127 protein-coding genes and 1 pseudogene (1 of these 128 cut by a window edge) are annotated in these 197,950 nt (G+C 72.1%); 53 read left to right on the forward strand and 75 right to left on the reverse strand.

The features are described 5' to 3' along the window. From ACFT32_RS07440 to ACFT32_RS07455, 4 genes are all read right to left on the reverse strand, one after another. A protein-coding gene (locus ACFT32_RS07440) for a gas vesicle protein (RefSeq protein ID WP_382486760.1) crosses the window boundary here: on the reverse strand, positions 1-199 show its 5' portion. It extends 197 nt beyond the left edge of the window; 199 of the gene's 396 nt are visible here — the first part of the coding sequence; the start codon lies at positions 197-199; its stop codon lies beyond the left edge, outside the window. A 91-nt stretch (positions 200-290) separates the two neighbouring features. Further along, positions 291-1,220 carry a non-homologous end-joining DNA ligase gene (ligD, locus tag ACFT32_RS07445; RefSeq protein WP_382486761.1) on the reverse strand — a complete coding sequence of 310 codons (930 nt, stop codon included), beginning with the start codon at positions 1,218-1,220 and terminating at the stop codon, positions 291-293. Further along, positions 1,217-3,064, reverse strand: a complete 1,848-nt coding sequence (locus ACFT32_RS07450; RefSeq protein WP_382486762.1) for a transketolase — start codon at positions 3,062-3,064, stop codon at positions 1,217-1,219. The genes ligD and ACFT32_RS07450 overlap by 4 nt, the downstream gene beginning before the upstream one ends. Further along, entirely contained in the window at positions 3,061-5,097 is a 2,037-nt protein-coding gene (locus tag ACFT32_RS07455) for an FAD-dependent oxidoreductase (RefSeq protein ID WP_382486764.1), read from the reverse strand. The genes ACFT32_RS07450 and ACFT32_RS07455 overlap by 4 nt, the downstream gene beginning before the upstream one ends. A 168-nt stretch (positions 5,098-5,265) precedes the next feature. On the opposite strand from ACFT32_RS07455, the gene ACFT32_RS07460 reads away from it, so the two are divergent. Beyond that, positions 5,266-6,222, forward strand: a complete 957-nt coding sequence (locus ACFT32_RS07460) for an LLM class F420-dependent oxidoreductase (RefSeq protein WP_382486766.1) — start codon at positions 5,266-5,268, stop codon at positions 6,220-6,222. On the opposite strand, the pseudogene ACFT32_RS07465 reads toward ACFT32_RS07460, so the two are convergent. Then, positions 6,146-6,671: pseudogene (locus tag ACFT32_RS07465) on the reverse strand (hypothetical protein). The gene ACFT32_RS07460 and the pseudogene ACFT32_RS07465 overlap by 77 nt on opposite strands. Further along, entirely contained in the window at positions 6,668-7,132 is a 465-nt protein-coding gene (locus ACFT32_RS07470; RefSeq protein WP_382486768.1) for a phage holin family protein, read from the reverse strand. Before ACFT32_RS07470 ends, ACFT32_RS07465 begins: the two are co-directional and overlap by 4 nt. Before the next feature lie 48 nt (positions 7,133-7,180). Between ACFT32_RS07470 and ACFT32_RS07475 the strand changes: the two genes are divergently transcribed. Continuing rightward, positions 7,181-7,531 (forward strand): VOC family protein, encoded by a 351-nt coding sequence (locus ACFT32_RS07475; protein ID WP_382486769.1) that lies wholly within the window; start codon positions 7,181-7,183, stop codon positions 7,529-7,531. 15 nt (positions 7,532-7,546) lie between these two features. Here the strand turns inward: ACFT32_RS07475 and ACFT32_RS07480 are convergent, their stop codons facing one another. The 11 genes from ACFT32_RS07480 to ACFT32_RS07530 form a co-directional block, all read right to left on the reverse strand. Further along, on the reverse strand, positions 7,547-8,125 hold the full coding sequence (locus ACFT32_RS07480) for a GNAT family N-acetyltransferase (RefSeq protein ID WP_382486771.1): 579 nt from the start codon (positions 8,123-8,125) through the stop codon (positions 7,547-7,549). A gap of 25 nt (positions 8,126-8,150) precedes the next feature. Next, entirely contained in the window at positions 8,151-9,992 is a 1,842-nt protein-coding gene (locus tag ACFT32_RS07485) for a CocE/NonD family hydrolase (RefSeq protein WP_382486773.1), read from the reverse strand. A gap of 72 nt (positions 9,993-10,064) precedes the next feature. Beyond that, positions 10,065-10,997 (reverse strand): LD-carboxypeptidase, encoded by a 933-nt coding sequence (locus ACFT32_RS07490; RefSeq protein WP_382486774.1) that lies wholly within the window; start codon positions 10,995-10,997, stop codon positions 10,065-10,067. Continuing rightward, the gene (locus ACFT32_RS07495; RefSeq protein WP_382486776.1) at positions 10,994-12,958 is read right to left on the reverse strand and encodes a S9 family peptidase; all 1,965 of its coding nucleotides are present in this window, start codon (positions 12,956-12,958) and stop codon (positions 10,994-10,996) included. Before ACFT32_RS07495 ends, ACFT32_RS07490 begins: the two co-directional genes overlap by 4 nt. 4 nt (positions 12,959-12,962) lie before the next feature. Beyond that, the gene (locus ACFT32_RS07500) at positions 12,963-14,276 is read right to left on the reverse strand and encodes a M20/M25/M40 family metallo-hydrolase (RefSeq protein WP_382486778.1); all 1,314 of its coding nucleotides are present in this window, start codon (positions 14,274-14,276) and stop codon (positions 12,963-12,965) included. Beyond that, on the reverse strand, positions 14,269-15,102 hold the full coding sequence (locus ACFT32_RS07505) for a M55 family metallopeptidase (protein WP_382486780.1): 834 nt from the start codon (positions 15,100-15,102) through the stop codon (positions 14,269-14,271). The genes ACFT32_RS07500 and ACFT32_RS07505 overlap by 8 nt, the downstream gene beginning before the upstream one ends. Positions 15,103-15,173: 71 nt before the next feature. Then, the gene (locus tag ACFT32_RS07510) at positions 15,174-16,271 is read right to left on the reverse strand and encodes a GDSL-type esterase/lipase family protein (protein ID WP_382486782.1); all 1,098 of its coding nucleotides are present in this window, start codon (positions 16,269-16,271) and stop codon (positions 15,174-15,176) included. Positions 16,272-16,374: 103 nt separating this feature from the next. Beyond that, on the reverse strand, positions 16,375-17,100 hold the full coding sequence (locus ACFT32_RS07515; RefSeq protein WP_382486784.1) for a class I SAM-dependent methyltransferase: 726 nt from the start codon (positions 17,098-17,100) through the stop codon (positions 16,375-16,377). 129 nt (positions 17,101-17,229) lie between these two features. Beyond that, a complete protein-coding gene (locus ACFT32_RS07520; RefSeq protein WP_382486786.1) occupies positions 17,230-19,644 on the reverse strand; it encodes a SpoIIE family protein phosphatase in 2,415 nt (804 codons plus the stop codon). A 144-nt stretch (positions 19,645-19,788) separates the two neighbouring features. After that, positions 19,789-22,179: an MFS transporter gene (locus tag ACFT32_RS07525; protein WP_382486788.1), complete on the reverse strand. Its 2,391-nt coding sequence runs from the start codon at positions 22,177-22,179 to the stop codon at positions 19,789-19,791. A gap of 163 nt (positions 22,180-22,342) precedes the next feature. Further along, positions 22,343-22,786 (reverse strand): SRPBCC family protein, encoded by a 444-nt coding sequence (locus tag ACFT32_RS07530; protein ID WP_215117577.1) that lies wholly within the window; start codon positions 22,784-22,786, stop codon positions 22,343-22,345. Between the two features lie 170 nt (positions 22,787-22,956). On the opposite strand from ACFT32_RS07530, the gene ACFT32_RS07535 reads away from it, so the two are divergent. The 4 genes from ACFT32_RS07535 to ACFT32_RS07550 all read left to right on the forward strand — a co-directional run bounded on the left by ACFT32_RS07535 (position 22,957) and on the right by ACFT32_RS07550 (position 26,688). Beyond that, a complete protein-coding gene (locus ACFT32_RS07535) occupies positions 22,957-23,994 on the forward strand; it encodes an Rv2578c family radical SAM protein (protein ID WP_382486789.1) in 1,038 nt (345 codons plus the stop codon). A 136-nt stretch (positions 23,995-24,130) separates the two neighbouring features. Then, positions 24,131-25,708, forward strand: coding sequence for an alpha/beta hydrolase (locus tag ACFT32_RS07540; RefSeq protein WP_382486791.1), 1,578 nt, complete (start codon positions 24,131-24,133; stop codon positions 25,706-25,708). 57 nt (positions 25,709-25,765) lie between these two features. Further along, complete coding sequence (locus tag ACFT32_RS07545; protein WP_382486793.1) at positions 25,766-26,164, forward strand: RidA family protein; 399 nt, start codon at positions 25,766-25,768, stop codon at positions 26,162-26,164. 20 nt (positions 26,165-26,184) lie between these two features. Beyond that, positions 26,185-26,688: a GNAT family N-acetyltransferase gene (locus ACFT32_RS07550; protein WP_382486795.1), complete on the forward strand. Its 504-nt coding sequence runs from the start codon at positions 26,185-26,187 to the stop codon at positions 26,686-26,688. A 2-nt stretch (positions 26,689-26,690) separates the two neighbouring features. On the opposite strand, the gene ACFT32_RS07555 is transcribed toward ACFT32_RS07550, so the two are convergent. Continuing rightward, on the reverse strand, positions 26,691-27,266 hold the full coding sequence (locus ACFT32_RS07555; RefSeq protein ID WP_382486797.1) for an adenylosuccinate lyase: 576 nt from the start codon (positions 27,264-27,266) through the stop codon (positions 26,691-26,693). Positions 27,267-27,598: 332 nt separating this feature from the next. Here ACFT32_RS07555 and ACFT32_RS07560 point away from each other — a divergent pair, with 332 nt between their 5' ends. The 9 genes from ACFT32_RS07560 to pssA all read left to right on the forward strand — a co-directional run bounded on the left by ACFT32_RS07560 (position 27,599) and on the right by pssA (position 38,442). Continuing rightward, on the forward strand, positions 27,599-29,404 hold the full coding sequence (locus ACFT32_RS07560; protein WP_382486799.1) for a 3-hydroxyacyl-CoA dehydrogenase family protein: 1,806 nt from the start codon (positions 27,599-27,601) through the stop codon (positions 29,402-29,404). A 115-nt stretch (positions 29,405-29,519) separates the two neighbouring features. Next, on the forward strand, positions 29,520-30,329 hold the full coding sequence (locus ACFT32_RS07565) for a TetR family transcriptional regulator (protein ID WP_382486801.1): 810 nt from the start codon (positions 29,520-29,522) through the stop codon (positions 30,327-30,329). Between the two features lie 386 nt (positions 30,330-30,715). Beyond that, the gene (gene ccrA, locus ACFT32_RS07570; RefSeq protein ID WP_382487087.1) at positions 30,716-32,053 is read left to right on the forward strand and encodes a crotonyl-CoA carboxylase/reductase; all 1,338 of its coding nucleotides are present in this window, start codon (positions 30,716-30,718) and stop codon (positions 32,051-32,053) included. Positions 32,054-32,061: 8 nt separating this feature from the next. Next, positions 32,062-34,089 carry a protein meaA gene (locus tag ACFT32_RS07575; protein ID WP_382486803.1) on the forward strand — a complete coding sequence of 676 codons (2,028 nt, stop codon included), beginning with the start codon at positions 32,062-32,064 and terminating at the stop codon, positions 34,087-34,089. Then, positions 34,086-35,048 carry an HpcH/HpaI aldolase/citrate lyase family protein gene (locus ACFT32_RS07580; RefSeq protein ID WP_382486804.1) on the forward strand — a complete coding sequence of 321 codons (963 nt, stop codon included), beginning with the start codon at positions 34,086-34,088 and terminating at the stop codon, positions 35,046-35,048. Before ACFT32_RS07575 ends, ACFT32_RS07580 begins: the two co-directional genes overlap by 4 nt. 5 nt (positions 35,049-35,053) lie before the next feature. Beyond that, positions 35,054-35,566 carry a MaoC family dehydratase gene (locus tag ACFT32_RS07585; protein ID WP_382487089.1) on the forward strand — a complete coding sequence of 171 codons (513 nt, stop codon included), beginning with the start codon at positions 35,054-35,056 and terminating at the stop codon, positions 35,564-35,566. A gap of 2 nt (positions 35,567-35,568) precedes the next feature. Next, on the forward strand, positions 35,569-36,774 hold the full coding sequence (locus tag ACFT32_RS07590) for an acyl-CoA dehydrogenase family protein (RefSeq protein WP_382486806.1): 1,206 nt from the start codon (positions 35,569-35,571) through the stop codon (positions 36,772-36,774). Positions 36,775-36,944: 170 nt separating this feature from the next. Beyond that, positions 36,945-37,601 (forward strand): phosphatidylserine decarboxylase, encoded by a 657-nt coding sequence (locus ACFT32_RS07595; RefSeq protein ID WP_003994082.1) that lies wholly within the window; start codon positions 36,945-36,947, stop codon positions 37,599-37,601. 58 nt (positions 37,602-37,659) lie between these two features. After that, the gene (gene pssA, locus ACFT32_RS07600; RefSeq protein WP_382487091.1) at positions 37,660-38,442 is read left to right on the forward strand and encodes a CDP-diacylglycerol--serine O-phosphatidyltransferase; all 783 of its coding nucleotides are present in this window, start codon (positions 37,660-37,662) and stop codon (positions 38,440-38,442) included. Positions 38,443-38,690: 248 nt separating this feature from the next. Here the strand turns inward: pssA and ACFT32_RS07605 are convergent, their stop codons facing one another. Then, entirely contained in the window at positions 38,691-39,809 is a 1,119-nt protein-coding gene (locus ACFT32_RS07605) for a glycerate kinase (protein WP_382487093.1), read from the reverse strand. 200 nt (positions 39,810-40,009) lie between these two features. On the opposite strand from ACFT32_RS07605, the gene ACFT32_RS07610 reads away from it, so the two are divergent. The 4 genes from ACFT32_RS07610 (at position 40,010) to ACFT32_RS07625 (ending at position 43,662) form a co-directional block, all read left to right on the forward strand. After that, on the forward strand, positions 40,010-41,080 hold the full coding sequence (locus tag ACFT32_RS07610) for an ADP-ribosylglycohydrolase family protein (protein WP_382486808.1): 1,071 nt from the start codon (positions 40,010-40,012) through the stop codon (positions 41,078-41,080). Positions 41,081-41,357: 277 nt separating this feature from the next. After that, entirely contained in the window at positions 41,358-41,873 is a 516-nt protein-coding gene (locus tag ACFT32_RS07615; protein WP_382486810.1) for a hypothetical protein, read from the forward strand. Positions 41,874-41,901: 28 nt separating this feature from the next. Further along, on the forward strand, positions 41,902-42,396 hold the full coding sequence (locus ACFT32_RS07620; protein ID WP_382486812.1) for an NUDIX domain-containing protein: 495 nt from the start codon (positions 41,902-41,904) through the stop codon (positions 42,394-42,396). Positions 42,397-42,930: 534 nt separating this feature from the next. Next, complete coding sequence (locus ACFT32_RS07625) at positions 42,931-43,662, forward strand: NAD-dependent deacetylase (RefSeq protein WP_382486814.1); 732 nt, start codon at positions 42,931-42,933, stop codon at positions 43,660-43,662. Here the strand turns inward: ACFT32_RS07625 and ACFT32_RS07630 are convergent. Continuing rightward, positions 43,659-44,141 carry a methylated-DNA--[protein]-cysteine S-methyltransferase gene (locus ACFT32_RS07630; protein WP_382486816.1) on the reverse strand — a complete coding sequence of 161 codons (483 nt, stop codon included), beginning with the start codon at positions 44,139-44,141 and terminating at the stop codon, positions 43,659-43,661. The genes ACFT32_RS07625 and ACFT32_RS07630 overlap by 4 nt on opposite strands. A gap of 9 nt (positions 44,142-44,150) precedes the next feature. Next, a complete protein-coding gene (locus tag ACFT32_RS07635) occupies positions 44,151-45,620 on the reverse strand; it encodes an AlkA N-terminal domain-containing protein (protein WP_382486818.1) in 1,470 nt (489 codons plus the stop codon). A gap of 131 nt (positions 45,621-45,751) precedes the next feature. Between ACFT32_RS07635 and ACFT32_RS07640 the strand changes: the two genes are divergently transcribed. Beyond that, the gene (locus ACFT32_RS07640; protein WP_189726259.1) at positions 45,752-46,114 is read left to right on the forward strand and encodes a metalloregulator ArsR/SmtB family transcription factor; all 363 of its coding nucleotides are present in this window, start codon (positions 45,752-45,754) and stop codon (positions 46,112-46,114) included. Between the two features lie 30 nt (positions 46,115-46,144). Here ACFT32_RS07640 and ACFT32_RS07645 read toward each other — a convergent pair whose 3' ends face one another. Continuing rightward, positions 46,145-50,053 carry a glycoside hydrolase family 2 TIM barrel-domain containing protein gene (locus tag ACFT32_RS07645; protein WP_382486820.1) on the reverse strand — a complete coding sequence of 1,303 codons (3,909 nt, stop codon included), beginning with the start codon at positions 50,051-50,053 and terminating at the stop codon, positions 46,145-46,147. 218 nt (positions 50,054-50,271) lie between these two features. Then, on the reverse strand, positions 50,272-51,102 hold the full coding sequence (locus tag ACFT32_RS07650) for an alpha/beta fold hydrolase (protein WP_382486822.1): 831 nt from the start codon (positions 51,100-51,102) through the stop codon (positions 50,272-50,274). Positions 51,103-51,263: 161 nt separating this feature from the next. Between ACFT32_RS07650 and ACFT32_RS07655 the strand changes: the two genes are divergently transcribed. Next, a complete protein-coding gene (locus ACFT32_RS07655; protein ID WP_382486824.1) occupies positions 51,264-53,309 on the forward strand; it encodes a SpoIIE family protein phosphatase in 2,046 nt (681 codons plus the stop codon). A 234-nt stretch (positions 53,310-53,543) separates the two neighbouring features. After that, positions 53,544-55,214 (forward strand): ATP-binding cassette domain-containing protein, encoded by a 1,671-nt coding sequence (locus ACFT32_RS07660; RefSeq protein ID WP_382486825.1) that lies wholly within the window; start codon positions 53,544-53,546, stop codon positions 55,212-55,214. 67 nt (positions 55,215-55,281) lie between these two features. Here the strand turns inward: ACFT32_RS07660 and ACFT32_RS07665 are convergent, their stop codons facing one another. Both ACFT32_RS07665 and ACFT32_RS07670 read right to left on the reverse strand, forming a co-directional pair. Then, positions 55,282-55,731: a hypothetical protein gene (locus tag ACFT32_RS07665; protein ID WP_382486827.1), complete on the reverse strand. Its 450-nt coding sequence runs from the start codon at positions 55,729-55,731 to the stop codon at positions 55,282-55,284. Between the two features lie 25 nt (positions 55,732-55,756). Next, entirely contained in the window at positions 55,757-56,197 is a 441-nt protein-coding gene (locus tag ACFT32_RS07670; RefSeq protein ID WP_382486829.1) for an SHOCT domain-containing protein, read from the reverse strand. A 260-nt stretch (positions 56,198-56,457) separates the two neighbouring features. Between ACFT32_RS07670 and ACFT32_RS07675 the strand changes: the two genes are divergently transcribed. Further along, positions 56,458-57,087: a potassium channel family protein gene (locus ACFT32_RS07675; RefSeq protein ID WP_382486831.1), complete on the forward strand. Its 630-nt coding sequence runs from the start codon at positions 56,458-56,460 to the stop codon at positions 57,085-57,087. A gap of 3 nt (positions 57,088-57,090) precedes the next feature. Next, entirely contained in the window at positions 57,091-58,497 is a 1,407-nt protein-coding gene (locus tag ACFT32_RS07680) for a DUF2252 domain-containing protein (RefSeq protein ID WP_382486833.1), read from the forward strand. A gap of 39 nt (positions 58,498-58,536) precedes the next feature. Here the strand turns inward: ACFT32_RS07680 and ACFT32_RS07685 are convergent, their stop codons facing one another. From ACFT32_RS07685 to ACFT32_RS07695, 3 genes are all read right to left on the reverse strand, one after another. After that, the gene (locus ACFT32_RS07685) at positions 58,537-58,734 is read right to left on the reverse strand and encodes a hypothetical protein (protein ID WP_382486835.1); all 198 of its coding nucleotides are present in this window, start codon (positions 58,732-58,734) and stop codon (positions 58,537-58,539) included. A gap of 125 nt (positions 58,735-58,859) precedes the next feature. Next, a complete protein-coding gene (locus ACFT32_RS07690) occupies positions 58,860-59,390 on the reverse strand; it encodes a hypothetical protein (protein ID WP_382486836.1) in 531 nt (176 codons plus the stop codon). After that, entirely contained in the window at positions 59,387-62,059 is a 2,673-nt protein-coding gene (locus tag ACFT32_RS07695) for a LuxR C-terminal-related transcriptional regulator (RefSeq protein WP_382486838.1), read from the reverse strand. The genes ACFT32_RS07690 and ACFT32_RS07695 overlap by 4 nt, the downstream gene beginning before the upstream one ends. Before the next feature lie 239 nt (positions 62,060-62,298). Here ACFT32_RS07695 and ACFT32_RS07700 point away from each other — a divergent pair, with 239 nt between their 5' ends. Beyond that, complete coding sequence (locus ACFT32_RS07700; protein ID WP_382486840.1) at positions 62,299-63,132, forward strand: class II glutamine amidotransferase; 834 nt, start codon at positions 62,299-62,301, stop codon at positions 63,130-63,132. 13 nt (positions 63,133-63,145) lie between these two features. Here ACFT32_RS07700 and ACFT32_RS07705 read toward each other — a convergent pair whose 3' ends face one another. The 8 genes from ACFT32_RS07705 to ACFT32_RS07740 form a co-directional block, all read right to left on the reverse strand. Next, on the reverse strand, positions 63,146-63,655 hold the full coding sequence (locus ACFT32_RS07705) for an O-acetyl-ADP-ribose deacetylase (protein ID WP_382486842.1): 510 nt from the start codon (positions 63,653-63,655) through the stop codon (positions 63,146-63,148). After that, positions 63,652-65,061: a phytoene desaturase family protein gene (locus ACFT32_RS07710; protein WP_382486843.1), complete on the reverse strand. Its 1,410-nt coding sequence runs from the start codon at positions 65,059-65,061 to the stop codon at positions 63,652-63,654. Before ACFT32_RS07710 ends, ACFT32_RS07705 begins: the two co-directional genes overlap by 4 nt. A gap of 182 nt (positions 65,062-65,243) precedes the next feature. Next, entirely contained in the window at positions 65,244-66,089 is an 846-nt protein-coding gene (locus ACFT32_RS07715) for an inositol monophosphatase family protein (RefSeq protein WP_382486845.1), read from the reverse strand. A gap of 121 nt (positions 66,090-66,210) precedes the next feature. Beyond that, a complete protein-coding gene (locus ACFT32_RS07720; protein WP_382486847.1) occupies positions 66,211-68,040 on the reverse strand; it encodes a gamma-glutamyltransferase family protein in 1,830 nt (609 codons plus the stop codon). A gap of 364 nt (positions 68,041-68,404) precedes the next feature. Beyond that, on the reverse strand, positions 68,405-68,983 hold the full coding sequence (locus ACFT32_RS07725; RefSeq protein ID WP_382486848.1) for a substrate-binding domain-containing protein: 579 nt from the start codon (positions 68,981-68,983) through the stop codon (positions 68,405-68,407). Positions 68,984-69,420: 437 nt separating this feature from the next. Continuing rightward, positions 69,421-69,654, reverse strand: coding sequence for a hexameric tyrosine-coordinated heme protein (locus ACFT32_RS07730; RefSeq protein ID WP_382486850.1), 234 nt, complete (start codon positions 69,652-69,654; stop codon positions 69,421-69,423). 137 nt (positions 69,655-69,791) lie between these two features. Further along, the gene (locus ACFT32_RS07735; protein WP_382486852.1) at positions 69,792-70,820 is read right to left on the reverse strand and encodes a nitronate monooxygenase; all 1,029 of its coding nucleotides are present in this window, start codon (positions 70,818-70,820) and stop codon (positions 69,792-69,794) included. Between the two features lie 28 nt (positions 70,821-70,848). Beyond that, a complete protein-coding gene (locus tag ACFT32_RS07740; RefSeq protein ID WP_382486854.1) occupies positions 70,849-72,036 on the reverse strand; it encodes a YbfB/YjiJ family MFS transporter in 1,188 nt (395 codons plus the stop codon). A gap of 132 nt (positions 72,037-72,168) precedes the next feature. Between ACFT32_RS07740 and ACFT32_RS07745 the strand changes: the two genes are divergently transcribed. The 4 genes from ACFT32_RS07745 to ACFT32_RS07760 all read left to right on the forward strand — a co-directional run bounded on the left by ACFT32_RS07745 (position 72,169) and on the right by ACFT32_RS07760 (position 75,378). After that, entirely contained in the window at positions 72,169-73,023 is an 855-nt protein-coding gene (locus ACFT32_RS07745; RefSeq protein ID WP_382486856.1) for a LysR family transcriptional regulator, read from the forward strand. Between the two features lie 101 nt (positions 73,024-73,124). After that, a complete protein-coding gene (locus ACFT32_RS07750) occupies positions 73,125-73,946 on the forward strand; it encodes an MBL fold metallo-hydrolase (protein WP_382486858.1) in 822 nt (273 codons plus the stop codon). Between the two features lie 52 nt (positions 73,947-73,998). Next, positions 73,999-74,403, forward strand: a complete 405-nt coding sequence (locus ACFT32_RS07755; protein WP_382486860.1) for a tautomerase family protein — start codon at positions 73,999-74,001, stop codon at positions 74,401-74,403. Positions 74,404-74,466: 63 nt separating this feature from the next. Continuing rightward, on the forward strand, positions 74,467-75,378 hold the full coding sequence (locus ACFT32_RS07760; protein WP_382486861.1) for a LysR substrate-binding domain-containing protein: 912 nt from the start codon (positions 74,467-74,469) through the stop codon (positions 75,376-75,378). A gap of 376 nt (positions 75,379-75,754) precedes the next feature. On the opposite strand, the gene ACFT32_RS07765 is transcribed toward ACFT32_RS07760, so the two are convergent. Beyond that, positions 75,755-75,967 (reverse strand): hypothetical protein, encoded by a 213-nt coding sequence (locus ACFT32_RS07765; protein ID WP_382486863.1) that lies wholly within the window; start codon positions 75,965-75,967, stop codon positions 75,755-75,757. A gap of 1,067 nt (positions 75,968-77,034) precedes the next feature. Here ACFT32_RS07765 and ACFT32_RS07770 point away from each other — a divergent pair. The 4 genes from ACFT32_RS07770 (at position 77,035) to ACFT32_RS07785 (ending at position 80,846) form a co-directional block, all read left to right on the forward strand. After that, on the forward strand, positions 77,035-78,021 hold the full coding sequence (locus ACFT32_RS07770) for an NAD(P)H-dependent flavin oxidoreductase (protein ID WP_382486865.1): 987 nt from the start codon (positions 77,035-77,037) through the stop codon (positions 78,019-78,021). A 394-nt stretch (positions 78,022-78,415) separates the two neighbouring features. Then, complete coding sequence (locus ACFT32_RS07775) at positions 78,416-79,798, forward strand: MFS transporter (RefSeq protein ID WP_382486867.1); 1,383 nt, start codon at positions 78,416-78,418, stop codon at positions 79,796-79,798. A gap of 168 nt (positions 79,799-79,966) precedes the next feature. After that, positions 79,967-80,251 (forward strand): hypothetical protein, encoded by a 285-nt coding sequence (locus tag ACFT32_RS07780; RefSeq protein WP_382486869.1) that lies wholly within the window; start codon positions 79,967-79,969, stop codon positions 80,249-80,251. Between the two features lie 52 nt (positions 80,252-80,303). Continuing rightward, the gene (locus ACFT32_RS07785; RefSeq protein ID WP_382486871.1) at positions 80,304-80,846 is read left to right on the forward strand and encodes a hypothetical protein; all 543 of its coding nucleotides are present in this window, start codon (positions 80,304-80,306) and stop codon (positions 80,844-80,846) included. Here the strand turns inward: ACFT32_RS07785 and ACFT32_RS07790 are convergent. Then, entirely contained in the window at positions 80,813-81,397 is a 585-nt protein-coding gene (locus ACFT32_RS07790) for a helix-turn-helix domain-containing protein (RefSeq protein WP_382486873.1), read from the reverse strand. The two genes, ACFT32_RS07785 and ACFT32_RS07790, sit on opposite strands and share 34 nt — an antisense overlap. 116 nt (positions 81,398-81,513) lie before the next feature. On the opposite strand from ACFT32_RS07790, the gene ACFT32_RS07795 reads away from it, so the two are divergent. From ACFT32_RS07795 to ACFT32_RS07810, 4 genes are all read left to right on the forward strand, one after another. Then, the gene (locus tag ACFT32_RS07795) at positions 81,514-82,350 is read left to right on the forward strand and encodes an EamA family transporter (RefSeq protein ID WP_382486875.1); all 837 of its coding nucleotides are present in this window, start codon (positions 81,514-81,516) and stop codon (positions 82,348-82,350) included. A gap of 28 nt (positions 82,351-82,378) precedes the next feature. After that, a complete protein-coding gene (locus ACFT32_RS07800; RefSeq protein ID WP_382486877.1) occupies positions 82,379-83,026 on the forward strand; it encodes an FMN-binding negative transcriptional regulator in 648 nt (215 codons plus the stop codon). A gap of 35 nt (positions 83,027-83,061) precedes the next feature. Next, positions 83,062-83,769: a B3/4 domain-containing protein gene (locus ACFT32_RS07805; RefSeq protein ID WP_382486878.1), complete on the forward strand. Its 708-nt coding sequence runs from the start codon at positions 83,062-83,064 to the stop codon at positions 83,767-83,769. An 871-nt stretch (positions 83,770-84,640) separates the two neighbouring features. After that, on the forward strand, positions 84,641-85,315 hold the full coding sequence (locus tag ACFT32_RS07810; RefSeq protein ID WP_382486880.1) for a hypothetical protein: 675 nt from the start codon (positions 84,641-84,643) through the stop codon (positions 85,313-85,315). Positions 85,316-85,339: 24 nt separating this feature from the next. On the opposite strand, the gene ACFT32_RS07815 is transcribed toward ACFT32_RS07810, so the two are convergent. The 9 genes from ACFT32_RS07815 to ACFT32_RS07855 form a co-directional block, all read right to left on the reverse strand. Beyond that, on the reverse strand, positions 85,340-86,866 hold the full coding sequence (locus ACFT32_RS07815; protein WP_382486882.1) for an NCS1 family nucleobase:cation symporter-1: 1,527 nt from the start codon (positions 86,864-86,866) through the stop codon (positions 85,340-85,342). A gap of 142 nt (positions 86,867-87,008) precedes the next feature. Beyond that, positions 87,009-88,031: a TIGR03842 family LLM class F420-dependent oxidoreductase gene (locus ACFT32_RS07820; protein WP_382486884.1), complete on the reverse strand. Its 1,023-nt coding sequence runs from the start codon at positions 88,029-88,031 to the stop codon at positions 87,009-87,011. A gap of 11 nt (positions 88,032-88,042) precedes the next feature. Beyond that, on the reverse strand, positions 88,043-89,446 hold the full coding sequence (hydA, locus tag ACFT32_RS07825) for a dihydropyrimidinase (protein ID WP_382486886.1): 1,404 nt from the start codon (positions 89,444-89,446) through the stop codon (positions 88,043-88,045). 67 nt (positions 89,447-89,513) lie between these two features. Next, complete coding sequence (locus ACFT32_RS07830) at positions 89,514-90,356, reverse strand: nitrilase-related carbon-nitrogen hydrolase (protein WP_382486888.1); 843 nt, start codon at positions 90,354-90,356, stop codon at positions 89,514-89,516. Positions 90,357-90,511: 155 nt separating this feature from the next. Next, positions 90,512-92,077 (reverse strand): PucR family transcriptional regulator, encoded by a 1,566-nt coding sequence (locus ACFT32_RS07835; RefSeq protein WP_382486890.1) that lies wholly within the window; start codon positions 92,075-92,077, stop codon positions 90,512-90,514. A 27-nt stretch (positions 92,078-92,104) separates the two neighbouring features. Continuing rightward, positions 92,105-93,391 carry an aspartate aminotransferase family protein gene (locus tag ACFT32_RS07840; protein WP_382486892.1) on the reverse strand — a complete coding sequence of 429 codons (1,287 nt, stop codon included), beginning with the start codon at positions 93,389-93,391 and terminating at the stop codon, positions 92,105-92,107. Continuing rightward, positions 93,388-94,230 carry a nitrilase-related carbon-nitrogen hydrolase gene (locus ACFT32_RS07845; RefSeq protein ID WP_382486893.1) on the reverse strand — a complete coding sequence of 281 codons (843 nt, stop codon included), beginning with the start codon at positions 94,228-94,230 and terminating at the stop codon, positions 93,388-93,390. Before ACFT32_RS07845 ends, ACFT32_RS07840 begins: the two co-directional genes overlap by 4 nt. 169 nt (positions 94,231-94,399) lie before the next feature. Beyond that, positions 94,400-96,529, reverse strand: a complete 2,130-nt coding sequence (locus ACFT32_RS07850; RefSeq protein ID WP_382486895.1) for a hypothetical protein — start codon at positions 96,527-96,529, stop codon at positions 94,400-94,402. A 112-nt stretch (positions 96,530-96,641) separates the two neighbouring features. After that, positions 96,642-96,893 (reverse strand): helix-turn-helix domain-containing protein, encoded by a 252-nt coding sequence (locus tag ACFT32_RS07855; RefSeq protein WP_215117619.1) that lies wholly within the window; start codon positions 96,891-96,893, stop codon positions 96,642-96,644. A gap of 32 nt (positions 96,894-96,925) precedes the next feature. Here ACFT32_RS07855 and map point away from each other — a divergent pair, with 32 nt between their 5' ends. Then, positions 96,926-97,693, forward strand: a complete 768-nt coding sequence (map, locus tag ACFT32_RS07860) for a type I methionyl aminopeptidase (protein ID WP_382486897.1) — start codon at positions 96,926-96,928, stop codon at positions 97,691-97,693. Between the two features lie 211 nt (positions 97,694-97,904). Then, positions 97,905-100,442, forward strand: a complete 2,538-nt coding sequence (locus ACFT32_RS07865) for an ATP-dependent Clp protease ATP-binding subunit (protein ID WP_382486899.1) — start codon at positions 97,905-97,907, stop codon at positions 100,440-100,442. Positions 100,443-100,492: 50 nt separating this feature from the next. Here the strand turns inward: ACFT32_RS07865 and ggt are convergent, their stop codons facing one another. Continuing rightward, positions 100,493-102,298 carry a gamma-glutamyltransferase gene (gene ggt / locus ACFT32_RS07870; RefSeq protein WP_382486901.1) on the reverse strand — a complete coding sequence of 602 codons (1,806 nt, stop codon included), beginning with the start codon at positions 102,296-102,298 and terminating at the stop codon, positions 100,493-100,495. A gap of 104 nt (positions 102,299-102,402) precedes the next feature. Between ggt and ACFT32_RS07875 the strand changes: the two genes are divergently transcribed. After that, positions 102,403-103,161, forward strand: coding sequence for a hypothetical protein (locus ACFT32_RS07875; RefSeq protein WP_382486903.1), 759 nt, complete (start codon positions 102,403-102,405; stop codon positions 103,159-103,161). A gap of 116 nt (positions 103,162-103,277) precedes the next feature. Further along, a complete protein-coding gene (locus ACFT32_RS07880; RefSeq protein ID WP_382486905.1) occupies positions 103,278-104,846 on the forward strand; it encodes a CocE/NonD family hydrolase in 1,569 nt (522 codons plus the stop codon). Between the two features lie 223 nt (positions 104,847-105,069). Here the strand turns inward: ACFT32_RS07880 and ACFT32_RS07885 are convergent, their stop codons facing one another. Both ACFT32_RS07885 and ACFT32_RS07890 read right to left on the reverse strand, forming a co-directional pair. Beyond that, positions 105,070-105,813 (reverse strand): amino acid ABC transporter ATP-binding protein, encoded by a 744-nt coding sequence (locus tag ACFT32_RS07885; RefSeq protein WP_382486906.1) that lies wholly within the window; start codon positions 105,811-105,813, stop codon positions 105,070-105,072. A 140-nt stretch (positions 105,814-105,953) separates the two neighbouring features. After that, positions 105,954-106,361, reverse strand: coding sequence for a DUF6278 family protein (locus tag ACFT32_RS07890; protein WP_382486908.1), 408 nt, complete (start codon positions 106,359-106,361; stop codon positions 105,954-105,956). Between the two features lie 219 nt (positions 106,362-106,580). Between ACFT32_RS07890 and ACFT32_RS07895 the strand changes: the two genes are divergently transcribed. Further along, the gene (locus ACFT32_RS07895) at positions 106,581-108,350 is read left to right on the forward strand and encodes an SGNH/GDSL hydrolase family protein (RefSeq protein ID WP_382486910.1); all 1,770 of its coding nucleotides are present in this window, start codon (positions 106,581-106,583) and stop codon (positions 108,348-108,350) included. 25 nt (positions 108,351-108,375) lie between these two features. Here ACFT32_RS07895 and ACFT32_RS07900 read toward each other — a convergent pair whose 3' ends face one another. The 10 genes from ACFT32_RS07900 to trpC form a co-directional block, all read right to left on the reverse strand. Continuing rightward, complete coding sequence (locus ACFT32_RS07900; RefSeq protein WP_382486911.1) at positions 108,376-109,155, reverse strand: exodeoxyribonuclease III; 780 nt, start codon at positions 109,153-109,155, stop codon at positions 108,376-108,378. Positions 109,156-109,197: 42 nt separating this feature from the next. Beyond that, positions 109,198-109,833, reverse strand: coding sequence for an MBL fold metallo-hydrolase (locus ACFT32_RS07905; protein ID WP_382486913.1), 636 nt, complete (start codon positions 109,831-109,833; stop codon positions 109,198-109,200). Positions 109,834-109,867: 34 nt separating this feature from the next. Beyond that, positions 109,868-111,172, reverse strand: a complete 1,305-nt coding sequence (gene pcaC / locus ACFT32_RS07910; RefSeq protein ID WP_382486915.1) for a 4-carboxymuconolactone decarboxylase — start codon at positions 111,170-111,172, stop codon at positions 109,868-109,870. 130 nt (positions 111,173-111,302) lie between these two features. Further along, complete coding sequence (gene dpgC, locus ACFT32_RS07915) at positions 111,303-112,670, reverse strand: (3,5-dihydroxyphenyl)acetyl-CoA 1,2-dioxygenase DpgC (RefSeq protein WP_382486917.1); 1,368 nt, start codon at positions 112,668-112,670, stop codon at positions 111,303-111,305. Then, positions 112,667-113,332 (reverse strand): enoyl-CoA-hydratase DpgB, encoded by a 666-nt coding sequence (dpgB, locus tag ACFT32_RS07920; protein WP_382486919.1) that lies wholly within the window; start codon positions 113,330-113,332, stop codon positions 112,667-112,669. Before dpgB ends, dpgC begins: the two co-directional genes overlap by 4 nt. Before the next feature lie 22 nt (positions 113,333-113,354). After that, positions 113,355-114,461 carry a 3,5-dihydroxyphenylacetyl-CoA synthase DpgA gene (gene dpgA, locus ACFT32_RS07925; RefSeq protein ID WP_382486921.1) on the reverse strand — a complete coding sequence of 369 codons (1,107 nt, stop codon included), beginning with the start codon at positions 114,459-114,461 and terminating at the stop codon, positions 113,355-113,357. Between the two features lie 43 nt (positions 114,462-114,504). After that, entirely contained in the window at positions 114,505-125,025 is a 10,521-nt protein-coding gene (locus ACFT32_RS07930) for an amino acid adenylation domain-containing protein (protein WP_382486923.1), read from the reverse strand. A gap of 78 nt (positions 125,026-125,103) precedes the next feature. Beyond that, positions 125,104-128,295, reverse strand: a complete 3,192-nt coding sequence (locus tag ACFT32_RS07935; protein ID WP_382486925.1) for an amino acid adenylation domain-containing protein — start codon at positions 128,293-128,295, stop codon at positions 125,104-125,106. Next, the gene (locus tag ACFT32_RS07940; RefSeq protein WP_382486927.1) at positions 128,292-136,274 is read right to left on the reverse strand and encodes an amino acid adenylation domain-containing protein; all 7,983 of its coding nucleotides are present in this window, start codon (positions 136,272-136,274) and stop codon (positions 128,292-128,294) included. Before ACFT32_RS07940 ends, ACFT32_RS07935 begins: the two co-directional genes overlap by 4 nt. Positions 136,275-136,660: 386 nt before the next feature. Further along, the gene (gene trpC / locus ACFT32_RS07945; protein ID WP_382486929.1) at positions 136,661-137,437 is read right to left on the reverse strand and encodes an indole-3-glycerol phosphate synthase TrpC; all 777 of its coding nucleotides are present in this window, start codon (positions 137,435-137,437) and stop codon (positions 136,661-136,663) included. 308 nt (positions 137,438-137,745) lie between these two features. Between trpC and ACFT32_RS07950 the strand changes: the two genes are divergently transcribed. The 4 genes from ACFT32_RS07950 (at position 137,746) to ACFT32_RS07965 (ending at position 144,244) form a co-directional block, all read left to right on the forward strand. Continuing rightward, on the forward strand, positions 137,746-138,033 hold the full coding sequence (locus ACFT32_RS07950) for an acyl carrier protein (protein WP_382486931.1): 288 nt from the start codon (positions 137,746-137,748) through the stop codon (positions 138,031-138,033). A gap of 18 nt (positions 138,034-138,051) precedes the next feature. Next, the gene (locus ACFT32_RS07955) at positions 138,052-139,071 is read left to right on the forward strand and encodes a MupA/Atu3671 family FMN-dependent luciferase-like monooxygenase (protein ID WP_382486932.1); all 1,020 of its coding nucleotides are present in this window, start codon (positions 138,052-138,054) and stop codon (positions 139,069-139,071) included. A gap of 178 nt (positions 139,072-139,249) precedes the next feature. Continuing rightward, on the forward strand, positions 139,250-141,682 hold the full coding sequence (locus tag ACFT32_RS07960) for a cation-translocating P-type ATPase (RefSeq protein WP_382486935.1): 2,433 nt from the start codon (positions 139,250-139,252) through the stop codon (positions 141,680-141,682). A gap of 672 nt (positions 141,683-142,354) precedes the next feature. Next, positions 142,355-144,244 (forward strand): BTAD domain-containing putative transcriptional regulator, encoded by a 1,890-nt coding sequence (locus tag ACFT32_RS07965; protein ID WP_382486937.1) that lies wholly within the window; start codon positions 142,355-142,357, stop codon positions 144,242-144,244. Between the two features lie 69 nt (positions 144,245-144,313). Here ACFT32_RS07965 and ACFT32_RS07970 read toward each other — a convergent pair whose 3' ends face one another. The 5 genes from ACFT32_RS07970 to ACFT32_RS07990 form a co-directional block, all read right to left on the reverse strand. Beyond that, positions 144,314-145,648 carry a PLP-dependent aminotransferase family protein gene (locus tag ACFT32_RS07970; protein WP_382486939.1) on the reverse strand — a complete coding sequence of 445 codons (1,335 nt, stop codon included), beginning with the start codon at positions 145,646-145,648 and terminating at the stop codon, positions 144,314-144,316. Next, entirely contained in the window at positions 145,645-146,784 is a 1,140-nt protein-coding gene (locus tag ACFT32_RS07975) for an alpha-hydroxy acid oxidase (protein WP_382486941.1), read from the reverse strand. The genes ACFT32_RS07970 and ACFT32_RS07975 overlap by 4 nt, the downstream gene beginning before the upstream one ends. Beyond that, the gene (gene hppD / locus ACFT32_RS07980; RefSeq protein WP_382486943.1) at positions 146,781-147,854 is read right to left on the reverse strand and encodes a 4-hydroxyphenylpyruvate dioxygenase; all 1,074 of its coding nucleotides are present in this window, start codon (positions 147,852-147,854) and stop codon (positions 146,781-146,783) included. The genes ACFT32_RS07975 and hppD overlap by 4 nt, the downstream gene beginning before the upstream one ends. Before the next feature lie 205 nt (positions 147,855-148,059). After that, positions 148,060-148,707 carry a response regulator gene (locus ACFT32_RS07985; protein ID WP_382486945.1) on the reverse strand — a complete coding sequence of 216 codons (648 nt, stop codon included), beginning with the start codon at positions 148,705-148,707 and terminating at the stop codon, positions 148,060-148,062. After that, positions 148,704-149,939: a sensor histidine kinase gene (locus ACFT32_RS07990; RefSeq protein ID WP_382486946.1), complete on the reverse strand. Its 1,236-nt coding sequence runs from the start codon at positions 149,937-149,939 to the stop codon at positions 148,704-148,706. The genes ACFT32_RS07985 and ACFT32_RS07990 overlap by 4 nt, the downstream gene beginning before the upstream one ends. 154 nt (positions 149,940-150,093) lie before the next feature. Between ACFT32_RS07990 and ACFT32_RS07995 the strand changes: the two genes are divergently transcribed. Both ACFT32_RS07995 and ACFT32_RS08000 read left to right on the forward strand, forming a co-directional pair. Further along, a complete protein-coding gene (locus ACFT32_RS07995; RefSeq protein WP_382486948.1) occupies positions 150,094-150,837 on the forward strand; it encodes an ABC transporter ATP-binding protein in 744 nt (247 codons plus the stop codon). Then, positions 150,837-153,350 carry an ABC transporter permease gene (locus ACFT32_RS08000; protein WP_382486950.1) on the forward strand — a complete coding sequence of 838 codons (2,514 nt, stop codon included), beginning with the start codon at positions 150,837-150,839 and terminating at the stop codon, positions 153,348-153,350. The genes ACFT32_RS07995 and ACFT32_RS08000 overlap by 1 nt, the downstream gene beginning before the upstream one ends. Before the next feature lie 75 nt (positions 153,351-153,425). On the opposite strand, the gene ACFT32_RS08005 is transcribed toward ACFT32_RS08000, so the two are convergent. From ACFT32_RS08005 to ACFT32_RS08015, 3 genes are read right to left on the reverse strand one after another with little or no spacing between them, the layout of a single operon-like run. Beyond that, positions 153,426-155,429 (reverse strand): hypothetical protein, encoded by a 2,004-nt coding sequence (locus tag ACFT32_RS08005; RefSeq protein WP_382486952.1) that lies wholly within the window; start codon positions 155,427-155,429, stop codon positions 153,426-153,428. A gap of 25 nt (positions 155,430-155,454) precedes the next feature. Then, a complete protein-coding gene (locus ACFT32_RS08010) occupies positions 155,455-156,345 on the reverse strand; it encodes a hypothetical protein (RefSeq protein ID WP_382486954.1) in 891 nt (296 codons plus the stop codon). After that, entirely contained in the window at positions 156,342-157,202 is an 861-nt protein-coding gene (locus ACFT32_RS08015; protein ID WP_382486956.1) for an aspartyl/asparaginyl beta-hydroxylase domain-containing protein, read from the reverse strand. The genes ACFT32_RS08010 and ACFT32_RS08015 overlap by 4 nt, the downstream gene beginning before the upstream one ends. Before the next feature lie 273 nt (positions 157,203-157,475). Between ACFT32_RS08015 and ACFT32_RS08020 the strand changes: the two genes are divergently transcribed. From ACFT32_RS08020 to hisC, 5 genes are all read left to right on the forward strand, one after another. After that, a complete protein-coding gene (locus tag ACFT32_RS08020) occupies positions 157,476-158,420 on the forward strand; it encodes an ABC transporter ATP-binding protein (RefSeq protein WP_382486958.1) in 945 nt (314 codons plus the stop codon). Beyond that, the gene (locus ACFT32_RS08025) at positions 158,417-159,226 is read left to right on the forward strand and encodes an ABC transporter (protein ID WP_382486960.1); all 810 of its coding nucleotides are present in this window, start codon (positions 158,417-158,419) and stop codon (positions 159,224-159,226) included. Before ACFT32_RS08020 ends, ACFT32_RS08025 begins: the two co-directional genes overlap by 4 nt. 200 nt (positions 159,227-159,426) lie before the next feature. Next, a complete protein-coding gene (locus ACFT32_RS08030; RefSeq protein ID WP_382486962.1) occupies positions 159,427-160,644 on the forward strand; it encodes a cytochrome P450 in 1,218 nt (405 codons plus the stop codon). A 23-nt stretch (positions 160,645-160,667) separates the two neighbouring features. Continuing rightward, a complete protein-coding gene (locus tag ACFT32_RS08035; RefSeq protein WP_382486963.1) occupies positions 160,668-163,418 on the forward strand; it encodes a ferritin-like protein in 2,751 nt (916 codons plus the stop codon). 67 nt (positions 163,419-163,485) lie between these two features. Further along, the gene (gene hisC, locus ACFT32_RS08040; protein ID WP_382486965.1) at positions 163,486-165,603 is read left to right on the forward strand and encodes a histidinol-phosphate transaminase; all 2,118 of its coding nucleotides are present in this window, start codon (positions 163,486-163,488) and stop codon (positions 165,601-165,603) included. Positions 165,604-165,675: 72 nt separating this feature from the next. Here the strand turns inward: hisC and ACFT32_RS08045 are convergent, their stop codons facing one another. The 7 genes from ACFT32_RS08045 to ACFT32_RS08075 form a co-directional block, all read right to left on the reverse strand. Further along, on the reverse strand, positions 165,676-166,482 hold the full coding sequence (locus ACFT32_RS08045) for an alpha/beta fold hydrolase (protein WP_382486967.1): 807 nt from the start codon (positions 166,480-166,482) through the stop codon (positions 165,676-165,678). A gap of 7 nt (positions 166,483-166,489) precedes the next feature. Next, entirely contained in the window at positions 166,490-168,964 is a 2,475-nt protein-coding gene (locus tag ACFT32_RS08050) for a penicillin acylase family protein (RefSeq protein WP_382486969.1), read from the reverse strand. A gap of 76 nt (positions 168,965-169,040) precedes the next feature. Beyond that, the gene (locus ACFT32_RS08055; protein WP_059302640.1) at positions 169,041-169,265 is read right to left on the reverse strand and encodes an MbtH family protein; all 225 of its coding nucleotides are present in this window, start codon (positions 169,263-169,265) and stop codon (positions 169,041-169,043) included. Positions 169,266-169,294: 29 nt separating this feature from the next. Then, positions 169,295-170,542 carry a cytochrome P450 gene (locus tag ACFT32_RS08060; RefSeq protein ID WP_382486971.1) on the reverse strand — a complete coding sequence of 416 codons (1,248 nt, stop codon included), beginning with the start codon at positions 170,540-170,542 and terminating at the stop codon, positions 169,295-169,297. Positions 170,543-170,729: 187 nt separating this feature from the next. Continuing rightward, positions 170,730-177,941, reverse strand: coding sequence for an amino acid adenylation domain-containing protein (locus ACFT32_RS08065; RefSeq protein WP_382486973.1), 7,212 nt, complete (start codon positions 177,939-177,941; stop codon positions 170,730-170,732). Continuing rightward, complete coding sequence (locus ACFT32_RS08070; protein WP_382486975.1) at positions 177,941-195,409, reverse strand: non-ribosomal peptide synthase/polyketide synthase; 17,469 nt, start codon at positions 195,407-195,409, stop codon at positions 177,941-177,943. Before ACFT32_RS08070 ends, ACFT32_RS08065 begins: the two co-directional genes overlap by 1 nt. After that, a partial coding sequence (locus ACFT32_RS08075; RefSeq protein ID WP_382486977.1) for a condensation domain-containing protein occupies positions 195,406-197,950 on the reverse strand: 2,545 nt, incomplete at its 5' end. The genes ACFT32_RS08070 and ACFT32_RS08075, both read right to left, overlap by 4 nt.

Raw genomic sequence — 197,950 nt, forward strand, 5'->3', positions numbered from 1 at the left:
CGGACTCGGCCTCCATGCCGGTGAGTTCCGCGAGCTGGCCGCGCGCCTGGCGCAGCACATCCATCGGGCTCGGCCGCTTCGGGGCCGTCTGCTTCCGGGCCGTCTTCTTCTGAGCCGTCTCGTTCGGTTTGCTCGAATTCTGAGAGTCCTGGGATTTCTGTGAACTCTGTGACTCTTGCGTGTCTCTTGTGTTCGACATGGCCACCTCCCCCTCCGTGTGGCCGCAAGAGTGTTCGCCAAACCTCTGGGGTCTCATGCATCTGCCACCCGCCTGGTGAGGCGGGTGGGGCTCAGGCGCGCAGGGCGTTCAGCCGCCGCCGGGCCGGGCCCAGCGCCCGGCCGCGGCCGAGCAGGCCGGACCAGGGGTTGGTGCAGGCCTGCTCGACGGCGTCGGCGACGGTGTAACTGCGGGCGTTCAGCTCCGGGTCGTCGAGCTGGTCCCAGGTGATGGGGGTCGCCACGGGCGCGCCCGGCCGGGGCCGGACCGTGAAGGGCGCGACGGCGGTCTGTGCGTAGGCGTTGCGCTGCACGTCGAGGTAGAGCCGCTCGCCGCGCTCCTTCTTGCGGGCGGCGGTGGTGAGCCGGTGGGGATGGGCGTCGGCGAGGGTGTCGGCGACGTCCCGGGCGAAGGCGCGCACCTCGTCGAAGTCGTGCCGGCCGTTCAGCGGCACGATCGCGTGCAGTCCGCGCGAGCCGGTGGTCATCAGCGCCGAGGGCAGCTCCAGCTCTTCGAGGAGCTCCCCGAGCTGCCGGGCGGCCTCGCGCACGGCCTCGAAGTCGTCGCCCGCGGGGTCGAGGTCGAAGACCATCCGGTCGGGGTGGTCGACGCTGTCGGCGCGGGACAGCCAGCGGTGCAGGGCGATGCTCGCCTGGTCGGCCAGGTAGAGGAGGGTGGCGGTGTCGTCGCACACGGTGTGACAGACGGTGCCGCCCTCCTTGGCCACCTCGACGCGGGTGATCCACTCCGGGTAGGAGTCCGGGGTGTTCTTCTGCATGAACCTCGGGCCGTCGAGCCCGTCCGGGTGCCGCTCCAGCATCAGCGGACGGCCGCGCAGGTGCGGCAGCATGAAGGGCGCGACGGCCCGGTGGTAGTCCACCAGGTCGCCCTTGGTGTACTCCTTGGCGTCCGCGCCGCCGGGGAAGAGCACCTTGTCCGGCCGGTGGACCGTCACGGTGCGACGGCCGGCCCGCACCCTGCGTGTGCCGTCGCCGCCGCTCACGGCACGACCGCCTCCTCCACCAGCAGCCGCCCGGCCGCGGCGATCGACTCGGCGTCGATGCCGGCGGCGTGCAGCGCCTCGGCCGGGGACGCCGAGCCGGGCATCGACCGTACGCCGAGCCGCACCAGGCGCGGGACGGGCCGTCCGTCGGTGAAGGCGTCGAGGACCGCGTCCCCGATACCGCCCTCCGGGTGATGGTCCTCGACGGTCACCAGGCAGCCGGTCTCCTCGGCGGCCCGGCGCAGGGTGGCCCGGTCGACGGGCTTCACGGAGTACAGGTCGATCACCCGCGCCTGGATGCCCTCCCGCTCCAGGGCGTCGGCGGCGGCCAGTGCCTCGTGCACGGTGACGCCCGCCGCGACGAGGGTCAGCCGGTCGCGCTCGGAGGAGCGCAGCACCTTGCTCCCGCCGACCGGGAACTCCTCGTCGGGGCCGTAGAGCACCGCGCTCTCGCCGCGCGAGGTGCGCAGATAGCGGACGCCCTCCAGGCCGGCCATCGCGCCGACGAGCCGGGCGGTCTGGTTGGCGTCGCACGGGTACAGCACGGTCGAGCCGTGCACCGCCCGCATCATCGCCAGGTCCTCCAGGCCCATCTGGCTGGGCCCGTCCTGGCCGATGGCGACGCCGGCGTGCGAGCCGACCAGGTTGATGCCGGCGCCGCTGACGGACGCCATCCTGATGAAGTCGTGGGCCCGGGTCAGGAAGGCCGCGAACGTGGCGGCGTACGGCATCCAGCCGCGGGCGGCGAGCCCGACCGCCGAGGCGACCATCTGCTGCTCGGCGATGTAGCACTCGAAGTAGCGGTCGGGGTGCTCCTTGGCGAAGAACTCGGCGCGGGTGGAGTCGCCGACCTCGCCGTCCAGGGCGACGATGTCGCCGCGGCCGGTGCCGAGCGCGGCGAGTGCCTCGCCGAAGGCGTTGCGGGTGGCGACCTCCTCGCCCTTGTCCCACTTGGGGAGTTCGTAGTTCCCGGTGTGGACGGCGTGCAGCATGCGGGCGGCCGGCGGTTCCTGCACCGCTACGCGGATGTCGCGCGGTCCGCCGAGCTCGGCGATCGCCTCCTCGGCGTCCGGCAGCGGCTTGCCGTGCAGGCCCTCGCGGTCCTGGACGCCCTCGACGCCCTTGCCCTTGAGGGTGCGGGCGAGGATCGCGGTGGGCTGGCCCTTGGTGGAGGCGGCCTCGCCGTAGGCGCGGTCGACGGCGTCCACGTCGTGCCCGTCGACCTCGATGGTGTGCCAGTCGAAGGCCTGGAAGCGGCGGGCGTAGGCGTCCAGGTCGTGGCCGTGCCGGGTCGGGCCGCGCTGGCCGAGCCGGTTGACGTCGACGATCACGGTGAGGTTGTCCAGGTGCTCGTATCCGGCGTGCTCGGCGGCCTCCCACACGGATCCCTCGGCCAGCTCGCTGTCGCCGCACAGCACCCATGTGCGGTAGCCGGTGCGGTCCAGCCGCTTGCCGGCCAGCGCGATGCCGACTCCGACGGGCAGGCCCTGCCCGAGCGAGCCGGTGGCCGTCTCGACCCACGGCAGGCGCTGCGGTGTGGGATGCCCTTCGAGGCGGCTGCCCAGCTTGCGGAAGGTCAGCAGTTCCTCGTCGTCGATGGCGCCGGCCGCCTTGTACGCGGAGTACAGCAGTGGCGAGGCGTGTCCCTTGGACAGCACGAAGCGGTCGTTGCCGGGGTGCGCGGGGCGGTCGAAGTCGTAGTGGAAGTGGTGTGCGAGCAGTACGGCCATCAGGTCGGCGGCGGACATCGAGGACGTCGGGTGCCCGGAGCCCGCGGCGGCGGCGGCGCGGACACTGTCCACGCGCAGCTGCCGGCCGAGATCGGTGAGTTCACCGGTGTTCATGAGTCTCCTTTCGCGGAGTCGTCCGGCGGGTCGGAACGCTTGACGGGACCGGGGGCGATACCGGGGCCCGGGGGTGGTTGATCGTCAGGGGGCTGGGGAGCGGGCGGCGGCTGATTCTTGGCGGGCTCACCGCCGGGCTGGTTCCTCGCGGGCTCACCACCCGGCTGGTTCTTGGCCGGCTCACCGCCAGGCTGGTTCTTGGCCGGCTCACCACCCGGCTGGTTCTTGGCCGGCTCACCACCACGCCGATTCCTGGCGGACTCGCCACCAGGCTGATTCCGCGCGGATTCACCACCGGGCTGGTTCTTGGCCGGCTCACCACCAAGCTGATTCCGCGCAGGCTCACCACCAGGCTCGTTCTTGGCCGGCTCACCACCAGGCCGGCTCCGCGCAGGCTTGCCACCCCGCTGTCCCCCGGCAGGCTCACCGCCGGGCCCGCTCCTGGTCTGCGTATCACCGAGCGGTCCCTTCGCGGGCTTGTCGGCGGGCCAGGTCCTGGCCGGCTCTCCGCCCGGGCGGCCCTTGGCGAGCTCCTCTTCCGAGCGCCGCTCCGCGGCCCCGGATCCAGGCTGCACCTGCGTCACCCCGGATCCGGGCTGCCCCTTCGCGGGCTGGTCTCCGGCCCGGTCCGTCCCGGACCCGGTGCCGGTCCCCCCGTCGTATGTGTCGGCCTCGATCGCGGCGCCCGGCCCCGAGCGGGCGCTCGCCTCCTGCCGTGTCCCGGGCCCGCCCGGCACCCTGGCCACCTCCGGAGACGACGTGTCCAGGGGCACGGACCAGGACCGTACGAGCCCCAACTGCACGGCCTGGCGCGGCAGTACGGCGTCCAGCAGCCAGTCGGCCGCGACCCGGACCCGGTTCCCGGGCATGGCGGCGAGATGGTAGCCACGCGTCACCGCCCCCGCCGGTACCCCGGACAGCGCCACGCCGAGCGGATTGGCCGCGGCCTTCGCACCACCGAGGTCGACGACGAAGCCCCGGTCGCGATGGCGATAGGGCTTGCGCTCCCCGCCGAGCCCCAGCGACGCGGCGACGTTCTCGGCCGCGACCTTGCCGTGCCGCCAGGCGTGCTGCGCGGTCATCGGCGTATAGCTCCCCGGCTTCTCCAGATCGGGCACCGCGGCCGCGTCACCGCACGCGAACAGCTCCGGCCGCCCCGGCACCTGGAGGTTCGGATCGACGAGCAGCCGCCCCTTCTCCAACGGCAGCCCGAGGGACTCCACCAGCGGGTCGGGCCGTACTCCCACGCACCACACCAGCGTCCGGGTCTCGACGAACTCGCCGTCGCTCAGTACGACCCCGTCGGGCGTGGCCTCCTTCACGGAGGTCCCCGTCCGCACGTCCACGCCCCGCTGCCGCAGCACCCGGTCGGCCGTCGCGGACAGCTTGTCGTCCATCTCGGGCAGCACCCGTGGCGCCACGTCCAGCAGGATCCAGCGCGGTCGCATGCCCTGCCGCAGCGGATGCCTGCGGACCTGCGCGTCGGTGAACATCTGCCCGTGCGCGGCGACCTCGGTTCCGGTGTATCCGGCGCCGACCACGACGAAGGTGCAGCGCGCGGCGCACGACTTCGGGTCCTCGGCGACGGCCGCCAGCTCCACCTGCCGGGTCACATGGTCGCGCAGGTACAGCGCCTCGGGCAGCCCGCGGAAGCCGTGCGCGTGCTCGGCGACGCCCGGGATGGGCAACAGCTTGTTGACGCTGCCCGCGGCGAGCACCAGCCGGTCGTAGGCGAGCGTGCCGCCCTCGCCCTCGGGGCCGGTGTAGTGCAGAGTGCGTCCGTCGAGGTCGATCCCGTCGGCCTCGCCGAGCACCAGCCGTACCCGGGGCAGCGTGTCCGAGAGGGAGACCGTGACCCGGCGCGGCTCCAGGACGCCCGCGGCGACCTGGGGCAGCAGCGGCAGGTACAGGAAGTAGTCGGTCGGGTTCACCAGGGTGATGTGGGCCCTGCCCCGGGTCCGCCGGGCCAGGGTGCGCGCCGCGCGGTAGCCGGCGAAACCGGCACCGACGATCACGATGCGGGGTCGACTCACGGTTCGCCTCCGGCGCTGTCGCGTACCTCGGGAGCCTTCCGCGTCCCCCTGGCCAGGGCACCCAAACGTCCGCCGGGCCCCTCCCGGGCGGAACCCCGCCGGTTTCCGGACCGGCGCCCGGGTACCCGGTGCGGGACACGGACGCCCACGTCGCGGAGGCACTCCCCCATGCCCGAGTACGGCTATTTCCTCTCGTGCGAGCAGTACGGACCCGCCGAGCTGGTCGAGCAGGCGCGGATGGCCGAGCAGGCCGGATTCCAGGCGCTGTGGATCTCGGACCACTACCACCCGTGGAACGACGAGCAGGGCCAGAGCCCGTTCGTCTGGTCGGTGATCGGCGCGCTGTCCGAGGCGGTGTCCCTCCCGATCGAGACGGCGGTGACCTGCCCGACGGTGCGGATGCACCCGGCGGTGGTGGCGCAGGCCGCGGCGACCAGCGCGGTGATGACGGCGGGCCGCTTCCGGCTCGGCGTCGGCTCCGGCGAGGCGCTCAACGAGCACATCCTCGGCGATCACTGGCCGCCGGCCCATGTCCGTCTGGACATGCTGGAGGAGGCCATCCAGGTGATGCGCCGGCTGTTCACGGGCGAGGAGGTCAACCATCACGGGCCGCACTACACGGTGGAGAACGCCCGCCTGTACACGGTGCCGGACGAGCCGATCCCGATCGACATCTCCGGCTTCGGCCCGGCGGCGACCCAGCTGGCGTCCCGCGTCGGCGACGGCTACATCAGCATCGCGCCGGACGAGACGATGGTGGAGCAGTACCGCAAGGGCGGAGGCGGCGGAAAGCCGGTCAGCGGCGGCACCAAGGTCTGCTACGACACCGACGGGGACGAGGCCGTACGGACCGTCCACCGGCTCTGGGCGAACGAGCAGCTGCCGGGGGAGCTGGGCCAGGTGCTGCCCTCCCCGAAACACTTCGAGCAGGCACAGCGGCTGGTCACCGAGGACATGGTGCGCGAGAACCGGGTGTGCGGCGACGACGTGGACGACCACGTGGCCGAGCTGAAGCAGTTCACCGACGCGGGCTTCGACCGGGTCTACGTCAACCAGATCGGCCCCGACCTGCGCGGCTTCTTCGACTTCTACCGCACGAAGGTGCTGCCGCAGCTGGAGAACTGACGGCGGACCGGCCCGGTCGGTTTGCGGCCACGGCCTCGTCGTCGAAGCGCCCGTGCGCGTCGAAGTTCGTACGGGCCAGATAGCGGTCCAGCAGCCCGGGGACGACGGCGTTGGCGATGAGCGTGGCCGCGGTGGAGCCGCCCACCCCCGGCCGGCCATCCGGTTCAACACCCAGTCGAACTGCGGGGTGTTGAGCCCCGGCTATGGAGCGGCGCGTCCCGGGTGCCGAACACACAGCCGAGGTAGGTCACTTCGGTCACCCGGCGGAACTCGTCCGCGTCGGAGACGTCCACGCCGACGACGAGGGCCTCGCTCCCGGCGCGCCGCACCTCGTCCGCCGCGGCGGACGAGGTGCGGGCCGTGGCCCGTCCGACACCGCCGGTGGCTCCGGTCACCACCACCGCGCGGTCGTGCCGGCGCGATGCGCGATTCCCCCGCACCCGTGTCATGCCTCGCGGCGGGGTACGTCCGGGTCGTCCGTCGGCCGCGGGGGCACCGTGCCCGGGGCGGGCGGGGCCGGCGGCACGGGCGGGTACGGCAGACCACCGGCAGCCGCGGCGGCCTGGCCCGCGGCCTCATGCCCCGGGACCGCATCGGCCGTCTGCCCGGAGCCGGGGCGGGCCGGCCGGGCCATGCCGCGCAGCACATAGGCAGCGGCGCCCAGGATCACGGCGGTGATCAGCGCCGCCGCCCAGTCGGGCAGGCCGAGGGCGAGGGCCAGTCCCACGGCGAGTGCGAGGGCCGCGCCCGCGTACAGGGCGAGGGCGCCGGACGCGGCGTACAGCGAGGCCTTGCGGCGCTGCTTGCGTGTCTGCTCGCGCAGTTCGTCCCGTACGGTCTCACGCGCCACCTGTGCCAGCTCGTCAACCAGATGCTTGTCCAGATGCTCCAGGTGATCCATCGGCTTCATACCCGGCCGGGTACCCGCGCCCCCCAGCGCGTAACTAGGCTCGTCCCCATGGAGATTCTGGGTGCCACACTGCGCGTCTGCGTCGACGACCTCGAGACCGCGATCCCCTTCTACGAGCGGCTGGCGGGCGGCAGCGCCCAGCGCTTCGAACGGGGCGGAGTCGAGGTGGCGGCGATCGGCTGCTTCCTGCTGATGAGCGGTCCCCCGGCCGAACTGGAGGTGCTGCGCAAGGTCTCCGCGACGATCGCCGTCAAGGACGTCGACGACACCCACCGGGTGCTCACCGAACTGGGCGCCCACATCGTCGCGGGCCCGATCGCGTCACCCGCCGGCCGCAATCTGATCGCGCTGCACCCGGACGGGTCGATCTACGAGTACGTGGACCGCAACCCGTCATGACCGCCGGGGCCGGACTCAGCGCCGGTCCGGCCCCGTGACCATCTCGGCGGTGATCGCCCAGCGTTCGTGGTCGCGCCAGGCCCCGTCGACGAAGAGCATCTTCGGCGAGAAGCCCTCCAGCCGGAACCCGCAGCCGCGGGCCAGGGCGATCGACGCGGCGTTCGCGGGCTGGACGTTGATCTCCAGCCGGTGCAGCCGCATCGGGCCGAACGCGTGCCGCACGACGAGGTCCAGCCCTTCGCGCATCAGCCCCCGCCCGGCGGCGTGCGCGAAGGCGCCGTAGCCCAGCGCCCCGGACTGGAAGCCGCCCTCGACGATGTTGTTGATGTTGATGAACCCGGCGATGGCCCCGTCGCCCTGCTCGCCGGTTCCGCCCTTCTCGCAGACGAGGAAGCCGGCCTTGGACGGGTCCTCGATCAGCCGGCCGGCGTAGGCGGTGTAGGCCTGGGCGCTCTCGGGCGGGAAGAGCCAGGGGTGGTGCAGGTCCTTGCTCTCCCGCGCCCGGGCGGTGAACTCGGCGCCGTCCCCGTAGGTGAAGTGGCGTATGCCCACCCGGGGGCCTTCGGCGAGGTAGCGGGACGCGTTGTGGGGCACCCCGCCACAGTAGCCGCGCCTCCGGTCAGGAGCCCGCGACGGGCAGCCGCAGCACCCCGGTGTTCCGCGGCCCGCTGACCACGGTCACCGGTTTGATCCCCCGGTTGCCGAAGTACGCGTCGTCGCTCGCCGCGATCACGAAGCTCAGCCGGTGCCCCTTCTCGTACCGGTGCACGATCCCGGGCAGCGTGACGGTGAAGCTCTTGGTCACGTCCGGTACCCGGACCGGCGCGACCAGACGGCGCACCAGGGTGCGGGTGCCGTCGGGGGCGACGTCGTAGAGCTTGGCGAACAGGACGAGCTTGTCGGCCGCGTCGCCGGAGTTCTGGGTGCGCTCTGCTTTCGGGGAGTGCACCTTGAGCGTGGCCCTGGGCGCGCCCACCACGTCGAGGGGGCCTGACAGCGGCGCGCTGGTCCAGCCGAGGTAGGTGCCCTCCGTGTCGTGCGGTGGTGTGTCGGGCAGCCCGATGAGGCCGGAGAGCGAGCTCTCCGAATGGCTCGTGGGGGTCAGCCAGTTGGTGTAACCGCGGCTGCCCCGGGCCACTTTGTTCCGGTTGTTGACGAGCTTGCCGTCGCCGGAGAGATACAGCGTGCGGCTCAGCTCGGGGAGGTGTTCGGCGGTGGCGTAGGCGCGGTCCGGGTCGGTGATCCAGTCCCGGTGGTAGGCGAAGGCCGGTCCCGTGTCCACCTGCGTCCGGCCGCGCAGATGGCGGTCGAACCAGGCGAGGACGCGCCGGCCGACGTAGCTGGTCTCCAGGTTGCCCCTCGACAGATCGAGTTCACCGGCGCCGGGGCCGGTGAGCCCGGCGCTGTGGCCCCAGGACTGCCAGATCATCTTCACGGGGGTGCCCTGAGCGCGGAGCGTCCGGTATGTCGCCGTCGCCTCGTTGAGGTTGAAGAGGGTGTCGGCCTGCCCCTGGACCAGCAGGGTGGGTGCCTTGACTCGGTGGAGATAGGAGGCCGGGGAGACGCTGCGGGCGAAGGCGAGCAGCTCGGCGGTCCGGTCGGCGGGGTAGCGGCCGGAGTTGAGTGTGTGGATGGTCCGGCAGGCCTTGGTGACGAAGTGCAGGCAGGACATGGAATTGATGCGGGACAGGTCGAGGCTGGGCTGGAGCAGCGGCTGGCCTTCGCCGATGAGGTAGAAGCCGTTGGTCCACTGCCACTTGAAGGCGCCCGGGACGCCGGTGCCGCCGGTGGCGTTGTTGGGGTCCAGCGCGTACGCCAGGTCGTTCCAGGTGATCATGGGGACGAGCGCGTCGAGGCGGTGGTCGACGGCGGCCGTGGCGAGCTGGACGGCGCCGCCGTAGGAGCCGCCGATCATGCCGACCCGTGGATCGCCGGGCCGGTCGAGGGTGACGAAGTCGGCGGTGGTGCCGTCGTCGGCGGCGCGTTTGCCGCCGAGGAAGTCGACCAGTCGCGCGGCGGCGGCACCGTCGATGGCCGGGTCGTCGAGGGAGATCAGACAGCCGCTGCGGCCGAATCCGAGCCCGGAGTAGATGAGGGAGACATAGCCGCGCTGGGCGAAGGCCTTGCCGATGGTGTCCGTCGAGCCGTCCGACTTGCTGCCGCCAAAGCCGTTCGTGCCGAGCACGGCGGGCGCCCGGTGGTTCCGGTCCACGCCCGCCGGGCGGTACAGGTCGGCGTCGACCGTGCAGGGCCGGCCACCCGCCCGGACGGTGAACTTGAGCGGGGTGACGGTGTAGGAGTCCGCCGCGGTGGCGGGCGGAGCCAGGGTGAGGGGGACGGCCAGGGCGGCGCCCAGAGCGAGAGCGAGCGGCGCGCGGGATCTGGGCACGCGTCGGGACACACGGACCTCCACGGTGGGGACAACCCGGATACCGACCAGTAGGTACTTGGTCGTAGTCATCGTGTGACACGTGTCAGGGAGCGTCAATCACCGAAACGAGGGTTTCTTGACAGGATTTCAGTAACAGCATGCTCAGCTCAGGGCCGGTTCGCCGAACGTCAACGTGCCTTTCCCGGCGTCCAGTTCGGCCGCCATGCCCAGGGGTATCGTCAGCGCGCCCTCGCCGTGCCCGAACCCGAACTCCTCCACGACCGGGACACCGAGTCCGCCGAGCCGGTCGGCGAAGACCGCGCGCAGGTCCTCGTACGGGCCGCACGTCGCCCAGGAGCCGAGCGCGATCCCGGCGACCCCGTCCAGCCAGCCGCCGCGCAGGAGTTGGGTCAGATACCGGTCCAGGCGGTACGGGCTCTCGCCGATGTCCTCGATCAGCAGCAGTCCGTCCCGGGCCGTCGCGTGGGCGTGCGGGGTGCCGAGGTCGCTCGCGAGCAGGCTCAGACAGCCGCCCAGCGTGACGCCCCGGGCCCGTCCGGGCACCAGCGCGCCGCCGCCCTCGGGCACGGCCGTGACGGTCCGCACGGACTCCGGCTCGAAGAGGGTCGCCCGCAGATGCTCCTGGGCCCGGGCGTTCTTGAGGAAGTCGACGCCGGCGACCGCGGGTCCGTACAAGGTGACCAGTCCGAGGCGGGTGGCGAAGGCCTGGTGCAGGACGGTGATGTCGCTGAACCCGGCGAACACCTTCGGGCCCGCCGCCCGCATCGCCGCCCAGTCGAGCAGGTCGACCATGCGCTGCGCCCCGTACCCGCCCCGGGCGCACAGCACCGCGGCGACGGACGGGTCGCACCAGGCGTCCCGCAGGTCGGCGGCCCGCTCGGCGTCCGTGCCGGCCAGATAGTCCAACGCGCGGTGCCGGCCCAGCACATGGGGCGCCACCACGGGATCCAGGTCCCAGCCGCGCAGGATGTCGAGCCCGGCCTGGAGCCGCTCCTCGGGCACGGGCCCGCTCGGCGCGACGACGGCGACACGGGCGCCGGGGGCGAGCCGGGACGGTCGCAGAAGCTGGTTCACCTGCTGAGCTCCAGGGTCGGGATGCCGTGCGGATCGAGCCGGAACACCTGGGCGTACAGGGAGAGTTCGGCCTCCAGGGCGCGCACCATGGTCTCCGCCCGCCGGAATCCGTGTCCCTCGCCCTCGAAGGCGAGATAGGCGTGCGGTACCCGCCGGCCCTCCAGCCGGGCCAGGAACCGCTCGCACTGGACGGGCGGGCAGATCACGTCGTCCAGGCCCTGGAGCAGCAGGAACGGCACACCGAGGCGGTCGGCGTGGCCGGCGGGCGAGCGCTCCGCGTACCGCGCGGGCACCTCGGCGAGCGGCCCGATCAGGCTCTCCAGGTACTGCGACTCGAAGTCGTGGGTCTCCCCGGTGCCCCAGCCGGTGAGGTCCAGGATGGGGTACTTGATCGTGCCGCAGGCGTAGACGTCGGTCGTGGTGAGGGAGGCGGCCGCGGTCCAGCCGCCGGCGCTGCCGCCCCGCACGGCGAGCCGCACGCGGTCGGCGGTGCCCTCGTCGGCGAGGGCCAGGGCGACGGCGGCGCAGTCCTCGACGTCCACCACGCCCCACTGCTCGCGCAGCCGCTCGCGGTAGGAGCGGCCGTAGCCGGTGGAGCCGCCGTAGTTCACCTCGGCGACGCCGATGCCGCGCGAGGTGAAGTAGGCGATCTCCAGGTCGAGCACGAGCGGTGCGCGACCGGTGGGCCCGCCGTGCGCCCAGACGACGTACGGCGGCAGTTCGCCGCCGGGCGCGACGCAGCCGGGGTGGTGCGGCGGGTAGATATGGGCGTGGATGTCGCGTCCGTCCGGGCCGGTGAAGGCGCGGATCTGCGGCTCGGGGTAGTAGGCGGGGTCCACGGCGTCGTCGTGCTCGGCGCCGATGACGCGGGCGTGGCCGGTGACGGCGTCCAGTTCCACGACCTCGTAGGCGCTGCGCGGGCTGGCTCCGACGGCGGCGACCCGCTCGCCGTGCGCGGCGAGGGTGGGCGCGAACTCGGTCCAGGGCCCGGCCGCGTCGACGACCTCTCCGGTCTCGGGGTCCAGGATGCCGAGGGCGGTGGCGCCCCGGCCGTGCACGACGGCGATCAGGCCGCTGTCGAGCGGCGCGAACCATCTCATGCCGAGCTTCCACAGTGCCCCGCCGAACTCCTCTTCCCGCGGGCACAGCGGCTCCCCGTCGAGGTGGAGGTTCCACCAGCCGCTGCGGTCGCTCGCGTGCAGGAGGCGGCCGTCGTGGGTCCAGTCGGCCTGGGCGATGGACTCGCCGGGCCCGCCGGCCACGGTCCGCGCGTCGTGCAGGCTGCCGTCGGGGCCGATGTCGGCGAGGACCAGTTCGGTGCCGTCCCACGGCATGCGGGGATGGTCCCAGGCGAGCCAGGCCGCCCGCCGCCCGTCGGACGAGAGCTTGGCACCCGTCACGAAGCGGTGCCGGGCGTCGGTGAGTTCGCGCACGGCGCCCCGGTCCTGGGCGGCGGAGCCGTCGAGCGGGACCGCGGCCAGGACGCGGCGCACATCGGTGGGTCCGTCGCCGGTGAACTCCTCCAGCACGCACCACACTTCGCCCCGCTCGGGGCGCGTCAGCGGCTCCGCCCAGCGCAGGCCCCCGCCCACGGGGGACACCGGCGTGAGGGGGCGGGGCTCTCCGCCCGGCTCGTACCGGTACAGCCGCTGGTCGGCGAAGTTCACGAACACCACCAGCGGGCCGTCGTCGCCCGCGTGGGCCGCCCATGGATGGCCGCCGTACTCGATGACCCGGCTGCGCACGTTCCACGGCGCGGGCAGCACCGGCTCCTCCGTGCCGTCGGCGTGCCGCCGCACCAGGGTGCGCCGGCCGCCCTCGGCGGGGCGGGGCTCGGTCCACCACACCTCGTCTCCGACGAAGCCCACGTACTCCGGGTGCCCGTCGTGCGCGGCGGCCAGGGCCGCGTCGATGGGCGAGGGCCACGCCCCGTACGCCAGCGTCCGCACTCTCTCCCCCACTCCCCTAGGCCGTCCGCAGGAACCGGTCGAGTACCCGCACACCGAAGTGCAGCGCCTCGACCGGGACCCGTTCGTCGACGCCGTGGAACATGGCCCCGTAGTCGTAGCCCTCCGGCAGCTTCAGCGGTGTGAAGCCGTAGCCGGTGATACCGAGGCGCGAGAACTGCTTGGCGTCCGTGCCGCCGGACATGCAGTACGGCACGACGTGCCCCTCCGGGGCGAACTCCTCGACGGCGGCCCGCATCCGGGCGAACGTCGCCGAGTCCACGGGCGACTCCAGGGCGACCTCGCGGTGGTGGAACTCCCACTCCACGTCCGGCCCGGTGAGCCGGTCGAGGGTCTCGCGGAACTCGTCCTCTCCCCCGGGCAGATACCGGCCGTCCACCTGGGCCACGGCCTCCCCGGGGATCACATTGACCTTGTAACCCGCGTTCAGCATCGTCGGGTTGGCGCTGTTGCGTACGGTCGACTCGACGAGCTTCGCGGCCGGGCCCAGCTTCTCGAGCAGCGCGTCGATGTCCGTCAGATCGCTGTCGATGCCGTAGAGCGCGGCGAGTTCGCTGAGCGCAGCGCGTACGGTCGGGGTCGGCCGCAGCGGCCATGTGTGCTCGCCGATCCGGGTGATCGCGGCCGACAGGCGGGTCACCGCGTTGTCCCGGTTCACCTTGGAGCCGTGGCCCGCGAGTCCGCGCGCGGTGAGCTTCAGCCAGGCGGTGCCGCGTTCCCCGGCCGCGATCGGGTAGATCTGCCGTCCGTTGCCGTCGTGGAAGGTGAAGGCGCCCGACTCGCTGACGCCCTCGGTGCAGCCCTCGAACAGGGCGGCGTGTTCGCCTGCGAGGAACCCCGAGCCGTCCTCGGCGCTGGCCTCCTCGTCCGCGGTGAACGCGATGACGACGTCCCGCCGGGGCCGCACGCCCTGCCGGGCCCAGGCGCGCACCACGGCGAGGATCATCGCGTCCATGTTCTTCATGTCGACGGCGCCGCGCCCCCAGACGACCCCGTCGCGGACCTCCCCGGAGAACGGGTGCACGCTCCAGTCGGCGGCCTCGGCGGGTACGACGTCCAGATGGCCGTGGAGCAGCAGCGCGCCGGCTCCGGGATCGGTGCCCTCGACCCGGGCGACGACGTTGGTCCGGCCCTTGGTGCGCTCAAGGAGCGTCGGCTCGATCCCGGCCTCGGCGAGCCTTGCGGCGGCGTACTCGGCGGCGGGCCGCTCCTGGCAGTCGCCCCCGCCCCGGTTGGTGGTGTCGATCCGGATCAGGTCGGACGTGAACGTCACGACCTCGTCCAGCGCCTGCCCGTCCACCTGCTCAGCCATACTGCTCCTCCACCGCGGCCGAGACGATCGTGGTGACCGCCTTGAAGGCGCGGATGCCCTCGTACATGGTCCCGCTCGTGTACGCCACCTTCCGCTCCCCGATCCGTTCCACACCCGGCACGACGGTGGCGGCCATCGCCAGGTGCTCCGCGTCGAACTCGACGGCGACGGTGAACGGGCCGCCGTGCACGGGTTCGTGACGCACCGCGAGCGCGGCGGCCTCCTTGGCCGCCGCGCGGATGTCGGCGGCGGTCCGGGCGGGGGTGCGGCACACGGCCGCGTACCGCGACACATGGTCCTTCACCGCGACCTTCAGCGCCTCGGGCGCGTACCCGAGGGCGTCCTCGCAGGCGACGTCGTCCCCGGTGACCAGCACGACCGGCACGCCGAACTCGGCGACGACATGGGCGTTGAGCAGCCCCTCGCTCGCCCGTACGTCGTTCAGCCACACGCCCGTGATCTGGTTCGCGAGGTACGTGTGGGCGAGGACGCCCTCCATGCCGGCGCCCGCGTGGTAGCCGACGAACGCGATGCCGTCGACGTCGCCGTGCTGCACGCCCTCCACCATGGAGAGCGCCTTGTGCCGACCGGTGAGCAGCTGGGCCCGTTCGTCCAACTGCTCCAGCAGCAGATTGCGCATGGTCGCGTGCGCCTCGTTGATGATCACCTCGTCGGCTCCGCCGTCGTGGAAACCACGCACGGCGGCGTTGACGTCGCAGGTGAACAGCGAGCGGCAGCGCTCCCACTGCGCGGCGCCCGGCACGACGTCGTCCGGCCAGGTGACCCCGGTGGCGCCCTCCATGTCGGCGCTGATGAGGATTCTCATGACGAGCCGTCCCGGATGGAGATCTTCATGGTTCGTCACGTTACGCGCTGCGGGCGGAACCGGCTACGACGTCACCAGCGGATCGGCGGATCGGTGAGGAAAGAGGTGAGCCGGTCGGCGAGAAGCCGGTGGTCGCGGGCCGAGTAGTGCCAGTGGCAGCCCGTGTGGTCGAGGCCCGTGTCGTCCAGGCGCCAGTAGCGGACCCGGCGGTCGCCGGCGCCGGTGCGCTCCTTGACCACCTGTTCGACATGCCCGGCGAACGGTCCGGCGCCGACGGCCAGAAGGGTGGTCCCGGGGCCGTAGCGCTTCCGCAGCTTCTGGAGGAAACCGCTGTAGGCGCTCCGGTACGCGGCGGCGAGGCTCTCGTCCGTCCAGGGCTCGCCCGGGTTGATCGGGGTCGAGAAGTCGTTGGTGCCGAGATGGACCACCACAAGGCCGGGCCGCCAGGTGCCCGGGTTCTGCCAGACGTCGCCCGGCACGTTCAGCAGCGCGCGGTCGTAGAAGGTGCGGTAGTTCTCCTCCGGCGAGCCTCCGTTGTAATTGCGCACCATGCCCCGGCCCGAGTACGCGTTGATCTGGTAATCGGCGCGCAGCCGCCGGGCGGTGAGTGCGCCGTAGCTCACGTCCGCGTTCGTGGTGCGCCTGAGCTGCTCGTCGGTGCAGTCGCGGGAGGCCGAGAGGTTGCCGTAGCCCGCCGTGAGGGAGTCCCCGACGAACTCGATCTGGCGGCTCCGCGCGACCGGCCGGGCCAGCACCGCGCCGCCCGGCGCGGCGACGAAGCCGCCGAACGCGCTGGTGCTCCAGGGGGTGTCGTTGCGTTTGACGAGGCGTACGGTGTGCACCCCCTTGCCCAGCCCGTCGACCCAGTGGGTGGTCCTGCCCGGCGTGACGAGGGTCGCGACGGTTGCTCCGTCGACCTGGACGTCGTAGTCGGCGGCCGGATCGTCGAGCACGATGCCGACGCCGGTGCCCCGGATCCGGCCCTCGAAGTACACGCCGGGCCAGCTGTACTGGAGCACGTCCCCGGCGTCCTTGACCCGCCCGGCGGTGTGCGCGCTCGCCGCCGGGGAGTCCTTGTCCGGTGCGGCGGCGGTGGCGACGGCGGACGGGCCGGTCAGCACCATCGCCGCCGCCGGGGCGACCAGCATCCGTAACCAGGGCAGGGTCATGACTGTCCTCCGGAGGCAGAGACAGGTGCACGGACCGGGCGGAATGACCGTACACCGACAAAAACGCCCCCACCAGGCCGTGCCCCGTCCGCTGCCCCTCGGCTCAGGCGACCCGCCCCGCCACCACCCACCTGGAGGGCAGCTCGATGCGTGTGCCGTCGGGGCGGTACTCGGTGGTCTTCAGGGGCATCTCGCCGCTCGCCAGGACCGTGAGGCCCGCCGAGCGCAGATACTCGGGCACGGCCTCGTCGGCGACCTCGCCGGGTGCGAGGCCGTGCCGGAACACCGGCGCGAGCTTGGGCGGCGGACCGTCCGGACCGCTCGCCAGACCCAGCAGCACCGGCTTGGCGGCCCCGGAGAGCTCCACGAGGAGAGCCCGGCCGCGCTCGCCGACCAGCGTCGCGATCCCGTCCACGAGCGTCTGCCGGTCGTCCGGTTCGCACTGGTGCAGTACGCCCCGCATGTAGACGTTGGTGTCGCCGAGCTCCGCGTGCAGGGTCTGTGTCTCGCTCTTCTCGGCGGCGTCCAGCTGCCGGTACACGGCCTGCCCGGCCGGGTCGGCCCGCCGGGCGTGGTCGAGGGCCGCGGCCGACAGATCGGCGCCCACGACCCGCGGGAAGCGGTCGGCGAGGTAGCGGGTCTGGGTGCCGTTGCCGCAGCCGAGGTCCACCATCGGCAGAGCGGGATCGGCCACATGCGGTTCGAACAGGGCGAGGTGCGGGCCGGCGGTCAGGACCGGCTCGGCATCCCAGAACACCGCCCCTGGTTCGGCGGACGCAGCACGCCAGAACCCTTCCCACGCCTCCCGGTACCGACTCGTCACGCTCATGCCCAACTCCCCAGGGTGCGAACGAATCCCGCCATCCGGCGGGCGAGTACGGTGTACCGCGCGGCGCGGGCCGCGACAAGCGTCCGGGGTGTTCTTTCACGGCTCGTTCGAGAGGAGGGCCGAGGCGGATCAGCGCCTGGGCAGCGTCAGTTCGAACCACACGGTCTTGCCCGCCTTGGTGCGGCTGGTGCCCCACTCGCGGGACAGCGTGCTGACGACACGCAGACCGCGCCCGGCATCGTCGAGAGAGCCGCTGCTCAGCAGCGTCGGCAGCTCGTGGTCGTCGTCGTCCACCTCGCACAGCAGGGTGTCGCCGCGGACGAGACGCAGTTCCACGGGGCGTGTGTGGGAGTGCCGTACGGCGTTGGTGACGAGTTCGCTGACCATCAGCTCGGCGGACCCGGCCAGCTTCGCCAGGCCCCAGTCGTGCAGTTGCTCGCGGACCGCCGCGCGGGCCCGGCCGGCCTCGGCCGGGTCGAGGGCGAGCCGCCACTCGGCGACGTCGTCCGGCTCGATGCCGTTCAGCCGGGCCATCAGCAGCGCCACGTCGTCCTTGCGTCCGCCCTGGATGTTGAGGGCGCGGATGATGGTGTCGCAGGCGTCGTCCATGGACGCGGCGGGGTGGGCGGCCGACTCGCAGAGGGTCGCGAGGCCGACGCCGATGTCCTCGCCGCGCACCTCGACCAGGCCGTCGGTGCACATCACCAGCCGGTCGCCGGGCTCCACGCGCATGCGTATCGCCTCGAAGGGCACTCCCCCGACGCCGATCGGCGCTCCCGTGGGCAGGTCCAGCAGTTCGCTGCGCCCGTCGTCGGCCCGGACCAGGACGGGCGGGATGTGCCCGGCGTTGGCGAGGTGCAGCTCGCTCGCGATCGGGTCGTACACGGCGTACAGACAGGTCGCGAGGTAGGTGTCGCCGAGGCGCTGGGCGAGGTCGTCGAGGTTGCGCAGCAGCTGGGCGGGTGGCAGGTCCAGTCCGGCCATGGTCTGCACGGCCGTCCGCAACTGGCCCATCATCGCGGCCGAGTTCAGGCCGTGGCCCATCACGTCGCCGACGACGAACGCGGTACGCCCGCCGGGCAGCTTCACCGCGTCGAACCAGTCGCCGCCGACCCGCCCGAGCAGTGTGCCCGGCAGATAGCGGGTGGCGATGTCGCAGCCCGCCATGCGGGGCGGGATGTGCGGCAGCATGCTGTCCTGGAGCGTCTCGGCGACGTTCTCCTGGAACGTGTACATGCGCGCGTTGTCGAGCACGAGGCCCGCGCGGGCGGCGAGTTCGGCGCCGGTGACGCGGTCCATGTCGTTGAAGACGGGCCGCTCCGGGTGCCGCAGCAGGATCATGAAGCCGAGCACGACATGGCGGGCCTTCAGGGGCACTACCAGCATGGAGCGGCCCGTGATGAGCGGCCGGATGTCGCGCTTCTCGAACTGCGCGGCGATGGCGTGGCCCAGCTCTTCGCTGATGCGCGGCACGAGGACGGGTTCGCCGGTGGTCATGCACTGGAAGAACGGCGTGTGCGCGGGGAACGGCATGGCCTCCCCGACCGGTACGACGTCGTCCCAGCGGCCGGGCTCGTCGGTGTGTTCCACGGCGACCCGGTGCCACATGGTGGTCGTGTCGGGCACACCGTCCGGGAACCCCTCGCCTGCGACGACCTGTTCGCGCAGGTAGGTCCCGGCGACATCGGTGAACCGGGGCACGACAGCCTTGCTGACCTCGATGATCGTGCGGGACAGGTCGAGGGAGGTGCCGATGCGGCCGCTGACCTCGTTGAGGAACTCCAGATGCTCGCGGACGGCCGCGTACTCGAGGTCCTCGCCCTCGTCGCGCAGGTCCTCCGGGACGGGCTCGCCGGCCGCCAGGGCCCGCGCGGCACGTTCCCTGCGCGCCTTGCGCTCGGCGCGCCGGGCCACGCCCCAGTCGGGGGTGACGGGCACCCGGTCGTTCTGGCTGAACTCCAGGATCGGATAACCGAGTTCGAGGACCTGCGCGACGATGCGGGCGCTCTCGCCGACACTCATGCTGGGCAGGATCTCGGGCAGCCGGCGCGCGAGATCCTCCGCCCCGGGGAAGTCCGTGTGCAGCGCGAGGCCGGGCGCTATCCGCTCCCCGTCGTCCGCACGCAGCCCTTCGGCGTCGGCGGCCAGTACGAGCAGCCGCTCGGGTCCGGGCGTCACCAGCGGGTAGGCCCACCACAGGATGTCGACCCGGCCGCCCCCGGACGCGGTGAGCCGGGCTCGGCCCGCCGCCGGGTAGGACAGGCCGCCGTCGAGGGACGATTCGAGGTCGGGCCCGAGGCCGTCGCAGGCGGCGTACGGGGTGGTGTCCTCCTCCTCGGGCAGGGCGCCCGAGACGGGGAGCAGATCGAGGGCCGTGCGGCCGATCGCCTCGTCCTTGGGGACGCCGAACAGGCGCCGCGCGCCCCGGCTCCAGTGGGACACGAGGCCGTCGCGGTCGACCACGACGACGGCCAGGGGGACGCGGCCGGGCTCGTCGGGTTCCGTCGCCGTGCCCTGCTCAGCCTTGTCGGTGCCACGGTCCATGGCCCAGGCCCTCTCTCCCCACGGATCCGCGAGTTCTGTGCCGGCGTCACCACCGTACGGCGCCCGCCGGTCGCGATGTGAGGCAATGCGGGAATTGCTCGCGCGGGCCTCGCACCGGCGTACGACCCCGCGCGCCGGTGCGCCTCAGTCCTCGTGCCCCAGCTGGAGATCCCGCTCGGTGCGGCCGCCTCCGGCCACCTGGAGGACGGTGGCGACGGGCGGGTATCCGGCGGCGATGACGGTGTACTCGCCGGAGGACAGGTCGACGAACCGGAACGTCCCGTCGGGGCCGGTGGTGAGGGTGTCGACGACATTGCCCGCCACGTCCAGCAGGGTCACGCGGGCGTCCTCCACGGGCCGGCCGCCGCCCGCCCGGACGGTGCCGCGCAGGACGGCGCCGCCGGCCAGTTCGATGTCCCGGCGGGTCTCGCGATCGGCCTGGACGGTGACGAGCAGCGCGGCCGGGCGGAAGGCGGGCGCGCCGGCGGCGAGGGTGTACTCCCCGGCGACCAGTTCGGTGATGACGTAGCCGCCTTCCCGGCCGCTGCGGGTGGTGGCCACCACCGCGCCGTGCGCGTTGGTGAGCGTGACGGTGGCGTCCCGCACGGGGGTGCCGTCGGCGGTGACGACGCTGCCGACGAGGTTCCCGGCGCCGCCGAGGACGATGTCCAGTTCGACGGGGCGTTCGCCGACGGTCACGGAGACCGCCTGCGGCTGGTGGCCGCCCGCGGCGGCGATCAGCACATAGGCGCCGGGGCCCGGCGTGGCCAGCGTGTAGCGCCCGTCCTCGCCGCTCGCGCCGCGCCCGGTCTGCTGCCCGGTGACGTCGATGAGCGTGAGCGCCGCGCGGGGCACGACGGTCCCGTCGTGGTGCTGCACCGAACCGCAGACGGGCATTCCGGCCGCGTGCGGTGCGCGCGCCTGCGGGATCGCGGCGTTCCCCGGCGCCGTGTCCGGGTCGGTGGCGGAGGCGTAGTGGGACACCAGTGGTTTCTCCTTGAGGAAGAAGGCGATGACCAGTCCGAGGACGAGCACCGGCACCAGGTAGAGGAAGATCCGCGGCATGGCGTCGGCGTACGCCCGGATGTAGCCGTCGCGCAGTGCCGGAGGCAGCGTGTGCACGAGCTGCGGGGTGATGGACTCGGGCTCGGGCAGCCGGTCGCCCGCGTGTGCGGGCAGGCGCCGGGCCAGCGAGTCGGCGAGCCGGCCGGCGAAGAGGGTGCCGAAGACGGCCGCCCCGACGCTGCCGCCGATCTGCCGGAAGTAGTTGTTGGCGCTGGTGGCGGTCCCGAGGTCGGCCGGGCGCACCGAGTTCTGCACGGCGAGGATCAGGACCGGCATCACCATGCCGATGCCGGCGCCGAGGACGGCCATCCAGATGCTGTAGTGCAGCCGAGGTGTGCCGGCGTCGAGGCGGGAGAGCAGCCACATGCCGGCGACGGAGAGGGCGCCGCCGAGGATCGGGTAGGCCTTGTAGCGGCCGGTGTGGCTGATGAGCTGGCCGACGATGATCGAGGCGCCGACGATGCCGCCCGTCATCGGCAGCATGAGCAGGCCCGACTCGGTGGCGGAGGCCCCGTCGACCATCTGCAGCCAGGTCGGCAGGTAGCTGGCGGCGCCGAACAGTCCGGCTCCGATCACCAGGCCGACGAGACCGGTGACGTTGAAGACGGAGTCCTTGAACAGCCTGAGCGGGATGAGGGGTTCGACGGCGAAGCGCTCGACGACGAGGAAGAGCACGGTCGCCGCGGCCGCTCCGGCGCCGAGGCCGAGGATCATGCGCGAGTCCCAGGCGTACTCGGTGCCGCCCCAACTGGTGAGCAGCACCAGGCAGGTGGAGGCGGCGGTCAGCAGCAGCGCGCCGAGGACGTCCAGCCGGGCCCTGACGGCCGGCTTCGGGAGCTTCAGCGCGACGGCGACGACGGCCAGGGTGACCAGGCCGAAGGGCACGTTGACGTAGAAGCACCAGCGCCAGGAGAGGTGGTCCGTGAAGTAGCCGCCGAGCAGCGGTCCGGCCACGGAGGCGAGGCCGAACGCGGCGCCGATCAGGCCCATGTAGCGGGCGCGCCGCAGGGGCGGCACGATGTCCGCGATGATCGCCTGGACACCGATCATGAGGCCGCCCGCGCCGACGCCCTGGAGGGCGCGGAAGGCGATGAGCTGGTCCATGGTCTGCGCGCGGCCCGCGAGCGCGGAGCCGGCGACGAAGACGACGATGGCGAACTGGAAGACGCCCTTGCGGCCCAGCAGATCGCCGAGCTTGCCGTAGATCGGCAGTCCGACGGTGGCGGTGAGCAGGTAGGCGGTGATCGTCCAGGACATCCGGTCCAGGCCGTGCAGCTCGCCGACGATCTTCGGGAGCGCGGTGGCGACGATCATCTGCTCCAGGGCCGCCAGGAGCAGGGCCGACATGAGGGCGAGGAAGATCAACCGGACCCGGCGGGGGCTCGGTCCGGCGGCCGGGGCCGGTGGCGGGGCGGGGCTGTCGGGTGGCGCCACCGCCGGTTCGTCCTGCGCCAGAGTGATACCGCCCACCTACCGCTCCCCTCGTCGCGCTGCCGCACAATTCCCGCGTAAAAGCGACAACTATGAGCAAGCACGACGAGTTACGGCATGCGGCGGGTCCGCCCGGAGATCACCCGAACCGGTGAGGGGGCACAACGGCCCCCGCGGGTCTGGATCTTGGGGAGGCGGGCTGCTACTTCTCGACCTCGGCGGCGAGCTTGGCGAGCATCGCGTCGTAGATCCGGCCGAGGCCCTTGGGGGCGAAGGTCTTCTCGAAGAAGCCGCCGATGCCGCCGGCGCCGGTCCAGGTGGTGGTCACGACGACCCGGGACTTGCCCTCGCCGGCCGGGGTGACCCGCCAGGTGGTGACCATGGAGGAGTTGCGGTCCTTCTCGACCAGCTCGCCGTCGGTGGGCTCGCCGACCTCCAGGAGGCAGTCCCGCACGCGCTTGCTGGTGGCCTGGAGCTTCCAGTGGACGAGGGTGCCCTCGCCGTCGCCGCCCTCGCGCACCTCGTACTCGCTGAAGTGCTCGGGCAGCAGCTTCTCGCGCGTGCCGCTGTAGTCGGCGAGGGCGTCGAACACCGTCTCCGCGTCCGCCGCGACGATCCGCTCCGTAGTGGCCTCGACCTGCGCCATCAGGTTCCTCCAGGACATGGTTTCTCGGGGGTCGGGGCAAGCCAACCACCCCGCTGCCCGGCCCCCCAAATCGGGGTCCCCGAACCCGGTCGAACACGTTCGTAAAACACCCTCGCACGATCAAGGGAACATGTGTTCTATTCTGTGGGCAGTGCTACCGAGGAGGCGTCATGCGCTGGGAGAACCTCACAACGGACTCCGAACACAGCCGGGCCGACTCCGCGCTGTTCGGCGCGGACGCGGTGACGACCCGCACCATCGACACGCCGGAGTTCGCGGGCATCACCTTCCACGAGATCCGGGCCCGTTCGATCATCAACCGGGTGCCGGCGGTCTCGCGGATGTCGTTCCAGTGGACGGTCAACCCCTATCGCGGCTGCTCGCACGCGTGCGTGTACTGCTTCGCCCGCAAGACGCACAGCTACCTCGACCTCGACACGGGCCTCGGCTTCGACACCCAGATCGTGGTCAAGGTCAACGCGCCCGAGCTGCTGCGCCGGCAGCTCGGCTCGCGGCGCTGGCAGGGCGAGCACATCGCGATGGGCACGAACGTCGACTGCTACCAGCGGGCCGAGGGCCGCTACCGCCTGATGCCGGGCATCATCTCGGCCCTGCGCGATCACGCGAACCCCTTCTCGATCCTGACCAAGGGCACGCTGATCCTGCGCGACCTGGACCTGATCAAACAGTCCGCGGAGGTGACCGACGTCGGCATATCCGTCTCGGTCGGCTTCACCGACCCCGAGCTGTGGCGCACCGTCGAGCCGGGCACGCCCGCGCCGGAGCGGCGCCTGGACGTCGTACGGACCCTGGGCGAGCACGGCATCGGCTGCGGGGTGCTGATGGCGCCGGTGATCCCGTTCCTGGGCGACCGGCCGGCCCAACTGCGGGCCACCGTAAGGGCGATCGCGGCCTCCGGCGCCACGTCCGTCACCCCGCTGGTGCTGCATCTGCGGCCCGGTGCCCGGGAGTGGTTCATGGCCTGGCTGGGCCGGGAGCATCCGTATCTGGTGGCCCGGTACGAGCGGCTGTACGCGGAGGGCTCCTACGCCCCGAAGTGGTACCAGCGCCGGATCACCCGTCAGGTCCACGAGCTGGCGGAGGAGTACGGCATCGGGCCCACGCGCGTGGAGCCGCCGCGCCGGATCCGGACACCCGAACCGGCCGAGCCGCCGACGTCCGAACCCACCCAACTGTCGCTCATTTAGGAGCGTTCGAGCGCAAATCGCGGCCCAATCGGGTCAAGTCTTGCCAGAACACGTTCTTCCGGAGCCGCTTGCCGGGACGAATCGGCGAGGACCGTGAACTCCGCGGTCCGACGCCTCTCCGCCCTGGAAGGACTCCATGAGAACACGCGCAGCCGTGCTGTGCGGCGCTGCCGTCGTGCTGGCCGGGAGCATTGCGGCCGTGCCCGCCGAGGCGAGCGCACCGCACTCCGCGGGAACCTTTCGCACTGCGAAACCCGCCTGGAAGAAGTGCGGCACCACCGACTATCCGATGCTCCAGTGCGCGTCCCTCAAGGTGCCGCTCGACCACGCGAACCCGCGCGGTCCGCAGATCAGCCTCGCGCTGTCCCGCGTCCCGCACACCGCCGAGCGGTTCCAGGGCCCACTGCTGGTCAACCCCGGCGGTCCCGGCGGCGACGGCCTGACACTCGCCGGTTTCGTCGCGACCTCACTGCCCAAGGAGGTCGCGGCCCAGTACGACATCATCGGCTTCGACCCGCGCGGAGTGGGCCAGAGCAGGCCCGCGCTGGACTGCGAGCCCGGCTACTTCGGTCCGGTGCGCCCGGACTCCGTGCCGAGCACGCCCGAGGTGGAGCGGGCCAACCTCGCCCGTGCCAAGTCCTTCGCCGTCGCCTGCACCGAGAAGTACGGGCACCTGCTGCCGCACATCAATACGGTCAGCGCGGCGCACGACATCGAAGCGATCCGGCGGGCACTGGGCGCGCGGAAGATCAACTACTTCGGATACTCGTACGGCACCTATCTGGGCGCGGTCTACGGGAGGCTGTACCCGCAGCACGTCCGGCGCATGGTCCTGGACTCGATCGTCGACCCCACCGATGTCTGGTACACCGCCAACCTCAACCAGGACCACGCCTTCAACGACCGCCACCGCGCCTTCATGGCCTGGGTCGCCAAGCACGACGCGCGGTACCGGCTCGGCACCGACCCGGAGAAGATCGAAGCCACGTGGTACGCGATGCGGGCGGCGCTGGCCAAGAACCCGGCGGACGGCAGGGTGGGCGCCGCGGAGCTGGAGGACACCTTCGTCCCGGGCACCTACTACAACGGCTACTGGCCCTATCTGGCGGAGGCGTTCGCGGCCTATGTGAACCGCAAGACCACCGCCCCGCTGGTCGAGGTGTACAAGAACTTCGGCGCGATCGACGCCGCCGACGACAACAGCTACAGCATCTACACCTCGGTGCAGTGCCGGGACGCGTTCTGGCCGCGTGACTGGCACCAGTGGCGCAAGGACAACTGGGCGGCGTACGAGAAGGCGCCGTTCATGACCTGGAACAACGCCTGGTACAACGCACCGTGCGCGTTCTGGCCGACCGACGGGGCGCGTCCGGTGAGCATCGCCAACGGTCAGCTGCCTCCCGCCCTGCTGTTCCAGGCGACGAACGACGCGGCCACTCCCTACGAGGGCGGCGCCACCGTCCATGACCTGCTGGCGCGCTCCAGCCTGGTGGTCGAGCAGGGCGGCGGCAACCACGGCATCACACTGAGCGGGAACGCCTGCCTGGACAAGTACCTGGCCACGTATCTGTCCGACGGCACCGTCCCGCGCGGTGTCGGCACACGGGACGCGACCTGCGACGCCCTCCCGGACCCGGAGCCGCTGACGTCGAAGACGGCATCGATGTCCGTACGCGGCTCGACACTCCACCGCCTGCTCGGCTTCCGCAGCTGAGCCCCTGTCCCGTCCGCGGGGGCGGGCACTGTCAGACCCGTGGTCCACTATGGCTCCATGAGTCAGCTGACGAGGATTCCCGCCCCCGACGGGGTCGCTGCCGCCGCCCAGTACAGCCACGTCGTCATGGGCACCGGCCGTTTCGTGGCCGTCGCCGGTCAGCTCGCGCTCGACGAGCGGGGCGGGCTGGTCGGCGAGGGCGACCCGGCGGCGCAGGCCCGCCAGGTCTTCGAGAACCTCGGGCGCTGCCTGGCCGCGGCCGGGGCCACCTTCGACGACGTCGTCAAACTCACCTACTTCGTCACGGACATGGCCCATATGGCGGCCATCCGCGCGGCCCGCGCCGAGCACATACCCGACGACCGGCTGCCGGCCGCCTCTGCGGTGCGGGTCGCCGGGCTGGTCCGGCCGGAGTTCCTGATGGAGATCGAGGCGTTCGCCGTGGTGGCGGAGTGAAGGGGCTTCGGATTCGGGAGATGGCGTTCGCCGACTGCGACCGGGTCGCGGAGATCCGCGTACGCGGCTGGCAGAGCGCGTACCGCGGGCTGATCCCGCAGGCGTACCTGGACGGCATGAGCCCCGCCGAGGACGCGGAGCGCCGCCGTACGTATTTCGCGCAGGCCGACGACAGCGTGGTGAACCTGGTCGCCGAGGACGCCGGCGGCGAACTCGTCGGCTGGGCCTGCCACGGACCGTACCGGGACGGTGAAGTCCGTACGGAGGACGCCGAGTTGTACGCCGTCTACGTCCATCCGGAGCACCTGGGACGCGGAGTGGGGCGGGCACTGCTCGTGGAGTCGGCCGAGCGCTGTTCCCGCGCGGGACACGGCCGGCTGCTCCTGTGGGTCCTCAAGGAGAACGGCCGGGCCCGCCGTTTCTACGAACGGGCCGGCTTCGACGCGGACGGAGCCGAGGAGCCCTTCGAGGTGGCGGGCACCACCGTCCCCGAAGTGCGCTACGCGAGACCGCTCCCCCGCTGACCTCACCGCTGCCTGGGAATCCTCCCCAGCGCGCGCACCGCAGCCTCGGCGAGCACCGGATGGGCGAGGGCCTCGTCCAGGACGGGCCTGGCCCGGGCGTCGCCGAGCGTGCCGAGTCCGTCCACACAGGCGAGGGCCACCCGGCGGTAGGGGTCGTGCGGCCGCAGCCGCCGCCGCAGGGTGGTGATCAGCGCGGGCACGGCCTCCGGGGCGCGCAGCTCGACCAAGAGCCGTACGGGGTGGAGGGCGTAGGCGACGCGCAGTTCGTTCGTCGCGAGGGCGGCGGCCGCGCGGGCGGTGCGCGGGTCGCCGAGGCGGGCGAGGGCGTAGGCGGCGGAGGCGCAGCGCGGCGGGTCACGGTGGTTCAGCAGCAGCACCAGAGCCTCGAAGGCCCGCCGGTCCCCCACGAGCCCCAGCCTGAACGCGGCCAGCTCCCTCGCCCACAGCTGCTGCCCGGGCTCGGTCAGCACACCCGCCAGGGCGTCGACGTCATCGGTCGCCACAAGCCGCTCGAACGCGGACCCTGCCCCCGACTCCTGCCGTAAGCGCAGCGTGAGTGATCGCAACTCTTCGTCCATGGATGAGAGGGTAGGGGCGCCGCGAGCTGCGCGGGACGTACATCACAAAGACGAGGGCTGGCGCGCTCGTTACCCGCCAGTTAAGCTCAGACGAGCGAGTTACCCACTCGTATTTCCTCGCGGCGGTCTGGTGACGCGGCCGTCGTGAGAGCAGTCGGTTCGGTGCCTCAGGTACCGCGGTGCGACTCGGCCCCGGGACAGGGCCGGTCCTCCTTTCACCGGGCGTGTGCGCTTGCGGCCCGGCAACACCCGCACTTTCTCACGCACTCGGTGCGCCCCTCGGCGCACCCGGGCGTGTTCCCCGTCGTCACCCTCATTCCTGGAGTCCCGCGATGGCCACTCCCCTTTCCGACCCGTCCCAGTCCCCGCTGCAGACCATCGCCGTCGTCGGCCTCGGCACGATGGGCACCGGCATCGCCGAGGTCCTCGCCAAGGCCGGCCGCGAGGTCGTCGGCATCGACATCAGCGAGGCCCAGGCCGCGAAGTGCGTCGCCGCCCTGGAGGCCTCCACCGCCCGTGGCGTCGAGCGCGAGCGGCTCACCGAGCAGGACCGTACGGACATCCTCGCCCGGGTCCGCACCTCCACCGACCTCAGGGCGGCGGCCGACGCCGACCTGGTCATCGAGGTGGCGCCGGAGTCGTACGAGGTCAAGCAGCAGATCTTCCGGGAGCTGGACGGGATCGTGCGCCCCGGGACGATCCTGGCGACCGGCACCAACGCCCTGTCCGTCACCCGGCTGGCCGCCGACTCCTCCCGTCCGGAGCGGGTGCTGGGCCTGCACTTCTTCAACCCGGCCCCGGCGATGAAGCTGGTCGAGGTCGTCTCCTCGGTGCTGACCGCTCCGGCGGCCGTCACGGCGGTCACCGACCTCGCCCTGGACCTGGGCAAGGAGCCCGTCGCGGTCGGCGACCGCCCGGGGTTCGTCGCCGACGGCCTTCTCTTCGGCTACCTCAACCAGGCCGCCGCGATGTACGAGGCGAAGTACGCCTCCCGCGAGGACATCGACGCCGCGATGCGGCTGGGCTGCGGGCTGCCCATGGGCCCGCTGGCGCTGCTCGACCTGATCGGCGTCGACACCGCGCGCACGGTCCTGGAGGCGATGTACGCCGCGTCCCGCGACCGTCTGCACGCGCCGGCACCGATCCTCGCCCAGCTGAGCGAGGCGGGTCTGACCGGCCGTAAGGCGGGGCGTGGTTTCTACACGTACGAGGCGCCGGGCAGCGCGGTCGTCGTGCGGGACGCCCTGACCCCGCTGGAGGGCGAGGGCCTGGCCGCGGGCCGGGAGGTCCGCTCGGTCGGTGTCGCGGGCTCGGGCACGATGGCCTCCGGCATCGCCGAGGTCTTCGCCAAGGGCGGGTACGACGTGGTCCTCGCGGCGCGCAGCGAGGAGAAGGCCCAGGCCGCGAAGGCGCGGATCGGCAAGTCCCTGGCCCGCTCGGTCGACAAGGGCCGGCTGACCGCCGAGGCCGCCGCGCAGACCCTGGAGCGCATCACGCCGACGGGCACGTACGACGACTTCGCCGGCGTCGACCTGGCCGTGGAGGCGGTCGCCGAGGACCTGGAGGTCAAGCGGCAGCTGTTCGCCGCGCTGGACAAGGTCTGCAAGCCGGGCGCGGTCCTGGCCACCACCACCTCGTCGCTGCCGGTCGTCGCCTGCGCCCGTGCCACCTCGCGTCCGCAGGACGTGATCGGCATGCACTTCTTCAACCCGGCGCCGGCCATGAAGCTGGTCGAGGTCGTCCGCACGGTGCTGACGGCCGACGACGTCCACGCGACGGTCCGCGAGGTCTGCGGCCGGATCAGGAAGCACGCGGTCGACTGCGGGGACCGGGCGGGCTTCATCGTGAACGCGCTGCTCTTCCCGTACCTGAACAACGCGATCAAGATGGTCGAGGAGCACTACGCGTCCCTCGACGACATCGACGCGGCGATGCGGCTGGGCGGCGGGTACCCGATGGGCCCGTTCGAGCTGCTGGACGTCGTCGGACTGGATGTCTCGCTCGCCATCGAGAAGGTCCTGCACCGCGAGTTCCGCGACCCGGGGCTCGCCCCGGCGCCGCTGCTGGAGCACTTGGTGGCCGCGGGCTGCCTCGGCCGCAAGACCGGCCGTGGCTTCCGCGAATATGCCAAGCGCTGAGGGTCCCGGCGACTGGTTCCGGTCCGGCTCCGAGTGGGGTGGCCTGCTCGGCCCGGACCGGTTCCACGAACCAGGCCATGCGCAGCGAGCTGCGCACATGCAGTACGTTCAGGGCATGCCCCAGCCCGCCAAGTCCTCACGTACACCAGCTACGACCGACGCTCCGGAGAGTGCCGCAGGCTCTCGTGCCGCCGCCCAGCGGCTGAAGATGCGCCGGGAACTGGCGGCCGCCGCGATGGAGCTGTTCGCGACCAAGGGGTACGAGGCGACCACCGTCGACGAGATCGCGGCGGCGGCCGGGGTCGCCCGCCGCACGTTCTTCCGCCACTTCCGCTCCAAGGAAGAGGCGATCTTCCCCGACCACGACGACACCCTGATCCGCGCCGAGGCGGTGCTCAACGCCGCGCCCGCGCACGAGCATCCGCTCGACACGGTGTGCCGCGGCATCAAGGAAGTCATGAAGATGTACGCGGCCCGGCCGGAGATCTCGGTCGCCCGCTACAAGCTGACACGTGAGGTGCCCACGCTGCGCGAGGCGGAGATCGCGTCGGTGGCCCGCTACGAGCGCCTCTTCACCCGCTATCTCCTCGGCCACTTCGACGAGCGCGCGCACGCCGACGACGCCAACGACGACCCGCTGCTGGCGGAGGTCGCCGCGTCCGCCGTGGTGACCGCGCACAACCACGTTCTGCGGCGCTGGCTGCGGGCCGGCGGGCAGGGTGACGTGGAGACACAGCTGGACCACGCCTTCGCGATCGTGCGCAAGACCTTCGGCACGGGCATCGGGGCCGGGCGCTCCACGGACCCGCAGCCGGCCGCGGCCACGGCCTCGGCCCAGGGCGAGGTGCTGGTGACCGTCGCCCGTACCGACGCGCCGCTGGACGAGGTCATGAGGACGATCGAGCAGGCACTCAAGGAGCGCTGAGCAGCTCGTACCACTGTGATGACGGCCACCCTGCGGGGTGGCCGTTTTGGCATGTCAGGGGCCGTTTTGACATGCCCCGCCGAGGCCATTCGATCGATCATCGCTCATTTGTTGCGTAAAGATTTCATCTGAGAGCAAGTTCTGGCACTCAGTGCCTTGCGGGGTGACACGCGGTGTCATACGTTGAAGAGGTCCGGGCGACGTCCCAGCAAGCCCACCGCCTGCTCGCCCGGACGCCTGCGTCACAGGCAACCTCCCGCGCCACCAAGCGCTGCCGAACAGCACCACCGCCGAACCGACGGCACACCCTCAACCCTCAGCAGCACCGCCGTAACCCTCAGCGCCCCTCCCTCAGGGCGCACACCGCCGGAGGCAACACCGTGACCATGAAGGACATCCTGGCCGCGATCCAGTCGCCCGACTCCGCGTCGGAGGACTTCGCCGCCCTTCCGCTCCCCGAGTCGTACCGCGCGATCACCGTGCACAAGGACGAGACGGAGATGTTCGCGGGTCTCGCGACCCGCGACAAGGACCCCCGCAAGTCGATCCACCTGGACGAGGTTCCGGTTCCGGAGCTCGGCCCGGGCGAGGCCCTGGTGGCCGTCATGGCCTCCTCGGTCAACTACAACTCCGTGTGGACCTCGATCTTCGAGCCGCTCTCGACGTTCGGCTTCCTGGAGCGCTACGGCCGGCTCAGCGAGCTCACCAAGCGCCACGACCTGCCGTACCACGTCATCGGCTCCGACCTCGCGGGCGTCGTCCTGCGCACCGGCCCGGGCGTCAACGCCTGGCGGCCCGGCGACGAGGTCGTCGCGCACTGTCTCTCCGTCGAGCTGGAGTCCAGCGACGGCCACAACGACACGATGCTCGACCCCGAGCAGCGCATCTGGGGCTTCGAGACCAACTTCGGCGGCCTCGCCGAGGTCGCGCTGGTCAAGTCGAACCAGCTGATGCCCAAGCCCGACCACCTGAGCTGGGAGGAGGCCGCCGCTCCCGGCCTGGTCAACTCCACCGCCTACCGGCAGCTGGTCTCCCGCAACGGCGCCGGCATGAAGCAGGGCGACAACGTGCTCATCTGGGGCGCGAGCGGCGGACTCGGCTCCTACGCCACCCAGTTCGCGCTGGCCGGCGGCGCCAACCCGATCTGCGTCGTCTCCAGCGAGCAGAAGGCGGACATCTGCCGGGCGATGGGCGCCGACGCGATCATCGACCGCAACGCCGAGGGCTACAAGTTCTGGAAGGACGAGAACACCCAGGACCCCAAGGAGTGGAAGCGCTTCGGCAAGCGCATCCGCGAACTCACCGGCGGCGAGGACATCGACATCGTCTTCGAGCACCCCGGCCGCGAGACCTTCGGTGCCTCGGTCTTCGTCACCCGCAAGGGCGGCACCATCACCACCTGCGCCTCGACCTCGGGCTACATGCACGAGTACGACAACCGCTACCTGTGGATGTCGCTGAAGCGGATCATCGGCTCGCACTTCGCCAACTACCGCGAGGCCTGGGAGGCCAACCGGCTCATCGCGAAGGGCAAGATCCACCCGACGCTCTCCAAGGTCTACTCCCTGGAGGACACCGGCCAGGCCGCCTACGACGTGCACCGCAACCTCCACCAGGGCAAGGTCGGCGTGCTCGCGCTGGCCCCCGAAGAGGGCCTGGGCGTGCGCGACCACGAGAAGCGCGCCAAGCACATCGACGCCATCAACCGCTTCCGGAACATCTGAGGTCGTCCATGACTGAGCGTCAGAAGGACCGGCCGTGGCTCATGCGCACGTACGCCGGTCACTCCACGGCCGAGGCGTCCAACGAGCTGTACCGGCGCAATCTCGCCAAGGGCCAGACGGGTCTGTCGGTGGCGTTCGACCTGCCGACGCAGACCGGCTACGACTCCGACCACATCCTCGCCCGCGGCGAGGTCGGCCGGGTCGGTGTGCCGATCGCGCACCTCGGTGACATGCGCCGGCTGTTCCAGGACATCCCCCTGGAGCAGATGAACACCTCGATGACCATCAACGCCACGGCCATGTGGCTGCTGGCGCTCTACCAGGTCGTCGCCGAGGAGCAGGGTGCGGACATCACCAAGCTCCAGGGCACGACCCAGAACGACATCGTCAAGGAGTACCTGTCCCGCGGAACCCACGTGTTCCCGCCGGGGCCGTCGCTCCGGCTGACGACGGACATGATCGCGTACACGGTCTCCCACATCCCGAAGTGGAACCCGATCAACATCTGCAGCTACCACCTGCAGGAGGCGGGCGCCACGCCGGTGCAGGAGATCGCGTACGCGATGTCCACCGCGATCGCCGTGCTCGACGCCGTGCGCGACTCCGGCCAGGTGCCGCAGGAGCGCATGGGCGACGTGGTCGGCCGTATCTCCTTCTTCGTGAACGCGGGCGTCCGCTTCGTCGAGGAGATGTGCAAGATGCGCGCCTTCGGCCGCATCTGGGACAAGGTCACCCGCGAGCGGTACGGCATCGAGAACCCCAAGCACCGCCGCTTCCGCTACGGCGTCCAGGTCAACTCCCTGGGCCTGACGGAGGCGCAGCCGGAGAACAACGTCCAGCGGATCGTGCTCGAGATGCTGGCCGTGACCCTCTCCAAGGACGCACGCGCGCGTGCCGTGCAGCTCCCCGCCTGGAACGAGGCGCTGGGCCTGCCCCGCCCCTGGGACCAGCAGTGGTCGCTGCGCATCCAGCAGGTGCTGGCGTACGAGAGCGATCTGCTGGAGTACGAGGACATCTTCGACGGCTCGAAGGTGATCGAGGCGAAGGTGGAGGAACTGGTCGAGTCCTCCCTCGCGGAGATCGACCGCATCGAGGAGATGGGCGGCGCGATGGCGGCCGTCGAGTCCGGCTATCTCAAGTCCCAGCTGGTCTCCTCGCACGCCGAGCGCCGGGGCCGGATCGAGTCGGGCCAGGAGAAGATCATCGGTGTCAACGCCTTCGAGGGCACCGAACCGAATCCGCTGACCGCCGACCTGGACACCGCGATCCAGACGGTCGACCCGGCGGTCGAGGCCCGCGTCATCGCCTCGCTCCAGCAGTGGCGCGACAACCGCTACCAGCCGCCCTTCAACCACCCGCGCCCCTGCAAGGCGCTGGAGCGGCTGAAGGACGCCGCCCGCGGCACGGAGAACCTCATGGAGGCCACCCTGGAGTGCGCCCGCGCCGGGGCGACGACCGGCGAGTGGGCCGGGGCCCTGCGCGAGGTGTTCGGCGAGTTCCGCGCCCCGACGGGCGTCTCGTCGGCGCCCGTGGCCGTCCCGGTCGAGGAGGGCAGCACGCTCGCCCTGGTCCGCCGCAAGGTGGACGTCACGGCGAAGGACCTGGGCGTGGGCAAGCTGCGCTTCCTGGTCGGCAAGCCGGGCCTGGACGGGCACTCCAATGGCGCGGAGCAGATCGCCGTGCGGGCGCGTGACGCCGGCTTCGAGGTGGTCTACCAGGGCATCCGGCTGACGCCCGAGCAGATCGTGGACGCGGCCATCGACGAGGACGTGCACGCGGTCGGCCTGTCCATCCTGTCCGGCTCGCACGCCCAGCTGGTCCCGGACGTCCTCGAACGGCTCCGTGTGGCCGGTGCCACAGATATACCGGTGATCGCCGGTGGCATCATCCCGAATGGTGACGCCGAGCAGCTCAGGCAAGCCGGAGTGGCCGCCGTCTTCACCCCGAAGGACTTCGACATCACCGGAATCATCGGCCGCATCGTCGACGAGATCCGGAAAGCGAACAAGCTCGACCCCCTGGAGGTCCCCGCATGACCACGGTCAACCGCCTTCGCCCCCGGCGTTCCTGCCTGGCGGTACCGGGCTCGAACCCCCGCTTCCTGGAGAAGGCACAGGGCCTCCCGGCCGACCAGGTCTTCCTCGACCTGGAGGACGCGTGCGCCCCGCTCGCCAAGCCCGAGGCGCGGCACACCATCGTCAAGTTCCTCAACGAGGGCGACTGGACGGGCAAGACGCGCGTCGTGCGGGTCAACGACTGGACGACCGAGTGGACGTACCGGGACGTCGTCACGGTCGTCGAGGGCGCCGGCCAGAATCTCGACTGCATCATGCTGCCGAAGGTGCAGACGGCCCAGCAGGTCGTCGCCCTCGACCTGCTGCTGACGCAGATCGAGAAGACGATGGGCTTCGAGGTCGGCAAGATCGGCATCGAGGCGCAGATCGAGAACGCGCAGGGCCTGAACAACGTCAACGAGATCGCGACGGCCTCCCCGCGCGTCGAGACGATCATCTTCGGCCCGGCCGACTTCATGGCCTCCATCAACATGAAGTCGCTGGTCGTGGGCGAGCAGCCGCCCGGCTACCCGGCGGATGCCTACCACTACATCCTGATGAAGATCCTGATGGCCGCCCGCGCCAACAACCTCCAGGCGATCGACGGCCCCTACCTCCAGATCCGGAACATCGACGGCTACCGCGAGGTCGCCCAGCGCGCCGCCGCCCTCGGCTTCGACGGCAAGTGGGTGCTGCACCCGGGCCAGGTCGAGGCGTCCAACGAGATCTTCTCGCCGTCCCAGGAGGACTACGACCACGCCGAGCTGATCCTGGACGCGTACGACTACTACACGTCCGAGGCGGGCGGCAAGAAGGGCTCGGCGATGCTCGGCGACGAGATGATCGACGAGGCCAGCCGCAAGATGGCCCTGGTCGTCTCCGGCAAGGGACGCGCCGCCGGCATGCAGCGCACCAGCAAGTTCGAGATCCCGGAGGCGTGACGACGATGCAGTTCGGACGCACCTACGAGGAGTTCGAGGTCGGGGCGACGTACAAGCACTGGCCGGGAAAGACGGTCACGGAGTACGACGACCACCTGTTCTGTCTCCTCACCATGAACCACCACCCGCTCCACATGGACACGAACTACGCGGAGAAGACGACGGACTTCGGCAAGAACGTCGTCGTCGGGAACTACATCTACTCCCTGCTGCTCGGCATGTCCGTGCCGGACATCTCCGGCAAGGCCATCGCCAACCTGGAGATCGAGTCGCTCAAGCACGTGGCGCCGACCTTCCACGGTGACACGGTCTACGGCCAGACGACCGTGCTCGACAAGTGGCCGTCGAAGTCGAAGAACGACCGCGGCATCGTCTACGTCGAGAGCAAGGGCTACAAGCAGGACGGCACGCTGGTCTGCGTGTTCCGCCGCAAGGTCATGGTGCCGACCGAGACCTACATCAAGGAGCGCGGCGGCGAGCAGCCCGGCCGCCCCGAGCTCAAGGAGCAGGAGAAGTAGCCATGGCGCGACTCGCCCAGACCGCCGGTCTGACGGACATCCAGCAGGAGATCCTGTCCACCGTCCGGGACTTCGTGGACAAGGAGATCATCCCAGTCGCGACGGAGCTGGAGCACCGCGACGAGTACCCGCAGCAGATCGTCGACGGGCTGAAGGAGTTGGGCCTGTTCGGCCTGATGATCCCCGAGGAGTACGGGGGCCTGGGCGAGTCGCTCCTGACCTACGCGCTGTGCGTGGAGGAGATCGCCCGCGGGTGGATGTCGGTGTCCGGCATCATCAACACCCACTTCATCGTGGCGTACATGCTCAAGCAGCACGGGACGCAGGAACAGAAGGACCATTTCCTGCCGAAGATGGCGGCGGGCGACATCCGTGGCGCGTTCTCGATGTCGGAGCCGGCCCTCGGTTCGGACGTGTCGGCGATCACGTCGAAGGCGGTGAAGGACGGCGAGGAGTACGTCCTGAACGGCCAGAAGATGTGGCTGACGAACGGCGGAACGTCGTCTCTGGTGGCCGTTCTGGTCCGAAGTGACGAAGGTCACCCCGAAGGCACGGCGCCCCACAAGTCGATGACGACCTTCCTCGTCGAGAAGGAGCCCGGCTTCGGCGAGGTCCGCCCCGGCCTCACCATCCCCGGCAAGATCGACAAGATGGGTTACAAGGGTGTCGACACCACCGAACTCATCATGGATGGCCTGCGGATTCCTGCGGATCGCGTGCTCGGCGGGGTCACCGGCCGTGGTTTCTACCAGATGATGGACGGGGTCGAGGTCGGGCGCGTCAACGTGGCGGCGCGTGGCTGCGGCGTCGCTCAGCGTGCGTTCGAACTGGGTGTCCAGTACGCGCAGCAGCGTCACACCTTCGGGAAGCCGATCGCCCAGCACCAGGCGATCCAGTTCAAGCTGGCCGAGATGGCTACCAAGGTCGAGGCCGCGCATGCGATGATGGTGAATGCAGCTCGCAAAAAGGACTCCGGGGAGCGAAACGACCTCGAGGCCGGGATGGCGAAATACCTCGCCTCCGAGTACTGCAAGGAAGTCGTCGAGGACGCCTTCCGGATCCACGGCGGCTACGGCTTCTCCAAGGAGTACGAGATCGAGCGCCTCTACCGTGAGGCGCCGATGCTGCTCATCGGTGAAGGTACCGCCGAGATCCAGAAAATGATCATCGGTCGGCGACTGCTCGAAGAGTATCGATTCCAGGGCTAGATGTCCGGATACGGGGTGTTTTCTTGGAGAAGAAGATCACACCCCGTCAGCACTCTTCAGCCGCCGACTCGGCTGCCTGGCTTACCCAGTTACGGCCCCGAGCCGCTACGATCGCCGGAAAGCCGCCGTCCCCCGTCAGAGTGCGGCCTCATCCGCTACGAAGGTCATCCATGCCCCACAGCCAAACCTCTGCACCACGCGACAGCCGGGCCGGCGTACGCCTCGCGCGCGGAGCATCGCCGTGGCTCCTTCCGACCGTCGCCACCGCAGCCCTCAGCCTGGCCCGTGCCCGCCGCTCCGGCGCCGCCAAGGCCGTCGCCGTTCCCGCCACCGCGCTCGCGGCGGGAATGCTGTGGTTCTTCCGCGACCCCGAGCGCGAGATCACCCAGGGCCGGGTCATCTCGCCCGCCGACGGTGTGGTGCAGAGCATCATGCCGTGGAAGGACGGCCGCACCCGCGTCGCGATCTTCATGAGCCCGCTCAACGTGCACGTCAACCGCGCGCCGCTGGCCGGCACGGTGACGTCGGTCGAGCACATCCCCGGTGGCTTTGTTCCCGCTTTCAACAAGGAGAGCGAGAACAACGAGCGGGTCGTGTGGCACTTCGACACCGAGCTCGGCGACATCGAGATGATCCAGATCGCCGGCGCGGTCGCCCGTCGCATCGTTCCCTACGTGCCCCAGGGCACCAAGGTCGAGCAGGGCGAGCGGATCGGCCTGATCCGCTTCGGCTCGCGTGTCGACCTCTACCTGCCCGAGGGCGTGGAGGTCGCGGTCGAGGTCGGTCAGAAGACCGTGGCTGGGGTGACTCGCATTGACCGTGATTGATCCTGATACCAAGGCCGGCTGGGTCCCGGAGGCCGACGAGGTGGACGAAGAAGAGGAGATGCCCCTCTCCCTTCGCCTCTCGATAGCGGACACCCTGACGCTCGGCAACGCCACGTGCGGCTTCATGGCGGTGTACTTCACCACCACCGGCATCCTGATCCCGCACCTCACGGGCAGCCAGGAGACCGGCATGGCCCGCCACAGCGCGGCCACGGCGGTCATCCTCATGCTCTGCGCTGCGGTCTTCGACCTCTTCGACGGCCTGGTGGCGCGCAAGCTGCGCTCCTCCCCCATGGGCGCGGAGCTGGACAACCTGTCCGACCTGATCAGCTTCGGCCTGGCACCGGCGTACTTCGTCCTCGTGTACGGCATGGTCGCGGACGACGCGCACCAGCGGGTGGCGGCGGTCGGGGCGATCGTCGTGCTGCTGGCGGTGGTGCTGCGGCTTGCGCGGTTCTCGTGCGTCACGGTCAAGGACGGCACGTTCCAGGGCATGCCGTCGCCGTTCGGGGCGCTGACGGTCGTGTCGATCGTGCTGCTGGAGCTGCCCTTCGTGGCGACGCTGCTGGCGATCCTGGGGACGGCCTGGCTGATGGTGAGCCGGGTCGAGTACCCGAAGCCGCGGGGGCGGCTCGCCGTGGCGATGCTGTCGTGGATCGTGCTGAGCATGGGGCTGCTGGCGGCGTGGGCGTTCGACGCGCCGGGCGGACAGCTGCTGCTGCAGACGGGGTGCGCTCTTCAGCTGGTCATGGGTGCGGTGATTCCGCTGTTCGCGACGGCTCGGCGGGTGAACAACTTCCGCGGCAGCCGACGGGAGGCGCGGGCGGCACAGCTGCCCTAGCGCCGTAGCGGTTGGATTTGGCTTGGGCCCCGGACCGGGATTCGGTTCGGGGCCCTTTGCTGTGCGGGTTCGGGAGTGGTCGCTGTCCCTGGGGACTCCGCCCTCAGACCCCCGGCCCCTATGTTCACCCGCCGCCCGAATCGGTCGGACAGGAGGTGCGGTCGGGGGCGTGGCAGCCGACGTACGGAGCCCGGCTCAGACCGGGCAGAACCCGGCTCGGAGCCCGCTCAGGTCGGGCAGAGCCCGGATCAGGTCAGGAAATCCCTCGCGATGCGTTCTGCCACCCGTTCCAGGATCGGGCCCGCCTCGGCGATGCACTTCGCCACGTCCGGCTCCGCGTCCGTCAGGGGGTAGGCCCGGCGGAAGCCGGACCGGCCCAGGACCTCCGGGGGCAGGGCGAGGCGGCCGCAGACCGCCACCACGTCCTTGCCGGCGGCGCGGGCCGCCGCGGCGACGCCCGCCGGGGCCTTGCCGTGCAGGGTCTGTTCGTCGAGGGAGCCCTCGCCGGTGATCACCAGATCGGCACGGTCCAGCGCGGGCGCGAAGCCCAGGACGTCGAGCATCACCTCGATGCCGGGGCGGAACCGGGCGCCCAGCAGCAGGGCGCCGTAGCCGATGCCGCCCGCGGCGCCCGCGCCGGGCGAGGCGGCGTACTCGGCGGCCTTCGGACCGGCCGGCCCCTCCAGCACCTTCGCGAAGTGCGCGAGGGCGGTGTCCAGGGCCGCCACGTCGTCCGGCGAGGCGCCCTTCTGCGGGCCGTAGACCGCGGGCGCGCCCTTCGGGCCGGTCAGCGGGTTGTCGACGTCGCTGGCGAGGACCAGTTCGACCTCGGTCAGACGCGGGTCCAGGCCCGACAGATCGGCCGTGGCCAGATCGGCGAGGCCGCCGCCGCCCGGCGGTACCGGCTCGCCGTCGGCGTCAAGGAACCGGGCGCCCAGCGCGGACAGCATGCCCGCGCCGCCGTCCGTGGTGGCGCTGCCGCCGACCCCGAAGACGATCGTGCGGGCACCCGCGTCCAGGGCGGCCCGCAGCAGCTCGCCGGAGCCGTACGTGGACGCCGTGAGCGGGGCGAAGACGCCGGCGGGCAGCCGCTGGAGTCCGCTCGCCTCGGCCATCTCCACGACCGCGGTGCCGTCGCGCAGCGCGAACGCCGCCGTCACCTCACCGCCGAGCGGGCCTGCGACCCGTACCTCCCGGCGCTCGAACCCGGCCGCGACCGCCGCGGCCACGGTGCCGTCGCCGCCGTCGGCCACGGGCAGCGCCTCGACCTCGAGGTGCGGCACGGCCCGGCGGAGCCCGGCCGTCACCCGCTCGGCGACCTCCACGGCCGTCAGCGACCCCTTGAACTTGTCCGCGGCGACGAGCACCCGCTGGGTCGTTCGGGTACCGCTCACTGCAGCGTCCGCCACTTGCACTCCCCTTGCTCTCCGGGCCCTCACGCACGTCAGGGCCAGTCGCGCCGCTGCGACCTTAACCTCAGGACGCCCCGGCCGTCAGCATCTGCCCGACTGCTGGACCTGCGGCCCCGCCCCTCGGGCGATCCCGCGGAAACGGGTAGACCGTAACCATGACGCTCGTCGACACCGAAGCAGCGCTCGCCGACCGCATCCTCGGCGGCTGGCTGGGCCGTATCGCGGGAAACATGCTCGGCAAACCGGTCGAACAGGGCGAGGTCTGGACCCGTGACCGCATCGACCGCTACCTCAGAAAGGCCGCCGCCCTCCCGCTGACCGACTACCTGCCCGAGCCCACCGGCGACGACGAGACCGCGCTGCGGCCCGAGTGGCGCCAGTGTGTGCGCGGCCGGATCCACGGCAGCTGCCGCGACGACGACGTCGACTACGCGATCCTCGGCCTCCATCTGCTGGAGACCCACGGCTTCGGCTTCAGCACCGAGCAGGTCGGCGACCTGTGGCTGCTGCGGCTGCCGTACCTGCAGACGTTCACCGCGGAGCGGGCCGCGTACCGCAATCTGGCCGACGGGCTCAAGCCGCCGCTGACGGCGACGTACGACAATCCGTACCAGGAGTGGATCGGGGCGCTGATCAGGGCCGACATCTACGGCTGGACCTGCCCGGGGGTGCCGCGCCGGGCCGCCTCGCTGGCCCGGCGGGACGCGGTGCTGTCGCACACCGGCAATGGGGTCTACGGGGCGATGTGGGCGGCGGCGCTGATCTCGGCGGCCTTCACGGCACCCACCGTGCGGCATGCGGTCGACCAGGCCCTGACCGTGATCCCGGCGAGCAGCCGGCTGGCCCGGACGGTACGCCGGGTGGTCTCCCTGCACGACACCCGGATGTCCTGGGAGGACACGCTCACCACGATCGCCGAGGAGACCGCCGGGATGGGCTGGATCCACACCGTTCCGAATGCCGCCGTTCTGACCGCCGGCCTGCTCTACGGAGACGGCGACTTCACGCGCACCATCACCCTGACCGTGCGCGGCGGCCTGGACACCGATTCCAACGGGGCGACCGCGGGTTCGGTGGCGGGTGTGTTCGGCGGGGCGGCCGCCATCCCGGACCACTGGAAGGCCCCGCTGGAGGACACGGTCCGCAGTGCGGTGTTCGGCTTCGACGGGGTGCGGATCAGCGAGCTGGCGGAGCGGACGCTGCGGCTGGCGGAGCCGGCGGCCTGACCGTAGGGAACCGGCCATTCCCTGCCGGGTGGAGCGACGGACTCGCTCTTCCGCTTCGGGATCCGGGGCTCGTCGGCGCTCAGTATCGGCCACGACTTCCTGGTACTCCCGGCCGTTCCGCTTGAAAACGCTTCCATTCGGCTGATTCCGGCCACTTACCGATCACCCGCCGATGTCGATCAAACCCGACCGTAAAGTGATCTGGCCATCGATCCAGTCGATCATTTCCAGTCATCCGGTCCGCGTCCTCGCGCCCGACAGAAAGCGTCTGCTTGTCATGTCTCGTCTCAGAACCGCTCTGCGTGCCGCCGCCTCCGCGACCGTCCTGTCCGCCGCCGTGCTCACCGCGCCGCAGGCCGTCGCCGTCGAACAGCCCTCGGTGCCGCTCTCGGCGAAGGCCGACGCCGAGACCGTGGCCCTCGCGCAGGCCGAGCCGGCTGCCGCCGCGGCCGCGGCCAACGTCTGCGGCACCGGCTACACGCTGAGGAAGGGCGTTCCGCTGCCCGTCGGCACCGACCCCGCCGAGCGCCTGGGGACCCTCTTCTCCTACGAGAACGGCGGCAAGGGCTGCGTCATCCTCGACAACAACGTCGGCAAGGCGCAGTACATGTACGTGCAGATCTGCAAGGTGGGCGGCACGTCCTGCGACGTGGACTCGGGCAACTTCAGCGAGTACGCGGGCCCGGTGCGCGTCTCCAGCTTCGCCTGCGCCCCGGTGACCGCCAAGATGGGCTCTACCTCCAGCAGCCTCTACATCAACTACAAGTCCGACCGGATCTTCCCCTGCGGCTGAGCCGGCCTCCGGTGGTTACCCTGCCCCAATGACCACCTCTGCTGACTTCGCCGCCTATATCGCGTCCCTGCCCCGCGTCCTGGCCGGCGCTGCCGCGCTGTTCCGGGACGGCGAGGGCAGGGTGCTGCTCGTCGAGCCCAACTACCGGGACGGCTGGACGCTGCCCGGCGGCACGATCGAGTCCGACGACGGCGAGACCCCGCGGCAGGGCGCGCGGCGCGAGACTGCCGAGGAGATCGGCCTGGACCGTGAGCTCGGCCGGCTGCTGGCGGTGGACTGGGTGCACGGCCCGGAGCGTCCGCCGCTGGTGGCGTATCTGTACGACGGCGGGGTGCTCGGCGAGGACGCCCTCAAGGCGATCCGCCTCCAGGAGGAGGAACTGCTGTCCTGGCGGCTCGTTCCGCGCGAGGAGCTGACCGAGTACCTGCCGGGCGCTCTCGGCCGCCGCGTCCTCACCGCCCTGGACGTGCTGGCGGACGGCTCGGGCACGGCGGAACTGGAGAGCGGCCACCGGGTCGGCTGACGGGGCCGGCGACCTCGGTCGCGCCGCGCGGGAGGACGTCCGCGCCGACGACGCGCCCAGCCCCCTCTGAGCAGGATCAGTGCGAGGCACAGGCCTTCCACACCGCCCAGGGGGTGGTACAGCCACCGGTCGGCGCCGCTCAGTGCGCCCAGGAGAGCGCAGGTCAGAGCTCCGAGGGTGAGGACGAGCAGGCTGAACGACACGACGACGAGGGTGGAGACGGCGAAGGCTGAAGCCGAAGTGGCGGCGACCGGTAGTCGGTGGCGCCCTGCTTCACCTCGCTGACCAGGCCGGTCGCCGCGCCCGCGTGGTAAGCGCTCCTGGCTTCGAGGATGTCGTGCAAGTACTTCCGGAGCCACGCCATCCCGCACCATCACCCCGGTCCCGAGTTCGAACGCTGCGCCTCGGGCGACCGAAGTCGCGCCCGACCTGCACAGACGCCGCGGGAAATGCGCCGGCTCCCACCAGGCACGGCGGGGCACGCCGCTCGGATATCCGTTCGCTCCGGGTGGCCCGGCGTCCTACCCTCGGCTCATGGCCAAGCCCCTCGTCGCCCTGCTCACCGGTGCCGGTATCAGCACCGACTCCGGGATCCCGGACTACCGCGGTCCGAACGGGCTGTGGCGGCGGGATCCGGAGGCCGAGAAGCTCGTGACGTACGAGTACTACATGGGCGATCCGGAGATCCGGCGGCGGTCGTGGCAGATGCGGCGCAAGAACCGGACGCTGCTGGCCGAGCCCAATGCCGCCCACCGGGCCATCGCCGATCTGGAGGGGTCGGGGGTACCGGTGCGGGTGATCACGCAGAACGTGGACGGGCTGCACCAGCTCGCCGGGATGCCCGCCCGCAAGGTCCTCGAACTGCACGGCACGGCACGGAGTTTCGTGTGCACCGGCTGTCACGTCCGCGGCCCGATGCAGGACGCGCTCGCACGGGTCGAGGCCGGTGAGGACGATCCGCCGTGCCTGGAGTGCGGCGGTGTCCTGAAGTCGGCGACCGTGATGTTCGGCGAGCGGCTCGACCCCGTCGTCCTCGGCGAGGCGGCCGCCATCAGCAAGGCCTGCCAGGTGTTCATCGCCGTCGGCACGAGCCTCCAGGTCCAGCCGGCCGCCGGCCTCACGGGTGTCGCCGCCGACCACGGCGCCCGTCTGATCATCGTCAACGCCGAGCCGACACCGTACGACGAGCGTGCCGACGAGATCGTGCGGGAACCCATCGGAACGGCCCTGCCCGAGCTGTTGCGCCGCCTCGGCGACGCCGCCTAGAACAGCGCGGCCCCGCTCTCGAACGCCAGCAGCCGGCGCTTGCGGTCCAGGCCGCCGCCGTAGCCCGTGAGGCTGCCGTTCGCGCCGAGGACGCGGTGGCAGGGGACGATGATGCCGACGGGGTTGCGGCCGTTGGCGAGACCGACCGCTCGGGAGGCGGTGGGGGTGCCGAGGGTGGCGGCGAGTTCGCCGTAGGTGCGGGTCTCGCCGTACGGGATGCGGCTCAGTAGCTCCCAGACGGTGCGCTGGAACGGGGTGCCCGTCAGGCGGAGTTCGACGGTGAACTCCTTGAGCTCGCCCGCGAAGTACGCCTTGAGCTGTGCCTCCGTCTCCGCGAACAGGGTGTCGTCGCGGGTGCCGAAGGTCTCCTCCGGCGGGCGGTGGCGCTGGTCGGTCATGTAGAGGCCGCACAGGACTCCGTCGTCGGCGACGAGGGTGAGGGGGCCGTAGGGGCTGTCGGTCACGGTGTGGTGCTTCATCGAACGTCCTTATACCGGGAGGAAGTTGATCGGGTGGCTGTCCGTCGCCCAGAGGTACTGGACGGCGTAGGCCCGCCAGGGGCGCCAGGCCGCCGCGCGTGCGGTGAGCGCCGCGGGCGTGGACGGCAGGCCCAGTTCCTTCGCGGCGCGGCGGATGCCGAGGTCGGTGGGGAGGAAGGCGTCCGGGTCGCCGAGTGCGCGCATGGCGATGACATCGGCGGTCCAGGGGCCGAAGCCGGGCAGGGCGAGGAGCTGGGCGCGGCTGCGCGGCCAGTCGCTCTCCACTCCCAGGTGGAGTTCGCCGTCGGCGAGTTGCCGGACCAGGGTGGTGAAGGTGGTGCGGCGGCTGCGGGGCATCGCCAGCGACTCGGGGTCCAGTGCCGCGAGGGCCTCGGGCGCCGGGAAGAGGTGGGTGAGGCCGCCCTCGGGGTCGTCGACCGGTTCGCCGTGCGCGGTGACCAGGCGGGCCGCGTGGGTGCGGGCGGCGGCGGTGGAGACCTGCTGGCCGAGCACGGCCCGGACGGCGAACTCGCCCTCGTCCACCGTGCGGGGGACACGCCGGCCGGGTGCCTTGTCGACCAGCGGCGCGAGGACCGGGTCGGTGCGCAGTTGGTCGTCGATCGCGACGGGGTCGGCGTCCAGGTCGAGCAGGCGGCGGCAGCGGCTGATGGCGACGGTCAGATCGCGCAGGTCGCTGAGGGTGAGGCGGCAGGCGATGTGGTCGGGGGTGGGAGTCAGCGCCACGATGCCGTGGCCGTACGGGAGGCGCAGGGTGCGGCGGTAGGAGCCGTCGCGCCACTCCTCCACCCCGGGTACGGCCGTCGCGGCGAGGTGGCCGAAGAGGTTGTCGGGGTTGAGCGGGGTCCGGAACGGCAGCCGCAGGGCGAGCGCGCCGGGTGTGCTCGTGCCCTGTCGCTTCGGGGCGCGGGTGCGCAGCTCGCTCGGGGACAGGGCGAAGACCTCGCGGACGGTGTCGTTGAAGGTGCGGATCGAGGCGAAGCCGGCGGCGAAGGCGAGCTGCGCCATCGGCAGGTTCGTCGTCTCGATGAGCACCCGGGCGGTCTGGGCGCGCTGGGCCCGGGCGAGCGCGAGGGGGCCCGCGCCCAGTTCGGCGAGCAGCTGGCGCTCGACCTGCCGGGTGCTGTAGCCGAGCCGGACCGCGAGGCCCGGCACGCCCTCGCGGTCCACGACGCCGTCGGCGATCAGCCGCATGGCGCGGGCCACCAGGTCGGCGCGCTGGTTCCACTCCGGGGAGCCGGGGCTGGTGTCGGGGCGGCAGCGCTTGCAGGCCCGGAACCCGGCCTGCTGGCAGGCCGCGGCGCTCGGGTGGAAGACCATGTTCTCCGGCTTGGGCGGCACGACCGGACAGCTGGGACGGCAGTAGATGCGGGTCGTCAGGACGGCCGTGAAGAACCAGCCGTCGAAGCGCGCGTCCTTGGACTGGACGGCGCGTACGCAACGCTCGGTGTCGGTGTGCATCCCCATCTGCATACGTCCAGCATCGGTCACCGCAGGCAGACGGGTCTGGCGAGAATCCGACATCGACCTGCCCGGACCGGGACAGATGAAGATTCATTCATGTGTTCGTGTGCGCCCGGTACGATGACGTCATGGGTCATGGAGCCGTCACCACCGCGCAGGACGCCGGCGAGCGCGTACGCCTGGACGCGGACAACGTCGCGAAGGTGGCCACCACGCTCCAGGCCCTGTCCACGCCCTCCCGCCTGCTGATCCTCGCGCGGCTGCGGGAAGGCCCGCTGCCCGCCACCGAGTTGGCGGCCGAGGTGGGGATGGAGCAGTCGGCCTGCTCGCACCAGCTGCGGCTGCTGCGCAATCTGGGTCTGGTGGTGGGCGAGCGACAGGGCCGTTCGGTCGTGTACGCGCTGCACGACCACCATGTCGCCGAGCTGCTCGACCAGGCCGTGTACCACGTGGAGCATCTGCGCCTGGGGATCAGCGACACCGCCGACTGAGGCGGCGGCGCCGCTGTCCCACCGTTCGTGCTATTCGGTCGCCGTCGGCCGGCGTGAGACGTCCATCGCCTCACTCACCCGCGTCAGCGGACGCAGCCGGTAGGTGTAGGCGTAGTCGCGGTCGGCGAGCAGCTTGAACTCGTCGTGCGTGTGCGCGCCCCAGCTGTTGTCGCCGCCCACGCCCATCTGGCGGTGGTTGATCCGCAGCACCACCCCGTCCCGCGGGGTGAGCTGGTAGTCGTGGCGGGCGCCGACCGACAGGTCCTCAGGGGTGAAGCGCGAGGCGTTGATCTCCAGCAGCGGCTCGGCGGAGACGAGCAGTCCGCGTCCGCCGCCGTCCGTCAGCGCGGCCCAGCGGACGTCGGTCTTGTTGCCGTTCTCCTGGGGGCGCAGATAGGAGGTCCACTGCCCGGAGACGGTGCCGGAGTACAGGCCCACATCGGTGCTGTTGTTGCGGTCCCACATGTTCTCCTCGGGGCCGCGGCCGTAGTAGTGCAGCCGGTCCAGCCGGCGCGGCAGGAACAGCAGGGTGCCGACCTCGGGGATGTAGGGCAGGTTCGAGGCGCCCGGGTGCAGGGTGTTGTCGACCTTGATCTCGCCGTTGCCGAAGACCGTGTACGTGGTGGAGTACCTGGACTCCGTGCCGGTGGGCAGCGTGCCGGTGACCGTGACCTCGACGGCCCGGTCGCCCAGGGGCCGCACCCGTACGTCCGCCACCTTCCGCTTCGCCCCGGCGTCGCGCCACAGCTGGTTGCGGGTGTGGTGGCCGTTGCCCCGGTCGTTGTCGGTGGGCGCCCGCCAGAAGTTCGGGACGGGGCCGGAGGTGATCAGAGGCGTGCCGGCCGCCTCGTACGAGGTGATGGTGCCGGTGCTCTTGTCGAACGTGACCGAGAAGCCCCTGCCCTTCACCGACAGGGTCTCGTCCCCGTCCGTGTGGCGCAGGGTGGGCACGCCGGCGAGCGGGGCCGGCTTCACCGCCGGGCCGCCCGCGTCGAGGGCCAGTTGCTGCTTGGCCACCTCGAAGCCCGCCTTGGCCCACTTCGCGGGCTCCTTGGTGGTGAAGGAGAGCTGGAGAAAGTACTCCGTGCCCGGCTCGGGCTTCGCCGGCAGCCGTACCGGCACCTTGATGTCCTTGCTGGACAGCGGCCCCACATCGAGCTGGTCGCGGGTCAGCCGGCCGCGCTGGACGACCTTGCCGTCGGCGACGAGGGACCAACGGCCGTCGAACTCGCGGAGGTTGGTGAACAGGTACTCGTTGGTGAGCTTGACGGCTCCGGGGCCGCCCGAGGCCGGGGCGGCGTTGATCGCCTGGTAGATCTGCTTGACCTCGGCGGACTTGCCCGTGTGCCCCCGGTCGGCGGTGACGATGCCGTCGCCGGAGAAGGCCCCGTCGTTGGGGTTGTCGCCCCAGTCGCCGCCATAGGCGTAGAAGGTCTTCTCGCGCGGGCGCTTCTCGGTGAGCCCGACGGTGGCGGCGTCGAACCAGAACCGCACGCCCTCGTCGTCCGGACCCCGGTCGTCCGAGGCCAGCTCCGCCGCGCTCAACGGGCGGGCGTACACGCGGGCGCGCCGGATGGTGCCGCTGAACTCCCGGGTCGGGTTGTCGACGTCGGTGGCGAGCGCCAGGGACGCCGTGTTGTCGCCGGGGCGCCGGGTGGTCGTGCGGGTGCCTCGCACCGAGCCGTCGACGTACAGGGTGAGCGTCCCCGCGTCCGCGTCGAAGACACCGGCGATGTGGTGCTCCTTGCCCGTCCAGTCGTCGGGCAGCGCCCAGCTCGCGGTGACCCACTGGCCGCCGCCGTGGATGAAGAACTCCAGTGTCCTGTCGGACTGTTTGAGGGCGTACTGGGTGTCGCCCTTGGCGATGATGGGCTGGTGATAGCCCGTCACGTGCGGGGTGACCCAGGCCTCCAGCGTGAGGGAGCCGGTGAGGTCGAGGCGGGGGTCGCGGGGGAAGACGGTGCCGCCGGAGACGCCCTTGGCACGGTCGAAGGTGCCTGCGGACGCGATGACCTCGCCGCGCAGGGCGCCCGGTCCGGACTCGGTCAGCAGCTTGCGGGTCGGGGTGGGCCAGCTCAGGGCCTGGTCGACGAAGTCCCAGATCCAGCCGCCCTGGAGGACGTCGTAGCGGCGGACGATGTCCCAGTACTTCTTGAAGTTGCCGTTGGAGTTCCCCATGCCGTGGGAGTACTCGACCATCACGTACGGCCGTTTGTCGTTCGTGTCCTTGGCGCGGGCCTCGACGCGTTGCGGGCTGTCGTACATCTCGGAGCGGATGTCGCTGATGCCCGGGCGGTCGTCGCCCTCGTACTGGATGACGCGGGTGGGGTCGTAGCCGCGGATCCAGTCGTACATGGCGTTGAAGGTGGTGCCGCCGCCCGCCTCGTTGCCGAGGGACCAGATGACCACCGAGGCGTGGTTCTTGTCGCGGTGGACCATGTTCTGGGCGCGGACCACGCACGCCTCGGTCCACTCGGGGTGGCCGCTGCCCGGGAACTTGTCGCGGATGCCGTGGGTCTCGAGGTTGGTCTCGTCCACGAGGTACAGGCCGTACTCGTCGGCGAGCTCCAGCCACAGCGGGCTGTTGGGGTAGTGCGAGGTGCGGACGCTGTTGATGTTGAGGCGCTTGATGATCTCGATGTCCTCGATCATCTGGGCCCTGGTGAGCGCCGAGCCGGTGACGGGGTGCATCTCGTGCCGGTTGGTGCCGCGGAAGGACACCGGCTTGCCGTTGATGCGCATCAGGCCGTCCCTGAGTGCGAACTCGCGGAAGCCGACCCGGTGCGAGAGGGTCTCGACGACCTTGCCCGCCGGGTCGCGCAGCCGCAGCACCGCGGTGTACAGGTCCGGGTGCTCGGCCGACCAGAGTTTCGGCGAAGGGACGGCTCTGGACGCCTCGGCGGTGGCCTCGTCGCCGGCCGGGACGTCGACGGGCTGCTGGAGCGGCCGGGACCAGACGGCGTGGCCGCGCGCGTCGTAGAGCTGGGTCTCCACGGTGTAGCGGCCCGCGCCCTCGCCGCCGTAGTCGCGGACGTGCGCGGTGACCTTGAGGTCGGCGGAGGTGTAGTCGTCGCCGAGCGGGGTGTCCAGCTTGAAGTCGCGCAGGTGCACCGAGGGCGTGGAGTACAGGTGGACCGAGCGGAAGATGCCGCTCAGCCGGATCATGTCCTGGTCCTCCAGCCACTCGGCGTCGGAGTAGCGGTACACCTCGACGGCGATCTGGTTGGTGCCCGGCTTGAGGTGGCGGGTGATGTCGTACTCGGCGGAGGTGTAGGAGTCCTCGTGGTAGCCGGCCAGCTCGCCGTTGATCCACACGTAGTGGGCGGACTTGACGCCCTCGAAGTGCAGGAAGGTGCGCCGGCCCGACCAGTTCTTCGGGACGGTGAACGTACGGCGGTACTGGCCGACGGGGTTGTAGCGGGTCGGGGCAGCCGGTGGCTGGGCGTCCTCGCCGCCGCCGTTGGGGCCCCACCAGGGGTAGGTGATGTTGATGTAGATCGGGAAGTCGTAGCCCTGCAACTGCCAGGCGGAGGGCACGGGGATGGTGTCCCAGCCGGAGTCGTCGACGTCGGTGCGGTAGAAGTCGGTGTCCCGGTCGTCGGGCCGGTCGGCGTAGGCGAACTTCCACGTGCCGTCGAGGCTCTGCCGGTACGGCGAGCGCGTGCGGTCGGCGTCCAGTGCCTGCCCGAGGTCCGCGTACGGCATGAGCGTGGTGTGCGGTGGCTCGGTGCCCACCCGGTACACGGCCAGTCCGTCGTTCCACTCCGGAGGGCCGTCCGCCGCCGGGCGCCGGCCGGCCGCGTGCGATGCGGTGGGCGACGCCGAGAGGGCGAGCGCGCCGAGCACGGCGGCGCCCCCTTCGAGCAGCCGACGGCGGCTGACTACGGGCCGGTCGGCGGGAGACGGGAGCGGGTGCGGGTGCGGGTGCGGGTGCGGCATGACCGTGGCCTTCCTCGGTTCGACAGGTGCGGTGCTGCACGGACTGAGGGCACGTCAGCCACGATCCTCAACTGCACACCCTCGATGGGTGTTTCTGTTGGGATGCGTGTCAACTGACGGTGACGGAGCAACTGCTGAGCAGGCACACCCTAGAACTCGCACACAATCGAAGCAATGACCGCGTCGGACTTTGTGCGGTCCTGATGGTTCGGCTGCTCTCAGGCCGTGAGGAAGGCGAGCACCTCGCTGATCAGCCGGGCGGGGGCGTCCAGCGGCACGAGATGCCCCGCCCCCGGTACCGGCCGCAGCCCGGCGCCGGGGATCATGGCGGCCAGTTCCTGCCCCTTGGCGAACGGGATCCAGGTGTCCTCGGTGCCCCAGCAGACCGTCACCGGCAGATCGAGTGTGGGATACAGCGGCTGGATCTCGTCGGTGTAGCGCTGGTCGGCCTGCGCGATCTGGCGGTAGAACGCGCCCTGCCCCCGCTCCCCCGTCCACGGCCGGACCAGCGCGTCGAGCGCGGCGGGACGCAGGCCGAGATGGCTCGCGGACGTCACGTACTGCCGCACCAGGGCCTCGTGCAGAGGCGGCGGCAGCTGCTCGAAGACCTGGCTGTGCTCCCCGACCAGCCGGAAGAAGGGGGAACCCCAGGGCTCCAGGGCCACCGGGTCGACCAGCGCGAGCCTGCGGTAGCGGGCCCCGTGCAGCAGGTGCGCGCGCAGCGCCACACAGCCGCCGAAGTCGTGCGCGACGACGGACGGCTCCGCGAGCTCCCAGTGCGCCAGCAGTTCGGTGAACACCTCCCCCTGGACGCCGAGCGAGACGTTCTGGCCCGGGTACATGTCCGAGGCGCCGTAGCCCGGCATGTCCCAGACGTGGACGGAGTACCCGACGGCGGCGAGAGCGGGAGCGATCTCGTGCCACACGTACGACGAGAAGGGCGTCCCGTGCAGCAGCACGACCGGCTCGCCGCCGGGATCCCCGAGCCGGTCCCAGCGGACGGTGCCTGCCGCCGTGTCCAGACTCTCCCGCAAAGACCAGTCACTCATGACGGCGCTCCCCCTCCGTGGTCAGAACTGCGTTCCGACCCTCGATTTTTTGTCATTTCGGCGCGACAGCGTCGCTCCACCGACCGTACTGTGACCTCATCGGACAGCCTGTGCAACGGATCTTGGCCGGACCTTTTGCCGCGCCGGAAGGAGCGGCTCGCATGAACGGCTATGCGACCTCGGACCGCGACTCCGTCACGGCCGCGCCCGGCGGACTGCTGGATCTTCTGAAGGTCGCGGCCGTGGTCCTGGACGCGGGCGGGCACATCGCTCTGTGGAGCCCCGAGATCGAGCAGCTGCTCGGCTACACCCCGGCGGAGGCCCTGCGCCGGCGCGCCGACACGCTCCTGGTCGCGCCCGAGAACCGGACCCGGGGCAGGGAACTGTTCGCCCAGGTCAGCTCGGGGGCCCGCTGGGCCGGTGTCTTCCCGCTGCGGCACAAGGACGGCACGGACCGGGCCGTGGAGTTCCGCACGATGCGGCTCCTCGACCCCGAGGGACAGCCCCATCTGCTGGGCCTGGCCACGGACGCGACGACCGTACGGATCGTGGAGCGGGACCTCGCCCTCTCGCACAGCCTCGTCAACCAGACCCCGCTCGGCATCGCCGTCTTCGACAACGACCTGCGCTGGGTCGGGGTCAATCCCGCGCTGGAGCGGATCAACGGCGTGCCCGAGGAGGCCGTGCTGGGGCGCCGGGTCGGCGAGGTGCTGCCGGACCTGGAGGTGGAGGCCATCGAGGCCCGGATGCGGCACGTCCTGGAGACCGGCAGACCCCTGCTCGACCAGCAGACCATCGGCCGTACGGCGGCGGACGCCCAGGACCGCGCCTACTCGGAGTCGTACCACCGCATCGAGGACACCGACGGGCGGGTGCTGGGCCTCGCGATGGCCGTCCTGGACGTCACCGAGCGCCAGCAGGCCGCGGCCGAGGTCGCCCAGGCCCGTCAGCATCTGTCGGTGATCGCCGACGCCGGGGTGCGGATCGGCACCACCCTGGACCTCCAGCAGACCGCCCGGGAACTGGCCGACGTGGTGGTGTCGCAACTCGCGGACCTGGCCGCCGTGGACGTGCTGGAGTCCGTCGTGGCCCACGGCACCATCGCGCCGGTGTCCGGCGGCGCCCCCGCCGAGTTCAGAGCGCTGGCCGTCGCGGCCGGCTACCCCACCGACGCCATCCACGCCGCCGACCCGGTCGGCGAGCTCGCCACCTACGGTTCGTCACGGATCATCACGCAGTGCGTCCGCAGCGCCCGCCCCGTCCTGGTCGAGCGCGTGGACGCGAAGATGATGCGGCGCATCGCCCGGGACGGGCGGGCCGCGAAGACCCTGCGCGAGGCCGGCGCGCACTCCTACATGGCGGTGCCGCTGATGGCCCGCGGCAAAGTGCTCGGCACGCTCACCCTGTACCGCACGGTCGACGAACGCCCCTTCGACGACCGGGACCGGGTGCTCGCCTCGGAGCTCGCCGCGCGCGCCGCCATCTGCATCGACAACGCCCGCCTCTACGGACGCGAGCGGGGCACCGCCCTCACCCTCCAGCGCAGCCTGCTGCCCGCCGCGCCCGCCGAGCAGGAGGGGCTCGACATCGCCGCCCGCTACCGTCCGGCCCTCAGCGAGGTCGGCGGCGACTGGTACGACGTACTGCCGCTGGGCCCGGGGCGCACCGCGCTCGTCGTCGGGGACGTCATGGGCAAGGGCGTCCAGGCCGCGGCGATCATGGGGCAGCTGAGCACGGCGACGCGGGCACTGGCCCGGCTGGACCTGCCGCCCGCCGAGCTGCTGCGGCACCTCGACGACATCGCCGGTTCGCTCGGCGACGCGATCGCCACGTGCGTGTACGCCGTGTGCGACCTGGGGCGCGGCACCTGTGCCCTGTCCAGCGCGGGGCACCTGCCGCCCGTGCTCGCCGGGGCGGACGGCAGCGCGAAGCTCGTCGACGTGCCCGGCGGCGTACCGCTCGGGGTGGGGGGCGTGGAGTTCGGCACCGTGGAGGTGGAGCTTCCCCCGGGCTCGCTGCTCGCCCTGTACACGGACGGGCTGGTCGAGAACCGCGGGGAGCCGATCGACACCGGGCTCAGCACGCTGACCCACCTCCTGCGGAACGCGGGCCCGAACCTGCAGCGGACCAGCGACAGCCTCCTCAGCGCGCTGAGCCCGGAGCCCGACGACGACGTGGCGCTGCTGCTGGTCCGCACGCGCGCCTGAGCGCTCGCGGCGGCAACTGTTAGCATGTTTGTGTGAGTTACGTTCTCTACCTCTGATCCGGGCCACCGGCTCCGCCCTCGCACGCCCTGTCGAACACGGGCCGAGGTGCCGGGAGCCGCGACGTCGCCCACGGCCCGCCCTGTTCTGGGCCCGGCCGTCCGTCGGATCCGATGGCCCGCTCGCATCCCCGCACCCTTACCGGGGGTGAAGTGTGCCTCCTCACGGAGGAAGAGAATGACCACCCTTGTTCTGCCTGCCCGCGACCGGGCCCAGCTGACCTGCGCCTCGGTCCGCGTCGACCGCGGTGGCCGCACCGTGCTGCACGACGTCGACATGAAGGTCTCCCCGAGGTCGCGCTGGGGCGTCGTCGGCGAGAACGGCCGCGGCAAGTCGACCCTGCTGCACGTCCTGGCCGGGATCCTGGCCCCGGACGCGGGGACCGTGCACCGTGTGGGCACCCTCGCCGTGGCCGAGCAGGAGATGCCGGCCGAGGACGAGCGCACGGTCGGCGACTTCATCGACGCGTATCTGGCCGACGCCCGCGCGGCCCTCAGGGAGCTGGACGCCGCGGCGGACGCGCTCGCGGCGGAACGTCCCGGTGCCGATCAGGTCTACGCCGACGCCCTGGAGGTGGCGCAGGCGCTGGACGCCTGGGACGCCGACCGGCGGGTGGACGTCGCCCTGGACGGACTCGGTGCGGTCAGCGACCGGGCCCGTCCGCTGGCCACGCTGTCGGTCGGCCAGCGCTACCGGATCCGGCTGGCCTGTCTGCTGGGCGCCGAGTACGACTTCCTGCTCCTGGACGAGCCCACCAACCACCTGGACCTGGCAGGGCTCGAGTACCTCACCGCCAGGCTGCGCGCCCATGCCGGCGGCGTCGTGGTGGTCAGCCACGACCGGGCGCTCCTCGCCGACGTGGCCACCACGATCCTCGATCTCGACCCCACCCGCGACGGCCGGCCGGGCGTGTACGGCGGCGGCTACACCGGCTATCGCGAGGGGCGGGAGGCCGAACTGGTCCGCTGGGAGGAGGAGTACGAGCAGCAGCAGACCGAGCACGTCCGTCTGAAGCAGGCCCTGTCCGAGGCGCAGAACCGGCTGAGCACCGGCTGGCGCCCGGACAAGGGCACCGGCAAGCACCAGCGCGCCACCCGGGCCGGTGCGCTGGTGCGTTCCGTCCACCGGCGCCAGGACGATCTGGACCGGCACAAGGTCACCGCGCCGGTGCCGCCCCACCGCTTCTCGCTGCCCGAGCTGCCCGCCCGGCCCGGTGTCGTCCTGCTGCGGGTGGAGGAGGTGACGGTCGGCGGGCGGCTGCACGACTCGACGAGCCTGTCGGTGACGTCCGGCGACCGGCTGGCGGTCACCGGCCCGAACGGGGCGGGCAAGTCCACGCTCCTGTCCGTCCTGGCCGGGCGGCTGGCCCCCGGCTCGGGCCGGGTGCACCGGGCGCGCAGGGTGCGGCTGCGGCTGCTCGGGCAGGAGTCGCCGCGGGCGACGCAGCGGCGGGCCCGTGACCTCTACGAGGCGCACACCGCCGAACTCGTCACGGCGGGGGTGCTCAAGGAGGGCGAGGTGGTGGGGCTCGGCTCGCTGGGGCTGCTCACCTCACGCGACACCAACAAGCCGGTGGCCGAGCTGTCGATGGGTCAGCAGCGGCGTCTCGACCTGGCCCTGGCCCTCGCCGCCCGCCCGCACGTCCTGCTGCTGGACGAGCCCACCAACCATCTGTCCATCGCCCTGGTCGACGAACTCACCGAAGCGCTGCACACCACGGAGGCGGCGGTCGTCCTGGCCACGCACGACCGCCAACTGCGGCGCGACATCGCCACGTGGCCGCGCGTCGCGCTGTCGCAGCGGCGGTCGGCGGAGACGGGGGCGGGGGCGGGTACGACGACCCGCTGACCCCGGAACCGCCCGGGCGCGTCCGGTGCGCCCGGGCGGTTCCGCCTGCCCGGGCGTCATGGGGACCTCACGGATTGCTCGGGGTCTGTTCGAACGGCTCCCAGGCGTCGTCCTTCTTCACCGTGCACAGGGCCCAGATGATGAACCCGGAGATCGCGATCATCACGACCGACCAGACCGGGTAGGACGGCAGGGAGAGGAAGTTGGCGATGATGATGAGTCCGGCGATGCCCACGCCGGCGACGCGTGCCCACGTCGACGCCTGGAACAGCCCCATGCTGACGAGCACGGCGACCGCGCCCAGGACCAGGTGGATCCAGCCCCAGCTCGTGAGGTCGAACGCGAAGACGTAGTTGGGGGTCGAGAGGAACACCTCGTCCTCGGCGATCGCCGCGATGCCACGCATGATGCCCAGGATCCCACCGATCATGAGCATGACGGCGGCGAAGACCATCAGACCGACGGCCCATTCGCGTTTCGCCGTCGAGTGCGCGTGCGTAGGGTGTGTGGCGGTCATCCTGCTGCCTCGTTTCTTTCGGGGGCTAGGGTTCCGACGGGCCGGAGCCGCTCAGGACCAGCTCCTTCGCCCTGCGGAACTCGTCGTCCGTGATGTCGCCGCGGGCGCGGATCTCGGACAGCCTGGCGAGTTCGTCGACGCTGCTCCCCCGTCCTTCGCCGCTCTTGGCCGTCTCCCGTATGTAGCTGTCGAAGGCCTCCTGCTGCGCGCGGGCCTGGGATATCTCCCGGCGGCCCATGTTCTTGCCGCGCGCGACGACGTAGACGAACACGCCGAGGAACGGCAGGACGATGCAGAACACCAGCCAGCCGGTCTTGGCCCAACCGCCCAGATCGTCGTCACGGAAGATGTCGAGGACGACGCGGAAGAGCAGCACGAACCACATGATCCACAGGAAGAACCACAGCATCGTCCAGAAGGCGCTCAACAACGGAAAGTCGTACGCCAGGTAGGTCTGCGCACTCATGTCACTCCTCCGTCCCGGGCGCACGTCGCCCGGCAGGCCGTTCCGTGCCGTTCTCAGCGTGCCCATGTCCGGCACGGTCCGCCTCACCCGGGACGGGTGAGCGTGCCGGGCACCGGCCGGACCGGTCCGGCCACGCAGTGACGGCGCGGCCGGGGCCGTCACTGCGCCCCGCCTGCCGCCGGGTCACCCGCGACGGGTGATCCGTTCCCGGCGCCGTGGCGGTGAGGTGGAGAGCGCACCCGACAGGACCGAGAGACGAGATGAACGATCCAGCCACCGCCCGGACCGAACCCGCCCGGCCGCGGCAGGAGCGGGAGCGGCAGCGGCAGCAGCAGCAGCCGCGAGAGCGACCGAGGCGGCGCGCGAAGGCCACCGTCCTGGTTCGCGCGGCGCTCATCGCGATCGGGCTCGTCACCGTCTACTACGTGCTGCCCCTGGACGGCCGCAGCACCAGCACCGGCACCTCGGTGCTGCTCGCCTGCGGCCTGCTGCTGGTCGTCCTGGTCTTCTGGTGGGAGGTACAGGCCATCGCCCACTCGCCGTTCCCCCGGCTGAAGGCCGTCGAGGCCCTGGCCGCCACGCTCGTCCTGTACATCCTGCTCTTCGCGGGCACCTACTTCCTGCTGGAGCACTCCACTCCGGGTTCCTTCAGCGAGCCGCTGACAAAGACAGACTCGCTGTACTTCACACTCACCACGTTCACCACCGTCGGGTACGGCGACATCGCCGCCCGTTCCCAGACGGGGCGGATCCTGACGATGCTTCAGATGGTCGGCGGGCTGCTGCTGGTGGGCGTGGCGGCACGGATCCTCGCCGGCGCGGTGCAGGCCGGGCTGCGCAGGCGGGACCACGAGCCGTCGGAGGACCTCTCCTCCCGACGGGAGGGCTGAGCCATGACCGTACCGAGCCTCACCACGAAGTTCCTGTCCCCGGCCGAGCGCGCGGAGTCGGGCCGGGGCGTGCGGCGGCGGTTGCCGCGTTCGTCCCACAGCCGGTTCGAGGCGGGGCCGGAGCGGCCCGACCCGGTCGAGGTGGTGGAGCGCCAGTCGGCCACCCGGGTACAGGAGTTGGTGCCGGTCCGCTACGGCCGCATGCTCGAGTCCCCGTTCCGCTTCTACCGGGGTGCCGCGGCGATCATGGCCGCCGATCTGGGGGCGGCCGCGGACACCGGGCTGTGGGTGCAGCTGTGCGGGGACGCCCATCTGCTGAACTTCCGGCTGCTGGCCTCGCCGGAGCGCCATCTGGTCTTCGACATCAACGACTTCGACGAAACCCTGGCCGGGCCGTTCGAGTGGGACGTCAAGCGGCTGGCGGCCAGTTTCGCCATCGCGGGCCGGGCCAACGGCTTCGACACCGCGGAGCAGAACGGCGCGGTGGAAACCTGCGTACGCGCCTACCGGCAGCGGATGCGGGAGTTCGCCGGCATGCGCACCCTGGACATCTGGTACGCGCAGGACGACGCCGACCGCATGCGGGAGCTGATGGCCGCGTCGATGACCAAGGAGGCCAGGCGCCGTACCGCCGAGGCCACGGCGAAGGCCCGCACCCGCACCCACCTCCAGGCCTTCGCGAAGCTCACCGGGACCACGGCCGAGGGGCGGCGGATCACACCGGACCCACCGCTGATCACCCCGCTGCGGGATCTGGTGTCCGACTCCTCGCCCGAACAGGAGAAGGAGCTGCTCACCGTCCTGGAGGGCTATGCGGGCAGTCTGTCGTCCGAGCGCAGGCACCTGTTGCGCCGCTACCGCCTGGTGGACATCGCCCGCAAGGTGGTGGGGGTCGGCAGTGTCGGCACCCGCTGCTGGATCGTGCTGCTGCTCGGCCGGGACGACGACGATCCCCTGCTCCTCCAGGCCAAGGAGGCACAGCAGTCGGTGCTCGCCGCCCACACCGGCGGGGACAGCTACGACAACCAGGGCCGCCGCGTGGTGGCGGGACAGCGGCTGATCCAGACGACCAGTGACATCCTCCTGGGCTGGACGCACGCCCTCGGTCTCGACGGACACGAGCGGGACTTCTACGTACGCCAGCTGCGGGACTGGAAGGGCATCGCGCGGGCGGACACCATGGACCCGGCCATGCTCCGGCTGTTCGCGCGGCTGTGCGGGGCGAGCCTGGCGCGGGCCCACGCCCGCTCGGGCGACGCCGTCGCCATCGCGGCGTACCTGGGCGGCGGCGACCGGTTCGACCGCGCGCTCGCCGGCTTCGCCCAGTCGTACGCCGATCAGAACGAGCGCGATTTCGCGGCGCTGGGCGCGGCAGCCCGCTCCGGCAGGATTCGCACGGCGGTGCTGTGACCCCCCACTCCCCCCCGGCCCGCTCATCACGGCACCCGCTCACTCCGGCAGCTGGCGCATCTCCACGACCCTGAGACCCAGCGACTGGAAGCGGGTCAGCAGCCCGTACAGATGGGCCTCGTCGATGACGGGGCCGAACAGGACCGTCTGACCGGACATCACCACATGATCCAGCTCCGGGAAGACCTTGGCCAGCGTCTCCGACATGTGTCCGTCGACGCGGATCTCGTAGCGCATGAGCTGCTCTCCCGCGGGCGGCGTGGGGCGGGCCGTGCACGCCCTTCCCTTGCGATGGTCCGCCCTGGCGAGCCGTCCGCCCTCACCCGGCGCAGGTGAACCTGTGTCCGCTCCTCAGTCCTTCCTCATTCCTTCAGGACGATCTTGAGGATGATGATCAGCAGGCCGAGCAGCAGGTTCACCGCGGCGGAGACGACCATCTGCCTCCCCGAGGCACCGGCCCGGGCCGCGGCGGCCAACGACCAGCCGACCTGTCCGGCCACCGCCACGGAGAGCGCCAGCCACAGGGTGCCCGGCATGTCCAGGGGCAGCAGCGCGCTGATCGCCACGGCGACGGCGGACGGGACGGCTGCCTCCAGGATCGGCCACTCCTCACGGCACACCTGGAGCACGGCCCGGCGTCCCACGGCCCCCTGCGCCAGGCGCGCCCCGAACAGCTGCGCGTGCACGTGCGCGAGCCAGAACACCGCACCGGTCATCAGCAGCAGCGCCACGAGTTCCACCCGGGGCAGCGACCCCAGGGTTCCTACGCCGATCACCACGGAGGCGGCGAGCATGGAGCCGTAGACGCCGCCGGTGTAGTCGGCCCGGGACCGCCGCACGGCACCGCGTGCCCGCCCTGCCGCTCCACCGGCCGTGGTCGGGGTCCCTCTCACAGGAGCCGCCGTTCGCGCGCCCGGCGGACGGCGTCGCCGCGCCGGGTGACGGCGAGCTTGCGGTAGATGCTCTTGAGGTGGGTCTTCACGGTGTTCACGGACACGTGGAGGTCGGCGGCGATCTCCTCCGTCGACATCATCTCGGCCACGCGCCGCAGCACGTCACGCTCGCGGGCGCTCAGCTCCTCGACGGCGAGCTCCGGAGGCCCGTCGGGCGCGGCGGGCCCGGGGGCGCGGTACCGGCCGGGGCCCGGCAGGAGCCAGCCGGATGCCAGTTCCCGCGGCCGGCCGGTGTTCAGCAGCGGACGGATCCAGGTGCCGGCTTCCAGGAAGGGGCGGCGCAGCTGCTCGCGCCGGCCGTCCAGGAGGGCCCGGGCGACCAGACGGCGGGCGGTGGTGGGGTCCCCGGTGTCGAGGGCGGCCCGGGCGCGTACCAGCGTGGCGCGGACGGTCACCGCCGGGCCGGGCCGGTCGTTCTCCGGCAGGCTGTCGAGCAGGTCGAGCACGCCTTCGGGCCTGCCCGCCGCGAGCCGGGCGCGGGCCGCCTCGACCGCGCACGCACTGCGGTGGTGCGCCACCCGCTCAACGGCCTGCCGGGCCGGCTCGGCATGTCCCTGGGCCAGGTGGGCGGCGGAGGCGAGCAGGGCGGCGTGGTCCTCGGCCCAGGGTGAGCTCACGGCCGCCGGGACGATCGCGTCCGCCGCCGCCAGCGCGGCCCGGGCGTCCCCCCGGGCCAGGAACAGCCGCCCCCGGATGAGGGTCCGGCCGGCCCGTACCACCGGGTCCTCGACGAGCGGGTGGGAGACGGCCGCTTCGTCGAGGAGCGCCTGCGCCTCGTCGAGTTCGTCACGGTCGATGAGGACGGCGGCCAGGACCAGCGGGGCGATGCCGGACCGGGAGCGCCGCGGGAGGCTGTAACGCTCCGCCTGGCCGGCCGCCGCGAGGGCCTTGTGCTCGGCCGGGCCGAGCCAGCCGTTGAGGTAGTCGATCAGTGCGAGGTGGCCGAGGGCCTCCCACCGGGGCAGGGCCGTGGCCGCTCCCTCCGGGGATCCGGCCACCGCCGACAGGGCGGTCCTGGCGTCGTCGAAGCGCCCGGCCCACAGGCGGGCGGAGCCCAGGTGGGTGAGCAGGAGGGCGGTGAGTTCCGGGTGCTCGTCGAGGAGCTGCCCGGGGACCTCACGCTGGAGGAGCCTCGCCTGCTCGGCGGCGCGCTCCGCTCTGCCCGGGGAGCCGGTCAGCCGGGCCGCCAGGGCTTCCAGGAGCGCACAGCTGAGCCGCACCGGTGCGGCACCGGCTTCGTCCCGGCCCAGTTCCTCCTCGGCCCGGCGCAGATGGGCCAGGCCGTGTTCGAGATCGCGCCGGCCCAGCTCGCGGGCGGCGCGCACCAGGTCGGGCGCCGGGCCCGTGACCTCGGGGCTCATCCCCGCGAACAGGGCGGTCAGCTCCTCGGAGCGCAGCCCGGTGAAGAGCTGCCCGATCGCGAGATCGTCGACCACGACGCGGGCGGTGAACTCCCAGTCGTCCGCCGCGGCCGCCTGGACGAGCGCGTCGGGCAGGGCTCCGGATCGCCTCAGCCACTGCGCGGCCCGGCCGCGCAGCTCCGGCTCCAGGCCGGGGAAGCGTTCCCTCAGGTGGGCGCGGAGGATCTCCGCGAACAGGGGGTGCAGGCTGTACCAGGAGTGTCCGAGGTAGTGGACGAACGCGTTCTCGCGCTGCAGCGCGGCCAGGATCGGCTCCGCGTCGGTGCGCAGCGTCAGCGCGTTCACCAGGTCGGGGCAGCAGCGGTCCAGGACGCTGACGCGCAGCAGCAGGTCCTGGGTGCCGGGTGTCTGCCGGTCGAGCACCTCTGCCAGCAGGAAGTCGGCGACCGTGCTGTGGTCGGCTTCGAACTGCTTCAGATAGGCGTGGGGGTCCGTGCCCTGCCGGGCGGCCAGGGCGCACAGCCGGAGTCCCGCGGCCCAGCCCTGGGTCCGCTCCACCAGGGCTCGTACGGCGTCGGCCCGCAGGTGCAGTCCGTGCCGCGACAGCAGGTCATGGGCCTCTTCGGAGGTGAACGCCAGCTCGGCGTTCCGGATCTCCGTGATCTCGCCCGAGGCCCGGTAGCGGTGCAGCGGCAGCAGGGGTTCCGTGCGGGAGACGAGGACCAGGCGCATGCCTCGTCCGGCGTGGTGCAGGACGAACTGCAACTGCCGGGCGATCTCGGGGGAGGTCACCCGGTCGAACTCGTCGAGGACGACGACGGTGGTGTGGTCCCGGCGCTCCAGGTCGGCGGCCAGGCGGGTCAGGGTCCGCCGGTCCACATGGGCCGCCTCCGCCGGGCAGCCGACGTCGCCCGTCACCGGTACGCCAGCGGCGCGCAGTGCCTCCAGCAGATAGGCCCAGAAGATGCCGGGGGCCTGGTCGGCGGGGTCGGCGGTGAGCCAGGCGACCGGTTCCGTGAGGCCGGCGGCCCAGTCGGCGACCAGGAGGGTCTTGCCGGCGCCGGCGGCCCCGTTGACCATCGTCAGGGGTGTTCCGAGAGCCTGGTCGAGGTGCCGGACCAGGCGGGCGCGGCGCAGGAACGTGGCGGGCCGCTTCGGCAGGGCGAACCGGGTGCGCAGCAGTGGATCGCCCGTGGGGTCGACGCCCGCGGACGCCGGTTCCGCACCGGTCTCCTCGGTCACGGCCATGGAGCCCACCCTGTTCGCCGTCCGACGGATCACAAGCAGCGCTCGTTTCCCCCAGGATCTCAAGCCTCACCCCCCGGCGCACGCCCACGGCCGGGCCGTGAACGGCCTCGACGGCCGCCGCGCAACCACCCGCCACGGGCGATGCGCCGACGGGACGACCCGGGTTCGCTGAGGTCCACGCGCACCACCTACACAGCCGTGCGGCACGGCCCGGGCGGCTCGGAACGGGGGTACCCGCCATGTGCCGCTGGCTCGCCTACTCGGGCACCCCCGTGCTGCTCGACGACGTCCTCTACCGGCCGCAGCACTCGCTGATCGACCAGAGCCTGCACGCGCGGATGGGTGTCGAGACCACCAACGGCGACGGCTTCGGAATCGGCTGGTACGCGTGGCACCTGCGGACTCCCGCCGTCATCCGCGACACCGGTCCCGCCTGGAGCAACCGCAATCTGCGGGAGATCGCCGACCACGTCCGCTCGTCACTCTTCTTCGCCCATGTGCGCGCCTCCACCGGGACGACCGTGCAGCAGACCAACTGCCACCCCTTCCGCCACGGACGCTGGCTGTGGATGCACAACGGGGCGATCTCCGGGTTCCACGACCTGCGCCGGGATCTGATGCTGACCGTGGACCCGGCGCTGTTCCCGGCGCTGGAGGGCACGACGGACTCCGAGGTGATGTTCCACGTGGCCCTCACCTTCGGGCTCGACGGCGATCCGCCGGGGGCGGTGGCCCGGATGGCGGGGCTCGTCGAGCGGCTGGGGCACGAGCACGGGGTGCCGCAGCCGCTGCAGATGACGATCGCGGTGACCGACGGCGAACGGGTCTGGTTCTTCCGGTACTCCAGCGGCGGGGACTCGCGGTCGCTGTACTACAGCAGCCGGGTGGACGATGTGCGTGCCCTCCACCCCGACCTGGCCTTCCTGAGGCATGTCTCCGAGGAGACCCGGCTGGTCGTGTCGGAGCCGCTGGGCGATCTGCCCGGGGTCTGGAACGCCGTACCGGAGAGCAGCTACGGCGTCGTCCAGCCGGGCCGGGACATGCTGCGGCACTTCGAGCCCGAGCCGGTCTGAGTGCGCGGGTGCCTCAGCGGAGCCGTGCGGCGAACACCTCGTACGCCGGCGCGTCGAAGAGGACGAACCGGACCTCCTCGACGTCGGTCCGGGCGGTGCGCACCGTGTCCACCGCGATACCCGCGGCCTCCTCCATCGGATAGCCGTAGACGCCGGTGGAGATCGCCGGGAAGGCGACGGTGCGGGCGCCGAGTTCGTCGGCGACGCGGAGGGACTCGCGGTAGCAGGAGGCGAGCAGGGCGGAGCGGTCCTCGGTCGCGTCGAACACGGGGCCGACCGTGTGGATCACCCAGCGGGCGTCCAGGTCGCCCGCGGTGGTGGCGACGGCCTGTCCTGTGGGGAGGCCTTTGCCGTAGTGGGAAGCACGCAGCTTCCGGCAGTCCTCGAGGATCGCGGGGCCGCCGCGCCGGTGGATCGCACCGTCGACCCCTCCCCCGCCCAGCAGGGAGGAGTTGGCCGCGTTGACGATGGCGTCGACGCTCTCGCGGGTGATGTCGCCCTGGACCAGTGCGATGGTGGTCATGACTGCCTCAGTCGCCTCCATACGGCCTTCGCCGCGTTGTGTCCCGACATGCCGTGCACGCCGGGGCCGGGCGGGGTCGCCGACGAGCAGAGGAAGACGGCCGGGTGGGGGGTGTGGTACGGGAACGGGGTCACTTTGGGGCGCAGCAGGAGCTGGAGTCCGGAGACCGCGCCGGAGGCGATGTCGCCGCCGACGTAATTGGCGTTGCGGGCGGCGAGTTCGCGCGGGCCGGCGGTGGCGCGGGCCAGGACACGGTCGCGGAACCCCGGGGCGAAGCGCTCCAGTTGGCGCTCGATGGCGTCGGTGAGGTCGCCCGTCCAGCCGTGCGGGACATGGCCGTAGGCCCAGAAGACATGCTTGCCCGCCGGGGCCCGGGTGGGGTCGACGACGCTCGGCTGAACCGTGATCAGGAACGGTTTGTCGGGGGCCCGGCCTTCCCGGGACGCCGCGCGCAGTGCGGTGCCGATCTCCGCGCTGTTCGCGCCGATCTGGACCGTGCCGGCGACGCGGGCCTCCTTCGCGGTCCACGGCACGGGCCCGTCCAGCGCGTAGTCGATCTTGAAGACGCCCGGGCCGTAGCGGTAGTCGGCGTAGTGGTCGCCGAAGCCGGCGATGCGGGCCAGGGCGGTGGGCGAGGTGTCGAAGACGTACGCCCGGGCCGGGGGCAGGTCGTCGAGGCGCTTGACCTCGTAGTCGGTGTGGACGCTGCCGCCGAGGTCGCGCAGATAGGCGGCGAGGGCGTCGGAGATGGTCTGGGAGCCGCCGCGGGCGACGGGCCAGCCGCGGGCGTGCGCCGCGAGGGCGAAGACCAGGCCGATGGCGCCGGTGGCGAAGCCGCCGAGGGGTGCCATGACATGCGCGACGAGCCCGGCGAACAGCGTCCTGGCCGGTTCGTCGCGGAAGCGGCGCGTCAGCAGGGTCGACGGGGGCAGGCCGACGAGCCCGAAGCGGGCCAGGGTGACCGGGTCGCGGGGCAGCGCGGTGAGCGGCAGGGACATGAAGTCCCGGGCCAGGGTGTCCCACTTGGGCAGGAAGGGCTCGACGAGCCTGCGGTACGACCCGGCGTCACGCGGCCCGAAGGAGGCGGCGGTCTCGCCCACCGACCGGGACAGCACGGCCGCCGTGCCGTCCGGGAAGGGGTGCGCCATGGGCAGCTCGGCGTGCAACCACTCCAGGCCGTACCTCTCGAGCGGCAGGGCGCGGAACGCCGGTGAGTTGATGCCGAGCGGGTGCGCCGCGGAGCAGGGGTCGTGCCGGAAGCCGGGCAGGGTGAGCTCCTCGGTGCGGGCCCCGCCTCCCACGGTGCCCCGGGCCTCGAAGACGGCGACGGAGAAGCCGCGGCGGGCCAGCTCCACGGCCGCGGTCAGTCCGTTCGGTCCCGCACCCACTACGACGGCATCGAGCATCGACGGCACCTCTGACCCCTTCGTCAGCCGACGGCCACTGAGGATCAGGATATGCCCGGGGACTGACAGTCACCGGCCGCGGGTGATTTCCGGCCAGGACAACGCCTGGGAGACGCCTGGAGGACGCCCGGAGGGCGTCTGGAGCGCCTGTCGAGCGACCGGCCGTGTACGGTCGGTGACCGTCACGCTCCGCCCGACAGCAGTCCCGCCACGTGGCGGGCGGTGGCCGCGTCGCGGGCCGCGGTGAAGGGGAGGTCGTTGCCGCCCGTGATGCGGAACGGCTCGCCCGAACGGGTCAGATGGGTGCCGCCCGCCTCCTCGACCAGGAGCAGCCCTGCGGCGTGGTCCCAGGCGGCTTCCCAGGAGAAGGCCGTGGCGTCCAACTCGCCGCGGGCGATGGCGAGGTACTCCAGTCCGGCCGAGCCGCAGGGGCGCGGCGCCACACCGTCGGCGCGCAGGCCGGTCAGGGCGTGCTTCTGTTCGTCCGTCGTGTAGTCCGGGTGGGAGGTGGCCACGCGGAGGTCCCGGCCGGGCTCCGGCACACCGGCGAACAGCCGCTCGCCGTCGAGGTAGGCGCCCTTGCCGCGTCGGGCGGTGGCGAACTGGTCGCGGGCGGGCGCGTAGGTCCAGGAGGCGAGCAGGGTGCCGCCGTGCGCCAGCGCGACCAGGGTGCAGAACCCGGCGTCGCCGTGCACGAACTGCCGTGTCCCGTCGACCGGGTCGACGATCCAGACCGGGGCGTCGCCGCATATCGCCTCGTACGACGCCGGGTTGGCGTGGACCGCCTCCTCGCCGACCACGGCCGAGCCGGGCAGCAGGTCGATCAGGACGTCGGTCAGGTACAGCTCGGCCTTGCGGTCGGCGTCCGTCACCAGGTCGTGCGGGCCGTTCTTCTCGTCTACCTCGTGCGCGGCGAGCCGGCGCCAGCGCGGCATGATCTCGGTGGCGGCGGCCTTGCGGATGGCCTCTTCGACGTCGGAGGCGTGCTGTACGAGAAACTCTTCGATGGTTTCGTTGCTGTCGATCACCCCTCCATGACAACACGTGCCACTGACAACCCCCACCCTCCGGGTGCACCCCGGATGGCATCGCGATGAACGATGAACAGCGGCGGCTCCGTGCGGACCGGGCGGCGCCGGGCCCTCCGGGTCACCGGCCGACGGCGTATCCCTGCATGCCGCGCGGGTTCGCCGCCGCCGACAGGACGCCGGTCTCCTGGTCCCGCGCGACCGCGCACAGCCGGCCCTCCGACCAGGGGCCGCCGACGGTCACCTGGTGGCCGCGCCGCCGCAGCTCCGCGACGGTCTCCGGGTCGAAGCGGGACTCCACGGTGACGCTCCCCGGGCGCATGCCGCGCGGGTAGAAGGAGCCGGGGAAGCTGTCGTTGTGCCAGTTCGGGGCGTCGATCGCGCCTTGCAGGTCGGGGCCGCCGCGGACCTGGGCGCGCAGCGCGACCGCGAGGAAGAAGTGGAGCTGCCACTGGTCCTGCTGGTCCCCGCCCGGGGTGCCGAACGCCATGACGGGCACGCCCTCGCGCAGGGCGATCGAGGGCGTCAGCGTGGTGCGGGGGCGGCGGCCCGGGGTGAGGGAGTTGGGCAGGCCCTCCTCGAGCCAGGTCATCTGGAGCCGGGTGCCGAGCGGGAAGCCCAGTTCGGGCACGACGGGGTTGGACTGGAGCCAGCCGCCGCTGGGCGTGGCCGAGACCATGTTGCCCCAGCGGTCGACGACATCGAGGTGGCAGGTGTCGCCCCGGGTGGTCCCGTCGTCGAGGATCTCCGGTTCACCCGGCACGGGGGACGCCGGGCTCTTGGCGACGGTCGGTTCGCCGACGCCCAGGGCATCGAAGCCCTCCTGGGCGGCGGCCGCCACGTGCGCGTGCGCGCACAGCCTGGGGGTGCGTCCGCCCGGGCTTCCGGGCCGCAGATCGTGGTCGGACCGCTCGCCCACGAGGGCACGGCGGGCCGTGTTGTACTCGTCGGAGAGCAGGTCGTCGAGCGGTACGTCGACGGCGTCCCCGTACCAGGCCTCCCGGTCGGCCATGGCGAGTTTGCAGCCCTCGACCAGGAGGTGGACGTAGTCGGCCGAGCCGTACCGGGGCAGCTCGGGCGGGAGAAGGGCGAGCTGCTGGAGGAGGACCGGGCCCTGGCTCCAGGGGCCGGGCTTGCACACGGTCCAGCCGTTCCAGTCGTACGTCGCCGGCGACTCGTAGGTCGCGGACCAGGAGGCGAGGTCGGCGGCCGTGAGGGTGCCGGTGTGGCGGGTGCCGCTGGTGTCCAGGGTGGGCCGCGCGGCCTGGCGCACGAGGGCCTCGGCGATGAATCCGGAGCGCCACACCTGCCGCGCGGCCTCGATCCGGGCCTCCCTGTCGCCGGCCCCGGCGGTCTCGGCGAGCACGCGCTTCCAGGTGGCCGCGAGCACGGGATTGCCGAAGAGCTCCCCGGGGCGCGGCGCCTTCCCGCCGGGCAGGTACACGTCCGCCGACGAGGTCCACTCCGTCTCGAACAGCTCGCGCACGGTCTCGACGGTCTCCCCGACGCGCTCCACGGGCGCGTGCCCGTGCTCGGCGTACCCGATGGCGTACTTCAGGACGTCGGCGAGGGACTTGGTGCCGTGGTCGCGCAGCAGCAGCATCCAGGCGTCGAACGCGCCCGGTACGGCGGCGGCGAGCGGCCCGGTGCCGGGCACGAGGTCCAGGTCGAGGCCCCGGTAGTGCGCGACGGTCGCCCCGGCCGGTGCGACGCCCTGTCCGCACAGCACCCGCACCTCGCCGCCGGCCGGGGCCAGCAGGATCGGCACCTCGCCGGCCGGACCGTTGAGGTGCGGCTCCACGACATGCAGCACGAACGCCCCGGCCACGGTCGCGTCGTAGGCGTTGCCGCCGTCCTCCAGCACGGCCATCGCCGACTGCGAGGCCAGCCAGTGGGTGGAGGACACCATGCCGAAGGTGCCGCTCAGGGTGGGACGAGTCGTAAATTCCATAGCTGACCTCGGTGTTTACGTATGCCGGTCGGCCCAGAACGGGCCGTGGGGAGAATCTGGGGAGAATGAGCACGAGGCCATCTCCTCCAGGTAGATCCATTGCCCCCTCTTTCCTGACCGGACTGTTGAGGCCCGAAACTGCTGCGCTCGCGGAGTCAACGTGCACAGCAGATCAGCAGCAATCCGTCTCACCTGGCGAAATGGGTCCCCTTGGTGGGCGCCGAGATATCCCGTCCACCAGGCGGCTGATCCCGTCACCCTGTGGTGGCCGCCTTCACTGTGGCCATTTCCTCGCAGATCGCCCGAACTCGGCGGCGACACAACACGACCCTGCGCGTGGGCGTCACCGGTGAAGACCGGCCGGTCAGCCTCCGCTTCGCGCCCCATCCGCCGCTGCCTCGCATGACTCAAGGCCGATGAAGGCGAAGGCGTGGTGCCCAGCGAGCCGTTCGACGAGGACGCCCGTGCTGATGCCGAGGTTCAGCGCGAGGACAGCCGTGGGAGGCGCGGGCTGGTGGAGCGGTCGGATCACCACGTCACGCGCTTGCTCAGGGGTGGTCAGGTCACCGACCACCAGCCGAGGGTCCTCCTTGATCCCGGCCTGGGCGAGGGCGTTGCGATAGCCGCTGAGCCGCTGGGCGGCACGGAAGGAGTCGAGGCGGCCGGCGAGCGCGGCGATATGGCGGTGTCCGAGCTGGAGGAGGTGCTCTGCGGCCTGCTGGACGGCTCGGTCGTCGTCCGTGAGGAAATCACGGTGGTCGCCGTCGGGCATCATCAGCAGGGCGCTGACGCGACGGTCGATCATTGCGTGGGCCAGTTCGGGTTCTCGTTCGGGGGTGTCGTCGGTGGAGACGATGATCAACTGGAGTCCTGCGCGGCGGAGTTCCCGTTCGGCGCCGGAAGCCACTCCGGCCTGGAACAGGTTGGTGAAGTCGGCTGTCACCAGTCCTACCGCTCGCGGGCATCGCCGTCGCCAGCATCGGGCAAGGGATTTACGTGGGCGTCGACTTCGCACTCGTCGTCTCTGTCCTACCGGACAGCGAGACCGACGCTGCCAAGGGCATGGGGCTGTTCAACATCGCCAATGCCCTGCCGCAGAGCATCGCACCCGCCATCGCCCCCCTGTTCCTCACCATCGGCGGTGGCGATGACTACGCAGAGCGGCCCGCTGACGCTCCGGTCCTGTGGGCGCCGACACCCAGCAAGATACGGTTCGCAGACGCCCCTCAGCACGCCTGTGCGACACAACCTCACCTGTGTCGCACAGGCATGACGACGAGTGGCACGACGGATGGGGCGCGATCGTAGATCAACGGCGTGAGACAGCCCGTGCTCCGCGTGCTGACCCCATCCGTGCGAGGCGCGGACTGTATTGGTCGGTCAGCGCCAGTAGTCGTTCGCTGCGGCGATCGTCGCGAACTCCACCGCGACCACATGGGAGATGGAGATCAGCGAGTCCGCGTCCTGCGCGTACCCGGGGCGCAGCTTCTCGCGCACCGTGCCGTCGGGCTGAGTCGCCTTGATGACCAGCCGGGCCATCTTGAGGGCAAGCTCCCGGCCCTCCTGCGGGGAAGCGGTGATCAGGGTGTTGCCGGGGACCAGTTCAGTGGCCATTTCATACCTTCCGTGACGATGACGATTCTCTGGATCATCCTGCTCTCGACGGCCTCCGCCGCTGCTCGGCGGCGAGCGTCCGCGGCCGACCGCGCACCTGACGCCAGGCACGATGCACAGTGCGCATGTCGTAGGACTCATAGCTGGTCAGCGAGTCGCTCAAGGGTGTCGGCGGTGGATTCGGCCTTCGCCTCGCGGTGACCGGTTCCGGCCCACAAGTGGATCAGCCGTGTGTCGGCGGCTGCGGTGGCCGCCTTGCGGAGTGGGCTGGTGAGGTGGTGGAGGGCGGGGTAGCCGACCGGAGTGACCGAGTGGTATCGGTCGGTGAAGTGGTTGCGCAGGGCACGCGCCGGGCGCCCCGTGAACGCCCGGGTGACGACGGTGGAGTCGAAGGCCGGGTCGACCAGGGCCGCCTTGTGCGGAGCGGACGCTCCGCTCTCGTGCGTGCGCAGCAGAACGGTGCCGACCATGACGGCTTCCGCACCTGCGTGTACCGCTGCTGCCACGTCGGCTGCGGTGCTGATTCCACCGGTGGCGATGACGGGCAGGGCGACGGCGCGGCGCACCCCGGTGATCAGGTCCGGCAGCCGGATCGGCGCAGGCGGCCGTGCGGGGGTGAGCGTGGCCGAGTGTCCGCCGGCGGCCGGTGCCTGCACGATCAGCGCGTCGACGCCGGCGCCTGCCGCTCGACGTGCCTCGTCGGCCGAGGTGACGCACTGCAGAACAGCGCTCCCGGCCCTGCGCAGGGCACTGACGACCGCGGGGTCCGGGATGCCGAAGGTGAAGGACACCCAGGGGACGGGAGAGGAGGTGAGCAGGTCGATCTTGTCCTTCCAGTGGTCGTCGTCCTCGATCGGCTCCTCGGGCAGCGTGAGCCCGTAGCGGTCGGCCTCCGCCTGCACCTCCCGTGCGTAACGCCGGTACGCCTCCCGGGAGACGGGGACCGAGTTCGGGACGAACAGGTTGACGCCGAACGCGAAGCCTTCCGCGCGGGTGATGTGGATCTGCCCGGCCAGTGCCTGTGCGCTCTTGTACCCGCCGGCCAGAAAGCCCAGGCCGCCCGCACGGGCTGCGGCGGTGACCAGCTCGGGCGTGCTCGGCCCCCCGGCCATCGGCGCCGCGATGAGGGGAAGGTCTGCTCCCAGGTCGGACAACAGTGTGCTCACGGCAACTCCTTCTGAAAGGTATGGGGCGTCAGGCCGCCGAGCTCACGGGCCCGAGGTGGTGCGGGAAGCGGAAGCAGACGGCGGCGGCCGCGACCGCGGCGACGACGACCAACGCGCTGCCCAGCAGGAGCGCCTGGTGGTAGCCGTGACTCAGCAGCGGGGCGGCCAGGAGGGGGCCGAGGATCTGCCCGGCGCTGTATCCGGCGGTCAACAAGGCCACGGCGCGGGGTACTTGCAGGTGAGCGCCAATGGACAGGGCGATGGTGCTGACGCCCATGAAGGTGGCGCCGAACAGTACGGCGGATACGACAGCGGCCGCTGCACCGCCCAGCAGCGCCGGCAGGGCGATGCCGACGGCCTGGATGGTCAGCGAGGTGAGCAGCAGGGCCGGCCTGGACCAGCGGCGGGCCAGCCGGGTCCACAGCGCGCACGAGGGAAGGGCGGCGAGGCCGACCCCGATCCAGGCCCCGGAGCCGAGCCAGCCCTTGACGCCCTGCTGGATCGCGGCGACCAGGAAGGTGCCGGCGATGATGTAACCGATGCCTTCGAAGGTGTAGCTGGCGAGCAGCGCGAGGAACCAACGGTGGGTGCGGGGCCGTTCGGTCTTCTCGGCCGCCTCGGAACTCCTTGGTTCCGGCTGTGGGACCAGGGGCCAGGCGACCGCCGCGAGGAGAGCGGCCAGGACGGCACAGGTCCACCAGGCCGCCTGCCAGGTGGACGCGGCCTGCACGGCGACGACCAGCAGGCCGGACAGAGCGATTCCGGCGCCGACTCCGCCGAAGGCCCAGCCGACCAGGTGGTGGGCCTGCTCGCGAAGACCCGAGTGCATGGCACTGACGGCGATGACGAAGATCAACGCGCTGGCGGCGCCGGCCACGAGGCGCAGCAGGAACCAGGCGGTGCCGTCGTGGGTGACCGGCATGAGCACCAGCGTCGCCACCAGCACGACGAAGGAGCCATGCAGGGCTGCGGGCGAGCGTACGACGGCTGGTACGGCGATGCCGGCCAGGGCCCCTACGAGGTAGCCGATGAAGTTCGCGGTCGCCAGATCGGCCCCTTGTGCCGAGGAGAGTCCGGCCTGGGTGTGCATGAGGGGAAGGATGGGGGTGTAGACGAACCTGCCGATCCCCTGTCCCGCGGCGAGCGCTGCCGCCGCCTGAGCCACGATCGTCCAGGGAGAGCGCGTTCGCGGACGGGACAGGGCTGATGACTGCACGGTTCCGGGTACCTTCCTGGCGACGTCGTGTGGCCGCATCCGACGCTAGGCAGCACGTGTATCGCTGTGAAATGCCGGTTAAGGTGCCTCTATGCCTGGCAGGCATGGATACGCCGAAGGAGCACGAGAGGCATGGACGTCGAACTGCGTCACCTGCGGGCCTTCGCGTCCGTGGCCCGCCATCGCTCGTTCTCCCGGGCCGCCGAAGAACTGCTGATCACTCAGCCGGCGCTGAGTCGTACGATCGCGCAGCTGGAGGGCACTGTGAGCGTCCGCCTGCTCGACCGATCCTCACGGCACGTCGAACTGACCGATACCGGCGCGGAGTTCCTCCTCCACGTCGAACGGGTCCTCGCGACCCTCGACCAGGCCCTCGCCGTCGTGAGCCACCGGATCACCCTGCGACTCGGCTTCAGCTGGCTGCTGCCCGATCCCTGGACACAGCGGACCGTCAGCCGCTTCGAGGAGACCACGGGAGCGACGGTCGCCCTGATCCGGACCGATGATCCCCTCCAGGCGCTGCGTCAGCGCACCCTCGACATCGCGGTGGTCCGGGGCGAGTTCGACGCGCCACGAGGAGCGCGCATCTTGCACCTGTTCGACGAGCCGCGCATAGCCGTATGCTCCGAGCACTCGGACCTGACTCGTTTCGACCATCTGGACTGGACGGACGTCCAGCACTGGACCCTGGTCGTCAACACCGTCAGCGGCACGACCGGCCCCTGGTCATGGCCTGCGGACCAGCGCCCGGACCGGATCATCGAAACGGCCAACTACGACGAATGGCTGGAGACGGTGGCCGCCAACCGAGGCATCGGCATCGTTCCCGAAGTCGCGCGGCGCCGCAGCCAGCACCCCGCCGTCCGCTTCGTTCCCCTCACCCATGCGCCGCCCAGCCCGGTCAGCCTCGTCCACGTGCCCGACGCCCAGCGGACGCTGATCCGTCGGTTCCTGGACGCCGCCGTACCGGCCGCCATCTCGGAGTGACCGCATATCGCGGTCCGGGAAGCACGATCTATAACCGGTGAGCATGGATAGGTCACCAAAGGCATTTCTGCCGAGAGTGGCGAGTCATTACCGTCGACGGCATGAGCGTGAGCGAAACCCTCAGCACAGGTCTGTCCCGAGAGGACTGCGCGATCACCGTCCTGGGCGGCCCGACGGCCGTCATCGACATCGGCGGCCTGCGCATCGTCAGTGATCCGACCTTCGACGAGGCCGGCCCGCACGGTTACCTCACCAAGACGGCCGATCCCGCCGTCGACGAGGACGGCTTGGGGCAGGTCGACCTCGTTCTGGTCAGCCACGACACACACCCGGACAACCTCGACGAGCGCGGCCGCGCGTTCGCGAAGGCCGCCCCGTTGGTGTTCACCGGTCCCCTGGCCGCCGTCCGGCTGGGATCACCGGCCATCGGTCTCTCACCGTGGGCCAGCCACTCCGTGCCTCGCCGGGACGGCGGCGGCGACCTGACCGTGCTGGCGGTCCCCGCCGTCCACGGCCCCGAGGACGGCGAACGCGACGCCGACGGCAACGTCAACTGCGAGGTCACCGGCTTCGTCCTGTCCGGTCAAGGACTTCCCACCGTCTATGTCAGCGGCGACAACGCCTCGATCCACACAGTCGCGGAGATCGCCCGCCGAGTGCCGGACATCGACGCGGCCGTCCTGCACGCCGGAGCGGCACGCGTCCCGGCGAAGTTCGACGGCCGTCCCCTGTCCCTGGACAGCCGCGCCGCTGCTGCCGCAGCTGCCGTCCTCGGCGCCGGCACCGTCGTGCCGGCCCACTACGACGCCTGGGCCCACTTCTCCGAGGGGGTGTCGGAGATCGAGCTGGCCTTCCACGAGGCCGGCCTGTCCTCCGTGCTGCGGGTCACGCCCCACGGAACATGGGTGCAGCTCCCCCGCTGATCCGCCATCACCGACACACGCATCGGCAACAGACGAGAAAGGAACGACACGCATGCCTTTCGTACGGATCGATATCATCCGCGGCCGCCGTCCCGACGAGATCCGGGCGATCGCCGACGCGGCGCACCGAGCGCTCGTCGACGTGCTGGAGATCCCCGAGCGGGACCGGTTCCAGGTCATCACCGAGCACGACGCGGACCACATCATCGCCCTCGACGCCGGCCTGGGCTTCGAGCGGAGCGAGAACCTGGTGATGCTCCAGATCTTCACCCAGGGAGGGCGCACCACCGAGGTCAAGCAGCGGGTCTTCGACGCCATCGCCAAGCAGCTGGAACCCCTCGGCATCGCCGGTTCGGACGTCTTCATCAGCTTCATGGAGAACGGCCCGCAGGACTGGTCCTTCGGCTACGGACGCGCCCAGTATGTCGAGGGCGACCTGGCCGTCCCGGGCCGCTGACACCATTCGCCTTGTGACCGGCCGCAGGTGTGCTCCTGCCCATAGGCCCATGTGGAGGTCGACGTGGAACTCTCCGACCTGCGGATCTTCATGGCGGTCGCGCGCACGCACGGCATCACCAAGGCCGCTCAGGAACTGCACACCGTGCAATCGAACGTCAGTGCGCGTATCCACGCGCTGGAGAAGCAGCTGGGCGCCCCTCTGTTCCGCCGCCACGCACGGGGCGTGGCGCTGACGAACGCGGGCGAGCAGCTGCTGCCGTATGCCGAGCGCATCAGCAGGCTCGTCGACGAGGCGCAGCAGGTCATCGGCGACGAAACCGATCCTTGCGGTCCGCTGCGGATCGGATCGATGGAGACCACGGCGGGCCTGCGCCTTCCCGCGGTGCTGGCGGCCTTCGCCGATGACTGTCCCCGCGTCGACTTCTCGCTGATCACCGGGCCGACCGAGCAGCTGGTCCGAGACGTCCTGGAGTACCGGCTGGACGGCGCGCTGGTCAACGGCCCGGTTCGGCAGCCCGACCTGGTGGAGACGCCGGTGTTCGAGGAACGCCTCGTCCTCGTCACCGCGCGCCGCGTCACCGGCCTGGACGCCCTCATGCGCGACCCCAAGATCCTCGTCTTCCGTTCCGGCTGCTCCTACCGCAGGCGCTTGGAGAGCATCCTTCAGGCGCGGGGCGCCGTCGGCGTTCGCTGCATGGAATTCGGAACGCTCGACGGCATCCTCGGGTGTGTCGGTGCCGACATGGGCCTCACACTGCTGCCCGCCGCCGTGGTCGAACGGCATGCCTCCCGTGAACAGGTGCGGGTGCACGAGCTGCCGGAGGAGGAGGCACACGCTCAGACCGTCTTCGTCCAGCGTGTCGACGCACCGCCGTCGCCGTCCCTGACCCGGTTCCTCACGCATGCGCGGTCCGTGAAACAGACAACGCCTGTCCTGCGGATGGTCGGGGGCTCCTCCGCGGCCACAGGCTAGGGCCTGTCGTTTGGATCAGGCCGCAGGAAAGAGACGGTGCTGTTCGGCGCCGGTGAGCGGGGCTTGGCGCGTGCAGCTGCAAGGCGGAGGAGGGAGTCGACGCGATGGGGGTCCCTCCCGCGCGAGCGAAGCCGAGCGTGGGGGAGTCGGCGAGTGACGACAACGCGGCAGATGTGCGTGCCAAGCCCCGCGTCTGCGGCGTGATCCAAACGACAGGCCCTAGGTGCATTGATCACGAGCGTGGCTCGAAGACCTGAATCCCGCTCATGCCCGACCCATGGTCCCGGCACAGCGCAGCGGAGCGGGAACGCACGCGGCACCGCGGCCTTCGACGGCGCGGCAGGGGGGAATCGTCCGTGTCCGCGGTGCGGGGAGGTCAGTGGGAGTGGTTCTGAGGTCGTGCGGGGCCGTCGAGGTCGAGTTCCACGACATTGACGTAGCGTGCCGACGAGTGCGCAGGCAGGCCTGTGATGACGACCCGGCGTCCCTGGCGGTGCACGGGGAGCTGCTCGCCGGTGGACAGCAGGCGTGCTGCCAGCACCTCGTTCGCGTACTCGGCGACGAAGTCGCGCCGGGCGGCGGTGCGCACCGAGGTGAAGTCGGTGTTTTCGCTGCTCAGCGAGTTTCGCGTACTCGGCGTGCGGGATGTCCTCTTGGTATCGGACCCATTCGCCCCTGCCGGGAATGGCGTACAGACCCCAGCAGTGACGGCATGGTCCTCAAGGGGCGAGCGCGTGCCGGGCCTGCGCCCCGGTGACCACGGTGGCGGTTCCGACCGCGCCCTCGGGCCCCAGTTCGTCCCCGATCTCGGCCACCGCGTCCAGGCCACCCGAGGTCGTCAGTGTGATCTCAGGTAGGTGACGCCGCCGACCACGAGCACCCGATGCCAGTGCGGTGGAAACCGGGCAGGCCGCCCGATGAGGGACAGCGCGCTGTGGGTGTAGGCCCGAAGGCCACGAAGGTGTGGCGGAAACAGATATCGGCCTGCTTCCGGCCACGGCTACGGACTCTGCGGCGCCGACAATCAGCTGTCGATGGCGAGAAGACACGGGTGACTCCTTGTTCGCTGGGGGCGTCGTCACGAGGCGCGCGGGTGAGCGGGACATCTGCGTTGCCGGGCCCTCGCCGCCGGTGGCCGCGACGTCACCCAAGCGCCCTCGGGCGCCGGGTCGCCCAGTGGCGCGCGGAGCGTCGTTACTTGAGCCCGGAGGTTGAGACACGACGCGGACCGCGCCATCAAGAACTGGTGATCCGGGAGTCGACGGGCGGCTGACCTCGCCCGACCCAGCGACGCACGCCGGGAACCCGGCCATACGCCTGGTCAGGGGATCCTGCGCTGCGCGTATCACCGCCGGCTCTTCGGAGCCGGGTCGGCCAACTGTCGTGACGGCTGCAGAGCCGCCCGAGCCCTCTCCACAAACAGGGCGTGGCCGCGTCGGCGACGGCGGCGGCGCGTGGACGTACTGGGGGATCCTCACCGGTCCGGAGACGGAGTTCATCGTCGTGTCGCTCGTTGGCCACTGTAAAGTTCTCTGCTGGTGATGGCTGCCATCGCAAGCAATCGTTGGATCTGAAATCTCGGCGAACCTACTGTCCCCTTAACGCCGCACCGCCCACCACACTGCCGGCGGATGCCTGGACGAAGGGGACTTCGCCTTGCTGACAACGCGCCTTACCCACGCCTTCGGAATCGAGCACCCCGTCGTGCTCGCCCCCATGGACCTCGTCTCCGGGGCCCGGCTCGCCACCGCGGTGACCACCGCGGGCGGACTGGGCATGATCGGCGCAGGCTACGGCGACGCAGAGTGGCTGAAGCGGGAGTTCGCCGCCGCGGCCGGCACCAGGGTGGGGTGCGGCTTCATCACCTGGAGCCTGGCCCGCAGCCCCGAGCTGATCGACGTCGCCCTGGAGCACCAGCCCGCCGCGGTCATGCTGTCCTTCGGCGACCCGACGCCCTTCGCAGACCGGATCCGCGGCGCGGCCGTACCTCTGTTGTGCCAGGTCCACACGCTCGACCAGGCCCGTCAGGCCCTCGACGCCGGAGCCGACGTCATTGTCGCGCAGGGCGGGGAAGCCGGCGGACACGGAGTCGGCACGCGGTCGACATTCACCCTCGTACCCGATATCGCGGACCTGATCGCGGGCCGCTCCCCGGACACGCTCCTGCTGGGCGCGGGTGGGGTGGCGGACGGTCGTGGGCTCGCCGGCGCACTCGCCCTCGGCGCGGACGGTGCCCTCGTCGGCACCCGCTTCTGGGCAACCGAGGAAGCCGTGGTCTCGGCTCGCGCCCATGCCCGAGCGGTGGCCGCCGGCGGTGATGAAACCATCCGCACCAGCGTCTACGACATCGTGCGCCGGTACGACTGGCCCGCCGAGTACAACGGTCGTGTGTTGCGCAACCGGTTCATCGACCGGTGGCACGGGCGGGAGTCGGAACTCGCCGCGCATCTCGCCGAGGCCGCCGAGGAATTCAAGGACGCCGTCTCACAGCAGGACTTCGACATCGCGAACATGATCGTCGGCGAGGGCGTGGGCCTGGTCCAGGAGATCCTGCCCGCCGGGGAGGTGGTGCGCCGGATGGCGCAGGACGCCGCCGCCCGTCTCGGCCGGTGGGTTCCGCAGACCGCCGCGGTCAGCGCCTGAGCCGGCGCTGTCCGCCAGAGGTGCCGCCGATGACCGGAACCTCATATCCCCACGCCGTTGCCCCAGCGGCCCGAACTCCGGGCCTGCCACTTGAGCGTGAGCACGTGAACGGGGCACACCCCGTCGGGCGCTTCCAGGCGGCATGGACATGCCGCGCACCCCTACGTCTTAGCACTGCGCGCGACGCGGGCGGGCTCAATGTCCGGCTGCTCGCCCTGAGTTCTTCCGCTCGTCCAGCGAGTGGAAGCGGTCGCCGTTCGGCGACCAACCCCCGCACGGCTCAGAAGGTGTTCGGTTCCACACCCGGCTGAAGACCGGACCGATTCGGCTTCGGCACATCCGCTCATTCCCGCACTCATGCGACACCGCCGCACCAGCGTCGGGAGGGATCTCCATGTCCAGTCCCCTGTCCCCGCAGACCTCTCCGAGAGAACTGCGCCGCATCATCACCGCATCAAGCACCGGCACGCTCATCGAGTGGTACGACTTCTTCATCTACGGCAGCCTCGCCGTCGTCTTCTCCGGCTTCTTCTTCCCTACCGGCGAATCGAGCCTCGCGCTGCTGGTGAGCGTGGCGGCGTTCGGCACCGGGTTCGTCGTCCGCCCCCTCGGGGCCCTGTTCTTCGGCAGGCTCGGCGACCGGGTCGGCCGCAAGACAACCTTCCTCTCCACGCTCATCGTCATGGGCGCGGCCACCACCCTCATCGGCTGTCTCCCGAAGTACGAGACCATCGGCACTGCGGCCCCGGTGCTGCTGGTGCTGCTGCGCCTCCTCCAAGGCTTCGCGGTGGGCGGCGAGTACGGCGGCGCCGCCACCTACGTCGCCGAGCACTCCCCCGCAGATCGCAAGGGCTTCTTCACCAGCTTCCTGCAGACCACGGCGACGCTCGGGCTGCTGCTGTCCATCGGCGTCGTCGTCGCCTGCCGGCTCCTGCTGGGCGAGGACGCGTTCACCTCATGGGGATGGCGTCTTCCGTTCCTGCTCTCCGCCGTCCTCGTCGTCCTCTCCCTGAGGATGCGGTTGAAGCTCCACGAGTCGCCCGTGTTCGCCCGTATGCAGGCAGAGGGCACCCTCTCCAAGGCGCCCATCCGGGAGACCCTGGGCAACCCCCGGTCCCTCGGTCTCGTCCTGATCATCCTGTTCGGCCTGACCGCCGGGCTGGGAGCGGTCTGGTACACCAGCCAGTTCTACGCCCTGTACTTCCTGCAGAGCGTGCTGAAGGTGGACTTCCTCACCACCAACGTCTGCATGGCGGTCGCGCTGGTGCTCGGCACGCCCTCCTACCTCCTGTTCGGCCGGCTGTCCGACCAGTACGGCAGGCAGCGCGTCATCGTCGCGGGCCTGGCCCTGTCGGCCGTGAGCTTCCTGCCCCTGTACGCGTGGATACGCGAAGCCGCCGCAGACCGGTCGTGGGCGCAGGTCGTCGTGGCGGTGACGCTGCAGATCGTATTCAGCGCCATGGTGTACGCGCCGACGGCCGCCTATCTGACCGAGCTGTTCCCGCCCCGGATCCGCTACACCGGCCTGTCGGTGGCGTACCACCTGGGCGCCGGCGTCTTCGGCGGGTTCATGCCGCTCATCGCGCTCTCGCTCACGTCATCGACCGGCAACCAGCTCGCCGGTGTGGCCTACCCCATCGCCGTGGCGGCCGTGTCCACCGTGGTCAGCCTGACGCTGCTGCGCGGCGGCAAGGACAACAAGCTCGTCCGGGCCGTGTGGAACCGTCTCGACGCGCCCCAACCGGACAACTCGCCGGAGCCCGCCCCCACCAAGTGATCCAGACCAGCGCCCGACTCCCCTGACACGGCGGGCGCTGCCACGGGGTTCCGTCACGCAGCGAAGCGTGGCGGAACCCCGCCTCCCCTCCCCACCTCACCAGAACCCCCATCGCCCCATGGCCCCTCACCGCAACCACTGATCACTTGTCACGCCCAAGAGTCCTCCGTGCCCCGTCTCCGCAGCTCCCGCATCGCCCTGATCGCGACCGTTGTCGCCACCACCGCCGTCACCGCCGCGTGTACCAAGCGCACCGATTCCACCGGCTCGGCCAACTCCGGCGGCTCCTCAGGCCGCAAGCTGTCCGTCGTCGTCGTGTCCGGCCCCCTGAGCGATCCGTTCTTCGGTGCGATGAAGACCGGCGCCGACAACGCCGGCAAGGAGCTGAACGTCTCCACCGAGTACCTCAGCCCGACCTCCACCGACGCCTCCGGCCGGCCGAGCTCGGAGTGAAGAAGGGGCTGTGCGTCAACACGGTCCCGTGCAACCCCGCGCTGGAGCAGTTGTGCAAGGGGTACACCGACGCGCACAAGAAGGGCGGCGGCACGGCGAGTTCGCCACGGGCGCCGCCGTCGCCGAGAACGCGCTGACCGCGGCGAACAACGCCGGACGCAAGCTGACCATCGGCAGCGGCGACCTGTCCACCAAGGTGCTCAAGGACATCGAGGCAGGCAAGATCCAGTACGCCATGGACCAGCAGCCCTACCTCCAGACGTATTACGGCGTTCTGATCGCCAAGCAGTACGTGCGGTACGGGATCGCGTCCTCCGGCACGGTGCTCACCGGTCCGCTGGCCGTCGACAAGGACACCGCGGGCGAAGCGCTGAAGATCAACGAGACGTACAAGGGCATCCGCGGTGAGAGAGCACTCATGACCATCGACCAAGCGGCTCCGGCGCCCGCTGTGCCGGACGCGCAGAGCGAACCCCTCAGCCGTTCACTGATCGCGCGCACGGCACGGCGCCCGGAGTTCGGCATCGCGTTCGCAATCCTCATGCTGGTGCGCTGCGCCGGTCAGGTTGTGGGAGCGGGACCGGGTGGCAGATGAACGGTCATGATCAGGTGGCAGGTGTCCGTGCCCGCGCCGCGGTAGGTGTGAGAGGTGTCGCCGTCGAACGTGGCGGTCTGCCCGGCTTCGAGAGTGTGCTCGGTGCCGTCGACGACCAGGGTCATCCGCCCGGAGGTGACACTGACCGTTTCCACGACTCCGGCCTGATGGGGGTGGCTGGGGTATTCCTCACCCGGTTCCAGTCGCCAGCGCCAGACCTCGACCGGGGCCGACCCTGAGGTCGTCAGCATCAGCCGTGCCTCGCTGCCTCGCTCCCCGGTCCACAGGGGTGCCACGGTGTCGGCGGCCACGACACGGACACGCCCTTCGTACGTTCCCTGCATCAGGGCGGACACCGAAATACCGAGAGTGTCGGCCAGCCGCACCAAGGTGGCCAGGTTGGGGTTTCCCTGGGCCTTCTCCAGTCCCACGAGCGCACCCTTGCTGACCTGAGCACGCCGACTGAGTTCCTCCAGGGACAAACCCGCGCGGACGCGGGCCGCCCGGACATTGTGTGCGACCGTCCGCAGGGCTGTGGCTGTCTCGGCCACCTGATCACCATCCTCACGGCGGGCCATTCAAATGAACCGGCCGGTCATTTGGTTTGACTTCGGCCGGTCGTTCTGTCGTACGGTTGGGTCGTTCCATTGATTGTAAGGGATGTACTGTGATCGCTCTGCTGCTGGCCCTGGGCAGCTCACTCGCCTATGGATGCGCCGACTTCCTCGGCGGCCTTGGCGCCCGTAAGGCTCATGTGCTGCGTACCGTGATGATCGCGGCCCCGGCAAGTCTCGTGGTCGAGCTGCTGCTGTGGCCTGTGCTCGGCGCCTCGTTCAGCACGGCGACCCTGGGCTGGGGCGCTGCCTCGGGGGTTGCCTCGGCCGCCGCGTTCGTCCTGCTCTACCGCACCCTGGCGATCGGCCCGATGAACGTGCTGTCGCCCGTGACCGCGCTGGTGTCCGCCGCGCTGCCCGTCGGCGTGGGCCTGCTCCAGGGCGAGCACCTGGCCGTCGCCGGACTCGTGGGTCTGCCGCTCGCCCTGGTGGCGGTGGTGCTGGTCAGCGCCGGACACGGCGCGGGCTCGGCGCGCCCCTCACGTACAGCGCTGCTGCTGGCCTTCGGTGCGGGCGCCGCCATCGCCCTTCAGCTGATCTTCCTGCACCAGGCGCCGTCCGACAGCGGAGTGGCCCCACTGATCATCGGGCGGGCCGTCTCCTCGGCCGTCACCCTGACCGTGGCGGGGCTGATGCACCGCAGGCTGGGCCCCGAGCGGCCCGCGTACGCGATGTCGGCGGCCGCGGGCGTGCTGGACTCCGTGGCGAACCTGCTGTTCCTGCTCGCCGCCCGCAGCGGGGACCTCGCCGTCGTCGCCGTGATCACCGCGCTCTACCCGGCCGGCACGGTCCTGCTCGCCCGTGGGGTGCTCGCCGAACGCATCCACCGCGGCCAGCTCGTCGGCCTGGGCACCGCCGCCGTCGCCGTCAGCCTCCTCGCCCTGACCTGAGCGGGCCTGCACAACCAAGGAGAAGAGCATGCTGGTCCATCCCTGGGACGCTGGCCTGGACGAGGTCGAATGGCAGACGTGGATCGCCGACGGCCACGACTTCGGGCAGCTCAGCGTCAACGGCCTGGCAGGCCACCCGCCCATGGCCGTCCCCACCCACTTCACCTGCGACGGACCCCGCCTCCTGATTCACCTCGCCAAGCCCAACCCGGTCTGGAAGGCGATCGAGCAGGACGCGAAGGTCGTCTTCACCGTGATCGGTGACTACGCCTTCATCCCCGGCCCTTGGCGCGCCAAGCCCGGCACCCCGCCCACCGACGGCGTCCCCACCAGCTACTACGCGGCCGTCCAGTTCACCTGCCGCGCCGAGATCATCGACGACCCCGAGGCCAAGGCCGAGCTGCTGCGCCGCCAGCTCGCCCACTTCCAGCCCGACGGCGACCACGCCCTCGTCGCCGTCGACCAGCCGCCGTACGGCCGGATGCTGTCCGGTATCCGCGGACTTCGCCTCGAAGTCACCGACGTACGGGCCAAGTTCAAGTACGACGACCACAAGCCCGTCGAACACCGCAGTGCCGTCGCCGACCGCCTCACCGAGCGTGGACAAGGCCTGGACGTGCCCACCGCACGCCAGCAGCTGCGCCGGCTCGACCGCATCGGACCCTGGAAGCCCTGACCCGCCCCCGGCCCGCAGGAAACGGAAACCCGCCCATGCCCACCTTCCGCATCGCCCCCGCCGTCGCCGACGCCTTCCCCGACACCCTCATCGCCCTGGTCACCGCCACCGGCCTGCGCGGCCGTGAAGCCTGGCCCCACACCTCCGCCGCCCTGGAGGACCTGGAGCAGCAGGTCGCCGACGGCACCTGGCACCCCGCCGACGAGACCGACCCCCGCATCGAGGCCTGGCACACCGCCTACCGCTCCTTCGGCACCAACCCCCGCCGCATCCGCCCCAGCGTCGACGCGCTCGGCCGCCGCTTCGCCAAGAAGGGAACCCTGCCGCGCATCAACCCGGCCGTCGACTCCTACAACGCCGTCTCCGTCAGGCACGGCCTGCCCGCCGGCGCCTTCGACCTCGACCAGGTCGCCGGCGACGTCGACATCCGCCCCGCGGACGGCACCGAGTCCTTCACCCCGCTCGGCGAAGCCGACACAGTGGAGAACCCCAAGCCCGGCGAAATCATCTACGTCGACACCACTGGCGTTCTGACCCGCCATTGGAACCACCGCGACGCCCACCGCACCCGCGTGACCGAGGACTCCGCACGCGTCGCCTTCGTCCTGGAAACCCTCCAGGCCACGCGGGACGGCGATCTTCTCAATGCCGCGGCGCAGGAGCTCCAAGGCCTGCTCGCCCCGCACGCCGGACAGACCGCGGTGTCCTACCTCAGCCCGGCACAGCCCCAGGCCACCACCTGAGACCCCGACGGCGTGGCGTCCCCCTGAACGTCACATGCATGCGGGCCGGAATGAGCCCCACCGCTCCCGAGGGGCAAAACGGGCTATCAATTTACGAGTTGCCATGGAATGCGGGCGGAATTTGCAATTCCCTCGCCCAATCCAGGCGTCACAGCCCTGAACGGCGCCGACCGACCTCCAACTTTCCGGCCACACCCACGGCGGGGCCCGCCGTTCCGCGTCTTCGCCCCGAACCTACCCACCTCGCCGTAACACTGGGCGGACCTACACATCCGTTTGGAGCAGTCCACAGGCAGAGGGGTGCGGCGTCGACAGATGATCAGGCCCGACCCGCTGAGGACGAGATCCGGACCCTGCCCGGGCCGATGGCTCCAACGAGCCATACACGGCCACGTTTTACGCAGGTCAGCGACGCGTGACGCCTGTACCACCAGCAGACGATAAACCTGCTAGCGGCTTCATCACGGCCTGATGGCAGGTCCGCCGTGACCATCTGATTCTGATGTGACCCCGTGAGGCCCGTACCCCGCTGAAAGACGCTGAAAGGCGCGTTTCAGCAGTTCATGGACTTAACGGGTAACAAAACCCAGGTCAGCGACCTACCCTCGGGGCCTCCATGCCGAAGTTGCCCGGGAGGGTCGGGCGGGACGTGAACATACGGGCTGTCACCTCTCGTGGTCGTACACCACCCGTCCCAAATCACCCACTCGATACCGAACCAACCGAAATTCCGGCGGCGAACAGTGAGGCACCGTCACCACGCAAGCACGGAGCGAGTTCGCACTTCCGCCCCACAGGGAGTCGTGTGACACTGTCGTCCGTCCGCCGTGCGGGCCCGCTCCGCACCGTCCGTCCCCCACAGAAGGGCGCCGTGCGTTCCCTACCTCTGCCCCTGGCCCTGACCGCACGCCTGTCCCCGGTGGTCGTGCTCGCGACCATGGGCTGGGCGCTGTCGTCCGGTCCGCTCGCCGCGCCGCAGGCCGCCGAGCGCACATCGGCCGACGAGAAGACCGAGACCCAGTCCGCGTCCGGCCCGTCGACGGAGACGGTGTCGAAGGCGTACTCGGCCGCGCCCGCGCCGTGCGAGAGCGTCGCCAAGAAGACGCTCGCCTCGCTGGTGCCGGGCGCCAAGACGGCCGGCAAGGAGATCCCGTCCACGGACTCGGAGCTGCGCCGCACCTGCTCCTGGAACGCGCTCGACGGGTACGACTACCGCTGGCTCGACGTGTCCTACGAGGTCATGGAGTCGGACGAGGCGGCGCAGAAGGCCTATAAGAAGCACACCGCGGAGAAGAGCGGCGGAGGGCCCGTCCCCGGCCTGGGCGACACCGCGTACTCCATCGTCAACCTCACCACCGAGGACAAGCAGGAGACCCGCGAGGGCCAGGTGTTCGTCAGCGCCTCCAACGCGCTGGTGACCGTCACGTACAACGGCAGCGACTTCGAGTCGAAGAAGGCGCCCAGTACGGACACCATCAACAAGGGCGCCATCAAGGCCGCCAAGGAGGCGGTGGCCGCGCTGGAGGCCGAAGGCGGCAAGGGCTGATCGCCCTCCAGCGCACCCACCGGGTCAGACCGTGGTGCGGTGCCGGCCCGTCAACGCCATCAGCACCAGGTACAGCACCATCGACGTGCCCAGGCCCACCGCCCAGCCGTAGTCGGCCAGATCGGCCAGCGCCGGGATCGGACGGCCGTCGATCAGCGGCTTGAAGCTCGCGCCGCCGACGGCGAGGATGCCGCCGGCCGCGAAGGCGACGACGGCCCGCCAGTTCCAGCCGCCCTCGTACCAGTAGCGGCCGCCCGTGCGGTACAGGTCGGCCAGGTCCAGCCGGGCGCGGCGCAGGATCCAGTAGTCGGCGATGAGGATGCCCGCGACGGTGCCGAGCAGTCCGCCGACCAGGCCGAGCCAGGTGAAGATGTAGCCCTGCGGGTCGGAGTACAGCTTCCACGGGAAGATCAGCACACCGAGGACGCAGGTGGCGAGGGCCCCGGCCCGGAAACTGATCCTGCGGGGCGCGATGTTGGAGAAGTCGAAGGCCGGTGAGACCAGGTTGGCCGCGACGTTGACCGACAGTGTCGCCACCAGGACGGTGACCAGCGCGAAGAGCAGGCCCACCGTGTTGTCCGTCTTGGCCGCGAGCTGTACCGGGTCCCAGATCGCCTCGCCGTAGACGGCCTGCGAGCCCGAGGTGACCATCACGGACAGGAAGGCGAAGAGCGTCATGGTCGTCGGCAGGCCGAGCGCCTGGCCCCGGGTCTGCGCCTTCTGGCTCTTGCCGTAGCGGGTGAAGTCGGGGATGTTCAGCGACAGCGTGGACCAGAAGCCGATCATGCCCATCAGGGCCGGTGCGAAGAGCTTCCAGAAGTCGGCGCCCCAGCCGAGCTTGGAGGGCTGGTCGAACAGCGGGCCGAAGCCGCCCGCCTTGTCGCTCATCCACCACAGCATCACGAACGCGCCGACGAGCACGAAGGGCGCCGCCCAGTTCTCGAAGCGGCGGATCGTCTCCATGCCCCGGTAGATGATGACGACCTGCAGCGCCCAGAAGATCGCGAACGACAGCCACATGGTCCAGGCGTAGCCGCCGACCTTCGAGGCGTCCGTCCAGCCGCTCCCGATGAGCTTGCCGGCCAGGAAGTAGATGGCCTCGCCGCCGATCCAGGTCTGGATGCCGAACCAGCCGCACGCCACCAACGCCCGTACGACGGCGGGCAGGTTGGCCCCGCGGATGCCGAAGGAGGCACGGGCGAAGACCGGGAAGGGTATGCCGTACTTCGGTCCGGCGTGGCCGGTGAGCAGCATCGGTACCAGCACGATGACGTTGGCCAGGGCGATGGTGAGCACCGCCTGCTTCCAGTCCATGCCGACGGCTATGAGCCCGGAGGCCAGGGTCCAGGAGGCCGTGTTGTGGGCCATGCCGACCCACAGCGCGGAGAAGTTGTACGTGGTCCAGGTGCGCTTCTCGACGGGAACCGGCAGCAGGTCCTCGTTGGCGTAGGGACCGGTCGGTGCGGGGGCGCCCGGGGCGATCTCCACCCGGCCGTCGGCGAGGGTGACTTGGGAGGTCGGCGGTGGGGCCGTGGGAGCGGTATCGGTCATGTGCCAGGCCAATCAGGGGAGGTGGGACGGGAAAGGCCATGCGGGTGACGCCGATGGGGGGTGCGCTCGGGAGCGTCCTGGGCCCCCTTCCCGGGCCGCCGGGAAGGGGGAGTTCGAAGGGTGGTGCCGGGTGGCGGGCGCGTCAGCCGGCGACGGCCGGGATGACCCGCGTCCCGTACGCGTCGATCACGGCCTCCTGCGCGTCGTGCATGTCGTAGACGGCGAACTGGTCCACGCCGAGGGCGCGCAGCGCGTTCAGCTTCTCGATGTGCCGCTCGACCGGGCCGATCAGGCAGAACCGGTCGACGATCTCGTCGGGCACGAACTGGGTGTCGGGGTTCCCGCTGCGCCCGTGGTGGGAGTAGTCGTAACCCTGGCGCGCCTTGATGTAGTCGGTGAGTTCGTCGGGCACCTGGGCCGAGTGCTCGCCGTACTTCGAGACCAGGTCGGCCACGTGGTTGCCGACCATCCCCCCGAACCAACGGCACTGCTCCCGCGCGTGGGCGAGCGCCTCGGGCGAGTCGTCCTCGGTGACATAGGCCGGGGCGGCCACGCAGATGGTCACCTCGGCGGGGTCCCGGCCGGCGGCGACGGCCGCGTCCTTCACGGCCTTGACCATGTACTCGGTGAGATACAGGTCGGCCAGCTGGAGGATGAACCCGTCGGCCTCCTCCCCGGCCATCTTCAGGGCCTTGGGGCCGTACGCGGCCATCCACACGGGGAGTTCGGCGCCCTCACCGATCCACGGGAAGTGGACGACGGTACCGCCGCCGAGGTCGGCTTCCTGACCGCTGCCGAGGGCCCGGATGACCTTCATGGCGTCACTGATCCGGGCCAGGGTGTTGGGCTTGCGGCCGGCCACGCGCATCGCGGAGTCGCCGCGGCCGATGCCGCAGACCGTGCGGTTGCCGAACATGTCGTTGAGGGTGGCGAAGGTGGAGGCGGTGACCTCCCAGGTACGGGTGCCCGGGTTGGTCACCATCGGCCCGACCTTCAGTTTCGTGGTGTTGGCCAAGATCTGGCTGTAGATCACGAACGGTTCCTGCCACAGCACGGCGGAGTCGAAGGTCCAGCCGTACGAGAAGCCGTTCCGTTCCGCGCGTTTCATCAGGCTGATCACCCGCGAGGCCGGCGGGTCGGTCTGCAGGACAAGTCCGAAGTCCATCCGCACCACTCCTAGTTGAGGTACTGACACGTGGAACGCGGGGTGAAGACGCCGTGCCCGGCGTGTCCGGTGTACTCCCGCTCGGTGATGACGAGTTCGCCGCGCGAGAGGACCGTCTCGACCCGGCCGGTGGTGCGTTTGCCCTCGTACGCCGAGTAGTCGACGTTCATGTGGTGCGTCTCGGCCGACATGACCTGCTCGGCGTGCGGGTCGTAGATGACGACGTCGGCGTCGGCGCCCGGCGCGATGGTGCCCTTCTTCGGGTACAGGCCGAACATCCGGGCCGGGGAGGCGCAGGCGATCTCGATCCAGCGGCGGCGGGAGATGTGCCCGTCGAGGACCGCCTGGTGGAGGAGGTCCATACGGTTCTCGACGCCCGGCAGGCCGTTGGGGATCTTGGAGAAGTCGCCGCGGCCGAGTTCCTTCTGGCCCACGAAGCAGAAGGGGCAGTGGTCGGTGGAGACGACCTGGAGGTCGTTCGTGCGCAGGCCCCGCCACAGCGCGGCCTGGTGCTCCCGGGGCCTGAGCGGTGTGCTGCACACGTACTTGGCGCCCTCGAAGTCCGGCTCGGCGAGGTTGTCCGTGGACAGGAACAGATACTGCGGGCAGGTCTCGCCGAAGACGGGCAGCCCCTCGTCCCGGGCCCGGGCCAGCTCGGCGACCGCCTCCGTCGCCGAGACGTGCACGACGTACAGGGGCGCACCGGCCACCTGCGCGAGCTTGATGGCACGGTGGGTGGCCTCGGCCTCCAGCAGGGCCTTGCGGACCTCGCCGTGGTAGCGCGGGTCGGTCTCGCCGCGGGCCAGCGCCTGTTCGACCAGGACGTCGATCGCGATGCCGTTCTCGGCGTGCATCATGATCAGGCCGCCGTTGTCGGCGGAGCGTTGCATGGCGCGCAGGATCTGGCCGTCGTCGCTGTAGAAGACGCCCGGGTAGGCCATGAACTGCTTGAAGGAGGTGACGCCCTCCTCGACCAGGTGGTCCATCTCCTTGAGCGTGTGCTCGTTGACGTCGGAGACGATCATGTGGAAGCCGTAGTCGATGGCGCAGTTGCCGTCGGCCTTGGCGTGCCAGGCGTCCAGGCCCTCGCGGAGGCTGTGCCCGACGCTCTGCACGGCGAAGTCGATGATGGTCGTCGTGCCGCCCCAGGCGGCGGCGCGGGTGCCGGTCTCGAAGGTGTCGGAGGCGAAGGTGCCGCCGAAGGGCAGCTCCATGTGGGTGTGGGCGTCGACGCCGCCGGGGATGACGTACTTTCCGGTGGCGTCGATCGTGCGGTCCGCTGTGAAGGTTGCGGAGGCGGGTGTGCCGGAGGCGGCGAGGGCGGCGATGCGGCCGTCCTCGATCAGGACGTCGGCGTGCAGTTCGTCGGAGGCGGTGATGACCAGGCCGCCTCGGATGACGGTTCGGGTGCTCATGATCTGTCGCTCCTCGCCGTTGGAACGTGACGGTTGTGTGTGGCTGGTCGCGCAGTTCCCCGCGCCCCTAAGGGGCCGTCAGCGGGCTGTACGTTCCAGGCGCCCGGTCCCTGTAGAACTGCCAGCGGTCGCGGACCTCTCGGAGTTTGGCCATGTCCAGGTCGCGGACGACCAGTTCGGGCTCCTTGTCGCTCGCCACCTCGCCGACGAACTGGGCCTCCGGGTCCACGAAGTAGGACGTGCCGTAGAAGTCGTTGTCGCCGTACTCCTCGACGCCGACCCGGTTGATCGCGCCGATGAAGTACTCGTTGGCGACGGCCGCCGCCGGCTGTTCCAGCTGCCACAGATAGGCCGACAGGCCTCGCGAGGTGGCCGAGGGGTTGAAGACGATCTCGGCGCCCGCCAGGCCGAGTGCCCGCCAGCCCTCCGGGAAGTGGCGGTCGTAGCAGATGTAGACGCCGACCTTGCCCACGGCCGTCTCGAAGACCGGCCAGCCGCTGTTGCCGGGGCGGAAGTAGAACTTCTCCCAGAAGCCGCGCACCTGGGGGATGTGGGTCTTGCGGTACTTGCCGAGGTAGGAGCCGTCGGCGTCGATCACGGCCGCGGTGTTGTAGAGGACGCCGGGCTGCTCCTCCTCGTACATCGGCAGCACCAGGACGATGCCCAGCTCCTTCGCCAGTGCCTGGAAGCGCCGGACGATGGGGCCCTCGGGGATCTGCTCTGCGTACTCGTAGAAGGCCGGGTCCTGGACCTGGCAGAAGTACGGTCCGTAGAACAGCTCCTGGAAGCACAGGACTTGAGCACCCTGCGCGGCCGCGTCGCGGGCCGCCTGCTCGTGGACCTGGATCATCGATTCCTTGTCGCCCGTCCAGGCGGTCTGGAAGACGGCGGCACGGATCACTCTGCTCATCGGGACCTCCGGTCGCTCGGTGTGCCGTGAGCCTAGGAAGTCGCGAAAGAGTCTTTGAGTTGCACCGTGTCACGTCTGAGGGCGTGCGGCGTGCCACTGTGTCACCCTGCCGTGGGTTCATGTTTCACCGCCGTTTTCCCAGGTGGTCACGTGTTTCACTGCTGTTGCGCGTCGTGCGCGAGGAGTGCGATGTGCACGGAGGCGGCCTGCTCGAAGTCGTCGAGATCCACCCCGAGGCGGCCCTGTATGGCCTCCAGACGGCGGTAGAGGGCCGGCCGGGAGACGTGGTGGAGCTGGGCCGTGCGGGACTTGTTGCGGCCGGTGGCGAGGTAGGTGCGCAGGACGGACAGCAGGTCCTCGTCGGTCTCGCACAGCAGCCCGTCCAGCTCGCGCTCCGCGAAGGACTGCACCTGCGGATCGTCCCGCAGGAGACGGATCAGACCGCGCAGATGGACGTCCTTCAGGCGGACGACCGACGGGAGGTCGAGGGCCGCGGCGGAGTCGGCGACCGCGTCCGCCACGTGCTGGGCCTCGCGCAGTCCCGCGGGTACGTCGTCCCAGACGGCCCGGGGGTCGGCGGCGGCGACGATCGTGCGGGCCGAACCGGACTCGGTCCGCAGCCGGGCCGCGAAGTGCGCGGCGAGGGCGACCGCGTCCTGGTCGCGGGCGAGGCTGAGGAGTACGGCGGTGGCGCCGTCGGCCAGTTCGGCGACCAGTCCGGGCAGGCCCAGCAGCCGCAGCAGCCGGTCGAGCCGGCCGGTGTCGCCGTCGCGCACGACCAGCGGCACGAAGGTCCGCCGGTTGACGGGCAGTCCGGCGGCGCGGGCCCGGGGCAGCAGTTGCCGTGCCGGTACGACACCGCTGACCAGGTCGGTCAGCAGGCCCTGCGCGGACTGCTCCTCCCAGGAGCAGGCCGCGCTGCCGCCGAGCATGCGGTGCAGGACGAGGGCCTCGGCCGCGCGGTCGGCCAGCAGCCGTCCGGTGGCGGTGTCGCCGCGGTAGCCGCACAGCACGATGCGGCCCCAGCGCTCGCCGCGTCCGCCCAGTTCGGCCCGGATCCAGCCGTCGCCCTCGGTGCCTCCGGCCTGGCGGGCGATGCGTTCCCAGTCGCGCAGGACGTCGTCGACCGCCGGCCGCTCCCCCGCCGTGCCGAGGACGCGGTGGGCGAGGTTGGTGACGACGACCGGGCAGGCGGCATGCCGGGCGATCTCGTCGAGCAGGCGTTGCAGCGGGGCGCCCGCGGTGATGAGGGCGGTGAGTTCGGTGCGGACCGCCTCGGAGAGGCTGACGGCGGCGAACTTGCGCCGCACGAGCCGCGACTGGACCTCCTCGGTGAGGTCGGCGAAGGGGAAGGGCCGGTGCAGGACGACCATCGGCAGCCCGCACCGCTCGGCGGCCCTGCGCATCACGTCCGGGGTGGCGGGGAAGGCGCGGCCGAGTCCGAGGACGACGGCGGCGGCCTCCGCGCGGTGCAGCGACCGGACGTACTCGGCCTGCTTGTCCTCGTCACCGGCGAGCAGCACGCCGGTGGTGAGGACCATCTCGCCGCCGCTGAGCATCACACCGACGTCGGCGGCCTCGGCGACGTGCACCCAGCGCACCGGCCGGTCCAGGTGGTTCGCTCCGGCCACCACCTCGGGCTCCCCGGCGAGCACCCGCTCCAGGGTGAGGACCTGCCGGACCGACAGGGCGGGTTCCCAGGTGTCCGGGGTGGTGGCCATGGCGACTTCCCTTGCCTCGGTGCGCTGCTACCGGATGCTTCTCAGAGCGTTCTCGAGGATCGCGGCGCCCTCCTCGGCCTCCGCGACGTTGAGGGACAGCGGCGGGGCGACGCGCAGACAGCTGGTGTTGTGGCCGCCGCCCTTGCCGAGCAGCAGCCCGCCCTCGCGGGCCGCCTCCAGGACGGCCGCGGTGGCCTGCGGATCGGCTTCGTCGGTGCCGGGCTTGGTCACCTCGATGCCGATCATCAGCCCGCGCCCGCGGACCTCCCGTACGGCCGGCACCTGCGCGGCGGCGGACCGCAGCCGCTCGATGAGCAGGCCGCCGACCCGCCGGGAGTTGCCCTGAAGGTCGTGTTCCACCAGGTAGTTGAGGTTGGCGAGGCCCGCCGCCATGGTGATCTGGGTGCCGCCGAAGGTGGAGATGCTGTTGGAGTCCAGGCAGTTCATGATCTCGGAGCGGGCGACGACACCGCCGATGGACATGCCGTTGCCGATGCCCTTGGCGAAGGTCATGATGTCCGGCGGCCCGTTGCGCCCGTGGGCCTGCCAGCCCCAGAAGTGCTCGCCGGTGCGGCCCCAGCCGGTCTGCACCTCGTCGGCGATCCACAGGATGCCGCGCTCGTTCAGCACCTCGCGGAAGGCGGCGTACAGCCCGTCCGGGGGCGAGGTGAAGCCGCCGACGCCCTGGATGGGTTCGGCGATCAGCGCGGCCGGCGGACGGGTGTGGCCGAGCAGGTCCTCCAGGTCCTCGACGCAGGCCGCGATGAACTCGGCGTCGCTCAGGGCCGCGTAGGGGCCCCGGGTGCGCACGCCGCCGTGGACGTACAGCGTCTGCAGCGGGGACAGCGAGGTCGGGGACCAGCCGCTGTTGCCGGTGATGCCGACGGAGCTGAAGGAGCGGCCGTGGTAGCTGTTGCGCATCGCCAGGATCGTGTTGCTGCGCCGGTACGTCGTGGCCAGCAGCAGGGCGGTGTCGTTGGCCTCGGTGCCGGAGGTGGTGAAGAAGACGCGGGCGTCCGGGATGCCACTCAACTGGGCGATGCGCTCGGCGAGTTCGATCATCGGCCGGTTGAGGTACAGGGTCGAGGAGTGGATGATCCGCGCGGACTGCTCGCTCACCGCCTTGGTGATCTCGGGCAGCGCGTGGGCGGTCATCGTGGTGAGGATGCCGCCGAAGAAGTCGAGATACCGGTTTCCCTGGGCGTCCCACACATGGCGGCCCTCGCCGTGGGTGATCTCGATGGGCTCCTCGTAGTAGAGGGCGAGCCAGTCGGGGAGCACGGTCCGGTGGCGGCCCAGCAGGTCGTCGGTCACGGCCGCACCAGCCCTTCGTAGGCGTCGGGGCGGCGGTCGCGGTAGAAGGCCCATTGCTGCCGCACGTCCTCGACGAGGCCGAGGTCCAGGTCGCGGACGACGAGCTCCTCCTTGCTGTCGCTGGCGACGTCGCCGACGAACTGCCCGCGCGGGTCGACGAAGTACGACGTCCCGTAGAAGTCGTTGTCCCCGTACTCCTCCTGGCCCACGCGGTTGATCGCGGCGACGAAGTACTCGTTGGCGACGGCCGCGGCGGGCTGCTCCAGCCGCCACAGGTGGGACGACAGGCCCCGGTGGGTGGCGGAGGGGTTGTAGACCAGCTGGGCGCCCTTCAGGCCGAGTTCGCGCCAGCCCTCCGGGAAGTGGCGGTCGTAGCAGATGTAGACGCCGACCTTGCCGACGGCGGTGTCGAAGACGGGCCAGCCGAGGTTGCCGGGTTTGAAGTAGTACTTCTCCCAGAAGCCCTTGACCTGCGGGATGTGGTGCTTGCGGTACTTGCCGAGGTAGCTGCCGTCGGAGTCGATCACGGCGGCGGTGTTGTAGTAGAAGCCGGACTGCTCGACCTCGAACACCGGCACGACGATCACCATGCCGGTCTCGCGCGCGAGCGCCCGCATGCGCCGCACGGTCGGGCCGTCCGGGACGGGCTCGGCCCAGCGGTAGTGCTCGGGCTCCTGGACCTGACAGAAGTAGGGGCTGTTGAAGACTTCCTGGAAGCCGATGATCTGCGCGCCCCGGCGGGCCGCCTCGCGGGCGTGCTCCTCGTGTTTCGCCACCATGGACTCGGTGTCGCCGGTCCAGGTGGCCTGGACCAGAGCGGCACGTACGACGTTGGCCATGAGCTGCTCCTTCGACGCGACGTCTGCGTCTCTACGCCCGTAGAAACGGGCGTAGAGCCACGAACGTAAGCCTCCGGCACGGGCTTGCCAAGACCATCGTCCCCAACCCGCTGGGCTGAGCGCGATTCACACTCCTGTGGGTGAGTCGCCCGGGGCACGGCGTCGCCGGTCAGGCGGCGAACCCGGCGACCCGGAGCGCGTGCACGAGATCCCAGCGGCGCTCGTCCGACACGCCCTGGGCGGCCTGGAGCAGGAGCGGTACGAGGCGCTGCGGATCGGGCGCGACGCTGCGGGCGGCCTCCTCGGGGGTGCGGGCCCTGACGTACGCGTCGAGCAGTGCGCGCACCTCGCGGTGACGGCCCTCGGCGGCCAGCGCGAGGACGGCGGCACCGACCTCGGCCGGGGGCCGGGCGACGCCCTGCCGCAGGATCTGCTGCCCGTCGCCCGCGCGTCCGGCCGCGCCCAGTGCGTCCGCCGCGGCGACCAGCCGCCCCGCGGGCAGCGAGGCAGCCTCCCACAGCAGGGTCTGCCAGTCCGCGCCCAGCCCGGCCCGCTCCAGCTCTCCCGCGAGCAGCGGGAACCGGGCCGGGGCCGAAGAGGTGAGTTCGACCAGCAGCGCGTGCGCCTCCCCGCTGCGCCCCTCGGCACGCAGCCGCGCCAGCGTCTCGACGGTCCGGGCGACCTCCGCCTGGTCCGTCGCGCCGCCTGCCTCGCCCTGCGGCTCCACGTGCCGGACCGCGGCTTCTTCGGCGGCCCCGGCGAACCGGGCACCCCGCCGGGTGCGGCCGGTGACGGGGGCGGGTTCGGGAAGCGCCGGCACGGCAGCGGGCGGCACGACGACGGGCGCGGCCTCCTCCTCGTCCATCCCGGCGAAGCGGGCACTGCCGCGCCGGCGTTTGCGCTGCTTGGGGGTGGGCTGCTGGGGGGCCGAGGGCTCGGGGGCTGGAAACGTGCCGGGGCTGCCGTCGACTTCCGGGGGAACGGCCCGGCCCGCCGGATGCTCGTGGGCATCGCGCTCCGGCTCCGGGCCGGCCGCCGCATGCCGGGTGTCGTACCGAGTGGCACCACCAGCTGTGCCGGACGCCGGCTGCTGGGTGGGGTGCCACGGCCTGGCAGGCGTGGTGGGCGTCCCGGGTTCGTACGGTCCACCCAGCCCGTCCGGGCCGCCCAGGCCGCCCGGGGCACGCTGAGCCCGGGGAGACCCCCCGGCCGCCGGCCTTCCGTCGCCGTGGGCACGGACACCGCCGTCGGCCGCGTCGCCGCCGAACGCGCGGAAACCACCCTCCGCCGCACCACCGCCGGATCCACGGACACCACCGTCGGCCGCGTCGCCGCCGAACGCACGGAAACCACCCTCCGCCGCACCACCGCCGGATCCACGGACACCACCGTCGGCCGCGTCGCCGCCGAACGCGCGGAAACCACCCTCCGCCGCACCACCGCCGGATCCACGGACACCGCGCTGGGCCGCACCGCCATCGAACCCACGAAGTCCGCCCTCGGCCGAACCGCCACCGGACGCACGGGCTCCTTCCGCAGCCGCACCAGCCCCGAACCCGGGTGCGCCTTCCGTCGGGCTCGGGCCGGCGCCGTCGGGCACGGCCCCGGCAGTCCCTGGCGCCTCCTCGCCACGCGCACCCGCGGCAGCGCCCGAGGCCTCCCCGCCACCACGCGCACGCGCGGCCCCGCCCCCTCCCCCGCTGGCGAACGCCCCCGGCGTGTCCGCCGGGGCGCCCTCGCTCCTCCCGTCCGGGGCGCGCCGCCCCCCGAAATAGGCGGCTTCGCCGCGCTCGCGGCCGTTCAGGTGGGCCATCCGCTCGCGCAGCTCCGCGCAGCGGGCCGTCGCGCGTTCGTGGTCGTCGTGGGCCCAGGCGAGGTCGAGGCGGAGGGTGTCTGCCTGTTCCCGGGTGGGGGCTGAGGCGAGCAGGCGGGTCAGGTCCGCCTGGCGTTCGGCGGCGTACTTCTGCTCGCGGAGCATGACGTCCAGCCGGTCCCCGAGAGCGTCGCGGCCGCCCGGCCGGGCATCGTACGCGGCGAGCGCGGCCGTATGCAGGGACCGGGCGCGTTCCGTCTCCGGGCCCGCGCCCCCGGGGCCGTACTGCCCGGCGAGGTCCTGCAGCAGCGCCTCCACCACGTCCCAGGGCGGCATCTCATGCCCGTCGAGACAGGCCCGCATGCCCTCCGGGTCGCGCTGCCAGAACACCGCGCACCAGCCGCCGGACGGGTCGAGGCGTGTCAGTAGACCGTCCAGGTAGTTCGCGAACTCCCGGACCCTGCCCGGGAGTTGATCCGCTGCCATCGCTCAACTCCCGCCAGACCGGAGCGCTCCGCCCAGTAGGCAACACCAATCGTGTTACAGGAGTGCTACGGGGAGTTTTCGCGCGCGACGCGGGAGCCTCAGCGCCAGGACGTCAGACCGGTGCAGGCGCGCACCGCTGCGCCACTTCGTCCATGGACAGCCCGAGCACGCCGGCCAGCGCGGCCACCGTGAAGAAGGCCGGGGTGGGAGCCCGACCGGTCTCGATCTTCCGGAGGGTCTCGGCGGAGATGCCCGCGTCCGCGGCGATCTCCGTCATGCTCCGGTCGCCACGCGCCTCACGCAGCAGCCGGCCCAGCCGCTCGCCGCGTTCGCGCTCTTCGGGGGTGAGAGGGGTGCGCACCATGCCCCCATTCTAATACCGGTATAGTAATTGGCATGGTGGAACTCAAGACCGACACATCGATCGATGCCATGTACGAGGCGGGCCAGGTCGTCGGCCGCGCCCTGACGGCCGCGCGCAAGGCCGCCGCCGTGGGCGTCTCCCTGCTGGAACTGGACGAGGTGGCGCACGACGTGCTGCGCGAGGCGGGCGCGACCTCGCCGTTCCTGGGGTACCGGCCCTCCTTCGCCCCGACCCCCTTCCCCGCCGTCCTCTGCGCCTCGGTCAACGACGCGATCGTGCACGGCATCCCGGGTCCCTACCGCCTGCGCGACGGCGATCTCGTGTCCCTGGACTTCGGCGCCGAACTGGGCGGCTGGGTCGGCGACTCGGCCCTCAGCTTCGTCGTCGGCACCCCGCGCAAGGGCGATCTACGCCTGGTCGAGACCGCCGAGCGGGCCCTCGCCGCGGGCATCGAGGCGGCCGTCGTGGGCAACCGCATCGGCGACATCGCCCACGCGATCGGCACGGTGTGCCGCGGGGCCGGCTACGGCATCCCGGACGGCTTCGGCGGTCACGGCATCGGCCGCCGTATGCACGAGGACCCCGGGGTGCCGAACGAGGGCAGACCGGGACGGGGCATGCCCCTGCGGCACGGCATGGTGCTGGCGATCGAGCCCATGGTGATCGGGGGCGGTACGGACGCCTACCACGCGGCACCCGACGGCTGGACCCTGAAGACGAACGACGGCTCCCGCGCGGCCCACGCGGAGCACACCGTGGCGATCACGGATTCCGGACCGAGGATCCTGACGGCACGCTGACCCGCACCGGGACCCGCACCCGGACCCGGACCAGCCGGCCCGAATCCCCCGGAATGTCCCGAAGGTGCCCGCTGCCGACGATCGTGCGAAGGTGTTCTACGAGCGCGCCCCAGGTGTAACCGGCTGCCACCCGGGTTACCCGACCCCGGCACGTCGACCAGCGAGGGCGTCCCCCCGCGCGGGCGCCGGGGACGCCGGGAACGGAAGGCCCATGAGCAGCGGCTTCACCAGCCCGGAGGGCGGCTACGGCTCGGACCCCTTCGGAGAATTCCTCGCACGCTTCTTCGGCGGACCGCGTCCCGGTCCCCGGCAGATCGACCTCGGACGGCTGCTCAGCCAGCCGGCCCGGGAGCTCGTCCGCGGCGCCGCCCAGTACGCCGCCGAGCACGGCAGCCGGGACCTCGACACGGAGCATCTGCTGCGGGCGGCGCTCGCCACCGAGCCCACCCGGACCCTGCTGAGCAAGGCCGGGGCCAATCCCGACTCGCTGGCGTCGCAGATCGACGACCGGTCGGGCCCGGCCCAGCACGGCCCGGAGGACGCGCCGCCGCCGACCACGCTGTCCCTCACCCCGGCCGCCAAACGGGCCCTGCTGGACGCGCACGACATGGCCCGGGCCCGCGGCTACGGCTACATCGGCCCCGAGCACGTGCTCAGCGCCCTGGCCTCGAACCCCGACTCGGCCGCCGGGCACATCCTGAACGCGGCCCGCTTCGCGCCCTCCCAGCCGCCGGAGGCGCCGGAGGCCCCCCAGGCCGAGCGGCCGCGGGTGACGAACACGCCGACCCTCGACAAGTACGGCCGCGACCTCACCGAACTGGCCCGGCAGGGGCGTATCGACCCGGTGATCGGCCGGGACGAGGAGATCGAGCAGACCGTCGAGGTCCTCTCCCGCCGCGGCAAGAACAACCCGGTGCTGATCGGTGACGCGGGCGTCGGAAAGACGGCGGTCGTGGAGGGGCTGGCGCAGCGCGTCTCCGAGGGGGACGTGCCCGACATACTGATCGGGCGCCGCGTGGTCGCGCTGGACCTGACGGGTGTGGTCGCGGGCACCCGCTACCGGGGTGACTTCGAGGAGCGGATGAACAACATCGTCAGTGAGATCCGCGCCCACTCCGAGCAGTTGATCATCTTCATCGACGAGCTGCACACGGTCGTGGGCGCCGGTTCCGGCGGCGGCGACGGCAGTTCGCTGGACGCCGGCAACATCCTCAAGCCCGCCCTCGCCCGCGGTGAACTGCACATCGTGGGCGCCACCACCCTGGAGGAGTACCGCCGGATCGAGAAGGACGCCGCGCTGGCCCGCCGCTTCCAGCCGATCATGGTCCCGGAGCCGACCGCCGCGGACACGATCGAGATCCTGCGCGGCCTGCGGGACCGCTACGAGGCCCACCACCAGGTCCGCTACACCGACGAGGCGCTGGTCGCGGCCGTCGAACTGTCGGACCGCTATCTCACCGACCGCCGACTTCCGGACAAGGCCATCGACCTCATCGACCAGGCCGGTGCCCGGGTGCGGCTGCGGGCCCGGACCAAGGGCACGGACGTACGCGCCCTGGAGCGGGAGCTGGAGCAGCTGACTCTGGACAAGGACCAGGCGGTCGCCGACGAGAGTTACGAGCAGGCCACCCAGTTGCGCGACCGGATCCTGGACGTGAAGCAGCGGATCGCCCAGGCCGGCGGCGACAGCGAGATCGACGAGGGCCAGGACCTCGTCGTCGAGGCCGAGTCGATCGCCGAGGTGGTGTCCCGCCAGACCGGCATCCCGGTCAGCAGCCTCACCCAGGAGGAGAAGGACCGGCTGCTGGGCCTGGAGGAGCATCTGCACCAGCGGGTGGTCGGCCAGGACGAGGCCGTGCGGGTCGTCTCCGACGCGGTGCTGCGCTCCCGCGCCGGCCTGGCCAGCCCGGACCGGCCGATCGGCAGCTTCCTCTTCCTCGGCCCGACCGGGGTCGGCAAGACCGAACTGGCCCGGGCGCTCGCCGAGGCGCTGTTCGGCAGCGAGGACCGCATGGTCCGCCTCGACATGAGCGAGTACCAGGAGCGGCACACGGTCAGCCGCCTGATCGGCGCCCCGCCCGGCTACGTCGGCCACGAGGAGGCCGGCCAGCTCACCGAGGTCGTCCGCCGCCACCCGTACTCGCTGCTCCTCCTCGACGAGGTGGAGAAGGCGCACCCGGACGTCTTCAACATCCTGCTCCAGGTCCTCGACGACGGCCGGCTGACCGACTCCCAGGGCCGCACGGTGGACTTCACCAACACCGTCATCACGATGACCAGCAACCTCGGCTCCGAGGCGATCACCCGCCGCGGCGGCACGATGGGCTTCGCGTCAGGCGGCGACGACGCGGACGAGGAGGCCCGGCGCGAGCAGATCCTGCGCCCGCTGCGCGAGCACTTCCGCCCCGAGTTCCTCAACCGCATCGACGAGATCGTCGTCTTCCGCCAGCTCACCACGGAACAGCTGCGCCGGATCACCAACCTACTGCTGGACCGCACCCGTTCCCTCGTGCACGACAAGGGCATCACGGTGACCTTCACCGACCAGGCGGTGGAATGGCTGGCCGACCACGGCTACCAGCCCGAGTACGGCGCCCGCCCGCTGCGCCGCACGATCCAGCGCGAGGTGGACAACGAACTGTCCCGGCTACTGCTGGACGGCAGGGTGTCCGAGGGCGGCCAGGTCACGGTGGACACCGAGGACGGCCACTTGACCTTCCAAACGCAGAGTTCGGCAGCGCCCTCTTAAGGGGCGCGGGGAACTGCGCGACCAGCCCCCACGCACCCGCACCCGGCCGCTCAGCGCACAGGCCGCACCACCATCGCCGATCCCCCACCCCGCCGTACGGTCTCGGCGGCTGCCAGCCACTTCCCACCCGGCAGCCGCTGAACACCCGTAGCCGCCCCGATCTCAGGGTTGACCTTGAAGGAATGCCCGATCGCCTCAAGCTGCTTGCGCAACTCGGCATTGTCATACAGCCCGGGCTCCAACTCGGTCTGCGCGGCATTTCGCTGACTCGCCCTAGGCGCAGCGATCGCATCGACCAGCGGCAGCCCCCGGTCGACAAACCCGGTCAGCGTCTGCAGGACGGTCGTGATGATCGTCGCCCCACCCGGCGACCCCAGCGCCACCACGGGCTTGTCGTGCCGGTCGAGCACGATCGTCGGCGAGATGGAGGACCGCGGCCGCTTCCCCGGCCCCGGCAGATTCGGGTCGTGCACGGCGGGGTTCGCCGGCGTGAAGGAGAAGTCCGTCAGCTCGTTGTTGAGGATGAACCCCCGCCCCGGCACGGTGATCCCGCTGCCGCCGGTCTGCTCGATGGTGAGCGTGTAGGCGACGACGTTCCCCCACTTGTCGGCCGCCGTCAGATGCGTGGTGCTGTCACCCTCGTACGTCGTCGGAGCGGCCTTGCCACCGGAGCCACACCGCTCAGGATGACGCGGATCGCCGGGCGGCACCGGGCTGGAAAGCACGGCGTCGTCCTTGATCAGGCACTCGCGGGAGTCGGCGAACCGCTGCGACAACAGCTCCTTCGTCGGCACGTCCTCGAACGCGGGGTCGCCCACCCACCGCCCCCGGTCCGCGAACGCGATCCGGCTCGCCTCGATGAAGCGGTGCAGGTACTTCGCCTTGCTCGCCTTCGACAGGTCGGTCCGCTCCAGGATGTTGAGCGCCTCGCCGACCGTCGTACCGCCGGAGGACGACGGCGCCATGGAGTAGACGCCGAGGCCGCGGTAGGAGGTCCTGGTGGGTGCCTGGAGCTTGGTGCGGTAGGCGGCGAGGTCCTTCGCGGACAGGTCGCCGGGACGGGCGTTCCAGCCGGAGGCCGGGTCGACGGGCGGCTTGTTGACCGTGTCGACGATCTCCCGGCCGAGGCCGCCGCGGTAGAGCGCGCCGGTGCCCTTGCTCCCCAGCTCCGCGTAGGTGCGGGCGAGGTCGGGGTTCTTGAAGGTGGAGCCGACTACGGGGAGCTGTCCACCCGGCAGGAACAGCTCGGCGGTGTCCGGGAAGTAGCGGAAGCGCGTCTCGTTGGACGCCGTCTGCGAGCGGAAGGTCTCGTCGACCGTGAAACCGTCGCGCGCCAGCCGCTCGGCCGGCTTCAGGACGCTCGCGAGCCGCTTGCTGCCCCACTGGTCCAGCGCCGTCTGCCAGGTGGCGGGGGTGCCGGGCGTGCCGACGCTCAGGCCGCTGCTGACGGCTTCGGCGAACGGGACGGGCTTGCCGTTCTCGGTGAACAGGTTCTTGTCGGCGGACAGCGGAGCGGTCTCGCGGCCGTCGATGGTGCGCACCGTACGGGACTTGGCGTCGTAGTAGACGAAGTAGCCGCCCCCGCCGATGCCGGCGGAGTAGGGCTCGGTGACGCCGAGCGCGGCGGCCGTGGCGACGGCCGCGTCGACGGCGTTGCCGCCCTTGCGCAGGACCTCGATCCCGGCGGCCGAGGCGTCCGGGTCGACGCTGGAGACCGCGCCGCCGTAGCCGACGGCCAGGGGAGTTTTCTCATCTCCGGTGGTCTTCGCGGCGGGTGGCGCGGCCGCCCCCACCGAGACCACCATGGCGGCCGAAACCGCCAGGACCGTCAGATTCCGCGCGACAGGGCGACGCATCCGCACCTCCAGTCAAAGGCCGTCCGCGCAGCTTAATTCATGGCCATGGTCGCGTCAGGCACGCGTCGAACACCGGTGCGTCGGGCCCGCTACCATGCGCGCCCATGAATGACGACGTGCGCAACATCGTTCTGGGTGTGGTCGCGGCGGGTATCAGCGCCGGGCTGGGCTGGGTGGCCCGCACCTACCTGTGGAAGCGCAGGCTCCGCCGGAAGCAGTCCTTCTTCGGGCTGCCCGACAACTCCGAATCCCTGCTGGTGGTGAACCGGAACGCCGGTGGACCCGAGTTCGCGGTGATGCGCTACGACGTGTTCGCCCTCCTCGAACTCGCCGCGCTGATCAAGGACTGCAACGCCCACGCCCAGATATTGCCGCACGACACGGCACGTCAGGGCTTCGGCGAGCGGACGGAGTTCTGTGTCGGCGGACCTGCCTCCAACCGCCGTATGGCGGCCCATCTGTCCTCCCTGCTCCCCGGCGTGCGGGTGAACGTGGACCCCGAACCGGGGCCGGACCGGGGATCGTTCCAGATCGGCTCCGAGCGCTACCGCGTGGACACCGGCAAGGAGGAGTACGCGCTGCTCGCCCGGCTGACCGCCGAGCGCAGCCAGAACACCCGGCCCGTCTACCTCTTCTGCGGCCAGACCTCGATCACCAACCAGGCCACCACCCGTTACCTCGCCCGCAATCACGAGAAACTGGCCCGCAAGTACGGCAACAGCTCCTTCGCGCTGCTGCTGAAGGTGATCAACTCGCAGGCGTACGGGCCGGACGTCATCGAACTCGTGGAGGACGTGACCCGGGCGGCTCAGACTCCGCTTCCCGCCGCCGCGAATCCACGCAACAGCCACCGGGCCTCCTGAAGTCCTCCACCTCTCAACAATCGTTACTGGCACGTAACTTACCGACGGGTTACCACTGGTAAGGGGCTGAGGTTACCGTCTGGTCACTTTGCACTTACACGAGTGAGGAGTGATCCGTGGGATCCCACCGCAAGGCCCTGCGCACCACCGCCGTAGGCGCCGTCTCGGCGACGCTGGTCGCCGGCACAGCCCTCGGACTCGCCCCCACCGCACAGGCGGCGCCGAACCCCGTCCGCTTCGTCGACATCACCGGCGACGGCGGCACCGTCCTCAAGGCCAACGTCGTCACCCCGGCCGGGGCCGACGGCACGCACCGCTACCCGCTGCTCGTCATGCCCACGAGCTGGGGCCTGCCCCAAGTCGAATATCTGGCCCAGGCGCAGAAACTCGCCGACTCCGGGTACGTCGTGGTCACCTACAACGTGCGCGGCTTCTGGCAGTCGGGCGGCGAGATAGAAGTGGCGGGCCCACCCGACATCGCCGACGCGTCGAAGGTCATCGATTGGGCGATCGCCCACACCCCCTCGGACGCCGGGCACATCGGCATGGCGGGCGTCTCCTACGGCGCCGGCATCAGCCTGCTCACCGCCGCGCAGGACAAGCGGGTCAAGGCGGTCGCCTCACTGAGCGGCTGGGCGGACCTGATCGGCTCGATCTACGCCGGGCGCACGCAGCACCTCCAGGCGGCCGCCCTGCTGGACGGCGCGAGCATCGTCACGGGCCGGCAGAGCGCCGAACTCCGGCAGACCTTCGACGACTTCTACGGTTCCAACCTGGCGAAGGAGCCGGAGCTGATCGCCTGGGGGAAGAAACGTTCCGCTGCGACCTATGTCGACCAGATCAACAAGAACGGCGCGGCGATCATGCTCGCCAACGCCTGGGGCGACTCGATCTTCCCGCCCAACCAGTACGCCGACTTCTACGAGAAGCTCACCGGCCCGAAGCGGCTGGAAATGCGGCCGGGAGACCACGCCACCGCCGAGATGACCGGCCTGTTCGGGCTGCCCAACGACGTGTGGAAGGACACCACGCGCTGGCTCGACCACTACCTCAGGGGCGTGGACAACGGCATCGACCGTGAGCAGCCCGTCCAGCTCAAGTCCCGTTCCTCGGGCGGCTACGAGGGCTACCCGGACTGGAAGTCGGTCGCCGCGACCGACCGGAAGATCGCCCTCGGGGGCACGACCACGATCCGCGCGAACGTGAACTCGGGGGCGGACGGCGGAGTCGTCTTCCTGTCCAGCATCCTCGACCAGGTCGCCCAGCTGCCCCCGATGGCCTCGATCCCGCTGCTCCCCCGCCGCTGGGCCGCCGTCTGGCAGTCGGAGAAGTACGCCACGGCCCAACAGGTGCGCGGCACCGCGAAGTTGCACACGACCCTCACCCCGACCAAGGAGAGCGGCACCCTCGTCGCCTATCTCTACGACGTGGGGCCGCTCGGCCTCGGCAAGCTGGTCTCCAACGCGCCGTACACCTTCCACGGGCGCACCCCCGGAAAGCCGTTCGGCGTCGACCTGGAGCTGTACTCCACGGCCTACGACGTCCCGGCCGGGCATCGCCTCGCCCTGGTCGTCGACACGGTCGACCCGCTCTACATCGAGCACAACCCGTCCGGCGCGCAGCTGACCTTCTCCTCGCCTGCGAACGACCCGTCGTACGTGTCGGTCCCGCTGCGCGAGCAGTGATCTCCGGCTGCCGCCGGACGGGCCTGGCCGATGTGAACCGCCGCCCCCGTGGCCACAAGGGCCGTGGGGGCCACACCCGGCGGGAACGCCCCGCGGACCGGGCCGGCGGTCTGTTCACCCCCGGAGGGATCGGCGGGCTTCGGCGAAGTCCCCCTCTCCGACAGGGATGAAGGGCACATCGTAGTCGAGGTCCGATCCGATGAGCCGTCCGGTGCCTGCCCGTTCAGTGCTTGAGGATCTTGGAGAGGAAGTCCTTGGCGCGGTCGCTGGTGGGGTTGGTGAAGAACTCGTCGGGGGTGCGGTCCTCGACGATTCCGCCGTCGGACATGAAGACGACGCGGTTGGCGGCCGAGCGGGCGAAGCCCATCTCGTGCGTGACGACGATCATGGTCATGCCGTCGCGGGCCAGTTGCTTCATGACCTCCAGCACCTCGTTGATCATCTCCGGGTCGAGGGCCGAGGTCGGCTCGTCGAAGAGCATCGCCTTGGGTTCCATGGCCAGGGCGCGGGCGATGGCCACGCGCTGCTGCTGACCGCCGGAGAGCTGCGCCGGGTACTTGTCCGCCTGGTCGGCGACGCCGACCCGGTCGAGGAGTTCCCGGGAGCGTTTGTCGGCGTCCTCCTTCCTGCGCCCGCGCACCTTGACCTGCCCCAGGGAGAGGTTCTGCAGGACGGTCTTGTGGGCGAAGAGGTTGAACGCCTGGAAGACCATGCCGACGTCGGCGCGCAGCCGGGCCAGGGGCTTGCCCTCCTCGGGCAGCGGCTGTCCGTCGAGGACGATCGACCCCGACTCGATGGTCTCCAGCCGGTTGATCGCCCTGCACAGTGTCGACTTCCCCGACCCCGAGGGGCCGATGACCACGACCACCTCCCCCTTGCCCACGGTGAGGTTGATGTCCCGCAGGACATGCAGCTCGCCGAAGTGCTTGTTGACGTCACGCAGCTCGATCAGCGGATCTACGGCCATACTCAGCCCTACTCACTCTCAGCTGTGTGGTGGTTGCCGCAACGTATCCAGGCAAGATCGGACTTGTCGGGCGACACGCACTTTTCGATCATTAGCCGTATTTACATCGCACTTTGGCTCAAAGGGTACGCTCATGGGTCTCATGCCTCCGCGACTTCCGCGTAGAGCTGCGACAGCTCGGGCACGCCGTACGCGGCCCACTCGTGCCCGGAGTCCACGACGTCGAACTCCCTGCCGGAGGTGAGCCGCACGACGGGCTGCCCGTCGGACCTGATCTCCCAGGCGGCTCCCGGCACGGTGCGCACGATGACGCTGCCCAGGTAGAGACCCGCGTCGTTGCCGAGCCAGGCCAGGGTCTCCTCGTCGTCCCGCCAGCGCGGCAGCAGCTGGTCCAGCGCCTCCAGCGAGGCCGCCGAGTCGTCCAGCCGGACCCCCGCCCGGGACGCCTGGGAGCGGAGCAGTTCGCACTCGGCGAGCAGATCCGCGATGCCCGCGGGGTCGGGGAACCCGACCTTCTGGCGCCGGTTGCCCAGGAAAGGGATGTTCATACGTACAGCGTGTCATTCGTACCGCCGTACGCACCACAGGCGCGCGGGCCGTCGATGACGGTCGAGTTCACGCCGAGTTCGCGCATGGCGCGTTGACGAGTCCCTGTTGTCTCCCTAGCTTCACCGTGCGTCTTGCGTATCGGCGTTCGTGGTGTCTTCTGTTCCGTCCCTGCGTTTGGTGTTGTCGCGTCGTGTGTCGATGAGCGGGAGGAGTCGGCCGTGCGCCGATGTGTCCGGGGGGTCCTGGTCGTCCTGACCCTGTGCGGGTCCTTGTTGTCGGCGGCGCCGGCGGTGCCGGCGCAGGCCGTCGAGGAGAGACGGGCCGCGCCCGTGCCGCTTGAGCGGCTGTTCGACAACATCGCCGTCAGCGACGACAGCCGGCCCGCCGCGGCCGACTTCGACGGCGCCGGCGCCTCCCTGTCGGCGCGGGACCTCACGGCCGCGGGCTGGGCGCCCGGGCGCACCCTGACCGTCCAGGGCGCCCGGCTGACCTGGCCGCGGCGGCAGCCGGGCGAGCCGGACAACGTCCGTGCCGCCGGGCAGGACGTCCGCGTCACGGGGCGCGGCGACGCCCTCGCCTTCCTGGTGGCGGGCACGGCCGGCACGGAGGCGGGCGGCCCGGGCACGATCGTGTACGCGAACGGCACCCGCTCCGGTTACCGGCTGACCGCGCCCGACTGGCGCACCGGGCCGCTCGCCACGAAGGCGGTGGCACTGCCGCACATCAACACACCGGGCGGGCAACTCGCCGAGCAGGCCCGCCTGTACGTGGTGACGGTGCCGCTGACGCCGGGGCGCGAACTCGCCTCGGTCCGGCTGCCGCGCGCCGCCGGGCTGCATGTCTTCGCGATGTCGGTGCGGACCGCCACACAGGGCTGGACCGGCAGCTGGACGGCGTCGACGGGCGGCTACGCCGCCGTGGGGCCCTGGACGGACCGGACGCTGCGGCTGGTGGTGCACACGTCGGCAGGCGGGCCCCGGGTGCGGATGCGGTTCGACAACACCTTCGCCGCGGCCCCGGTGCGGATCGGCGGCGCGACGGTCGCCGTGCGGTCCTCGGGCGCGGCGGCGCGCGGGACGCCGGTGCCGCTGTCCTTCGGTGGTGAGGAAAGCGTGGAGATCCCGGCCGGCGCCCAGGCGTACAGCGATCCGCTGGGCTTCGCGGTGCCGGCGGACGCCGATCTGCTGGTCAGCTTCCATCTGCCCGGCCCGGTGCCGGCGGCGCCCCTGCACCGGCTCGCGCAGCAGCGGTCGTACGTCAGCGAGCCCGGCGACCACACGGCGGACGGTACCGCCGTCGCCTACACCTCGGTGATCACCAGCTGGCCGCTGCTCGCCGGGGTCGATGTGAGCGGCGGGCCCGGGTCCGTGGTGCTGCTCGGGGACTCGATCACCGACGGCGACAAGTCCACGGTGGACGCGAACCGGCGGTGGCCGAACGTGCTGGCCGGCCGGCTGCTGCGGCAGAGCGCCGTACCGCGCTACGGGGTGCTGAACCAGGGCGTCTCGGGCAACCGTGTGGTCACCGACCGGTATCCCGGCGACGGGGTGTCCACGGACACGGCCGGGGTGAGTGCCCTGCACCGGTTCGACCGGGACGTCCTCGCCCAGCCGTCGGCCCGTACGGCGATCGTCTTCGAGGGCGTCAACGACGTGCGCTGGGGCACCTCGGCGGAGCAAGTGATCGTAGGGCTGCGGGAGCTGGCGGAGCGCGGGCAGGCCCGGGGCCTGCGGATGCTCGCGGCGACGATCCTGCCGTGCGAGGGCGAGACGCGGTGCACGGCGGCCGTCGACGCCGAGCGGGTCGCGGTGAACGAGTGGATCCGCACGGGCGGTGTCTTCGACGGGGTGCTCGACTTCGACGCCGTCGTACGCGACCCGGCCGACCCCGCGCGGATCCTGCCCGTGTACGACAGCGGCGACCATCTGCATCCCGGGGACGCGGGGCTGGCTGCGCTGGCGGAGTCGGTCGACCTGCGGCTGCTGTGAGCCGGTCGTCTGCGGCCGCCCGGAGCTACACGTCCAGGTCGACCACGACCGGGGCGTGGTCCGACGCGCCCTTGCCCTTGCGCTCCTCGCGGTCCACGTAGGCGTCCTTGACCGCCTGGGTGAACGGCGCGTTGGCGTACACCAGGTCGATGCGCATGCCGCGGTTCTTCGGGAAGCAGAGCTGGCGGTAGTCCCAGTACGTGAACGGGTGCTCGTACTTCAGGGGCCGCGGGACCACGTCGGACAGGCCCGCCTCGCGCAGGGAGGCGAGGGCGGCGCGCTCGGCGGGGGTGACATGGGTCGCGCCCTCGAAGGCCGCGCGGTCGTAGACGTCGTCGTCGGTCGGCGCCACGTTGTAGTCGCCCATCACCGCGAAGGGGCGGCTGCCGGCCGCGTCTCCGGCGACGGCGGCCTTGAGGGCCTCGAACCACTGGAGCTTGTAGGCGTAGTGCGGGTGGTCCACCTCGCGGCCGTTCGGCACGTACACCGACCAGACGCGGAGCGGGCCGCAGGTCGCCGAGATGGCGCGGGGCTCCACCGAGCCGTCGAACCCGGGGTCGCCGGGCAGGCCCTTGACGACGTCCTCGATGCCGACGCGGGAGAGCACCGCCACGCCGTTCCACCGGCCGGTCGCGTGGACCGCCGACTCGTAGCCCAGCTCGCGCAGCTGCTCAGCGGGGAACTGCTCCTCGCCGACCTTGGCCTCCTGGAGGCACAGCACGTCCGTGCCGCTGCTCTCCAGCCAGGCCAGGAGCCTCGGCAGGCGGGCGGTGATCGAGTTCACGTTCCAGGTCGCGATGCGCATGTCCCACAACCTACCCGGAGGGTCTGACAACGCCAGGGGCCCCTAGAGGTGGGCCGACGCCCCGGGGGTGAGCCGCAGGTGTTCCGCCCCGGCCAGGTTGCCGATCTGGCGGTCGTAGATCGGGCGCGCGAGGTCGGTGAGGAGGGCGTCGTGGATGTCGTAGGCGCGCTGCGGCCGGACCTCGCGGACGTAGTCGATGACCTCGGAGATCTTGCTCCACGGGGCCATGACCGGGAGCATCAGCGTCTCCACCGGGTGGTCGGGGACAGTGAGGGCGTCGCCGGGGTGGAAGACCTTGCCGCCGTCGACGAGGTAGCCGACGTTGGTGATGCGCGGGATGTCCGGGTGGATCACGGCGTGGAGTTCGCCGTGGACCTGGACGTCGAAGCCGGCGGCCGTGAACGTGTCACCGTGGCCGACGGTGTGCACGCGGCCCGGGAACGCCGAGGAGATCTTCTCGGCGACGGACCTGAGGGTCCAGATCCGCGCGGCCGGGTTGTTCTCCATCGCGGCACGCAGCCGGAACTCGTCGAAGTGGTCGGGGTGCTCGTGGGTGACGAGAATCGCGTCCGCGCCGAGCGCGGCGTCCTCCTCGCTGAACCCGCCGGGGTCGAGGACGAGGGTCCGGCCGTCCTTCTCGAGGCGGACGCAGGCGTGCGACATCTTCGTGAGCTTCATGAGTCCATCCTGCCTCCCGGGGTTCCGCGCGGGCTCACTCCTGGGGCGTGGTCTCCTCGCGGATGACCTGCTGGGCGACCTTGAACGCGCTGTTCGCGGCCGGTACGCCGCAGTAGACGGCCGCCTGGAGCAGCACCTCCTTGATCTCGCCCGGGGTGAGGCCGTTGCGCAGGGCGGCCCGGGTGTGGAAGGCCAGCTCGTCCAGGTGGCCGCCGGCGATCAGGGCGGTGAGGGTGACGCAGCTGCGGGTGCGCCGGTCGAGCCCGGGGCGGTCCCAGATCTCGCCCCAGGCGTAGCGGGTGATGAACTCCTGGAAGTCCCCGGAGAAGTCGTCGGCCTGGGCCAGCGCCCGGTCGACGTGCGCGTCGCCCAGCACCTCGCGGCGGACCTTGATCCCGGCGTCGTAGGGGTCGGGGCGGCCCTGCGCCTGGGGTACCACGACGGGGGCGATCTCGGCGACGGGCCCGGTCTGGAGAGGCTGGGGCGGGACCGGGGACAGGGCCGGCTTGACGGCGGCCGCGGGCAGGGCCGTATGGCCCGTGGAGGTGTCGAAGGCCGGCTGCCAGGCGGTGGAGAAGTGCCGCACCAGGAGGTCGGTGACCGCTGCGGGCTGCTCCACCGGCACCAGGTGGGAGGCGCCGGGGACGACGGCGAGGCGGGCGTCGGGGATGCCGGCGACCAGGGTGCGGGCCTCGGCGGGGCCGGTGACCTGGTCGTCGGAGCCGACGAGGACCAGGGTGGGCACGCCGACGCGGCCCAGTTCGGCCCGGACGTCGAACGAGGCGAGCGCCTCGCAGGCGGCGATGTAGCAGCCGGGGTCGGTGGTGCGGACCATCTGCACGGCCCACTCGGTGATCGCGGGCTGCGCAGCGGCGAACCCGCCGGTGAACCAGCGCTCGGGCGAGGTGCGGGCGATGGGGTCGAGGCCGTTCGTGCGGACGATCACGCCTCTCTGCCGGAACTCGTCGGCCGTGCCGAAGCGGGGCGAGGCCGCGATCAGCGCCAGGGAGGCGAGCCGCTCGGGGTGGCGCAGCGCCAGCTCGATGCCGACCGCACCGCCGAGCGCGCAGCCCGCGTAGCCGAAGCGCTGCACGCCGAGTCCTTCGAGCGTGGTCAGCAGCCGTGTGGTGAGGTCGTTGACCGAGCCCGCCGGGTACGCGGGAGCGCCGCCGTGTCCGGGCAGGTCGAACCGGAAGACGCGCCAGTGCTTGATCAGCTCGGGGATCTGGCGGTCCCACATGTGCCAGGTGGTACCCAGTGAGGGACCGAGGATCAGAACAGGTGCGTCTTCTGGCCCGTCAAAGCGGTACTGCAGGGTGTTCGGCGGCGTCTCACTCACGCCCCAGACCCTCTCACGTATCACGAAATCTCACACGGCCGGGAGAGCCCGGCGACGCCTGCTCATCGGGGAGGCTGGGCATGACCGGCCCGAAAGCCTTCCGGGATCTCCCCGATCCGCATACCGATCACTACATGGTGGACAAGTTGTGCCCTTCCCTCGCAGACGGCCGGGCCGTGGGTGCCGGCTGCGCGGGCCCGAACTTCGTCGTCTTCTCCAGGACGTCCGGCGCGTAGAGGCGCAGGCCCTGGTGCAGCGCGAACTCCGCCAGATACGCGCGCAGCACGGACGGCGGCTCCTCGGCGAGGCCCAGCATCCGCCGGTTCGCGACCACCGCCGGGGCGGCCAGCTCTTCGACGGCGGCCGCGACCGCCGCGTCGAGTGCGGCGGGATCGGCGACGGTGTCGCAGATCAGCCGGGCCTCCGGCTCGGTGGCATGGATGCGCCGCCCGGAGAGGATGACCTGACGCGCGAGACGGCTGCCCGCGATGCGCGGCAGACGCAGGTTGGCCACGCCCGGGATGATGCCCTCCTGGGCGGCGGGCAGACTGAAGTAGGCGTCGGACGCGGCGATCACCCGGTCGAAGGCGAAGAGGAGCTGCATGCCGCCTCCGATGGCGAAGCTGTCCACGGCGGCGATCCACGGCTTCTGCACGGTCCGCGCGGCCCAGTGCGGGTTCCGGCTCGTCAGGGGCCGGCCGCCCGCGTCGGCCAGGAGCAGGCCGCGCTGCAGCTTGCTGAGGTAGCCCAGCTCGCGCCGCAGCAGGAAGTCCGTGTACGAGATCCGGCCGGCGTCGAGGTGGCGGAGGTTGATGCCGGCGCTGAAGACGCGGCGGCCCCGGTAGCGCGGATGTGTCATCTCTCCACCGCGCAGCACCCCCACTTTGACGCGGTCGTCGAGGAGCGCCAGGTCGACACCGACGTCCATGGCCGCGATCAGGTCGTTGTCCTCGGCGTTGAGGGCGCCCCGATTGGTGACCGTCAGGTGGGCCGCGTCGCCGACGCGCTCCACGTGCAGCCGGCCGAGATCGACACCGCCGCGCCCGGTGAACTCCGGCAGCAGTGCCAGGGCCCGGTCCGTGGGCCGCAGCAGCGACTCCATCAGATGGAGGCCGGCCCGCTCCTGCCGCAGCACGCCGGAGAAGAAGACGGCCTGGTCGATCTCCCGCCCTTCCTTGTCGGCCTGCGCGAGCCCGGCCTCGACGGCCATCTGCTCACGGGTGGGCACCAGGCCGTCGAGCAACGCGGCCGCGGCGTCGAGGAGCTCGTCCAGCCGGAGGTAGTGGGTGCGGTTCCCGGTCAGCGCGTCGTACACGGCCTGCCCGTGCTCGGCCAGGAACGCGGTGCGCGCGCGCCGCGCGTCGTCCGTCGCGGCGTTGACGCGCGCCCGCTGTTCGGGAGTGCGATCGGCCTTGCGCGGCACATCGGCCAGGACTCCCTCGGCGCGCACCACCAGGGTGCGGGGGCCTTGCCAGGCCGCGGCCAGGGCAGCGGTCACCGCTCGTCTCCCGTCCCCGGGGCGCCTACGGCGGCGCGCAGCGCCCGGTCGCAGGCGGCGAGATGAGTGCCGAGCGCATCCTCGAACGAGGTGCGGGGGGCGTCGAGGATCAGGCTGCGCAGCAGCCGGGCCTCGACGCCTGAGGGGCTGCCTGCCAGCACCTTGGCCACGCGGTCGTCGAGCGCGTCGGTGATCTCGTCGACGACGCCGAGATCGAGAGCCTGGTAGGACTCCAGCACTCCGGTGCCCGACATGCACAGGGTGAGCCTGCGGGCGAGGGAGACACCGACGCGCTGGGTGAGCCGGTGGACGGCCATGCCGGGCCAGAAGTCGCGGGCCGCGGTGGGCAGGGCGATCCGCAGGTCGGGCGCGGCGATCCGGATGTCCGCGGTCATGAGCAGGTCGAACGCGGGCCCGCCGCACGCTCCGGAGGCGGTCACGAGGGTGACGGCGTCCAGGCGTTCCCACTGCCGCAGGGCGCGCTCCCACTTGTTCACCGTGTGAACGTCGACGGAGCCCGGCCAGTGCGTGTGGCCGGGGCCGAGCTCGATCACCGCCGCCGCGGCCCGCTCGTCCTCGGCCCGCTCACGGAACGCGGTGATCGTCCTGGTCAGTCGCGCCATGCCCTGCGTGGAGTCGAGCCGTATGCGCAGCGTCGTCATCGTCTGTTCACATCCATCCGTGTCACCACCGCACCAGCGCGGTTTCGATGGTCGAGCCGGGCCCCATGCTCATCAGGACGCCGAGGTCGCCGCGGCGCACCACGCCCTCGTCCAGGAGCCGCCGATAGGAGAAGAGGAAGGAACCGCTGGAGAGATTTCCGTGGTCGCGCAGCACGCTCACGGTGTGCCGCAGATCGTGTCGCGTCAGGCCGAGGTTCACCATGACGGAGTCGATGACCTTCTTTCCGCCGGAGTGCACGACCCAGTGCGCGATGTCGGTGCGCCGCACTCCGGTGCCGGCGAGCAGCGTGTCGACGGCCTGCTCGGCGTGGGCCCCGACGACGTAGGGGACATCGCGGTCGAGGAAGAAGCTGAACTTCCCCTGGTCTTCGTCCCAGTCGTAGCGCATCGCCTCCAGGGCCTCGGTGATGAGCAGTCCGGCGAACTTCAGGATCTGCGCACCGCCGCCGGACTGCCCGGACGGGTGGGCGTCGTCGGAGGCGCGCACCGCGAGGGCGGCGGCACCGTCGCCGAAGAGGCTGTTGACCACTGCGCTGCGCATCGTGTCGTCGAAGACGTACGCGGCCGAGCACGCCTCGACGCAGAGCATGATGGCGAGCTGCCCGGGGTGGGTCGCGGCCCAGCCGGCCACGGCGGTCAGCGCGTTGAGCCCGGCGTTGCAGCCCATGCCGACGATGTCCACGCGCGCGCAGGTCCTCGGCAGCCCCAGCTCGCGGATGATCCGCGCGGAGAAGCCCGGTGTGAGCAGTCCCGTGCTGGTCACGCACATCAGACAGCCGACGTCGTCGACGGACGCACCGAGCTTCTTGAGACAGTTCTGCAGGGCCGCCGCGCCCATGGCGATACCGGATTCCCGGTGTTTGGCGAGGAGTTCGCCCTGGCTCTCCGGGCGTGGCCTGCCGGTGTCCGGGTCGATCGGCGGCAGGGTCAGGTGGCGCCGTTCTATCGCGCTGTTGGTGAAGAGCGACCGGACCCGGGGGTCCGCGATGCCGTAGAGGTCGAGTACCTCGGACTGGGTGTAGGACAGGGGTGGTGTGGCGGTGGCCAGTTCGAGTATGCGGGGCCGGGTTCCGGCCAGGAGTCCTGTGGGTGCTTCGGCGGTCGTCACCGCGCACCCACCGTGTCAGACAGCACCTTGTTCTTCCGTCCCTTCACTCGGCCGCTCCGTCTTCCGGGGGTGTGCCGCTGCCGCCCAGGTGGTGCGAGATTCTCGCCGCGATGGCGCGCAGTGGTTCGGGCTGTGTCATCTCTTTGTGGCCGCAGTCGATTCCGTATGCCGTGATCCGCCCGTCCACGTAGGGGGCGAAGTCCCGCGCCGGTGTCGGAGCGGGGTTCCGGGCGAGGTCGGCCAGGGGCTCGAAGAAGAGGACGTCGCCGTGGAACACGTCGGGCCGGTGCTCGCGCGCGAGTCGTTTTCCGGCGAGGGTCAGCTCCACCATCGCGTGGGCGGTGTCCTCCTGCATCCCGGCGAACTCCGGGTCGTTGCGGACGAGGAAGCGGGCCGCTTCGGCGATGCCGTGGGCCGCTGCCACGACCTCGGGTGTCTCCTCGACGGCATGGCCGAGTTCGCGCAGCCCCTCGCGCAGCGCCGCCGGGATGTCGTCCACCGGGCCGGATTCCGTCGGTCCATGTGCGTCGTCCGGGAGCCTGGCGTCGAGCAGCGCGAGCAGCTCCACCTCCTCGCCGTCCGCCTGGAGCCGGGTCGCCATGGCGTGGGCGAGCGTGCCGCCCATGGACCAGCCGAGCAGCCGGTACGGTCCCGACTTCTGTACGTCGCGGATGCGCCGGACGTAGTCGCCGGCCATCGCCGCGAGCGAAGCCGGGGCCCCGCCGCCCTCCGACAGCAGTCGGGCCTGCAGCCCGTAGACGGGCACCTCGGGCGCGAGGTGCCGCAGCAGTCCCGCGTAGCACCAGCTGAGCCCGGCGCCGGGGTGTACGCAAAACAGGGGTGCCTCGTCGGCCGGCTGCGTGCCGGGCTCCGGTCCGCGCAGCGGCAGCAGCATGTCGAGGGCGTCCCGTGCCGGGGGCGAGCCCGCGAGGCGCCGGGCGAGGGCTTCGACCGTGGGTGCCTCGAAGAGGGTCCGCACGCCCGCCTCGGCGCCGAGAACGGAGCGCAGGCGTCCGACGAGCCGCGCGGCGAGCAGGGAGTGTCCGCCGAGGTCGAAGAAGCTGTCGTCGATCGTCACACTCGGCAGGCCGAGGATCTCGGCGAAGAGGCCGCACAGCGCCTGCTCACGTGTGGTGCGCGGGCCGCGGCCCGTCGGTGACGCGGCATGGCCGGGGGCGGGCAGGCGGCGGCGGTCGAGCTTCCCGCCGTCCGTGCGGGGCAGTTCGTCGAGGGTGACGACGGCGCCGGGCACCATGTGCTCCGGGAGGGTGGCCCGTACCCGGTCCCTGAGCTCGGCTGCCTCGCACCGTGCGCCGGGCGCGGGCACGACGTAGCCCACGAGCAGGGCGTCGCCCGGGGTGTCCTCGCGGACGACGACCGCCGCGTGCGCCACGTCCGGGTGGCCGAGCAGGGCCGCCTCGACCTCGCCCGGCTCGATGCGGAAGCCGCGCACCTTCACCTGGTCGTCGGCGCGCCCCGCGAACTCCAGCCGGCCGTCGGGCAGCCGGCGTGCCAGGTCGCCGGTGCGGTACATGCGTTCACCGGGGTGTCCGTACGTCGCCGCGTACGGGTCCGCCACGAAGCGCTCCGCCGTCAGGCCGGGCCGCCGCACATAGCCGCGCGCGAGCTGCGCGCCCGCCACGTACAGCTCGCCCACCATGCCGGGCGGTGCGAGGCCGAGGCCTCGGTCGAGGACGTACACCCGGGTGTGCGGCACGGGGGTTCCGATGGGCACACCGCCCGGCTCCGGGCGGGGGGTTCCGTGGCAGTCCCCCACCACCACGTCCACGGTCGCCTCGGCGGGCCCGTAACAGTTGGTCAGGGTCGCGTCGAGCGTGTCGGTGAACGCGGTGACGGTCCGGCGGGTGAGGGGTTCGCCGCCGCTGAGAACCCGGCGCAGCGCGGTGCACTCGGCGGCCTCGCGGGTCTCCAGGAAGGCCTGGAGCATCGACGGCACGAACGTCGCCGTCGTCACCGCGCGGTCGCGCGTCAGCCGGGCCAGGTACTCCGGGTCCCGATGTCCTTCCGGCCGCGCCGGCACGAGCGCGGCCCCATCGATCAGCGGCCCGAGGAACTCCGGAACGAACGCGTCGAAGCTCGCGGGTGTCTTCACCAGGGCTCGGTCGGCGCCGCTCAGCGGGGCCCGCTCCCGCATCCAGCGCAGGCGGTTGACGAGGCCGCGTTGCGGGATCATCACGCCCTTGGGGCGGCCGGTCGAGCCGGAGGTGTAGATCACGTACGCCGGGTGGGCGGGGCGCAGCAGTCGCACGCGCGCGGCGTCGGTGGGGTCGCCCGGGTCCTGGTCCGCGTCGCGCGGCAGGTCGTCCAGGACGAGGCACGGCAGCCCGGTGTCCGGGACGGCTGCGGCTGCCGAGGGACGGGTCACCACACAGCCGGGGCGGGCGTCGGCGAACAGGAACGCGACGCGTTCGGCGGGCAGTCCGGGCTCCACGGCCAGAAACGCGGCGCCGGCCTTGAGCACGCCGAGCAGCGTCACAAGGAGCTCCGTCGAGCGCTCCATGACCACCGCCACCACGTCCTCGGGTCCCGTCCCGCGGGCGATGAGGCGGTGCGCGAGCCGGTTGGCCTCGGCGTTGAGCTGCGCGTAGGTCAACGTGACGTGCTCACCGATGACGGCGGTGGCTTGTGGCGCCCGGGCCACCTGCTCCTCGAACAGCTCCGCGACGCCCCGGTCGGCCGCCGGTGCCCTGAGGGGGCCGCCGTCGCCGGCGGACGTCAGCCGTGCGCGTTCGTCCGCGGAGAGCAGGTCCACGTCGGCCACCCGCAGGTCCGGATCGCGGCTGACCGCGTCGAACAGCCGGGTGAGGCGGCGCGCGATGGCTTCGACGGTGGTGTGGTCGAACAGATCGACGGCGTACGTGATGCCGCCCTCGACACCGGCCGGGGCGCCGTCGGCCGTGAACCGTTCAGAGAAGTCGAGGGACAGGTCGAACTTCGCGGCGGTCGCCCCGGGCGCCACCGGCTCGACCCGCAGACCGGGCAGTTCGAGGGCTTCACGGGCATTGTTCTGCAGGGTGAGCATGACCTGGAACAGGGGGTGACGGGCCGGCGACCGGACAGGATTGAGCGCCTCCACCAACTGCTCGAACGGCAGATCCTGATGCGCGAAAGCCGCCAGATCCACCGACCGCACCCGCCCCACCAACTCACCAAAACCCGGATCCCCCGACACATCCGCACGCAACACCAACGTGTTCACGAAAAACCCGACCAGATCCTCCAGACCCTCATCCGACCGCCCCGCCACCGCCGTACCCAACGCGATGTCCTCCCCCGCCCCCAACCGGGACAACAACGCCACCACCCCCGCCTGCACCACCATGAACACACTCGCGCCCCACCCCCGCGCCAGCCCCACCAACCGCCCATGCACCCCAGCCGGCACCACCAACGGCACCACCCCACCCCGACCACTCGACACCCCAGACCGCGAACGATCCACCGGCAACACCAACTCCTCCGGCAACCCCTCCAACTCCCGCCGCCAAAACCCAAGTTGCTCAGCGCTCAAGCTCCCCGGATCACCCACATCCCCCAGCAACTCCCGCTGCCACAACGCATAATCCGCGTACTGCACCGCCAACCCCGGCCACCCCACCACCCGCCCCTCACACCGCGCCCCATACGCCCGCCCCAGATCACGCACCAACGGCCCCAACGACCACCCATCAGCCGCCACGTGATGCACCACGAGCAGCAGCACGCTCTCAGCCGGAGCGGTCTCGAAGAGCCAGGCCCTCAGGGGCACCTCGGAGCTCAGGTCGAAGAGGTGGTCCGCGCGGGCGGCCGACTCCCGGCTCAGCTCCGCCGGGGCCACCCGCGCCACCGTGAGCAGCTCGTCCACCTCGGCCATGTCGAGCACCCGCTGATACGGCACTCCTCCCGGGGCCGGCGGGAACACGGTCCGCAGGCTCTCGTGCCGCTCGACCACATCCCGCAGCGCCCCCGCGAGGGCGGCCGTGTCCACGGCACCCGTCAGCCGGACCGCCATCGGGATGTTGTACGTCGCCGACGGGCCCTCCAGCTGACCGAGGAACCACAGCCGTCGCTGGGCGTAGGACGCGGGGATCCGGTGCGGGCGGGCCTGCGCGCCGAGCGTCGGCCGCGCCGGGCCACCGGCCGGGAGCCGCCCGGCGAGCGCGGCGACCGTGGGGTGGTCGAAGAGATCGTGGATGCGCGGCTCGACGCCGAGCTCGGACCGCACCCGGCTCACCAGCCGGGTCGCGAGCAGCGAATGCCCGCCCAGGGCGAAGAAGTCGTCGTCGACGGTGACCGAAGGCACGCCGAGGACATCGGCGAAGATCCCGCAGAGCACCTCCTCGCGCGGCGTCCGCGGCGGCCTGCCCGCCCTCGCGTGCCTCACCCCCGGCGCCGGCAGGGCCCGTTGGTCGAGCTTGCCGGTCACGGTAAGCGGCAGGGCGTCCACGGCCACCACGGCCGACGGCATCATGTACTCGGGCAGGTGCCCGCCGGTCAGCGTCGCGGGGTCCACGTCGTCGACGGCCTCGCGGGCCACACCCGCGACCGGCACCACGTAGCCGACGAGCCGCCGGTCGCCGGGGCGGTCCTCACGGACGACTGCCGCCGCCTGCGCGATGTCCGGATGAGCCAGGAGCGCCGCCTCCACCTCGACGAGCTCGATACGGAAGCCGCGCACCTTCACCTGGGTGTCGACGCGCCCGACGAACTCGAGCCGCCCGTCGGGCGCCCAGCGCGCCAGGTCGCCGGTGCGGTACATGCGTTCACCAGGCGCTCCGTACCCCGCCGCGTACGGGTCGGCCACGAAGCGTTCCGCCGTGAGCCCGGCACGGTGCGCGTACCCGCGCGCCAGACCGGTGCCCGCCACGTACAGCTCTCCGGTGACGCCCGGCGGGACGAGGCCGAGGCCCGCGTCGAGCACGTACGCCCGTGTCCCGTCCATGGGCCGTCCGATCGGCGGCGACGCGGCGGTGAGGTCCGTCTCGGCGACGGCGCCGCACGTGGCGAAGGTGGTCGCCTCCGTCGGGCCGTAGACGTCGACCACCGTGGTCGCGGGGCAGGCTCGCAGTACCCGTCCGAGGACCGCCGAGGGCACCGGTTCGCCGCCGGTCCACACCTCCTGGAGTCCGGCGAAGCACTCCGGCGCCTCCTCGGCGAGGACCCGGAAGAGACCGATCGTGAGGAACAGCGCGGTGACGCCCCGCCCGCGGACGGCCCGTTCGACTCCCGCGGGACTCAGCTCGCCCGGCCCGGCCACCACGACCGTTCCGCCGCCGAGCAGGGGCACCCAGATCTCGTACGTCGACGCGTCGAAGACGTGCGCCGAGTGGAACAGCACACGCCGGTGCGCGCCGACGCCGAACCGCCGGTCCCCGGCCAGGCCCATGACGCCCCGGTGGGTGACGGCGACCCCCTTGGGCCGCCCGGTCGAGCCGGAGGTGTACATCACGCACATCAGACCGTCGGGCCCGGTACCGCGCCCGCCCGGCTCGTCCCCGGGGGAGGTCGGCCCGGTCCCACCCGCCCCCTGAGGGTCCTCGCCGATGCGGACGCGTACAAGAGGGCCGTCGGCGCCGGGCCCGGCGTCCGATGTGCCGTCCGTGAGGAGGACCTTCGCTCCCGTGTCCCGACAGATGAAGTCGGTCCGCGAGCGCGGCCACCGGCCGTCCAGCGGTACATAGACGCCCCCCGCCTTGACCACCGCGAGCAGCGCGACGATCAGTCGCGTCGAGCGCTCCACGAGCACCGCCACCGGCTGTTCGGGCCGCACACCCGCCGCGACCAGGCGCCGGGCGAGGCGGTCGGCGCGGGCGTCGAGTTCGGCGTACGAGAGCTCGGTTCCGTCCGCGTCGACGACGGCCGTCCTCTCCGGGATGCGGCGGGCCAAGGCCTCGAAGAGGTCCGCGACGTTCCTGTGCGGGAGTTTCTGGCGGGTGCCGTCCCCGTCGGTGAGCAGGCGGATGCGCTCGTGCGGTTCCAGGACGGGGAGGGCGCCGAGCCGACGGTCGGGGTCGGCGGCGGCGGCGTCGAGGAGGCGGGTGAGGCGGCGCGCGATCGCTTCGACGGTGGTGTGGTCGAACAGATCGACGGCGTACGTGATGCCGCCCTCGACACCGGCCGGGGCGCCGTCGGCCGTGAACCGTTCGGAGAAGTCGAAGGAGAGGTCGAACTTCGCGGTGCCGGGCCGGACGCCGACGGGCTCGGCTGTCACTCCGGGCAGACTCAGCCCCGCCTGCCGGTCCGCGTGCTGGAAGCCGAGCATGACCTGGAACAGGGGGTGACGGGCCGGCGACCGGACAGGATTGAGCGCCTCCACCAACTGCTCGAACGGCAGATCCTGATGCGCGAAAGCCGCCAGATCCACCGACCGCACCCGCCCCACCAACTCACCAAAACCCGGATCCCCCGACACATCCGCACGCAACACCAACGTGTTCACGAAAAACCCGACCAGATCCTCCAGACCCTCATCCGACCGCCCCGCCACCGCCGTACCCAACGCGATGTCCTCCCCCGCCCCCAACCGGGACAACAACGCCACCACCCCCGCCTGCACCACCATGAACACACTCGCGCCCCACCCCCGCGCCAGCCCCACCAACCGCCCATGCACCCCAGCCGGCACCACCAACGGCACCACCCCACCCCGACCACTCGACACCCCAGACCGCGAACGATCCACCGGCAACACCAACTCCTCCGGCAACCCCTCCAACTCCCGCCGCCAAAACCCAAGTTGCTCAGCGCTCAAGCTCCCCGGATCACCCACATCCCCCAGCAACTCCCGCTGCCACAACGCATAATCCGCGTACTGCACCGCCAACCCCGGCCACCCCACCACCCGCCCCTCACACCGCGCCCCATACGCCCGCCCCAGATCACGCACCAACGGCCCCAACGACCACCCATCAGCCGCCACGTGATGCACCACGAGGGCGAGGCAGTGTTCAGCGGGGCCGGTCGCGGTCAGCCACGCCTGCGCGGGGGGCTCCTTCGCCAGGTCGAACTCGTGGGTGGCGGCCGTGTGCGAGAGCTCCTGCGGGTCCGCTTCCACCACCCTGAGCAGTTCGCCGACCTCGGCCATGCCGAGCACCCGCTGGAACGGTTCGCCCCCGGCCTCGCCGATCACCGTCCGCAGGCTCTCGTGCCGCTCGACCACATCCCGCAGCGCCGCCGCCAGGGCCGCGACGTCCAGGGCACCGGTCAGCCGTACCACCATCGGGATGTTGTACGTCGCCGACGGGCCCTCCAGCCGGTCGAGGAACCACAGCCGTCGCTGGGCGTAGGACAGCGGAAGCCGGTCGGGCCGGTGCCGGACGGCGCGTACCGGCGGTCGCGGGCTGCCGCCGGTCCCGGGGAGTTCGCGGGCCAGCGCCTCGACCGTCTGCGCCGCGTACAGCTCCGCCATGCCCAGCTCGACACCGAGCTCGGACCGCACCCGGCTCACCAGCCGGGTCGCGAGCAGCGAATGCCCGCCCAGGGCGAAGAAGTCGTCGTCGATCGTCACCTCGGGCAGGCCGATGATCTCGGCGAACAGCGTGCACAGGGCGTGTTCGCGCGGGGAGCGGGGGGCGCGGCCGCCGCGCGCCGGGGCCACGGGTCCGGGGTGCGGCAGGGCCGCGCGGTCCAGCTTGCCGTTGGCGGTGAGCGGCAGGGCCCGGAGGAGCACGATCGCGGACGGCACCGCGTGGTCGGGGAGCACGGTCCGGGCGTGGCGGAGGATCGCCTCGGTGTCCACGGGCCGCGGGGCACCGTCGGGGGCCGGGCGCCGATGAGCGCCGCGTTCCGGAACGACGTACCCGATCAGGTGCTTGTCGCCGGAGCCGTCCTCCTTGACCGCCACGACCGTGCGCGCCACGTCCGGATGACCGAGCAGGGCCGCCTCGACCTCGCCCGGCTCGACGCGGAAACCGCGCACCTTCACCTGGTCGTCGGCGCGCCCCGCGAACTCCAGCCGGCCGTCGGGCAGTCGGCGGGCCAGGTCGCCGGTGCGGTACATGCGCTCACCGGACAACCCGTACGTCGCCGCGAACGGGTCCGCCACGAAGCGCTCGGCGGTCAGGCCGGGGAGGTGGGCGTAGCCACGCGCGAGGCCGGTGCCCGCCAGGTACAGCTCCCCCACCGTGCCGGGCGGCACGAGTGCCAGGCGGGGGTCGAGTACATAGGTGCGCATGCCGTCCATGGGGCGGCCGATCGGCACCGTGTTCGGAACGCGGTCCGGGTTCCCGGTGAAGGTGCTGAGCGTGCTGAAGGCCGTCGTCTCGGTCGGGCCGTACGCCGCCGTGATCACGGTGTCCGGGCAGGCGCGCAGCACCGCGCGGACCCCGGCCGCGGAGACGACGTCACCGCCGGTCGTCACCTCGCGCAGCCCTGTGAAGACCTGCGGTTCCTCCTCCGCCCAGACGCGGAAGAGGCCGGCGGTCACATGGAGGCGGGTCAGACCGTGCCGGGCGATGTGCCCGGCCACGGCCGCGCCGTTCAGAGGGCCCGGCGGGGCGATCACCACCCGGCCGCCGTGGACAAGCGTTGCCCACACCTCGTAGGTCGACGCGTCGAAGGCGTGGTTGGCGTGGAAGAGCACGCCGTCCGGGGCGCCGTCGCGCAGCCACGGCCGGTGGGCCGCGAATGCCGCCACGGCCGCGTGCGGGGTCACGACGCCCTTCGGACGGCCCGTCGAGCCGGACGTGTACATCACGTACAGGGTGCTGTCGGGATGGATGAGGGCGGGCGGCGGCGTCCGGTGCGTAACGCCCTCGTCGTGGATGTCCGTCGCGTCGTGGCCGGCGGTGACGTCGAGGACCGGGGTGCCGATGTCCGGCGGGAGTTCGGCGGTGCCGTCGGTGAGCAGGAGGACCGGGCGCGTGTCGTCGAGGACGAGGCGGGTCCGCGCCGGGGGTGTGTCGCGTTCGAGCGGGACATAGCCCGCGCCGGTCTTGAGGACCGCGAGAAGTGTCACGACGAGGTCGGCGGAGCGGTCCAGGGCCACCGCGACCAGGCGTTCGGGGCCCGCGCCCCGGGCGCACAGGCGCTGGGCGAGACGGTCGGAGAGGGTATCGAGGTCGCGGTAGGTGAGTTCGGTGTCCCCGAAGACGAGTGCCGTCGCGTCAGGGTGCTGTGCCACGCGCGCCGCGATCAGTCGTGTCACCGTGTCCGGCCGGGTGACCGGGCCGTGGGTGCCGTCGCCTTCCGCCAGGAGGAGTGCGCGTTCGGCCGGGGCGAGGAGGTCCAGGGCGGTGACCGGCCGCCGCGGGTCGTCGGCGGCGGCGGTCAGGAGGCGGACGAGTCGCTCGGCGATGCGCCGGGCGGTGTCCTCGGTGTACAGGTCGGTGGCATGGCCGAGGGTGCCGGTGATGCCGGCTGCCCGGCCGTCGGCGTCGTGCCGCTCGGTGAGGTCGAAGGAGAGGTCGAAGTGAGCGGCGGGAGTGCCGAGCGGCAGCACATCGACCAGCAGGCCGGGGAGTCGCAGGGCGGGGTCGGTGAACTTCTGGAAGGCGAGCATCACCTGGAACAGCGGGTGGCGGGCCGGCGAGCGCGTCGGGTTCAGGGACTCCACGAGCCGCTCGAACGGGAGGTCCTGGTGTGCGAGCGCCGCCAGGTCCGTGTCCCGCACACGCTCCACGAGGTCCGTGAACGTCGGATCGCCCCCGGCGTCGGTGCGCAGCACGAGGGTGTTGACGAAGCACCCCACCAGATCGCTCAGGGCGTCGTCGGTGCGGCCCGCCACCGGCGTGCCGATGGCGATGTCGTCGCCCCCGCCGAGCCGGGACAGCAGCGCCACCAGCCCGGCACGCACCACCATGAACAGGCTCGCGCCCAGCCTGTGTGCGAGCTGAGTGAGGCGGCCGTGCAGCTCCGGGCCGAGTTCCAGGGGGACCGTGCCGCCTCGCCTGCTCGCGACCGGTGGCCGGGCCCGGTCCGTGGGCAGGGCCAGTTCCTCCGGAAGGCCCGCCAGCCGGTCCCGCCAGAAGGCCAGCTGGCGGGCGGCGAGACTGTGCGGGTCGCCCTCGTCGCCGAGCAGTTCGCGCTGCCACAGGGTGTAGTCCGCGTACTGCACGGGCAGCGCCTCCCACTCGGGGGCCCGCCCCTCGCGTCGTGCCGCGTAGGCCTGCCCGAGGTCGCGCAGGAGTACGCCCATCGACCAGCCGTCGGCCGCGACGTGGTGCACCACCAGGGCGAGGAGATGGTCGTCGGGCGCGGTCTCGCACAGCCAGGCCCGGAGCGGCGCCCGCGTCGTGAGATCGAACTCGTACGTGGCGAACTCGTCCAGGAGCACGGCGGGTTCGGTCTCGCCCCGGGCGCCTGTGGTGGTCGGTGTCGCGTCCGTCAGGAGCTCGCCCACGTCGTCGGTGTCGAGGATCAGCTGGCAGGGCTCGCCCTCGTGCCGCCCGATCACCGTCCGCAGACACTCGTGCCGCTCGACCACATCCCGCAGCCCCGCCGCCAGAGCCGCCCGGTCCAGGACCCCGCTCAGGCGCAAGGCGAGCGGGATGTTGTACGTGGCCGAGCGGCCCTCAAGCTGCCCGGTGAGCCACAGACTCCGCTGCGCGAACGATAGGGGGATCACTCAGGGTTCTCCTCTGGGGCGGGTGCGGTGTACGGCGCCGGGTGCGAGGTGCGACGCCATGTGCTGTGTCCGGCGCGGTCAGCGCATGCGTCGCAGAGCGGGACGCTTCGTGGCGGCCGCGGCGGGCTGTTTCAGCCGCGGCTCCAGGGATGCCACCGTCGGGTGCCGGAACAAGAGCGGAAGGTCGAGGTCCACGCCCAGGGCGGAGCGGATCCGGCCGGCCAGGCGCAGGCTGGTCAGGCTGTCGCCGCCGAGCGCGAAGAAACTGTCGTCGATGGTGACGTCGGGCAGCGCGAGCACCTCGGCGAACAGGGCGCACAGGGCGCGCTCACGCTCCGAGCGCGGAGCGCGGCCGCCGGCCGCCGTGGCCCGCCCCGGGGCCGGGAGGGCCGCAGTGTCGAGCTTGCCGTTGGCCGTCAGCGGCAGGGCGTCGAGGACGACGACCGCCGAGGGCACCAGATGGCCCGGAAGTCGTTCGGCCGCCGCCGCGGTCACCCGCGCCGGGTCGATCTCGGCGCGTGCGACGCCGCGGGCCGGCACCACGTACGCGACGAGCCGCCGTTCGCCGGGCCGGTCCTCGCGTGCCACGACCACTGCGTCCCCGACTTCTTCCTGCTCGCCGAGTGCCGCCTCGACCTCGCCCGGTTCGACGCGGAAGCCGCGCACCTTCACCTGGTCGTCGGCGCGCCCCGCGAACTCCAGCCGGCCGTCGGGCATCCAGCGGGCCAGGTCGCCGGTGCGGTACATGCGCTCACCGGACAGGCCGTACGTCGCCGCGAACGGGTCCGCCACGAAGCGCTCGGCGGTCGGGCCGGGGCGCTGGGCGTACCCGCGCGCGACACCCGCGCCCGCCAGGTACACCTCCCCCACCGTGCCGGGCGGCACGAGGCCGAGGGAGCCGTCCAGGACGTAGACGCGCGTGCCGTCCAGCGGGCGGCCGATCGGCACCGTGTCCGGGACCCGGTCGCCGGGGGCGAACGTCCGGCAGGTGGCGAAGGTCGTCGTCTCGGTCGGCCCGTACACGGCGACGACGGTGGTGCCCGGGCACGCGCCCAGGACGGCACGCAGCGGCTCGGGCGGCACCCGCTCGCCGCCCGTCCACACCTCCCGAAGCCCCGCGAAACAGCCCGCCGCTTCCTCGGCGAGGACCCGCAGCAGTCCGGTCGTCAGGAACATGCCCGTCAGGCCGTGCCCGGCGACCAGTTCCTCGACGCGGGCGGCGGTCAGTGGGCCGGGCGGTGCCACGACGATCCGGCCGCCGTTGAGGAGCGGCACCCACATCTCGTAGGTGGACGCGTCGAAGGCGTGGGAGGAGTGCAGCAGGACCCGCTGGTGGGCGCCGCCGCTCAGCTTCGTGTCGGCCGCGAGGGCGATCACGTCCCGGTGCGTGACGGCGACGCCCTTGGGCACTCCGGTCGAGCCCGAGGTGTGCATCACGTACGCGAGGGCGTCCGGGTGGGCGACCGTGGCACCGCGGCGTGCGGTGGCGGGGCCGAGGGCGCGCGGTGACCGCGCGTCGGTGAGCAGGACGCTCACGCCGGTGTCGGTCAGGACGAGACGGCGCCTTCTCTCGGGCCAGCGCGGGTCGAGCGGCACATAGCAGGCGCCCGTCCGCACCACGGCGAGGAGCGCCACCACGAGGTCCGCCGAGCGGTCCATCGCGACGGCCACCCGGCGTTCCGGGCCCGCGCCGCACGCCAGGAGCTCGCGGGCCAGCGCTGCGGCGCGGGCGTCCAGTTCCCGGTAGGTGAGGCGGGTGCTCCCCTCCTCGACGGCCACCCGGTCGGGGGTCCTGGCCGCATGGGCGGCGAAGAGTCCGGGCAGCGTGGGGACGGGCTGCCCCCCGGTGCGGACCGGGGGCGCGCCCCGGCCCCAGTCGGTGAGGGCGCGTCCGCGTTCCTCCTCGGTGAGGATGTCCGTTCGGGCCACGAGGCGACCCGGGTCCGCCGCCGCCGTCCGCAGGATCCGGATCAGGCGGTCGAGGAGGCCGCTCGCGGTGACGGCGTCGATGAGGTCCGTGTGGTGCTCCAGGCGCAGTCTCAGCCGGTCGCCGGGGTGCGTGATCAGGGCCAGCGGGTAGTGCGTGCCTCCCCGGTCCCGCGTGCCCGTGACGCGCGGACCGGGGACGTCCGGGTCCGCGGGCGTGAGGTCGACCGGGTAGCTCTCGTGGACGACCACCGTGTCGAACAGCTCGCCGGTGCCCGCGAGACGCTGGAGCTCGGCGAGTCCGATGTGCTGATGGTCGATCAGCTGTGCCTGCTGGGCCTGAAGTCGCGCGCAGACGGCGGCCAGGCTGTCGCCGGGTGCGGTCCGCACGCGCACGGGCACCGTGTTGATGAGCAGCCCCACCATGTCGGCGACGCCGGGAAGTTCCGGCGGCCGCACCGCCACGACGCTGCCGAACACCACGTCGTCACGCCCGGTCAGCTTGTGCAGAAGGACCCCCCAGGCGCCCTGGATCAAAGTGCTCAGGGTGACTCCGTGCGCGGCGGCGCGTTCGCGCAGCTCGCGGGTGAGCCGCTCGGAGAGGTCCGTGGTGAGGTGCGCGGGCGCCCGCGGGGGCCGGTCGGCGCGAGCCACCGGCCGGTCCTGCCCGGGGCGGGCGGCCGTCGACAGGCGCGTGGGTCCGTCGAGTCCGGCGAGTACCGGGGCCCAGGCCGCCCGTGCGGCGTCCCGGTCCCGTTCGGCGAGCCAGACGAGGTAGTCGCGGTAGGGGCGGACCTTCGGCAGATGCGCGGGGTCGCCGCGGTGCGCGTACAGGGTGAGCAGTTCCCGTACGAGGACGGGGACCGACCAGCCGTCGAGAAGGATGTGGTGGTACGTGAGGGTGAACAGGTGGTCCTCGTCGGCGAGTTGCACAAGGGTGAAGCGCAGCAGCGGCGGACGGCTCAGGTCGAAGCCGCGGTCGCGTTCCTCGGCGAGCAGCCGGTCCGCCTCCGCCTCCCGTGCCCGCGGCGCGGCCGTGCCCCGGCCCGTGTCCCGCAGGTCCCGCTCCTGCCACGGGGTGTCCACGTCGGCGGCGACGACCTGGACGGGCCGGTCGAGTTCCTGGTGCAGGAAACCCGCGCGCAGGTTCGCGTGCCGGTGCAGCAGGACCCGGCACGCGGCGCGCAGCAGGCCGTGATCCACGGTGCCCGCCAGCCGCAGGGTCAGCTGCACGCCGTAGCCGTCCACCGTGCCCGCGGGGCCCGCCGTGCCGTGCTGGGCGTGGTACAGCAGCCCTTCCTGCAGCGGTGTCAGCGGCAGGATGTCTTCGATGTCCGCGCTCACCGCGCTGTCCTCCAGGTGTGTTCGAGCCGCTCGATCTGCTCTTGGCTGAGGGAGACCAGGCCGAGGTCGGACGGGGACCGGCCACCCGCTCCCGGCCGCTCCGCATGGCGGGCGAGGCCCCGCAGAGCCTCCAGCCACAGCCGGGCCAGTGCGGTCACCTCCGACTCGGCGAGCAGGCCGCCGGGCCAGGAGAGGGTGGCGCGCAGGCGCGGTTGCGTCCCGTGCTCCTCGACGAGCGTCGTGATCTCCAGTACGTGGGACAGGGCCGGGCCCGGTGTGCCGTGCGGCGGTCCCGGCGGGGTGGCGACGGGGCGCCAGGGGGTGGGCGCCAGGGGGCCGGCGACGGTAAGTCTGCCGAGGTGGTTGAAGAGGATCTGCGGACGGGCGAGCGCGGCGAGCACCGGCGCCGTGTCGCTGTTCAGATGGCGCAGCAGGCCGTGGCCGACGCCGTTGTCCGGCACCGCCCGCAACTGTTCCTTGACCCGTTTGAGCGCGGCACCCAGTGCGGGGTCCCCGGCCCGGATGCCGGCCCGGTCGGTGTCGTCGTCGAGGACCGCGTCCAGGCGTACGGGGTGCAGGGTCGTGAACCAGCCCACCGTGCGGGACACATCGGCGCCCGGCACGAGCGACGCCTCGCGGCCGTGCCCCTCCACGTCGATCAGCACGCTCCCGCCCCGGGCCCGGCGCCCCTCCCGGTGCCACCCGGCGAGAGCGACGGCCAGGCCGGTGAGGAGCACGGTGGGCACGTCGGTGCGGAAGGCGGTGGTCACCCGGTCCAGGAGCGGTCCGGTGTCCGCCGCCGGGAGTGTCACCGTGTGGGATCGAGCGGTCTCGCTCAGGTCGGTTCGCGGGTCCAACGGGCGCTCGCCCAGCGGCGGTTCGGTCTCCTTCAGGAGTGCGGTCCAGAAGGGCAGCTCCGCCAGCCGTTCCGGCGTCCGCGCCTGCGCCACGAGGCCGGCGGCCCAGCTCCGCAGGGAGGTCGGCACGGGCGCCAGTGCCGGGCGGTGTCCCCCGGCGGCGGCCTCCCAGGCGACGGCGAGGTCGGCGAGCAGGATGCGCCATGACACCGCGTCGACCGCCAGGTGCTGTGCGGCTAGGAGCAGTTGACCGTGTCGCTCGCGACCCGCGTCGAACCACACGGCCTGCAGCACGACCCCCTCGCGCGGCCTCAGGCGGCCCGCGGCGGCCTTGGCCTCCACAGCGACGCGCTCGCGCAGCTCCACGTCGTCCGCTCCGGCCATGTCGACCCTGCGCAGACAGCGGGCCGTGTCGACAGTGCCCGCCTCGCGGATGTGCGGGAGCCACCGCGTGTGGTCGCCGTCCAGGCGCATTCGCAGGGCGTCATGGTGGTCGAGCAGGGCCCGCAGTGCCGTGGTGAGGCCTGTCTCGTCGAGTTCCGGCGGTGTCCAGACCAGCACCGACTGGTGGAAGCCGTCGACCGTGCCACCGCGTTCGCGGAGCCAGTGCATGACGGGCGTCGGCAGCAGGTCGCCCGTTCCCGGCTCCGGGCCGGGCCCGGTGGGGGTGCTGCCGGCTGCCGGCTCGCGTGCCACGTCGGCGAGTTCCGCGACCGTCGGGCAGCGGAACACGTCACCGGGCGTGAGTCCGATACCGGCCGCGCGGGCCCGGCCGACCAGGTCGATCGAGAGGATGCTGTCGCCACCGAGGTCGAAGAAGCCGTCGTCGACGGTGACCGAGTCCACGGCGAGCACCTCCCCGAACAGCGTGCACAGCGTCCGTTCGCGGGTCGTGCGGGGAGCGCGGCCGCCGGGTGCGACGGTGAACCCGGGGGCCGGCAGCGCGGCGCGGTCGAGCTTGCCGTTCGCCGTCACCGGCAGGGCGTCCAGGACGACGACGGCCGCCGGCACCATGTAGTCGGGCAGCACATCGCGCAGGGAACGCCGCACATCCACCGGGTCGCACGCGCTTCGCGACCCACGCGCGTCGCCGCCGGTCCGGTCGGCGCCCGCGGGCACCACGTAGCCGATGAGCCGGGGCTCCCCGGGACCGTCCGCGCGGACCACGACCGCGGCCCGCGCCACCGTCGGATGGCGGAGCAGGGCGGCCTCGACCTCGCCCGGCTCGACGCGGAAGCCGCGCACCTTCACCTGGTCGTCGACGCGGCCGACGTACTCCAGTTGCCCGTCGGGCCGCCGGCGCGCCAGGTCGCCGGTCCGGTACATCCGCTCGCCGGACAACCCGTACGCCGCCGCGAACGGATCCGCGACGAAGCGCTCCGCCGTGAGCCCGGGCCGCCCCACATAGCCGCGTGCCAGCTGCACGCCCGCCACGTACAACTCCCCCACCACGCCCGGTGGGACGAGGCCGAGGCGGCTGTCCAGGACGTGGAGACGGGTGTTGGTGACGGCCTCGCCGATCGGCACGGGTCCGGAGTCCGTCGCGCCGGCGGGGCGGCAGTCCCAGGCGGTGACGTCCACCGCGGTCTCGGTCGGCCCGTAGAGGTTGGTCAGCGGTGCGTCGACGGTGGCGAAGAAGGCCGCCTCCAGTTCCCGGGACAGGGCCTCTCCGCTGCAGAACACCCGGCGCAGCGGGGAGGGTTCGGCAGCGCGCGGCGCCCGCAGGTAGGCCTGGAGCATCGACGGCACGAAGTGGGCCACGGTCACGCCGCGCTCGCGGATCACGTCGGCCAGGTAGTCCGGGTCCTTGTGGCCCTCCGGTTCGGCGACGACCAGCGTCGCGCCCTGCGTGAGGGGCCAGAAGAACTCCCAGACGGACACGTCGAAGCCGACGGGGGTCTTCTGCAGCACCCGGTCGCGGGGGTCGAGGGGGTAACGCCGCTGCATCCAGGCCAGCCGGTTGGCGAGGCCCTCCCGGGTCACCACGACGCCCTTCGGCCGGCCCGTCGAACCGGACGTGTAGATCACGTAGGCGGGGTGGCCTCCGGGCGGGCAGGGCGCCGGTGCGGGCTCGCGGGGCCCGGCCGGTCCCCCGGGTTCTTCCGGGCCGGGGCCGTCCGGTACGAGCAGCGCGCACCCCGTGTCCGTCAGTCCCGCGACGAAGGGCTCGCGTGTCACGACGCACATCGGGGCCGCGTCCCCGACCATGAACGCGACGCGGTCCGGGGGGAGGTGCGGGTCCAGCGGCAGGAAGGCGGCTCCGGTCCTGAGGACCGCCAGGAGCGCGACGATCAGCTCGGTGGACCTCGGCAGCGCGATACCCACGACACGCTCGGGGCCCGCTCCGAGCCGGGCGAGGCGGCCCGCGAGACGGTCCACGCGGGCGTCAAGTTCCCGGTACGACAGCTCGGTGTCACGGAACACGAGCGCGGTGGCCCGCGGCGTGCGGGCCGCGTGAGCGGCGAAGAGGTCCGGCACCATGCCTTCGGGGAGTGGGCCGCGGGTGGCGTTCCAGTCGGCCAGCAGGCGGGTGCGCTCGGCGGGTTCGAGGATGTCGATGCCGCTGAGCGGAAGGCCGTCGTCGGTGGTCACCGCGTCGAGGAGGCGCACCAGGCGCCGCGCTACGGCGGCCGCTGTACGCTCGTCGAACAGGTCGCGGGCGTACTCGACGCTGCCGGTGATTCCGGCGGCCGCGCCGTCCGGGGCGAAGTGTTCGGCGAGCTCGAAGGAGAGGTCGAACTTGACGGCGGGTGCCGCGAGCGGCTCGCGCCGCACGCGCAGCCCGGTCAGTTCCAGCTCGGCGTCGGCCACGCTCCGGAAGGCGAGCATCACCTGGAACAGCGGGTGCCGCGCCAGCGACCGCGGCGGGTTGAGTGCCTCGACCAGCCGGTCGAAGGGCAGGTCCTGGTGCGCGAACGCCGACAGGTCACACTCCCGCACTCTGGCGAGGAGTTCGCGGAAGGTCGGGTCGCCCGAGGTGTCGGTGCGCAGCACCAGCGTGTTGACGAAGAAGCCCACCAGTTCGTCGAGGGCGTCTTCCGTGCGCCCGGCCACAGGCACCCCGAGGGGGTTGTCCTCGCCCGCGCCGAGCCGGGTCAGGAGCGCGGCGACGGCAGCCTGCACGACCATGAACACGCTGGCCCCGGCGTCACGTGCCAGCCGCCCGATCCGGTCGTGCAGCCGCGCGTCGAGGACCAGCGGCACGGAGCCGCACCGGTGGGAGGCGGCCTGCGGGCGCGGGCGGTCGTAGGGCAGGGCCAGTTCCTGCGGGAGTCCCTCCAACGCTGCGCGCCAGTAGCCGAGTTGAGAACCGCCGAGGCTGACCGGGTCGTCCGGTGCGCCCAGCAGTTCCCGCTGCCAGACGGTGTAGTCCGAGTAGCTCACGGGCAGCGGTGGCAGGTCGGCGCGGGTCCCCGCACGGCGGGCGGCGTACGCCGCGGACAGGTCCCGCAGCAGCGGCGGCACAGACCAGGCATCGCCCGCGATGTGGTGCACGACCAGGAGGAGGACGTGCTCGGTGGGGGCGACGGCGAACAGCGTGGCGCGCAGGGGCACCTGGCGGGTGAGGTCGAAGCCGAGTGCGGCCTGCGCGGCGAGCAGCCCCGACAGCTCGTCGGGGTCGGACTCGACCACGCTGAGCGGCGGCCCGGCCTCCCCGCGGTCCAGGACCCGCTGGTGCGGCAGACCGTCGGGTCCCTGGGGAAAGACGGTGCGCAGGGGTGCGTGCCGGTCCGACACGTCGGCCAGCGCCCCGGCGAGGGCGGGCCGGTCGAGCGTCCCCGAGAGCCGAAGGGCCAGCGGCATGTTGTAGGTCGCGTTCGGGCCCTCCAACTGCGCGATGAACCACAGGCGGCGCTGGGCGTACGACAGCGGTACCGGGTCCCGCAGGGCCTCGGGGGGCGCGGGCGCCAGCGGCGGCCGTACCCGTTTCGCCCCCGCCAGGTCCTGGGACAGCGCGGCGACCGTCGGCGTGTCGAACAGGGCCCGCATCTCAAGTTCCAGTCCGAGCCGCGTGCGCACCCGGCCTGCGAGGCGCGTGGCCGTCAGCGAGTGCCCGCCCAGGTCGAAGAAGCTGTCGTCGATCCCTGCCCGCTCGACGCCGAGGACGTCGGCGAAGAGCTCGCACAGCACCGCCTCCAGCGGGGTGCGGGGCGCCCGCCCCGGCGTCGGCGTGCCGAAGTGGGGCACGGGCAGGGCGGCGCGGTCGAGCTTGCCGTTCGCCGTGATCGGCAGGGCGTCCAGGACGACGACGGCCGTGGGCACCATGTAGTCCGGCAACTGCCGGCCCAGCGCGGCGCGCAGCTCCCCGGGGCGCGGCCCGGATCCGGCATCGGCCGAGGGCACCACGTACGCGACGAGCCGCTTGTCCACCCCGTCCGGCTGCCGCGCCGGGCCGGTTCCCGCCGTCGCCGGCGCACCGAACTCCCGCAGCAGGACGACCGCTTGGCCGACCTCGGGGTGGCGTCTGAGTGCCGACTCGACCTCGCCGGGCTCGATGCGGAAGCCGCGCACCTTGACCTGGTCGTCGGCGCGTTCCAGATACTCGAGCGTGCCGTCCGCGCGCCAACGGGTGATGTCTCCCGTGCGGTACATGCGCTCGCCGGGTGCGCCGAAGGGGTCGGCCACGAACCGTTCGGCGGTCGGTCCGGGACGCCGCCAGTAGCCGCGGGCCAGGCCCGCGCCCGCCAGGTACAGCTCGCCCGGGACGCCGATGGGGACAGGGCGCAGCCGCGCGTCCAGGACGTGGGCGCGGGTGTGGTCCATGGGGCGGCCGATCGGCACGGCGTCGGGCACCGGGTCGGTGGCGGTGAACGGGATGTGGGTGGCGAAGGCGGTGGTCTCCGTCGGCCCGTAGGTGGAGCGGATCACCAGGTCGGGGCAGGCCCGCTGCAGGGCGCGGACCGCTTCGGCGGAGACGATGTCGCCGCCCGTGGAGATCTCGCGCAGCCCGGCGAAGATGTGGGGCGCCTCCTGGGCGAGCACTCGGAAGAGACCGGCGGTCGCGTGGAAGTTGGTGGCGCGGTGGGTAGCGATGAGCCGCCCGATGTGCGCGGCGGTGGGTGGCCCCGCCGGCGCCACGACCACGCGTCCGCCGCGCAGCAGGGGCACCCAGAGTTCGTACGTCGAGGCGTCGAAGGCGTGGTTGGCGTGGAAGACCACGCACGCGGCGACGGCGTCGCTCCAGCACCGGTCGAGCGCGAAGGCGGCCACGCCCGCGTGGGTGACCGCCACGCCCTTGGGCCGGCCGGTCGACCCGGAGGTGAACATCACGTACGCCAGGGCGTCCCCCGGCACGTCGATTCCGAGGTCGGCCGAGGCCCCGCCCCCGGCCCCGTCGGTCTCGCCGTTCTCGCCGTTCTCGTCATCCGGACCCGCCTCGATCACGGGCAGGTTTCCCGCCAGGGCCGCCCCGCGCCCCGCCGCCGGGGCGTCGACGAGGAGCAGGCGAGCCGCCGTGTCGTCGAGGATCTGCCGGGACCGCTCCTCGGGGTGGGCGTGGTGCAGCGGCACATAGCCCGCACCGGCCTTCAGCGTCGCGAGGATCGCCACCACGAGCTGCGCCGAGCGCTCCATGAGCACCCCCACGAGATCGCCGGGCCGCAGGCCCCGCGCGACGAGGAGCCGGGCGAGCCGGTTCGCCCGCGCGTTCACCTCGCCGTAGGTGAGGGTCCGTTCCGCGTCGACGAGCGCCGTGTCCTCGGCGTGGAGCGCCGCCCGGCGCTCGAAGAGCCGCGCGAGGCTCTCCGTCGGCCGAGGTGCGTCGGGGCCGGGATCCCGCCATGCGTGGAGCAGTCGGCGCTCCTCCCCGACGACCACGTCGACGTGGGCCACGGGCTCGTCGGGGGTACGTGCGAGCGCGTCCAGGTACGCGGTGAAGCGGTCGCGATGACGGGCGAGTTCCGTCGCTTCGTACACGGCGGGGTTGGCTTCGAATTCGATCAGGATGCCGCCGCTGCCGTCCTGTGTGCCGACGGCGACGACCGACAGGTCCTTGACCGGTCCCGTCATGACCTGGTGGCGAGTGACGCGCAGGCCGGCGAAGGCCGGAGTCTCCTCGAAGGCGACGGTGTTGACGGACACCGCGTACAGGTCGTGCGAGACGCCCAGCAGGCCCAGTTCCGCGCGGAGTTCCTCGCCCCTGTAGCGCTGGTGCCCGATCGCGTCGCTGACGCGTCCGCGGGTCTGGGTGACGAGCTGGGAGAACGTCGTCGTGGCGTCGAGGGTGAGACGCAGCGGCAGCACGTTCACGGCCATCGACGGGGTGGCCGCGGCCGCCCGCCCCACGCGTGCCGCCAACGGCAGCCCGACGACCACCTCGCGCGCACCGTCGAGCCGGTGCAGATACGCGGCGGTCGCGGCGACCACGAGCAACGACCAGCGGCCCGCGGCGCCCGGCACCGCGTCGAGGAGTCCGCTCACCCGCTCCCCGGACAGTCGTACGGCGCTGCGCAGCACAGCCGCCGAGGGCACGGCGGTGCGTCCGGCGAGAGTGACGGGCGGCGGTGCCCCGCCGAACTCGCGCAGCCAGTGGGCACGGTCGCGAGCGTGGCGCGCGGAGAGACGGTATCCCTCGTCCTCGGCGAGGAGGTGATCCAGCGGGGCGAAGGGCCCGGCTCCAGGGTCTCGGCCCGCCGCCAGGGCACTGTAGAGGTCCGCGAGGCGGCGCAGGTAGAGGTTCTGGCCGTAGCCGTCGAGGACGATGTGGTGGTAGCGCAGGTGCAGCCAGGCCCGGTCGTCGGCCAGCCTGAGCAGGGTGTGCGCGGCCAGCGGGTCGCGCGCGGGATCCATGGGGGTGGCCAGGTCGGCGTCGGTCCAGGCACGGGCGGCGGCTTCCGCGCCGGCGGGCTCCGCGCGCAGGTCGACGACGGGCAGCGGCTCCTCGGGAACGTCGGCGACGCGCAGGCGCAGTTCGTCCTCGTACGCGACGAACCGCGCCCGCATGCTCTCCGCCTCCGTGAGCGCGCGCCGCACGGCTGCACGCAGCGACGAGATGTCCAGCCGGCCTTCGAGGGCCAGGCGGACACCGCAGTTGTACAGCGTGCGGTCGGGGTCCAGTTGGTGGGCCAGCCAGATGCCCTGGTGTGCGGCGCTCGCGGTCCGGTTCGGGTTCGGATCTGACACTCCGCCAGTCTCGAAGGGCCCGGCATGCGCGCCCTATCGGCGCGTTATCGCTCGGCGCTGGATCTTGCCGCTCGTCGTACGCCGGACGGTGCGCCGCCGCAGCGCCCGACCCGGGCGCGGCACGGGGGAAGCCCGAACCCACGCACGACTTCCGTTTCGTGTCGGCCGCGGGCGGCGCGACCGGCCACAGCCGACCAGCCTGCGTGGAGTGGTGTGCGAGGGCTCGGCAAGCCGGGGCGAGGGGCGGAGCCGGTCAGTCGTGCCCGCCCGCAGCGGCAGCGGTTCGGCGCCCCTTGGCGTCGCCGAGCCCGCTGCTCAGCACCAGCGGGCGGGGTGTCGCCCGTCGGCTGCGCCCCGGTCCGGCTGGTGGTGTGTGTCGCTCGCCGTCATCCGATCAGTTCCTTGATCGTGGCGCCGGGATCAGCGGCCCGCATGAGCAGTTCTCCGACGAGGACCGCGTCCACCCCTGCCCGTTCCAGCTCGCGCGCGTCCTGCGGGCCGCGGACACCGCTCTCACCGACCATGACCCGCCGGCTGCCCACCCGGTCGCGCAGCCGGGCGGAGAGAGTCCGGTCGATCGAGAAGTCCCGGAGGTCCCGGTGGTTGACGCCGATGACGACGGCACCCGCCGCCAGAGCGGTGTCCACCTCGTCCTCGTCGTGCACTTCGACCAGCGCCTCCATGCCGTACTCGCGGGTGTACGCGAGGAGTTCGGCCAGCCGCTCGGGGGTCAGCGCGGCGACGACGAGCAGCAGGGCGTCCGCGCCCAGCGCCCTGGCCTCCACGATCTGGTACTCGTCGACGATGAAGTCCTTGCGCAGGATGGGGACGTCGGAGGCGTCCCGGGCGACCACGAGGTGGTCGGGGCTGCCCGCGAAGCCGTCCTCGTGGGTGAGGACCGACAGGGCGCAGGCGCCGCCGCCCTGATAGGCGCGGGCCAGCTCGGCGGGGCGGTAGTCGTCGGTGAGCGGTCCCTTGGAGGGGCTGCGGGGCTTCATCTCGGCGATGACGCCGAGGCCCCGCTGCCGCAGGGCGGCGGCGAAGTCCCGCGGCGGGGGCGCGGCCGCGGCGCGCATGACCAGTTCCGTCTCGGGGCGGACGGCGCGCCGCCGTTCCGTCTGCCGTTCGGCGTCTGCGACGAGGGTCGCCAGGATGTCGCTCAAGCGGGCACCTCCAGTTCCATCCGCTGCCAGGGGGCGCGGTCGCCGCTGGTCAGGTCGCCGGGGGCATTTCCCTGGCGCCGAGCGGCAGAGAAATCACATGCGGCCGTGAATCCACCGTTCCGCACTTTATGCAGACGCCTTATGGCTTCGCTATTGCCGGCATATTCATTGCGCGACCTCGGAATGCCTTGACGCTGCGTCACGCGCGCTGTTACTTTCCGGTGGATCCATCACATGTGCTCGCCCCGAGTTGCGGCCCGCGTCTCCACCATCCGCCACGCATCAGCGACCGAGGGGACACGGTGGACATGGCGCACGCCCAGCGCTCGACCGAGACCGTCCGGACCTGGCTCATCACCTGTTTCTCAGGTCATGTCCGGCTCCCGGCACAGGAAATCGACCCCAGACGGCCGTTCTCGGAGTACGGGCTGAACTCCGTCGGTTCCGTGAGTCTGGCCGCCGATGTCGAGGACCACTGGGGCGTCGTTGTCACCGCTGAGGAAATGTGGGAACACCCGAGCATCGACGCACTCGGCCTCCTCATCGCACGGAAACTGGCGGACAAACCGGCCGGCGCCCTGGGCAGCGCGAACTGAGAAGGCGGGCAATCGGTCATGGATTTCAGCCTTCTGTACTTTGCGAACAGGACGGCGGACGACGCTCCCGCGGAGTACGACCTGCTCTTCGACAGCGCGCGTTTCGCCGATCGGAACGGTTTCACCGCGGTGTGGCTGCCCGAGCGGCACTTCCACCCCTTCGGGGGCGCCTACCCCAACCCGGCGCTGGCTGCGGCCGCCCTCGCGGCACAGACCGAACGGGTCCGGCTGCGGGCGGGGAGTGTCGTCGCCCCGCTCCACGACCCACTGACCGTGGTGGAGGACTGGGCGTTCGTCGACAACCTCTCCCGCGGGCGGGTCGACCTGGCCCTGGCCACCGGCTGGAACGCGCACGACTTCGTGCTGGCCCCGGAGCGCTACGCGGACCGCCGCGCCCACACGCTGGACAGCCTGGCAGAGGTGCGGGACCTGTGGGCGGGCCGGACCGTCGAGCGCACCGACGGCAAGGGACGGCAGGCGCGCGTCACGACCTATCCCCGTCCCGTTCAGCCGGACTTGGACCTGTGGCTGACCTGCTCGTCGCATCCCGCGGGATTCGAGCAGGCCGGCACGCTCGGACTCAATGTGCTGACCGCTCTGCTCTTCCAGCGCGTGGAGGACCTGGTGCCGCGGATCCGCGGGTACCGTGCCGCGCGCGAGCGGGCCGGCCACGACCCGGCCACCGGCCGTGTCACGCTGATGGTGCACACCTTCGTCGGTGAGTCCGACGACGCGGTACGTGAGGTGGTGCGCGCCCCGTTCCTGGAGTACCTGGCGTCGTCCGTGGATCTGTGGCGGGACCGCTGGCCGGAGCTGGGTGTCCACAGCGGGCCCCGGCTCCTCGATCACGCCTTCGAGCGCTACTTCCGTACCTCGGCGCTGCTCGGCTCGGTCGAGAAGTGCGTCCGCTTCGTGGCAAGGCTGCGGGAGGCCGGTGTCGACGAGGTGGCCTCGCTCATCGACTTCGGCGCGCCGGCCCCGGCCACCCTGGGGGCCCTGCCCCGACTGGGCCGGGTGCGGCACGCCTTCGTCGGCTGAACGAGACCTGCCGGGCCCGCCGTTGCCACTGGGGCGTTGGCCGCGCCCCCGTCGAAAGTAAGGGCGAAGAGACGCCTTTCGTGCCTGGTGACGACGGGAAGCGGGCTCCTACTGTCGGTGGGCGGAGAGAGACCGACCACAGTGCAGGGCGCGGAGCCGAGTCCGGAGGACGTCAGGGATGAAGAAGCAGTTGGACGAGTCCGGCGGCTCCGCCGCCGTGGCCCGGGGCGCCGGCGATGCCCCGCCGTCCGGGACGCTCGTCGACGGGCACACCGGGCTGACCTCGGCGCAGGTCGCCGAGCGCGTCGCCGCCGGCCGCGTCAATGACGTGCCGACCCGGTCGAGCCGCAGCATCGGCGAGATCGTCCGGAGCAACCTGTTCACTCGCATCAACGCGATCATCGGCGTGCTGTTCGTCATCATCATGATCGTCGGCCCGGTGCAGGACGGACTGTTCGGCGGTGTCATCCTCGCCAACACGCTGATCGGCATCATCCAGGAGGTACGCGCGAAGCGGACCCTCGACCAGCTCGCGATCGTCGGCGAGAGTCGTCCGCGCGTCCGGCGCGACGGGCAGCGGGTCACGCTCAGGGCGTCCGAGATCGTCATGGACGACGTCATCGAGCTGGGCCAGGGCGACAAGATCGTGGTGGACGGCACGGTCACCACGGCCGAGAACCTGGAAGTCGACGAGTCACTGCTCACGGGCGAGGCGGATCCGGTCGTCAAGCGACCCGGCGACGCGGTGATGTCCGGCAGCTTCGTGGTGGCCGGGTCCGGTGCCTTCACCGCCACCCGGGTGGGACGGGAGGCGTACGCGTCCCAGCTCGCCGAGGAGGCCCGGCGCTTCAGCCTCGTCAACTCCGAGCTGCGCAACGGCATCGACCGGATCCTGAAGTTCGTCACCTACGCGATCGTCCCGGCGGGCATCTCGCTGATCATCACGCAGTTCATGGTGAACGACGACGATCTGCCCGAGGCGATCCGCCGCATGGTGGGCGGTCTCGTACCCATGGTCCCCGAGGGCCTCGTCCTGCTGACCTCGCTGGCCTTCGCGGTCGGCGTGGTCCGGCTCGGCAAGAAGCAGTGCCTGGTCCAGGAGCTTCCCGCCATCGAGGGCCTGGCCCGGGTGGACACCGTGTGCCTGGACAAGACGGGAACGCTCACCGAGGCGTCCATGGACGTCGACGAGGTCATTCCGCTGCTGCCGACCGTGCCCGCCGCGGAGGTGCTCGGTGCTCTCGGCGCGGCCGACGAACGTCCCAACTCCAGCCTGCAGGCGATCATCGAGGCCTACCCCGCCCCCGAAGGCTGGCAGCGGACCGCGACCGCGCCGTTCTCCTCGGCCCGGCGATGGAGCGGCGCCGCGTTCTCAGAGCCCTCCGGTGCTCAGTCGGCCTGGCTGCTCGGCGCGCCCGACACGATGCTGCCTGCCGGTCACTCCGTGCTCACCGCCGCGGACTCCTACGGCGCACGGGGCCTGCGTGTCCTGCTCCTGGCGCGCAGCTCACGGCCGTTGGTGGAGCTCCTGGACGACGCGGCGACGGTGCCCGACGCGGTCACGCCCGCCGCGCTCGTCGTCATCAAGCAGCGCATCCGGCAGGAGGCGCCCGCGACTCTGCGGTACTTCGCCGACCAGGGCGTCTCGGCCAAGGTGATCTCGGGCGACAACGCGGTGTCCGTCGGAGCCGTCGCCTCGAGCCTGTCCCTGCCCGGCGCGGACAACCCGGTGGACGCCCGGTTCCTCCCGGAGCACCCGGACGAACTGGCCGACGCCGTCGAGCAGAACGCCATCTTCGGGCGGGTCGGGCCCCAGCAGAAGCGGGACATGGTGGGCGCCCTGCAGTCCCGGGGCCACACCGTGGCGATGACCGGCGACGGTGTCAACGACGTGCTCGCGCTCAAGGACGCCGACATCGGCGTGGGGATGGGTTCGGGCAGCCCGGCCACCCGGGCGGTGGCGCAGATCGTGCTGCTCAACAACAACTTCGCCGCGCTGCCTTCGGTGGTCGCGGAGGGCCGCAGGGTCATCGGCAACATCGAGCGCGTGGCCAATCTGTTCCTCACCAAGACCGTGTACTCGGTGCTGATGGCCATCGTCATCGTGATCGCCCAGGTGCCGTACCCCTTCCTGCCGCGCCACATCACGCTGGTCGGCTCGCTCACCATCGGCGTCCCCGCGTTCTTCCTCGCGCTGGCCCCCAACTCGGAGCGCGCCAGGTCCGACTTCGTGGGGCGCGTCCTGCGGTTCGCCGTTCCCGCCGGTGCCCTCGCGGCGACGGCCACGTCGGTCGCCTATCTGTTCGCCCGGTCCGTGTACGACGACAACCTGGACGCCGAGACCTCGGCGGCGACGCTCGCGCTGTTCCTCACGGCGCTGTGGGCGCTGGCCATCATCGCCCGCCCCTACACCTGGTGGCGGATCCTGCTGGTGCTGACGATGGCGGTGTCGTTCGCCGTCGTGCTGGTGGTGCCGTATCTCCAGGAGTTCTTCCAGCTGAAGCTCGTCGGTGTCGCGGCGCCGTGGACGGCGGTCGCCTGTGCCGCGGTCGCCGGACTGGTCCTGGAGTTCGTGTGGGCCCGGATGCGTCGGCGGTCGGCCGACGACTGAACCAGCGGAGGCGGTGATTTCCCCCGGACCGCCCTCGCGACAGGAAGGGACGCCCGGCCCGTGCCGGGCGTCCCTTTCGTCTGTTCGCTTCCCGGGCGCAAACGCTGCGATCCAGCCAATCCACCCACGTGTCCGATCCGTCCCTGTCGCCCCCTCACCGCCGCGGATCGCCGGCCTCGCCGGTCCCACGGTCCGGGGGCGGCCACCGTCTCCACCAGGGAGGATCATGCTTCGACGGCCGGTGGCACCGCACCGCACCGCAGAGCGAGATGGGTCCCCGGCCGGGCGTTTCAAGAATAGAAAGCGGCGAAGTATCGAAAGTAGGGGGTGATGCCTGCCGAAAGTTGAGTGTTGAGCTCAACTAAGATCCGTATCATTTAACAGAGACAGGGGGGAGTCAGCTACGATCGATAAATCTCATACATCAAACAGCCCGTACTCGCCACGCCCGCTAACGCACACCAATGCGGAGCCGAGCATTCCATTCTTGCTCAGGAGGCTCGCAGGCGAGAGGCCTCATGAGGACTGGAACCGCTGACACCCACCGCACGCCGCCCTGCACAGCACGGCTGCGGCGCAGGTCCGCCCCGTGCATCGAGTCGGCACGGTCAGCACATTCCAGAATCTTCATTGCACAGACATCACTGAAACTTGACGGGGGTTCAAGAAATCATGGACGATCACCCGATAGTTCCCATATTCCAAGGAGCCGGAAAGCCTAAGACGAAGGAAGCCTTCGAACCCGGCCTGGAATTCCGAATACTCGGGCCGCTCGAAGTGCAGATGAATGGCCAAGGACTCACGGTCGGCGGACCTCGACAGCGGGCGGTTCTCTCCGCATTACTGCTCTCCGCGAATCAGGTCGTGTCCTGCGATTCACTGATAGAAAAAGTCTGGAACGGCCGCCCGCCGAGAACGGCCCGCACCCAGGTGGCCATCTGCATCGCCACCCTGCGCAAGGTCTTCCGCGGCGCGGGCTGGGACGAGGAAACGATCACCACGGCCACCCCCGGCTACATGCTCAGCCTCGCCGGCCACTCGCTCGACTCCCTGCGCTTCGAGCAACTGGTCGCCAGGGCAACGGAGTGGACGGCGGAGGATCGTCCGGCGGAGGCCGCGGCAGCCCTGCGGGAGGCGCTGGCGCTGTGGCGCGGCCCGGCTCTCGGCGGCGTGTACACCCCCTTCGCCGAGACCGAGGCGGCCCGACTCGACGAACAGCGGATGCTGGCCGTGGAGCAGCAGATGGCGCTGCGCCTCCAGCTCGGCGAGCACCAGGCCCTGCTCGGCGAGCTCCAGGCACTGGTCGGCGCCTGCCCGCTGCGCGACCGGCTGCGCTACTACCTGATGCTCGCCCAGTACCGTTCGGGCCGGCGCGCGGAGGCTCTCACGACATTCCGCGACGGAATGCGGCACTCCATAGAAGAGATCGGCCTCGAACTGAGCGCCGAACTGCAGTCACTCCACGACTCGATCCTGCGGGACGAATTCCCTCAGCTCGCGGTTCCCGGCATCGCCGCGCCACAAAGAGACAGACCTCAGCCAGTGCCGTGCCAACTCCCGGAAAGCGACGCATACTTCATCGGTCGTAGTCGCGAGCAGTGGCTTATGGACGACGCGCTGCTCAGCGATTCTCCGCAGCTTCCCTCCCCCATCGCCTACATCACGGGAAGCCCCGGAATCGGAAAGACGAGCCTGGCTGTCAACTGGGCGCACCGATCGGCACACAGATTTCCGGACGGTCAGCTGTTCGCGGACCTCCGGCAGGACCGGACCCTGGACGTGCTCCACCAGTTCCTCCGCCGGCTGGGAGCCGAGGGGCCGCTGCCCATGGACGTCCCGGAGGCCGCCGAGCGCTACCGAGCCATGCTGGAGGGCAAGCGCGTCCTGGTGGTCCTCGACCAGGCGTCATCGTATGAAGGGCTGCGTCATCTGCTGCCCGGCAGGGGCGAGTGCCGCGTGATCATCACCGGACGGGCCGACCTGGATGAACTCCTGCAGAAGTACTGCGCCCTTCGGCTGCGCATCGGCCCTCTGTCCGACGAGGAGTCACGCGAGGTGCTGACCAGCGTGCTGCGGGACTCCAGGGCCGAGGAATCCCCCCGGGCCACCCGGCAGCTCGGCGCGCTGTGCGGCCACACACCGCCGGCGCTGCGCGCCGCGGCGGCCAAGCTGCTCACCAAGCAGCACTGGCGTGTGTCCGACCTGGTACGCCGCCTGGAACGCTCCACCGACCGGCTGGCGGAACTCAGCATCGGTGAGGACTCGCTGCGCGCCCGGCTCGACCGCAGCGTCAGGGAGTTGAATCCCCTCGCGGCAGGCGCCTACCGGGAGTTGAGCCGCCTCGACGGCGCCGACTTCGGAGCGGCTCAGGCGGCGAAGGTGCTCGGCACGGATCAACTGGACGCCGAGGACCTCATCGAGACCCTGGTGGACGCGCAGCTCCTGGAGGTGGTGGGCCGCGGCCTCTCCGGCGAGATGCGCTACCGATGGCAGGAGCTGGTGCGACTGCACGCGTTCCACTCCCTGTGTGCCGCCCCCGGCTTGGCCAACTGCGTCGGCTGAGCCGCACGAACCGGCACCGCGCACCGGCCCGTACGACCCCGAGTGGTCGTACGGGCCGTGGCGTCGCGGTCACACGCCGCGGGTCCGCGCCTGGTCCTTGATGAAGCGGGCCAGCCGTGCCGCCCCTTCGGTGGCCTGGTCGGTGGTGAGGTAGCTGCAGGAGAGCCGGATCTGCCGGTCCCCGGCGTCGTCCAGGTGGAAGTGGCGCATCGGCGTCCAGATGACACCGTATTTCCTTGCCGAGACATCCAGCGCGGCTCCGTCCGCCGCGAACGGGACGTCGAGCGTCAGGAAGAACCCGCCGTCGGGGTCGTTCCACCGCACCCCCACCGACTCCGGTGCCCCCGGGGGAAGTTCGGCGGCGAGTGACTCCCGCAGACACTTCATGGTGGACTGGTAGTGGCGTGCTGCGGCCTCGTTCGCCGCCCGCAGCCCGCCGCCGTTCTGCAGGAGCAGCCCGGCGACCGCTGCCTGGCTCAGGCTGGAGGTGTTGACGGTGACCATGCTCTTGACCTTGGCCAGTTCATCGGCGAGCAGCCCCCGTGCCCGCCCGTCCGCGCCCTCCACCAGCTGGTCGGCGACCGCGAATCCGACGCGCGCGCCCGGGAAGGCGGTCTTCGCGAAGGAGCCGAGGTAGATGACGCGCCGACGGGTGTCGAGGGACTTGAGCGTCGGCCGCCGAACCGTGCTGAACACACCGTAGGGGTTGTCCTCCAGGAGCAGCAGTCCGAGTCGGCCCGCGAGGTCCAGCAGGGCCGTACGGGCCTCACGGCGCATGCTGACGCCTGTGGGGTTGGAGCAGTCGGGCACCACGTACAGACATCTGGCTCGCCTGCCGCTCGCCTGGATCTCCCGTACGGCGCGTTCGATTCCTTCCGGACTCGGCCCGTGCGGGGTGCCGGGCACCGCGACGACGGGGATCCCGAGCAGACTGGCCGCGCCGGTGACACCGACGTACGAGGGACTGTCGACGAGGAGCACATCGTCGGGGCCCGTGAACAGCGCGCGGAGCGTCAGCAGGACGGCTTCCTGGCAGCCGACCGTCACCACCACGGACGCCGGGTCCACCGTCATGTCCTCGTCGATGCCGAGCATGCGGGCGACGATGCCCCTGATCTGTCCCGCGGTCTCGCCGTACTGGTAGAGCGCACTGCGCACGCGTTCCTCGGAGTGGCCCTGTTCGCGCAGGTGGTCGAGGTAGGTCTCGATGAGTCCGGGTACGCGCGCGACGTCGAAGTGGCCTTCGTACGGCCGTCCCGGGGCGAAGGAGATCGCCTGCGGATGGCGGAGGGTGATCTCGTTGAGGAAGGTCATCGTGTCGAGCAGTGGCGCCGACAGGCTGGCGTGCAGAGCGGTGCGCGGGATGATGCCTGTCCGGTCCGTGCTCCCTGACGTCGTCGTCATCCGGTACTCCTGTCCGTGTGCGGCGCCGTGTGCTCGATGGCCGGCCGGACGTGTCCGGGGAGGATCACGGTGTCCGCGTCGATCGTGCCGGGCGACGCGTGACCGGTGAGCACCATGGTGTCCGCGAACTCCGCGATCAGCAGGGTGAGCATCCGGTGTACGCCCTCGCTGCCGCCGGTGGCCAGGGCATACAGCGCGGGCCGGCCGACGAACACGGCGCGGGCGCCGAGGGCCAGCGCGACCAGGACGTCGGCGCCGGATCGGATGCCGCCGTCGAGGAAGACGGGGCAGCTGCCGCGCACGGCGGACACCACCTCGGGCAGCGCCTCCAGACTGGCCTGGACGCCGTCGAGTTGGCGGCCTCCGTGGTTGGAGACGATGATGCCCGCGACGCCCGCGTCCACCGCCGCCTCGGCGTCCCGCGCGGTCAGGACTCCTTTGGCGAGGACGGGAAGTCCGCTCAGGTCCCGCAGGCGCGCCACGGCCGACCAGTCGACGGAGCGATCGAAGGCCAGTTTGCTGTGCGCCCCGGGGGTCGCGCTCCCTGCGGCGACGGACCCGGTCAGATTGGCCGGGGTCACATGGGCGGGGACCGCGAAGCCATTGCGCAGGTCGCGCAGGCGACGGCCGGTGAAGGGGGTGTCGACGGTGAGCACCAGAGCCTGGTATCCGCTGTCGCGCGCACGACGGGCGAGACGGAGCGTGGTCCCGGCGTCGCGGAAGCAGTACAGCTGGAGCCACAGGGGGGCGCCCGCCGCGTCTGCCACCTCCTCGAGGGTCCGCCCCGCGAAGGTGCTGACGACGAACGGGAGCCCGAGCCGGCCCGCGGCGGCGGCCGTTCCCGTCTCGCCGTCCGGATGGGCCAGTGAGTGGTAGGCCAGTGGCGCGATCCCGACCGGCGCCGCCCAGCCGGAGCCGAAGACCTCGACGGAGGTGTCCGGCTCCTCGATGCCGGGCAGTGCCCTGGGGCGCAGCCGCACGGCGGCGAAGACGGCCTCGTTGGCGGCCAGCGTCCGCTCCCGGCCCGCGCCGCCCGCGATGAAGTCCCATATGTCGGGCGGTAGTTCGCGCCGTGCGTGCTCGGCGAAGTCGTCGAGCGTGAGCGGCTCCCCGGCCCTCTGGGTGGCGGACGTCATCGACCGGCCACTTCCCGCTCCCTCTCGACGGCCTCGTACAGCGCCTTGATGTTGGAACTGCCGAAACCGCGTGCGCCGTTGCGCTGGATGAACTCGTAGAAGAGGGTGTCGCGCGGGTGGGGCGAGCGGGTGAAGATCTGCAGCAGGTAGCCCCACTCGTCGCGGTCCGCCAGGACGTTGGTCTCGCGCAGGTCGGCGATGGCGTCGGCCATGCCGGCGACGCGCTCGGCGAGCAGATCGTAGTAGGCGCCGGGGGTGCGCAGAAAGGCCACACCGCGGTCGCCGAGCGCGCGGACCGAGCCGACGATGTCGTCCACGAGGAAGGCCAGGTGCTGGACTCCCGGACCGTTGTGCACGTGCAGGAACCGGTTGATCTGGCCCGGCACCCGCGTGTCGTCTGGCTCGATGAAGGTGAGGGTGATGCCGCCCTCGGCATCGCGCACCACGATGGAGTCCATCGCCTGATCGCCCACCTCGATGTACTCGGAGGAGTAGAAGGGCATGTCGAACGCGGTCTCGTAGAACTCGGCGGTGCGGCGCAGGGTGCCGGCTTCGAGGCAGACCGCCACGTGATCGAGGACCGGCCGGGGTGCCGCGGGGACCGAGGCGGCCGGCAGGAGCGCCCAGTCCCGGTCGGGCGGCAGCTGCCCCGCCCGGTCGGCGGTCGCGGCGATCAAGGTGTGCCGGACGTCCCCGAACCCGGAGACCGCGGCGAACCAGCCGTCCTGGCCGCGCCGGAGCGAAGGGGTCGGCCGCTGCAGCGCGGTGGCGCCGGCGCGGACGGCCCGGTCGAAGCAGGACCGGACGTCGTCACAGCTGAACGCGAGGTCGGCGATGGAGTCGCCGTGCTCCTCGACATGCCGGGCGACGGCGGTTCCCGGCCGCAGCGCCTGAGTGACCACGAGGGTGACCTCTCCGCTGCGCAGCACGGTGGACCTGCGGTCGTGGTCACCGGTGGCGGGGCCCGCCACGGCCAGGGGCACGAAGCCGAGACTGTCGATGAGGAAGCCGGAGGCGTCCCGGTCGTCCGTGACGTACAGCTCGGCGTACGCGATGGCACGTGGCGGCATGGCGGCTCTCCAAGGAAGAGAAAGGGGGAAACGCGGGAGAACCCTCCAGCAATGGCGGTCCCCGAATCCTCGGTCAGGAAAGGGAATTGCGCGTGCCCGCACTCTACGGATCGCCCCGTATGCCCTCGCTATCGACTGGATATCGGGCTCTCCGCCGCCCGTGTGAACGCGGGCGGCCCGCCCACGCCCGTCAGGTCAGGTCAGGTCAGGTCAGGCCGGCGTCCCGCACGAGCAGCGCCACCTGCACCCGGTTGGACAGGCCGAGCTTGGCGAGGGCGCGGCTGACGTGCGCTTTCACAGTGCCCTCGCTCATGGCGAGTTCGCGGCCGATCTCGGCGTTCGACAGTCCGCGGGCGACAGCCCGTACCACGTCGTCCTCCCGCTCCGTCAGCACCGACAGGCGTTCCCGGGCCAGGGCAACGTCGGCCGACTCCAGCCCGGCGAAGGTGTCGATGAGCCGCTTGGTGATGCGCGGCGTCAGCATCGCGCTGCCCTCGGCGACCGTACGGACCGCGGCGGCCAGGTCGCGCGGAGAGGTGTCCTTCAGAAGGAATCCGGCGGCGCCGCTGCGCAGCGCCGTGTGCACGTAGTCGTCGAGGTCGAAGGTGGTCAGCATGATGACGCGCGGCGGGTTCGGCGCGCGGCGCAGCTCCTTCAGCGCGGTGAGGCCGTCCATGCCGGGCATGCGGACGTCCATGAGGACGACGTCCGGGCGGTGCCGGGCGACGGCGGTCACCGCCTCGCTGCCGTCACAGGCCTCGGCCACCACCTCGATGTCGTCGGCCGGTTCGAGGATCATGCGCAGCCCCGCCCGTACCAGTGCTTCGTCGTCGACGACCAGGACCCGGATCACTCGTCTTCCTCCGTAGCTTGCGCGGAAAGGGGCAGGCGGGCGCGGACGGAGAATCCGCCGCCCGCGCGGGGGCCCGTGATGAACTCCCCGTCGAGCAGCTCGACCCGCTCCCGCAATCCGACCAGGCCCATGCCGCTGCCGGGCAGTGCCTCGACGGGACGGCTGGGGGCGTCGTTGTGGACGGCGATCACCAGACCGCCGTCGTCGTAGCGGACGAGGACCTCCGTGCGGGCGGCCCCGGCGTGCTTGTGCACATTGGTCAGGGCCTCCTGCACGACCCGGTAGGCGGCGTGTTCCAGCAGCGTGGGCAGCCGCTGGGGGGTGCCCTCGTCGCGGCGGCTGACGGTCATGCCCGCCGCACGCGACTGGTTGAGGAGCCGCTCCAGGTCGACGAGCGTCGGCTGGGGGCCCAGTGCCACGCCCTCCCCGTCGGCCTTGAGCACGCCGATGACATCCCTCAGCTGGCCCAGGGCCTCGCGTCCGATGGTGCGGATCAGCTCCGCGGCGACGGCCGTCGACTCGTCCTTGGCGTTGATCTCCAGGGCACCGGCGTGCAGCACCATCAGGGACACCCGGTGGGCGACCACGTCGTGCATGTCCCGGGCGATGCGGGCGCGTTCCTGCGAACGGGCCTGCTCGGCGCGGGCCGTCTGCTCGCGTTCCAGCTGCTCGGCCCGCTCGTGCAGGCCCTCGACGACGTCCCGGCGGGCCTTGTTCCACAGGCCCAGGGCGAACGGCAGCCACACGAACAGGGCGACACCGCCGAGCGACGACAGCATGTCCTGCCACACGACCCCGGCCGCCCCGATGGCCAGTCCCGTGGACGTCGGCAGCACCGTCAGAACGCTCGCCGCCGCCGCATACATGAGCTGCCGCAGCGGGCGGCGCACGGAGAACGCCACGACGTAGGAGGCGACGCACAGCGCGGCCCAGGTCGAGGTGAACACCCACGCCGCGCAGCCGGTCACCGCAATGGGCCAGCGCAGCCGGGGCAGGACCAGCGCCGAGGCGGCCGACGCGACGGCCACGGCGACGGCCAGCGCGAGGGCGAGGCCGCCCATGGGGGTCAGTCCGAGCTCGGTCTGCACACGGGACACGAAGGTGCCGTCGATCGGGACGAACGCGCCGGCGGCGAGGAGGACGGCCAGGAGTAACGGTCCCCTGCGGCCGAGCCATCGCCGCAGGTCCGTCACCCGCCCCGATCCGGTGGTCGTATGGGTACGTCGGGTCACGCACCGAGCGTAGTTGCTCGTCGAGGGCTGTTCCGTCCGACCGGAGTCTCCCCCTCCCCCCACGAAGGTTGGGTGCGGCCACGACCTAAGTGGGGCGCGATCGTGGACTTTTCGGCGACGTGGAGACGACGCCCGTCGATCCAGACTCCTCTCCATGACAGAGACCACAGACGCTGTCCGGGCCTCGGGGCTGGGCAAGCACTACGGAACCGGGGACGCCCGGGTGACCGCCCTCGCGGGCGTCGACGTGCGGTTCCCGCGCCAGGAGTTCACCGCCATCATGGGCCCCTCCGGTTCCGGCAAGTCCACCTTGATGCACTGCGTGGCCGGCCTCGACAAGGCCGACGAGGGCAGGGTCTGGATCGGCGACACCGAGCTGACCGGGCTGAGCGACGACGCCCTGACCGATCTGCGCCGGGACCGGATCGGGTTCGTGTTCCAGGCGTTCAACCTGCTGCCGACGCTGACAGCCCAGGAGAACATCCTGCTGCCGTTCGACCTGGCCGGGCGCAAGCCGGACCAGGAGGTGCTGGATCGGATCGTCAGCACCGTGAACCTGCGGGACCGGCTCCATCACCGGCCGAGCCAGCTCTCCGGCGGCCAGCAGCAGCGGGTGGCCGTGGCCCGTGCGCTGGTGACGGAGCCGGACGTCGTCTTCGCGGACGAGCCGACCGGCGCGCTCGACTCCACGGCGTCGGCGGAGCTGCTGCGGTTCCTGCGGCGCAGCGTCGACGACCTCGGCCGGACGGTGGTGATGGTGACCCATGAGCCCAGCGCCGCGGCGTTCGCCGACCGGGTGCTCTTCCTGAAGGACGGCACCATCGTCGACGAGGTGTTCGCGCCCACCGCGGACAGCGTCCTGGAGCGCATGAAGTCCTTCGAGAAGGCCGTGTCCTGATGTTCAAGACCATGCTGCGCGACCTGCTCGCGCACAAGGGCCGGGTGCTGATGACCCTGGTGGCGATCGCCCTGGGTGTCACGGCGACGGTCGGCAGCTGGGTGGTGAGCGACTCCATCGCGGCCACCCTGACAGTGCGTGAGACGCGGGACGACGTCAGCGTCGCCGTGCAGAGTCCCGGCAAGGAGCCGGTGCTGGGTGCCGCGGAACAGGACCGGCTGGCGGCACTGCCGGGTGTGGCGGCCGCCGAGGGTGTCGTGGTCGGCCGGGCGGGTCTCGTGGGCCCGGACGGCAAGCTCGTGAAGAGCAGCACGGTCCTGGACCGGGCGGGCACCAACTGGAGCAACGACGAGCGGTTCACCCTGGACGCCGGCCGCAAACCGGGGGGCACCGGCGAGGTCGCCCTCAACAGCACCGACGCCGAGACGGCCGGGGTCGGCGTGGGCGACACCGTGCGGGTGCTGCTCTCCGGCGGGCGCTCCGAACGGGCCGAGGTGTCGGGCCTGTTCACCTACCACCGGCTGGGCCCGCAGGCGGAGGCCGACTCCGACGAGGCGTCGGACGCCGTCCCCGTGGTCGCCTACGACGACGCCGGAGCCGCCCGCTTCCTCGGTGCCCGCTACCACCGCGTCGAGCTGACCGCCGAACCCGGAACGTCGGCGGACGCACTCGCCGAGACCGCACGGGGCGCCGTGCCGGACACCTACCCGGTGGAGACCGGCCGGGCCCTCGCCGGCGCCGCGGCCGCCCAGTCGGAGGACGAGGCGCAGGACCTGCGGCTGACCATGCTGCCGTTCGCGGCGGTCGCCCTGCTGGTCGGCATGTTCGTCATCGCCAACACCTTCACGATGCTGGTCAGCCAGCGCACGCGGCAGTACGCGCTGCTGCGGGCCGTCGGCGCCCGCAGGCGGCAGGTCAGGACGGGCATCATCGTGGAGGCCGCGGTGCTGGGCGTGGCCGGCGGCACCGTCGGCACGCTCGCCGGTATCGGCCTGGGCCCGCTGCTGATCGGCGTGATGCGGCCCGACGACGATGTGAAGTTCACCGTACGGCCCACGGCGATCCTGCTCGGCTACGGCGTCGCGGTGATCGTGACGGTGCTGGCCGCCTACACCTCGGCCCGGCGTGCCGCCGCCGTCCCTCCGGTGGCCGCGCTGCGCACCGACGCGGTGATGCCGCGGGAGACCAAGCGGCGGCGCAACCTGCTCGGCGTGGCACTGCTCGTCGTGTCGGCCGCTATGGTGATCGCGACGGCCGACCCCAGCTCCTCCAACCTGCTGCGCATCATCGCGCTGGTGGGCGCGGTCCTCGGAGTGGTCGGCGCGATCCTGCTGGCGCCGTTCCTCGCGGAGCGGCTGCTGCTGCCGCTCACCCGGCTGGTCGGCATGCGGGGCGGTGCCTCGGTGCGGCTGGGTCTGCGCAACGCCGCGAGCGACCCCCGGCGCACGGCGGGCACGGCGACCGCCATCACCGTGGGGCTCGGTCTGGTGTGCGCGTTCGCGACGCTGAGCGCGTCCTTCGCCGACCTGATCGCCTCCACGACCCGCGCCAATGTGCCGTTGACGACGACCGTGCTCCAGTCGGCGGCGGGCGGCGAGTCGACGCTCACACCCGCCGAGGTGGAGCGGGTGCGCTCCGTGCCGGGCGTCGACCGGGTCGCCGCGAGCCGCGATGTGCTCGCCGGTCTCACGTACGAGGGCGGCAAGACCGTGCGGCGCATCTCCGCGATCGAACCCGAGGCCCTGCGCACCGTGCTCACGCCCAGGATCACGGCCGGCTCCGCGGATCTGACGCGCGGTGTGGTCATCTCGCGGAACCAGGCCGACATGCTGCGGCTGGGCATGGACGACGAGATCACCCTGAAGCTGGACGCCAAGACGTCCGTGACCCAGCGCGTGGTGGGCATCTACGACGCGACGGAGCTCCAGGCGAGCATCTACCTGGACGCGGCGAAGGCACCCGAGGCGCTGCGCCGGCAGATCACCCTGCTGTACGCCACGGGCTCCGACCCGGACAAGGCGCGGGCCGGTATCGAGGCGGCGTTCCGGGACCGGCCGGATGTGACCGTCACCGACCGGGAGGGCCTGGTCGAACAGGGCGTCGATCAGCAGCGGTTCGCGTTCACACTGATGTACGCCATGTTCGGGGTGGCGATCGTCATCGCGGTGTTCGGCGTCGTCAACACCCTGGTGCTGTCGGTGATGGAGCGGACGCAGGAGATCGGCGTGATGCGGGCGGTGGGGGCCAAGCGGCTCCTGGTGCGACGGACCATCCGGGCGGAGAGCATCGTCATCTCGATGTTCGGGGCGTTGCTCGGCGTGGTGGTGGGCGTGCCGGCGGGTGCCGTGATGCAGCACGCGATGTTCGGGCAGCTGCTGTGGGACTTCACGATGCCGTTCACCGTGATCGGGTCGGCACTGGTGGGCATCTCGGTGGCCGCGGTGCTGGCGGCGATGTGGCCTGCCCGGCGGGCGGCGGCCACGAACATGCTGGAGGCGATCTCGGGCAAGTGACGGCCGCGACGCGAACAGGGGCGGGGCAGGTGGGTGTCCACCTGCCCCGCCCCCGTGGCGTGCGCGTGGGAGACGTCAGCGCGCCGCGGGGACCTGGCGTACCGTCAGGTCCGGGTCGTCGCCCGGGCGCAGGACGGTCAGGGTGGCCCCCGGGGCCGGGTGCACCAGCGCGGCGCCGGGACCGGCCGGGCGTGCCACAACCCTGTGGTGGGGCGCGGTGTCTCCGGGGCGGCTGGTCCACACCTCCGCGTCGCCGTCGAGGCCGTGCCGCAGGGTGAGCGGGCGGCCGTCGGCCGCGCCGACCCGGACCCAGCGGGTACGGCCCGCTCGGCGCTCGGCGTCCACCACGTGCCCGCCGGGGGCGAGCAGCCCGGCGACGAGGACGTCCGGCCAGGCGTCGGGCACCGCTGGGAACACGTCCACGGCGTCGCCGCCCGCGCCGACGAGGAGCTCCAGAAGCGCCTGTCCCGCCGGGAAGGGGGCGGCGGCGCGTGGCGATACGGCGTGCCGGTACAGGGAGTTGGGCGCCAGGACGTCCGCCCCGTCGCCGGTCGCCCCCGTGAGGTGGCGCAGCAGTTCCAGGGCGAGGGGCGCGTCGCGCGAGGCCGCCGCCATGGCTGCGGCGGTGGCGTACGAACCCGCGTGCCAGGCGTCGCGCATACCGGCCCAGTGGTGGAGGCTGCGCCGGCCGAGCTCCGGGTCGGCGTCCGGGTGGGGGGCCTGCCGCAGGGGCAGCAGCCAGTTGAGGTGTGACGGCTCCGCGCAGGAACGCGCGACCCGGAGTCCGGCCCCGATCATGACGCCCGAGCTGTCGGTGTGACACCGTGTCAGCCTGGCGGCGAGGTCTTCCCAGTGGGCCAGGCGGGGGTCCTTCTCGCGGAGCCTGCGCGTGGCCGTGACGAGCGTGGTGACCGCCCAGCGCAGCAGCGACAGGTCGTGCGTGCAGTCGCTGACGTCGGCCTGGCCGGGCGAGTGCGTGACGGGCAGGTGCAGGCGTCCGTCGAACCCCTCCATGAGGAAGCCCGAGTAGTAGCCGACGACTCCGGCGAGCGCGGGGCGCAGCAGGTCGCGCACGATGCGCGGGTCTCCCGTGTAACGGTGGGCCTCCCACAGGGCCAGCGCTCCGGAGGCACGCACGGGGTCGTCGGTGCGCCCCGCCTTGGAGCCGACTCCGGGCAGCGCGCCGGCCAGGTGCTCGTGGGCGGGCGACGGACCCTGTTCGAGCGCTGCTGAGACCGGCCCGATGTCGAGGTGGCGCGAGGGTCCGAGCAGCGCCGGCGCGTCGGCCAGCCGGCCGGGGCCGGGGTCGGTCACGGCGGCCAGGGTGTACATCTGGGCGCGGTGGAACCGCTGCAGGGTCCGCTCGGGCAGCGACACGTAGCCGCGCCGGTGGAAGTCGTGCCACCAGGCCCGGTGCCGGGCCACGGCGGCGTCGGTGCCGGTCGCGAGGAGTTCACGGAGGGTGGCCTCGGCGGCTCCCGTGGCGTTCGCCGGTGAGGCGGCGAGCAGCTGCCGGTCGCCGTGCTCGCGGCTCACCGAACGCAGTGGCAGCCCGGAGCCCTCGGGGGGCGGAGCGGTGCAGGAGAGGTGTTCGCCGCCCTCGGTACGGGCGCGCAGCAGCAGCGTGGGGCTGTGGCGGTCGACCAGGGCCGAGAAGGCGACGGTGCCGCGGGGCGTGGTGATGCGTCCGGTGAGTTCGGCGTCCCACAGGTCGAGAACGCACCTCACGGCGGTGGGGGCGCCCAGGGGCAGCAGATCCAGAACCCCGGCGGCAGGCTCCGCCGACCGGGTGCCCGGCCCGCCGACGAGCAGCCGCACCCCGCGTCCGCCGGGTGCGGCGACGGCCCGGACGACGAGCCGGCCGTTGCCGAGGTGGGGGGCCGGGCGGGGGTCCCGCGGCAGGGCGGCCCACTCCATGCGAGCGTCCCGTACCGCCTGTTCGTAGGGGTCGGCGGCCGCGGCCCCCTCTCCGGCCGCCCAGGCGACCGGCGCCTCCGCGGCCCAGGAGACCGCGGAGGCGGCGGCCAGGCCGCCCGCCGACGTGCGGAGGAAGGTCCGTCTGGCGAATCCCGCGTTCACGTCGGGGGCTCCCGGTGGGTCGGGGTCAGTCGAGGTGGAGGTAGCGGCGGTAGGAGTCGGTGGGACCGGCGAACCCGGCCACGACAGCCGGTGCGGCGTGGCCGGCGGTACGCAGGACCAGTTCGGCGGCGCGGGTCAGCGCCGCGTTGTCGACGGGCGGTCCCGCGGCCACCAGGGCGCGCAGCTCACCGAGGCAGCGGCGGCCGATCGGGGTGAGCGCGAGTGTCGCGTCGAAGCCGGCCCAGCCGGCGGCGTGCCGCTCCGCTCGGGGCACCGGTCCCGCACCGGCGACGAGCGAGGCGCGCAGCAGTTCGCGGAGCGCGGTGCACAACAGGGTGAAACCGCCGTACGCCTCCAGGCTGCGGCCCGCGCGGGCGTCGGCGTGGACGATGTGCAGGCGCACGAGCGTCTCGGTGAGGAGTTCGGCGGGGTCCCGGTCGCGGCGGTGCTCGGCCGCCAGGAGGGCGGGCAGCGGGTCGTCGCCGGGTGCGTCCGCCGGTGCTCCGCCCTCGTGCGAGCGGTCCAGGAGGGTCCGGGAGCCGGCGGGCGGCTCGGCGGCGGGGGTGCCCGCCGGTACGGCGCGGACCCGCAGGCGGACGAGGTGGTCGTCCTGGGGGACGAGATGGACCGACTCCAGCGCGTCGGGGACGGACCGGTCGCGCCAGCCGGGCAGGACCGCGCCGACCTCGCTCTGCACCAGCGTGTCGAGGACGCTCCAGAGGTCTCCGAGCCGGTCGCCGCGCACGGCGGCCTGGAGCAGCGCCTCGCCGTCGTGGTGCGGTTCGGCCTGTGGTGGGACGGCGTGCAGCGCGCGTACCTCGGGGCTCGTGCCCAGGGCGGCTGCGACCCGCTCCAGACAGGCGAGAGCCGTGGGCCGGGCGGTGCCGGGCGGATCCGAGAGGAGTGTTGCGGTCACGGTTGCTCCTCGGTACGGGTGGGGGGTGGGTCGAGGCAGAGCATGACGTTCTTCTTGGCCGCCCAGGCCTCTGCCCGCTCCTCGTCGCCGAGACGCTGGTAGGTGCTGACGATCAGGTCGTAGACCGTGCCGTCCGGCATGGCGTAGCGGTAGAAGAGCCGCAGCAGCGAGTGCTCGGCGGCCTCGTGGTAGCCCATTCCGGCGAGCATGACGGCCAGGTCGAGGTGCTCGGCCAGTTCCTTCTTCGAGGGCTCCGGCAGCAGGTCGACGGGGACGCCGTCGAGGCCCATGCCGGCGGTCAGTTCACCGAACGCCTCGTCGCCGTAGCAGTCCATGATGATGTGCAGCCGGTCGGGGCCCGTGAGGTTGCAGGCGCCGTGCGCGTGGGTCGGCATGAGCCACCACAGGTGGCCGTGCGCCATGTGGACCCGCGCCCCGCCGGTGACCAGCGCGCAGGAACGGTTGGTCACCAGCGGGATGTGCAGCCGGTGGTGCTGCCGCTCGTCGGTCAGCTCGTGGTAGTCCCTGTGTTCCCACAGGAAGGAGTTGGGCTGGAGGCGGGCGATGCGTGCCCACATGTAGCGCAGCCCGAAGGACCGCAGCAGTTCACGCGTGGCGGGCATGCGCTCCAGGAGCGTCGTCTCCTTGGCCTCGCAGTCCCGGATGGTGGCGTCCATGGGGTCACCGCTGTCGTTGTAGAGCGAGAGGGTTTTCCAGCCCCCGCTCTGATACTCACCGTATTCCGTCGCCAGATTCTCCGGAACCGTCAGCGCCTCGCGTCCGACGAGATCCAGGGTGTACGGGTCCAGCGCGTGAATACGGCCGACCTGTTCCGACAACACGGACAAGGCCTTCATGGAACGTCTTCCTTCCGGTCGGCCGGTGATACCGCGTGCCATGCTGGTCGATAACCGCCGTGAAAGTCACCGCTCTTAAGTCCCGGGCGAAAAACGCTCCATCTCGCACTGCGCCGCGGGGACCGGCCGAAGGCAGGGCGGGCCCGCCGGCGCCCGGCCGGAAGCGCGGCCCGCCCCCGACGAAAGTGGTAGACAGCCGATTCCCATCGTCGGATGCACCGCGCCCCGCCGATTTCTACGGTGGTCACATCGGCACAGCGACAGGGAGCGAGCATGATTACCCTCAGCGGGCTCACCAAGAGGTACGGGACGGTGACCGCGGTGGACGGCCTCGACCTCGAGATCACGCCCGGCCGGGTGACCGGCTTCCTCGGCCCCAACGGTGCGGGGAAGTCCACGACGATGCGGATGATCCTCGGCCTGGACCGGCCGACGGCGGGCCGGGCCCTGGTCAACGGCAAGGTGTACGAGGAGTTGCGCTACCCCCTCCGCGAGGTGGGCGCGCTCCTCGACGCCAAGGCCCTGCACCCGGGGCGGACCGCCCGGAACCACCTGCTGTCCATGGCCCGCAGCAACGGCATCGCGCGGCACAGGGTCGACGAGGTGCTGGAGGCGGTGGGACTGACCTCGGTGGCGAGCCGCCGGGTCGGCCTGTTCTCCCTGGGGATGGGCCAGCGGCTCGGCATCGCCGGGGCGCTGCTCGGTGACCCTGGCGTGCTGATCTTCGACGAGCCGGTGAACGGACTCGACCCGGACGGGGTGCGCTGGGTGCGCTCCATCGCGCGCTCGCTGGCCGAGGAGGGCCGCACGGTCTTCCTCTCCAGCCATCTGATGAGCGAGATGCAGCAGACCGCGGACCAGGTCGTCGTCATCGGCAAGGGCAAGCTGATCGCGGACACCCCGGTGCTGGAGCTGATCGAGCGCAGTTCCCTGGGCACCGTGCGGGTGCGGGTCCCCGACCCGGCGGACCGCGCGGACCTGGTCCGGCGGATCGGGACGGCGGGCTTCGGGGCCGAACTCACCGCGGACGACGCGGTGATCGTGCGGAGCGCCACGCCCGAGCAGGTCGGCGACCTGGCACACGAGGCCGGGATCCGGCTGCACGAACTGCGCCTGCAGGAACCCTCGCTCGAGGAGGCGTACATGGAACTGACCTCCGACAGTGTCGAGTACGGCACCGCGCGGAGCGCGAATGTGACAGGCGGGTGGGACGCATGAACGACACGACGGCCGCTCCGGCGGCGCCCGCGCGGGGCCGCGGCGGACTGGTGGGGGCCGCGGCGGCGGAGTGGACGAAGTTGTGGGGTGTGCGCTCCACCTGGGTGTGCCTGGCGTCCACGGCCGCGCTGGTGGTCGCCTACACGGTGATCGTGGGGGTCTCCGCGCGATCCTCGACGGCGCAGACCTCCGGGGGCGAGCCCCCGACGGACCCGCTGGCGAACCTGGGCACGGGGGTCGTCTTCATGGGGCAGTTCGCGGTGCTCGCTCTGGCCACGATGGTCATCGCCTCCGAGTATGCGACCGGCAGCATCCGCGGGACGTTGCAGTGGGTGCCCGTGCGGCACCGGATGCTGCTGTCGAAGAGCGTGGTCCTGGTCCCCGTGCTGTTCGTGACGGGCCTCGTCGTCGCGCCGTTGGGGCTGGGCTCGGCCGTCGCCTCTCTCGGTGACGTCGCCGATCCGGTGACGGCCGGGGCGAGCGTGCGGCAGGCACTGGCCGTGGGCGGGTACCTCGCCGCGGTCGGCATGATCAGCATCGGGATCGGCGCGGCCGTGCGCAGTGTGGCGGGGACCATCACGGTGGGCTTCCTGATCCTGCTGGTGCTTCCCATGACGCTGCAGTCGGTCTCGGTGGAGTTCGTGCAGAAGGCCGGTGACTATCTGCCGGGGCCGGCCGGCATGGCCCTGATGGGCGTCTCCGAGTCCGACACCTACGGCCCCGGAGCGGCCGCCGCGCTGCTGGTCTTCTGGGCCCTCGCCGCCAACGCGGCCGGCTACTGGGTGCTGCGCAACCGCGACGCCTGACGGCGCCGACCGGAATTTAAGCGGTGACGAAAAGAAACAGGCAGACCCCGGAAATCACCGGGTAATGCAGCACCACTCCGCACAATTCGAGAATGACCGCGACTGACAGGGCAACGAGGCTGCGCTAGTCTCCAGTTGCCCTGTCAGCCGTTGAATTCTCATTTCTCTGCTGGAGTGACATGCTGCCTGCTGGGCCGGAAATGGAAGACCACGAGGCCCGCCCCCTCGACAAGGAAGTGGCGGAGTTCTATGCCTGGCTGACGCACCTGCAGCAGGACGGCCCGGTGATGTTCGACGAATCTCTGCGGGCCTGGCAGATATTCGGGTACGACCAGGCGCTGCAGGTCCTGTCCGACCCCTCGTTCTCCGCGGACATGCGCGCCGCGAGCCGGGCCGCCGGGGTGGAGATGCCCATCCCGCCGGTCATCGAACGCCTCACCTCCGCCAGCTTCTTCACGATGGAACCGGCCCGGCACCGGGCGTTCCGGGGCTTGGTGAGCCAGGCGTTCTCGCGGCGGCTGGTGAACACGCTGGCCCCACGTGTGGCCGAGACGGCGACCGCGATCCTGGACGGGCTGGACGGCGTCGGCACCTTCGATCTGCTGGAGCGCTTCGCCTACCCGCTGCCCATGATCGTGCTGTGCGATCTGCTGGGCATCCCGCACGACGACCGGCGCGCCTTCCAGAGCTGGGCATCGGCCCTGACCGACCCGGCCGCCGCGCAGGCCGCGGGCGCCGATTGGCTGGGCGAGGAACTGGAACAGCTGGAGCAGTACCTGCACGAACTGGTGCAGCGACGCCGCCGGGAGCCGGGCGGTGACCTGCTCAGCCGGCTGGCCGCCGCCGAGGTCGACGGGGAACCGCTGACGGAGGACGAGGTCGTGAGCCTCGCCGCGGTGATGCTGCTGGCCGGCCACAACACCACGACGATGCTGCTGGCGAACCTGGTGGTCTGCCTGGACGAGAACCCGGCCGCCGCGGCCGCGGTGCGGGCCGACCGGAAGCTGCTGCCCGCGGCCATCGAGGAGGTCTTCCGCTACCGGGGCCCGCTCCCCCGCTCGCTGCGGCTCGCGACCCGCGACACCGAGGTCGGCGGACACACCGTGCCCGCGGGCGCGCCCGTCGTCGTGTGGACGGCCGCCGCGAACTGGGACCCGGCGCAGTTCCCGCGGCCGGGCCGGTTCGACCTGTACCGGACGTCCAACCGTCATCTCGGCTTCGGGCACGGCATGCACTTCTGCCTCGGCGCGCCCCTCGCCCGGGTGGTCGCCGAGATCGCCATGTCCCTGCTGATGGACCGCTGTTCACAGGTCGCCGTCGCACGTGACGAACCACTGGCGTACCCGGCGCCGAGGGTCAACCTCGCTCCGGCGCGGCTCCCGGTGAACGTGCGCTGGGCCGCCCCGGCGGCCCGCTAGCTCCCGGAAGGGACGAACACCCCGTGTCGTACCTGGGTTTTCCCCGGCTGAACTTCGCCGGGACGATACAGACCGACGTGGCCACGGCCAACAACGTGCCGCAGTACTTCGACAACGACCTGTTCGAGCCGCGCTACCAGTGGCGGATGAACCTGCCCGACGTCAACGGGCTGTGGAACCCGCGCGGCCCCGGCACGCTGCGGCTGGCGGACGTGGCGGTCACCGGTGTCTGCCTGCCGGACGGCCGCCAACTCACCGACAAGCGGGCAGATCCGGTCGTCGGCGGCCGCCTCGTCGACGACGACCTGCGCACCGACGGCAAGATGGTCGACCTGGACCCGCACAACCAAATGGTCCCGGAGATCTACGGCTGGCGGCCCCGGCTGCTCGACGCGGACGGGGACGAGCTGCTGCGCGGCGACTTCCTTCCGTCCGCGGTGGAGGACCTGTGGCCGCGCGCGGACCTGCCCTCGGGCCGGCCGGACATGGCCGGCACATACCAGTCGGTGCTGACCGACGTGACCTGGGCCGAGCACCTGGACTCCCCCTTCCTGCGGGCCCTGCGGCGGCTCACACAGGACGGGATGCTCTCGGTCAAGATGACGATGGACGCCGTCGAGGACGGCGTCGAGCGCTGGCCGGACAACATCACCCTCGGCCGGGTCGTCGGCTCCATCGGCCCCTACTTCAAGGGCGAGCCCCGCCGGTTCCTCGCCGGGCGCAGACTGCGCAAGGCCGACGACCGCAGTCCGCTGTTCCACGCGCCGTGCCGGGTGGACGAACCCTCCTCCACCGTCTTCGTCGACCTGGGCAACAGCATCCGCGCCGAGGGGCGCGGCGGACCGCTCAAGGACGTCGGCCCGCTCGCCCTGGCCGTGCTGGACGACGACGCCCGCCCGCAGGTGCTCGCCCCGCTCGACGGGATCGACCGCGGTTTCTACGAGCGCAGCGCGGGCATCGCCACGGTCCGCCTCGACCGCGCACAGCTGGACTTGATCGGCCGTCGCCGTCTGGCGGTGGTGTCGGCCGGCGACACACCGGCCACGCTGCTCGCCGAGAACGCCGACGCCTCGTGGGTGCACGCCGACGGCTCCGTGTTCCGCCTCCACCCGGGCACCCCGCGGGAGAGCGCCGGCACGACCCTGTACGCGACACGCCACGGCCGCCCGGCGGCGGGTGTCCGGCTGTTCCTGGACGCGGGCTCGGCCCCGCGGCCGGTGTCGCTGCCGGAGGAGGTGGTCACGGACGCCCAGGGCCGCGCCCGGGTGATGCTGAGCGGCACCGACCCCGGGAATCCGCGCAGGGTCATCGACGGGGCGCTGGCCGAAGTGGCGTACGGGCCGCTGCACCGCAAGGGCGAACCCGACGGGAAGCTCTCGGTCCGCGTGTTCGACCCCTACCGCGCTCCCGAGCGGCCGACCTGGCTGCGGGACGTCCGGCCGGTCTTCCAGCAGTACGCGAACCTCTATCCGGTCATGCGGGACGTGCTGGACCTCGGCAACTACAACGACGTACTGCGCTACCGCACGTACATCAGGCGGACCCTGCTGGCGCCGCCGGACTCCCCCAACCACATGCCTGTCACCCGGGACCTCTCTCCAGGAAAGCGAGACATGATCGTGAGCTGGCTGGACAGCGGGCCCCGCCCCGAACTGCTCGACATCACCAGCGTCGAGGAGCTGAGGGACGTCCTCCAGCAGGCCATGCTGGTGGAGTTGGCGACCATGCCGCCGTACCTGGCCGCCCTGCTGTCCGTGAAGCCGGGGCACAACGTGGAGATCGCCGGCCTGATCCGGGCCGTGGTGCGCGAGGAGATGCAGCACATGGCCCAGGTGTGCAACCTCCTCAACGCCGTCGGCGGGAAGCCGCAGATCGGCCGTCCGGGGCTCGTGCCGACCTTCCCCGGCGCCCTGCCCGCCGGTGTCCTGCCCGATCTGCGGGTACGGCTGCGGAAGCTGTCACTGGAGCACGTCAGGGACGTGTTCATGACGATCGAACAGCCGCAGCACCCCATGGTGGACGGCAAGCCGTTCAAGGGGCATGTGATCTCCCCGCAGAGCGTCCGCGTCACCCGCGACGGCGAGCTGCGGCACATCGAGGACGACGACGTGGAGCGCCTGCGGACCTGGTTCTCGAAGGCGGAGTACGAACCGCAGACCATCGCCTGGCTGTACAACCGCATCGCCCGGGCCATCATCCGCCTCGACCGCGACGGGAAGCTGTTCACCGGCGATCCGGAGCGCCAGGTCGGCTGGCCGGACGCGCCGGGCACGCTGTACAAGGTCACCGACAGCCGGTCGGCGCTGCTCGCCGTCCACCAGATCGTGGAACAGGGCGAGGGCTCCCCGCACGACCTGGACGGCGACGGTCTGGGCGACCCCGGGGAGCTGGGGCACTACTACATGTTCGCCGAGATCGTGGAGGGCCGGCAGCTCGCCCGCGCCTCCGACGGCACCTGGGGCTACACCGGCCCGCGGATTCCCTTCGACCCCGAGGGAGTCCACCCGGTGATCGACGACCCCGACACCTACCGGCTGCCCGCCGACTCGGCCGGGCGCCGCGAATCCCTGCGATGCGACGCCTCCTACACCCGTCTCCTCACCGCCCTGAACCGGGTGTTCAACGGCCACCCCAAGGAGCTGGACGACGCCGTGGGGCTGATGTTCCAGCTGCAGGTGGAGGCCAGGAAGCTGATGGCCGTGCCCTCCGCGGAGGGCGCCCGCACCGTTCTGGGGCCCGCCTTCCAGTCGCCCGGCGTCGAGCTCGGCCGGTGAGCGGCCGTCGGACCGGGCAGCCGTCGCGCGCCATCCCACGCAGGCCCTTCCAGTCAAAGGAGACACCGTGAGCCGCCCAGCGACAGCGCACTCCCTCCACCGTGAGCACGAGCGGGCCGAGGGGATGCTGCGCCTCCACTGCAACGAGAACCCCTACGGCCCGCCCCCGGGGGTGATCGCCTCGGTCACCAAGGAGCTCGAGGGCCGGTGCTCCGTCTACCCGGACAGCGAGGTCACCGCCCTGCGCGAGGGCCTGGCCGAACACATCGGCGTCTCCGCGGAGATGGTCGCGGTCGGCAACGGCGCCGACGAGCTGGTCCTGCTCATCACCCTCGCCTCGGCCGGGCCCGGTGACACGGTCGTCGTCACGGAGTCCACCTTCCCCGGGTACGCCGCCTCGGCGGCCGTGGCGGGTGCCACCGTGCGCAGTGTGCCGCTGCACCGCGACCGGGTGTCCGCCACCGCCCTGGTGGAGGCCGTGGACGACGGCGCGCGCCTGGTGTTCGTCTGCAACCCGCACAACCCGACGGGCACCGTCCTGTCCCCGGCCGCGGTCGAGGAGATCCTGACGGCCTGCGAACGCACGGGTGTGGTCCCGGTGTTCGACGAGGCGTACATGGAGTTCGCCGGGCCGGGCTTCGACCACGCCCTGGACGCCGTCCGTGCGGGCCGGCGGTTGCTGGTGCTGCGGACGTTCTCCAAGGCCTGGGGCCTGGCGGCCCTGCGAGCCGGCTACGCGGTGGGTCCGGCCGACCTCGTGGCGGGGATCGCGGAGGTGCGCCGCCCGCTGCCGTTCAGCGTCAACCGGCTCGCCCAGCAGGCGGCGCTGGCCGCGCTGGGCAGCCCCGACCACATCGCCGAGGTGTACGAGCGCACCACGCGGGAGCGGGAGCGGCTGTGCCGCGCCTTGACCGCCCTGGGGGTGTCGCACATGCCCTCGGTCACCAACTTCGTGATGGTCAAGACCCCCGGGAACAGCACCCGTTTCGCGTCGCGTCTCGCTGACGAGCACGGCATCCTGGTCCGCGACCTCGCGCCGTTCGGCCACCCGGGGCACGTGCGGGTGACCGTCGGGACCGCGGAGGACACCGACCGGTTCCGCGAGGCGCTGGGCAGTGTGCTGGCCTCGCCCCGGTCGCACGCCTCCAGCGGCCACGGCCTGGGCGCGGCCCGTGATGTGCTGCCCGTGCCGACGCTGGACCCGGTCGCCCCGGAGGACCTGTTCAACGGCTACGTCGGCGCGCACGCGGTGTTCGCGCTGACCCGGCTGGGGGTCTGGGACCGGCTGGCGGAGCGGCCCGAGCACACCGTCGACGAGCTGGCCGTCGAGGCGGGCACCGATGCCACCGGGCTGATGCCGCTGCTGCGGGTCGTGGCACTGCTGGGCTACGTGGAGCCGGCCGACGGCTCCTCCGCCACGGTGAGGCTCACCGGGGCCGGCCGGGAGCTGGTCCGGACGCGGGGCTTCTTCACCTGGGGCGTCGGCGGCTACCACGAGGTGCTGCGGGGCCTGTCCGGACTGGCCCGCGGGACCTCCGTGTTCGAGCAGGACGTCGACCGGGACGGCGGGATGGTCGCCGTCGGCTCGGGCGAGGTGGGCCGGGAGCTGATGCTGCCGCTCGAGCAGGAGGTGCTGGCCACCGTCGACTTCCGCACCGTCGCCGACCTGGGCTGCGGGGACGCCACCCGGCTGCTGCGGCTGTGCGACGGCCACCCGCACAGGCGCGGCACCGGCATAGAGATCAACCAGGGGGCGTGCGTCCAGGCGAACAAGCGGGTCGCGGACGCGGGGCTCGCGGACCGTGTCGACATCGTGCACGGGGACGTACTGGCCTTCTCGGGCCGTACGTTCCCCGAGGTCGACCTGGTGACCAGCTTCCTGATGATGCACGACCTGTTCGACGCCACCGGCGACCCCGTGGGGGTCATGCGCACGCTGCGCCGGGTCTTCCCGGAGGCCCGGCGGTTCCTGATCGGTGACACGGTCGCCCAGGACTGGGAGGAGCGGCGGGCGACCCTGCCGATGTTCTCCGTCGGGTTCGAGTTGGTCCACGCGTTCATGGACACGCCCATCATGAACCGCAGGACGTACGAGGACGCCTTCGCGGGTGCGGGACTGCGGGTGGAGCGGCGCGAGCCGCTCGGCGCGCCGTCGACGTGGCTCTGGCTGCTGACCACCGAGTAAGGCACCGACGCGGCGAGAAGGGGCGGGGCGGTCGTGACGACCGCCCCGCCCTTGTGGTTTCCGCCGGGGTGGTCAGCCCGCGTCGCCGAAGAACTCCAGGATGCTCTTGTTCACGGCCTCAGGGTTCTCCAGGTAGCCGTAGTGCCCGGCGTCCGGGACGACCTCGAAGCCGGCGCCCGGGATGATCCCGGCCAGCTCCTCCCCCGCGCGCGGCGGGGTCACCAGGTCGTCGGCGAACGAGATGACGTGGCAGGGGACACCGATCGCGGTGTACGCCCGGCGCCGGTCGGGCATCGGCTCCAGCCCGAGCTGGGCGCCCCGGCCGGCCTCGTTCTGCCCGGAGAGTTCCATGACGTCCAGCCAGTCGACGACGGACTGTTCGTCGTCCAGGGTGCGGGGCGACAGGCTCTGCATGGCCTGGACGACGGCCTGGTAGCGGGCGGGCAGCCGCACTCCCGAGAGGTGCAGCTCGCGCTCGGCGCGCGCGAGTGCGGCGCGCAGGGCGTCGCTGCGGGCCCGGCTGGCCATGAGCACGGCCTGGCGCAGCAGGTCCGGTCGGGTCAGGGCGAGTTCCTGGGCGACGTAGGCGCCCATCGAGGTGCCGACCACGCGGAACGGGCCGAGCCGGAGCCGGGCGGCGAGCGCGACGACGTCGGCGACCATGTCGTCGACGGTGAAGCCCTCGGCGCACACGTCCGTGGGCGGTATACCGCGGTTGTCGAAGGTGATGACCCGGTAGCCGGCGGCGGTGAGCGCGGGCACCTGGTACATGTGCCAGGCGCGGCCCCCGCTGCCGGATCCCATGATCAGGACGACGGGTTCACCGGAGCCGTTGTCCTCGTAGTTGAGGCGGATGCCGTTGACGGTGGCGAGGGGCATGGTTCTCCTAGGGGGCGGTCAGGACGACGGTCCGCAGGTGCGGCGAGCGAAGGATCTCCGCCGGGGTGAAGCGTTCCGGCACCCATGTCCCGCGGGAGTACAGCCGCGTCTGGTCGGCGTGGTGCGGGGAGGACGGGTCGGCGGACTGGGCGTAGGTCAGCAGGGTGGAGGCGCGCGGCGCCCCCCGTTCGGGGAACTCCGTGACCTGGAGGAAGCTCGTGCCGGTCGTGACTTCGGTGGCGCCGGCGACGGGGTCCCAGCGGGGGGTGACGACGTTGAGGACACCGGCCTGGTGCGGACCGCCGTGGAGGGGGATGCGCTCGCCGTCGCGCACCACGTACTGGTGCGCCCCGAGAGGTGCGTCGAGGGCGATCCCGGCGGTGCGCAGTTCGGCGGCGGCCTCGCCGAACGCCCGTTGCACCTGTGCGTCGTCGACGGCCAGGGTGCGCGGGGTGTGCAGCGGGTCGGCGGGGTCGAACGGGGTGCGCCAGGGGCCGCCCGGCACCGTCTCGGCCTTGAGCACGAACCGGGCGAACAGCAGGGCGCCGCGGCTGTCGCGACGGAAGGTGCCGTCCCATGCCTCCAGCGCGGGGCAGGCCGCCGACACGTCGACGGGCCCCTGGGAGGAGGGCGCGAGGCCGCCCGGGAACGACCGGCACAGCCGTACGGCGTCGGCGCCGGCCAGTTCGGCGGCCCTGCTGTGGTCGCGGAAGAGGAGGCGCTGCGCCGCTCTTCGGGTGAGGCCGCGGCCGGGCAGTCCGTCCGTGCCGGCCAGCCGCCGCTCGGCGGTGAGGACGGCCTCCTGGGTGCGCAGGCTGCGCGGGGTGCCCTTGTCGCCGACGATGCGCGGATAGTCGGTGAGCGGTGCCGCGGGGTTGGTCAGCCAGGGGCTGTTGTTGGCGTTGGCGACGTAGTCGTCGCGGGCCAGGGCGGGGAGCCTCGCGGGTCCGAGCAGTCCGGGTTCGACGGCGTCGGGGTCGCTGCCCCAGGCGCAGTCGCCGCGTCCTCCGTCGAGGACGGGCACCCCGCCGGCGGGGAACACCCGCTCGCCGAGCGGCGTGGAGCAGCGCTCCGCCAGGTCGTCGGTGACGTGCGGCACGACTTGGAGGTCCGCGTACAGGGCCCGGCCCCGGCGGTCGGCGGCAACGGTGTTGACCCAGGGCAGGCCCTGGGTGCGGGCGAGGACCCGGCGTACGTCGTCGGTGTCGCGGGCCCTGCCGAGTCCGAGCCAGCTGTTGACAGCGCGCAGATTGCCGGCGTTGGCGTCGCGCAGGACGTGGGCGCTACGGGTGGTCCAGGGCAGCGGGAAGCCGCCGGGGCCCGTGCCGGTGACGGGGCCGTAGCGGGTTTCCCAGAGCGTCCGTTCGACGGTGTCCTCGGTGCCGTCGGCGGCACGGACGCGCACCGTGACGCGGTGGGCGCGCATCGGCTCCGGCACCCCGTCGACGAGGTAGCGGGTGGGGTCACCGGGGACGAGCGGAACCTCGTACAGCCCGTAGGTCGCGGCCGTGGACACGGTGTGGGTCCAGGCGAGGTCGTTGTTGTGGCCGATGAGGACCGTGGGAATGCCGAGCAGGGAGGCGCCGGACACGTCGAGGCGGCCGGGGACGGTCAGGTGGCTCTGCCAGAACCGGCGTGCTCCGTGCCAGGGGAAGTGCGGGTTGGCCAGCAGCACGGAGCGGGCCCCGCTTCCGGTGCCGCGGCTGCCGGTGGCGAGGGCGTTGCTGCCCAGTTCGCCGTCTCCGCGGGCGGCGCGGACGGCGGCGCTCAGCCCGGACGCCGTGGCCTTCAGGGATGCGGCGGACGGGCCGGACGTGGCGGCGGACGGTTTTCCGGGCGCGGGTGGGCGGGCCGCGGTGATGCCGTCCATCATCGTCCCGGCGCCCGACATGGTGGCGACGGCGTGGAAGTGGCGGTACACGTCGAGCGGGGTGACGGGCCGCACCCATGCCTTCCCGCGGCAGGCCGGCCCGCCGGCGCCGGCCCGCCCGGTCTCGGCCACATAGCGGTTGTAGCCGCGCACATATCCGTCGACGAGCTGCCGGACCTCGGGTTCGGGACCGCGGGGAGGCGGCTGCGCGACCAGTCTCTCGACCGTGCGGGAGTCCGCGAGCCGCTGGAAGTACAGGTCACTGGTGAGGCTGTCGCCCGCGACGCCCAGGCCGGTGTCGGCGGGTGCGTCGGGGCCGAGGTGGCGGGAGCGTTCGGCGCGGACGGTGAGGTAGGCGTCCGCCAGGACGCACAGGTTGTCCGTGGCCGACGCGTAGCCGTAGCCGTAGCCGAGTCCCCGGTAGTCGCCGGCCGTGATGTGCGGGACTCCGTGCTCGGTGTACCGGATCACGACGGGCCGGCCGTTGCCGGCCGGCCCGTCGGGTGGTGCCGGCACGGCCGGCGCGGCGGTGGCACCCACCAGCGTGATCCCGGCCAGGAGCGAGGCCAGTGCCCTGCGGGTGCGTGCGGGCAGCCGGGTCACGCGCGGCATGCGTGCGGCCCCCTTTCTGCTCGTTCGAATCGGGTGGGTCCCTCGGGGGGGACGGGGGCGGCGGGGCCGGCGTCCGTCAGGCGGCGCCGGCCTTCTCCATGGCTTCGACGAGGCTCTTGGGCCGCATATCGGTCCAGTGCTCGTTGACGTAGTCGAGCGCCGACTGCCGGTCGGTCTCCTTGAGCGCGACCTGCCAGCCCGCCGGTACCTCGACGAACGCGGGCCACAGCGAGTGCTGGCCTTCGTCGTTGACGAGGACCAGGTAGGTGCCGTCGGGGTCCTCGAACGGGTTGGTGCTCATCTGGGTGTCCTCCTCGGGGTGGGGCGCGGTCACACGCTTGCGCCACGCGTCTCGTGGTACTGGGCGAGTCCCGCCGGGTCCGGCTCGAAGCGCACGGGCAGCGAGCTGAAGCCGGTCAGGAAGTTGGAGTGGATGCGCCGGGCGGGCCCGGCGACCTCGAAGCCGCGGCTGAAGGTCCGCAGCGCCGAGAGCAGTTCGGACACCTCGACGCGGCCCAGGTAGGCGCCGAGGCAGAAGTGCGGGCCGTAGCCGAAGGTGATGTGCTTGTTGGGCGTGCGGCCCAGCGTGAAGGCGTACGGGTCGTCGAAGACGGACGCGTCGCGGTTGCCGGAGCTGTGCCACAGGGTGACGATGTCGCCCGCGGCGACGCGTACGCCGCCGACCTCGGTGTCGGTCAGACAGGTGCGGCCGAAGTGCATGGCCGGCGTGGCCCAGCGCAGTATCTCCTCGGCGGCCGTGCCGAGGCCGACGTCGCCGTCGCGCAGCAGTTGCCACTGCGCGGGGTGGTCCGCGAGGGTGCGCACGGCGTCGATCATCGAGAGCCGGCTCGTCTCGTCGCCGCCGATGATGAGGCTGTAGCAGTTGAGGACCATCTCGTCCTCGGTGAGCGACCTGCCGTCGATCTCGCCGCCGGCGAGGACGCTGATCACGTCGTCGCCGGGGGACGCGCGACGTTGTTCCACGAGCTCGCCGAAGTACAGCAGGATCTCGTTGCGGGCCATGAGGGCGTCGACCTCGCCCGCGTCCGCCGCTTCCGAGCTCAGCGCGGACTTGGTGAGCGAGAGCAGGAACTCCCGGTCCGACGCGGGGACTCCGAGCAGGTCGGCGATGGTGCCCATCGGGATGTGGCTCGCGATGTCCTCGGCGAAGTCGCAGGTGCCGCGCTCGACCGCCTCGGCCACCAGTCTCCTGGTGTTCTCCCGCACCCGTTCCGCGATGCGCTCCAGGGCGCGCGGGGAGAACGCCGTGAGCATGATCTTCCGCAGTTCGCGGTGGCGGTGGCCGTCGGTGACGGCGAGCATCTGGCCGGCCGCGGAGTCCCCGCCGGCCAGCAGCGTCACCAGCAGGTTCCCCCGCTCCGACGTGAAGTTCACGTTGTCCCGGTACACCGCCATGATGTCGGCGTGGCGGCTGACGACCCAGAAGCCGGGGTTGTCCCCCCGGGGTGGGTGCCAGGCCACCGGGTTGTGCTCTCTGAGCCGTTTCCAGAAGTCCGTGAGATCGGAGTGGAACGTCTGCGGGTCCGCAAGGTCCACGTCGTGGATCAGTTCCGTCATGCCGCGGATCACCCCGTTCGTCGTGGTCGCAACACCGGAGTCACCGGAGTTGCCGCAGTGGTGGGAGTCGACGGCCGATGCTTCGACGCTAGCACCGGCCGCCGAACAGGGGCATCGTCCTTAAGCGGCGGCTGAATGACGCATGGTCAGCAGCCGCCCGGAGCCCCGACTTGCCCGTTTCGCCTGCTCACAGGGCGTCGGCCAGGGCCCGGCCGATGACGGTGACCGCCTCGGCGTCGGAGAGCATCCCGCCGTGCGTGGAGTCGACGTCGTGGTTGGCGATGATGCCCTTGACGTACGGCCGCCAGGCCTCCGGCACGAGCCTGGCCCGGACCTCCTCGGGGTACTCCACTCCGGGCGTGGGGCGCGTGGCGGTGAAGAAGAGCAGGTCCCCGCCGAACACACCGGCCTGGAAGGTGCCCATCAGCCGGTTGTTGTGGACGTAGGCGTTCATGCTCTTCACCAGGCCCTGTTCACCCAGCGCGGCGAGGCGGTTGTTCTCCTCCTCCAGGTACGCGGCGTACCGGGCGAGCACCGCGTCGCGGTCCACGGCCAGCTCCCCCATGTCGAAGGAGAAGCCGGACGCCAGCAGCGGGGCGATGATCTCGTGGTCGTCCCAACTGGGCGCCTCGGCCTCCAGGTCGGGCGGGAAGGTGTCCATGATGCCCAGCATCCGCACCTCCTCGCCCTGCTCCTCCAGCCGTACGGCGACGGCATGGGCGACCAGGCCGCCGAAGGACCAGCCGAGCAGCGCGTACGGGCCCGCCGGCTGCACCGCGCGCATGCGGGCGATGTAGTCGTCCGCCATCTCCGCGATCGAGTCGGGCATCCGGTCCGGCTCGGTCAGCCCGCGGGCCTGGAGCCCGTACACGGGCTGCTCGGAGTCCAGGTGGGTGAGCAGGCCGGAGAACGACCAGCTGGTGCCGGAGCCCGGGTGGATGCAGAACAGCGGCAGACGGTCGCCACGGGGGCGCAGCGGCAGCAGCGGGTCGAGTGGGTCGCGAGAGGTGTCCGAGCCCAGGGCGCGGGCCAGGCCCGCCACGGTCGGCGCCTCGAAGACGGTCCGCACGGAGATCTCCACGCCGAGGTCCGAGCGGATCCGGCGGACCAGCCGGGTGGCGAGGAAGGAGTGCCCGCCGAGCCGGAAGAAGTCGTCGTGGACGCCCACCGCCTCCAGCTCGAGCAACTCGGCGAAGAGGTCGGCGAGCACCTTCTCCTCGGGGGTGCGCGGGTGGGCGAGGGAGGCCGCGGCGGTACGCGGCGCGGGCAGGGCGCGGCGGTCCAGCTTGCCGTTGCGGGTCAGGGGCAGGGCGTCCAGGGTGACGAACGCCGAGGGGACCATGTACTCGGGCAGCCCGGCCCGGACGTGCGCGGCCAGCGTCTCGTCGAGAGCCTCGGCGGCAGTGGGTGCGGCGCTCTCGTCCGGTACCACATAGGCGACCAGGCGCTTCTCACCGGGCGAGTCCTCGCGGACGACCACGGCGGCCTTCGCCACGGCCGGATGGCGGACGAGCGCCGCCTCCACCTCGCCCGGTTCGACCCGGAAGCCGCGGATCTTCACCTGGAAGTCGGCGCGGCCGATGTACCGGATCTGTCCCTCGCGGGTCCAGCGGACCAGGTCGCCCGTGCGGTACATGCGTTCACCGGGCGCCCCGAACGGGTCGGGGACGAAACGCTCGGCGGTCATGCCGGGCCGCCTGAGGTAGCCACGGCCCAGGCCGGCGCCGGCGATGTACAGCTCGCCGGTGCGGCCGGGCGCCACGGGGCGCAGCGCCGCGTCGAGGACTCTGAGGCGGGCGTTGTCCACGGGGCCGCCCATGGTGGGCGCGTTCTCCCACTCCGCCGGATCCGCGGGCAGCACCCAGCCGGTCATCACATGGGTCTCGGTAGGGCCGTACTGGTTGTGCAGGCGCCGGCCGGGCACCCGCCCGTGGAAGGCGCGCAGGGACTCGCCGGCCACCAGTGCCTCGCCGGACTGGACGATGTCACGCAGTTCCGGCAGGTCCAGGGCGGCTTCGCGGGCCGCGTCGGCCACCGCCTCCACGACAAGGTTCGGTGCGAACAGTTCCTGCACGCCGTGCCGGTCCAGCCACCGCACCAGGCGCTCGGAGTCGCGCCGCACGTCCTCGGGGCACTGCACCAGCGTCTTGCCGTACAGCAGCGCCGACAGGATCTCCTGCACCGACACGTCGAACCCGATGGGCGCGAACTGGGCGGTGATCCGGTTGCCCGCGAGGAGCCCGTCCTGCCAGGCGACCAGGTTGGCCGGGCCGCCGGCCTGCATGACCACGGGCTTGGGGCGGCCGGTGGAGCCGGAGGTGTAGATGACGTACAGCGGGTGCCGGGGCAGGGCCGGGGCGGTGCGTTCGGTGTCGGTGACGTCGGTGCCGGGGAGCGCCCCGAGGGCGTCGTGGACGGCCGGGTCGTCGAGCAGGACGGTGCCCGGACGCCCCGCGGGCAGGGCGGCGGCCACGTCGGTGGTGGTCAGGAGGACGGCCGGGTCGGCGTCGTCGAGCATGTAGGCGACGCGCTCGGCGGGGTGGGCCGGGTCGACGGGCACGTACGCGGCGCCGGTCTTGAGGATCGCGCAGACCGCGGTCACCTGGAGCGGCGAGCGGGGCAGGGCGATGGCGACGTACGACTCCGGGCCCACGCCGCGGCCGATGAGCAGCCGGGCGAGCCGGTTGGCCCGCGCGTTGAGCTCGCCGTACGTCAGCCGTTCGACGGGGCCGGACGCCGTGTCGTCCACGACGGCTTCGTGCACCACGGCCGGGCTGTCCGGCCGCCGCGCGGCCCACTCCTCGAACAGCTCCGGCAAGGGCCGCCACGGGTGCTCCCGGGTGGTGGCGTTCCACTCGGTGAGGACCTGGTCGCGGTCCCGGTCCGCGAGGACGTCGACGCGGCGCACCCGCGCGGCCGGATTCTCCACGACGAGAGCGAGGAGCCGCAGCAGCGCGTCCACGACGGAGCGGGCGGTCTCCTCGTCGAACAGGTCGCGGGAGTACTCCAGGGAGGCGATCATCCCGGCGGGCGTGCCGTCAGCGCCGCGCCGCTCCGCGAAGGAGAACAGCAGATCGAACTTGGCGGTGTCGACGGTGACCGGCTCGTTGGCGACAGTGAGCCCGGGCAGCCGCCCCTGCACGTCGGCAACGGCCTTCTGGTCGTTGTTGTCGAAGGCCAGCTGGACCTGGTACAGCGGGTGGCGGGCCAGGGACCGCTGGGGGTTGAGGATCTCGACGAGGCGCTCGAAGGGCACGTCCTGGTGGGCGTAGGCGGCCAGGTCGACGTCGCGCACCCGCGCCACCAGCTCGGTGAAGGTGGGATCGCCGGACACGTCGGTGCGCAGCACGAGGGAGTTGACGAAGAAGCCGACCAGTTCGCCGACGGCGTCGTCGGTGCGGCCCGCGATGGGCGTCCCGATGGGGATGTCCGTGCCCGCGCCGAGCCGGGACAGCAGCCCGGCGAGCCCCGCCTGGACGACCATGAACAGGGTGGACCGGGTGTCGCGGGCGAGTTTGGCGAGTCCGGCGTGCGTGCGCTCGGGCACGTCGAAGACGAGCATGCCGCCCTCGCCGCTGGACACCAGGGGCCGCTCGCGGTCGGCGGGCAGCTCGAGCTGCTCGGGCAGGCCCGCCAACTGCTCGGTCCAGTGGGCGAGCTGACGGGACAGGACGGAATCGGGGTCGTCCTCGCTGCCCAGCATCGTCCGCTGCCACACGCTGAAGTCGGCGTAGTCGACCGGCAGCGGCTCCCACCTCGGGGCGTGCCCGGCGTGCCGTGCCGCGTAGGCGACGGTCAGGTCGCGGCGCAACAGCGGCATGGACCAGCCGTCCGCGGCGATGTGGTGCATGAGCAGCAGCAGGACGTGCTCGGTCTCGGACATCTGGAACAGCCAGACCTTCAGCGGCGGTTGCTCCGACAGGTCGAAGCGGTGCCGCACGGCCTCGTCGAGCAGTCCGCGCAGCCGGCCCTCGTCGGCCGGGACGACCTCGACGGGGACGGGCGCGGGCGGCAGGGCCCGCTGGTAGGGGCCGTTCGCGTCCTCCGCGAAGACGGTGCGCAACGGCTCGTGCCGGGTGACGACGTCGGTGAGCGCGTCGCGCAGGGCGGCGTGGTCGAGGCGGCCGGTGAGGCGCAGCGGCACGGGCAGGTTGTAGCTGGGGTTGGGGCCCTCCACGCCGTGCAGGAACCACAGGCGCTGCTGGGCGAAGGACAGGGGGACGCGCGGCGGGCGCGGGACCGCCGGTGTGATGCCGCCGCGGCCGTCGCCGCTGCGGTCCAGGACCGCGGAGAGCGCGGCCACCGTCGGCGCCTCGAACAGCTCCCGGATGGCGAGTTCGGTGCGCAGCGTGGAGCGGATGCGGCTGACGAGGCGGGTGGCCAGCAGGGAGTTCCCGCCCCGCTCGAAGAGGTTGTCGTCGATGCCGATCCGGGGCAGCCCCAGCACCTCGGCGAACAGACCGCAGAGGATCTCCTCGCGGGGGCTGCGCGGGCCTCGGCCGAGGACGGCGGTGTCCCAGTCCGGGTCCGGCAGCGCCTTGGGGTTCACCTTGCCGTTCGGCAGCACCGGCAGCGTGTCGAGCACCACGAACGCCGTCGGCACCATGTAGCCGGGCAGCGTCTGCGCGGTGTGGGCGCGCAGCGCCTCGGGGTCCGGGGCGCCGGTGCCGCCATCGGCCGCGGGCACCACGTACGCGACGAGGCGCTTCTCCCCCGCCGGGTCCCGGCGGGCGACGACGACCGCCTGCCCGACGCGGGAGTGGCGGGCGACGGTGGCCTCCACCTCGGCGGGTTCGATCCGGAAGCCCCGGATCTTGACCTGGTGGTCGGCGCGTCCGGCGAACTCCAGGACGCCGGCGGGGGTGCGCCGCACCAGGTCGCCCGTGCGGTACATACGGGAGCCGGGCGGGCCGAACGGGTCGGGCACGAAGCGTTCCGCGGTGAGGGCGGAGCGGCCCGCGTAACCGCGCGCCACGCCGGCGCCGCCGACGTACAGTTCGCCGGTCACCCCTCCGGGCACGGTCAGGAGGCCGCCGTCCAGGACGTACAGGCGGGTGTTGTCCATGGCGCCGCCGATGGGGACCGTGGAGCCGAGCGCACCGGCCGTGGTCACCGCGTGGTGGGTGGCGTTCATGGTGATCTCGGTCGGGCCGTAGAGGTTGGTGACCGTCAGGCCCGGGCAGTGCTCCAGGGCCCGGCGGAACGCCTGCGCGGAGGCGGCGTCACCGCCCGTGGTGATCTCGCGCATCCCGGCGAAGACCTCGGGCCGCTCCTCGGCGAGCACGTTGAACAGCGCGGTCGTGAGCAGGGCACCGGTGACGCCGTGCCCGGTGATGGTGCGGGCCACGGCGTCCACGTCGGTCTCGCCGGGCGGGACGACGACGATCCGGTTGCCCGCGAGCAGCGGTATCCACAACTCGTAGGTGGAGGCGTCGAAGGCGAGGGTGGCGTTCATCAGGACGGACTCGTGGGCGCCGGTGTGCCAGCGGCCGTCGAAGGCGAGTTCGGCGACGCCCCGCTGGGTCACCACGACGCCCTTGGGCCGGCCGGTGGAGCCGGAGGTGAACATCACGTACGCCGCCTGGTCGGGGTGTACGGCCACTCCGGGGTCGTCGGCCGGCCACTCCCCCGGGTCCGGGTCGTCCACGACGATCGCGGGGACGCCGAGCGCGTCGGCGAGTTCGTCGGCGCGCGGCGCGGTCGCCCGGTCCGTGACGACGGCCCGGGCACCGGCCTCCTCGGCGGCGTCGCGCATCCGGTCCAGCGGGAAGCCGTGGTGGAGGGGCACGTAGTGGCCGCCCGCCTTGAGGACGCCGAGCACGGCGACCGGCACCTCCGGCGAGCGCTCCATCAGCAGCACGACCGCCGACTCGGGGCCGACGTCCGCGGCGGCGAGGCGGTGCGCCAGCCGGTTGGCTCGCGCGTCGAGTTCGGCGTACGTGAGGGTGCGGTCGTCGGTCACGACGGCAGGGGCGTCGGGCACCCGGCGGGCCTGGGCCCGGAACAGCTCGGGCAGGGCGGCGTCGGGCACCTCGCGTACGGTGCCGGCCGAGCCCTCCGGCAAGGTCGGCACCCCACCCGGCTCGGCGGCGGCGGTGATCCGGGAGACGGGGCTGTCGGGTGCGGCGGCCACGGCCTCCAGGATCCGCACCACCCGGTCCATGATGTGCCGGGCCGCGGCCTCGTCGTACAGGTCGGGACGGTGGTCCAGGCGCAGCCAGATCCGCTCACCGGGCGCCCCGATCAGGGACAGCGGGTAGTGGTTGGCGTCCTGGCTGTCGACGCGGGTCACCCTGAGGGCGGCGTCGGAAGCCCCGCCGCCGCCTCCGGAGGGGTAGTTCTCGAAGACGGTGAGGGTGTCGAAGAGCCCGCCGCGGCCGTCGGAGCCGATGGCTCTGCGGATGTCGGCGAGGCCGATGTGCTGGTGGGCCAGCAGCCGGGTCTGGGTGTCCTGGAGCTGCCGCAGGAACTCCGCCATGGGCTGCGCCGGCCGCAGCCGGGCCCGCATGGGCACGGTGTTGATGAACAGGCCGATCATGCTCTCGACACCGTCGATCTCCGACGGCCGGCCGGAGACGGTGACGCCCGCGACCACGTCGTCGCGGCCGGTGAGCCGGGACAGCACGATCGCCCAGACACCCTGCAGGACGGTGCCCATGGTGAGGCCCTGCTCGCGCACCCACTCGGTGAGGGCGCGCGTGGTCCCCTCCGGCAGCTGGACGTTGACCTGTCCGGGGACCATGGACACGTTGCCGGCGTCGGGCGCGACCAGGGTGGGTCCGTCCAGGTCGCCCAGCGCCTCGCGCCAGGCGTTCTCGGCGGCGACCCGGTCCTGCCGCCCCAGCCACGCGAGGTGGTCGCGGTACGGGCGCACCGCGGGCAGCCGCGACACGTCGCCCCGGCTGGAGTACAGCGCGAACAGCTCCCGCCACAGGACGGGCAGGGACCAGCCGTCGAGCAGGACGTGGTGGAACGTCAGGACGAGCCGGTGGCGGCCCGCGCCGAGCACGACCAGGGTGAACCGCATCAGCGGCGGTCTTGCCAGGTCCAGGCGGCGGGCCCGGTCCTCGGCGACGACCCGGTCGGCCTCGGCGGCCCGGTCCTCCTCGGCCAGGGCGGTGAGGTCGACGTCGTACCAGGGCACCTCGACCGCGCGGTGGACGATCTGGAGCGGGCGGTTGACCCCCTCGTAGCGGAAGCTCGTCCGCAGATTGGCGTGGCGGCGCAGCAGGCCGTCCGCCGCCGCCCGGAGGGCGTCGCGCTCCAGCGGGCCCTCCAGATCCACCACGAGCTGCACCGCGTACAGATCGGGTGCGGTCTCGTCGTAGACGCTGTGGAAGAAAATGCCTTCCTGTAACGGTGACAGCGGAAGGATCTCCTCAAGTCCCGACTGACTCATCACGACGTCCTCCAGTCGTCTTCCAGCAGATCGATTTCGCTCTGGCTCAGCTCCACCAGAGGCATGTCCGAGGGGGTGTAGCCGCCGGTCTCCGGCCGGCGGGCGTGCTCCACCAGGGCTTCCAGCGCCCGCACCCAGGCGTCGGCGATACGGCCGACCTCCTGCGGCGGGAGCAGGTCCGCGGCGTACAGCCAGTGGGCCGTGAGCTCGGGGCCGCGGGCGCCGTCCCGGGTGACGGCGGCGAGGTCGAGCGCGTGCGGCAGCCGCATCCCGGGCGCCTGGCCGCCGACGCCGCCGAGGTCGGCGAGCACCGACCAGTCGGTGACGGCCTCGGTGGTGTCCGACTCGGCGAACCGGCCCAGGTAGTTGAAGCCGATCTGGGCTCCGGTCCGGGTGGCGAGCCGGGGTGCCGTACGGGGGTTGAGGTAGCGCAGGGCCCCGTATCCGAGCCCGTCGTCCGGTACGGCCCGCAGCTGCTCCTTGATCCGTTTGAGGACCTGCCCGGCGGCGTCTCCGCCGGCCATCGCCTCGGCCCGGTCGTAGCGGCCGGGATCGAGTCGCACCGGGTACATGACGGTGAACCAGCCGACGGTGCGAGAGAGTTCACTGCCCGGCAGCAGGTGTTCGGCGCGGCCGTGGCCCTCCAGGTCCACCAGGATGCCGGTGTCGCCGCCGCCCCGCAGTTCCACCAGGGCCATGGCCAGCGCGGTCAGCAGCACCTCGTCGACCCCGGTGCGGAATGCCTCGGGCACGGTGGTCAGGACGGCCTCGGTGAGGCCGGGAGACAGCGTACGGGCGAGGGTCGCGCCCCGCTCGTTCACGTCCAGGCCCGGGTCCAGGGGACGGCGGCCCAGCCGAGGCTCGCCTCGGCTCAGCACCTCTTCCCAGTGGGCCAGTTCGGCCTCTCGGGCGGGGTCCTGCGCCCAGTCGGCGAGCCGTCTCGCCCAGCCGCGCAAGGAGGTGCCGACGGGCTGGAGCGCGGGCTGCCGGCCCTGGGCGACCGCCTGCCAGGCCTCTTCGAGGTCGGGCAGCAGGATCCGCCAGGAGACGCCGTCGACGGCGATGTGGTGCACGCTCAGGAAGATCCGGCCGGGCTCGTCCGGGCCGCGGTCGAACCAGACGGCCCGCACCAGCGAGCCGTCCCGGAGCGACAGCCGGCGGCGCGCTGTGTCCGCGTGCTCGGCCATCACCTTGAGGAGGGCGTCGTCGCCCAGGCCGGCGCAGTCCACCCGCTCCACGCACTGCCGTGCGCCGGCCGCGCCGGGCGCGGTGACCTCCAGCCGCCAGCCGTCGCCCGCCCCGGGGCCGTCGCCCGGTGTTCCGGGTTCGGTGGTGAGCCGCAGCCGCAGGGCGTCGTGGTGGTCGAGCAGTGCCTGCACGGTGGCGGTCAGCGTGTCCAGGGCACAGTCGGCCGGGGCCTGCATGACCCGCCACTGGTGGAGCTCGTCGACGGGGCCGCCGAGTTCGGCGAACCAGTGGACGATGGGCGTGGCGGGCACGGGGCCGATGCCGGCGCCCTCCTCCTCGGCGGCGGCGCCGTCGGTCTCGGTGACGACGCGGGCCAGAGCGGCCGGCGTCTTGTGCTCGAAGACCTCCTTGGCGGTGAGGACCAGGCCGCGCCTGCGCGCCCGGCTGGCGAGCTGGATCGACATGATGCTGTCGCCGCCGAGGGCGAAGAACTCGTCGTCGGCGCCGACCTGTTCGAGGCCGAGGACGTCGGCGAACAGTTCGCACAGCAACCGCTCGCGCGGGTCGCGGGCGGCGCGGCCCGGCTCGCCGCCGCCGAACTCGGGTGCGGGCAGCGCCCTGCGGTCGATCTTGCCGTTGGGGGTGAGCGGGAACTCGTCCAGGTCCACCAGGGCGGCCGGGATCATGTAGTCGGGCAGGGCGCGGCTGAGGTGGGCGCGGATGTCGGCCGTGTCGACCTCGCCCCCGTCGCCGACCAGATACGCGACCAGGCGCCGGTCGCCCGACCGGTCCTCGCGGACCGTGACCATGCCCTGTGCCACCGAGGTGTGCTGCGCCAGGACGGCCTCGATCTCGCTCAGCTCGACCCGGAAACCGCGGATCTTCACCTGCTCGTCGGCGCGGCCGACGAAGACGACGCGGCCGTCGCCGGTACGGCGCACCAGGTCGCCCGTGCGGTACATCCGGGTGCCCGGCGGGCCGAACGGGTCGGGCAGGAACCGCTCGGCGGTCAGGTCGGGCCGCCCGAGGTAGCCGCGGGCCACGCCCGCTCCGGCGAGGTACGCCTCGCCCGTCACTCCGGGCGGCACCGGGTTGAGTGCCGCGTCCAGTACGTGGAGGCGGTCGTTGGGGATCGGCCGGCCGGCGTCCGGGACAGTGTCGCCGCGCAGCGGGTCGCTCATGGTGGTCAGCACGGTCGACTCGGTCGCGCCGTAGACGTTGATGACCCGCACCCCGGCGCGCCACCAGCGCCGGGCCAGCTCGGCGGAGAACGACTCGCCGCCCATGAGCACGCCCTTCAGCGTGCGGGCGCCTTCGGGGTCCAGGGTGGCGAGCAGCGTGGGCGGCAGGGCCGTGTGCGTCACCCGCTCCCGGGTGATCAGCTCGGCCAGCTCGTCGCCGCCGACGAGGCCGGACACCGGGCCGAGGACCATGGTGGCTCCGGTGACCAGAGTCATCACGAAGTCCCCGATCGCGGCGTCGAAGTTGGGCGACACCAGCTGCAGGACCCGGCTGCCGGGCTCGAGGGCGAGCTTGTCGACGTGGGCCGCGGCGAGCGAGGCGAGTCCCGTGTGGGGGACGACGACGCCCTTGGGACGGCCGGTGGAGCCCGAGGTGTAGATGGCGTACGCCGCGCCGTCCAGCCGCAGCGGGGCGGTGCGATCGTCGTCGGCGGGGCGGTGGCCGGGGCTCGCGGCGACGGCGGCCCGGGTCTGCGGGCTGTCCAGCAGCAGCCGCGGAGTGTCGCCGGCGGGCAGCGTCCCGGCGGTGCCCTCGGTGGTCACCAGCAGCGCGGGGCGAGCCTGTTCCAGCATGTAGGCGATGCGGTCGGCCGGGTAGTTGGGGTCGATCGGCAGGTATCCCGCGCCGGCCTTGAGGAGAGCCACGAGGCCGACCACGAGCTCCTCGGTGCGGGGCAGGGCGACGGCCACGAACTGCTCGGGCCCCACGCCGAGACCGATGAGGTGGTGGGCGAGCCGGTTGGCCCTGGCGTCGAGTTCCGCGTAGGTCAGGGCGGTGCCGGCGTGCTCGACGGCGACGCCGTCCGGGGTGCGCCGCACCTGGTCCTCGAACAGCTGGGGCCAGGTGCGCTCGGGCAGGTCCAGGGCGGTGTCGTGCCACGCGCCGAGGACGAGGTCCCGCTCGGCGGGTGCGAGGACGTCGATGCGGTCCACCGAGGTGCGAGGGTCCGCCGCGACGGCCTGGAGGAGCCGCAGATAGCGGTCGGCGACGGCCCGCACGGTCGTCTCGTCGAAGAGGTCGGTGCTGTACTCGACGGAGCAGTACAGGTCGCCGGGCGTGCCGTCGGCGGACGGCTCCTCGCCGAATCCGAAGAGCAGGTCGAAGGTGGCGGTTGCGGTGCCGACCGGGTGCGGGGCCACGCGCAGTCCGTGCCGCCCGGCCGTGCCGCCGGGCACGGCGCGGGCCGTGTTGTTGAGCGACAGCACGACCTGGAACAGCGGGTGGCGTGCGAGGGTCCGCTCCGGACTGAGGGCGTCCACGAGCCGCTCGAACGGCACGTCCTGGTGGGCGTAGGCGCTCAGGACGGAGTCCCGCACCCGGTCGAGGAGTTCGGCGAATGACGGGCTGCCGGACACGTCGGTGCGGAGCACCAGCGTGTTGACGAAGAAACCCACGAGGTCGTCCAGGGCTTCGTCGGTGCGCCCGGCGACGGGCGAGCCGACGGGGATGTCGCTGCCGCCGCCCATCCGGTACAGCAGGGTGGCCAGGGCCGCCTGCAGCACCATGAAGACGCTCGCGTGGTGTTCCTGGGCCAGGGTGTGCAACCGGTCGTGCAGCCCGGCGGGCACCGAGATCTCGAAGCGGTCGCCCCGGTAGGACGGGGACGCGGGGCGCGGCCGGTCGGTGGGCAGCGGCAGTTCCTCGGGGAGCCCGCGCAGGGTGCGCGTCCAGTAGGCCAGTTGTGCGGCCGTCTCGCTGTCGCTGTCGTCCTCGTCGCCGAGCAGTTCGCGTTGCCACCGCGTGTAGTCGGTGTACGTCACCGGCAGCGCGGGCCAGTCCGGTCCGCCGCCGTCCAGCCGTCCGGTGTAGGCGCGGGTCAGGTCGCGTGCCAGCAGCGGGATCGACCAGCCGTCGGCGGCGATGTGGTGCATGAGCAGCAGCAGCACATGGTCGTCCTCGGCCAGGGCGAACAGCCGGGCCCGCAGGGGCAGTTCCGCACTCAGATCGAACGGGTGCCGGGCCTCCCGCGCCAGCCGCTCGTCGAGTTCGTCCTCCGTGACGGGGACGACGAGCAGCTCCACGTCCGCGTCGGCGGCGTCGGCCACCCGCTGGTACGGCCCTTCCTCGTCCTCGCCGAAGGCGGTGCGCAGCGTCTCGTGCCGGGCCACGACGTCACGGACGGCCGCGGCCAGGGCCGTACGGTCGAGCGGACCGGTGAGCCGCAGCGACAGCGGCATGTTGTAGCCGGCGCCGGGCCCCTCGAAGCGGTTGAGGAACCACAGTCTGCGCTGCCCGTGCGACAGGGGCGTCCGCTCCGGCCGGGGCCCGGCCGTGACGCGGACCCGGGCGCCGGTCGCGCCCGGCAGGGCGGCCGCCAGCCCGGCGACGGTCGGCGCGTCGAACAGGGCGCGGATGGCGACCTCGGAGTCCAGGACGGCGCGGATACGGCTGACCAGCCGGGTGGCGAGCAGCGAGTGTCCGCCGAGGTCGAAGAAGGAGTCGTCGATGGAGACCCGCTCCACTCCGAGTACTTCGGCGAACAGCGCGCAGAGGATCTCCTCGCGGGTGGTGCGAGGGGCGCGCCCGGTGCCGGCGGTGGGTGCGGGGGCCGGCAGGGCGCCGCGGTCGAGCTTGCCGTTCGCGGTCAGCGGCAGCGCGTCGAGCACCACGAACGCCGACGGCACGAGGTGGCCGGGCAGGGTCCGGGCGACCTGCTCGCGCAGCTCGCCGGGGGCCGGCGCGGCACCGTCCACCGGGACGACGTAGGCGACGAGCCGCCGGTCGCCCGGCCGGTCCTCGCGCACCAGCACCTCCGCCGTGCGCACCTGTGCCAGGGCGGTGAGGGCCGCCCGGATCTCACCGGGTTCAATGCGTACCCCGCGTACCTTGACCTGGTCGTCCGCGCGGCCGAGGAACTCCAGGTGGCCGTCGGGACTCCAGCGGGCCAGGTCGCCCGTGCGGTACATGCGCGCTCCGGGCTCGCCGAACGGGCAGGGCACGAAGCGTTCCGCGGTCAGGGCGGGGCGCCCCACGTAGCCGCGGGCCACACCGGCTCCCGCGATGTGGAGCTCGCCGCCCACGCCCGGCGGCACCGGGCGCAGTCCCCGGTCGAGGACGTACACGCGGGTGCCGGGCAGAGGCCGGCCGATGTGCGGGACCTCGCCCTCGGCGAGCGGCTCGCTCATAGTGGCGGTGACCGTGGCCTCCGTCGGCCCGTACGCGTCGATGACCCGGCGGCCGCCGCGGATCCAGCGGGCGGCGAGTTCCACCCCGAGCGACTCGCCGCCGGTCATCACGGTCCGCACGGTCGCGGCCCGGTCCTCGGGCACGGTGGCCAGCACGGGTGGCGGCAGCAGTACGTGGGTGGCCGCCTTGTCGGTCAGCAGGGCGGCGATCTCCTCGCCGGGGAGCCGGTTGTCGGCGGGGCCGAGGATCAGGGTCGCACCGGAGACCAGCGCCTGGACGACGTCTGCGACGGCGGCGTCGAAACTGAGCGACATCATCTGCAGGACCCGGCTGGAGGTGTCCATGGCCAGGTTGCGGATGTGGCCGACGAGCATCGAGCTGAGCCCGTGGTGCGGGACGGCCACGCCCTTGGGGCGGCCGGTGGATCCGGAGGTGTGGATGACGTACGCGGTGTGCGCGGGGTGCACGGGGGCGGCGCGGTCGCTGTCCGTGAGATCGGTGCCGGCCAGGTCGGCCAGGCGGCCCCGGACGCCGTCCGCGCCGAGGTCGACGACCCGGGCGGCGGCGTCCGCGACCGGGCCGGTCTCCGCCGCCTCCACGACGCGGGAGTCGGTGACCACGAGGACCGGTGCCGCGTCGTCGAGCAGGTAGGCGATGCGGTCGGCCGGGTGCGCGGGGTCCACCGGCAGCCAGGCGGCGCCGGCCTTGGCGACGGCGACCATCGCCACGATCCACGCGGTGCCGCGCGGCATGAGCAGGGCCACGACGCGGTCGGGGCCCGCGCCCTCGGCGGCGAGCAGCCGGGCGAGCCGGTTGGCGCGGGTGTTCAGCTCCCGGTAGGTGAGCGGCCCGGTGTCGCCCTCCACGGCGACGTGGTCCGGGGTGCGGGCCACCTGGTCCTCGATCAGGGCGTGCAGGGTCCGCGGCGGCAGGGCGGGCCCGCCGTCGGCCCACTCGTCGCGTACGCGGCGCAGTTCGGCGGCGTCCAGCAGCTCCGCGGCCCCGATGCGCCGGCCGGGGTCCGCGGACAGCGCGTCGAGCAGGCGGATCCAGCGGGCCGCGAGGGCGTCCGCCGTCGGCCGGTCGAACAGGTCGGTGCTGTACTCCAGGACACCGTGCAGACCGTCCCTGGCGGCCTCCGCCCGCTCCTGCAGGGCGAAGGTGAGGTCGACCTTGGCGGTGGAGGTGCCCACCTCGTACGGCGCGGTGGTGACGCCCGGCAGCCGCAGGGTGTGCGACACCCCGGACTCCGCCGTGTTGTTGAGCGCCAGCGCGACCTGGAAGAGCGGGTGCCGGGCGAGGGACCGCTCGGGGGCCAGCTCCTCCACCAGCCGCTCGAACGGCACGTCCTGATGAGCGTACGCGGCCAGGTCGGTCTCCCGGACACGGGCGATCAGCTCGGCGAAGGTCGGGTCGCCGGAGGTGTCGGTGCGCAGCACGAGCGTGTTGACGAACAGTCCGACCACGTCGGTGACGGCGTCGTCGGTACGGCCCGCGACGGGCGCGCCCACCGGGATGTCGGTGCCCGCGCCGAGCCGGGTGAGGAGGGCGGCCAGGCCGGCCTGGAGCACCATGAACAGGCTGGACCGGGTCTCGTCGGCCAGCTGCCGCAGCCGGGCGTACAGGCCGGCGGGGATCTCCAGGGGCGCTTGGTCGCCGTGGTGGGCGGTGGCGGCGGGGCGGGGCCGGTCGGTGGGCAGTTCCAGCTCCTGCGGCGCGCCGTCGAGCGTGTCGTGCCAGTACCGCAGCTGGCGGGCCAGCGGGCTGTCGGGGTCACCGTCGTCGCCGAGGACCCGGCGCTGCCAGAGCGCGTAGTCGGCGTACTGCACGGGCAGCGGCCGCCGGTCGGGCTCCCGGGCTTCGCTGCGGGCCGCGTAGGCGGTGGCCAGGTCGCGGCCCACGAGGGGCATCGACCAGCCGTCGCCGGCGATGTGGTGCATGAGCAGGACGAGCACGTGCTCCTGCGCGGCACCGTCCGGTGTGTCCGTCACGGTGAACAGATGGGCCCGTACCGGGAGTTCGGTGCGGATGTCGAAGGGCCTGCGGACCGCTTCGGCGACCCGCTCGTCCAGTTCCGCGCGTGCGGTGGTCTCCACGTGGAGTTCCGGCGCGGTGCCGGCGTCGAGGACGACCTGGTGCGGTCCCTCGGCGTCCTCGGCGTACACGGTTCGCAGGGCCTCGTGCCGGGCCACGGTGTCGGCGAGGGCCTGCCGCAGCGCGCCGGTGTCGAGGTTTCCCGTGACGCGGAGCGCGGCGGGGATCGTGTACGTGGCGGAGGCCCCCTGGAGGCGTTCGAGGAACCACAGCCGCGCCTGTGCGAACGACAGCGGCAGCCGCGCGGGCCGCGGGTCGACGGCGGTGACGGGGACGCGGCCGCGGCCTGCGCCGTCGAGGACCGCGGCGAGCCCGGCCACGGTGGGCGCCTCGAAGACCTGGCGGACCGTGACCTCCGCCGCCAGGGCGGCGCGGATGCGGTTCACCAGCCGGGTGACGAGCAGCGAGTGGCCGCCGAGGGCGAAGAAGTCGTCGTCGACGGTGACCGTGGGCAGGCCCAGCACCTCGGCGAACAGACCGCACAGCAGTTCCTCGTGCGGGGTGCGCGGGGCCCGGCCCGAGCCGGCCCCGGCGGTGTCGGCGGGGGCGGGCGCGGGCAGCGCCCGGCGGTCCAGCTTTCCGTTGAGGGTCAGCGGCAGGGCGTCGAGGGCCACGAAGGCCGACGGCACCATGTAGTCGGGGAGCGCGGCCGCCAGGTGGCGGTGCAGTGCCGCCGGGTCCGGGGCCGCGTCGTCCTCCGGTACGACGTAGCCGACGAGCCGGCGGTCGCCCGGGGTGTCCTCACGCACGACGACGGCGGCGCGGGCGACGCCGGGGTGGCCGGCCAGACGGGCGGTGACCTCGCCCAGCTCGATGCGGAAGCCGCGGATCTTCACCTGGTCGTCGGCCCGGCCGAGGTACTCCAGGCTGCCGTCCTGGCTCCAGCGGGCCAGGTCGCCGGTGCGGTACATGCGCTCGCCGGGCTCCCCGAACGGGCAGGCCGTGAACCGCTCGGCGGTCAGGGACGGCCGGTCCCAGTAGCCGCGGGCGAGTCCGGCGCCGGCGATGTACAGCTCCCCGGTGGAGCCGGGGGGTACGGGGCGCAGGCGGGCGTCGAGCACATAGGCGCGGGTGTTGGCGACGGGGCGGCCGATGGGCGCGGTGTCGGTCCAGGCCGCGATGTCGCCGGGCATCGTGTGGGCCGTGACGACGTGGGTCTCGGTGGGCCCGTAGTGGTTGTACAGCAGGCGGCCGGGCCGGCGGGCGTGATACGCGCGTATCGCGCCGCGCGGGGTCAGGGCTTCGCCGGCCTGCGCGATGTGGCGCAGGCCTGGCAGGTCGAGGCCCTGCTCGTCGGCGGCCCGGCAGACCGCGTCCACGACCAGGTTCGGGGCGTACAGCTCGCTGACGCCGACGCGGTCCAGCCAGGCGGCCAGGGCGTCGGGGTCGCGGCGTACGTCCTCCGGGCACAGGGCGAGCGTCTTGCCGTACAGCAGGGTCGACAGGATCTCCTGCGCCGACACGTCGAAGCCGATCGCCGTGAACTGCGCGGTGATGGTGCCGGTGCCGCCGCCGATGGTGGCGTGGTGCCACTCCAGCAGGTTCACCATGGCCCCGGTCGGCATCACGACGGCCTTCGGGCGGCCGGTGGAGCCGGAGGTGTAGATGGTGTAGGCGGGGTGGCCGGGCAGCAGCGGCGCGGTCCGCTCGGCGTCGGTGATGTCGCCGTCGGCCGGGCGGGCGCCAGGGCCGTAGTCGTCGGACAGCTCCGGTTCGTCGCCGGACAGCACGAGCGCGGGCCGGCTGTCGGCGAGCATGAACGCGGTGCGTTCGGCGGGCTGGTCGGGGGCGATGGGCAGCCAGGCGGCACCGGCCTTGAGGACCGCGAGGAGCGCCACCGCCCACCGCTCGGAGCGCGGCATGGCGAGGGCGACGCGCGACTCGGGCCCGACGCCCCGGCCGATGAGGTGCCGGGCGAGCCGGTTGGCGCGGGTGTCGAGCTCCCGGTACGTGAGCGTGGTGTCCCCGTCGAGAACGGCGGGCGCGTCCGGGGTGCGGGCGGCCTGCCGCGCGAACAGGGCGGGCAGGGTGGTCCCGGGCACGTCCCGGCCGGTGGCGTTCCACTCCTCGAGCACCTTGCGGCCTTCGCCAGGGGTGAGCAGGTCGACCGTGTGCACCGGCCGGTCGCCGTCGGCGGTGACGGCCTCGGCGAGCCGCAGCAGCCGCTCGGTGATCCGGTGGGCGGTGGCCCGGTCGAACAGGTCGCCGCTGAACTCGAGTGCCGCGTCGATCCCGGCGGGGCCGCCGTCGTCGGCGCGCCGTTCGGCGAAGGACAGCAGCAGGTCGAAGCGGGCCACACCGGCGTCGACGGGCACGGTGGTGGCGGTGAGGCCGGGCAGTTCGCGCATCCCGGCGTCCCGCACGTGGTTGTCGAGGACGAGCAGGACCTGGAAGAGCGGGTGCCGGGCGGGTGAGCGCTCCGGGTTGAGCTCCTCGACGAGCCGTTCGAAGGGCACGTCCTGGTGGGCGTAGGCGGCCAGGTCCGTCTCCCGGACGCGGGCCAGCAGTTCGGCGAACGTGGGGTCGCCGGACAGGTCCGTGCGCAGCACGAGCGTGTTGACGAACACGCCGACAAGGTCCTCCACGGCTTCGTCGCCGCGGCCCGCGACGGGGCTGCCGAGCGGGATGTCGGTGCCCGCCCCGAGCCGGGACAGCAGTGCGGCGACGGCCGCCTGCAGGACCATGAACATGCTGCAGTCGTGGTCGCGGGCCAGCCGGTCCAGCCCGGCGTGCAGCCGGGCGGACACGGCGAAGTCCACGCGGTCGCCGCGGTGGGTGGGCGTGGCGGGCCGGGGCCGGTCCGTGGGGAGGGCGATCTCCTCGGGCAGCCCGGCCAGGGCGGTGCGCCAGTGGTCGAGCTGCCGGGCGACGGGCGTGTCGGTGACGCCGGCCGGGCCGTCGGCGTCACCGAGGACGCGGCGCTGCCACAGCGCGTGGTCGGCGTAGCCGACGGGCAGCGGCGCCCAGTCGGGACGGCGCCCCTCGCTCCGGGCGCTGTAGGCGCGGTGCAGGTCGCGCGCGAGGACGGGCAGCGACCAGCCGTCGGCGGCGATGTGGTGCACGAGGAGCAGCAGCACATGCTCGGGCGCGGCCGCGCCGCCCGGGTCGGGCAGCCGGAACAGCCAGGCCCGCACGGGGCGTTCGGCGGACAGGTCGAACCCGTACCGGGCGGCCTCGGCGAGGCGGGCGTCCAGTTCGTCCGGCGTCACGTCGACCGTCTCGGGGTCGAGGGGCACGGTGTCGCGGATGATCTGGTAGGGCCCTTCGGCGTCCTCGGCGAAGACGGTGCGCAGCGGCTCGTGCCGGTCGACGAGGTCGGTGAGCGCGGCGGCCAGGGCCCGCTCGTCCAGGGTGCCGGTGAGGCGCAGTGCCAGCGGCATGTTGTACGTCGCGGAGGGGCCCTCGTAGCGGTTGAGGAACCACAGTCGTGTCTGCGCGTACGACAGGGGCAACCGCTCGGGGCGGTGGCCGGCCGTGACGGCTTCGCGTGCGCGGTCGGCGGTGTCCAGGCGGGGTGCGAGCCGGGCGACGGTGGGCGCCTCGAACAGCATCCGCAGGGGCAGTTCGGTGCCGAGGGTGGTGCGGATACGGCCGACGAGCCGGGTGGCCAGGAGCGAGTGCCCGCCGAGGGCGAAGAAGTCGTCGTCGACGGTGACCCGCGGCACGCCGAGGACGTCGGCGAACAGGGCGCACAGGATCTCCTCGCGCGGGGTGCGCGGCGCCCGCCCGCCGCCGTCGGCGTCGTACGCGGGCGCGGGCAGGGATCTGCGGTCGAGCTTCCCGTTCGGGGTGAGCGGGAGCGCGTCCAGGGGTACGAACAGGGACGGCACCATGTAGTCGGGCAGGGCGCCGGCCATGTGCTCGCGCAGCGTCGCGGCCTGCGGGTCCAGGCCGTCGGCGGGCACCACGTAGGCGACCAGTCGCCGGTCGCCGGGCCGGTCCTCGCGCACCGTGGCGGCGGCCAGCCGTACGTCCGGGTGCGTGGCCAGGGCCGCCTCGACCTCGCCGAGCTCGATCCGGAAGCCGCGCAGTTTCACCTGGTCGTCGGCGCGGGAGACGAACCTCAGACGCCCGTCCGCGGTACGGCGTGCGAGGTCGCCTGTGCGGTACATACGGGCACCGGGGGCGCCGTGCGGGTGGCCGTGCGGGTCGGCGACGAACCGCTCGGACGTGAGGTCGCGGCGGTCGAGGTAGCCGCGGACGACGCCGGTTCCCGCGATGTACAGCTCGCCCACGACGCCCGGCGGGACCGGGCGCAGGGCGCGGTCGAGGACGTAGGTGCGCGTGTTGGCGATCGGGATGCCGATGTCGGGGGCCTGCTCGGCCCGCGCGTCCACCACGGAGGCGGTCGACCACACGGTGGTCTCGGTCGGCCCGTACACGTTGAGGACGGAGGCGGCGTTCCGGCGCAGGGTGCGGGCCAGGGCCGCGGGCAGTGGCTCTCCGCCGGTCAGCACGCGGATCCCATTGAGGGCGCCGGGCTCGCCGTCGGCGGTGAGCGCCTGCCAGAGGCTGGGAGTGGCCTGCATGACGGTGATGCCGTCGCCGGTGAGGAGCGCGCGCAGGGCGGCGGGGTCGCGCGCCTCGTCCCCGCCGGCGAGGACGACTTCGGCGCCGTTGAGGAGGGGGCCGAAGATCTCCAGGGCGGCGATGTCGAAGCCGACGGTGGTCACGGCGAGCAGCCGGTCGCCGGGTGCGAGACCGGCCCTGCGGCCCATGTCGTGCAGGAAGTTGACGAGTGCGCCGGACGGCACGACGACGCCCTTGGGCCGGCCGGTCGACCCGGAGGTGTAGATCACGTAGGCCGGTTGGCCGGGGTGCGCGGGTGCCGTGCGGTCCGCGTCGGCCGGCTCGTGGCCGGGCATCGCGGCCAGTTCCGCGCGGGTGCCGGGTGCGTCGAGGGCGACGACACGGCCGGCCCCGTCGGCGGGCAGGGCGTCACTGTGCTCCTGGGTGGTCAGCAGGACTCCGGGCCGGGCCTCGGCCAGCATCAGGGCGATCCGGTCGGGCGGGAAGTCCGGGTCGACGGGGAGGTAGGCGGCGCCCGTCTTGAGCACGGCGAGCAGGGCGACGACCAGCTGCTCGGTACGGGGCAGGGCGAGCGCCACGTACCGCTCGGGGCCGCAGCCGAGCGCGATGAGATGGTGGGCCAGTCGGTTGGCGGCCTCGTTCAGCTCCCGGTAGGTGAGTGTGCGGCCCCGGGTCGTCAGGGCCGCGGCGTCGGGGGTCCGCGCGGCCTGCTCCGCGAACAGCTCGGCCGGGGACGCCGCCGGGACGCCGGCCGTGGTGTCGTGGCCGCCGGTCAGCGCCTGTGCGCGTTCGGCCGGGTCCAGCAGGTCGAGGTCCGCGACGGCGGTGCCGGGCGCCCGGGTCGCGGCGTCCATGAGGCGTACGAGCCGCTCCCTGAGCAGGCGGGCGGTGTCCGCGTCGAACAGGTCGGTGGCGAACTCCAGTGAGCAGCCGATGCCCAGGGCGCCGTCGCCGCCGCGCCGCTCCCGGAACGTGAGGTACAGGTCGAACTGCGCGGTGTGTGTGCCGACCGTGAGGGGCCGTGCGGTCACGCCGGGCAGCCCTGCCGTGGCCTCGCCGGTGCCGTCGGCGGAGGCCAGCATGACTTGGAAGAGGGGGTGGCGGGAGAGGGAGCGTTCGGGCTTGAGTTCTTCCACGAGCCGTTCGAAGGGCAGGTCCTGGTGGGCGTAGGCGGCCAGGTCGGCCTCGCGGACGCGGTCCAGGAGCTCGGCGAAGGTGGGGTCACCGGAGGTGTCGGTGCGCAGCACGAGCGTGTTGACGAAGCAGCCCACCAGGTGCTCCACCGCCTCGTCGCCCCGCCCGGCCACCGGGGTGCCGATCGGCACGTCGGTGCCCGCGCCCAGCCGGGTCAGCAGGGCGGCCAGTGCCGCCTGCATCACCATGAACACGCTGACGCGGTGTTCGCGGGCCACCTTCGCCACCCGTGCGTGCAGTGCGGCCGGTACCTCGAACTCCAGGCGTTCGCCCTGGTAGGAGGCGACCGCCGGACGCGGCCGGTCCACCGGCAGTGCCAGTTCCTCCGGCAGCCCCGCCAGCCGGTGCCGCCAGAACTCCAGCTGACCGCCCAGCAGTGATCGAGGGTCGTCGCCCGAGCCCAGCACCTCACGCTGCCACACCGCGAAATCGGCGTAGTCGAGCGGGAGTTCGCGCCATGAGGGGGCCGTGTCAGTGCGGCGGGCGGAGTAGGCGGTGGCCAGGTCCTCGGCGAGGACGCGCACGGACCAGCCGTCTGCCGCGATGTGGTGTACCAGGAAGAGCAGGACGTGGTCGTCATCCGCCACCTGGAACAGCCAGGCGCGGGCGGGGATGTCGCCGGTGAGGTCGAACGGGTGCCGGGCGGCGCCGGCCAGTTCCTCCTCGAGCCGTTCGGCCTGCGTGGTGACGTGGGTCAGGTCGAGGGCGGCGTCGTCCCGGATCACCTGGTAAGGCCCGTCGGCGTCCTCGGCGAACGCGGTGCGCAGCGGCTCGTGGCGGGCCACGACGTCGTCCAGGGCGGCGCGCAGCGCGTCCCGGTCCAGGCGGCCGGACAGACGCAGCGCCATGGGCAGGTTGTAGGTGGCGCCGGGGCCCTCGAAACGGTGCAGGAACCAGAGACGCTCCTGGGCGAGGGACAGCGGCACCCGGGCGGGCCGGGGCCGGGCCGGTGTGACGGGGGTGCGGGCCGTGGCGGCGGTGTCGAGCAGCGCGGCCAGCTCCGCGACGGTGGTGGTCTCGAAGACCTGCTTGATGGAGAGTTCGGCGCCGAGGACGGTGCGGATACGGGAGACGAGCCGGGTCACCAGCAGCGAGTGACCACCCAGATCGAAGAACGAGTCGTCGACCCCCACATCAGCAACCCCGAGAACCTCCGCGAACAAGCCGCACAGGATCTCCTCACGCGGACCACGCGGCAACCGGCCCGCACTCACCCGGTACTCCGGCGCGGGCAGAGCACCACGATCCAGCTTCCCGTTCACCGACACCGGCAACGCGTCCAGCACCACCACCGCCGAAGGCACCATCCCCTCCGGCAACCGCTCACCCACCCACGAACGCACCACCCCCGCATCCACCACCACACCGGCCGACGGCACGACATACGCCACCAGACGCACATCACCCCCACCCTCGTCCCGCACCACCACCGCACACTGACCCACACCCGGCGCAGACGACACCACACCCTGCACCTCACCCAGCTCCACCCGCTGGCCCCGCACCTTCACCTGATCATCCACACGGCCCACGAACACCAGCTCACCACCGGCCGTCCACCGCACCAGGTCACCCGTGCGATACATCCGCGACCCCGACGCCCCCAACGGACACGCCACAAACCGCTCCGCCGACAACCCCGCCCGACCCCAATAACCGTGCGCCAACTGCACACCCGCCAGATACAACTCACCCACCACACCCGCAGCCACCGGCCGCAGACCCCCGTCCAGCACGAACACCGACGTGTTCCACACCGGACGGCCCATGGGCACGGGGACGGGGCCTCGCTCGTCGCCGCACTGGTAGTGGGTGACCTCGATGGAGGCCTCCGTCGGCCCGTAGAGGTTGTGCAGGCGAATGCCGAGGGTGTCGGCGAACCGGTCGCGCAGCTCACCGGGCAGGGCCTCGCCGCTGCAGAAGACCCGGGTGAGGGTCGTGCACTCGGAAGCGGCGGGCTCGGACAGGAAGACACCCAGCATGGACGGCACGAAGTGCACGCTGGTGATCCGCTCCTGCCGGATCACGTCGGCGAGGTACTCGGGGTCGCGGTGGCCGTCGGGGCGGGCCATGACGAGCGTGGCGCCGGTGATCAGCGGCCAGAAGAACTCGGGTACGGAGACGTCGAAGCCGATGGGCGTCTTCTGGAGCAGTCGGTCGTCGGGCGTCAGGGGGTCAACGGACTGGAGCCAGAGGAGGCGGTTGACGATGCCCTGGTGCGGGACGACCACACCCTTCGGACGCCCCGTCGAACCCGACGTGTACATCACATACGCAGGCCCCTCAGGCACAGCACGCGGTTCGAAATCCCCACCATCCGGAAGCGGTTCATCCACACACAGCACCGGCACCCCCACCGGCACCCGCGACACACCCTCCGCCACCGTCAGCACCACCGAAGGGGCCGCATCCTCCAACACATACCGAACCCGCTCCAGCGGATAACCCACATCCACCGGCACATACGCCGCCCCGGCCTTGTGCACCGCCAGCAACGCCACCACCAACTCCACCGACCGGGGCACCATCACACCCACCCGGTCACCCACACCCACACCACGCCCCGCCAACCACCCCGCCAACGCACACGCACGCGCATCAAGCTCCGCATACGAGACCGACACACCCTCGAACACCACCGCCGTCGCCCCCGGCGACCGCCGCACCCGCTCCACGAACAAATCCGCCAACGACACCGACGGCACCACCCGCCCCGTCGCATTCCACTCCTCCACCACCCGCCGCCGCTCACCCACCGACAGCAGCTCCACGGAGGCCACCGGCTGATCGGGATCGCGGACCAGGGCATCGAGGACGCGGCGCAGCCGGTCGAGAACGTCTCGGGCCGTGTCGTGCGCGACGGTGTCGGAGCGGTAGTCGAGCCGGAAGCCGAGCCGGTCTCCGGGAGCGGTGATCAGCGCGAGCGGGTAGTGGGTGGCGTCCCGGCTGGCGATCCGGGTGACGGGCAGCGAGCGGGTGTCGGCGGCGCCGCGGCGGGCCGCCCCGCTGGAGGGGTAGTTCTGGAAGACGCAGAGCGTGTCGAAGAGTTCGCCGGTGACGCCGGACCGGCGCTGGATCTCGGAGAGCCCGAGGTGCTGGTGGGGCAGCAGCCGGGTCTGCTCGTCCTGGAGGCGCCGCAGCATCGCCGTGAGGGTCTCGCCGCGGCTGACACGGTGCCGCAGAGGCACGGTGTTGATGAACAGGCCGACCATCGACTCGACACCGGCGACCTCGGGCGGCCGGCCGTTGACGGTGAGGCCGGTCACGACGTCGTCCCGGCCGGTGACGGAGGCGAGGACGAGAGCCCACGCGCCCTGCACGACGGTGCTGAGGGTGAGGCCGTTGTCCCGCGCCCAGCGGAGCAGGGCGGCGGTGTCACCCTCGTCGAGCTCCGTCAGCAGCTCGTCCGGGACGACGGGTGACCGGTCGGCGCCGGGCGCGACGAGCGTCGCCTCGTCGACATCGGCGAGGGCGTCGCCCCAGGCGCGCAGGGCCGCTTCGCGGTCCTGTCCGGCGAGCCAGGTCAGGTAGTCGCGGTACGGGCGCACGGGTGCCAGTGCGTCGGTGTCGCCGCCGTTCTCGTACAGCGCGAACAGGTCACGCGCGAGCAGCGGCTGCGACCAGCCGTCGTACAGCAGGTGGTGGCTGGTGAGCAGGAAGCGGTGGACACCGCCGCCGAGCCGGAGCAGTGTGCATCGCATCAGCGGCGGCCGGGACAGGTCGAAGCGGCGGGTGCGGTCCTCGGTGACGATGCGGTCCGCCTCGGCCGCGCGCTCGGCCTCGGGCAGGTGGCTGAGGTCGATCTCCCGCCAGTCGGGCTCGACATGGCGCAGCACGAGCTGCGCCCATTCGCCGCTCTTGCGCTCGCGGAAGCAGGCGCGCAGCGCGGCGTGCCGGCTCAGCAGCCCGGCGACGGCCGCGCGCAGGGCGTCCGGCTCGAAGGGGACCGCGCCACCGTGGCCAGTCAGGTCGAACACGGACTGCGCGGTGTAGACGTCGTCGCCGGAGCGGTCGTAGACGCTGTGGAAGAGGAGCCCCTCCTGCAGCGGGGAGAGCGGCAGAATGTCCTCGATGGCCTTCGGCTGTCGGCTCACTTGTGTGTCTCCCACTCCTGCGTCAGCTCGTCTTCGAACTCGTCGATCTCGCGCTGGTCGATGGACGACAGCGCCACGTCGGACGGGGTCAGTCCGCCGGCGTCGGGGCGTTGGGCGTGTGCGGCCAGGGCTTCGAGGGCCCGGAACCACAGCCGGGCGAGTTCCTCGGCCCGGTCCTCGGTCAGCAGTGCGGCCGCCCAGGTCCACACGGCCACCAGCTCGGGGCCGTGAGCGGTGTCGCGGGTGGCGGCGTTGACTTCCACGGCGTGCGGCAGCGGCATGCGCGGATCGTGGTCGGATCCGGTGTCCGTGCCCGCCACCACGGTCCAGTCGGCGGCGTCCTGGTCGGCGCCCACCGTGTAGCGGCCCAGGTAGTTGAACCCGATCCGGGGGCGGGGCCGGGCGGCGAGCCGCTGGGCCGTACGCGGGTCCAGGTAGCGGGCCAGGCCGTAGCCCATGCCCCGGTCGGGGACGGCCCGCAGTTGTTCCTTGACCCGTTTCACCAGGTCACCGGCGGCCGGTCCCGCGGCCCAGGCGTCGGCCCGGTCCAGCGAACCGGTTCCGAGACGCACCGGGTACAGGGCGGTGAACCAGCCGACGGTCCGCGACAGATCGGCGCCGCCGGCGAACTCCTCCTCGCGGCCGTGTCCTTCGACGTCGACGAGGATGTCCCCCGCCCGCTGCTGCCACTTCGCGAGGGCCAGGGTGAACGCGGCCAGCAGTACTTCGTCGGGGCCGGCGCGGAACGCGGCGGGGACGGCGCCCAGGACGGTCGAGGTGACGTCCGGTGGCAGGGTCAGGGTCAGGTGCCCGGCGGTCGCGTAGGTGTCTCGGGCCGGGTCGGGGGCCGGGAGGCCGGTCGGCGGGTCGGGCGTGTCGAGGACGGCCTCCCACCGGGCGAGTTCGGTGTCGGGCCGGGTGGCGGCCAGTTCGGCCAGCCTTGTCGCCCAGCCGCGCAGCGAGGTGCCCACGGGCTGGAGCCGCGGTGCGTCGCCCGCGGCGTCGGCCCGCCAGGCCTCGGCGAGGTCGGGCAGGAGGATGCGCCAGGACACTCCGTCGACGGCGAGGTGGTGCACGGCCAGCAGCAGCCGTCCCTGCTTGTCGGGTCCCGCGTCGAACCAGACGGCCTGCACCATCCTGCCGTCACGGGGGGCGAGCCGGGTGCGCGCCGCGGTGCCCTCGCTCAGCACGGTCCGGCGCGCTGCCTCGTCGTCGAGGCCGGACACGTCGACCCGGTGGAGGACGTCCGCCGCGCGCGGACCGGGCCCGTCGGGGATCTCCAGCCGCCAGGCGGCCGCCCCCGCACCGGTGACGTCGGCATCGTCGATGCGGAGCGTCATGCGGAGAGCGTCGTGGTGGTCCAGGACCGCCTGGAGTGCCCGTTCCAGCCGCTCGGGGCCGGCCCCGGCGGGGGTGCGGATCAGCTGGGACTGGCTGAAGTGGTCGATGGGACCGGCGAGTTCGGCAAACCAGTGGGTGATCGGCAGGGGCGGTACAGGGCCGGTTCCACCGGGTTCGTCGACCGGACCACCGGTGTGTCCGCCGGCCTCGCGCACAGTGTGGGCGAGCGCCGCGACCGTCTGATGCTCGAACACCTCACGGACGGTCAGCTCGAGGCCGGCGCGCCGCGCCCGGCTGACCAGCTGGATGGCCATGATGCTGTCACCGCCGAGCGCGAAGAAGCCCTCGTCGATGCCGATCTCGTCCTGCCCGAGCACCTCGCCGAACAGCGCGCACAGGGCCTCCTCGCACGCTGTGCGGGGGCCGCGGCGCCGGGTCTCGTCGCCGTACACAGGTCGGGGCAGCGCCCGTTGGTCGATCTTGCCGTTGGGGGTGAGCGGCAGGGTGTCCAACGGCACGATCGCCAGGGGCACCATGTAGTCGGGCAGGTCCTGCGCGAGGTGTTCGCGCAGGTCGGCGGTGTCCGGGAGAGCGGCGGCACCGGCGGCCGGCACGGCGTAGGCGACGAGACGCTTGTCACCGGGCCGGTCCTCGCGCACCACGACGGCACATTGTCCGACGTCGGGATGACGGGCCAATGTCGCTTCGATCTCGCCGAGTTCGATGCGGAAGCCGCGGATCTTGACCTGATGATCCGCACGCCCGAGGTATTCCAGACCGCCGCCGCGCAGGCGGCGTGCCAGGTCCCCGGTGCGATACATCCGCGAACCGTCACCCGCGAACGGATCCGCGACGAACCGCTCGGACGTCAGCCCCGCACGATCCAGATAACCCGTCGCAGGCCCCCGCCCACCGACATACATCTCCCCCAGCACCCCGAACGGCACCGGACGCAACCACTCGTCCAGCACATACACCCGCAGATCCGGAATACCCTCACCGATCAGACTCCGCGACTGACCCGCCGCCAGCTCCCCACTCATCGGCAGATACGTCACATGCACGGTCGTCTCAGTGATCCCGTACATGTTCACCAGCACCGGCCCACGATCACCATGACGCGCGAACCAGTCCGCCAACCGGGAGGGTTCCAGCGCCTCACCACCGAACACCACATACCGCAACGCGAGATCGGCACCC

The organism is Streptomyces sp. NPDC057002 (assembly GCF_042673825.1).
In the GTDB taxonomy this organism is placed as follows: domain Bacteria; phylum Actinomycetota; class Actinomycetes; order Streptomycetales; family Streptomycetaceae; genus Streptomyces.

Coding starts and splice junctions, on each gene's coding strand:
- ACFT32_RS07450 (WP_382486762.1), bottom strand. CDS start 3,064: ATGAACACCGGTGAACTCACCGATCTCGGCCGGCAGCTGCGCGTGGAC.
- ACFT32_RS07460 (WP_382486766.1), top strand. CDS start 5,266: ATGCCCGAGTACGGCTATTTCCTCTCGTGCGAGCAGTACGGACCCGCC.
- ACFT32_RS07470 (WP_382486768.1), bottom strand. CDS start 7,132: ATGAAGCCGATGGATCACCTGGAGCATCTGGACAAGCATCTGGTTGAC.
- ACFT32_RS07475 (WP_382486769.1), top strand. CDS start 7,181: ATGGAGATTCTGGGTGCCACACTGCGCGTCTGCGTCGACGACCTCGAG.
- ACFT32_RS07485 (WP_382486773.1), bottom strand. CDS start 9,992: ATGACTACGACCAAGTACCTACTGGTCGGTATCCGGGTTGTCCCCACC.
- ACFT32_RS07500 (WP_382486778.1), bottom strand. CDS start 14,276: ATGGCTGAGCAGGTGGACGGGCAGGCGCTGGACGAGGTCGTGACGTTC.
- ACFT32_RS07505 (WP_382486780.1), bottom strand. CDS start 15,102: ATGAGAATCCTCATCAGCGCCGACATGGAGGGCGCCACCGGGGTCACC.
- ACFT32_RS07510 (WP_382486782.1), bottom strand. CDS start 16,271: ATGACCCTGCCCTGGTTACGGATGCTGGTCGCCCCGGCGGCGGCGATG.
- ACFT32_RS07515 (WP_382486784.1), bottom strand. CDS start 17,100: ATGAGCGTGACGAGTCGGTACCGGGAGGCGTGGGAAGGGTTCTGGCGT.
- ACFT32_RS07520 (WP_382486786.1), bottom strand. CDS start 19,644: ATGGACCGTGGCACCGACAAGGCTGAGCAGGGCACGGCGACGGAACCC.
- ACFT32_RS07530 (WP_215117577.1), bottom strand. CDS start 22,786: ATGGCGCAGGTCGAGGCCACTACGGAGCGGATCGTCGCGGCGGACGCG.
- ACFT32_RS07535 (WP_382486789.1), top strand. CDS start 22,957: ATGCGCTGGGAGAACCTCACAACGGACTCCGAACACAGCCGGGCCGAC.
- ACFT32_RS07540 (WP_382486791.1), top strand. CDS start 24,131: ATGAGAACACGCGCAGCCGTGCTGTGCGGCGCTGCCGTCGTGCTGGCC.
- ACFT32_RS07545 (WP_382486793.1), top strand. CDS start 25,766: ATGAGTCAGCTGACGAGGATTCCCGCCCCCGACGGGGTCGCTGCCGCC.
- ACFT32_RS07550 (WP_382486795.1), top strand. CDS start 26,185: ATGGCGTTCGCCGACTGCGACCGGGTCGCGGAGATCCGCGTACGCGGC.
- ACFT32_RS07555 (WP_382486797.1), bottom strand. CDS start 27,266: ATGGACGAAGAGTTGCGATCACTCACGCTGCGCTTACGGCAGGAGTCG.
- ACFT32_RS07560 (WP_382486799.1), top strand. CDS start 27,599: ATGGCCACTCCCCTTTCCGACCCGTCCCAGTCCCCGCTGCAGACCATC.
- ACFT32_RS07565 (WP_382486801.1), top strand. CDS start 29,520: ATGCCCCAGCCCGCCAAGTCCTCACGTACACCAGCTACGACCGACGCT.
- ccrA (WP_382487087.1), top strand. CDS start 30,716: ATGAAGGACATCCTGGCCGCGATCCAGTCGCCCGACTCCGCGTCGGAG.
- ACFT32_RS07575 (WP_382486803.1), top strand. CDS start 32,062: ATGACTGAGCGTCAGAAGGACCGGCCGTGGCTCATGCGCACGTACGCC.
- ACFT32_RS07580 (WP_382486804.1), top strand. CDS start 34,086: ATGACCACGGTCAACCGCCTTCGCCCCCGGCGTTCCTGCCTGGCGGTA.
- ACFT32_RS07585 (WP_382487089.1), top strand. CDS start 35,054: ATGCAGTTCGGACGCACCTACGAGGAGTTCGAGGTCGGGGCGACGTAC.
- ACFT32_RS07590 (WP_382486806.1), top strand. CDS start 35,569: ATGGCGCGACTCGCCCAGACCGCCGGTCTGACGGACATCCAGCAGGAG.
- ACFT32_RS07595 (WP_003994082.1), top strand. CDS start 36,945: ATGCCCCACAGCCAAACCTCTGCACCACGCGACAGCCGGGCCGGCGTA.
- pssA (WP_382487091.1), top strand. CDS start 37,660: ATGCCCCTCTCCCTTCGCCTCTCGATAGCGGACACCCTGACGCTCGGC.
- ACFT32_RS07610 (WP_382486808.1), top strand. CDS start 40,010: ATGACGCTCGTCGACACCGAAGCAGCGCTCGCCGACCGCATCCTCGGC.
- ACFT32_RS07615 (WP_382486810.1), top strand. CDS start 41,358: ATGTCTCGTCTCAGAACCGCTCTGCGTGCCGCCGCCTCCGCGACCGTC.
- ACFT32_RS07620 (WP_382486812.1), top strand. CDS start 41,902: ATGACCACCTCTGCTGACTTCGCCGCCTATATCGCGTCCCTGCCCCGC.
- ACFT32_RS07625 (WP_382486814.1), top strand. CDS start 42,931: ATGGCCAAGCCCCTCGTCGCCCTGCTCACCGGTGCCGGTATCAGCACC.
- ACFT32_RS07630 (WP_382486816.1), bottom strand. CDS start 44,141: ATGAAGCACCACACCGTGACCGACAGCCCCTACGGCCCCCTCACCCTC.
- ACFT32_RS07635 (WP_382486818.1), bottom strand. CDS start 45,620: ATGCACACCGACACCGAGCGTTGCGTACGCGCCGTCCAGTCCAAGGAC.
- ACFT32_RS07640 (WP_189726259.1), top strand. CDS start 45,752: ATGGGTCATGGAGCCGTCACCACCGCGCAGGACGCCGGCGAGCGCGTA.
- ACFT32_RS07645 (WP_382486820.1), bottom strand. CDS start 50,053: ATGCCGCACCCGCACCCGCACCCGCACCCGCTCCCGTCTCCCGCCGAC.
- ACFT32_RS07650 (WP_382486822.1), bottom strand. CDS start 51,102: ATGAGTGACTGGTCTTTGCGGGAGAGTCTGGACACGGCGGCAGGCACC.
- ACFT32_RS07655 (WP_382486824.1), top strand. CDS start 51,264: ATGAACGGCTATGCGACCTCGGACCGCGACTCCGTCACGGCCGCGCCC.
- ACFT32_RS07660 (WP_382486825.1), top strand. CDS start 53,544: ATGACCACCCTTGTTCTGCCTGCCCGCGACCGGGCCCAGCTGACCTGC.
- ACFT32_RS07665 (WP_382486827.1), bottom strand. CDS start 55,731: ATGACCGCCACACACCCTACGCACGCGCACTCGACGGCGAAACGCGAA.
- ACFT32_RS07670 (WP_382486829.1), bottom strand. CDS start 56,197: ATGAGTGCGCAGACCTACCTGGCGTACGACTTTCCGTTGTTGAGCGCC.
- ACFT32_RS07675 (WP_382486831.1), top strand. CDS start 56,458: ATGAACGATCCAGCCACCGCCCGGACCGAACCCGCCCGGCCGCGGCAG.
- ACFT32_RS07680 (WP_382486833.1), top strand. CDS start 57,091: ATGACCGTACCGAGCCTCACCACGAAGTTCCTGTCCCCGGCCGAGCGC.
- ACFT32_RS07685 (WP_382486835.1), bottom strand. CDS start 58,734: ATGCGCTACGAGATCCGCGTCGACGGACACATGTCGGAGACGCTGGCC.
- ACFT32_RS07695 (WP_382486838.1), bottom strand. CDS start 62,059: ATGGCCGTGACCGAGGAGACCGGTGCGGAACCGGCGTCCGCGGGCGTC.
- ACFT32_RS07700 (WP_382486840.1), top strand. CDS start 62,299: ATGTGCCGCTGGCTCGCCTACTCGGGCACCCCCGTGCTGCTCGACGAC.
- ACFT32_RS07705 (WP_382486842.1), bottom strand. CDS start 63,655: ATGACCACCATCGCACTGGTCCAGGGCGACATCACCCGCGAGAGCGTC.
- ACFT32_RS07710 (WP_382486843.1), bottom strand. CDS start 65,061: ATGCTCGATGCCGTCGTAGTGGGTGCGGGACCGAACGGACTGACCGCG.
- ACFT32_RS07720 (WP_382486847.1), bottom strand. CDS start 68,040: ATGGAATTTACGACTCGTCCCACCCTGAGCGGCACCTTCGGCATGGTG.
- ACFT32_RS07730 (WP_382486850.1), bottom strand. CDS start 69,654: ATGGCCACTGAACTGGTCCCCGGCAACACCCTGATCACCGCTTCCCCG.
- ACFT32_RS07745 (WP_382486856.1), top strand. CDS start 72,169: ATGGACGTCGAACTGCGTCACCTGCGGGCCTTCGCGTCCGTGGCCCGC.
- ACFT32_RS07750 (WP_382486858.1), top strand. CDS start 73,125: ATGAGCGTGAGCGAAACCCTCAGCACAGGTCTGTCCCGAGAGGACTGC.
- ACFT32_RS07755 (WP_382486860.1), top strand. CDS start 73,999: ATGCCTTTCGTACGGATCGATATCATCCGCGGCCGCCGTCCCGACGAG.
- ACFT32_RS07775 (WP_382486867.1), top strand. CDS start 78,416: ATGTCCAGTCCCCTGTCCCCGCAGACCTCTCCGAGAGAACTGCGCCGC.
- ACFT32_RS07800 (WP_382486877.1), top strand. CDS start 82,379: ATGCTGGTCCATCCCTGGGACGCTGGCCTGGACGAGGTCGAATGGCAG.
- ACFT32_RS07805 (WP_382486878.1), top strand. CDS start 83,062: ATGCCCACCTTCCGCATCGCCCCCGCCGTCGCCGACGCCTTCCCCGAC.
- ACFT32_RS07815 (WP_382486882.1), bottom strand. CDS start 86,866: ATGACCGATACCGCTCCCACGGCCCCACCGCCGACCTCCCAAGTCACC.
- ACFT32_RS07820 (WP_382486884.1), bottom strand. CDS start 88,031: ATGGACTTCGGACTTGTCCTGCAGACCGACCCGCCGGCCTCGCGGGTG.
- hydA (WP_382486886.1), bottom strand. CDS start 89,446: ATGAGCACCCGAACCGTCATCCGAGGCGGCCTGGTCATCACCGCCTCC.
- ACFT32_RS07830 (WP_382486888.1), bottom strand. CDS start 90,356: ATGAGCAGAGTGATCCGTGCCGCCGTCTTCCAGACCGCCTGGACGGGC.
- ACFT32_RS07835 (WP_382486890.1), bottom strand. CDS start 92,077: ATGGCCACCACCCCGGACACCTGGGAACCCGCCCTGTCGGTCCGGCAG.
- ACFT32_RS07845 (WP_382486893.1), bottom strand. CDS start 94,230: ATGGCCAACGTCGTACGTGCCGCTCTGGTCCAGGCCACCTGGACCGGC.
- ACFT32_RS07850 (WP_382486895.1), bottom strand. CDS start 96,529: ATGGCAGCGGATCAACTCCCGGGCAGGGTCCGGGAGTTCGCGAACTAC.
- ACFT32_RS07855 (WP_215117619.1), bottom strand. CDS start 96,893: ATGGTGCGCACCCCTCTCACCCCCGAAGAGCGCGAACGCGGCGAGCGG.
- map (WP_382486897.1), top strand. CDS start 96,926: ATGGTGGAACTCAAGACCGACACATCGATCGATGCCATGTACGAGGCG.
- ACFT32_RS07865 (WP_382486899.1), top strand. CDS start 97,905: ATGAGCAGCGGCTTCACCAGCCCGGAGGGCGGCTACGGCTCGGACCCC.
- ggt (WP_382486901.1), bottom strand. CDS start 102,298: ATGCGTCGCCCTGTCGCGCGGAATCTGACGGTCCTGGCGGTTTCGGCC.
- ACFT32_RS07875 (WP_382486903.1), top strand. CDS start 102,403: ATGAATGACGACGTGCGCAACATCGTTCTGGGTGTGGTCGCGGCGGGT.
- ACFT32_RS07885 (WP_382486906.1), bottom strand. CDS start 105,813: ATGGCCGTAGATCCGCTGATCGAGCTGCGTGACGTCAACAAGCACTTC.
- ACFT32_RS07890 (WP_382486908.1), bottom strand. CDS start 106,361: ATGAACATCCCTTTCCTGGGCAACCGGCGCCAGAAGGTCGGGTTCCCC.
- ACFT32_RS07900 (WP_382486911.1), bottom strand. CDS start 109,155: ATGCGCATCGCGACCTGGAACGTGAACTCGATCACCGCCCGCCTGCCG.
- ACFT32_RS07905 (WP_382486913.1), bottom strand. CDS start 109,833: ATGAAGCTCACGAAGATGTCGCACGCCTGCGTCCGCCTCGAGAAGGAC.
- dpgB (WP_382486919.1), bottom strand. CDS start 113,332: ATGACGACGCTGCGCATACGGCTCGACTCCACGCAGGGCATGGCGCGA.
- ACFT32_RS07950 (WP_382486931.1), top strand. CDS start 137,746: ATGGCGCACGCCCAGCGCTCGACCGAGACCGTCCGGACCTGGCTCATC.
- ACFT32_RS07955 (WP_382486932.1), top strand. CDS start 138,052: ATGGATTTCAGCCTTCTGTACTTTGCGAACAGGACGGCGGACGACGCT.
- ACFT32_RS07960 (WP_382486935.1), top strand. CDS start 139,250: ATGAAGAAGCAGTTGGACGAGTCCGGCGGCTCCGCCGCCGTGGCCCGG.
- ACFT32_RS07965 (WP_382486937.1), top strand. CDS start 142,355: ATGGACGATCACCCGATAGTTCCCATATTCCAAGGAGCCGGAAAGCCT.
- ACFT32_RS07970 (WP_382486939.1), bottom strand. CDS start 145,648: ATGACGACGACGTCAGGGAGCACGGACCGGACAGGCATCATCCCGCGC.
- ACFT32_RS07975 (WP_382486941.1), bottom strand. CDS start 146,784: ATGACGTCCGCCACCCAGAGGGCCGGGGAGCCGCTCACGCTCGACGAC.
- hppD (WP_382486943.1), bottom strand. CDS start 147,854: ATGCCGCCACGTGCCATCGCGTACGCCGAGCTGTACGTCACGGACGAC.
- ACFT32_RS07995 (WP_382486948.1), top strand. CDS start 150,094: ATGACAGAGACCACAGACGCTGTCCGGGCCTCGGGGCTGGGCAAGCAC.
- ACFT32_RS08000 (WP_382486950.1), top strand. CDS start 150,837: ATGTTCAAGACCATGCTGCGCGACCTGCTCGCGCACAAGGGCCGGGTG.
- ACFT32_RS08015 (WP_382486956.1), bottom strand. CDS start 157,202: ATGAAGGCCTTGTCCGTGTTGTCGGAACAGGTCGGCCGTATTCACGCG.
- ACFT32_RS08020 (WP_382486958.1), top strand. CDS start 157,476: ATGATTACCCTCAGCGGGCTCACCAAGAGGTACGGGACGGTGACCGCG.
- ACFT32_RS08025 (WP_382486960.1), top strand. CDS start 158,417: ATGAACGACACGACGGCCGCTCCGGCGGCGCCCGCGCGGGGCCGCGGC.
- ACFT32_RS08030 (WP_382486962.1), top strand. CDS start 159,427: ATGGAAGACCACGAGGCCCGCCCCCTCGACAAGGAAGTGGCGGAGTTC.
- ACFT32_RS08045 (WP_382486967.1), bottom strand. CDS start 166,482: ATGCCCCTCGCCACCGTCAACGGCATCCGCCTCAACTACGAGGACAAC.
- ACFT32_RS08050 (WP_382486969.1), bottom strand. CDS start 168,964: ATGCCGCGCGTGACCCGGCTGCCCGCACGCACCCGCAGGGCACTGGCC.
- ACFT32_RS08055 (WP_059302640.1), bottom strand. CDS start 169,265: ATGAGCACCAACCCGTTCGAGGACCCCGACGGCACCTACCTGGTCCTC.
- ACFT32_RS08060 (WP_382486971.1), bottom strand. CDS start 170,542: ATGACGGAACTGATCCACGACGTGGACCTTGCGGACCCGCAGACGTTC.
- ACFT32_RS08065 (WP_382486973.1), bottom strand. CDS start 177,941: ATGAGTCAGTCGGGACTTGAGGAGATCCTTCCGCTGTCACCGTTACAG.